The following is a 230,686-nucleotide window of genomic DNA, read 5'->3' on the forward strand; positions in this document are numbered from 1 at the left end:
AAGAAAGGTTTTTCTGTTTCAGCTTTGGCTGCATCAAGAGCTTTACGGATTTCGTCAGCGTTATTTCCATCAATGGTCATAACTGCCCATCCCCAAGCTTCATATTTTTTAGCAGTATCCTCAATTGTTACTGCGTCTGTTTTGGTCGATAACTGAATGTCGTTTGAATCGTAAAACATAATAAGGTTATTCAAACCTAAATAACCTGCAATACGACCAGCACCCTGAGAAATTTCTTCCTGAACACCACCATCAGAAATGAATGTATAAATATCATGAGACATCCAATCTCCGAATCTTGCTTGTAAGAATTTCTCCGCAATTGCAGCTCCAACAGCCATTGTGTGACCTTGTCCTAATGGACCTGAAGTATTTTCAACGCCTCTTGCAAAATCCACTTCAGGGTGTCCTGGGGTTGGACTTCCCCACTGACGAAAGCTTGCACATTCCTCCATTGTGTAAGCTCCTGTAAGTGCTAATTGCGCATATAACATTGGCGACATATGACCTGGATCAAGAAAGAAACGGTCTCTGTTTACCCAAGTCCTATCACTAGGATCATAGTTAAGGTACTCTGAAAAAAGAATGTTAATAAAATCGGCACCGCCCATGGCACCTCCTGGGTGTCCTGAATTTGCTTTTTCAACCATTGCAGCCGCAAGTAATCTTACGTTATCAGCTGCTCTGTTCACTGTTACGTTACTCATTTTTAAAAAATAATTTTTTGGGTTTAACTCTTTAACAACATGCTTTTTCCCCTATGATCCATTTGTTAAAAAACATGACAAAGGTAAGTTTTTTTTAGAATTGCTTAGCATTTTTATAAATGAACCTACTTAAAAAAGAACTACTCAACTTAGACTCCAATAGTCTTTTCCAAATATTATTATCTAAATATTTATTTATGAATAAATAGATTCTCTATAAGATATAAAGCATAATCTCATTTGGCTCCAAAGTAAAAATGTATAACAATAGTTTACAAATTACTGACTCAATTAGGGCAATATTCCTTACCAACCAGCCAAAATATTCACACCGAAATTACCATTATGAAATTTTCCCTGATGGATTGGAAAAGCATAATAGGGCTCAATAATAATGGCTCCAAGTAAATTAAATCGCAGGGCTAATCCAGAACTCATAATTGGTATTCGCTCTGATTTTGAATTGGAAGTAAAACTAAAAACAGGAGAAGAAGTTTCATCCCAGGTAATTCCCGCATCATAAAAAATAGCTAGCTCGGAGAAAAATATCTGAGAATGAATCCATGCATAATTTTTAGGTCCTGAAAACGGAATTCGCCACTCCAAATTACTTACAATTGCCTTAGATCCCCATAACTGATTAGCCGATATCTTACCATCTGCTTCTTCACCAAAGAAACTACCAGCCTCATATCCTCTGATATACCAGGGATAACCAATATACAAATCATATAGCCTGTGATCATCACTACCACTTCCATAACGACCGTAATGATACATCCTTAAAGCAAAAGTATAAGGCTTTAGCCTAAAATACTTTCTAAAATCAAAAAGCAAGGTATTCATATCTAAACCACTCAAATACCTTTCATAGGCCAATCGTATTCTTTTTCCTTCTATTGGTGAAGCCAAACCAAACTTGGAATTATCTATTACATATGCAAAGTCAATTATACCAACAGCAAAAGGTGAAGGAGAATCAACTACCTTCCTGTTTTGATTTGATATGGAGTAGTAATAGTTAAAGTTTTCTACTTTCTCGGTTCGATAACTATAATTGGCAGCAGATATACCAGCTTCAACCCGGTGTGATTTATTAATTGGATAATATCCAAAAAAAGTGAGCTTATCAATAAAGGTTCGTCTAAAATAATAAGACAAATATTCCTCTCCTGACTCTAAATCTTCTTCTATATCTAAATAACCAGTTTGATAGGGTATATGTGAAATACTTACTCCCAACTTAAGTGGTCGTTTTTTATTAATATAAGCAACCTGACCTCCAAAATCATAAATTTCACCATTTATACTAACCCCGGAATACAGCATATGGTCTCCTAAAATATCACTAAATCGGGCCTCAACACTACCTGCCATTCCTGCACCATATCTACTTGTCATTACTCCCATTGAGGTATTCCCGATATAATCTAATTTAAACCTTGCTTTTACAGGTTCTGTATAAAAACTATCCTGCTCTTCTGAAATTACTACGTTGGTTGCCAGAAGATTTTGATCTACCATTGAAGGATATTTGGAATAGGGCATCAACCTGGATGCATACATATCAACTTTTCGATCTTTAACTTCAACCGCAGTTTTTTGAATTTGATTAATATTGGCGCGTATTATTGAGAATTCCCCTTCCCAAAGCATATTATAGAACAACTCATTTTTAGAAATATTTAATGCAGGAGCTAGTGGCGTGATTCCTGTTATTCCTGTCGGATAAAAAGTTAATTGCTCTATGTTGTTTTTTCTTATATCAAACAGGTACAAATTTCTGGTTCCATCTCTGTCAGATAAGAAGAAAACTCTGGATGCATCGTTAGCAACTACCGGATTGACATTTTGTGCACCAGAAAAGGTAGAAAAAACCGTTTTCTTCAGAGAATTAAGATGAAGCTTAGCAATATTGTATGCTGTATTTGTATAACGATCCTGCAATGGATCCGGAGCATCAGTGACATAATAAATTTCATCGCCATTTTTATCCCATGAAGGTTGCAAATTACAAAATGAATCATTGGTTATATTCTGTAATTCATCATTATCTATATTGAATAAATAAAGATCAGATACGCCTTGTTTTAACCCTGTAAACGCAATTATATTATCTTTTGGCGACCAGGCTGGATAGCTCATAGCATCAACTTCCTGAATTTTGATCTCTCTAACTATTTTTCCCTTTTCAACATTAAAAATTATTAATGCACTTACACCCTTAACATACGCCATATATGCAAAGAACTTTCCATCAGGCGACCAGGTTCCAGAAGTTTCCATATAATTAATATCATCCACCCGATCACTTTTTGTTGAAGTATAAAGTTTTTTAATCACGGTACCTGATTTTGCATCAGCCAAATAAAGATCTAAACTAAAGAGATCACGTTCCGATAAAAATATCAACCTATTACCATCAGGACTGACAGATGGTGCCAAATTATATCTACCACTATTCTTTCTCGACAAAATTCGATCACCATGAATTGAGAATGTGGAATCATTGATGTTTTTTAACAGATGATTAGATAATGTTTCTTTCCATTCCACAGATAAAGAATCCATTGAAATATAGAGTACATCAGCAATCGCTCTGTCTACTCCCTTATTCGCTGTTTCCAAAAACAATCTAGACACATACTGTTCGCCATATGTATTTGATATATAACTCCAAAATGTCTGACCAAAGCGATATGGCGAATATCTCAAATCTGTTGTCAAAACTATTAATGATGGGAACTTTTGATGAATCAATGCGTCTCTCATCCATAAAACAGTATGACTATCCGTATTTCCAACCGATAAATACTCTGCCATTCCTTCAATCATCCATAAAGGAATATTTTGAACGGCTGAAATGCCCATAGCTGACTTTTTCTGGAGTAAATCATACTGAAAAGCATGTACCATTTCATGTCCTAATACGTGGCTGGTTTGTTGTTTAGAGTAGCTAACCGGCATAATAATCCGCTTTTTAAATCCTTCCGTTACACCTCCGGTTCCAATTCCAATATATCCGTGAATGGCATTTGTTTGTTGAAAATCAGCATGACTTGTATATAGAATCAGTGGATTTCTGACAATAAAAGTATCCATCAAAATTTGTTGATGATAGCCATACCACTGTTCAGTTTTTAGAGCTATTGCTTTAATTAAAGTATCAGTTGTGTTATAATGATAAATTTCAAAATGAGGAGTTTTATACAATTCAAAATCAAATTGTTTATATGATGGTTTATTTTGTCCAAAATATTGAGCAGTAACATTGCTAAAGCTTGAACAAAGCAGAAAAAACAATATATATTTTAACCATCTGAATTGCATACGAAAACCAATATACTTTTATTCAAGTTACAAACGCAAAGGTTTATACGCAAATAATTCAATAGAGTTCATCCATTTAAATACATGCATACCTCTAACACACAGTACCCTTGATTAACATTCAGAAAAATTAACCTGAATCCTATCAAAATCTACTTCCTATTCTCCCTCAAATCTTTAACTTTGTAGGTCTGCAATGCAGCAATAAGATACACACTTATATATTTGATTTACAATGTTTTTAGTATTTGATACCGAAACTACCGGACTACCCCAAAAGTGGAATGCCCCTCTTACTGACACCGACAACTGGCCAAGAATGGTTCAGTTAGCATGGCAATGTCATGATATAGAAGGGAACTTTCTTTTTGCCAAAAACCATGTAATCACTCCTGATGGTTATACTATTCCTGAAGATGTAGTTGCAGTACACGGTATCACTACTGAAATAGCCCACGAAAAAGGAATCCCTTTAAAGGAAGCTTTAGAGGATTTTATGGAGGATGTTAAAAACAGCAAGTTTATCATCGGTCATAATGTAACATTCGATATCAATATTGTGGGATGTGAGCTCATTCGCTGCGAAATGGATGAACAAGCATTGGTAAAAGCACCAATGCTGGATACGATGACCGGCAGTAAGGAGTTTTGTGGTTTGACCAGAGGTGGGAGATTAAAAAATCCAACATTAACTGAGCTACACATCAAGCTTTTTAAGGTCCCATTTGAAGAAGCGCATAATGCAGCTGCCGATGTAGAATCAACTACTCGCTGTTTTTTGGAATTAATTCGTGTTGGTGGCTTTCCTCCCAATATGCTCAAAATGACAGAGGAGGAGATTCAGGCATTCCGCTTAAATAATCCATCAGTTATTGAGCCAGTTGGAATTGAGTTTGAATCTTTTAAAGTTGAGGTTTTTGATGATATTCCGCTTGAAGAAGAAGAAAGAATCATAAAGGAGGCTGCTAAAAATGCCAAAACTTTGCCCTTTGTTCATCTGCATGTACATACTCAATATTCAATTTTAGATGGGGCCAATAAAACAGGAAATATTGCAGCTAAAGCCAAGGAAGACGGTCAACCAGCCGTTGCAATTACCGATCACGGTAGTATGTTTGGTGTAAAAGAGTTTCATGTAGCTTGCAAAAAAAATGAAGTAAAACCCATTATTGGTGTTGAAGCTTATGTAGCTCAGCGCGGTCATTTGCGTAAAGATGATAAAACAGATTCATCAGGACACCACCTTATTTTATTGGCAAAAAATTATACGGGTTATCAAAATCTACTTAAACTGACTTCTATTGCACACACAGATGGTTTTTACTATAAACCACGTATTGACAAGGAGTTACTGGAAAAATACAATGAGGGTGTAATCGCTTTGAGTGCCTGCCTTGGTGGTGAAGTATCTCAACATATTATGCAGGGAAATCTGGATAAAGCCAAAGAAACTGTATCCTGGTACAAAGACGTTTTTGGTGAAGATTATTACCTTGAAATGATGCGACATATTAATAACGATCCCGTTTTACGTCGTGACACCTGGCAAAATCAGGCTAAGGTAAACAGAGTTTTGTTGAAATTAAGCAGAGAATTGGGAGTAAAAGTTGTGGCCACCAATGATACACACTTTACCAATGAAGAAGATGCAGAAGCACATGATATGTTGGTATGTTTAAGTACAGGACGAGATTATACCGACCCAACCCGTATGCGATATTCTAAGCAAGAATGGTTTAAAACTTGTGAAGAAATGAGCAAGCTGTTTGCTGATATTCCTGAAGCATTGGAGAGTACAATCGAAATTGCTAATAAAGTGGAATTTTTCGAGCTGGACAGTGATCCTATTATGCCTCCGTTTAGTATTCCTGAAGACTTTGGAACCTTTGAAGGCTATAAAGCAAAATTTACAGAGGAGGACTTAATCAATGAATTTGGGGAAGACAGATACAATAAATTAGGTGGATATGATAAAGTACTTCAAATTAAGCTTGAAGCTGATTATCTTGAGCACCTGACATACGAGGGTGTTAAGTTTAGATATCCGGATAATTTTACAGATGACAAAAAAGAACGTATCGACTTTGAACTACAAACCATCAAAACGATGGGTTTCCCTGGGTACTTCCTTATTGTTCAGGATTTTATTAACTGGGCAAAAGATAATGGTGTATTAGTAGGACCAGGAAGGGGTTCGGCAGCAGGAGCTGCAGTAGCATACTGTATTAAGATTACCGATGTAGACCCAATTAAATACGATTTACTATTTGAACGTTTCTTAAATCCTGATCGTATATCCATGCCCGATGTCGATATCGACTTTGATGATGATGGCCGCCAGGAAGTTTTAGATTATGTAACACATAAATATGGACATGAGAAAGTAGCCCATATCTGTACCTTTGGTACTATGGCTACAAAAAGTTCCATTAAAGACGTAGCCAGAGTGCTTAAACTTGATCTCTCTGAAGCTAACCGACTCGCAAAAATGGTTCCTGAAGCTCCCAAAATGAACTTCAAAAAAGCCTTTAAAGAAGTTCCGGAATTAGAATTGGAAAAAAATTCTCCAAACCCACTAATTGCACAGACCATGAAATTTGCTGAGGCTTTAGAAGGGGCTGTGAGACAAACAGGAGTTCATGCTTGTGGTGTTTTAATTGGGAAAAACCCGCTTGATCAACACCTCCCTGTCATGCCAACCAAAGGAGAGGAACTACTTACAACTCAATATGATGGTAGATTTGTAGAAGATATTGGTCTTTTAAAAATGGACTTCCTTGGATTAAAAACTTTATCCATTTTTAAAGAAGTTTTAAGCAACATCAAATTATCAAAGGGAATTGATGTTGATCTTGCTAAGATTCCATTGAATGATGAAACTGCCTTTCAACTCTTCGGTAATGGTGAAACAACTGCGGTATTCCAGTTTGAATCCCCAGGTATGAAAAAGCACCTTAGAGCGCTGCAACCAAACCGATTTGAAGACCTTGTGGCCATGAATGCCCTGTATCGACCGGGTCCGATGGAATACATCCCTTCGTTTATTGAACGTAAACACGGAAGAGAAGAGATCAAATACGACCATCCGATGATGGAACCTTATTTGAAAGACACCTATGGTATCACCGTATATCAGGAGCAGGTGATGCTTCAGTCGAGAGCACTTGGCGGATTTACCCGAGGTGACTCTGACTCCCTTCGTAAAGCAATGGGTAAGAAAATAATGGCCATGATGGATAAACTTAAAGCAAAGTTTATTGATGGTTGTTTGGGTAGTGAAGAGTTTGTTCAGGCATGTAAGGATGGTAAAACCACCATTGCTAAACCAGAAGATCTGATTGAAAAAATCTGGAGTGACTGGGAAGCGTTTGCCAGTTATGCTTTTAACAAATCGCACTCTGTATGCTATGCCTATGTTGCCTACCAATCAGGATATTTAAAGGCGCATTACCCAGCGGAATTTATGGCAGGTGTACTAAGTCGTAACTTAAGTGACATCACCAAGATTACCACTTTTATGGAAGAGTGTAAAAGGATGGGAATGGAGGTTCTTGGACCTGATGTTAATGAAAGTTACCGAAAGTTTACTGTAAATAAGAAAGGTGAAATTCGTTTTGGAATGGCCGGTGTTAAGGGTGTTGGAGCCGGAGCCGTTGAAGAAATCATCAGAATTCGGGACAAGGACGGCCCTTATAAAGACATTTATGATTTTGTTGAGAGAGTTAACTTACAAACCGTAAATAAAAAGAACCTTGAAGCCCTTGCTGCTGCAGGAGGATTTGATGGTTTTCACCAATTGCACAGAGCTCAGTATTTTACTTCCCATCCAGGAGAAGAGACCACATTTATTGAAAATTTAATTCGCTACGGTAACCTTTATCAAAACGACAAAGCCAATAGTGCCAATTCATTATTTGGCGCTGTGGACGCAGGTGCTGCAATAACAAAACCAGCACCTCCAAATTGCGAAGAATTCTCAATACTTGAAAAATTAAATAGAGAAAAAGATTTAATTGGAATTTATTTATCAGCTCATCCCTTAGATGTTTACAAACTGGAGATTAATCACTTCTGTAATACGAAAATTGCAGATCTTTCAGACCTTGAAAAAATGAAAGGCCGTGACATAACAATTGGAGGAATGGTTACTGCATCCAGATCGGGTACCACAAAAAAAGGAAATCCATACGGAATTATGACGCTTCAGGATTATTCCGGATCATACGAATTTGCATTTTTCGGACGTGATTATCCGGAATTTGCCAGATACCTTGTTGAAGGATATTACATCATGGCACGAGGTAAAATTCAGGAAAAACAATGGACCAAAGATGGAGAGCTCGAAGTAAAAATTAATAAAATTGAGATGCTTGATGGCATAAGAGAATCTAAAGTTTCAGGCATAAATATATCTGTACCATTACAAAGTATTGATGAAGAATTAATCACTGAACTTGCATCTTTAACAGAAGAAGATGATGGTAATGTTGCTTTACGTTTTTCAATTTACGACAAGGAAGATAAACATAATAAAGCACAGTTTTTAGCCAGGTCATCAAAGATAAAATTAACCGATGAAATTGTAGATTATCTTGATAATCATCCTGAAATATCGTTTACACTATCTTAAAACTTTATAATAAGATGTTCAAAACTATCAACTTTAAATTATAGGCATATCTAAAAAAATGAATATATTTGGAATGACACAAAGTAATTTTTTACTTTTGTAATACATGAAAAAATTAAATTTAAATATAAACTTATAACATTATATTATGACTATAGATGTAACAGATGCAACTTTTGAAGAAGTTGTATTAAATTCAGACAAACCGGTATTAGTAGATTTTTGGGCTGAGTGGTGTGGGCCATGTAGAATGGTTACTCCTATTGTTAAAGAATTAGCAGAAGAGTATGGTGATAAAGCCGTAATTACTAAAATGGATGTAGATAGCAATCCGGGAACATCTGTAAAATTTGGAATCAGAAATATTCCAACTATCCTTTTCTTCAAAAACGGAGAAATTGTTGACAAACAAGTTGGGGCAGTACCTAAAACTATTTTAGCTTCAAAATTAGACGCTCTACTATAACAGTAAAATTTTAAAATATTTAAAGAGCAGTGACTTTTGTTCCTGCTCTTTTTTTTAATAGATCAAGCTTAAACACCAAAGGATACCTGGCTAATTAAATATTAATTTAACATCGCATTATCCAACATTTAAATTATTCTTCAGAAATAACTTATTTTAAAGATATTTTTTAACTTTATATTTTTCAAAAGAACATTTATGGATGATTTAGGAAATATATTTTATATTCTTTTTGCGATTGCTGCTGTTATTTTCAACGTGATGAGGAAAGGGAAAAAAGCAAGCCCATCTACACCTCCTCCCGTTGATTACGATAACGACAAGGATCCGTTTGAAGACATGATTCCTAAATTTGAACAGCTATTTAAACCTGAGGAAACTAAAAAGCCTCAGCCTGAATTTATAACCACACCTGTTACTGAAAAAAAAGTTCCAAAAGTTAAACCAAAGCCTGTTATAAGCGACTTTGAAGAAAAAAAGAGACAGCTTCAATCAGTAACAAACCGAATCCAAAAACCAAAAACCAAAGAAGAATCAGAAAAAGTTACTTTTGAAGATACTGAACCTAGTTGGTTTGATGCAAAACAAGCTGTTATTTATTCAGAAATATTAAAACGCCCTGAATTTTAACTCAACACTCGCTGTTTTTTAATAACCACATATTTATTATCTTTGTAACAAAGAGTTCCAAATAAGGGATTCTTTATTTTTTTATATACAAATCATTAAGGAGGAAGAAAGATGTCAAACGTAAGTTATCTTACCGAAGAGGGTTTGAAAAAATTGAAAAAAGAACTTCACCAATTAGAATCGGTAGAAAGACCAAGTATATCAGCACAAATTGCTGAAGCCCGCGACAAGGGTGATTTATCCGAAAATGCAGAATACGATGCAGCTAAGGAAGCACAAGGATTACTTGAGATGAAAATTGCTAAACTAAAAAACATATTAGCAAATTCAAGAATCATTGACGAGTCAAAAATTGACACATCAAAAGTACAGTTACTTAACAAAGTTAAGCTTAAAAACCTTAAGAACAATGCTGTAATGACTTACACATTAGTTCCTGAAAGCGAAGCTAACTTAAAAGAAGGAAAAATTTCCATCAGTACACCTATTGCAAAAGGTTTACTTGGAAAAAAAGTCGGAGATCAGGCTGAGATCACAGTCCCTTCTGGTGTTATGACCTTTGAAATTATTGAAATATCTATTTAAAATTCACAATATGCCAAGCATCTTTTCAAAAATTGTAAAAGGAGAAATTCCTTGTTATAAAATTGCAGAGGATGAGAATTACTTTGCATTTTTAGATATAAATCCACTACAAGAAGGACATACATTAGTAATACCAAAAAAAGAGGTTGATTATATTTTTGATATTGAGGATGAAATTTTGGCAGGAATGATGGTGTTTGCAAAGAAAATTGCATCTGCACTAGACAAAGCAATTCCTTCAAAAAGAGTTGGAGTTGCAGTACTAGGTTTAGAAGTACCTCATGCTCATATTCATCTTATCCCTCTTCAAAATGAAAGTGATATAAACTTCTCAAATCCCAAACTTAAATTTACAACAGAAGAATTTACTGCAATCGCAGACAAAATAAAAAAGGAGCTTTAAGCTCCTTTTATTTTTTAATTCGTCCCGGATTTTTATTCATAAATTCTTTCCAGCTCTTTACGGTATTTTCCTTATTTAAATTATGGTTTTGGAAATAATGACACAGGGCTGCCGCCACACCATCTGTTGCATCCAGATACTTTGGTTCGGTATCAATCTTTAAATATCTTGATAAAAATCCAGCTACCTGCTCTTTACTTGCTCTTCCATTTCCGGTAATAGCCATCTTAATCTTCAACGGAGCATACTCAAAAACCGGTAAATCTCTTGATAATGCAGCCGCCATGGCAACACCTTGCGCCCTGCCCAATTTCAACATGGATTGCACATTTTTACCAAAAAATGGAGCTTCGATCGCTAATTCATCCGGATGATAGTTATCAACCAGTCTTACTACCGTTTCAAATATCTTTTTAAGCTTTAAATAATGATCGGTATACTTTTGTAGCTCCAATACACCCATCGACATTAAAGAAGGCTTATTATTCACAACCTTCAAAATGCCATAACCCATAACATTAGTTCCCGGATCTATACCTAATATAATTCTTTCTTTAACCAATTATAGTGCTTTCAATATTGAACTAAAATACAGTGCCTGCTGGCCAAAATCGGAATGCATTTGCCCTAAAACAATTGGCGATTGACGATTAATCACTTCCAAATCCGTTGGTGTTGATACTTTCCATTGCACAGACACAGTTCGTTCATCTTTATTCTCCGTTGTCATCACTTCATACGTGCCCACTTCGCAACCTGGAACAACATTTTTAATCAATGGCACATAGGTATTCCTCAGCCACTCTTCCCAAATTGCAAACTTTGCCTCTGTAATTACAAATGTTGTATTAAATATAAACATACCTCTAAATTAATAATTTATACAAATAAAAAACCCTGCATAAGCAGGGTTGTATATTAATCTACTGCTAAACAGTGTTACTTTATCATATCAAAACCACAGTATGGAACTAATACCTCTGGTATTTTAATACCCTCTGCAGTCTGATTATTCTCTAATAATGCTGCTAAAATACGAGGCAAAGCAAGTGCACTTCCATTTAAGGTATGAACCAATTCCGGTTTCTTCATGTCTTTACCTTTATAACGACACTTCAATCTGTTGGCCTGGTAATTTTCAAAATTAGATACAGAACTTACTTCCAACCATCTCTCCTGAGCAGCAGAAAATACCTCAAAATCAAATGTTAAAGCTGAAGTAAAACTTATATCACCACCACAAAGTCTTAAGATACGATATGGCAATCCTAATTTATTCACTAAACCTTCAACATGAGCAACCATACCCTCCAAAGCCTCATATGACTTTTCAGGATGCGCTATTTGTACGATCTCCACCTTGTCAAACTGATGCAAACGATTTAAGCCGCGCACATGAGCACCCCATGATCCAGCCTCTCTTCTAAAACAAGGTGTATAAGCCATATTCTTAAATGGCAAATCCTCTTCTTTTACAACCTCATCTCTGTATATATTAGTTACAGGAACTTCAGCTGTTGGAATTAAATATAAGTTATCCGCAGTTGCATGATACATCATTCCTTCCTTATCAGGAAGCTGTCCTGTACCAAAACCAGAATCTTCATTTACAACAATTGGAGGAAGTACTTCATTATAACCGGCTTTTTCGCCTTCATCAAGGAAGAAGTTGATTAACGCACGTTGTAAACGAGCACCTTTTCCTTTATAAACAGGGAAACCAGCACCAGTAATTTTAGTTCCTAACTCAAAGTCGATGATATCATACTTTTTAATTAACTCCCAATGAGGTAATTTATCACCTTCAATTTCTTTTATTACACCACCTTCTTTTACAACCTCATTATCCTCATCACTATTCCCCGCCGGAACTGAAGGATGCGGAAGGTTCGGTAATTTAACTACTTCACTATCTAACTGAGTAGTAATATCATTAAGTACCGCATTCAAATATTTAATGCTATCTTTTAACTCAGCAGTTTTAGCCTTTGCTTCATTGGCTTCCTGAGCTTTACCTTCTTTAAACAGCATTCCTATTTCTTTAGATAAAGCATTCATTTCAGCCTGCAATGTTTCTGCTTCATGCTGAGTAGACTTCCTTTTATTATCTAAAGCAATAATATTTTCTACTATTTCAGTTGCATCAAATCGCTTTACTTTAAGGCGTTTAACAACCTCATCCTTATTCTCTTGTATAAATTTTAGCGTAAGCATTATGCGTTTTTCTTGTTTGTTGATATACGGATAAAAAAAATCTCCTGAATTGTGTTACGAAAGTAACAAAATCAGGAGACTCTTAAAATCTTTCAAGGTCTTTTTATTCAGCAGCAAAAGGCTCTACTGATACATAAGACTTGTCGTTTCTTCTCTTACGAAAAGTAACTGTACCATCAATAAGGGCAAATAAGGTATGATCTTTTCCAATTCCTACATTATCACCTGGATGGTGTTGAGTTCCTCTTTGGCGAACAATGATGTTTCCAGCTTTAGCAGCCTGACCACCAAAAATTTTAACGCCTAATCGTTTACTTTCGGATTCTCTACCGTTTTTCGAACTACCGACTCCTTTTTTATGTGCCATCTTATTCTAATTTTTTTAATTATCCAACTAAAATATCTTCAATTTGAATTTGAGAAAATTGTTGACGGTGACCATTTTTCTTCTTGTAACCTTTTCTTCTTTTCTTTTTGAAAACAATTACTTTATCACCCTTAACATGAGAAAGAACTTTAGCAGTTACTTTCGCACCTTCAACAACAGGAGCGCCTACTTTAACTTCTCCTTCATTGTCAATCAACATTACTTTGTCAAATTCAACAGCAGCTCCTTCTTCTGAAGCTAAACGATGTACATAAATCTTGCTGTCTTTTTCTACTTTAAACTGTTGTCCTGCAATATCTACAATCGCGTACATAACAATTATTTTAAAATTTTATCCAGGAGGCGGACTTTCGCTCTCATTTCCAGTCACTTTACCAGGCCTCTCAAGAAATATCGGAGTGCAAAATTATAAAATAATTCTAATCTCACAAAAAATTAATTGTTAATTCAATGAATTTCAATACAATTATAATAAAAACACACTATATAAACCTATCCTTAAAATTATGTTAGAACATTTTCAAATTGCCAATGTTCCTTAGGTATTATAACAGATAATGAGATTATTTATCGGGTGATGTTTAAAACAATTTGTTATATTTGTTTTATTATAGAAATATATACCATACTTCGAAACACGAAGAAACTTTATGAGCAAAAAAAAGATTAAACTTAATATATTAGGTCTGTCTTATAGTCAAACTCAATCTGGTGCATATGCATTAGTACTTGCAGAAGAAGAGGGCGAAAGAAGAATACCGATCATTATTGGTGGTGTAGAAGCACAATCCATTGCCATTAAACTTGAAGGACTTGAACCCCCCAGGCCTCTTACGCATGATCTGTTCTTAAACTTCTCCAGAGCTTTTGATATTGAAATTATTGAAGTTATTATTTATAAACTTGAAGAAGGCATTTTCTACTCTGAATTAGTTTGCATTAAAGACGGTCAAGAACTTAGAATTGATTCAAGAACATCGGATGCAGTAGCTCTTTCATTAAGATTCAACTGTCCTATTTACACGTACGAATCTATCATTAAATCGGCTGGAATAGTTTTAGATGTTAATGCTGAGCAAGAAACCGAAGTTAGTGAGAGTAATGTTCAAGAAAATTCTGAAGGTAAATACTCAGATTTATCTATTGATGAATTAAATAAAATGCTTGAAAACGCTATTGGTAAAGAAGATTACGAAAAAGCTTCTGAAATCAGAGACGAAATAAAAAAAAGATCCAATCCCTAAATCCCTGAAAATTAAAATTCACCTGGTCAACAAAAACAAACATCACATTTAATAATTTCATGGTAAAAAAAATAATACCTGCCATTGTCATTTTACTATTTACAATGGCTCAACCTACATGGGCTAATTCTGTTATTGATTACACCCAGGGTGCTGGTGTGTCAACTATGGGCATCTTTAGGGGCATTTTAGGAATGGCTGTTGTTATTGGATTAGCATATCTGGCAAGCATCAATAAAAAAGCAATTGACTGGAAAGTTGTTATTGGAGGATTAGGTATGCAACTGGTTTTAGCGGTTTGCGTTCTTTACATTCCATTTGTGCAAAACGTATTTGAGTTTTTCGGAAAACTATTTACTCTGGTCCTTGACTTCACCAAAGTTGGAACCGAATTTTTAGTTGGAGATTTTCTTGACACATCCAAGTTTGGATACATCTTTATGTTTCAGATTTTGCCTACCATTATATTTTTCTCTGCACTTACCAGTGTATTATTCTATTTAGGTGTGATACAAAAAGTAGTTTGGGCATTGGCATGGCTTCTTACAAAAACATTAAAATTATCTGGTGCTGAAAGTTTATCCGTTGCTGGTAACATCTTTTTAGGACAAACAGAAGCTCCTTTAATGATTAAAGCTTATTTACCTAAAATGAATCCTTCAGAAATGTTTTTGGTAATGACAGGAGGAATGGCTACTGTTGCCGGAGGAGTTCTTGCTGCATATATTGGTTTTTTAGGTGGAGATGATCCTGCCATGAGACTAATGTTTGCCAAACACCTGTTGACTGCATCTGTAATGGCTGCACCTGGTGCTGTTGTTATATCAAAGATTATTGTTCCTCAAAGAGATAACATTGAATCTGAAGTAAAAATATCAATGGATAAAATAGGAAGCAACATTTTAGATGCGATGAGCAATGGTACAAGCGAAGGATTAAAACTTGCTGCTAATGTTGGAGCCATGCTTCTAGTTTTCTTTGCTTTTATAGCCATGGTAAATTATACATTCACTAAAATTGGTGATTGGACTGCATTAAATGACCTAATTACTCAAGTAACAAATGGACAATACACTCAATTTAATTTAGAATTTATTCTGGGTTATACTATGGCACCATTAATGTGGCTAATTGGGGTGCCTTCTGACGATATATCTCAAGTTGGACAATTATTAGGTGAAAAAATTATTGCCAGCGAATTTGTTGGTTACACCAGCTTAGCTAAAATGAAAGCAGGCCATCTAATTACTCACTCAAAATCAATTATTATGGCTACCTATATGCTTTGTGGTTTTGCCAACTTTGCATCTATTGGAATTCAGATTGGAGGTATTGGAGGCCTTGCTCCTAAAAAGAGAAGCTTCCTTTCAAAATTTGGTATCCGGGCATTAATTGCCGGTACTTTAGCTTCATTGATGTCTGCAACAATTGTAGGTATGATTTTAGGATAATAAAAATATGCAACTATTTTGTAACTAATACTACTTCATAAGCGTCACATCTTTATATAAATTTAAATCCTATACAAAGATGAAAAAGATACTTTCGATGGCGCTTATGGTTTTATTGATGAATAGTTGCATTACTATTGATACCGGTGCCCAAAAAATCACAATCGATCAAATTGAGAAAAACTTTGACAATATAGCCACCATAGATGTAAAAGGTTCATTTTGCAAAGTAGAAGTAGATAGTCACAATTCTTCAAGCATAATCTTTAAAGGCGAAATAAGAAGCAATAAAGAGCGTGACGACATCAAAATAAAATATAAGGTTAATGGAAATACGCTTGAGGTTTGGATTGACAAACCCACATCACTAAGCGGATCTTTTGGTGGAAATTTCAATTTTCTTGTACCCTCAAACACCAATATAAACATAAAAAACTCTTCGGGCAGTATTGATGTTAAAAATATTGGGCAAAGCACAGTTTCTTTAGTTGCCAGTTCAGGGAGTATTACTGCGAACAATATCAATAGTAACATTAAAGCAACAACAAGTTCGGGAAGTATAAAAGCAAAAGATATTACAGGAAGTGTTGATGCTATAAGCTCATCCGGAAGCCATATGATTGAGAACATTGGTGAGAATGTAAAATCAACCTTATCATCAGGAAGTATCAAAATTAGTCAGGTTAAAGGTAATGTTAAGAGTACTTCATCATCAGGTTCGCAATATATAAGCGGAGTTGAAGCCGGAGTTGAAAGTGCTGCCAGTTCAGGCAGTATTAAAATAGAGAATATTACTGGTGATGTATACTCCAAAACAAGCTCTGGAAGTATTAAGCTAAACAACATCAATGGAGCCTTATCACTATTATCTTCAAGTGGCAGTCAGTATGGCACAGGAATAACATTAACCGGCGATTCTTCATTCAAATGTTCCTCAGGCAGCATAAAAATGGAACTTACAAATAAATCTGAAGAACTATCATTTAATTTAATGGCTTCCTCTGGAGGATTAAATGCTAAAGGAACATCTGGTAAGAAGAAGTTAATTATTGACAGAGGTAGTATTCACATTAATGGGATATCATCATCAGGTAGTCAATCCTATCAATAAAACCCTATAAAATCATTCCGAAAGCCGCTATTGATGCGGCTTTTTTTGTTTATTATTTAGGCATATCAGAACAAAATTAATATCTTGTATTCAACCTAAATAATACACTCATGGATTCTTTCGATTATACTATAAATTATCAATTACAATCTGATCTTGATGATGAAAATCCTGACAGATATGCCAATCACTACGAAGCTGAAATACTAGTTTATAAACCTTCCGGAGAATTGTTAAAGATAGGACGGATGTTTTTTAGTATTGTCCTGATTAATCAGATTATAGATCAGAACTACAATATGTTTCATGTATTTAACTCTTCTGTTCCCGTTCTTGATTTCGGTTTGCAATTCATCGATTTTAATGTAAATGAATATAACGAGTATTTTATGAAGCATGCTGATTCAGACATGTATCTGGAAAACTTTTTATTAATAACAGAATATGAATTACTTCCTGCTTTTAGAGGTAAAAACCTTGGAAGTAAAATATTAAAGGATTTATATACCCGGTTTGGTTATGGTATTGGAGCTATATTTATTAACTCTACCCCATTTCAACAAACGAATATGGATAATATAGATCACGATCATTATGAGGATGATGACTTTTTAAAAGCCTTATCTTTCGACGATTCTGAATTTGATGAAGAAACAGCTCAACTGAAAATCAAAGCATTTTTTCAAAGATCAGGATTTAAGTATTTGGTAAAAGATTATTTTTATATCAATACACATTTTCATCAACCTAAACTCATGGCTGCTGATTGGTAAAAAAAAGCTATCAATACCGATAGCTTTTTTTACTTCTGTTATTATTGTTTTTGAATACAGTCTACAAAATCCTTAACTTCCCATACAGTACCATCAGCTATTACCTCTGCCTCTGAATAAAAAGACTCTCTTTCATTCAGTTTTTCTGCAATATATGCAAGAAGCTCTTCGCCACTTTTATTGGCCACCAAAGGGCGTTGCGATTTAGATGAGCGTAAACGATCGTTTAATACTTGTGGGCTCAACTTTAAATAGATCGTTAAACCTGTAGCCTTCATCACTTCCATATTATCAAAAAAGCAAGGTGTACCACCACCAGCTCCAATAATCACCTGATCAAAATCACTTACTTCACGAAGACACTTGGCCTCAATCTCCCTGAAACCATCTTCTCCACTCTCTTCAAAAATCTGAGATATTGTTTTATGGTATTTATGCTCTATAAAATGATCCAGATCTAAAAATGTCCAGTTATCCATAGCATCAGCCACCCATCGTCCCATGGTTGACTTTCCACTACCCATAAATCCTATTAAATAAACCCTCTTAACCATATTAAAATAATGACATTTGGTTTTCATCATCTTCAGGTCCATCATGGTCAATATCATGATCTGCTTCCTCTGGATCTTCAGGTTCTGGTTTAACAATTACAGGTTCAAGTTCATTAATTTTTGACACCTGATAAGTAGTTAATCTTTTACCCCTGGCTTTAAAGCTCTTCACTCCAATAAACTCATCCACCTCAACAATCATTTTATCACGTTCTTTATCTTCTCCTCCAAACTTCACTTCTAACCTTGGATAATCAACAGTTGTTACTCTTACAAGATATGATTTAGAGTTTTCACCAATAAAACTTTGAGGTTTTAGAGATGGCTCTAACTGGAATCTTTTCAAGTAATAGTATTTCTGATCTGCATCGTAATAAGCCACAGACCATACTTTATCCGGATTATATTTTTCTATAAGTAGAATATTATCCTCATAATGATTGGTTAAATCAAAATTGGTGTGATAAAACTCACCCGTTTTTGTAATAACAAGAATCAAATCATCAGCATGGAATTCCCCTAAATAATCCCCCCTGTTTTCAGAGTTAATTCTTAATACATCTTTATCAAACCAAATCTTACGTCCTCCAAGCGTTGAAACTCCTTTTTTTCTTAACGCAACTTTCTGAACTTCATATTTAGTAAGAATATTTCCCATGGCACCACGTCCCTTAATGGCTAAATCAGCCATGTCATAATCAAAAATTAAATTCCTGATTCTTGCTTTTGGACGTAGGATAATTTTAAGTACTTCAGCTTCACCGTTAGGGTTGGCACTAAAATATAATACATCAGAACCTTTAGTTCCTTTTGTTAAATCATAAACTTTATCGCGTGTAGTACCTGTTACTGCAAAACGTTTTACATAAACACTTCCAGCTTTTCCATCACGATAAACCACGTTATAAATAGTGCGTTTATCAGCTTTTTTAAATACAGCAAGGTGAATAATTCCCTTACCAATAAAGGCTTTTTCTGATACTTTTGTAATCAGATATCTTCCATCTTTATAAAAAAGAATAATATCATCAATATCGGAACAATCGCAAACAAATTCATCTTTACGTAGCGAAGTTCCCATAAAACCTTCCTCTCGATTTATATAAAGCTTTTCGTTTTTAACAACAACTTTACTTGCTTCAATATTCTCAAAGCTTCGGATTTCAGTCTGACGAGGAAAATCCTTTCCATACGTCTTTTTAATATGCTTGAAATAATTAATTGAATATGGAATAATATGCTCTAAATTGTATGCAATCTGCTCCATTTCTTCTTCAAGAGAAGCAATATATTCATCTGCTTTATTTGAATCAAAACGTGAAATTCGTTTAATCCTAATTTCGGTAAGCTTAATAATATCATCGCGGGTTACCTCTCTTCTCAGTGTCTTTTTAAATGGATCCAAACCATGATCAATAGTTTGAATAATGGCTTCCATCGTTTCACAATCTTCAATTTTTTGATAGATTTTATTTTCTATAAAAATTCGTTCAAGCGATGCAAAATGCCATGCTTCTTCAAGCTCTCCCCTTCTAATTTCAAGCTCTCTGGTAAGTAGATGAACTGTATGTTCAGTATTTTTTCTTAAAACCTCAGAAACACCAATAAACTTAGGTGTATTATCTTCAATTAAACAACAGTTAGGCGAAATAGAAACCTCGCAATCAGAAAAAGCATAAAGGGCATCAATTGTTTTGTCGGTTGATACACCTGCTGGCAAATGAATTAATATCTCAACATTTTCAGCGGTATTATCATCGATCTTTTTAATCTTAATTTTCCCCTTTTCATTAGCCTTTATTATTGATTCAATAAGGGATGATGTATTTTTTCCATAAGGAATATCCGTAATATTCAGCGTTCTGTTATCTTGCTTTACAATCTTAGCCCTAACTTTAACTGCACCACCTCTAATTCCATCATTATAGCGCGAAACATCAACCATTCCACCTGCAGGAAAATCAGGGAAAATTTCAAAGTCCTTTCCTTCCAGGTGCGCGATAGAGGCATCAATAAGTTCATTAAAGTTATGAGGCAGAATCTTAGATGCCAGTCCCACTGCAATACCTTCAACACCTTGAGCTAATAACAAAGGGAATTTTACAGGCAACGTAATAGGTTCCTTATTACGGCCATCATAACTCATTTTCCAAAGTGTTGTTTTAGGATTAAAAACAACTTCCTGAGCAAATTTAGTTAAACGAGCCTCAATATATCGAGGGGCAGCTGCTCCATCTCCTGTGGCCACATTACCCCAGTTACCCTGAGTGTCAATCAAAAGATTTTTTTGACCTAATTGCACCAAGGCATCTCCAATTGATGCATCCCCGTGAGGGTGAAACTGCATTGTAAAACCTATGATATTGGCTACTTTATTGTAACGACCATCATCCATTCTACGCATTGCATGTAAAATTCTTCGTTGTACAGGCTTTAATCCATCATTAATATGAGGAACTGCACGCTCAAGAATAACATAAGAGGCATAATCCAAAAACCAGCCCTTAAACATACCTCCCAGATGAGATATCTTTACATCAGAGCCTTGATCTTCGGATCTTATACCTTGTTCTGAATTATTGTCTTCAGGATTTAGGTTTGTTTCTTCGTCATTTGGGTTATTAATATCTTCGCTCATGCTTACAACTGCATTTAATATTGTTTATATTATGCCGGATCTTCTTCTACAACAAGGTTGTCTATAATAAAAGTTTGTCGGTCGGGAGTATTTTTACCCATATAAAATGAGAGTAATTGCTGTACAGCATCTTCCTTTTTCATTCTTACAGGTTCCAACCTGATATCCTTACCAATAAAGTGTTTAAACTCATCAGGACTAATCTCCCCTAAACCTTTAAATCGTGTAATTTCAGGATTTGCTCCTAATTGCTTAATGGCTTTTGCCTTTTCCTCATCAGAATAACAATAGATTGTTTTCTTTTTATTTCGCACCCTGAACAATGGAGTTTGCAAAATATATAAATGTCCATTTTTTACTAATTCCGGAAAAAACTGTAAAAAGAAGGTTATTAACAACAACCTGATATGCATACCATCCACATCGGCATCTGTTGCTATAATCACATGATTATATCTCAGTGTTTCCATTCCCTCTTCAATATTAAGGGCTGCCTGCAAAAGGTTAAATTCTTCATTTTCATAAACCACCTTTCTGGTTAGTCCATATGAATTTAGTGGCTTACCTTTTAAACTAAAAACAGCTTGCGTGTTAACGCTTCTGGCTTTTGTTATAGATCCACTGGCAGAATCACCCTCTGTAATAAAGATCGATGAATGCGGGGCTTCTTCATTATTGGTATTATAATGCACTCTGCAGTCTCTTAACTTTTTATTGTGCAAACTAACCTTTTTGGCTCTTTCTTTTGCCAGCTTTTGAATTCCTGAAATGGCTTTTCTTTCTTTTTCCGATTCCAGAATTTTTCTCATCAGAAGTTCAGCAACTTCAGTATTTCTGTGTAAGAAATTATCCAATTCTTTCTTAACAAAATCTACAACATAGTTTCTTACAGAAGGTCCATTCGGTCCCATATCTTTTGACCCCAACTTTGTTTTAGTCTGAGATTCAAATACAGGCTCTTCAATTTTAATACTAATAGCCGCAATAATACCAGTTCTGATATCCGAAACATCAAAATTCTTATTATAAAATTCACGAACCGTTTTCACCAAAGCCTCTCTAAAAGCAATCTGATGGGTTCCTCCCTGAGTGGTATGCTGTCCGTTTACAAAGGTATAGTATTCCTCTCCATACTGATTACCATGCGTCAGGGCCACTTCAAAATCTTCAGCCTTTAAATGAATCAAAGGATAAACTCCGGGAGAAGTCATATTGTCATTTAATAAATCAAGCAGACCATTCTTTGATTTATATGTTTTTCCATTATAAATAATTGCCAATCCGGCATTCAGATAGGTATAATTCTTTAATAGAGGTTCGATATACTCATCTCGATAGACATACTTTTCAAAAATTTCACCATCTGGTTGAAACGAAACAAATGTTCCATTCTCCTCTGTTGTTGACTCAACATCATACTCCTGTATTACATTTCCTTGTGAGAAATCAACTTTTTTACATTCTCCATCACGATAAGCAACTACAGTAAACTCCTTTGATAAAGCATTAACAGCCTTAATCCCTACCCCATTCAGTCCTACAGATTTTTTAAATACTTTGGAATCATACTTTGCTCCCGTATTCATTTTTGAAGCCACATCAATGACTTTACCCAAAGGGATTCCTCTACCAAAGTCACGAATTGTAACTTTTCCTTCCTGCACTGTAACCTCTATCTTTTTACCAAACCCCATCATGTATTCATCAATGGAGTTATCCATTACTTCCTTAAGTAACACATAAATACCATCATCGGAATATGAACCATCGCCCAACTTACCAATGTACATTCCCGGTCGTTTCCTAATATGTTCCTTCCAGTCTAGGGTTCTAATGGCATCTTCAGAATACTGTTGCGACATAACTATATATGTTTATAAGTTGTTTTGTTAAGTATGGAAAGACTGTAAATAAAATTCTTTCAAATATAATTAAATCGAGATTTTTTTGGTAATTCTTTTTTCAACAGGTAGCAATAAGAGCTTCTTAACTTCAATCTTTGTCTTAAGATAAGCACATTAGCTGTTCAAAACTTTTTTAAGCACAGTAAAAAATTATCAGGAAAGGGATAAAAAAAACGGATTCAAGTAATTGAATCCGCTTATTGCAAATTTGTGAACCAATAATTATAATATTTCAACAAATAATCTCTTTAAACGAAAAGTTTTAATTCGGATTTGAGATTAGTTAAAAGTCAGGTATAAAAAAAATTAAAAAAATCCTTAAAACATAGTGTTTACGGCTTTTTTTTACAAAAAATTAGAAAATATTATTCAATTGGTATAATACCCATTTTTTTCATCAAAAAAGAGGCATTGTGGTTCTGCGTTACTCCTTTATATAATTTATAATCAAAGAGTAATTGTCCGGATTGGTTTTTTACCTCAAAGCAATAATTCACAATTTTTGAGGAAGACTCTTTTTCTAGAATTTCCAACTCTAAATCATGAGTTGCGATCATCCCATAAGCATGATGATTTAATAAATTTCGGATTAACTCCATACTTCCATATGTTTTATCTTTTGAGTTAGTTCCCTTCAAAATCTCATCAAGAATTATAAATACCTGATTTCCCTCCTTTAACTTATCAATGATATATTTTAATCTTTTAAGCTCAGCAAAAAAGTACGATTCGTGCTTCATTAATGAATCGGTAGTTCGCATATTTGTTACCAACTCCATTGGCATATATTTCATTTTACTTGCACAAACTACCACACCACAATTTCCAAGCACAAGATTTAATCCTACGCTTCGTAAAAAAGTACTTTTCCCAGACATATTAGCCCCGGTTATTAAAGTAAAAATGGATTCATTATAATTAAAGTCATTACAAACTCTTTCTTTTCTATCGATTAAAGGATGACCCAAATTCTCAACATCAAAAACACTAACTTCACTTAATTCTGGAAAAACAAAATCGGGATGATTATGAACATAACCTGCAAGACTATTACAAGCATCTATTTCATGAACCACATTTAGCCAATTAAAAAGATGCTGCTTATGATCATTTAGCCACTTTTCAATTTTTAAAACATACATATAATCCCACAACAACATTCCGTTTAAAATTACGCCTCCAAGTAATCCATTTCTTTGATCGAAATGATTCATGTAGGTACCTAATTTATCGATAGCTACAGCTGCATTTGCTTTTCCTTCGTACAGCTCAGCTTTAAACTGCTTTAATCCTGTCGATTTAAACTCTTGACTAACAATTAAATTAGTTAAAACTGCATAATTCTGAAGTATGGAGGAAAGCGATGAAAATTGCAGGTTTACTTTATTAATTTTACGAAATGCAGAACCAACGAATGTTAAGTTAAAAAGAAAAATAACGACAGGAACAACTGGGGCAAAACCAAAAAATGTAAATAAAAGTGATGTAACAAATAGTATTGGTAATACCTTAATTACGCATTTAAATAAATAAGATTTTTTCAATAACCATGGTCTGTAATCTTTTAACTGGTCAATTTTAGATATGTATTCTTCTTTTTCCTTTAAAGCCCTTCCTTTTGCATAAAATAACTGTCGGAACTCAGTTAATTGAGACAGTTCTTTCATTACACTTTGCACAAGGCGAATTGATTCAATATCCGAAGAAATAAAAGATAACTTTTCAGCCAACTTTCTTTCTCCAACAATTGTAGTCGTTCTGTTAATATATTGAAAGAATGAACCTGTTCCAAACAGATCTAAATCGTGAGAGTAATTATGCAGAGGATCAATGAATTTTTCTCCATTTGAAAAACAATCCCAAGTTCCTTTTTGTGCCGAAATTTCATTCTGATTTAAAGTCTTCAGCTCTAAAAATTCGGCTCTTCTTTTTTTGTAAAAATTAAACTGCTTTATCAGTAAGACAAAGCAGAATACTGCTGCTATAAATAATACTATTGCAGCAACAACAGAATAATCATAAAGGTATATTGGTAAGGCAAAAAGCAGGAAAAAACACAATACCCTAATCCAACCTGATTGAATTATTTTACGCGATACTTGTCGACTGCTAGTATCGTATTTTTCCTCTAATAAAGTATATTCTTGAACTAATCTATCATATCCTTGTTCGATTCGTCCAGTGCTTTCCATATCATATCTTTTAATTCTGTAATACCTAAATTGGCAACCGAAGATATAAAAGTATATGGAATTTCAGGTAATTGATGTTTTATTTCAGCAATCAGCTCGTCATCCAGTAAATCACATTTTGAAATAGCCAACAATCGTTGTTTATCAAGAAGTTCAGGATTATACATTTTTAATTCATTAAGCAGAATCTGATATTCTTTGGCAATATCATCCGCATCTGCAGGAACTAAAAATAAAAGAATTGAATTTCGCTCAATATGACGTAAAAACCTCAATCCTAACCCTTTTCCATCACTTGCTCCCTCTATAATACCAGGAATATCAGCCATTACAAAGGACTTATAATCACGATAATTCACAATACCAAGATTTGGAACCAAAGTTGTAAACGGGTAATCAGCAATTTCTGGTTTTGCTGCAGAAACAACTGATAACAATGTTGACTTACCTGCATTAGGAAATCCAACTAATCCAACATCTGCCAATACTTTTAACTCAAGGATAACTGCTACTTCAATACCCTCTAATCCTGGCTGAGCATATCGTGGAGTTTGATTTGTAGAAGTTTTAAAATGCATATTTCCTCTACCACCTTTCCCTCCTGGTGCTAAAACAAACTCTTGTCCTTCCTCAGTTATTTCACAGATCACTTCACCTGTTTCTGCATTTTTTGCAATTGTACCAAGAGGAACGAAAATCGTTTTATCTTCTCCTTGTGAACCAAAACTACCCTGTGCTCCACCTGACATTCCATGCCCTGCAAAAATATGTCGCTGAAATTTTAAGTGTAATAAAGTCCAGTGATTACGGCTACCTTTAATAATTACGTGACCACCTCTACCTCCATCACCACCATCTGGTCCTCCTTTAGGAACAAATTTCTCTCTTCGCATATGTGCAGAACCTGCCCCACCTTTACCTGAGCGACAGAATATTTTTACATAATCAACAAAATTACTACTTGCCATAACCAATACACTTAAAAAAACAAGCCACGGAAAGCACAAAAACTCCCGCGGCTCATGTAAATATTAATATCCTTATTGTACAGAATCAAGAACTTCAGAAATAGAACCAAAGATTTCTTCAATACTTCCTACACCTTTAATTGACTTATATACTCTTTTCTTTTTATAGAAATCAATTACAGGTTTAGTTTGAGATTCATATACGTTAATTCTTTTTTCAATAGTTTCTAAGTTATCATCAGATCTTCCTGAAACTTTTCCTCGCTCAAGCAATCTTTCAACTAACTCATCTTTAGGAACCTCAAGATTAATCATTACACTAACCTTTGTTTTATATTCAGCTAATAACTCCTCAAGAGCTTTTGCCTGCTCCACTGTTCTTGGAAAACCATCAAAAATAACACCTTTTGAACCAACTAATGATTCAATTTTGTTATCAATCATCCCAATGATTGTTTCATCAGGCACCAACTCTCCTTTGTCAATAAAACTTTTAGCAATTGTACCAAGTTGAGTATGACCGCTAATTTCTGCTCTTAACAGATCTCCGGTAGAGATGTGTGCTAAATTGTATTTTTCAATAATGTTTTCACTTTGGGTACCTTTACCGGACCCTGGAGGACCAAAAATTACTACGTTCAACATTTCGGTTATAGTTTATATTATTCAACAACTGTATATATATCTGCTAAATTACGGCCATGTCCATCATAATCCAGACCATATCCCACGATAAAATCATTAGGAATTTCCATACCCGCATAATCAATATCAATATCCACTTTACAAGCCTCTGGTTTAAATAGCATAGTTGCGATTTTCACCTCTGAAGGTTGATATCCTAACAATTGATTTTTAATTTTTTCAATGGTAAAACCTGTATCAATTATATCTTCCAGAATAACTACACATCTACCTTCGATATTCTCGTTTAAACCAATCAACTCTTTTACTTTTCCTGTAGAAGAAGTACCTTCATAAGAAGAAAGCTTTACAAAACTAATTTCACATGGAAAATTTAGTTTTTTCATTAAATCAGCAGCGAACATAAAAGAACCATTCAATACACAAATCATTAAAGGATCTTTATCTACCAACTCCTCATTCATTCGGTCTGCTATTCCTGCAATTGCATTATCTATCTTCTCAAAAGGAATTGACAACTCGAACTCCCTGTCTAATAGCTTTATACGTTTCATTAATTGGGTAAAATTTTATTTATGTGGCGCAAAAGTACAAAAAAATACAATCATTAAAACCTTTTCCATTCATAACTTGTTAATTTTGCGTTAGTTTAAACATTTTATTTACTTATATAAATTATACTATGCAAGCAGTAGTTAGTATTATTATGGGCAGTACATCTGATTTGCCTGTTATGGAAAAAGCGGCTCAGGTGCTAAATGATTTAAAAATCCCGTTTGAAATCAATGCACTTTCAGCACACAGAACACCTGAGGCTGTTGAGAAATTCGCAAAAGGAGCAGAGGAAAAAGGCATAAAAGTTATTATTGCAGCTGCAGGAATGGCAGCGCACCTTCCTGGTGTTATTGCTTCAATGACTAAACTACCAATCATTGGTGTACCAATTAAAGCATCTTTAGATGGTTTGGATGCTTTATTAGCAATTGTTCAAATGCCTCCGGGAATCCCTGTTGCAACAGTAGGTATCAACGGGGCTCAAAATGCAGGTATCCTTGCCGCACAAATGCTAGCCTTGGGTGATAAAGAACTCGCTTCAAGAGTAGCCGAATTTAAGGAAAATTTAAAAGCTAAAATCGAAAAGGCAAACAAAGATCTAAGTGAAATTAAATATGAATTTAAAACCAATTAATTCATTAGATTAAATAGAATAATTTCATTTATTGTTAAAATATTAGCGAATTATTTTTAAATTTAAGGTGAACTTAGAGATCAGTCTCAGGGTTCACCTTTTTTTTTTACAATACTAAGAACCATGAACCTAACTCAAACTTTGCCCAAATTGGCTTTATTAGCTATTCTATTAGCCTTGCATTTTCATTGTCACACTCAAAATCCTATTCTTTTATCTAATAAATCTTTAGCACAGGGGGGAACCGGAGTTGCAGAAAAAGGATACTCAAGTATACACTCCAATCCCTCCGGATCGGCTTACATTACCAATTCTTCCGTTTCCGCCAATTATCACATGCCTTATTTTACCAAAGAAATAAGTTCCCAAAATATTTCACTGATTTCCCCTACTAAACTTGGTGTATTTCATTCTATCATAAGCAGGTATGGATATAAATACTACAACGAATCTTTTTTTACACTTGGGTATGCCAAACCTTTTTCTGAAAAATTCAGTATCAGTTTTCAACTCAACCTACAACACAATCAAATACCAGAATCCGGAAACGGATCACAATTATTCTCCTCCTTTGGATTTATATTTTCACCTCATCCCCATTTAAACATTGGTTTCTTCACCCTAAATCCAGAAAAATCAAAAATTAAAATAGCTCAAGAAACAGAAACCATTGACTCGTACTTCAATTTAGGCTTTAGATGGAATGCAACAGACCAATTTGCAATCTCGAGTGAAATCTCTCATCAGATTTCATATTCAACAATAACAAGATTTGGATTGGAATACAAAATAAATAAAACCATTAGAACAAGGGCAGGAATATATGGTAAACCAATTAGCTACACGATGGGATTAGGTATCACTATAAATAACTTTACAATTGACTCATCACTGGCTAACCATATGGTATTAGGTCTTTCTTCAGGAATAGGAGTATCATACACAATCAAAACCAAACAATGAAAAAATTTATCCTTACATCCATCCTGTTCTATTCAATTCAGCTTAATGCTCAAAACGTAATAAACAATAACAACATCACCTCACAAATTATTGAATATCTGGCAGAGAATGGTATTTCACCAGAACAGAATGATCAAAGTTTTAATGATTTGATTGAACTATCCGAGCATCCCATAAATATCAATACTCTGGATAAAGAATTTCTTGAACGACTTTTATTTCTTTCTGATTTTCAGATTCAGGAATTATTAAAGTTTATAAAAAACTATTCTCCTATATCCAGTAAATATCAATTACAAGCCATAAATAACTTTAGTCCGGAATTAATTGAAACACTATCTCTATTTGTTACTTACGGAGAACCCTCCATGACTAAAACTAAAAGTTACTTAAAAGCAAAAACATTAATAAGAGATGTTTTTGAATATGAAAAACCCAAGGGATACCAAATTAATGACAGCTCAGGATATCTGGGGAATCATCACCATGTTTATACTAAAACACTATTTGAGTACGGCAGCAATATATCATGTGGTTTTGTTTATGACAAAGATCCTGGCGAAAAATTCTTTGATCAAAATAACAAACCTGAGTTTCTTTCTGGCTTTGCAGAATATAAGAGTAACAAAACAATAAATCATATTATCATTGGAGATTACCACGCCACTTTTGGTCAAGGTTTGGCTATATCAACAGGCACAAACATGGGAAAAGCTGGAGACATTTTTCTAATTCGAAAAAGAAACAATGGAATAAAAAGAAACACTTCTGCAAGTGAAGTAAATTTTCTGCGAGGAATAGCCTCTTCTCTTGATTGGAAATCTCTAACAATAACCACATTTCTATCATCAAAACACATTGATGCGAATACTATATACGACAGTTTATCCTTTAAAAAAACAGCCACCTCACTTCCAACAACAGGATATCACAGAACCCTAAACGAGTTAGCTATTAAAAATACATTATTACAAGAAACTCTTGGGGCGAACATATCATATCAATATCGAAACCTATCATTATCAGCAGGAACCTATTATCAAAAAACAGATATTGACTCGATTGAATCGAACGAATTATACAAACAACTCAATCCTCCTTCCAATCAAACTAACAACTCTTGGCTTGCCTATAATTATGGCCACAAAAATTTTATTGTTTTTGGAGAATTAGCCTGCAATTCCACTGGAAACTTAGCGTTTATAAATGGAATACTATTACGACCTACTTCTAACATATCAACATCTATTTTATACAGAAACATTTCTATGCACTATAATTCTCCATGGATAAACTCTATCACAGAAAGCAGTAATCCCAATGGTGAATCTGGCGCATACTTTGGCATTAAGGCTTTACCCCTAAAAAACCTTGAAATTCAAAGCTATATAGATATGTTTAAATTCCGATGGCTAAAGTATAATACAAATAAACCATCCGATGGATATGAGTTATCCTTTAAAGCTCAATACCAACTTGCCCAGAACTCAAACATATACATACTTTACAAGGAGAAAGAAAAAGACAGAAATATTTCCAATGAAACAACAACCTATACAATAGAAAAGTATAATCTTAAAAAGATCAGAGCCAACATTCAATTTGAAGCCAGTCAAAACTGGACTCTTCAATGCAGGGTAGAAAAATCATTTTACAATACTTTGAATCAAAAATCAGATGGAACGTTAGCCTTTGCAAACCTAAACTACCACTTAAACAACAAAAAATTCTCATGTAGTTTTAGGTATGGAATATTCGATATTGAGAATTACGATTCAAGGATTTACACCTACGAGAACGACTTACTGTATAACTTTAGCGTTCCCTCTTTTCAGGATAAAGGTTCAAGAACTTACTTATTAACCCAATGGAAAGCAAATAAATACATAACCTTATGGTTTAAAGCGGCACAAACATGGTATAGCAACAAAAAAGAAATTGGTTCCGGATTGCAAACTATTAAAGGCAATACCAAAACCAATTTCAAAATTCAGTTACAAGTAAAAATATAACTTACTTAATTTCCTACTTCAGACAAAAATTTAATCCGAACCAACCTCACATTCTCCTCAGAATACTCATCCTCTCCCAACTCATCCAAAGCACTTCCAATATCATCTGTTTCGGCATCTTCCTTATAATAATAAAAAATATCATCACGATGATCTTCATCCATAACCTGATCAATATAATAATCTATATTAACTCTGGTTCCCGAGTACACAATTGATTCAATCTCAGATAAAAGTTCGCCCATTTCCAAACCTCTGGATTCAGCAATATCATCTAAAGGTACTTTTCTATCAATACTCTGGATAATGGCAATTTTATTTTTAGATTTATTTGCCACAGACTTAACAACCATATCTATCGGCCTATCAATCTCATTTTCTTCCACATGAGATTTAATCAACTCCACAAATTCTTTTCCGAATCGATTGGCCTTCCCTGATCCTACCCCTGGTATATTCATTAACTCCTCAATACTGATAGGATAATGAATAGCCATTGCTTCTAGTGATGGATCCTGAAAAATAACAAACGGAGGTAAATTTTTCCTTTTCGATATCCTTTTTCTTAAATCTTTAAGCATATTAAATAACTGCGGATCAACAGCAGCTGTTCCTCCTGCTGATTTTTCTTCCACATCATCCATTTCAAAATCATGCTCCTGAGTAATCATAAACGAAACAGGTTTTTCAAGGAAAGCCCTGCCTGCCTCACTTACTTTAAGAATACCATAATTTTCTATTTCTTTTATCAGGAATCCAGCTACTAACAACTGTCTTATTACAGCATTCCAGTATTTTTCTTCCTTTTCTTTTCCTTCACCAAAAAGTTCATGCTCATGATGCTTGTATGATTTAATAGCTGAATTACTATTACCAGCAAGAAATGGCACTATATAATCCGCTTTAAATCTTTCTTTTAAAGCAAGGATTGTTTTAATCATAAGAGCCACATTATCTTTACCTTCACTCTGCTCCTTAGGATGACAACAGTTATCACATGTATCACAATTTTCTTCAGTATACTTTTCACCGAAATAATGAAGCAGAATTTTTCTTCTACAAATTGAAGATTCAGCATAGGATACTGTTTCTAACAGAAGTTGTTTTCCTATTTCCTGTTCTGCAATTGGCTTGCCTTGCATAAACTTCTCCAGCTTCTGAATATCCTTATAGCTATAAAAAGTAATACATTTTCCTTCTCCGCCATCTCTTCCGGCACGGCCAGTTTCCTGATAATATCCTTCTAAACTTTTAGGAATATCATAATGTATCACAATCCGCACATCAGGCTTATCTATACCCATACCAAATGCTATTGTAGCAACAATTACATCTGTTTCCTCCATCAAAAAGGCATCCTGATTACCCGCACGTGTTGAAGCATCCATACCGGCATGATAAGCCCGGGCATTTATACCATTAACAACAAGATTTTCGGCTAATTCCTCAACTTTTTTTCTACTCAAACAGTAAATAATTGCCGACTTACCTACATTCTCTTTTAGGATTTTAATAATTTGCTTGGTGGCATGTTTTTTAGCACGCACCTCATAATACAAGTTTGGACGATTAAATGATGATTTAAACACCATCGACTTACTCATTCCCAAACTTTTCTGTATATCACTCTGAACCTTAGGCGTTGCTGTTGCCGTCAATGCAATTAATGGTTTCTCTCCAATTTCTTCAATAATTGGTCTGATGCGTCGATATTCAGGACGGAAATCATGTCCCCACTCAGAGATACAGTGAGCCTCATCAACAGCATAAAATGAAATTTCAACCTGTTTTAAAAATTCTATATTTTCCTCCTTAGTAAGAGATTCCGGAGCAACATACAACAATTTCGTTTTTCCTGAAAGCATATCTTCCTTAACCTTGGTTATAGCAGCCTTTGTTAATGAAGAATTTAAAAAGTGAGCAATTCCATCATCTTCGCTAAAACCTCTCATGGCATCAACCTGATTTTTCATCAAGGCTATTAATGGAGATATAATAATTGCTGTTCCCGGTAAGATTAAAGCAGGTAACTGATAACATAAGGATTTACCACCACCCGTAGGCATTAAAACAAAAGTATCGTTTCCCTTTAAAATATTTTGGATAACCTCTTCTTGATTCCCTTTAAATGTATCAAATCCAAAATGTTTTTTTAGATGAGCGACAAGATCTACCTTTTTTCCCATATCAATATAATTATCCTCAGTAAGTTAAAACACCCATTGAGGTAAAAGTTTCATTTTCCCAAACAATCACTTCAAACAAAAATAATTTTTATTCAAATAAAAACACGCTTTTACCTTAAAAAAATGACCACTTATCAATTATTTCCATATAATAATTCTACACAGGCCAGATACAGCAATGGATCATCTATAATTTCAAAAAATAAATTCTCAACAAAATAGCAAAAATGAATTTAGCTAAATAATCTGTCAAAATCAATAATTGGCATATTGGATTTACTATACTATCTTCGCAAAGATTATACTTGTTGTACCATAACGAGTTTTATTCAATATTTAAAGAGCAGAAATATAAATAGAAAAGATTGATTTCATGGCTAACGAAGAAATGACATTCTTAGAACATCTGGAAGAACTCCGATGGCATATTGTACGTTCATTTATTTCAGTTGCAGTGGTTGCCATTGTAGCATTTGTTAATAAAGAAATCTTATTTGATGTAATCATCTTTGGACCAAGCTCCCCTGATTTTTTCACCAACTCTATTCTTTGTTCTCTCGCAACCAAGCTGGATATGCCGGCACTTTGCATTAACCAAGACAAAATATTATTTCAGAATATTTTAATGGCCGGGCAATTTACTACTCACCTAAAAATTGCATTTATAGCAGGTCTGATTGTTGCTTTTCCATACATTTTCTGGGAATTTTGGCGGTTTATAAAACCAGCATTATACCAGGATGAAATTAAACACTCAAGAGGTGCTATATTTTTCACTTCAATTTTATTTTCTATTGGAGTTTTATTTGCCTACTACATCATATGTCCCCTTTCTATTCATTTCTTAGCTAATTATCATGTAAGTGAAAAGGTAGAGAATATTTTGAATTTAGGATCGTACATATCAACAGTAAGCTCTATTGTTTTGGCAGGCGGTATCATTTTTGAATTGCCGATTTTAATCTTTTTTCTGGCGAAAGTAGGATTAATTTCAACTACATCGTTAAAAAAATACAGACGCCATGCTATTGTGGCCAGCTTATTGCTAGCAGCAATTATCACTCCTCCGGATGTAATCAGCCAAATATTAGTGTGCGTACCCTTAATATTTTTATACGAAGGAGGTATCATCATAGCAGCAAACATCGAGAGAAAAAGAAGAAAAACACAAGGATATTAACATATATAACATGTCTGAAAATAATCTAGTATTACATACAGATAACCTGATTAAAAAATATAAAAACAGAACTGTAGTAAAAGGAGTTTCCGTAAAAGTGGAACAGGGAGAGATTGTGGGATTACTTGGTCCTAATGGAGCTGGAAAAACAACAACCTTTTATATGACAGTAGGTTTGGTTACCCCTAATTCAGGTGAAATATACCTCAACGATCAGGTGATAACCAATGAACCTGTTTATAAAAGAGCACAGAGAGGAATTGGCTATTTAGCTCAAGAAGCTTCAGTTTTTAGAAAATTAAGCATTGAAGACAACATCAAAGCGGTTCTTGAAATGACAAAATTTTCTAAAGAATATCAAAAGCAAAGACTCGAAGAGCTTATTGAGGAATTTAGTTTAGGCCATATCAGAAAGAGTTTAGGAATTCAGCTTTCGGGAGGTGAAAGAAGGCGATGTGAGATTGCACGAGCATTAGCTATAAATCCGAAGTTTATTTTACTTGATGAACCATTTGCCGGTGTAGACCCAATTGCAGTACAAGACATACAGGAAATAGTAGCCAAATTAAAATACAAAAACATTGGAATTTTAATTACTGACCACAATGTTCACGAAACTCTTTCGATAACAGACAGGGCATATTTATTATTTGAAGGCAACATTTTAAAAGCAGGAACAGCTGAAGAATTAGCAGAAGATTCTGAGGTTAGACGATTGTATTTAGGAAATGACTTTGAACTCAAAAGAAGAACCTTCAACATAAACCCTTGATAAAGTGATGCTTGCATTTTTTTTAAAAAATATTTCAAAATTAATTTGCAATTTAAAATTAAAATGAGTTATCTTTGCATCGCAAAAAAATAACGCGGATGTGGCGTAATTGGTAGCCGCGCTAGACTTAGGATCTAGTGCCGAGAGGCGTGGGGGTTCGAGTCCCTTCATCCGCACAAAGAAAAAGATATGAAAAACCGTCTTACTTACGATCTAAATCGGCAGTTTGGCGGTTTTTTTAAGTTTAGCAGGTTTAAGATTGATTTTTAGAAATCTTGGTACAATAATTTAACGTCAGGCTTTCAAGCACTTGAAAGTTCACTAACAATTTTATCAGATGAACATCTCAAAAGAAAACATTGATGATTTAAACGCAGTAATAAAACTTACTGTTGAGAAAGATGATTATGAAACACGCGTTGATACGGTTTTAAAGGATTACCGTAAAAAAGCAAATATGCCTGGTTTCCGCCCTGGAAAAGTGCCATTCGGAATGATTAAAAAAATGTACGGCAAACACGTGTTAGCTGACGAAGTAAATAGAATTGTTTCTGAAGAAATTTCAAAATACCTGGCAGAAAGCAAGCTTAACATTTTAGGGGAACCTCTTCCAAGTGAAAATCAAGAAACAATTGATTTCGACACTATGGATAGCTTTTCTTTTAATTTTGACATTGCTATTGCTCCGGAATTTGAAGTAAAACTTTCAAAAAGAGAAAAATTACCATACTACACCATTGAAGTTTCTGACGAGATGCTTGACCAACAAGTAAAACAAGCTACAGGTCGTTTTGCAACTACTGAAACTGCAGAGGAAGCTGGTGAAGAGTCAATGATCAAAGGTGATTTTGTGCAACTTGATCAGGATGGTAACGTTTTAGAAGATGGAATTAAAGTTGAAAACGTAGTTCTTTCTCCTAGATCTATCAAAGAAGAAGCTAAAGCATCTTTAATTGGAATTAAATCTGATGCAATTGTTACTTTAAATCCTAAAAACACATTTACTGATGCTACCCAAACATCATATATGTTAAAAGTATCTGCTGAAGAAGCAGAACAAATTGATGGTGACTTTCAATTTACAGTTAAAGAAATCACAAATTATGTTCCTGCTGAATTAAATCAAGAATTATTTGATCAGGTATTAGGTGAAGGTAAAGCTAGCAACGAAGAAGAATTTGTAGCTCAAGTTAAAGAAGATCTTCAAAAAACTTTAGCATTCGAGAGTGATTACAAATTTTCTATTGATGCAAAAGATAAGTTAATCAACAAAGTTAGTTTTGATCTTCCAGAAGCATTCTTAAAGCGTTGGATTTTAACAACAAACCAAGATAACGAGCAAATTACTGCTGAGTCTCTTGAAAACGATATGCCTAAATACATCGAAGATCTTAAATGGCAGTTAATTAAGAATGAAATTCTTAAAGTTAACGAAATTAAGATTGAAGAAGCTGATGTATTAGAAGTAGCGAAAAAGTCGGCTAAAATGCAATTTATGCAATATGGTTTAACAAATATTCCTGAAGAGCACTTAGAAAACTATGCTAAGGATATGATGAACCAACAAGAGCAAAGAAGAAACATGGCAGAAACAGCTGCTCAGGAAAAAGCTTTAGAATTCATCAAAGAGGCTGTTAAAATTGAAGAAAAAGAAATTAGCAGAGAGGAATTCAATAAACTATTTGAAAAAAACTAAGCTAATTATTTAGTGCAAGGTTATTTTTTTTAATTTAGCTTTTCATAAGAAAGTAAAAAATTATAGTCATGATAGATCCAAAAGATTTTCAAAAGTATGCAACAAAGCATATTGGCATTAATAGCCTTGCTCTAGATAAATATACTTCCATCTCAAGCGGATACATTTCGCCAACAATTATTGAAGAACGCCAATTGAACGTAGCTTCAATGGATGTATTTTCAAGATTAATGATGGATCGTATTATTTTCTTAGGATTACCAATTGATGATACTGTTGCGAATATTATTCAAGCACAATTGTTGTATCTTGAATCAGCAGATCCTCAAAAAGATATTTCAATTTATTTTAATTCTCCTGGAGGTTCAGTATATGCAGGTTTAGGTATTTACGATACCATGCAATATATTTCTTCTGATGTAGCTACTATTTGTACAGGTATGGCTGCTTCAATGGCTGCAGTTTTATTAACAGCAGGAACTAAAGGTAAACGTTCAGCACTTACGCATTCCAGAGTTATGATTCACCAACCAATGGGTGGAGCTCAAGGACAAGCTAGTGATATTGAAATTACAGCAAGAGAAATTCAAAAATTGAAGAAAGAACTTTATACCATTATTGCAGATCACTCAGGAAACACCTATAAAAAGGTTGAAAAAGATTCTGACCGTGACTACTGGATGACAGCTATTGAAGCTAAAGAATATGGTATGATAGACGAAGTCTTGGTAAGAGAAAAATAAAATTAATTTGATATAAATTAATGCAGAATACTTCTTAAAAAAGAGGTATTCTGCATTATTGTTATATACATTCAACAATTGTTTTATGGATAAGTGTTCATTTTGTGGTAGGGAAAGGAAAGACACCAATTTATTAATTGCTGGGGTTTCTGGACACATTTGCGATAGCTGTATTGAACAAGCTCATGGCATTTTAGAAGAAGAGTTCAAGAAAAAAGGTGGATTCAATGTTGATGAAATTACTTTATTAAAACCAAAGGAAATCAAATTGTTTCTGGACCAATATGTAATTGGACAAGATGAAGCTAAAAGATTTCTTTCAGTAGCAGTATATAACCACTACAAGAGATTACAACAAAGTAACACCTCTGATGATGTTGAAATTGAAAAATCAAACATTATTCTTGTGGGAGAAACAGGAACCGGAAAAACACTTTTAGCAAGAACAATTGCCAGAATGCTTCATGTTCCTTTTACTATTGTTGATGCTACAGTTTTAACAGAGGCTGGTTACGTAGGTGAAGATATTGAGAGTATATTAACAAGACTGTTGCAAGCTGCCGACTACAATGTAGAAGCTGCTGAAAAAGGTATTGTTTTTATTGATGAGATTGATAAAATAGCTCGTAAAAGCGACAATCCTAGCATTACCAGAGATGTATCAGGAGAAGGCGTTCAGCAAGGTTTATTAAAACTTCTGGAGGGATCAATTGTAAACGTTCCACCACAAGGAGGTAGAAAACACCCTGAACAAAAAATGATTCCTGTAGATACTAAGAACATTTTATTTGTTTGCGGTGGTGCATTTGATGGTATTGAAAGAAAAATTGGTCAACGATTAAATACTAAAGTTGTTGGTTATACTGCCAGCAAAGCAAAAGATAAAATTGACCAAAAGAACTTATTACAATATGTTGCACCTCAGGATTTAAAATCATTTGGTTTAATACCTGAGATCATTGGACGTTTACCTGTTCTGACATATTTAAATCCATTGGATAAGGAAATTCTAAGACGAATTTTAGAAGAACCTAAAAACTCAATCATCAAACAATACGAAAAGCTTTTTGGTATTGATGATATTAAACTAACATTTACTGATGATGTATTAAACTACATTGTTGATAAAGCGGTTGAGTTTAAATTAGGTGCTCGTGGATTAAGATCAATTTGTGAAACTATTATGATGGATATGATGTTTGAAGCTCCATCAAAAGAAGACAAGGAATTGGTTATTACTCTTGAGTATGCTAAATCTAAAATTGATAAAGAGAGTTTAGCAAGATTAAAAGCTAGCTAGTATTAATTATAGCTATTAAAATATTAAAGCCACATTCTTTTTTTGGAGTGTGGCTTTTTTGCGTTAAGGATAGTAGCGATTACCCCGCAGTTATATAAATAATTCCCTTGAATATGGTTGTTATTAATTATACAAAGTGTTTCTATTGTAAATAAATAACGAGGAGTAAAAGCGGATAGCCTGACCCGAGCTTATCACTTTCGCTTTGAAATATGGAGCAGCAAGGAGGGTAACGCCCAAATCAAAACGATTGAGATGGGCGTGTATTTAATTAATGTTCTTCTAAAAATTTATCAAGAATTTGCTGTAAGTCAGGCTTACCTATTTCCTGCAAATCATAATGAACCCTTGTAAAAGATTTATAAAGATTTATCACTCGTGATAAGTCAATTGGTGTTCCGATGATTATTGAATCACATGGAATATTATTAATGGTCTGTTCCAGATCTTTTATTTGCTGCGCTCCATAACCTATTGCAGGCAGCACATTGGTAATATGCGGATACTTTTCAAAAGCTGCTTTAATACTTCCTACTGCATATTCACGCGGATCGATGATTTCTGCGGCTCCATATTTTTGAGCTGCTAAATAGGCTGCTCCAAATTTCATTTCACCATGCGTTAGTGTAGGACCATCCTCTACCACCAATACTTTTTTACCTTTAATTACCTCTGGATTATCAACTCTTATTGGAGAAACCGCATCAACAACAACCGCATTAGGATTCAAGGTTTGAATATTCTTTCTAAGTTCCATAACATCAGAACCATTTGCACTGTCAATTTTATTGATAATAACTACATCTGATTTCCGGATATTTATTTCACTTGGATAATAACTACTCTCATGTCCCACTCGATGCGGATCGGCAAGTGTTATCATTAAATCGGGATTATAAAAGGGCATATCGTTATTCCCACCATCCCACACTATGAAGTCACAACCTTTTTCATCGTCTTCAGCCTCTCGTAATATATCATGATAATCAACTCCTGAATATATTACATTTCCTCTCATAATATGTGGTTCATACTCTTCCATTTCTTCAATGGTACACTTATGCAGCGTCAAATCTGATAGGCTTGAAAATCGCTGAACAATCTGCTGACGCAAATCGCCATAAGGCATCGGATGTCGGATTGCCACAACTTTCTTACCCTTCTCCATTAAATATTCAATGACCTTACGTGATGTCTGGCTTTTTCCACAACCTGTGCGGGTAGCGCAAACGGCAATTACCGGCTTTAAACTTTTAAGCATGGTATGTTCGGGACTCAGCAATTTAAAATCAGCTCCGGCAGCCTGAACGATTGATGCCAGACTCATTAGTTTTTGATAAGAAGTATCACTGTATGAAAAAACACACTCATCAACATTATATTTTTTGATGATATAAGTTAAATCCTCTTCGGGCAAAATAGGAATACCATATGGATAATGCTTTCCGGTTAATTGAATCGGATAATTACGTCCTTCTATATCTGGTATTTGAGTGGCAGTGAAGGCAACCACTTTATAATCGAAATTATTTTTAAAATAAACATTGAAATTATGGAAGTCTCTACCTGCTGCTCCTAAAATTACTACGTTCTTCATAAGTTTAATATTTGCTTACAATTCTTCGAGTAATTATTCCACAACATTGTGGATTAAACCCTGTGAAAATCAACTAATTCTTATCAAATACAAACATAAAAATCAAAGCTTAAATTTTCACACTTTAAGAATTTTCTTAGGTTAATTTAATTTTTGAGTTAAGATTTATGTTTTAAAGATAGCTGAAATTATTATAATTTACGGGCGTATTAATAACTTTAGAAATGAATTTTTTAGCACACCTATACTTGTCGCAAGGAATTAACCAATTGATGATTGGCAATTTTATAGGTGACTATGTAAAAGGTAAAAAATACGAATCCTACTCACCCGAAATACAAAAGGGAATTATTTTACACCGAAAAATAGATGCCTATACCGACTCACACCCTATTGTAAAACAAAGCACTGCACGATTTAAACCTTGTTATAACAGATATGCATCAGTTGTTATTGACGTGATTTATGATCATTATTTAGCCAAGAAATGGAATCAGTATTCTGACATTACTTTAAACAATTATGTGGACAAAGTACATGCTTACTTATTAAAGAATTATTTTAGCTTACCAAACCGGGTAAAAGGATTCCTTCCTTTTTTAATTAAAAGCAGGCGCCTGGAAAACTACCAACATTTATGGGGAATTGAGAAATCGCTCAGCATAATGGCTAATTACAGTTCGTTGCCAGACAAAACCACATGTGCTATTAAAGTACTTACAGAACAATACGATGAATTACAAGGCGAATTTGAAAGCTACTTTAATGAACTTAGAAAGGTTGTACAAAAAGAAATAAATGAGTTTTAATTCACCTCTCCTCTAACCATACGGTCTTTTCCAAACAGATCCTTCTTTAACACAATATTTTCAAATCCCAGCTGTTCCATCATCTCAACTGTTTCATCTCCGAATGCCTCATTTATTTCAAAATAAAGTTTTCCGCTTGGTTTTAGATTTGATTTTGCAAACTCTGCAATAGCATGATAAAAAAGTAATGGCTGATTATCCGGAACAAACAGTGCCAAATGTGGCTCATTATTTAATACATTATCATGCATTAATTCTTTTTCCTTTTCCAGGACGTATGGTGGATTGCTGACTATGATATCAAAAGCTTCATTTACATCTTTTAATTCAAGGGCATTTTGCTTACAAAAATCTACCATAACGTTGTTTAAAGCCGCATTACTCCTTGCTGTAGTTAACGCTTCATCTGAAATATCCCAACCTTTAACTTTAGCATCAGGAATATTCTTTTTTAAAGTAATTGGAATACAACCACTACCTGTTCCGATATCCAGCATTTCGGGATCTGGAGTTTTACAGTCCTCAATAATCCAATGCACCAATTCTTCCGTTTCTGGACGAGGAATGAGCACAGCCGGATTCACATTAAATTTTAAGCCATAAAACTCTGTTTCGCCAAAAATATATTGAATGGGAATATGATTTTTCAACTTCTCCAACGCTTCTTCACAAAACAAAATTATATCAGCAGCTAGCTCATCTTCTTGCTTCATCAGCAAATCTACTTTTGAATAGCTCAATTTGTAGTCAAATATTAAGGCTATAAAATTGCGAATTTCTTCCTGAGCATAAATCTCTTTAAGCTCCGATTGAAATAATGTGGTTAACTGACGAATGTTTTTAAAGCTCATATTATTTTTGTTGTGCGGCAAAAATAACCATTTTTGTGTTTTATACCGATTTGTTAATGAACATAGCGCTAAATTAAGGTGTTTTAAAAGCACAATAATTCCTCGCTATAATACAAGAACAGATCTGACGCTGTCAATGATTCGTTCATTATGAATTGGGTATTATAACTACAAATCCTCAGGATCAAAATTCCTGATAACATTCTGACTTTATGAATAAGGATCAATTATATATGCAACGCTGTCTTGAGATAGCTCAAAATGGACTGGGAAATACTTATCCAAACCCTATGGTTGGATCGGTGATTGTACACAATGACAAAATTATAGGCGAAGGATTTCACCACAAAGCAGGAGAACCTCATGCAGAAGTAAATGCGATTCATTCAGTTGTTGATAAAGAATTATTAAAAGAATCGACAATTTATGTAAACCTTGAGCCCTGTGCTCACTTTGGCAAAACTCCACCCTGCTCGCTTCTTATAAAGGAGATGAATATTCCTAAAGTTGTTATTGGTTGCACCGATACGTTTTCTGAGGTTTCAGGCAAAGGCATAAAGATTTTACAAGATGCAGGTGTGGACGTTACTGTCGGCGTTTTAGAGAAAGAAAGCAGAGAGTTAAACAAACGTTTTTTTACTTTTCATGAAAAAAAACGCCCTTATATTATTTTAAAATGGGCTGAAACAGAAGATGGTTTAATTGACATTGATCGGACTGAAGAAAATTACGGGCAACCTACATGGATTACCAATACACTAGCTAAGAAATTGGTTCACAAATGGCGCCGACAGGAACAAAGCATATTAGTGGGTACCAATACAGCTATTAAAGATAATCCTTCCTTAACAGTAAGAGAGTGGGAAGGAAATGATCCTGTACGAATTTTAATTGACAGAACAGGCAGAGTACCAAACACGCATCATATTCTTGATAATTCCACAAAAACTATTGTATTCACAGGTGTGGATAAGGAAAACTCAGAAAACACAGATTACTGCAAAATTTCCTTTGACAAAGATATTGTTCCTCAGATTAATGAATACTTATACGAGCAAAACATACAATCTATTATTATTGAAGGTGGTAAAGAGATTTTGCAGCTTTATATCTATTCAAATTATTGGGATGAAGCCAGACGCTTTGTTGGTGACAAATGGTTTAAGAAAGGAACTTCAGCTCCTAAAATAGATATTGCACCAATTTCGCAGGATTCTATTGGCAACAGCAGATTATTTTTCTACAGAAATAATGATGCTATGTAGTAAATTAATTCTAATTTTAGTTCAACAACCTAAATAACACATACCATATGTGGTGGAGTGAAAATCTTGAATCAATAATATATACCGTTTTACTATCTGCTCATTTAATTTCCATGCTAATGGTAATTGGGGTAATGATAATGGAAAACAGAAATCCTTTAAAGTCTTTATCGTGGATTCTGGTATTACTGCTATTGCCAGGTTTAGGAATTGTTCTGTATGTTTTCTTTGGTCAGAACTTTAGAAAGGAGAAAATCATAAGCCGCAAAGGCCTCAAAAATCATGATTACATTAGCAATATTGCTCATGCTCAAACAAAAGCGTTAAGTGAAAGCATTTGGTCAAATGATGATATTATTAAGCAGATGGAACACATCATCCAACTGCAACTTAATAATAGTGACTCTGTAATTACCTATGGTAATAAAGTTACGCTGCTCAATAATGGCAAAGAAAAATTTGACAGTCTGATCGAAGAACTTCAGAAAGCTAAATCTTTTATACATCTTCAATACTATATCTTTTCTCAGGATAAGATTGGAAATACCATTAAAGATATTCTCATCCAAAAAGCAAAAGAGGGTGTAAAAGTGAGAATGATTGTTGATGATGTAGGTTCCTGGGAATTAAAGAAAAACTATTTTAAAGAATTACGTTCTAAAGGAATTGAGATCTATTCATTTTTAGAGGTACGATTCCCAATTTTTACCAGTAAGGTAAATTATCGTAACCACCGCAAAATAGTTATTATTGATGGACTCGTAGGATTTTTGGGTGGCATAAATGTAGCTGACAGATATATTAATGGAGGTTCTACCTATGGAATATGGCGAGATACACACATTAAGGTTGAAGGAGATGCTGTAAATAGCCTGCAGTATATTTTTTCATTGGACTGGTATTTTGTGAGTCGAAAAGAATTGGCTGACAGTAAATATTTCCCAGATAAAAAACCGGCTGGCAATAAATTGGTGCAAATCACTCCTAGTGGTCCGGATACTGACTGGCCCGGAATTATGATGGGATTTTTTAAGATTATTACAACGGCTAAAAAATATGTATATCTGGCTACACCTTATTTAATGCCCAATGAAAGTATGTTGATGGCTTTAAAGACTGCTGCTATGGGTGGTGTAGATGTCAGAGTGTTAATACCAGAAAAATCAGATGCTTATATCACAAACCTTTCTACGATGTCCTATCTAAAGGAATTAATGCTTTCTGACGTTAAGATTTACTTTTATCAGAAAGGTTTCATTCATAGTAAGGTTATTGTGTGTGATGATATTGTATCCTCGATTGGTTCAGCTAATATGGACTTTAGAAGCTTTGAACAAAATTTTGAAGTAACAGCATTTATTTACGATGAAGATTTTGCTAAAGAAGTTAAGGAAACCTTTGTGGATGATTTTGCAGATAGCCAAAGAGTAATTTTAGCCGAATGGAGAAAACGCCCTATTAAGCAAAAAGCCAAAGAATCATTTGCCAGATTATTAAGTCCGCTTTTATAAAACTAGTTGTACTAGATCATTAGATTTTAGATAATAGACATTAGACATTTTTTCTAATCTCTTATTATCTAAAATTAATACGTTGACATTCCTTACATGTAAATTACTAAAGACCAATTATATTAGAAAAATAAATTTTCTTTGAAACAGATTAAAAATGTAGGTGAGCTAAATCAACATTACCTCCACTCAAGATAATCCCAACATTTCTATCTTTAAAAACTTCTTTATTCTTTAATACTATAGCTAAAGCCACAGCGGATGATGGTTCTACTATAATCTTCATACGTTCCCAGATTAACCTCATCGCTTCAATTATTTCTACATCAGAAGCAGTGTAAATGTCATCCACATTTTTCATGATGACCTTAAAAGTCAGTTCACCAAGTGATGTTAACAAACCATCGGCAATAGTATTTGTAGTTTGAACTGGAATTAACTCCTGACTTTTAAACGATCTATAAGCATCATCAGCGCCTTCGGGTTCAGCAGCAAATACTTTAATATCCGGATTCAGATATTTGGCTGTTATGCTAGTTCCACTTAATAAACCACCTCCACCAACAGGCGTAATTATAATATCCAGATCATCTTGCTGCTGCATGAATTCCAGAGCACAAGTTCCTTGTCCGGCAATGATTTCTTTCTGGTTGTAAGGATGAACCATAGTTGCTCCGGTTTTTAACAATACCTCACTTAAGGTATCTTCACGAGCCTGCAAAGTTGGTTTGCAAAAGGTAATTTGACCACCATAACCTTTAACTGCTTTCTTTTTTATTTCCGGTGCATTTTCCGGCATCACAATATATGCAGCTATACCTCTTTGCTTTGCAGCCAAAGCAAGTGCTGCGGCATGATTCCCGGAAGAGTGCGTACCCACTCCCTTTTGAGCCACCTCATCAGAAAGTGAAAACACCGCATTACATGCTCCACGATATTTAAAAGCTCCAACTTTCTGGAAATTCTCACATTTAAAGAACACATTACATCCGGCAATTTGATTAATTGCAGCGCTTGATAAAACCGGAGTAAAGTGAATGTACTTTTCTATGCGCATGTAGGCATCTTCAATGTCAGAAAACTTTGGTATATCCATATTTGATAAATAAAAAGGCCCGGAAATATTTCCGGGCCTTAAAGTAATTATTTTAGTTTTTCAAATACTACTTACCTATTAAAAAATAGCAAATGCAACTGTTAATCCACTCATAACAACACTTACCATAGTCATTAACTTAATAAGAATATTTAATGAAGGACCAGAAGTATCTTTGAATGGATCTCCTACAGTATCTCCAACAACTCCAGCTTTGTGAGCTTCACTACCTTTACCTCCGTAATTTCCTTTTTCGATATATTTTTTAGCATTATCCCATGCACCACCTGCATTATTTAAGAAGATAGCTAACGTAAATCCGGTTGTTAATCCACCCATTAACAATCCTACAACGCCTGCAACACCAAATACAATACCAACTACAATTGGAACAATAATAGCCAATAACGAAGGCAATAACATTTCACGTTGTGCACCTTTAGTAGAAATAGCAACACATTTTGCATACTCAGGCGTTCCTGTTCCTTCTAGGATACCCGGGATTTCTTTAAACTGACGACGAACTTCATCTACCATGGAACCTGCAGCACGGCCTACTGCTTTCATTGTCATTGCACAGAACACAAAAGCCATCATAGCACCAATAAAAAGTCCTGCTAAAAGCATTGGATTAAATAAGGACAGATCATAAAAAGCAGAGAAATCTCTAAGCGAAGCCTCTGAAATAATAACACCTTTTGCTCCCTCTGCAACACTTTGAGATGAATCCAGAACAAACTGAATTGAATTCTGAATTACCGTATCGCCATCAACTAAAGCTCTTTTCAACCAAATTTTAACTTCTTCCATGTATGCTGCCATTAAAGCCATGGCTGTTAAAGCTGCAGAACCAATTGCAAAACCTTTTCCTGTTGCTGCTGTTGTATTTCCAAGCATATCTAAAGCATCAGTTCTTTCTCTAACCTCTTTAGGTAATTCACTCATCTCAGCATTTCCTCCTGCATTATCAGCAATAGGACCAAAGGCATCAGTTGCTAAAGTAATACCTAAAGTAGATAACATACCCACTGCGGCAAAACCAATTCCATAAACACCTTCCGCAAAATTATCGAAGCCACCGGCAAAACCAAACGACCCAATAATACCTGCTACAATGGTTACCACAGGAACCCAGGTTGAATACATACCAACAGCAACACCATCAATAATCGTTGTTGCAGGACCTTGTTGAGCTTGTTTTGCAATACCTTTAGTTGGATTATAACCATCAGAAGTATAAAACTCTGTTGCCTGACCAATAATTACACCTGCTATTAATCCTGAAACCACAGAACCAAAAATACCCCACGAAATCCAATCAAAAGCAGCCATACCGGCAATAGCAGCCAGAATCAAAACAGAACTACCCCCTGTTCCGATCAATAATGAATTCAGAAGACTTTTTGCAGTAGCATCTTCCTTAGTACGTACCATAAATATTCCAACAATAGAAAGCACAATTCCTATTGCAGCAACTAACATAGGCGCAATTACTTTTCCTGATAACTCTTCACCATTACTGGCTGTTAAGGCGGCCCCTAAAGCAGCTGTAGCAAGGATAGAACCACAATAAGATTCATAAAGATCGGCTCCCATACCGGCAACATCACCCACATTATCACCCACATTATCTGCAATAGTAGCAGGATTACGAGGATCATCCTCAGGAATACCGGCTTCAACTTTTCCTACTAAATCAGCACCCACATCAGCTGCTTTGGTATAGATACCACCTCCAACACGAGCAAATAAGGCCTGGGTAGAAGCTCCCATACCAAATGTTAGCATAGTAGCCGTAACTTCCATTAGCTTTTGAGACTCATCCATTCCTGCATGAACAAAGTCAAGACCTAAAAAATGGAAACCATTAGCCATATGTTCTGCTGTATATACAAATTTGGTAAGAATGATATACCAAAGCGAAATGTCAAGTAAACCAAAACCTACCACAACAAGTCCCATCACAGCACCTGAGCGGAAAGCCACTTTAAGACCTTTATTTAATGATTCAGAAGCACCCTGAGTAGTACGGGCTGAGGCATAAGTGGCTGTTTTCATTCCAAGGAAACCACAAAGACCGGAAAAGAAACCACCCGTAAGAAATGCAATGGGGACAAATGGGTTTTGAACACCCATATAAGCCAGGATTGTTAGTATAACCAGGAGTATGACAAACACGATTCCTACTACCTTGTACTGACGAGTTAGATAAGCCATTGCTCCATCTCTGACATGTTGGGCAATTTCTTTCATTTTATCAGTTCCTTCTGAGTTTTTCATCATACTCTTAAAGAAAAACCATGCGAACACCAGAGCTGTAATAGAGGCAACCGGTATGATCCAAAATAATTGTGATACCATAATACGTAGATTAATTTGTTTGATTTATTGAGTTAAAATTCTGATTCTGAGATTTAAGGTCTTCTAATATAATAAATTTTCATCCTTATTAATCAGATATTTGAAATAAAATCATGTCAGAATTCAAGAACTCTCTACCTATTATTAAGTGCCCTGGTATAGATTATTTAAAGTAAATCAATCGCATGTTTAATCTCAAATCATTTGTACAAATCCTTATTGAACTTGAGTTAAAAGAAAATCCCCAACATTACAATTTGTAACATTGGGGATTTCTATATTACATAAATAGGTATTTCTTATTTTATCACCACCTTAATGGCCTTTTTATTTGAACGTGTTACAACATTTACAATTACTACACCCTTAGGAAAGCTGCTACAGTCAATTGTTACCATTGTAGAAAGAGCCTGAGAATGATAGATTTTCTTTCCGTTTAAGGTCCACACTTCAATTTGTGCATCATGCTCAACACCTTCTAATTTCAGAATTCCATTGACAACAGGATTCGGGTATGCTCTAAAATTATTGTAGTTAGTGTCACTTCCATTAGATGTATCATCTGAACCTAAGATAAATTCTGAGATTTTAATCCTGCGATCCGTAATCAGATTTTGACCTGTGATTGTTAATCGGGCATATCGGGCTTGTGTACTTTCAAATTCATCCGTATAATAGGCATTATTATCCGGATTTATTGTTCTGTCAACAATTGGTTCACCACTAAATTCTTTTGTTTTAGAAAGCTCTATAGTATAATTATATGATCTTCCTTCCTCAGGATATAACTTAGCTGAATTAAAATACTTTTCCTCACCATAATCAATCACAATAGATTTTGGAAAATAGGTGGATTCCCAACGAGAGGTACCTCCAATTTGTCCATCAATAGCTTTAATAGCCGGATACCCTTGTAACAATGCTGGCGCACTTACTATTTGAGGATAGATCTCTTCAATATCATTAAATGGTATTCCATAGGCCAGATCTCCGTTAAATTCATAAGGCATCTGATATACGTCTCCTTGCTTTGTTGAATAATAAAGATAACAGCGAGATAATGCGTCTGTGTTTCCATCAGACCATAAAGCATAAAAATCTTCATTACAATATAAAGGTCGGCGTGCGTACGAATGGTTTCTGGCACTATTGTTTGTAATATCTTTAGTCTTTTTCCATGTTGCACCCTGATCAGTACTTTCCCAAATAGCCATTTCACCGCCAGTTCCCCATTGCTGAGGTCCCATTTCTGTTGGAGCTAAAATACGATACATATCATCCTCTAAATATAAGCTACCCATATCGTAATTATGTATGGCATCAGTTATATGGGTAAATGACCACTCTGAACCAGTCCAACGTGCCAATCTCCATTCGCGCACCGGATTAGAAGGACCAGTCATATGTGTTGGGGAAGTAATATATAAGATAACCGGATTTCCATCCTTATCGTAATCCATATCTTTTAAATACACATTTAATCCCAACGCATTATAATCTTTTATTAAAGCAACAGAAGCTGCAGTTGTGGATGTTAAAGGAGTATTTAACTCTGTTCCATTAATCGTTGTCCATGTCTCACCCAAATCTGTACTTTGCATATAATACAAATTTGTTCTTTTATCCACACTTCCATCTTTGTGCCAGTTAAAGGCAGAACCTACAACATCATTTGTATTGGCAGAAACCTGATAATGCCCTCTGAAGGCAACTAAATGATTTTCTGCACTCCAGTGATACCCATCCGTGCTATGCTGTGAATACAATTCACGACCATCGTGATAATTTGTAAATAGAAAAACAAATCCTTTACCCTCAATATATTTTGGTTGCGGATAATTAAATGGCTTATTTAATACTTCTGTAAAGCTATCTATCTTGTATGGCTCATCACTTCTATAGATATATCCATTTCGTTCCCTGTATCTGCCACTTACAAAAATCCAGATATAACCATCCGAATCCATTTGAATAGTAGCATTATCATGAGCATCTACAACACCTGACTTGTCCATTAAAATTAATGGTTGTGCCAGTTGCTCTGTAGTATGATCAAAATAAGATACCATAATCAGCAGGTGATTTTCTGTATACTCGGTTGTTCCGGCATAAGTAAAAAATGTTTTATTGCACTCTGGTGAGTATATGGCAATTGGCAAATGTTTGGCGGTATAGGTTCCTAATCCTCCGGAGTATTTATCACCATAAGTACTAAATTGTCCCAGTCCGTACCAAAGACCTTTAAAACCGGTGCCATATCCTTGAGAAAAAGCAGTTAAAGTAAAAACTACACACAGCATTATAAGTGTGAGCCTTTTAAATAGTAGAGGTTTAAGCATAGTTGTTTATTTTGCATACAAAAGTAAATAATTTTCTTACTTTAAGGAGATGTAATGGTATTATCTTTATCACTACAGGAGTTTGTTTTATCATACTTTATTATAAAAACGATATGATTGAAAATTATATAATTACTCTGGAGACAGAATTTAAAAAACAAGGTAATCCTGAAAATGCATTCAATCAAAAGAAATACCTAAAAAATAAATTTGAGTTCTTTGGACTGACAACTCCACAACGAAGAGCCATACAGAAACCCTTTTTACAGAAAGAATACTTGCCATCAAAAGCTCAATATAAAAACATCATAATTGAATTATGGCAAAAACCAGAACGTGAATTTCAGCATTTTGCATTGGACTTGTCGTACAAGTACTTAAAACAAATAGAAGCAGATGATATTGAGTTATTTGAGTATATGATTCTGCATAAATCATGGTGGGATACTGTGGATGGAGTAGCTCCTAAACTAGTTGCTGAATATTTTAAAAAGTTCCCTGAGCAAAGAGATATATACACAACAAAATGGTTGAACTCAGGTAACATCTGGCTACAACGATCTACCCTTATTTTTCAGTTGTTTTATAAAGAAGATTTAGATACCATCTTTCTGGCAAAAGCTATTAATAAGCTATTAGGTTCAAAAGAGTTCTTTATTAATAAAGCGATAGGCTGGATATTACGACAATACAGTAAAACAAATCCGGTTTGGGTGGAGGAGTTTGTTGATAAAACAGCATTAAGCGGGTTAAGCAAACGAGAGGCATTAAGGTTAATTCAATAAATAATTCAATCAAGTGTTAAGAATGAACACAGGGGCACTAAGACACTGAGTTTTTTTTTAGAAGTTCATAATATCCACAAGGTTTTACCTCTGTGAACTTCTTTGTAATTTCATATTAATGGAGTTTAATTACTACTCTATTTCTAGCTTGTTTAATTTATATGAGTTATATATAAAATACGCTCTGTGCCTTTACTTCTCAGTCTTATTCTTTTTCTAACTATTGATTTTAAAAAGAATTAAAACCCCACACCGAATAACGATGTGGGGTTAACCTATTTAACTATTTCCAATTATTAATTATAAACCAGCAGAAGTCCAGTTCCAACCTGAAACATCAACCTGAGTTCCTGAATTATAAGCTGCATCAGTAGTTGCGGCAGATCCGTCAATAATAACATTTGTTAGTGGACCACCATCTTTCATATCGATGTTTTTAGTATAACCTTGTAAATAAAGATTAGTGATTGTAGCACCTGACTCAGCTTTAAATTGTAGTGCAGTACCTCCATTAGGCGCAGTACAAATAGCTGTTACATTAACAAATACAGGGTTATTATTCACTTTGTCTCCTTCAAATGCAGTAGAAAACCCATCTACCTCATGTAAAATGTATGTATTGGTGATTCCACCACTCCATCCTTCAGTCCAGTCAACAGCATCATCTTCGTTATCTTCAAGATAAACATTAGTTGCAGAAACAGTTCCACCAAAGAACTCAATACCATCATCAGAACCATTGATTACAGCAACATTCTCAATTGTTGTTCCTGATCCTACAGAATATAAAGAAACACCATTGTATTGTGACTCATCATTAATTTGAGCACCAGTTCCTTTGATTACAAGATATTGAATTTCACCAGAGTTATCCTCATCATCTTCTCCACCGTAAATAAATCCACCAACCTCAGCTGTTGAGTTTACACCAGCTGTAGTTGTAGCTTTACCACAAATAGTTAAACCACCCCAGTCTCCTGGAATTGCATTAACAGAAGACATTACAACAGGTGCAGTAGCAGTACCATTGATGTAAATTTTACCACCCATCATTACAGCGATATAAACATCAGTACCTCCGGCTTCAGCTGTTATTTTAGTACCTGCAGGAATCATTAATGAAGCTCCGTCTTCAACAATTAAAGAAGAAGTTAATGTATAAGCCACATCAGCATCTAAAGTAACTAAACCTGATACTGTTCCTGTCAGTTCACTTCCAGACCATACAGAAACCGTTTGTACTTCAGCTTTTGTCCATGCCCACGCAGAAGCATCAACAGTAGCTGGTGCATTATAACTTTTTGCAGGATCAGCAGTTTCTCCATCAATAATCACATTAGCTAAAGGACCATTGTCTTTCATATCAATAGTTACATCGTAACCACTTAAAGATAATCCTGTAATAGTAGCTCCTGATTCAGCTTTAAATTGTAAAGCGGTTCCTCCTACAGTAGAAACGGCAGTAAGGTTAATAATTTTAGGATCGTTATTGATTTTATCACCTTCAACAACAGTTGAAAATCCTGCAATAGTATGCTCAACATAAGCATTTGTTACAGTTCCGCTCCAACCTTCAGTCCAGTCAATAGCATCATCTTCGTTGTTTTGTAAAAATAAATTAGATACAGAAACAGTACCTCCAAAAAATTCAACACCATCATCAGAACCATTTATTACCGCAACATTTTCAACAATAGTAGCTGATCCTACAGCATAAAAAGAAACTCCATTATACTGTGACTCATCATTAATTTGAGCTCCAGTTCCTTTAATAACAAGGTTTTTAATAGAACCGGAACTATCATTATCATCAGAACCTCCATAAATAAAACCTCCTACTTCAGCTGTTGAGTTAGCACCAGCTGTAGTTGTAGCTCTACCACAAAGTGTTAATCCACCCCAATCACCAGGGTTAGCATTTGCAGAAGACATAACTACCGGATTAGATTCTGTACCTTGAATATCAATTTTACCGCCCATCATTACGGCAATATAAACATCAGTTCCACCATTATCAGCTAAAATACTTGTTCCCGCAGGAATAGTTAGAGTTGCACCATCTTCAACAATGAAAGAACCATTCAGGTGATAAGTTTGAGAAGCATCTAATGTATAATCTTCAGTAAGCTTACCTTCCATTGCTCCGGATTTTAAATCATTTAAAACAATTTCTAACTCCGGATCGATTTTATCATCGTCGTCGCAACTTGTAAAAACAGGCATTGCTAAAACGGCAAGACCTAAAACTTTTAATACTAACTTTTTCATTTTTGTAGTCAATTTTAAAATATAACGTTATTCTATTTATTAATTCAGATTTATACTAATTCCTAGTTTTACACTAATTCCTTTTTGATAGGATTGAACAACTTCTGTTCTGGTTTCTTCTGATTGAGGCTCGATACGTTGTTCTTGTTTTATCTTAGGATTTAAAAGATTCTTTCCTGATAATTTCAACGAAACCCTGTCAGACAGTTTTTTACTCAATACTAAATCGAGTGTAAAAAAGCCTTTTTCTATGATCTCATTATTAAATAAAGTTGAACTGTATGTGAAAGATTCTGGTGCTCCCAGAGCATATATTTTATCAGCAGAATAATTACCGGATAATGTGGCAACAAAACGTTTTTCTTTATTGCTATCGTACATTAAAGTACCATTAAAAATAAAGCCTGCAGCTCCTTGTAAATCACTCTCAGTTTTATTATTGTATTGAAATTCTTCTAATAAATCCTGGTTAAACCACATCTTGGTAGCATTAAAAACCATATTAACTCCGGGCATATCTGAGGCCTCAGGTTTTATAAGACTGAACCTGGTTTCAAACTCAATTCCATACACATCAGCGCGATCGCCGGTATTGGCAAAATAAAAATACCCTGATGATCCTCTGGTCATAGCCATATTTATAGGATCATTAATCATTTTATAAAACCCTGTAACAGAAACTAAATCTTTAGCATTAGGAAACAGTTCCCACTTTAAATCAAAGTTGTAGTTTTCGGAATTTTGCAATTCAGGATTACCTTTTGTTACGCGACCTGTTGGCGATACATATTCAAAAGGAGCAACCTCTTTAAATTCGGGTAGTGTAACAGTTTTACTTGCTGCAAATCGAAATGCACTTTTTTCTGTAAGTTGATATTTAAGATTTAATGAGGGTAAAATATTATTGTAATCATTAGATGCACTTCCTGTTCGTCCTACATAATTGTTTACGTCCCAGCTCACTTCTAACTGATCCAATTCGTATCTGACACCTACATTACCTGAAAATTTATTTCGCTCAAATCCTAAACTCAGGTAACCCCCATATACATTTAAAGTAGCATTGTATAAATCAGGTCTCCCTTCTCTAATCCTAAAATTAGAATTTGCGCCTTCGTAATAAGATAGATTTAAGAGTGTTTCATCGAGATTATCGATTGTTGAAACAGCAAACTCATCACCTTTAGCCCGAACTCCAATGGACAGTGAATTAAAGTCTCTTTCTTTTTTTCTATAGTTAGCACCAATATTAAGTTTTAACTTTTGCTGGTCTTCATCAATTATTTTAAATACGTTATTGACATAACCATTAAGCTCTGAATCTTCAATTTCCTGCAACGATTTTCTTTGCTGATAGTCACCAACATAAGCAAACTGAACCGTGCCGTCATCCATCATATTTACCTCATTTCTAATTCGGTTAGGTTCATCTGCATTAACGGTATTATACCCCAATGCCCATTTCAACTGATTTTTACTTCCTAACTGATGAGAGCCCATCAACTGGTTAATCCACATTCTTGTTTCCTTCAGGTTTTGATCTCTTACAACAGCACCATATTGACTTGGAAGTTGATCACGTACATATCCTTCTCCATTTCTACCAGCTTCATATAGCTCATCAACTGTTTTTAACACCAACAGGGTATTAAAACTAATGCGGTTTTTCGTGTTTAAATCATAGGAAAGATTTAACAAGCCGGTAGTATTAATCTTTGTTTCATAAGTTTGTGCATCGGTAAATGAACTCCCCTGTGCATTCATTCGGTATTTTTGATAAACGCCTTCTAAATATTCAGAAGACCCAGAATGCGATATGGTTGCAAAAACAGATAAATCCTTTTCATTTACCTTAAACTTTTTACCTGCCATTAAACTGGCATCGTAAGCTATTGGTAATTTTCTTGATTCAGTAGCCCAACTTTGGTTAGTGATGGCATCTAAAGTGTTGTATGGTCTGTTATATAAACCAAACTTAACATCGTTAATGTTCTGAGTTGATTTAAAATTATTAAACATACCATCCTGCAACACATTACTATTTACGCCTGAAGCCAAACCTATACTTATCTTTTCTGAAATCGTTTTTGATACCACATCAACATTACCAGAGGCCTGATCACCATAGTTCGTTACTGAATATGTTTTGCTTATTCCTACATTCTTAATAATGTCAGTTGAAAACATATTTAAGTCGATATTCTTTTTCTCCACATCATCGGAAGGAATTGGCAATCCATTCATTGTAGTCGATAAATATCTATCGCCCAATCCCCTGATATATATATCGCCGGAACCCTCACTTTTAGTAACACCCGAAATTTTTGAGGTAGCAGTAGCTGCATCAGATACTCCCATAGATGATAATTGTTTGGCTCCGATACTTTCTTTAATTACCTCTGCTTTCTTTTGATCCATTAATAAAATGGTTTCCGATTCGCGATTTGCCTTAGCTTTTACCTGAACCTCTTCAATATCCATGGTAGCATAGTTAAGCTGAACATCTAAAGCTGTTTCTTCACCGGTTTTAATCACTATATGGTTAAAAACCTGCGGGTCGTAAGAAATGTACTGAACTCTGATTGTGTAAGTACCTGCTTCTAAAGGAGGCATTGTATATTCTCCCATAAAGTCAGTAATTGTTCCTATTGTAGTTCCATCAACTACAACTGCAGCACCAACAAGTTCCTCTCCTGTTTTTTTGTCGGTAATTTTTCCTTTTAAAAATCCCTGTTGTGCAACGGTTGTTCCCAAACCAACAAATAACATCATTACAACAACAAAAAGCTTTTGTCTCATTTGATCCATTATTTTTCTAATTCATTCTTTACAATACCTCATTAATTTTCCTCCTGTGTGTGTTAGGGATCTTAATGAGCTTAGTGTTACTTTCATTAAATTTTCATGAGCAAAAGTATAGTGCAAACTTGTGCTGTTCGATAAGTAAACATTAAGGGTATATGAAGTATTTTTTGAATCAAAATAAACACCTAACTACTGATCTATTGGTAGTTATGAGATTTTTAAGAAAATTATGGAATGTTAATTATTTGGGGACTTAATAAACAATTAACCTGCGATTAACAATAATTATAGAGAGAACTAAAAGCTATTAATAAAATACAATGTATTTTATTATTTGTACTTATTTACATGAGAATAATTTGGATCATGCAGCCCTAATGGTATCCTATTTTTAAAGGCTGCCTTTATGATGAAACGAGCCACGAGAACGAATTCTCACACATGAAAATGATTGTTTTTTCGGCGAGTTCCATATGGAAAAAGAAAACAGATTTTAGACACATGAAAAAAACACGCTACATTTTAGAGAAAAACACGTGTGATTTTTCAAAAAACACACGTGTTTTTTAAAAAAAGACGCTTGTTTTTTACAGACATCTAAGCACTCGTTTTTTCACAAGTAATAAACAACGACCTATAAAATTAAATATCAATATATTAACTATGTATTTTATCGGGAATAGTTATAAAAATCGCGATGCGACTTTAGAAGATTTATGGTGTAAAGAACCAGGTTCTTTGATTCGGCATAGCACTCAAGCAAGAGAATGCTGGACCGCTTTCGGCTGCCACCCTCTAAAATACGTTTGATTTGTTTTTTACGAAGATCTTCAATCAAATCAACAATATATTTTTGTTTATCCACCATCTCAGGTACAGAGTCAAACTTACTTTCTTTTTCGATATGCACTAAAAAGTTAAAGAAACTGGTCATTTCTTCGAGTAATATTAATGCATCTTCTTTTTGTGAGTTTGATAATCCTTTGTGTTGGTTCTCTATATGATTATATACCGGAGTGGCAATCTGACGTAAAGTATTGGATAATTCTCCCAGATAATCCAGAGCCTGTACAAAATAATGTCCTGCATCAAAGGATTTTGTCCCCAAATTAGAGAAATTAGCAAACAGTTCTTCTTTGGTATTTCTGGCCACTTTACCCAAAAAATCTATTTTGTCGCAGGTTTCTTTTAATTGCTTAATATTTTCATCAACAAAACCCTGAATCAAAAGCATATATATTTTTGAAGTCTCAAGAATATGCTTTCTGATTTTTTCACTACCCAATTCTCTCACTGGGATGTTATCAATATTAGGTTGCTGATCTGATTCAATATTAAGCTCCTGTTGTTGCTGATAAATTTTCTTGTGATATTTTTTAGTATGGTATAATACAAATGCAGCTATTACTAATAAAATAACAATGGCATACATTTCAGCCCACCAAATAAATATGGCAAGTACAAAAGCTCCAATAAAAGCCATTATAGCAGTTATAAACCACCCTCCTAAAATTGAAAAAACACCGGATAATCTGAATACAGCACTCTCTCTTCCCCAAGCCTGATCAGCCAGCGAAGTACCCATTACAACCATAAATACAACAAAAGTTGTTGATAATGGAATGGTAAAGTAGGTACCTATAGCAACCAAAAAACTAGCTACTACAAGGTTAACACTAGCTCTAACCGTATCAAAATACATCCCTGCCTCATCATCAACATTTTCTTCGCTTCTTTCGTATCTTTTGCTAATACCATTAACAAATTTTGCTGGCAATACATTTATTAGTTTACTGTGGAAACTTAAAAAACGATGCACTACATATCTCGATAATTGTGATGGCTCAAATGATTCGTAACCGGAATCCTGTCTTCCCAAATGCATTTCAGTTTCTGTTACTGACCTCAGTTTACGAGATGTAAATAAGGTTATAATCATTATAACAGCTGAGAAAAGATAAACCAAATTATAGATTCCGGAATTATGCAGAACTCCCTGGTTCCAGATGTTCATTAAAAAAGAGGAAGAACTACTTTCTCCACTTTCCATAAAAGATCTCACACCTTCAATACCAGAAAGAGGAATGCCAATAAAATTAATTAAATCATTGGATGCAAAGGATAAAGCAATGGTAAATGTACCTGCAAAAACCACTACACGTGGTATATCAATTTTAAAAAAATACGATAATGTAATAAAGGTGATAAATGCCAGCGCGAAAACAAAAAACAGTACCAACGCTAAATTCATCTGAACAAATTCAGAAAACGAGCCTGAAATAATATTAGCAAAAGCAATATCCTTTTTTAATATCAAAAAACTTATTGCACTGATAGCTAGGGCTCCCGCTAACGAAAAAAGTAATTTAAACCTGTTTTTATATCTGAAAGTAAAAACCAATCTTGAAAAGAACTGGATTATGGCTCCGGAAAAGAAAGCAACCACAATACTTAAAACAATTCCAGCCAGAATAGTAACTGCACTATGCGTATTAATCAGATCACTGATTTTTAAAGCATCCGGATTTTCACCTCCAATAATTATTAGTCCCAGAGCTAAGGCTCCACCCAGTAACTCAAATACAATAGCAACCGTGGTTGAGGTAGGGTAACCAAATGTATTAAAAAGATCAATTAATATGATATCCGTAAACATTACTGCTACAAATATGATTAACAGCTGATCCAGGTAAAAAAACTCAGGATTAAAGATACCTTTACGAGCCACTTCCATCATACCCCCGCTAAACATACTTCCTATAATAATACCTGCAGCGGCAATCATATATATATATTTACGTTTAGCCACTTTTGAACCAATAGCTGAAATCAGAAAGTTGACTGCATCATTTGTAACTCCAACCACCAGGTCAATAATTCCCAATACTACTAAAGCAAATATGATTAAATATAAATAGTCCATTCACAAAATTATTTAATAACTAAAGTTTGCATATTTCACCCTATAATGAAGTATGCCTACATTATATTATTGTAAAGTTTTCGCTATTTTCAAAATCTCACATACCAACTACCACACAAATACTATACATTTGAGTCCGTCATTATTCATATAAGAGATCAAACAGTGTGTACCTTGAAAAAATAATGGCCGAAATATAGTATATTGCTCTACCGGGTGCAAATGTTTAATGCTATTATAATATTAAATTATCATTACCATACATAATAGAATAATATTCAATACCTTATGAAGAACATAACTTCAAAAAAGATCATAATTATATCAACCGGAATCTATTTCTTTTTAACGATTTCCTTTTTTCTGATCAATTATTTTGCCTCAGATATTATTACCTCATTACTCATAAGTATTCCTATTACAATAACTATTTATGGTATTTATTCAGGTATTTTCATCAACAGTTTTATTAAGTCAAAGGTAAAACCAATTTATAAAACCATCCATCACTTTAAACCTTCTTCTGACGAAATAACTGCTTCAAAAGAAAAAGATCCTTTTATAGAAGTAAATAAGGAAGTTGCAGACTGGATGAAAGGGAAAACAATGGAGATACAGCAATTAAAGCAGATGGAAAAATACCGCAAGGAGTTTCTTGGTAATGTATCGCATGAACTAAAAACTCCGGTATTCAATATACAAGGTTACATCTTAACCTTATTGGATGGTGGTATTGATGATCCGGATATTAACATGCTGTATTTAAACCGGACAGAAAAGAGTATAGACAGAATGATCTCCATTATTGAAGACCTGGAAGCAATATCTAAACTGGAGTCGGGAGAACTGGAAATAAATATTGAGGAATTTAACCTGTATCAATTAATAGATGACGTATATGACCTTCAGGAAATCAGAGCTCAGGAAAAAAATATTGAGTTAAAACTAAATAAAGAAGGGAATAAAAGCTTGATGGTAAAAGGAGATAAACAAAAGCTATTTCAGGTATTTAGTAATCTCGTTGTAAACTCCATAAATTATGGCCGAAAGGGTGGAAAAACAATGATCAGCACCTACGATATGGACAACAGATACCTTATAGAAGTAAAAGATAATGGTATTGGTATCAGTGGTAATGATTTGCCCCGAATCTTTGAAAGATTTTATCGTGCAGATAAAAGCCGCTCGCGTGAACAAGGTGGTACCGGTCTTGGTTTAGCTATTGTGAAGCATATTATTGAGGCACATAATCAAACCATTAATGTTACAAGTACCTATGGTAAAGGAACCAGCTTTACTGTAACGCTTGATAAAGCATGATATAAATTTATTATCGTGTCTTAACAATATGTTCACATAATAATAATGGTGTATATACATACAAAATAACCAATTATGTACCTTCACACCATAAAATTTATCTTCATAATTCGATAACACACAGGGAAAAAAATGAATTGTGAAGTAAACAATTCAAACGCTTTAAAAAATGATAGAAGCAAATAATTTTAAGATTTTGTTAGTAGATGACGAGCCGGATATTATTGAGTTCGTAGGATACAACCTGAAAAAGGAAGGATTTCAGGTATTAACATCAAGCAATGGAGTTGAAGCAATTTCAATTGCAAAAAAAGAACTTCCTCATTTAATTGTTTTGGATGTAATGATGCCTGAAATGGATGGTATTGAAACATGTGAGGAAATAAAAAGAATACCAGAACTAAAAAATACTATTGTAGCCTTTTTAACAGCCAGAGGTGAAGACTATTCTCAAATTGCTGGCTTTGATGCAGGGGCTGATGATTATATTTCAAAACCTATTAAGCCAAAGGTTTTAATTTCAAGAGTAAAAGCCCTACTTAAGCGCTACAAATCAGATAATGGTTCCTCTTCTGAGAAAAAATCGGACATTATTACAATAGGTGATTTAACTATTGACCGAGAAAAATACATTATTATCAGTAAAGGCACTGAACTTATTTTACCTAAAAAGGAATTTGAACTGTTAATGCTATTGGCTTCTAAACCAGATAAAGTATTTACCCGCGATGAAATTTATAATGCAGTTTGGGGAGATAGTATTATTGTTGGCGACAGAACCATTGATGTTCACGTAAGAAAAGTACGTGAAAAAATTGGCTCCAGTCACATTAAAACTATAAAAGGAGTTGGGTATAAGTTTGTTGAATAATTACTAAGCTCAAAAATACATTCAAAGCTGTCAGACAAAAAAGTGTTTGGCAGCTTTTTTTTATTCCCTTAACTTTGCATTAAAGGTGCGTTCGTCAACAAATCCTTTTTTATTAAAATATTATTTCTATTTTAGACAGATAATTTTGAACAGTCATGATAAAAAAGCTAATACCATTTTTATTAATATCCTTCATCTTCTTTTCTTGTGGAGACAAGAAGAAAAATGAAGTTAAACAAGTTAAAAGAGAAGTGGTTAAACCACCTGTAGAAATAAAAGATACAGTAGTACCACCACCTCCTCCACCGGAACCAGAAGTGGTTACTCCACCTGAAAACAAATTCTTTTTAATTGCAGGAAGCTTTTCCAGTCAACAAAATGCAGAGACTTTTAAAAATGAGTTGATACAGCAGGGATATGATTCAGAAGTGATTGTACGGAAAACTGGTAAAAATCAAGACTTCTATAAAGTTTCATACAAGGGTTTTTACGATAAAGATGAAGCTTTTAATGCATTAGCAATGGAACGAAAACAACCCAACAACGAAGATGTATGGTTGTTAATTAAGAAATAAAAACATAAGGAGCCAACAGTTGATTTTAGCTGTTGGCTTTTTTTATGCTCATTAAAATTTACTGGATTGTTTCCTTTAATAATTGATTCATTTGAGGAACCCATTGATCCGGATATTCCACCAACCACGATTCAATTCCTAGATTTCTTGCCGCTTCAACGTTAGCAACCGAATCATCTAAATAAAGCGTTTCTTCAGCCTTTATATCGGCATCTCTTAATACCGTTTCAAATATAATATCATTGGGTTTACTCATACCCATTTCATGGCTGTAATAGATCTTATCAAACAACTTATCCAACGAACCAACAATCGGAACCCGATAAGCACAAGAATCTATGTGCAGACTATTGGTATTACTTAATAAATAAACCTGATGGGTTTTTCGTAACTCCAATATGGTTGAAATTCTTTCTTCTTTATAATCTCCCAAAAGAGAATTCCATGCAGCAATTACATCATCTGTAGTTACTCCCTGCTTCATCTTTTGTAATAATTCAGCAGTAAACTCGTGTGGAGTAACTCTTCCCTCTTCAAAATCTTTAAAAATTGGTGTTTGATGATATATTTTTAAAAAATTTTCATCAATATAATAGCCTAACTCCTTAAAACGTTGAAAGGTGATATTCAGGTCAATATCAACAATTACATTACCCAAATCAAAGATTACACTCTTCTTATCTTTTAATTTTGTCATATTTTTTTCAATCCTCTATTTGATAAATTGATATAACTTATTATTTTTGCATCCGCAATATACAAAAGGATTTTTGTATAACAATGCCGGGCCTATAGCTCAGTTGGTTAGAGCACCTGACTCATAATCAGGGAGTCCCAGGTTCAAGCCCTGGTGGGCCCACAATACAAAGCCACTTTCAGTCAAGCTGTTAGTGGCTTTTTTTTTATAATAATTCTTTTGTATGCCCCAAGTATAAACATAGCCTTCATTGGTGCATTTATTAATTATATTATCAATTTAATATATGTGATAAAAGACAAAAGAAGATATCTGTCATACCTTGAGATATTAAAATGATATGAAAATAAAAATGCATCCATTCTTGAATACAACTTTAAGAACCTTACCTGTTGTTTTATTTTCATCTTTGCTTATTTACTACTTCGCCATTTATATTTAGATATATCAAAAGCTCTATAACAAAACACATTTATAACTCTTCTGATAGAGATCTGAAAATTTCAATAATACTCATAACATTATTATGTTTATATAAATGCAAATTACATAACCCATTTTATATTACATTACTTTATTATATAATCATTAGCTAATATTTAAATCTTATTATATTTTCTTATACTACAGAAATTATTTTTTCATATATAACTATATATCTGCACCCTACACCACACAACACTTTCAATAAAATCAATTATCACAAATACACTAAAAATTAAAATTTATCAAAAACGTTTATCGAAACAGCGGTTGCATATATCTTTTATTTATTATAATTTTAGTAGTTGTTAATTATTTTATTAAAATATACTAATACAATAAACCTTAAATTGCAACCTAACATGTTTCTACACCCCATAAAACCTACTCACTTTAAATACAATAATATAGTATCCCTAACATTATTAACATCCAAAGAAATATATAATGCTTAGTAAAAAGTCTTTTAATTTACCATTTCTCTATTTAAATAAATGGATATTAATTATACCAAATTACAGACAATCATTTTTAATAGTTACAGTTGCAATACATCTACTTGTGACTGGATCTACAGATGCTCAAGAACTCAGCTATACTAATAAAAAAGAATATTTTGAGTACAATAAATCAGCTTTACAAGATTCGCTAAAGCAGTTTGATATTAAACTTCCCTTTATGATAGGTAAACTTCATAAATCTACTGGTACTCAAACAAGACACCCCTATTACGATAATGATTGGACCGATGGGGAGATTACTTATAACAATCAAAAATTTCACGTTCAAAATTTAAGATATGATATTTTAGACGATAAGCTCATTTATCTTCTCAGTTCAACTGACTACAAAATTCACAGCATAGCTCTTGACGAAAATTTCATAAAAGAATTTAACATATTAAATAAGACTTTCAGGTATTACACAAACCTCACGTATAAGAATGGTAAAAAAATTTCAGATAGCTATTATGAAATAGTATATGATGGCACCATGAAATTTATGATACATAAATCTAAATATAAAGCCATTGTTACTGATTGGCCATATTACAATTACACAACTATAACAGAAATGTACTTAATGATTAACTCTATAGTATTTCCAATTAAAAACAAATCGGATCTGCTTAATCAGTTAACAGACAAGAAGAAAGAACTCAAAAAGTTCATCAGTACGAACCACCTGATAGTAAATAAAAACCAATATGAATCTACTACACAAATTTTAGAATATTATGAAAACAATAAGCCATAAAAACTCTACATCAGCTCTATACAAAAACAGTCACAAATCCAATATCTAATTTAAATCAACTTAGTTCATAAGGTATTCTAAGCACAAATCCATGAAAAACGCCCTGCTATCATTATTCATTTTCATCCTAATTCATCACTCTACAGCACAAAACAATAGCAAATTGGTTATTTCACCTATTCAAAATTCTGTCACGTTTAGTGAATTTGTAAATAATGCAGAACATAATCTAAATATTAAATTTTTCTACAAAGAAAATTGGGTTGATTCATTAATCATCATGAATTACCCGGATTCAACAGAACTATCAACAATACTTCACGATGCATTTATGCTTTCAAAATTAAGCTACATCATTGATGGTTCAAATATTATAATAACCAACGATAATAAATTACAAACTTCGCTTCCTGAAGACTTCTTTACGAATAAACCTGCTATTAACATTAAAACGAAAGGTACAGAAGCAACTAACAGTTCATTTATTAATAAACCTGAAAAGAAAGAAGTACAAATATCAAACAGCATCACTGTGATAGGGAACCCAAAAGTTATTTCATCTGAAAGTAATTGCTCAATATCAGGTAAAGTACTTAATCATGAAGATGGACAACCTGTTGTTGGAGCACAGATTTACATACAAAAACTAAATATTGGAACCATTACTGATCCATCAGGTTATTATGTATTAAATGTACCCGTAGGCAAAAGTGAACTCATGTTTAAGAGTATGGGTTTAAAAGATCTGTCACTACCGATTCATGTATACAGCAATGGATCATTAAATGTTAATATGGAAAAAAGTGACGTATTAATTAACGAAATAAAAGTTATTGCGGAGAATAACAATAATGTAAAGAACCTCAATATGGGTGTTCAGCAAATAAACATTGATAAAATAAAACAAATAACGGCTACTTTGGGAGAAGTAGATGTTTTAAAAACAGCATTACTCCTACCTGGAGTTCAAACCGTTGGTGAAGGATCGTCTGGTTTTAATGTTAGAGGAGGTAGTACTGATCAAAACTTAATATTGTTTGATGATATACCTATTTTTAACTCATCTCATTTATTTGGATTCTTTTCTGTATTTAATCCCGAAACTGTAAAGGACTTTAAATTATATAAAAGCGGAATTCCGGCTACTTATGGCGGTCGGGCATCATCTGTTTTTGATGTCGAAGCAAAACAAGGTAATCTGAAAAAATATGCTATAAGTGGAGGGATAAGTCCTGTAACAGGAAAACTTACACTGGAGGGGCCAATTATAAAAGACAAACTATCAGTAATTATTGGAGGAAGAAGCACTTATTCTGATTGGATTTTAAAACAAATTGATTCTCCTCAAACCAGAAAAAGCTCAGCTAATTTTTATGATATAAGCACCAAGATTTTATATCTCCTAAATGATAAAAATGAAATAAGCTTTACAGGATATTTATCCAGAGACAACTTTACGCTGAATTCGGATACTGCATATCATTATCAAAATAAATGTGCTGGTTTATTTTTCAAACACTATTTTTCTCCTACAGTGTACTCTAAAATATCGGGTATATATTCCAACTATCAATACAATATTACACGCGATGATGACCCGGAACTTGCATTCAATATGAAATACGATATTGATTACAAGTCGGTAAAATCGGAACTCCATTATTTTCCAAACTCCAAACACAATTTTATTGTAGGATCTGAAATTACCAGGTACGATATGACTCCTGGTAACATGACACCTCATTCGTCAGAATCAGACATTACTGAATTTAAATTACCCAAGGAACAAAGCATCGAAACAGGTTTGTTCCTTAGCAACGAATTTAAAATAAGCAACAGATTTTCTGCATACCTGGGAGTAAGACTTGCTAATTTTTTTATACTTGGACCGTATAAAGATTACGAATACAATCCATTAGTTCCTAAGCGTGTGGAGAGTAGAATGGACTCCACACAATATGCCAAGAATGAAATTGTTAAAACTTATGGTGAACCGGAAATAAGATTTTCATCGCGATACATACTGGGAGTAAACAATTCACTCAAATTTAGTTACAACAAGGTGCACCAGTTTGTACACATGATCTCTAATTCATCAGCCATTTCACCAACTGATGTTTGGAAAATTAGTGACCCTACAATAAAACCTCTAATAGGAGAACAATTTGCGTTAGGATATTACCACAACTTATTTACCAATACCATTGAAGCATCGGCTGAATTATATTACAAAAAAACCAGAAATCACCTGGATTATAAAAGTGGTGCAGAACTATTATTAAATCCTAATTTAGATGTTGCATTATTATCGGGAATAGGAAGAGCATACGGGTTAGAGCTTTTACTAAAAAAAGAAAAGGGAAAAATAAACGGATGGGTGTCCTACACCTATTCAAAGTCGGAATTAAAGATAGACAGCAAGTTTGCTGAGGATAGAATAAATGACGGCGAGTACTACCCTACTGACTACGACAAAACCCATGATTTTACAATTGTAGCTAACTATAAACACTCCCGAAGATATAGTATATCATCAACATTTACCTATAGCACGGGACGACCCATTTCTATGCCGGTTGCAAAATATAATTTTAGAAATAATCAACTTCTACATTATTCAAACAGAAATGAATATCGGATACCTGATTATTTAAGATGGGATATTTCATTAAACATCTACGAAAATTTAAAATCAAACAAAACAATAAGTAATTTCTGGTCAATTGGCATTTACAATGTAACAGGAAGACACAATGCTTATTCTGTATATTTTAAATCTACTGAGTCTAGAAAATTAAATGGATACCTACTTTCCGTATTTGCAAAACCGATTATTAATGTGTCATACAATGTTAGATTTTAATAAAAAATATAGTCTAAAGAGATCTTCAGGTAAAAGAGTTTTTTTTACAATGTGTGATATACAGCTAAGAAGCCCAATGTTAAGAAAAATCAACTATACTTTTATAATACTATGCTCTATTACGCTTGTTAACTGTGTATATAAATACGAACCTGACATTTCGAAATACGAAAATATTTTAGTTGTTGAAGCAGAATTATCCAACCTTCCTGGTCCCTATGAAGTAAAACTGTCACGAAGTTTTGGTTATGGTCAAAAAAACGGTAGCCCCGTTTGTGATGCCACGGTTAAATTTATGGATAAAACTGGTTTAGAAATCCCTTTGTTCGAAACCAATGAGGGTATTTATCAAACCATAGACAACTCTTTTCAGGGAATAGTTGGCAAAAGCTATAAGCTTCATATTGAAATAGATGATGAAATTTACGAATCGGATTTTGAAACTATTAAAGAACCAATTCCTATTGACAATATATATTGGGAATTTAAAAAAATAGATAATAACCGAGGAATAGATATTTTAATTGATGCTCATGACTCTAATAATAAAACCCATTTTTATGCCTGGGATTATGAAGAAACCTGGAAATTTCATGTCCCCTTTAACAATTATGACCTTTTTCCTGAATTGGAAGAATGTTATAAAAGTGATAGAAACACTAACTTTATTACTACATCTACAACAAACAGAAATAATGATATAGTAAAAGGACATTCACTAAAGTTCATTACAGAAGAAGACAACAGGCTCTATTTAAGATATACCATATTAGTTAAACAACATTCTTTATCTGAACCCACATATAAATATTTTAAAGACTTAAATGAACTAAACTACAACCAAGGTACTTTATTTGATCCTATACCTGGGCCATTATCGGGCAACATAGAAAATGTATCTGGTAACAATAAATTTGTATTAGGTTATTTCTTTGTAAGTGGAGCTACTGAAAAAAGAATTTTTATCGACAGGTCAGAGTTACCCCTAAACTATTATCCAACTAATGGCTTTAAAGAATGCAAACGCCATATATTCGAAATCCCTGCGGATGAGATTGGTAACAATAAAAGTGATGGTTTATTTCCGAATGAAAATGAATACAGACGTATAGAACCTAAAATAGATTCGCTCATAACACAAGAAAACTTTTTAATTTACAAAGAAATTATCCCTGCTCAATCTTTTCCTTTTTATATAGTGTATCTAGCCAAACCTGCGTGTTATACTTGTACTGCACACGGCACCAATGTAGTTCCTGACTTCTGGGTAGAAAAAGAAGATAACTAGAATAAACTATTAATGCGACAAAAAAAATCCTAATTAAGTAAAAATCCTTTAAATGAGATATTTAGTATATATTCCAATTTATTTAGTAGTTATCATACTTGCATCTTGTGTCTATAATTACGAACCAGATATTTCCAAATATGAAAATATTCTGGTGGTTGACGGAGAGTTAACAAACTTACCTGGTCCATACAAGGTGAAACTATCCCGAAGTTTAAACTATAATAGTAATGGAAGACCTGATAATCCTGTTTGTGATGCCCAAATAAAAATCATTGAAGATACTGGTTTAGAAATTCCATTATACGAAACTGATGACGGCGTTTACGAAACAATAGATATTGATTTCCAGGGGATTGTAGACAATAGTTACAAATTACAAATCATTCTTGATGGAGAAACCTACGAATCCGATTTTGAAACCATCAAAAATCCAATTCCGATAGATAGTATTTACTGGCAACTAACAACAAGGAATAACAATTTAGGAATTGACATATTGCTGGACACCCATGATATAAATAACAATACACACTTTTATGCCTGGGATTATGAAGAAACGTGGAAATTTCAAGTACCATATGCTATGCTTACAGAACATCCTGAACGGGAGATATGCTATAAAGATGTAAACAGCACGAAGTTTGATTTGACCTCTACAGCAAATAGAAATAATGATATCGTAAATGGGCATTCAATAAAATTCATTACAGAAGAAACCAACAGACTCTTTTTAAGATATACCATATTGGTTAAACAACATTCTTTATCTGAACCCGCCTATAAGTATTTTAAAGACATAAATGCACTAAATTACAACCAGGGCACTTTATTTGATCCTATACCTGGCCCATTAATGGGAAACGTAAAAAACTTATCGGATGACCAACGTATATTAGGTTATTTTTTGGTTTGCGGAACCTCTGAAAAAAGAATATTTATCGACAGAAATGATTTGCCTGAGAGTTATATTCCTTCATCTGGAAATGAAGATTGCAGGTTGTATACTTTTGAATACCCAAGTATGTCCAGGCCTTGGACTGAAAGATTATATAGGCTTTATCATCCCGAAGTTGATTCTCTTATGAATAAAGGCTATTCGATATTGAGCGAAAATACATATCCTGAATCCTATATAGTATTAATAACTCTTGCCAAAACACCTTGTTATAATTGCACGGCAAATGGCACTAATACTCCTCCTGAATTTTGGATTGAAAGAGAAGAAGACTAGAGTAAATATTCCCTTATTTAATATATTAAACAAAATTTTAAAGCTATGTCACAACTCAGAAAAGTACTATATACCATTTTCTTTTGGGGAGTATTTGCATCGGTAAACTGCCAGTCTACCAAAACATTAAAATTAATAACTGATAAAGAGGATTATAAAATCAATGAAAAGGTTTTATTAATTCCTGATCAGGAAATGTATCTTTCAGGAGAATCCATAAATTTTCAGGCGATTACTTTTGATGCAACCCTCCTGATTCCCATTGATTTTAGTTCTGTTTTATATTTAGAACTGTATGATCAGGATTATCATGTAGTGTCAGCAAAAAAATACTTATTACAAAAGGGTAAAACCATTAACTCAATAATAATTCCTCGACACCTTTCTACTGATTATTATTACTTAAGAGCCTATACTAATTACATGAAAAATTTTGGTCCTGCTTCCTTTTTTACAAAACAAATAAAGGTTGTAAATCCATTTCTCCCTAAAACACAATCAGCAAAAGACAACAAAGACAGTACAAGTATGAAACTTAATGTATTTGCAGAAGGTGGAAAATTAATCTATGGAATTAAAAATAAAATAGTTGTATCGTGTCAGAATTGCGACAAAAAAGTTGACCTAAAATTACTAAGAAATGATTCTGTTGTTATGAGTAAAGTAATGCAAAATGGTTTTAATGCATTTACTTTTACACCTAATCCACTATATAATTACCAAATTGTTGCTACGTCAATCAATAATCAACAATCTACAATTCCATTAAAAAAAATTGCAGATTCAGGTTTGATCTGCAGGCTTGATAGTATCAACAAAAACAGTGCTTTCTTAAAACTGTACTCAAAAGAATTTAATGACTATCCTTTAAACCTATTTGTTGAAAACAACGGTTTTAAATATGAATATACACAACCTATTCATCAACAAGATTCATGCTTAGCAATAAAACTACCAACAGGATTAAACACAGTAATTATAAAAGACCAATCTTTAAACACAGTAACTCAACGAAATATTTACATAGAACCGAACCCTCATTTCAATATCTCTGCAGAGCTTAATAAATCAAATACAACGCCAGGAGACTCTGTTATTCTAAATATTAATTCAGATATTAATGACAGCATCAATTATTATGTATCATTAAAACTGGGCAATTCCCAAACATCAACACCTTCTGATCATGATATCATTCATTCTGTATTTTTATCTTCTTCTATCGCCTCAATATCAAATCATATATCTGCCAATGATATTAACTTAATGAATAATGAAATAAAAAACATTAATGATTATATCCTAACATTTCCAAAGAACAAATCGTTTTCATATACATCTAATACAATAAACTTCCTACCGGAAATTTCTAATGACATTGTTACTGGAAATATTAGCTCAAAAGATGAAAGATCATATGCTGCCAACAAAAATATTTACTTATCATTTGTTGATTCAATTTCTTGGATAAACAGATGCAGCACGGATAGTTTAGGCCACTTCACTTGTAAACTCCCCCTTCTTTACCAAGGCAATGATCTCATCATTTCAATGACAGATACGATTTCATCCTATCAAATATCGTTGGATAATGAGTTTTATCCAGACTTTTTAAATATCACCAAAGAACTATTTACTCCCGACTCCACTCTTAAAGCTATCATTGAGGCCCGAATGCTTAATTTACAAATAAACGATGCATATAATAACCCAAAAGAAAGCATCGATGTAACGCGCCAAAATCTAAGATTCTATGGTGATCCTGAACAGGAGTATCTTTTTAGGAATTATTTGAACCTACCAAGTTTTAAAGAATATATTTATGAAATTGTTGACAGGGCTACACCTAAAACAAAGAAACAAAAGACCAGCATAGCACTCATAGATGATGAGGGAAATTATGGAATAAACCCTTTTGTTATACTTGATGGTATTCCAATATTTAACATTCAGGAACTATTAAGCATTCCTTGTACGAAATTTAAATCATTAAGAGTCGTTTCAAACCCCTTCTTCTTTGGACCAAATAGTTACGATGGTATTATTGATATTACTTCAAACAACATATCTTTTGATTTAATAAAGTCTGAAAAAAATTCAGAAAGAATTTCTTTTTGCCCTACAATTACAACTTCTTTAACCAAAACCTATAGCGATAAACACATACCTAATTATGCATCTAATTTACATTTTAATAAAACATGGGCAGGTAATATTAATAAACAAGTGAGCCCTCATTTACCTCACAATTCAGGAAGTTATACGGTATTTATTTGGGGATATACAAATGATGGGAAGTGGTCCTGTTTGCTCAGAGAGAATTTTTTAGAAATTGAATCTCATAATCAATAAGCGATACCTATAGATAACACTATCACAAATGCTATATTGTCACCAATTAAGCTGCATATAAAGTCATTATGGCATTATATACAACTTCAATCAATATCATACTTTCAATTCACAGAAACACCTACAAAACTGAATAACAACACACTACACTAATATCATTTACTAATTCAAAAAAAATGGTATATGATTTGGAAATTTCCCACTTAAATAAGAAATTTTAATATCAAATGGTTTAGTATACCAATTAGAAGAAATACACTTATGAAAGGAAATTTTAATCATATAATAAATTCAGCACAACCAGTATTGGTTGATTTTTTTGCGGAATGGTGTGGCCCGTGTAAAGATCAGGCTCCAATACTTAAAGACCTTGCTCAGGAACTAGGAGGAAAAGCAAAAATTATAAAAATAGATGTAGATAAGAATCCGGAGATTGCCAATAGATTTCAGATAAGAGGCGTACCTACTTTAGCTATTTTTAAAAACGGACAAACGGTTTGGAAACAATCGGGCGTTGTTGATAAAGTAAATCTTTTATCCATAATAAACCAGCATCTATAATACTGCTCTAAACAATACAACCCACGGCAGATATACAAATTACAGATTGATTTATAAGTATTTTGAATTAAAAAATATATCATGACTGACAATAGAATCCAAAACTCAGGGCTTGTTCTGGTTAGTGAGATATACCCTGATAATTTAATTGTATTACCATTAGATAACCGTCCGGTTTTTCCCGGTTTAGCCTTACCTTTTAACTTCAGTTCAAAAGAATTGGTAAAAAGAATAAACCATGCTATAGAAAAAGAAAATGGTTTTATTGGAGTTTCATATATCAAAGAGCAAGGTGAAGAAAACCTTATAGACTCAGAAATATACAATACAGGAACACTCCTAAAAATTCTAAAAGTTGTAAATCAAAGTGATAACTCCATCAATATTTTTGCACAAGCACTCACCCGTTTTCAATATGTAAAAGAAAATGCTAAAGATGGCCTTCAACATTGGCAGGTAAAATATGAACAGGAAGAAAAACAGGAAGTAACTGATGAGTTGAAAGCTTTTACTATGGCTATAATTAATTCTGTTAAGGAGTTAATTAAAATCAATCCCATGTTTCAGGAACAAATGCGTTTGGCTCTTAACCAGGTTGGTCTTGAAAAACCGGGATTACTAATGGATCTGGTGGCTTCTTTTCTTTCCTCGGATGGCAAAAAACTTCAGGAAATACTTGAAGCTTATAACTTGTTTGACAGAAGTGAGAAATTACTGATTCTTTTAAAAGAAGAATTGGAATTAAGTAAGCTACAACAGGATATTCAGAAACAAATAGAAGAAAAGATATCTCAGAATCAGCGCGAATTCTTTTTACGAGAGCAACTTAAAGTTATTAAACAGGAACTTGGCTTAGAAAAAGATGACAAAACCTCTGAGGTTGAAGCTATTGAAAACAAGATAAAACCTCTGAAGCTTTCGAATGAGGCATCAACAGTTGTAAAAGAAGAACTGAATAAACTCAAAACACTTGAAACAGGTTCTTCAGAATTCAATGTAACCAGAACATATTTAAACTGGCTAACAGATTTACCCTGGGGTGTTTTTTCTGATGACAATAAGGATATTAAAACAGCCCGAAAGATTCTTGATGAACAACATTACGGACTCAACGATGTGAAACAACGTATTCTTGAGTTTGTGAGTACCATTGTTAAAAGAGGTAAAGTATCCGGTTCCATTATTTGTTTGGTTGGCCCTCCCGGAGTTGGTAAAACATCAATAGGTAAATCTATTGCAGATGCTATGGGTAGGGAGTTTTACCGATTTTCAGTTGGTGGAATGCGTGATGAAGCAGAAATAAAAGGACATCGAAGAACCTATATTGGAGCCATGCCCGGTAAACTGATACAGAGCTTAAAACGAACAGGAGTAGCCAATCCGGTTATTATGTTGGATGAAATTGACAAAATTGGAGCAAGTTATCAGGGTGATCCGGCAGCGGCATTGTTAGAGGTTCTTGACCCTGAACAAAATGCTGAGTTTTTAGATCATTATCTGGATGTTAGGTTTGATTTATCAAATGTTTTGTTTGTAACCACTGCCAATCAGCTTGATACCATTCCACGTCCTTTATTGGATCGTATGGAAATCATCAAACTTTCAGGATATATCCTTGAAGAGAAGGTAGAAATAGCCAAGCGATATCTGATTCCGAAACAAAGAAAGGAACATGGTTTAAAAGCAAGTGAAGTGACCATATCAGATACCGCACTTAAAAAAATGATTGATGGATATGCCAGAGAAGCAGGTATAAGAGGCTTAGAAAATCAGATTAAAAAGATTATGCGAAAAGCCACACTCCAACAAGCTGAAGAAGGTTCAGAGAAAATAAGTGTGAGTCCGAAAAACTTAACTGAATTTCTGGGACAGCCAGTATTTACGACTGAAGAGCTGTATAAAAAATCGATCCCGGGTGTTACTTTAGGACTAGCATGGACAGCTATGGGTGGTGCTACACTTTATATTGAAGCGACCTCCTTAGTATCAAGATCAGGAGGACTAAAACAGACAGGTCAGCTTGGCAATGTAATGCAGGAGTCATCCGAAATTGCGTATTCCTATGTACGCTCCATTTTATCAAAGGATAAAAAGTATAAAGACTATTTTAACGACCATTTAATACATCTTCATGTTCCTGCAGGGGCAACACCTAAAGATGGGCCTTCGGCTGGAATAACAATGGCATTAGCGCTTTATTCTTTGATTACAGGAAAACCAATTAAAAAAGGTTTGGCCATGACCGGAGAGTTGACATTAACCGGTAAAGTTTTACCAATTGGTGGTGTACGCGAAAAAACAATTGCAGCAAGAAGAGTAAAAGTGCATGAACTTATTTTTCCAGCTGACAACAAAAAGGATTTTAACGAACTACCAGATTATATCAAAGAAGGTGTCACAGCACATTTTGTGGATTACTTTGAAGACGTCTTAAAAATTGCCTTTGCATAAACCCGCAATAGCTATTAGAGAATCTATTACGCATTGGAATCACCTCAAAACAAGATGCTTCGTAGATTTGCTTTATCTCACCTGAACAATGCTATGCCTTGTAGTAGTATAGCATTGTTTTATGGTGTATACGATGTGTATACCAAAATTCTTACGATAATCCGTTAAAACTTGATGTCTGTTAGGAGATGTAGTCGGTATGACTATGGGAAGAGCTTGGTATAAACCTATATATAATGCATATTTTAGTTATATAAAAGCCATACCAAACTCATTAAACAATGAATTTGGTATGGCTTTTATATGTTGAATATATGTCGTGAATATGTCTTTGTATCATAGCCAATACCTACTCATTACCTAGCCTGTGCATTGTTTATATAAGGAATAGTTGTTTTTCTATTTAAAATAAATGTCTTAACCAATGTTTAAGTATGAACTTAAGTTCAACACAGCTCAGCATAGCGTCCTGCTATGCTGTAAAAACTCCGGCTTCCAGCCGAAAGAAGCAGATTGGAAAGCAACGAAGCGAGACGCTTCCCTGAGCGAAAGGTGCATGAATCTCTGTTCCTAAAAAAATAAAAGCCCGAAATCAACAGTTAGATATCGGGCTTTCAGCAATTTAGTTGTAACCTAGTTTGTTCTATGAATCAATTCACCCATATTTAAAGGTGCCTTACTTCCTAATCTGATGTCGCAATCTCTTACCTGCACATTAGTTGCATTATCAATGTAAAAAGCAGATGTTTTAGCTTCTACTAACCCAACACCTTCACAAGGTCTGCGATCATAAACTCCACCCTCATAATCTGTCACACGGTTTAATACTACCGAAACTCCATCAAACAGAATATTATTAATTTTATCTTTAGATTCTGCACTTACGTAAACACCATTCTCTGAACGACACTGAATATTTCTGAATATAATATCGTTAACCTGACCTACTCTACCTTCTTTAGCTCCCTTAGGAAATCTCCAGCTGGCATCTTTATGGTTGATATTAGCTCTGCGATAAGCAGTAACATAAATAGGTTCTGATTTACCCCACCATACGTCACTAAAAAATTTGCTCTCCACAATGATATTTGTAAAAAGTACATTTTGTACCACGCCTTCATCTCTGTTCTGAATTCCAATTCCACGGTTACTAGCCAAAATTGTACAGTTACTTACTGTAACATTTTGAATGGTATCCATATTTTCTGAACCAATTTTTAAAGCACATGATCTTGAACTCATCAAACAGTTTGTAACCACAATATTTTCACAATTACCATACTCTTCAAACTCTCTGCGGTTCTTTAAGCAAATACTGTCGTCACCACTTTGAATATGACAATCGCTGATTCTGATATTTTTACTATGATCCAGGTCTATACCATCACTATTTCTAATTTTTAAGCTATTATCAATAGTAACTCCCGTAATTACACCATCATTACATCCAATTAAATGAACAGTCCAGTAAGCAGAATGTCTGAATGTTACATTTTCGATACGTAAGTTATGAACATTAACCAACGTTAAAACATGTGGACGAGGATCTTTTACATTAAAAGGTAATAACTCATAAGAATCTTCCAACTCCTTACCCATAAACTCAAAGCCATTACCATCTATTACACCTAAACCAGTAATAGCAACATCGTGTAGATCTTTACCACCTATCCAGATTGTTCCTTCTCCAGGATTTTCTCTAAAGGCACTTTCGGTGTAAACTGCAGTATCAGGGTTAGCCAATAAGGTTGCTCCACCCTCAACTCTAAGTTCCATCTTAGATGCCAAATCAAAAGGTCCGGTTAAAAATACACCTTCACCAGGAACTAAAACTTTACCTCCACCGGCTGCTGTACACGCATCTATGGTTTTTTTAATAGCAGCTGCATTGTCTGTTACTCCATCAGCCACAGCACCAAAATCAACAATATTAAATACCTTTTCCGTATTTGTTTTTACCTGACAACTCGCCAACCACAAAACTGTGAGTGATAGCAAAACAGTTCTTAGATTCTTCATTCCGTTCATATTTATTAATATCATTATTTAATTCTTACTATAATCATTTATCCATATTAATCTTTATACCCTACCACCTATTAACCATTTCACAAATTATTGATTATCACAATAAATTACTTGGTGGATAACCAAACTGTTTTTTAAAACATCTACTGAAATAGTATGGATCATTAAACCCAACCAAATCAGAAACCTCAGAAACATTGTTACGCTTAGTTTTCAACAACTGAAAAGCTTTCTTTAAACGTATGGTTCGGATAAACTCATTGGGTGATAAATCCGTTAGCTCCTTAAGTCGACGATATAATGTTGATGAGCTTATTCCCAACTCCGAACACAATAAATTCCCGGTTAGGGTAGTATCACTTATATTTTCCTCAATAATGCTGGTTAATTTATTCATAAACTCCTCATCAATAGGCGAATGCGTTAATACATCCACACTACTTTCCACATCATCGGAGAATTTCTCTTTTAAATCAACTCTTGCTTTAATGATATTTTCAATGCGTGTCTTTAATAATGATGGATCAAAAGGCTTGGTTAAATAACCATCAGCCCCAAGCTTATATCCTTTTATTTGATTGTCATTATCAGAAAGTGCCGTTAACAGAATCACAGGAATATGACTGATTCTTTCATCATTTTTCAGATTTTTACAAAAATCAAAACCATCCATCACAGGCATCATTACATCTGCAATACAAATAATGGGTTTTATCTGTCGACAAATCTGCAATCCTTCTTCTCCGTTTTCGGCCTTATATACTTTGTAGTAATCTGATAGATAGTCAGCAATATAATCCCTCAATTCCTGGTTATCTTCAATAACCAAAACCTTTTCCTTCATCTCTGTGGATCGGCTAATTTTTTTGGCTTCTGTTGTGATAGGAAAAATAGAATCTGTGGATTTTATCTCGTAATCAAAGATTTCCTCGCTTTCATAAAAATCCTTATCCATTGGTATTTCAATGGTAAATACACTTCCCTTATTAGGAGCACTATCCAGTTTGATTTCGGCCTTATGAATTTTAGCTAAAGAGTTTACCAATGACAGACCAATACCACTTCCGGTATGATCATCCTTGGTGGCTTCAACCTGATAAAACCTCTTAAAAATCTTTTGCTGACTTTCCAATGGAATCCCAATTCCATCATCACTAACCTCAACAATTAATTTTCTTACCTCATTCTGATCCTGATTAATACCAATAAACAAATCAACACTTCCGAATTTGGGTGTAAACTTAATGGCATTAGATAACAGATTGTATAAAATCTTATCGTACTTATCGGCATCAATCCACCCCACAAGCTCATCATACTCACAGATAAAATGATAATTGATTTTCTTCTCATTTACCAGTCCATCAAACGAATGAAAAATATTTTGTGAATATACAAGAATATCTGTTTTAGCCACCTTGAGCGTCAGTTCTCCATTTTGGGCCTTTCTAAAATCAAGCAATTGATTCACCAGATTATACAATCGGTTTGAATTTTGCAATATTAACCCTATTCGACTTTTTTGATACTCCGTATTTAAACCCTCTTCGGCTAATTGCTTTGCAGGACCAATGATCAAGGATATCGGAGTTCTGATTTCGTGGGATATACTGGTAAAAAAGCGTAGTTTCTCATTATTTAGTTTTTCTTCCCTTTCACGATGAACTTTCTCCATTAAAAGTTCCTGCTTCAACAATAAACTATTTTTGAGCTGTCGATAAACCAGATAGATGGTTACTGCCAGAAACGTCAGAACTAACAAAATAGCTTTATAGGTTAACCAGAAAGGAGGATTTATTTTTATTTTATACGATGATACTTCACTCCAATATCCACTGCTATTTGCAGATCTAATTTTAAAAGTATATTCTTTAGGATATAAGTTGGTATACTGAATATTTGTGGCATTGTTATCCACAGTAACCCACTCTTCATCGAACCCCTCTAACATATACTCATATTTATTCAATCGGATATTGGCGTATGAAGGAGATGAAAACGACAGTGAGAAATTTCTGTTTACATATTCCAGATCCAATACGCGTGAATAGTTGATATCTTCATCAAGAACAACCTGACCTTTAATGGTATCTCCTGGTAAAACGGATTTATTCTGAACTTTAACTTCGCTAATAAATGGAGGATCAGACTTTAAGTTGTCTTTAAGATTATCTATGGTAAAATAGATAATTTCATCTTTTCCGGTTACATAAAAAACCGAATTATCAAATAACAAAAAACCTTTGTTACTGAATATATCCAGACGGTTTCCACTTCCAATATCATAAGTACTCAACAAATTATCTTCAGGATTAAAACGCCCAACCTGACCGTTATTTATATTAAACCATAAAAGACCATTTTTATCTTTTACAATATCTGTAATCCAGTTTTGTCTTAATTCTGAAGGATGATTAACGGGCACAAAATCATCAATATCAGGTGAGTAATAATTTAAGCCCATACGAGTTGAAACCCATATCTTTTTTGAATTGTCAATACAGATTGATTTTGCACTATTATTTGTTAAACCTTCAATTTCACCATCCTTAGCCGTGTAAATTTTCGATTTGTCATTTTCCGGATTATAAGTAATAACTCCGGTTTCTGTAGCAATCCATATTAATCCATCATCTGTTGATGTAATTTGATTAATCTCAATATTGGGAAATATACTGCGAAGTCTTGAATCTACATCTAAAGTTTTGGGATCCAGAATGACAGCTCCACTTCCATGTGTACCAATAATAATATTACCATTTGCTAATTGATGAAATGAGGAAACGGGAAATGACCTAAAACCCAGTTCTAAAACTTTTGTTTTTTTTGTGATATAATTATATATCTCCACCTTACCATTCCATAATCCACAATAAAAGGTTTTTCCATCAAGAGTGTATATATCTGATATTTCCTTATGTGCTTTTTCTAATATTGTAAACTTATTCCTATCCATTAAAAACAGTCCACTATTATGAGTGGCTACAATTAATTTATTATCGTAAGTTTGTCCGTAATCAGAGATTCTGGGGATCTTGCCTTCTTTCACTAATTCAAAAGAGTTAATACTTTTAAACTGATTTCGAAAGGGATCATATTTATCTAGTCCATTATCTGTACCTATCCAAAGCAAGCCTGAATTATCAAAATACAGTGATGAAACAGCATTGTCTACCAAAGAAGTTCTCTCTGATCTTTTTGAGTAATACCATTGAAAATTCCCTTTTTCAATATCTTCCAGACGATTACAAACTATGATTCCACCAATGGTACCAATCCAATATTTTCCATCAGGCGCTTTTGTGATACAAATAAAAAAAGGACTCGGACCTATTGTTTCTCTGAAAGCTGACTCATAAATCAATTGTTGTTCAAAAACATCATCTTGTTTATTCCATTTAAACAGTCCTTCTCTGGTACCAATAAAAATATCTGACTTATCATCCTGTATAATAAAATTCAGATACGGATTAATTTCCTTTGAATCAGGAATATTTAGCGTGTATTTTTTAATCTTTTCAATATTACCGGTACTACTTAAGGTGATTCTTGCAACTCCACCAGTACCATAACTTCCAACCCATATATGGCCATTGATATCTTCAATTATTGACTTTACATAGTTGAAGCCATCAATCTTTATTCGCGAAAAAGTTTCTTTTTCCTGATCCATAATACACACACCGGAAAATTTGGTTCCAATCCAGATTCGATTAAATTTATCGATATAAATAGAGCGAATCTCTGAATCAGGAATGGAATTAGGATCGTTTTTATCATGAACATACGTAGTAAACTTGTGCGTTCGCATATTCAGTTTGGTTAATCCTGCCCTCGTACCAATCCACATTTCATCTGCATCCTTACTCATTACCAATGCAGTGATATCATCATTCTTAATCCAATGATTTAATTTGGCAGAACTTAAATACGGTGTAAATCGCTTACCATCGAAACTATTTAAGCCTTTATAGGTACCTAACCAAAGTAATCCTGTTTTATCCTGAATTATATGGCGTACAGAATTATGAGAAAGACCATTTTCTCTGTTATAATGTTCCAGCTTAATATCCTCACCAAAGATATTAGTTGGTAACAAAAGTGTAAATAGTATAATTCTGACGATGATCTTCATGTGAAATTGGTTTTATTTTAATTCAACCTTAAAAGTATTGAATATAAAATAAAGACTGCGACTTTGAGATGAATAATCAAGGGGTATTTCAACACAATCTTAGGAAGAGGATCCCTATTGAATCCTCTTATATTTTAATGTAAATTCGTTTTTTATGAAGCGCATAACCTAACAACCAACATAATAGCATAAAGGCCAGAGCTGTTAACAGGGAACCAAAGGCACCCGGTACTATATTTTGAAATATTTTTTCACTTACCCATTCAAATGCATCTAATCCATTGCCCACAGGAATTAACCTTAAAACAATATAAAACAACTCTGAGAAAAGATATATGAACAGTGGATTTTTCCCAAATACATCAAAAAATGCAATACCGGCTTTTACTTTCTTTAATTCGATAAAGTAAATTAATACTGCCATGATGGATAAATCCAATCCTACAGTGTATAGCACAAATGGACTTGTCCATAATTTTTTACTGATCGGAAAAATTAAATCCCACCACAAGGCTAAAGAAGTTAAGGCAAACCCAAACATTAAAAGTTTTGCAATACCTTCAAATGACTTACCTTTCTTTTGAATGAAGATTCCGGCCACGTAACCTAAAACTACATTAACAATGGCAGGAAGTGTGCTCAATATTCCTTCCGGATCAAAAGGAATACTATCTTTTTTATAGATATGTCCTAAACCTAAAATGGAAAGATCAAACTTAGATGCTGCATTAGTCGCCATTTCAAGCACTGCTCCAGGTTCTCCAAACAAATAAAGGATAGCCCAATAACCTAGTAGAATAATTCCAGAGAGAATTAATGCCACTTTTTCGGATAAATAATAAAAGATCACAGAGGCGAAAAAGTAACAAAGCGCAATTCTTTGTAATACTCCCATAATTCTGGTTTCGCCTATTGGTTTTAGCATTAAGCCTCCTCCTTCAGCACTTTTAAAAAACGGAAACCAATACATTAAGTAACCTAACAAAAAGATAATTACCGTTCTCTTAATAATTTTAAACCAAACCTCTTTAGCAGGGGCTTGCTTCATTTTATTCATTGAGAAACTCAACGAATTACCAACAGCAAATAAAAACGATGGAAAAACCAAATCGGCCAAAGTAAAGCCAAACCATTGTGCATGTATCAGATATGCATATATTTTTGCACCTGTTCCCGGTGTGTTTACAACAATCATCAGGGCTATTGTTAAGCCCCTAAACACATCCAACGAAAGAAAACGTTCTGTTTTTTTTGTAATTACTTCTGCCATTGTAAATATTTAATATGCTTTTGTTCGGCCTGAGACCTTAAAAATCCAACATAGCGAGAATGCTATACTGAAACAATAAAATAAGATTAATCTAAATAGCCAGAGACTTCACCCTGGCTATTGTATTTTATGCATTTCAAGCCTATCAATAATTGTATTCTATTTTAGGTTGAATGTTGGTTAAAGGAATGATCCTATCTCTGTATTTTTTATACAATTCAACAGCTATTTCTGTAGGATTTCCAACTGGTTCAACAGGAAATTCATTATTAGAAATGACCCAATTCCATTCCCATTGTTTAATTTCCTCATCAAAAGCTTTTTGATCAAATTTATGCCAGTCTTTACGAACCTGAGCAAAGAATTGCTCCCAACGTGGTTTATAAAAATCATTGAACAATCCACTCCACTGACGACAACTATATTCATGTAACCTGTTGTTGGCATCTCCCCAAAGTGTAATTAAATCACGGGCATTTTGCTCATATAAATCTTTTTCCTCAGGTGTAAATCCGCATGAACGTGCATCTGCTAACCAAGGACCTAACATAAAATCTTTTTGAGTGGCCAACAGGCGATCCATATCTTCTATTAAAGTGATGAATTCAGCACTATATTGCTCAAATTTTTGCTTATCGTTATTATTATAAGCAACCGTAATTTGCTGTTGCAATGGCAGTGCATAATTGGCCAGTACCTGACGAGTAAGATCTACAAGATCATATAAAAATCCATCATACTGTTCACTACCATCAATAGATTTAATAAATAAATCCCAGGCAGGTAACAAATCTTCAGGAGCATAATTTAATTTGGTACGAGCCCATCTGCGATATCCCTCAAATGTAGGACGAGAAACAATAATAGATTCTGCACCATCTCTGATTACTTTTCCATTATATACGGTTTGAACTAAAATATTCCATGCATCTTCAATATCCTTAGAAGTATTTCCGTATCTGTTTGTGATATACTGCTTTAACCAAAGATTTAAATTAATAGGTGTATCGCGCCATGTATTATCCGTCATTAACTCGTATAAAACCGGGTTTTGTTCGATCGCTTCCATGGTTAAACCAATTCCTTTTAACTGACCTGAATTAGGATCATTTAGGTCTTCAGCCGGATTATTGGCTACATTTTCAATACGACCAAACATACTGATATTTCCACCGAAGTTGTGAAGCATATTCCAAATCCATTGTTTACCGTAAAAAGCCTCTGTTCTTTTCCACACAGGCTCTATTTCAGCAGCTAAATCCAGAATAATCATTCTATCATTAGGTATAGCTTCTAACAAACCTTTAATCTGCGGTGCTTTCCAGAAATCACGGTGACTGTAGAACAACCATCCCTGCATTACCCAAACAGCTTCTGGATCGGCAGACTTCATTCCTTCAAATACCTTCTTACTAAGTTCGGATAAATATTCAGGATCATCTGTTGGAGGTTCATTTTCATTAAAAGTATCGGCCGAATATAAATGATCCGTTCCATAAACCTCAGACTGAACTTCAAGGAATTTTTTACCTAATTCAGCAAATAATGGATCATCAGCATCTAGTATATATGTATCCTCAAAATCATTACCCCAATTGGTTTGCTTCAATTTTGCTTCAGGAAAGTATTTTTTGAATGAAGCAGGTACGTGACCGGTAAAAGCTGGTAAAACAGGTTTCATCCCAAGTTCACGTTCACGCTGAAGTATCTTAATCTGTAATTCTTTATGACTTTCTTTCCAGCTTTTAGGAAGAGGACCTCCCCAACCATCAAGGTTACCCATCCAAAACCAGCCAAAATAAGCAGGTCCACTAAAGAATGGATCTAAATCCTCATCGGTAAATCCATAAGAACGATAAACCTGATCCCAGATATACTCTTCACCGGTAATGGCCAAAGGCATATTTATGCCATGCAAAGCCATCCAGTCAATTTCTTTTTCCCATCGTTCCCAGTCCCACCAGCTCATGCTGTAGTTAAACGTACAATAGTTTAAATAATAGCGGTATTCATAAGGCGTTTCTTTATGAATCTTTTCTTTAACTACCGGAAGTACATCTGGTAAATTTAAATTAGTACCATTCCAGGTAATCTGGCAATTACAATATTCCTTTAAATAATAATACAATGCAGAAGCAACAGAAACACCATTGTTACCTCTCAACACTATTTTATCTTTAACAGATTCTATTTCGAACCAATCTGCAGAATCGGCAGGCACAACTTCCACCTCAAATTGTTCGGCATATTCAGGGATAATACGGTGTATTATTCCACTAATGCTATCATTATTATTTGCTTTCTCCTTAGTTGCACACGAAATCATCAAAAATGATATAACACATGCTACAATCCCTTGTATAAACTTCCTTCTCATATTTGCACCTATTCAATTGTTCTGTTTTCGAATCAAAATTTAATTTATTAACCACATGTAACCGGTAACACAGCGCATTCTAAAAAAGAATAATGAAACTTTGTGCCTTTGAGCCATTGTGGTAAAATCGAACAAAAATTTAAATCAATTCTTGCCCACTAAGTCTTCAATGAAACCTGTTGCTTATTAAGCTTTACTCCATAAAACTTGCAACTCCTTTGGGAATCACCTTTTCTATGTTATGATTGGCATCAAACTTTAAACTATCCAAACACAACTGTCTTAACACATATTCTTCACCTTGTGGAAAGATGCGGTGATATAAAAGATAATCCTGACCTTTTTCTGTAAATACAGTATGATGACCAGGACCGTATGTAGTACTATCGGCAGTAGTTGTTAATATTGGACTATTCACTCCTTCTGTAAATGGTCCCATTGGTGTATCTCCTACTGCATAACCTATTTTATAAGTAGCATCAATTGCTTTACCATCAGAAAACATTAAATAGTATTTTCCGAAACGCTTAATCATGTGAGGAGCTTCAAAATAGTGAGCAGGTGTAACATCAATTGGTTCACCATCAAAAGTTACCATATCTGATTTTAGCTTAACTGCCATACAAGTACCATTTACCCAGTTGAAACCAGATCCCCAATACAAATAAGCCTGACCGTCCTCATCAACAAAGCAATCCGCATCAATATTATGCACCGTTGGAAAATCTTCTTTAGCAACAAGAGGAGTATTATCACTCTTGGCATTTTTCCATGGCCCTAATGGACTATCTGCCACTCCTGCCCATACTTCACTACCAACTGAAACGTACATGTAATACTTACCGTTAGGCGCTTTACGCACAGCAGGTGCCCACACCATTGAGCCATTAGATGTTGAGCTTGTACAAGCCTCTTTTGTTGGCCAGTTAATATGATGTCGTGAAAAATTTAAAAAATCTGTTGTTGAAAAAACAGCCAGTTCCTCTCCTCCCCATGGATCAATAGTTGCATAGATATAAAATGTATCCGCCTCTTTAACAATGCAAGGATCTGCAAAATAGCCATCCATGATTGGATTACTAATCATTTTAGTTTCTTCTGATGTTGATTTCTTTTTTGGTGATGCACAAGCCACCACGATCAACACTATTAACAATAAAAATTTAAAATTCTGCTTCATCTCTATCAATTATTATATCACCTATTTTGGCTGTTTTTTACTTAAAATTAAATTCCAGAGGGCTAATAATAACCCTCCGGAGCACCACTTACAACTTCTAATAATAAAAGCCTAAATTCTAAAACACTATTTTTTTACAGCCCATTCCTTATTTGGCTTACCTGCCATTTCCAAAATAAGCTTACCTCCATTTACTAAATCATTTTGGGAAATATGCCAATCACCTAGTTCGTTTGCATTCAAATTAGCTGATTGTATATATACATTCTGATCAGAATTATTATGAGTTTCTATTACAAACTCTTTTCCTGAATAATAATCAGGATTTAATTTGATGGTAATTTTATCAAAAACCGGACTTCCTAATTCAATCTGTGGATCTAATGAACAACCACCTTTCATTGAGAACAATCCCATTTTCATTAACACAGACAACGAACCCATTAATCCCTGATCCTCATCACCATTATATCCTCTTTCAGAACTAATGCCTTCATACACATCTTTAACCACTTTACGTGACCAATACTGTGTTAACCATGGCTTATTTAAATAGTTAAATACAAATGCAGTTTGCATAGATGGCTGATTACCGTAGTTTATTGGAATGCGACTATACTCAGGATGCGTTTCTCTATCGTGAGATGTTCCGGCAGTAAAACCAAGTTTTTCAGCCTCTGTAAAAGCTGTATTTAATTTTGTAGCTGCAGCATCATCACCCCCCATTAAAGCACTTAAACCTTCTAAGTCATGTGGTACAAACCAAGTATTTTGAGCTCCGTTTGCTTCAATAAATCCGTTTTCTATTTGATAAGGATCAAAATCAGCCTTCCATTCTCCTGCTTTGTTCTTTGGACGCATCCATCCACTTTCTGCATCGTATATGTTTTTATAATTGGCACTTCGTTTTAAGAAATATTCAGCATCTTCTTTGTAGCCTAACTTTGTAGCCAATTGAGCAAGAGTCCAGTCCTGATAGGAGTACTCCAAGGTTTGACTGGCACCATCCTGATGAGATCCATAAATAACATCCGAAAGCGGATAAGGAACATATCCATTATCTATATAATAAGATAAACCTCCACCAATATTGGTTTCATGCTCATATCCAATTTTCTCCATGGTACCTCCAGGCATATGATTTTTCTTAAGTGCCTGATATGTATATTCTAAATTATCTTTTATGATTCCTTTTTGAATAGCACTAACAATAAATGGATTAGATGAAGCACCCGTCATCACATAAGTATAATTACCTCCTGAAGGTCCTCTTGGTATTAACCCTCCATCTTTATAGTATTGCATTAACGATTGAGCAAACTCATCCATTATGTCAGGATAAACTAATCCCCAGAGCGTATTAATAGTCCATTGAGCCCCCCAGAAGGAATCTGAATTATAATGGTTAAATAATGGGGTTCCTTTATCATCGAGCGGAAGCTGACCAATTCGGAACTCTTTACCTGTATTATCCGGATAAGCTCCATTGACGTCACTAATAGTCCTACGCCCTTGAAGCGCATGCCATAAATCAGTATAAAATCTTTGTTGTTGTTCTGTAGTTCCTCCCTCAACTTGTATTCTTGAAAGTAGACTATTCCATTCCTGCTCAGAATCTTTTACTACCTGATCAAAGTCCCAATCAGGTAATTCTTTTTGCATGTTAACTTGAGCATTAGCTTCAGAAGTATATGATATCGCTAATTTTACCATTAATGGTTTAGCAGTATTTTTTTCGAAATAAACGATATAATCACCTGAAGTAGCATCTTGCACTACTTTTTGTACAGGGATATTAAATTTTGCTGCAAAATATACAGTACTAGGTTTTGGTCGGCGAAATGTAGGTTGATTGGTTACCTGTCCTGTTATCAGGTTAGTTTTCTCTGTTTGGTTTATAACTCCATCTGTCATGAAGCTAGGACCTTTTTGTCCGTTTAAATTAAATAGCAAAGCAATATTTTCACCATATGTATATCTGTGAAAACCTACTCGTTTTGTTGAAGTCAGTTCAGCTTTGATTTGATATCTGTCTAACATCAGTTGATGATAGCCTGGAAAGATTTTTTCGGTTTGGTGATTAAAACTTGAATAATAATCCTGAAACAATCTGTTTTGATCAAGCAAATCAGGATTAACTGGCATGATGGATGGCCCTGCCAATTGCCAGGCATGAACATGACTAAAACCTTTTACAGTATCCGTATTATAACGATATCCACTTCCCCAGGCACCATTGACTTCTGTATCCGGACTTAAATTAACCATTCCGAACGGACGAGAAGCTGATGTAAAGAAAAACCATCTGGAGTTAGCAGCATCCAATGTTGGAACTACCATTTTTGCATATGGTTGAGTAGTATTACCAGCCTCTTTACACCCACTAGTCAAACACAACGAGCCAATAATAAAAAAAAATACTATTCGTAATAATGGTCTAATGTTCATCCTTAAATATATTTTGATGAAATTTTACAGATCGAGCTGTAATCGCAATTAAAAAAATAGAGATAACCCTTGCATTATCACAAACCTCAAAAGGGTTATCTCTATATAAACTATGTATGGTATTGAGTATTAAATATTAGTTATACTCTGGGTTTTGAGTAATAGAACCACCACTATAATCAATTTCTGATTGTGGAATAGGTCGTAAAAGGTGTTTAGCTTCCAATGCATGATTTAAAGCAGCATGAGGATTGTGTGCTAAAGTTCTTTCAATTAACTTACCTGTTCTTTTAAGATCCATCCATCTGTTAACTTCACCCATTAACTCACGTCCTCTTTCATCTAAAATAAAATCAAGGGTTACTTCTCCTTCTGCAACAGGAGTTGTTAAACCTGCTCTAGATCTTAGTTCTGTTAATTTTTGTGCGGCGGCAGTAGTATTTGATGATCCTAAATAAGCTTCTGCTGCAATTAAGTAAGCTTCACCACTTCGCATCATCACCATGTCTCTCTGACCTTGAGAAGATTGATCAGGCTGCGTAAAAGGAACAGAAGGATCATCAAATTTTCTAAACAAAGGATAATGAACATTAGTTATTCCGTCTGCTGTTAAATATTCATCAGGATTAATCACTGCATAATCAACTGCAGCTTTTTCTGCGTCTGTCCATGCAACTTTAGGAAAATGTATAACAATTTCTCCAACTTCCTTAATTACATTACCATTATCATCTTTAGCTTGCTCTGTTGCATATAAAGTTCTAACAAAACTTGCTTCAGCACGCTCATCGGCATCATCAAATAATGAAAAGAAGAATGGCGTTGGCATTGGTCGAAGTCCCTGTACTGTACGCGATAACCCAGGATAATCGTAAAAACGGAATTTGTATAACATATGACGTGAGTTACCCCATCCTCTACTTACGGAGTTAGTTCCAAATAAATAAGAAAATACAACTTCTGAATTTCTTTGATTATTAATACTTACAAGATCTGCATAAGAAGGAACCAAATCATGATGCGAAATAACTGTTTCAGCTAACTCTGCCGCATCAGTAAAATCATTCCCTGATGCAAATGGCTTATAAGCTCTTGTTAATAAAACTTTTGACATCAAATGTCTAACAGCATCCTTGGTCACACGTCCGAAATCATCTGTTGTTTCCGGTACTGCAGCTAAAGCATCATTCAAATCAGAAACAATTTGTGTGTAAACATTTTGCTCTGTTTCACGAGTAAAGTTTGTTTCAGGCTCAGAAATTCTTCTTAGTACCAAAGGAACACCACCATAATTCTCTACCAAATTAAAATAAGACATTGCTCTGAAAAACTTAGCCTCACCCACTCCGGTAGCCTTGTCTCCCTCATCTAACCCTTCAACTACTTCTGAAGCTTCAATAGCAAAGTTGGCAGCCGAAATAATTTTATATTGGTTTCTCCAATATACACTTACTGTCCAGTTTGTAGAGTTAAAATTAACATAGTCGTTAAGATCATTGGTTCCTGAAACCAAGTCATTTCTAGTTACAAGGTCTGTTCCTAAATCTTCCAATGAATAATACATATCAGGATCATAGTGAGTTGTATACTCTCTACTAACCTCATAAACACGTGTAACTAATTGTTCAAATGTTTCAGTATAACCATTAGCGGCTTCAATACTTAATGATGTATAATTATCTTCTTCCAGGTACTCTTCACAGCTTGTCATTAAAGTACTTGCTGCAACTAATAATCCCAGTAGTTTTATATTAAAAAATCTTTTCATCTGTTTCTAATTTTTTTAATCCTTAAAAATTTAAGCTAACACCTGCCATGTATGTACGTGACATAAATGATCCTCCCCAAGCATTTCTACCTGCATTTTCAGGATCCCATCCATCATATGATGTGAATGTAAATGGATTTTGTACTGTGGCATAAATTCTTAACCCTTCGATGCTGTATCTTTCAAGTATATTACGTGGGATCTTATAACCCAAAGTAATGTATCCTACTTTAGTGAAAGAAATATTCTTATATTTTTGAACGCCTGCATAAGGACCACCATTACCTGGTTGATAAGTACTATTTGATGGATTTGTTGGAGTCCAGTAATCGACGTCATAAGAGTTAAACATTCTGTTTGGCTGACCATCCCAAGGGAATGTAAAGTTATTATGGAAGTTACTATTTAACTTATTGCCATAACTCATTAATAAAGCAAACGAGAAATCCCAGTTTTTATAGTTCATATTGTTGGTAATACCACCAGTCCATTTAGGAGTAACCTGACCAATAACTTTTCTATCTTTATCAGGAGAAATGTGACCATCACCATCTAAATCTTTTACTTTTACCTGACCTGGTCTTTGATTATATTTTGCAGCTTCTGCAACTTCATCCAACTGCCAAATACCATCAAACACATAATCGTAAATTGCGCCAATTGTTTCACCTTCTCTGTGTATCATATTTGTTCCTGATACACCGTAAAAGATATCACTTCCACCGTACAATTTATCAATAGTATTTTTGTTACTTGCAAAGTTAAAGTTGGTTGTCCACTTAAAGTCGCCATTGTCGTAGTTTACAGTATTAATTCCTATTTCAATACCACGGTTTGTAGACTCACCAACGTTATCAAAAGTACCTCCATATCCTGTAACTGTAGGAAGAGATGTTTCAAAGATAATACCAGTAGTTTTTCTGTTGTAAACATCAATAGAACCAAAGACTTTATTGTTTAAAAACCCAAAATCAAAACCTAAGTTAACCTCTGATGTTTTTTCCCAAGTTAAATCCGGATTAGCTAATCGAGGAATATATAATGCTGGTACAGAACTGTCTCCAATATTAGTAGCACTTCCACTTAATAAAGCCTGAGACATTAAAGCTCCTAATCCACCACCTTGACCATTGTTACCAGTTTGTCCGTAACTTAATCTTACTTTGGCATTGGTAAATGTAGATTGATTTTTCATAAAATCTTCCTGCATCATTTTCCATGCAAAGGCAGCAGATGGGAAGAATGCCCATTTATTTCCTTCAGCAAGAATAGAGGCACCATCATAACGACCTGTAAAAGTAAACATATAGCGATCTTTTAAACTATAGCTAACTCTACCTGTGTATGACTCCAATGTTTGTTTTGAGTAATCACTAGAAAGTTCACGAATATCAAGACCTGCATCAATATTATGGAACAAATATTCATCTGAAGTAAAGTTTCTCACTTGAGCTTTATACTCTTCATTTTGCTCAAAAAATCTTGAAATAACAGCAGTAGCATCAATACTATGGATACCGCTTTTCCATTTGTAGTTGAAAATATTATCCCAAGAATAAGAGAAGTAGTTAAAATTATTTACCTGAGCTCTTCTGTTAGAAGGGTTACCACTAGTACTTTTTGAATATAAACCTCTGTACTCACCGTAGCGGGTATATTTCATATTTGGAGAAAACTTAGTAGTAAACGTAAAATCTTTGAAAGGAGTTAATTTTACTGCGAAATCACCAATCCATTGTAAGTATCTGTCTTCTTTTGTGATATTATCAGCTTCAAAAAGAGGGTTAGTAATTTGACTTTCCTTAGTTATTGCATAATAACGTAAAGATCCATCATCATTATAAGGACGACCAATAGGCTTTAATCTGTAAGAACTTCTAAAAGCTTCTTCACTACCTTTGTTTTGAATACCTATTGTAGTATAGTTACTTAAACTAACGTTTAACCACTTAGCTAAATCAGAAGATAAACTAGCTCTGATATTATAACGAGTAAAATCTTCACCTTCAAAGGTACCGTTATCTTTAGTATAACCTACACCTGCTGAATAAAGTGTTTTATCGTTTCCTCCAGCCATATTGATGGTATGGTTAGTTTGAAATCCTTTTCTTAACATTAAATCAACCCAATCAGTAGAAACACCATCTGCAACATTTTGCATTTCTTCTGCATCTAAAATTTCACTTAATACAACATCATCTCTAGTATAAGAAAAGTTACCTGCAGCATATTGGTTACCAACAGTGGCATCCTGAATTAAATCAACATATTTATCAGTATTCATCATTGAAGGTAAGTGATAAGCTTGTTTAAAACCAACATAACCACTATAGGTAATTTTCATTTTACCTTTTTTACCTCCTTTGGTTTCAATTAATACAACACCACTACTACCTCTTGATCCGTAAATAGCTGTTGCAGATGCATCCTTAAGCACATCCATTCTTTCAATATCGGCAGGGTTAATGAACGAAATGTCATCAACAAAAATACCATCTACAATAAACAATGGGTTTTGTCCCGGGTTAAAACCACCATTATCAGCTGTTTGATTTGTGTTAATTGTACTTGCTCCACGAATACGGATATTAAACCCACCAGAACCAGGTCTATTATCTGTACGCTGAATAACAACACCGGCAGTTTGACCTTGTAATGCAGAAACGGCATCTACTTTATTTGCCTGCTCTAACTTACGCTTATCAACAGATGCTACAGATCCTGTTAAGTCTTCTTTCTTTACAGATCCGTAACCTACTGCAACAACCTCTTCAAGACCAATCATACTAGATTGTAACTTTACTTTGATTTTTGTTGTGTTAGCATCAATTGCTATTTCTTGCGTTTCATATCCGATAAATGAAAAGAGCAAAGTGCCTGCATCCGGAGAAACACTTAAGATAAAATTACCGTCAATATCAGTAATTGTACCATTTGTTGTGCCTTTAACCACAACCGAAACACCTGGCATTGTGTTTCCCTGATCGTCCAATACTTTACCGGACAATTCTAAATTTTGCGCCCAAGTATTAAATGAATAACCTAATATAAAGGCTATCATTACTAACTTTAAAGTGAATTGTTTCATAGAATTTTATTTTGATTTTATTCATTCTATGCGAATTTACATTTAGTAACACTTTTTAACCTAGATTATTTATTCAGCTACATAGACAATCAAATCAAAGAGCCTATTTGCCTATATTTCAGCATTTTTTGACCTACCAGCACAAATAGATGAATGATTTGTACAGGTTTTTACACACTATCTTAATGAAGAGATGCAGTATTTTTTAACATTTCATGAAAGTTATTTATGAATTTAAATTTTGAACAGTATTAAGAAGAAATGTAGAATCTGATATGGTCATCTTTTTAATAAGATTTACTGAAGTGATTTAATCTTACTAAAATAAATTGGGCAACTATTATAAATAAACGACACTTAAATTAATTCATGCAATCATTGGGATATAGAAAACTACATCTTACCATCCGGAATTGGATGTTACGATGGTAGAAATGAATGTTACCGACCCGTTTTCCATGTTACCAGGGTAGAATCAGATGTTACCAAGGTAGAAACGCTTGTTACCAAACAAAAACTGCATGTTACGTGCGTAACATGCAGTTTTTTTTATGATTTATCTGTTATTAGATTAACTTTTTATAAATCCTTTGAAATAAATCTTCCAGAGATTACATATCTGTTTATGAAAACAACTTTCTTTTAATAACTATTCAATAAACCCAATAAATTTACCATTATTTAAATCTATTTTAAAGTTATCTGACGGTTCTCCATTTAATAAAGCCTCAAAAGCCTTAATAAAATGATGAAACTGTTTTTCTAAAGGTTTTGAATCGTCAAGAACCAGGACATTTTTACTCAACTCTGCATTAATAATTGTTTGATATGCTTCAATTCTTTCAACTCCTATATCATCCACAGCTAACTGATCACCATTTAATAGTCTGTAGAAATCGAAAATCATATCAAAACCAGACCATTTATAATTTTTAGCATTACTGGCATCACTTTCTCCGGCATAACTTAACAATGATACACCATCAGAGTGTAACATAAAATTGGCAAAATCTTCTGGCCAGTCTCTTTTTAAAAACCTTAACCGAACCAGCTCTTTTAAATGCCAGTTCATTAATTCATCATAACTTTTAGCCTCTAACACCTGCTTATTCCAAATATCTTTAGCTCCTGATTCCTTTAAATACGAATATTCCTGCTCATAAAGTGGAAACAGCTCATTAAATCCGGGTACTAAATCCAGTTTAACAGTTTCAACCTCCATTAAATCGGGATTATGAATGGTTAAAACTTTATAGGCTGCAGGATATCCAGCTAAAGACGGGATCTGAATATTAACCAAAAAAGAGCCATCTTCGTAATTTCTAATTCCTGTATCATTCAAATGCATATGTCCGGCAAAATGAATCTTTATCCCTGCTTCTGCAAATGTGGCAGCAACATCCTCATCCGGAACTCTATGTAACTGCATTTTTCTTTCACTAAATAAAGCTTTAAGATCATCCGAAGCACCGTCATAAAAATCAATCATTGGGTAATGACTAAAAGTAACCAGCGTTTTATTTAGTCTTTTAGATTCCTTTACTACTTTTTCAACCCATTTGAGCAAGTGTTTTTTGTGCGCTAATATATTTGAGTACTCACCCCCACTATTTAGTTTAGCTTTACTAAAATTATCATTCTCTTTTGCAGGTAAATACACATTACCATCAATAGCCATCAGCCACAAACCATCTACAGGTTCTACCAGATAACTTACATCTGGCAGTCTCTTCGATAATGTATCAATCAGATAACTCCGTTGGATAAAAGAGGATTGTTTTAATGCTTCTGTATAATTATAATTCTCATATTTATATGTAGAAAATGGTGTTTCCCAATACTTATATTGCTCCTGAGGTAGAAATCCATTAGCACTCAATTGCTCTACAATCTCTTCATATCCTAACTTACGAATATCCGGAATAACAACAACCGGGTTTTCCTCTGATGATTTTGGAGTGTACAATCCGGATTTACTCATTACTGGCTGATTTTTACCACCTGTTCCAAGAAAATCAACTTTCCCTGCATCCGTAGTAAAAGGAGCAACAGGATCGTGGTTTCCGGTTATCGCAAAAAACTGTATTCCATAGGCTTTTGTGTACGCATGAAGCATAGCCTTTAATCCTCTGATGTTATATGGCTGCCCATCATCACTAAAATCACCCGGTAAGGCTACAATTTTAATGTTTCTTTTCACCACATCATCCAATGCTGCTCTGAATGCAAAATAATTTTCATTAAAAATACGTGTTGAATGAAGCTGCGCATTCATGGTACGTATATTTACATACTTCTGATTAGCGGGATTCAAAACGCCTTTATAATTGCTTCCTTCAAATTCGCCATAAATATCACTCAAATGCACATCAGCGAAAAAGGCAATCTGAATATTATTTGTTTCTGATTTTGGTTTGCAGGATACACTTATAACTATCAGCAAACATGCAAACCAAACTATTCTGAACTTTTGCAACATAAAATTTCACTTTATAATCTTAACACACAAAAAGAGAATGGGTTTAAAAAGTAAAGGTTGCTCCCAATCAACAGGAGCAACCTTTATTATTTATCTAAATCCACAGTACAATAATTACTTTTAATAGATTTTGAATACATGTTTTACAGGAGTAATCACAAATTCAAATGTGTAATCCTGATAAGGAATTCTGTATTCAGGACGTGGTAATGCTCCCCAACTGGTTACACAACCCAATCCCATTTGACGCTGATCGATACAAACAGTAACAAAATCACTTTTTGAAACCTGAGGGAAATGTCTTTGATCTTTAACTTCACCATCATCCAACGAATCAATTGTATAGTTTAAAGCACTCATTGAAAATGCAGCATCTGATTTAAAGCAAACTCCTGCTCCTGAATAATCCACCTGGTTCCACCATCTGATATCAGACTTAGTTCCTGTTTCTTGTGGTCTGATATATGAATATGGCTGGCATTCCACTTTTTGTTGGTATAACCCAATAAATTCAGAATCTTTTCTATCGATGTAGTTTTCACCTGGACCTCTACCATAATATTTGATAAAGTCATATTCTTCTGGCATTTCTAGTTTCATACCAAATCTGAACATTTCAGAAACCTCAGCATCATTTGAAGCTTTTAATTGTTGTTTTACTTTTACAGCACCTTCGTTACTCACTACGTAAGTTAATTCTAACTGAGCAGAAACTTCTGGCATATCATAAGAAGCAAAAACCTCAACCAATCCTTCTTTGTTAACTTCGGCTGTTATAGATTTTAAATCCATTTTAGGATTTTTCCAAACAGAATATTTCTCCTGAAGTTTTGCACCAAAATCGTTATCCGTAGGAGCTCTCCAGAAATTTGGCTTCAATTCTGCACCTTCTTGTAAAACAGGTTTACCATCTACCAGGTAACGACATAAGAAACCTGAATATCTGTTGAAATCAACCTGGAAGTTTTCTCCTTTAACAATGATATAGTTAAAATCTCTTTCAACAAGAGTTGGTTCTTTAACTTCCTGATTTACGCATTTTTTATTGGCTAATTGTAATGCAACAAACTCATAATCTTTAACAGCTAATTGCTGACGCGCTAAAGTTGTTCCGGCACACATTAACTGCTCACCAGACTTTAATTTATAAGCTACATTAACAAAAACCTCTTTAGCTGAGCATTCTTCAGGCAATTGAAGATCTAAACTAAGATTAGCTTTTTGCTGTGGAGCTACTGTTAAATCTTTTACGATTCCTGTTTTAACTACTTTTCCGTCAGCAACCAATTCCCACTCTAAATAAAAATCAGCTAGATCTCTAAAGAAATACTCATTATAAATTTCAATAGTTCCTTTTGCTAAATCAACAGGTGTTGTCCAGATAGACTGATAGTAATATCCAACTTCGTAGTAGTGAGGATTTGGTTTACGATCAGGACTAATTAATCCATTATCTAAAAAGTTATTATCAGAAGCATCATAAGGATTAAAGTCTCCGCCATATCCGTAAATTAATGTTCCATTTTCATCTTTCCAATGGATAGACTGATCTACAAAATCCCAGATAAATCCACCCTGGTACATTGGATACTTACGAATTAAGTCCCAGTATTCTTTAAATCCTCCTTGTGAGTTACCCATCGCATGAGCATATTCACACTGAATTAATGGTTTTGTTTTATCTGTTGCTTGTCCGTACTCTTCACTACGTTTGTAATCATAGTACATTGGGCAGAAAATATCTGTGAAGTCATTTTGACGAGCCTGCTCATATTGTACTAAACGAGAAGAATCATATCCTTTAATCCATTTGTAACAAGCCTCAAAGTTTTGACCAAATCCAGCCTCATTACCCATAGACCAGATAATTACAGCAGGATGGTTAAAGTTACGCAATACATTACGTTGGTTACGCTGCATATGAGCCTTAGCATATTTTGTATTTTTAGCTAAAGTAGCATCGCCATATCCCATACCATGCGACTCAACATTTGCTTCTGCCACAACATAAAGACCATACTCATCACACAAGTCGTACCAGGTACTATTATTAGGATAGTGACAAGTTCTTACAGCATTTACATTGAACTTTTTCATCATCAGGATATCCTGAATCATACGTTCTTTAGAAACCACATAACCTCCATCAGGATCTAACTCATGACGGTTAACTCCTTTAATTAAAATTGGCTGACCATTAATACATAATTGATTATTGATTTTTTCCACCTTACGGAATCCGACTTTAACAGGAATGACTTCTATAACTTTACTGCCTTGTTTAACTTCTGCAGTTAAGTGATATAAGTTTGGAGTTTCGGCAGTCCATTTTAATGGATCAGTTACCTGAATATCTGCACTAATTTTTCCAGCACCAGAAACCGCTTTTTCAGCAACAGTATTTCCTTCGGCATCAGCTAAAGTAAGCTTAACACTTGCTTTACCCTGAATATCCAGGTTCACTTTTAAAGAACCATCTTTATAATCCTTATCTAAATCAGGAATTACTTTTAAATCTCTTACGTGAGTTTTGTTACGTGCATATAAATAACAATCTCTTCCGATTCCGCTAAATCTCCAGAAATCCTGATCTTCAAGATATGATCCATCACACCAACGGAAAACCTGGAAAGCAATAATATTTTTTCCTGGTTTAAGATACTTAGTAAGGTTAAACTCAGCTTCCAACTTACTATCTTCGCTATAACCTACAAATTTTCCGTTTACATAAAGTGTAATATTAGAAGTTACAGATCCAAAGTGAGCAACAATATCCTTACCGCTCCATGTCTTTGGTAAAGTAATTTCTTTACGGTAAGTTCCCACATGGTTATTTTCTTCAGGAACAATTGGAGGATTGTGTTTATACTGACTTCTCCATGAGTAGCCTATATTTACATATTGAGGATCTCCGTATCCATTTAATTCCCATACACCAGGTACTGGCATATTTCCCCAATCCTTATCATTATAATCTACCTTGTAAAAATCAGTTGGTCTTTCCCATGCATGTTCTACCCAATTAAAATTCCAACTTCCGTTTAAGCTTAAAAAATTAGTAGATTTAATCATCTCACCTAACTGAGCAGCATCGCCTGATTCATATGCAAAAAATGAACTATGCATTGGTGCACGGTTTACTTCATTTACATTAGGATCCTGCCAGTACTTCTGAGCATTCAATACTGTAATTATTGACAGCAGATTTACTAATAAAAATATTTTCCTCATTATAATTTTATTTTGCATTATTTAATTTTCCATTAAGAATACGACTTCCAAAGTTATACAATTCACAATTTTTAACGTTAAATAATCGTTCAAATACATGGACATTTTCGTCAATCAGAAATAGTACAATTAGCACAAGTTACAATCGTTTACTTACTTATAATAAAATATTATTTTAAAACTTTGTATTTTTTTTCGGTCAGCAGATAAAAACGTCATAAACTTTAAGGCATAAATATTGTTTAACAAAATACACCCCCTTATCAACACTTCGAATTATTAATAAGATGATTGGTTCGTACGCTGGTTAATAATTAAATTATTTACTTTAAATCATCAAACAAATTGTTCTATAATTTATGAATGTAGATAAAGCACAAAAATCATCAGTTCAAGAACAGCTACAAAAGCTCATCCTTAAATATAAATCCAATCCTGAATTATGCCATGATTTGAATTGTGTTTTGGAATCTGCTCAAGAAGAAGCAAAATCTAATAATAATATTTCTGAGAAAAATGCTCCTAACCAGGAATTACGCCGACTAAAACATCAATACAGTGCCCTTCTCGATAATTTACCAGAAATGGATGTTTATCTTTTTGATAAGGAAAACCGATTTCTTATTGCAGGAGGACAGGAAAAACAAAAGTTTGGATATACCAAAAGCGATTTTTTAGGAAAAAAGGTAAATGATATAACGGAAGAAACTATTGTTGAAAAATTCTCCCCCATTATTTCTAAAACATTGGCCGGGGAAAGGATTGAAACAGAAATAAAGACTAAAGGAAGAGTTTATAAAATAATTACTCAACCAATCTATGACGATTCTGGGAAAACAGAATACGGTATTATGATTGGTCATAATATTACCAAGTTAAAAAAGGCTCAGGATAAACTCAGAAAAGCCAAAATTGAGGCAGAAAGAATTGCACAGGTAAAATCGAACTTCCTGGCAAATATGAGCCACGAAATACGTACGCCACTCAACGCCATAATGGGATTTTCGGAACAGTTGGCAAAAACAGATTTAACTGAAGAACAACGAAAGTTTAATCATCTGGTTAATGAATCATCCGAACACTTATTTTCTTTGGTAAACGAAATTCTTATTCTATTAAAAATTGGAATGGGTAAAGTATTTATTGACAATACGCCATTTAATGTCAGAAAAGTATTTAATGATGTATTCCAGTTCTTTAAAATTAAAGCTGAACGAAAAGGAATTGAATTATTATATCAGGTAGATGATGAAGTGGCCCAGGTTTTAATTGGTGATCCATTCAGGTTAAAACAGATTATGATTAACCTGATAAGTAATGCTATAAAATTTACCAACTTTGGATCAGTTCGTTTTTCCTGTTCCGTAAAAAAAGACCATGGCGACTTTATAAAACTAAAAATTGACGTTAAAGATACTGGAATAGGAATCAACACCAATGACTTGTCTTCAATATTTGATGAGTTTAGCCAGGCCGAAAATATGGTTAAAGAAAAACATGGAGGTACCGGTTTGGGATTAACCATCAGTAAAAAACTTATTGAGCTTCAAAAAGGCAGTATTAAAGTAAAAAGCCAAATAAACAAAGGAAGTCATTTTACCGTAATCATTCCTTATAAAAAAGGCTCCGAACAAGATATTTTAAAGGAAGACCAATCATTTACAATTAATAATGAATTACTTGCTGGTAAGCGCATTTTACTTGCTGATGATGACTCCTACAACAGAGAACTTGCACATACCATACTTAAAAACTGGGGTACCAAATTTGATATTGTAAAAAATGGAGAAGAAGCTTATAATAAAGCAATACAACACCAATATGATCTGATATTAATGGATATTCATATGCCTATACTCAATGGAATGCAGGCCACAAAACGAATTAAAACTCAAAATGAAAGTTTAAACAAACACACTAAAATTGTCGCATTAACGGCCAACATTACCAAAAGTGATATTGTTGAATACATGAAGTCAGGCATGGATGACTATATTATAAAACCCATAAAGGAAGACGAATTTTACAATAAACTTTGCAATGTTTTGGATATTCCAATGAATGGCAATTTTATTGAACTCAATAAAGAAGTATTGGCATTGGAAGAAGAAGAAATTAAAAAGGCATATGATTTGAGTGATTTAAAATCCGCAACCAGAGGTAATAAAATCGCTTTTAATAAAATGTTGCAAACATTTCTTGATAATTCAGTCAATGGAATTGAAGAACTTCAGGCAGAACTTGACAAAGAAAATTGGGATACCATAAGAGAAACAGCGCATCGACTGGTTTCATCTATCAGATACTTTAAAATTGAAGTGGTTCCGGATAAATTAAGAAAAATTGAAGAATCTGTAATCCATAAGGACTATGAAGAAATTCCTGAAATGATTCATGAAGCAGTTTCTATATTAGATGACATTCTGTTTCAAATGAAAAACGAAATAATAACTGAGTAAAAAACACTATATGCTTCAAATACTTGTAATTGACGATGATACTTTTATGTGCAACTTATTAGAGACTTACCTTTCTAATTATGGCTACCATGTTGAAACCGCATATAATGGACAAGGAGCTCAGAGTCTGCTAAAGAAGAAGAAATATGATATTGTTGTTTGTGATTTTCGTCTGCCGGATAGTGATGGACTGGAAATGCTGGATTTTATTAAAACCAAAAACCCACAGACTAATGTAATTATCATCACAGCTTACGCAGACATCAGGATGGCTGTTAAATTAATGAAGCTTGGAGCATATGATTATGTTACAAAACCACTGCAGCAGGAAGAATTACTTCAACTTGTGAAGCAAATTGATAAATCTTCAGAAAGTGGAAAATCTTTACCCAAAAGTACAAAACCTCAAAAAGAATTTATCTCAGGAGATAGTCAGATCATGAAAGAGGTATTACGTCTTTGTGATATTGTTGCTCCAACTAATATGTCGGTATTAATACAAGGTGAAACAGGATCTGGTAAAGAATATATTGCAAGATTTATTCACCAAAATAGCAATCGAAACACCAAACCTTTTGTAGCTGTTGACTGTGGCGCTATTCCAAAGGATTTGGCAAACAGTGAATTATTTGGGCACTTGAAAGGCGCATTTACCGGAGCAATAGGGGATAAAAAAGGTGTATTTGAGCAAGCTAATGGTGGAACCATTTTCCTAGATGAAATTGGGAATTTACCTTATGATTTGCAAATTAAACTGCTTAGAGCTATTCAAGAAAGAGTTGTTAATCGTTTAGGTAGTACAAAACCTGTCAACATTGACGTTAGAATTATAGCAGCTACCAACGAAGAATTGGAATCAGATATTACTACCAATAAGTTCAGGGAGGATTTATACCATCGATTAAACGAATTTAAAATTAAACTTCCGTCTCTTAGAGAACGAAAAGAAGATATATTAATATATGCAAACCACTTTATATCCGAGGCGAACAATGATCTAAACAAACAAGTTATAGGTTTTGATCCGGAGGTTATCTTAACCTTACAAAGTTATCCCTGGCACGGAAATCTGAGGGAATTACGCAACGTGATTAAAAGATCGGTATTGTTAGCTGCTACTGAAAACATCTCTCTGGATTGTTTACCTCCGGAAATTAAAGATTACAATGATACAGAACAAAATAGTATAGTATCCAATGCCATTGAAGAACAGATGGAACATTCAGATGAATTACCTGACTTAAAAGATGCCGCATTGAAATTTGAACGAGAAGTTATCATAAACACTTTAGAAGAAGTAAACTTTAACAAATCAGAGGCAGCCAGAAAATTAAATATAGATAGAAAAACGCTTTACAATAAAATGAAGGTACTTGAGATAGACTATAAAGCCCTAAAACGCATATAAAAAACTGTAGAAATCACTCCACAGGTTACACTAAATATTTCGTACTTGTGGAAAATATTCTACAATAAAAATACCCTACAAAACTTCGACAAATTAAGTTTCCAATTTTTTTTGCCATTTAATAAAACTGAACAATTAGCCATACATCTAAATAATTATATCCTTACAATTTATAGATCAAAAATTTATCTCCATAACACATAAGTGATCAGTCTTATATAAATCCTCTTGTTTCGATTCCTCACTTCAACTGGCATAGTGCTTGAAGCTATTTTTTAAGGTACAAAAATTAAGAGAAGCTAATGGCAAAATGGATCACATCAAGAATAAAAATATAGATAATAATAAATCACAGGATTATACAAAGAGAACTGAGCATACTGTTCTTAATAAAAACCTGAAAGAAGAACTTAATTTTCTTAAACAGATTTCTGAGAACACACACAGGGACAAGAAAATTATTGATATACTCCCTCAAATTGCTTGGACTACATCTGCAAAAGGTGAAATTGAATTTTTCAATAAAAGATGGTATAAATACACTGGAGCCAAAGCAAATACCGACTTAAACAAAACCTGGTGGTATGCCACATTATCTGCTGACCACAATGTTATAGAAGATTTTTGGAATGACATACTTAAAACAGGAAAGGAATCCGATATAAAAATCAGAATTTATAACACTAATGAAGAGGCCTATCATTGGCATTTGGTTTCATTGGTACCCGTAAAAAATGATAACAATGAAATTATAAATTGGATTGGAACAGGTACAGATATCCACAACGAAGTGATTCAAACCAAACTACTAGATTCCAAAAACACCGAATTACAGGCAATTAACCATTATCTCGATCATTTTGTACATGCCATGGCTCATGACTTAAGGGCTCCTGTAGCAAATATTAAAATGCTCACAAAAATCTTAAACAAGGATACTTCTGCCAACAAGGATAAGTTAATGCACAACATGTTTTATAATGTTGAAAAACTCGACAATACGATTCAAGGAATAATTAAAGTTATTGATGCTCAGGGAAACAATGATCCATTTACAAAAAACATCAATTTACTAGATATTATTATAGAAGTATTAAGTAGTGAAAATGACTTTATAACAAACTACAAGGCAAATATTAATATATCCATTTCTAAGTCTTTACAATTAAATTATGTAAAAGGGTTTATCAAATCAATTATAACTAACCTTTTAAAAAATGCTCTGGAGTACAGTAAAGAATCCTTGCCTCCTGAAATATCCATATCTGCTCACAGATACAATTCAGATACAATAAAACTAATATTTGAGGACAACGGGATTGGAATGGATATTCAAACTATTAAAAATAAAATCTTCAAACCCTTTTCAAAATTTACACATCAATCAAAAGGTATGGGATTAGGATTACATATTATTGATACAATGGTTAAAAGAAATGGAGGAAAAGTTGAAGTAGAAAGTGAAATTAACATGGGCACAAAATTCATACTCTATTTAAAAGAATATGAATAACAAAACAGGCAGGTTATACTCACTCTCACAACAAAAGATAAGGATATGGAATTTAATAAAACACTAATGATAGATGATGACTCGTTTCTGTTAGAATTGCATCAAATGCTCATTGATATGGCAGGATTAAAGGAGTACTTTACCACAGAAAGTGAAGCCAGATCGGCTTTGGAACATTTAAGCTACATACATAAAAACAATCAGGAGGCTCCCAAATATATTTTGCTTGATTTAAATATGCCTGTAATGGATGGTTTTGAATTTATAAATCAGTTTCAGGAACGTTTTGCAAATACAAGCTTCTCTACAAAAATTATCATAGTAACAAGTTCAACGCGTTATTCAGACTTTAAAAAAGCCATGGATTATCCATTCGTAGTTGACTATAAGACAAAACCATTACCTGAAAAATTTGTAGAAAACCTCATTATGGGAACAGATTCGTGAAATTCTCTCCACACTTAATTGTAACACTTTCTCCACAAATAAAATCATCAATAAAAATTTCAAAAACCCAACACCTAACGTATCCAACTTATTTACTGCACCTTACAACACAAACAACTCCATAACATTAAAAGTTGGCATAGTGTTTTCAATTTATTAATCAGATCGCGAATTAATTACTGACAGTATTTTAATCATGCGCATTGGTTATTTGTCCGGACTCATACTGTCAATTAAACTATATATAAACCAAAAAAAGAATTAATCATGGATAAACTTGAGATTAAAGGAAACTGGAACGAGTTAAAAGGTAAACTAAAAGAAAAATATGGTGAATTTACTGAAGATGAATTAACCTATACTGAAGGAATCGAAGATCAGATTTTAGGTAGATTACAAAAAAGAACCGGTAAAGCCAGAAGCGAATTAATTAAAGAAATTCAAAATCTTTTATAACAAGTTTCAATTAACCCAGACAAATAAACATACCTAATTAATATTCACAAAAACTAAATATATTATGAAATATAAATTCAAGATAATAACGATTATAGCTATAATATTTTCAAGCATTTCACTGGTTTCCTGTAATCAGTCAACTTCAAAAAAAGAATCGAATGACACGAAAATCGAGGAAAATTTGAAAGATTTAAAGACTGACCTTAAGGATTTGGGACAATCAATCGAAAGTGTTGCACAAGAAAACAATGAAGAGTTTCAGAGTCGTGCAAAAGAGATTCTAAATAATTTTGATAACAAAATTGAGAAATTTGAAGAAGATGCCGAACTCACAGGTAAAGAAATGAGTGAAACAACCCAGGATGCAATTGAGGATTTAAAATCTCAGAGTAAAAAGATTGCAGCTAAAATTGATCAGTTGGGTGATGACAGTAAAGAAAACTGGCAGGATTTAAAAAAGGAAGTTAAACACGACTTTAATCAATTTGGAGAAAGTGTTAAAGACTTTTTCAATGACAACGTATAACAGCGTTACACTAAAACCTCAAAACTACACTTTTATGAATAAACACATAAGTCCTTATAATTTAGGGCTTATGTGTTTATGCATTTTATAGGTCATAGTTTCTCTCACATATTAAATACCTTTAATTATATCAAATAACCATTCATCAATTTGCCTTATGATTAATAATTTTGCTAACGCTTACAATAAAATTTTCATAAAATTATTCGATTGGTATGACACGATTATATCAATGCTACCCAATTTTTTGGTAGCGGTTTTGGTTCTAATCATAACCTTTGTAGTAGCAAAATTTATTAGAAACATTGTAAGTAAAACACTCCAAAGATTTCTATACAATGAAGCAGTAAATAGTTTATTAAATGCTATTGTATACACAGCCATCATAATAGCCGGAACTTTTGTCGCATTAGGTGTATTAAACCTTGATAAAACCGTAACCTCTTTATTGGCAGGAATAGGTATTATAGGATTGGCGGTAGGTTTTGCTTTTAAGGACGTAGCTTCAAATTTTTTATCGGGAATTTACATGGCTGTTAAAAGTCCTATTAATGTGGGCGACATCATCGAGTACAACGATATTTATGGTACCATAAAAGAAATTGGTATCAGAGCTACAACATTAACCACCCTCCAGGGACAGGATGTTATTATTCCCAACAGACTTATCATTGAAAATTATTACACGCATTACACCATAAACGGACAACGAAGAATTGATCTCTCGGTTGGAATTTCGTACGGCGACGATCTTGAAAAGGCTGAACATATAACTAAGAAAGCCATTGAAGAAATTCCTTTTCTCAAACCAGAAAAAACAGTTGAACTATTCTATACTGAATTCGGTAGCAGCTCGATTAATTTTGTAGTTCAATATTGGGTAGATTTTAAAAGTGAAACAGACTATTTAAAGGCACAATCTCAAGGCATAAAAAACATCAAACTTGCCTATGACAAAAATGACATTACCATTACTTTCCCAATACGTACTCTTGACTTTGGAATTAAAGGAGGTAAATCATTAGGTGAAGTTTTATCTGAAGCTAAGAACGAATAAGATGTTATTTTACAACATATTACCTACAAAACACACTTATATTGTGGAGATTAAAACTGTGTAACAACTTCCACAATTGAGTAAATATTCTACAGTTTTATTAAGGATATTTACCTCAAACCCAACAAATCATATTTGGCAAGGTTTTTTCTCTATAATAGGAAAGATGTTTAACAAATAAAACTTTTAAGTTATGTCAAATACAAAAACAATATTAGGAATTTTAGGTGGTGCAGCAGTTGGAGCAATTGCTGGTGTTTTATTTGCTCCTGATAAAGGCTATAAAACCAGAAGAAAGATTAAGAAAGAATCGCAAAGAGTTACAAAAAACGCCACAAAAGAGGTTCATAGAAAAATGGAAGATATGAAAGGACATGTTAACCATGTTGTTGATGATTTAAAAAGCCAATTATCGCAAGCTGAAGCTGAACTCAAGAGTAAATTAAACCATGTTAGAAATAAAAAGTCTGAAGAAGTTATTGAATCGTAATATCACTTCTTACGAAGATCATTACCCAATATATAAAACAAGGCAGGAATCCTTTTTACTACAGTTTAAGGTTCCTGCTTTTTTTATTGCCTAATCTAACTTAATAACTGAAGGGATTAAACACATGTGTGGTGTGTATTCAACAGTTTTACCAGACAAATGCTGTTGAAAAACTTACACAGTTATACAGCTAAAATAATTAATCAAAAAAATAACAAAAACATATCATTCTATCCTTCTGTACGTTACAACTTATCACATCTTTTTTTGGCATCAAATAATAAAATCAGAACAGTATTTGATCTACTATAAACAGCAGCACACAATTGCACAACATATAATAACCTGCAGGAAATACTAAAATTTTTAATTCAAAATATTAACATCATGAGACGTAAAATAATAGAGTATATAAATACTACAAAAAACATAGAGGAAGCTATTAAAACAAGTATTCACCTTGGTAATAAACTAAATAAAGATATTGAGCTAAATATAGTTGTAGAAAATGCAGCAGCATCGTCTTTAGCCGGAGCCACACCTTTAACCGCAGCAAGCGAAGCTCAAATACAACAAGAGCTTCTATTGGAAATATCAAGCAAAGCCAAAGAAGTTGTTAACAAATATGAGAAGGATACAGCTGATTTAAATATTGAAATCAAACAAAGCACATCTTCTCTTGACTATTTAATAAAAGAAAAATCCAGAGAAAAAGACACCTATCTCATTATACTTGCACAGGATAGTTTTAGAGTAGATGTATCACTTCTGTCTTTCTTTGACAAATTTGCTCAATTAGCCGAATGCCCAATTCTGAGACTACCATCTGATTATACTTTTAAACCATTTAACAGAATCCTGTATGCTTCAGATTTTCTGGAGGAGGATATTGAAAAACTAAAAAATCTGATAAATATCGCTAAGGTATTCAGATCACATATAACCATGCTTCACATTTCCGAAAAGGAAGATTCAAATTTTCGTAACACATTAGACTTTGCCAATGACATCGTTCAGCAAATTGATTATGAAAACATAGAAGTCAAAACAATATCATCAAGAGATATTAGCACAGGTATAAATAATTATGCCCACAATAACAAGTACGACCTAGTTGTAGTACTCCGGGAACATAAAAACTTTTTCGAGAACATCATACAAAAGAGTCAGTCGCTGGAAATTACAAAGGATTCAGAAAAAGCAATCCTAATGTTTCACGAGCTGAATTAATTAGAAAGTCGAGATCAAAATAGATATAAGGACAATTCAATTATTATTAATATAAAAAATATACATTATGGAAACTTTAACAAAAACGTATTCAAAATTAGGATTTACAGGATTAGACACAGCAGAATTAGTAAAATCAATGAACAATGTGATTGCTAACTATCACGTGTTTTATCAAAAACTAAGAAACTACCATTGGAATGTAATGGGTCCTGACTTTTTTGATTTACACCAAAAGTTTGAGGAACTATATACCGCAGCTGTTAACAATATCGATGAGATTGCAGAACGAATTCGTGTATTCGGACAAACACCTATGAGTACATTAAAAGAATATCTGGAAATTTCAGAAATTAAAGAAACGGGATATAACCTTACTCCCCTTGAAATGACAAGAGACGTATTATCAGATATTGAAAAATTAGATGGTCTGTTAATTAAAGTAGCTGAAGCTGCCAAAGAGGCCGGAGACGTTGCAACCATTGATTTAATTAATAGTATGATTAAATCGATTGAGAAAGAACACTGGATGTTAACCGCCTGGTTGAACAACTCTAAAAACTAATAACAATTCAAACAAATTAAATAATAAATAAATTCAAGTAACTTTCTTTCTAGTTTTAATTGTTTGAAACAAAAAACGCAAGTATTACAATAACACTTGCGTTTTTTTTGTTTGGGTGGAAGACCGGTTTTAGATGATCACTCCATATGCCTTTGTATCTAACTATTCACGCTAATAATATTATACAATACTCTCAAATAATAAATATTATAGGCTTTTTACGTGTCTATCTCACTTTCTGAGGTTTAGCAATTTATTAAGCCTATTTACTTCATCCTGTAATTCAATTATTTTTTCTTGTAAACTCATAATCTTTTTATCCTTTTCATAAAGATCCTTGTCCTCTTCTTCCTCCTGAGGTTGTATGCTAAGTGTATTTAAAAGTTTTTTACCTAGTATATCCTCTAAGGAAACATCCAATATCTCAGAAACCTTTTTTATTATTTCAAAGTCAACCTCTGCCCTTTTTTCCATAGAATAAACGCTTTGTCTATTTCTATAACCGAGTGCTGCAGCAAAGTCTGAAACATTAAATCTTTTTTGTTTTCTAAGTTCACTAATCCTTTTACCTACATGAGTAACCGTTTCATACGAATTACTTGACTCTTTAAGATGCTCTTCTTCATCTTTTATATCTGAATGAAAATGAGTAATTGGAATATTAAGAACCTTACAATATTTTTTTAAGGTTTCATATTGTAAGGTTTCAGTTGCTTCAAGATAATGAAGTGAATTAGGTTTAATGCCGATAGCATCAGCTATTACCTGCATTTTAATCCTCCTTTTTTTCCTTATTCTTTTAAGTTCTTCACCCTGATGCATAATTATTTTTTAAAAAAATCAATAATTCTTTTGCATTGTGTGAGGAAATACTCCATATTTGTATTGTCGAGATACAAACATAATTGGAATATTTCCAATCACACTTTAAAAATTATATAAATATGTCTAAAAAAGATTACAAATTCAACATTGAACAAAAGTTGAATGATCTCCCTTTTGAAGAGAGACAAAAAGCCCTAAAACAAATACCTGAACAACTGGGCATTAGCGACTACACCTTCTATATGTGGAGGAGAATAAAAAAATCTGATAGATCTGATATTCCATCCCTTAAACTCACATCCATTGCTGACTTCTTTCAATGTACAATTCATGAATTGATTAATATTGAAATACCTACTATTTCAATGCATTCAGCGATTCAATCTCGTTCAAAAATCAAATCCAAATACAAAATGTCAACACTTTAAATACACATTACAAATTTCTGTATTTAAAACGTATGTTTTTATAGTGAATAACACCCAAATTGTATGTTATGAAGAGTATAGAATTCCATACTGACCCATTTGGCGAAGACATTATTGTATCGCAAGGAGGAGCGCACAGAACTTTTTCAGAGAAAGACACTGAGTTAATTAAACTAATGTATGCCGAAATTGAAACCATGTATCCAGACGCTTTCAATAGGTTGCAAGAGTTATATAGCCCAAGTGCTGATTTTAGATATTTGGTAGTTCGTAGGTTTGTTAAATGTAACTTTGGTTTAGCCGATGAAAAGCCAGATATAGACCACGAAGGAAACTGGAATCTTGAAAAGGTAAAATGCCCCCTTAGAGGTGGATTTTGTTGCGATGAAGAAGTAATTTGTTCTCCTAAGTTCAACACAGGACTAACCAGCAGAGAAACAGAAATACTTTCACTTATAAATATTCCTGTAAAGGAAATTGCAAACAAGTTTTTTATAAGTATTTCAACTGCAGAAAATCACATTGCCAACATTAAGAAAAAATTGAACCTAGGTAATAATACCGAGCTCACTCAATATGCAATTAAGCATAATATTTTAAAGTAGTTAAAACATAGAATTAATATGCCGGAACGTTCTTTTAAGGCTATTGTATTATTACAACCATCATAAGCCACCCTATCGGTAATTAATTCCTCACACACTTTTAAAAATATTACAATGAGCAATACAAATAGGCTTCTTACATCAAAGAAGCTACAACCTATGCGCTATAAAGTTTATATAGCGGGTAAGGTAACAGGCTTACCTTATAAAGAAACTTTTGAAAAATTTTTAAAAGTTGAAGAAATGCTCAGAAGGCTTGGGCACGAAGTAGTAAATCCAATGCGCCTTGTAACCCAAGGTACCGACTGGCAAAGTGCAATGCGTATTTGCATACCGGCATTATACGGATGCAACGCCATTTACCTTTTACCAGACTGGCACGAAAGCAAAGGTGCAAACCTTGAATATCATAATGCTGATGCCATGAGATTTACACTAGTAAACGATTTAGTTATAGGCGAAATGAAAACCCGAATAGCTAACATCGAAAAACAATTCCCACAATTTCAAGACTAAAAAAAATGGACTACCCACAATTTACAATTAAAGTAATAGCATTACCAGAAATAGCAAATGAGCTTGTTGACTTTTTACCTGTAGAGTTAACAAATGAGGTAAGCAAAAAATACGAAAACAAAGAAGATAAAAACCTTTGTCACCGTTTTATAAAACTGGATCCTGACTTATTCAAAAAATACAAGTTGGTTCCAATTGAGGAAGGAGGTGTGAAATGAAAGGGATTCTGTTTAAACCAGATATGATTGCTGCAATAGACAGCGGTCAAAAAACAATGACCAGGAGAGTAGAAAGTTGCTTGAGCGATTTCAATGATGATCCTAACGCATACAACTTCGAAAAGATTCTATACTCAAATAAGTTAGGTTATTCAAATGCATTCTTTGCTCCAGAATCAAAAACATGTTTACTGGGTAAAAGACCTAAATACGAAACCGGAGATATTATATACATCCGTGAACCGTTTAGGGTTCCTCGCGATTTTGATTCATTATCTCCTGCAAATATTACCGCTGCTCCAATAGAGTATAAATATGGAGGTACAAAGAATTGCATTGGTAATAAAATTCTTAATCCAGGCAAATGGAGATCTCCACTACACTTACCTGTAAAATTTGCACGAAAATTTTTAAAGATTACAGACGTCAGAGTTGAGCGATTAAAAGACATATCTGATAGTGACTGCATTAGTGAAGGAATAAAAATTCAGAAAGAGAATATTGAAGGTGTTTGGTATGAGAAATACAATTCTCCGTTAAAAACTTTAGTAACAAGTGATCCTTATGAAAGCTTTAAAACATTGTGGCAATCCATAAATGGAAATAAATCATGGGAGCTTGATCCGTGGGTATTCATATATGAATTTGAACGATGCAATAAAGATGGACAACCAATTGAAGAAACACCATTGGCAAGTTGCCATAACAATTAACGGAATTACAAAACATTATACCGGGTACCGAACTGTGAGTGAGATGTTGTTGGGAGCGGCTCAGTATTTAAAACAGCATAAAGATGAAAAAGAACTTAATAATAGTAGGCCCTATAGCATCAGGGAAAACAACATTAGCTAATCATATTAAGGCACAATACAAAAATCCAATAACGTTGATTTTTAAAGGTTATGATCAGTCAGGATTTCCTCCATTCTATTTCAATAATTGTAATGAAGATACAGATTTGGTAATAATTGAATGCGAGACCAATAACGCCATACATATTGAAACTATTATACGAAGATGTGTCTATCCTATAAACGTTGAAAAGCGAGGTAATTCCCCTTTTCAAATAGATCCAAAAATAATATTTACGACTCAGGAACTACCTTCTGATTTAAATTTAAAAAGTACTACTCAGTACTATGACTTTGTTTTTCTAACAAACAACAATCCTTTTAATAATTAGCTATGCAAACAAAATACGTAAAAGCAGTTAATTCAATTCAGGATCTATTTCATGAATTAGGTGACGAGGGAAAACTTTCAAGTTATCAGATTTCTAAATTTAATGAAGCGCAAAAAGTACTGGTCAACTTTAACCAATGGGTGACTGATCAAATAAACGGTAATCAAAAAATTGAACTCCCCTGGAAAAGCGATGCCTTTGCTGCAAAATGGCTTGAATGGAAAAAACACCATAAGCAAAAAACAAGTAAGAATTACACACCAATGGGTGAGCAAAAGGCATTATCAAACTTGTTTAATATTTCAAATCAAAGTGAGCAAAAGGCCATCATAAACATTGATTATTCAATTAGTAATAATTGGAGCGGTGTTTATGAATACAAGCCATCAAAGCAAAAAGTAGTTAATAAATCAGGTAATCGCCCAGGACAAAAAATTACTAACCAAAAACCAAAGAATTATGAAGGCTGGTGATATTCAACTCGGACTAGAACGATTAAAGCAGGCACATATTAACCCTGTACGAAAGGCAAAAAAGTTTTCATTTGGAGACTTTAAGTACTGCCGTCAAATATTATATCAATCTTTTATTAGTACTGATGGAACGGTGCAAAAACTAGAATGGTTACCTGAGTATGATAAAGTTGCTGAATGGATGGTTGACAACCAAGGGAAAGGCCTTTGCATGGTTGGTGATTGTGGTCGTGGCAAATCAAGTATTTTAACAGGTGTACTCCCTCTTATTTTTAATATAAAGTTTAACAAGAATGTACATGTTTATCCTGCAGAGGAAATGCCGGAAAAAATACAAGAGATTTTAACCCGTCCTATAATTGCCATTGATGAACTAGGCGTAGAACCTATGCTTAATAACTATGGAGAAAAGTACGAGGCTTTTAACCGAATTATTAATCTGGCCGAAAAGGAAATGCGGCTACTTTTTATTACCACAAATCTTACTAAAGATCAGATTTTACAACGATATGATATCAGAACTTGGGAAAGGATCAACAGACTTTGTAAAGTAGTAAGATTTGAAGGCGAAAGTTATAGGAGGTAATTTATGTCGGAGCTTAATTATAAACCAATTACTGAGAATGGTAAAAAATCTGAAGATCAGGTTTTATTTATACCAGAATCAGTAAAAAAACAAGCTAGCATTTCTACATTATTTATTACAGATTTACCTTTTAAAGCCAATGCTGCAATAAAAGCTGGTATACCGTTTATCGGGTACAAAGGAATTACTAATCAAGATAGTGATACTTTAAAAACACTTGAACCAGGATTAGTAAAGCTTTTAGCTCAAAAGAAGATTCACTCTGTAGTACTTATGTACAATGCCGATGTTCTGGATCCAAAGTTTAAACCCGGTGCAGATAAAGATCTTACTGCACCATTAAATAATATCTATTTTGCCGTAAAGCAGTTTAAAGAAACTCTTTTTGAAATAGATGATACAATTACACTTTGGTTTGCCCACATTAAACACCATTTTTTTGCTACTGATAGTATTATTTCGCTAGATGAATTGGCACAAAAGAGCAAGGACTCAATGAAGAGTTTACGCCAGTTCAGAAAAAAGGAGAATGCTTTCTATGACAAAATAAACCTTACAGAATTAAGCTTAACAAGGTTATACAATCATCTTAAACTTAAGGATGTTATTAGCTTTTACTCTTATCATTCAGATAGATTAAAGAGTTATGAATTTACTTTTAGGCATGTTCGATATTGCCATGATGGTGATAAGCTCGAAAAATTGCAGCATACGGATAGAAAGCTGTATTTGAGAGTTGGATCCGATTATTACAAACGAATGATGACTATTAATAGCCATAATGAGTATGAGGAAGTATTGAGCAGGTGGAAGGTTGGAGAAATTAATCGGGATTATGGGAGTGATTTTATAAAGCAAATTCCAAAGTATGATGGTTTTGTAAACAAACCAAGTAATAATGGAGAGTATCAACGAACATACACTGTGGCACATCATAATGTTACCAGTGAATTGTATAACATTTATCACCCTATTGATCACGATCCGGTTGCAGGAGAGTGGCCAGTCATTGAAAAGTTTCTAAGGCATATTTTCTCAGCAGCCAATTTAGATGGTGAAATACTTTACGAGTTTGGTTTAGATTACATTCAACTATCATTTCAAAATCCGATGCAACGTCTACCTATATTGGCTTTAGTAAGTAGTGAACGAAATACAGGTAAATCTACTTTTCTTGATTTTTTGAAACTGATATTTGGTGCTAATATGAGTATCCTGGACAATCAACGCTTTAATCCAAAGTTTACATCTCACTTCGCAGGGAAGTTATTTGTAGCAGTAGATGAAGGTCATATTCCGGTAAACGATAAAATGACCAAGGAAATGATTAAGAATATGGCCACAGGTAAAGTAATGTGGTTAGAGGCCAAAGGGAGTGATGCCAAAAGCGTTGATAATTACACACACCTCATATTCTGCACCAATGACGAACGAAACTTTATGCAGATTGATCCAGGCGAAAACAGGTTTGCAGTTCTTAAGGTACCAAGCTTTTTAAAAGCCGGTAAAAAGAACGATCCTGATATGTTAGAGAAGATGCGTAAAGAGGTGCCTTGCTTTCTGAACTTCTTAAATAACAGAAAGCTTCATTATGGCACTAAGACCAGCCGTTTTTGGTTTCCTGATCATGTTTATGTTACGGAATCACTAAGAACTGTAATGCATAACACCCGAAGTATTCTTGAAAAAGAACTTGAAGAGTACATGGTTGATTCATTTTTCAATTTTAATGAAACTGAGATATGCTATACTCTTACCGATTTAACTACTGAGTTGAATAAGAATAGTGACTATAAGTTTAAGAATACTGATGTGAGAGATAAGCTTATTGAAATATATAACATATCACCAGGAGAAAACAAAAGGTACAAACATTATTCAACAGATGATAATGGTGAAATTATGGTAACTGAAAAGAAAGGTCGCTATTGTTCTTTTTTTATTAAACAATTTCTAAATGATGAAGAGTTAGAAAGATTTTTTAAAAAACCTGTGGAATTTGTGGCTAATGTTCCAAAAGACTGTAATTGATTAAATATTAACACAATAAATATGGGACAAATAATTTAATGCAAAAATAGTAAAGTGGCTAATGTTCCAAATAAAGAACATGCTGCCACAAATGGGAACAAATCAAAAATTAATAGGAACAAAGTTATAACGATGTAACACCATGATAAACTGAATCTTACAACAGTAAAATGAGCTTTGGAACAAAATCCACGCAATTTTTCACAATGTGTTATAATTCGGAAATTCAAAAAAAATCAATAATGGAAAAAATAAAAAATATCAACTTACTTATAGTTCAAGAAATTGAAACATACTTAATGAAAGCCTTTAGGGTCTTTAATAAAAAGGAACTCAATTATAGCTTATCTGAACTAACAAATATTATAAATAGAAATAGCGATTTCGCTTTTAACAAAAGAGATGTGAAAGCCATTTTGTTAAGCTATTTTAAAGTAGCTCCATCAGGTAATATGCACTATGTGTATTATTTTTTTGATGATAATTGGAATGCTTCATCAATGCATAAAAAGGGGTGGTTCTATAGGTTTATAGCTAAGGATATAATGCCCAAAAGTGTATTTGATGCTTATTTTAAAGAAGCCAACCATTGCAAAATAAAACACCTTGGAATATGCACAACAATTGGTGAATTACGCACAGCTATTGCTGATTATCCTGCAGAAACATCTTTTGGTTTTAGGAATCAACCCATGCAACACCTGCATGAAGTTTCATATAATGATGGTAAAACCTTTGTTGTTTTTCAAGAACCAATTAACTCATAGTTTTATGCATAATACTGATAATATATCTGAAGACTATAAACCAATAAGTGACAAACGATTTGCAGAGGTATTAAAAAAACATGCAAACCACGAGATATGGCACACCTGCACTTGTTGCGGATACGAATACGATATGAGAATTCACGGGTATATATGCCCAAATTGTAAACATGAAATTGAGAAATAAAATGATACCTAATAGAGCCAGAATAACAAGAGTATTAGACTTAAAAGATAAGGAGACAGAAAAATTTGGAGTTGCAATTCAAAAAAAGAAAGGTGGAAGATTTAATTCTTACCTCGCAGAAAACAATAAAATGTATGTAACAACAAACAAAAGTGAAGTAATTCAAAAGGTAAAGCAAGTCAATAAACAACTTCAAGAACTAAGAGACAAGGAGGTGATATCATGAAAAAACAATATGACTTTGAATACGGATCAAGTGAAGCCTTTGCTTCATTTGAAGTAGACACAGAAATCTTCACAGAAAAAGAAGCTCAAAGCTTTCTCAACTTCTTTGTCTGGTCTTACGATAAAGAAGAAAACCCGATTGATGAAGCAATGAGAAAGTATGCTATATCAGTTATTGAATGCGCAACATTTGAAGACTGGAATACTCGTGGAGTAATTGATGAATTTAATAATAAAGAAGGTTACTACAAGGTTGATGGTAGCGAAGGTATTACATTAAAATATGTTGAGAGATACGAATTTGAAGAAGAAAACTTAACCATTAAAGTTAAGGAGGTTCAATCATGACTTTAAGAGAATGTACCGGAAGATGGTTTCTGAAAAAAAGATTTTTTGGAGGCTATACAGTAATAGTTGAAGTTATAAAACACAGATTCGACGCTAACGATGGAACAAAGGATCCTGATTTAATTGTATGGGAAAAAGCAACAGAAAGCGACCTGTACAATATAGATATAATGGGTATTCAAAACTTAGAGGTATAGCTATGAATCCAAAACTCAAACAAACATTAATCAGTATGGCTCTGCTATTTATGATAGCTGAACTCAGTTATATAAACAGCAAAAGTCTTCTTCACTTAGCCGGATCCGGAGCAACCATTCACCAGGCGTTTGCCATTGTTGGAGCAATAGCATTTAGTATTGTTACCATTATCATTATGCAGCAACCTGGTATCAGATGGCAAAAGGTTGTTTTCCCGGTGTTTGATTCTGCTTTGGTTTTCTTAGGTTTTAATCTGGACCTTTACCCAAACATGCGCATTTACCTAACCATATTTATGGCAGTATTTGCCGGTTGTATCATGTATAGTCTGGGTAAAATTGAACACCAAACGGGAGAAACAAAAGAAGCCCGGGAACTGGCCCACGAAAAAGAGAGAGCAAACTCACTTGGTAAACAGTTGGACTCTGTTAAAAGTGAGTTGCACCATACCTCAAATCAGTTACACAATACTGAGTGTAACTTAGAAAAAGTTTCTTGTGACTTCGACAATCTTAAAAGTGAGTTTACAAATGCCAAAACTCAGATTGAAGTGATGGAACCCATCTACTTAAAATCAGAGATAGGTAGAATACGCAAAAAGAGTATTAACAATAGAACTCCAGAAGAAATAAAGATTTTGGAGAGTGTTTAACATCTTAAGTTATGAATGAAATAGATAAATTACAATTAAAACATTTAGCTCCTTATTTACCTCATAATATAAAAATACAATCACAGTATGGATATGGAGATTATGATTACAAAGGTAGAATAACAACTATGGGAGTCTTTAACATTGAAATGGTTAATGGCGAAAAATGGAAACCTATCCTACGTCCACTTTCAGACCTAACTAAAGAAATAGTAATTAATGGAGAGGCGTTTATGCCATTAAATGAAATGAATAAAACATTACAGTGTGCAAGTTCCATAAGAGATGGTAGATTAGCTATTGATGTTAGGCTTTTTAGTACAATTATAATCTCTTCAGGCAAATATTATGACTGTATTCAAAAATTATTTGAATGGCATTTTGATGTATTTGGATTAATAAAATCAGGTTTGGCAATTGATATTAACACAATATAATTATGAATATACATAGGCAAATAGACGCAAATACAATTCTTCATTATATAGAAGCTAATAATTGGCATTATAATGATAAGGACGAAATGGTAATAGATGTATTCGAACTTTCTTTTGCATTCTACGATTGTCATTATTTCGTTTTTCTACCAAAAAAATATATTGAAGAAAATTTTAGTTTTGGCATGACAATGGAAGGAGACTCAAAACTATTTGAAAGCTTTGAAGAAGCAATAGAAGATGAACATTGGGAACTTATAAAAAAGAAATGCCGCCAATATGAAATGTGGCATAGTAGATTTTTGAATAATTAAACAATAAAAAAGCGGGTATTTTAATAAACTCAATTGTTAGCAGCTGAGTTTACCAAAATTTGCAAACCCGCTTTTTTATATTATATTAGTACTATTAACTCATAGTTTAGGGTTAGGTTTGGTTAAAGATTAGAAAAGCTCCTGCAAACGTGCAATGGAGCTTTTTTTATTTTAATGTATTTATTAGTTGTGTATTATGTATTTATAATATTTGAACTATGTATTTGAATGGTTATATTTGTACATACTCACACTAATTATCAAATATGGCTTCAGGAATTACCGTTAAAGTGGCAATGCGCCCACTTTTTGTTGATTACTTAAAATCTATTTATTACTCCGATCAAAACCAAATAGCCCTACAACATACACAGCTTGGCATATTGGTAAAAGAACTTTTAACTAAAGTACCTCCTAATTACAAACCCAAAAAATACAATGAAAACGAATACGTAGAATTAATACTTCCTTTTTATAAGGATTTAAATATTAGCTATAATAATTTTCTCAGCGAAAACTCAGAAAAAATCATTCGCAAATGGGTACAAAACAAATTCTATATTGATTTACGTGATCATGTAGAGAACTGGAAATCGATGCCTGGCTTTGAGATAAATTTAGCCATTAATCATTTTTGCGATATGCATCATATCAATCCCGATCATTATAAAACAAATTCTCTTTATCGGGATTTTTACAGGTACCAGCAAAAGAAAAAAACTTCGCAAAAAATGAAAAAAATCTCGTCTACTTTTGCGGCCGTTTTGTCCATTATGTTGCATTTATCTGTCCTTCCATTGTCCTATCTATTATAAACACAAACATACAGAACATGAAACGCTATTTTGCCAACTTATTTTACATTGTACCTGCCTCTGATGTAGTTTCAATTGATGGAAATACTATAACATTGGATACCGGAAAATCAATCGATACAATATTAACCGGTAACGATGTTGAGTTTAATGAAAACTTAAAAGAATCCGGAGCTAATGATTACTACGAACAGAAAACAACTCCTATATCGCACTCTGTTGAATCCACAATAAGAACAAAGTACAGAAAAGAAAAGGTTATTGTACAATTAAAAACCACACAAGGCGAAGTATTTACCTGGGGAACAAAGGAAGTTCCAGTTAGATTAACATTAGATAGTGGTTTAAATGCCGATACCTGGCAAATGAAACGCTCTGCCACTTCTCCTTTAATACAATAAACTCTTAAAATCACCATTTTACGAGGGGTTTAAGTCCTTTTGCCCCTTGCAAATGCGTGGTTTCTTGCATGGTGTAAAACAAATACATCATGCCAAAATTTAAACATCCCTTTGCCACTACTTTACTTGCTGAACCTTTATGCATGACTCCGGAGTCTCGTATTCAGGCTATCATGCAAATGATGAATATGGATGGTGTGGATATGGAGGTTATTAATTATAATAAAATGGCCTCTGCTCATGCCGATAGACTTTCACGAACTACACATATTAATGTTACTACAGAATATGTAAATAAGCAGCTGGAAGAAAACACGCTTGCTTTCTATTTTATTGATGGACCTATTTTCGCAGACTATGATCCATGGGGTTGGTACTTCTCTACTAAACAATTCCGTGATGATTTAATTGCAGCTGAAGCCAACGAAAACATTATTGGGCATTTCATCTGGGCTAACTCAGGAGGTGGTGAAGCATGGTTTTTAGATCAGGCTTATAATGTAGGTATAGAACTTACAAAACCGGTATATGCCTTTGTTGAAAAAAGGGCAGCTTCTGCAGGATTTTACCTAATCTGTTTTGCGAAAAAAATTATAGCAGCCACACCAAACGACACTTTCGGATCCATTGGAACCATGGTGAGCTTTTGGGATATGGTTCCTTACTACGAATCTTTAGGCTTTAAATGGCACGAAGAATATTCCAATTTATCTGATTTAAAAAACAAAAAATTCAATGACTTACTTCAGGGGAAAACCGACCAGTACAAAAAAGAAGAGCTCGACCCTCTTGCCGAGCAATTCAGAACAGCCGTTCGCAATGCCAGACCATCGCTTGCAAAACTCGATGAAGACCACCCAGCCTTCAGGGGCGAAACGTTCTCAACACTTCGGGCCATCGAAATTGGCCTGATTGACGCTCAAATGACATTGGAAGAAGCTGTGGCCGAATTATACCGTGTGGCATTAGACCAGGCTGACACCAATAATGCAGTAACAGAATCATTAAAACTAATCTCTTAAATATTTTTAGATGAAGGATTTCTTAGAAAAACTACAAGAAATAATGGAGGCTATGGGACTTAAGAAAAAAGTCTCGGACCTATCCAAAGAAGAAAAAACTCAGTTTGCCGAAAAGTACAAAGAAGTACACGGTAGCGATTTAGATGAAGACCTTAAGGCTTATAAGGAAAACAAAGAGAAAAACGAAAGCCTTGAAACTGCATTTGCAGACTTAGCCGGTATTTTGGATCAAACAGATGGTGCAGGAGCCAATGATAAAACACCGGCTGAACAGGTTGCTGAAATTAAAAAGCAAATTGCCGATTTAAAAAAGAAAAACGGCGATAAGGATGCTAAGATTAAAAAGCTTCAGGAAGAAAAAACAGCTCTTGAACAGGAAATGGAGCACGATGATCCTAAAAAAGTAAATATGAAAGTTGCCATTGTTGGGTTACCTCACTCAGAAACACATTTATTCGGCATTCAACATGCCATGTATTCGCTTGATAAACGTTGGAACCAGTTAATGGTTGATCGTACCATCTCCTCAAAAGGATTAGATGAAGAAGCCACTTTTAACGAGTTTCAAAAAGAAACCAGAGACTTTGGTAACAAAGTAGCTGCACGTATGCAAGAGCTCCATGAAAGTAATATGTTGCGTGATCCTGAAAAACTTCAGGCTGATGTTGATTATACAGGATTAAGTGGAGCTGGTTTAGGTGATCAGTTTGTAGTTCGTAGAACGGATGCTTTAATAGCCAGATTCATTAGGCTTAAAAATGTATACGATATTTTCCCACGAAGATATGGTATTGAAGATCGCGAATTAATTACTAATGCGTTCTTCGATGAGTTCTCTCAACCATACCAGGAGGGTGAAGTATGGAAAGGTGGCATGTCTCTTAAACCAGAAGTTGGTTATGTAGATGACGCTATGATGAAAACACTTTTCAAAAACTGGAAGTGGATTGAACGTAGTTATATCGCATACTTAAATCAGGACGGATCAGACCCAATTAAATGGAATATGATTGAATGGGCCATTTTACAGATTGCAGAAAAATTGACCAATGAGCAATACAAACGTAAAATTGTTGGTGTTTTCCGTAAACCTGTTGCAAACCGACCTGCTCATGCAAATCATGCTTCTACAGGTGTAATCTTTACTTTAATTCGTTATGTACACGAGTATAAGTTATTGCCTATTGAGGATGCTGCATACGCTGAATATACCAACACAGGCACGGATATGATTGATACTGTGGAGGCGTTTGTAGAAAAAGTAAAAGAAGTTTACGAGGGTGACATTGAAGACCTTACTCTTTACTTAAACAAAAACCATAAAACCTGGTATAAATCCGGATACCGCCAAAAATATGGTGCTGATGGGGACTTTTCTGCAGTTGTTGACGGTAAGCTTCAGGATGAAGAAGTAAATATTATTTGGGTTCCAAATATGGGAAGCCACCAATTAATGTTTATGCAAAAGCCTGGCAACATACAATGCCTTGAGAATCTTCCTGGCGAAATGTTCAAAATCAAATTCAAAGAAGAGATGGAGAGCGTTAAAGCATGGAGTATTTGGAAAGAAGGAACTTCGGCAGAGTTTGTTGGTAAACCTTTTACAACAAAAGCTGAACTTGAAGCTAATAACTTTGAACTTCAGGAAATCTTTATGAATAAACCAGCGTTTAAAGTTGCTGCAGAAGCTACCACTTTAGATGCAAACAACGGTTTCTGGCAAATGACTCAGGATAATGGTGCAGCTCGCAACCTTACAGATATTAGCAACTCCAAAGAAGGTACTGCTTATATTATTGAGTGTGCCGGTACAACCAATGCAACTACAGTTAACAAGTCGGGTAAGTTCGATTCAATTACAGCTACCTACACTCCTACTGCAGTAGGAGATTACTTAATGGTTGTATATGATAAAACCGATGATAAGTTCTACGAACTAGAGCGTTGTGTTGGTGGTGTTCGTACTATCAATGCAAATCTTCAACCTAATACTCCAGGAAACGGAGGTAGATAGGTAAAACCTAATAGCCTGCTTCAATAGAAGTGGGCTTCTTTTAATTTTAGTTTAATTCTCAAAAACTTATATAATGAGGAATTTAAAAAAAATGAATAGCAAGCAATTGGCTTATTCATATAAAAAAGTATTTATGGCAGGTTTAAAGTACCGTCTTCAAATGCTATTGGTACTTTGTGTTTTTATTGGTGGAGTTTCTGCAGTAGGTTCAGTTATGGCTCCTAACTATAATGCGCCCAAAGTAGTATTAGGTAGTTCTGGTGTTACTGCCATTGTTACTATGGCAAGTGTAGGAAACCTGGATGAAGTAAGTGCAAAAGATTCTGCAGGAAATCAAATTGGAATGCGTGTTTGGTTAATCGATCGCAAACAGATTGATGATACACAGGTATTCCCACAACCAAATGCCGACAGAGAAGTAGGAACAATACCACTGAAAGCCGGTGAATATATGCACTACTTTGATGCCGTAAACGAGTCGGTTAAATCAAACGGAACCGGTGAAAAAGGTGATGTAAATGTTGACTTTAATAATACGCTAAGCTTTATTATGGCAGGTAACAGAATACAGCTTATGAATTATTTAGAGGAGTATGCCGGCCGTGGTCACATTGTTATTTGGCAAGAATGCGGAACTGGAGTAAGATATATACAAGGCTCCCTATGCAAACCAATGACTTTAAATAGCTTCGACCGTAAAGATGATAACGAAGGCCGTTATGTTACGTTTACTTTTGGTAATAAACATTGGCAACAACCATGTATTTATACTGGCGAAATAGTACAACAAGATCCGGTAACCATTGCAGCTGATGCAACAAACTTAGCAATAGTTTCTACAAATGGCAGATACAATTTAAGTGTGAATACTGGTGCAACTGCATTAGCAACTGTTTCGGGTATTGCCTCCAGCGATTATGGTAGAACGATTACTATTTACGGTGTTGGTGGGGCTAATCCTACAACCATTGCAGACAGTACTACCTTTGTATTAGTTGACGGAACAACCTGGACAGGCAATGCAGGTAGTTCAATTACATTTAAAATACATGATGCTGAAACTCTTGTCGAAGTTAGCAGGGTGCAGACAGCTTAATAGGTCCATAATTAATTTGAAGTTAAAGCCTCACCATATTGGTGGGGCTTTTTTTGTTATATTTGGAATATATATAGAATATTTAATGATATGCTAAATATCCAGAGAAAAGATAACGTTAGGTTTAAACTCCTAAAAGAGACCTATATTGTGACTAACGATGATTTTGGAACAATGATTGATTTTAATGAACTTGGAAGAATTAATGGCTTTGATCCGAAAGAAGTTAATAGTGCTTTTATATATTTACTTCATGAAGGATTAATAGAGGGATTTGGAGCAGGATCTTCAGTGATGTTAACACATGAAGGTATAATTGCTGTTGAATCTGTATTAAGAAAAGTAAATTTTGATGATGATATTCCATTTAACCAAGTAGAATTATTTCAATTAAAAGAAATTTTGAATGATTTAAAAGATAAAATAAACCGTTTAGAACTTGGTCAGCAAGTAATATTTAATCGAATTGATGAAGTTTTTGAAGAAGCCAAATCAATGCAAAAAAAAGATTGGAAAGACTACTTATTAGAACAATCAAAAAATTGGGTTATTGCACAAACATTAACTGAAGGTGGAAAAATAGCTATTGCAGCAACATTAGAAGGATTAAATATCATGGGATAACAATACTATTTTCATTGTCCTTTCTGTGCATTGCACACTATTACACCTTTGTGATTATTAGATTACTAGTAATTATTTAAAGTGTAAAACCATGGATTTAGGAACACGCAAAAAGGCACTCAATGCCTTAATCAATGTAAAACATTTAGAAGCCGATAAAGAACTACTTAAGGCAAAACGACCACATAGTCACGTTTTTAAACGTAAATATCCAACTCCAGAACGTACTCACCGTGAAGTATTATGGGATCTTCTTAATGTAGCCAGTAAAGAAGAAATTGAAACTAACCGTAAAACATTTACTTCTTCCAAGGATGAAGACGAAGCAAAAAAAGCAGCTGAATTAAAAACTAAGCAAGAAAAAGAAGCTGCCGAAAAAGAGGCTAAAGAAAAAGCTGAGAAAGAAGCCAAAGAGAAAGCAGAAAAGGAAGCTGCTCAAAAGAAAATTACTGAAGCTAAAACGGAATTAATTGCAATGGATTTGGATAACAAACCAAATTACCACCGTATGGTAAGCATCATTGCAACCTTAGATATCGTTGTAGAAAATAAAGAAAAAGAAACTATTGTTGCTGCATTAAAAGCAGTTAAGGCTGAATTAATAAAAGTGGATCCAGTATCAGAAGAAGAAGCCAAAGCTAAGCTGAAGGTTTTAACATTAGATATGGATACAAATTACTATTTAATGAAAATGCTTGCTGAAGTATTGAAAATTGATGTTGATTTAAACAATCATAAGGCATTAGTTTTCGCTCTTAAAGAATATAGAGGTGATATTGTTACAGTCGGTAATAAAGACCTTGAGCACGAAAACGAAGATCTAAAAGGAGAGTTAGAAGATACTAAGGACCAGCTGGAGCAAACTCAGGAGGAACTTGAGGAAATGAATGCGGAGTTAGATGAAGCAAAAAAAAACGAAGCTCAAAACTAACACCTGCAAAGGAATACCCAAATATTAATTGGACTAACCTTTCAGAACCTGAAATACAAAAGTGCACCCTGTTGTACAACGACAGGGTGTATTCATTTATCCGCATGAAGGAACTAGATAAAGAACTAGACTCCTCACCTACTCCCGAAAAAGTAAAAGAACTAGCCGAGACTCGGATCCGTAACCTTCAGGCCATTCGTGAACTTGAAAACTACAATACAAAAGGCCAGTTCTTAAATAAACATCCTCTCCTTAATACTTACTCTCTTAAAAATGAATTAGAGGAGCTTTTAGCCAATAATCCGGCCGAATTCCTTGAACAATATGCAAACACCCGCGAAAACGTTAAACGCTATAAATCGCGCTTAAATTCAGATAAAAGAAAGGATAAAAGAGAAGCCGATGAACTCAACCTAAAAAAACATGAAGAAAGGGAATTGTTAATGAAAGAAGTGTTGGGTGAGAAATAGCTATATTTAGATATTAAAAATAAATTACATGGACGATAAATATTTGAATAATCTACCAAAAGTAAATGAAAGAAAAGAACTTAGTAATGCTATGCAATTAAAGTTAGAGATAAGTTTAAGAGATATGATTTCTACATTTGAAAAAGAGAACAAATATGAATTTAAAAGCTATGAGATAGATAATATATTTCTTGGTATTGTAAAAAAGAACCATGAAACATATTTACGATCAGAATTTGGAACTGAGTTTTGATATAAATTATTCGCTACCACCGTGTGGCTGTCCTTTCCCTGATGCATTGCATTGGGGATTTTTGTTTTATGGAGTTTACAAGCGAAGATTTTCTATACAAAGTACGTGAGTACGGATCAAGAAACTTAGATGCTCGTAGCATGGCTATCATGCTTGATCTAAGCAAAGCGCAAACACGCCTTTTTATGGCAGAGTATGAGGATTTGGATAGTGATATCAGACATTGGTGGGAAAAAGGAAGGCTCGATAAGGCACAAGAAATAGAAGATAAACTGGAAGCTCATGCAACTGCAGGAGAAGAAGGTTCTGGAGATGCAGCTCGTTCATTAGGATACTTGCAACGTAAACGCCATACAGATGCATTAAAACTAGACTTATTCGGCATTTAATATGGAATACCTAGCACGATTAGAAGCCTTACACCCTGATATCATTGATAACTTTTTAGCTTCTGGTGAGTCTCAGGCCATACCCATAGAGCTTCAACAGTTCATTATGCAACTGCAATATGCTATTGAAATTAAAGAGTATGAAAGCAACATCAATAGAGCTGCAAAAAAGCTTCGTGAACGAGTATGGGCTACCCAGAAAATACGTTTAAATATCAATACTGCTAAAGCCCGTATCTACAATGCTATGGTTTATTTTGATGTGGATGATAATATCCCTCAAAAAGTATGGGATAGAGATGCGGCAAATAAATTTGAAAGCTTGGCAAAACTGGCCATTGCCCAGGATAAAATAAACGAAGCCGGTCGTTTTATTGATAGAGCCAATGAACTAAGAAGAAGAGCCAATACTGCCGATAGTGGATCCGGAAACAATCAAATTAACTTCCTTATTTCAACAGACTATAAGATTGAAGATGGTGGTTTTGAGCGTAAAAACCTTAAACAGATTGCAGCTAAAGCAAACAAAGGCTTTTACATTAATCTTATCAATGGTCTGCCACTTTCCCAGGAAGAAAAAGAACCGCTTTACCGTGATGCCGATATAGAAGAAGCTGACTTTGAAGAAATAAACGAAAATGGAGAATAAAACTCATGATGAAAAGCTAAGTGCCTTTCAAGATCTGTACATGAATAAAATGCAGGTTGCAAGTACTCTAATCGATAGTAATATTTTAATTGGTGAAGTTGCCAGGGGTACAGGAAAAACAGAAGGAATCATAGGTCCTCGTTCTATTCGTGTTTCAAATGCTATGCCCGGGGAACTCTCCTTTTTTATTCATGCAACCTATGTGGCATTATTAACCAATATCATTCCCAACCTTAGAGCCTTTTATAACAGACCTAAAAACGAAAAAGGGGATCCACTTTTAAAGGAAGGTGAAGACTATGTTATCGGCACAGCTCAATTGCCGAAACACTTTAAAAATCCTCGTTACCCGGTATCCTACCCCAAACACTCTATTGTATTTCGCAATGGTCACCAGTTCCAATTGGTTGCATCTGATCAACCAGATAGCGTTGCTGGTAGATCCGCACAGCATGCCTTTATTGAAGAAATGAAACACAACAAAGGTGAACGATTAAAGAGTAGAGTCTTCCCTGCTCTACGTGGTACAAGCAAAGCAGCTAAGAACAACCCATATTACGAAGGTATTACAGGCGTTTCCGATACTGCCCGTATTGATTTAGGTGAGGATGCCTGGTTTATCGAATACGAAAAAAACGTTGATAAAGACTTAATCAATGAAATTGCCACAGTTTCAGAGCATGTTAATCGTGCCAGGGTAAAACTTACCCAATACCAACATGACTTAAAAGAAGAAAAGAGTCCTGCAGGTTTAGTTAAACTACAGAATGAAATAAGAAAGAACGAGCATATACTTAAGATATGGGAACCTACATTAAGATACATGCGAACTGCAGCAACGTATTTTATTCGTGCTAGTACTTTTGCCAATAAGGATGTTTTAGGAACTAAGTATTTCAAAACTCAGCGTGAAGTTCTAAGCGATGACGAATTCCTGTCTTCAATTTGTAATGTTCGCAGAACCAAAGTGGTAAACATGTTCTTTGCAGGCTTTGATAATGATATACATGTATTCTCTGATTCCTATATTTACAACAGTATCCTAAGCTTTAACCTCAATGACACATTTACAGTTGATGCTCAGTATTTGAAATATTACAACCCTAATCAACCTCTTTTACTAGGTTATGATCCGGGTAACTTCTCATCCATTGTAGTGGCTCAAGAAGATCATAGAAAGAAGGAACTGCGAGTTATTAAAGAATTCTACTGCTGGACACCAAAAGACCAGGCAGATCTGGCCCGTGAAATTTGGGAGTTTTTTGGAGCGCACCAAAAGAATAGGAAAATTGATTTGTATTATGACCGTGCCGGGAATAAAACAAAGCAGGAACAGGAAAAAACCACTACTGACGCTAAAATATTAAAGCGAGAATTGGACTCATATAAGTTTCAAACATCTTTAAAAAACGAAAGGCAGCGTACAATATTTCACTATGAACATTTCAACCTGTTTAAGATATTATTAAATGAAAAAATGCACCATACTCCACGAATAAGAGTATGCGAAAATGAGTGTAAAAACCTTAAATCTGCAATTAATCTTACTCCATTAAAAAAAACTGATGGTAAAATAGAGATGGATAAAAGTAGTGAGCTTCTTCCATACTATTTGCAACCTGGATTATCCACTCAGTTGCCATCTGCACTTACTTATTTAATCTTTGGTTTATATTCAAAATATTTGCCTTCAGAATTTGAAAGCGTTCCAACCGATTTACCGGATAATGTTGTAGTGTAATAATCATTATAAAAACTACAATAATGACTACAAAAGGGGTAATAATTGCCCCTTTTGATATTGTAAAAACACCTTTACACCTAGTATTCAACGTATTGACTTTTCAAAATGGCCAATTTTTACAAATCATCATTCAAATATTAGGAGGAACCGCTAAGTATTGACGGTGCCTTGCACGGTCGTTATTATCTGGAAATATGATGAAAACAGCATATTTACTGGTATTGTAGTGAGTGCAATGTATCTGCACTGACAATAGTTAATTTATTCAATAATTACCTGTCTCAAAGTAATAATCAACTGCGTTGCATTGGTGTTTGTCCTTTAGTGCTATCCTGTTCATATCCACCTTTGGGGTATGAAAACTATCAAAGTAATTGATGCAATACGATTAGCTAAAGAAATCAGTAAGATACCAGACGGACGGTTTACTATTGGTTTCTTTCCATACAATAGAACTACTGGCAAGGCAAGTGCTAAGCTTAGAACTATTGAAGGCTGCAAGGTACGTGCTCAGCTATCCCGTGAGCGATTCTCTATTGATGGTGATAACTTCTTCTTATTCGAGGATAGTGATGGTAATCCTAAGACTTGCTACCAGGCACTAATAAGGTTCATGGGATTCCCGGATGATAACTACCAACCACGTAAAGTAATATTCCATGGAGATACAAACTAACGGACACATTGGCTATGTAAAGGAAGGTGCTGATGTGTTTACCTTTCAAATGGGTACCACTCCCAAAGCTACTACAGGAGAAATAGACCTGGAACAATTTGCAGGTATCCCTCTCCCATATGTATTAAATGTAGATGGGTATAAGGTTTTGATAATGGGTAAAACCAATACGCTACCAGATGAAGTTGAAGCGGTTATTGGAGGTAATAGAATACTACCTGAACTCATTGATAAACGGGTTAAACTGTTATCTGGAGAAGGACTACATGTATATCAAAATAAAAAGAACGGTAAGAAGATTGAACGTGAGTGGGTTGATCAACCTTTAATTGAAAGTTGGTTAGATAGTTGGCAGGATAATGGTTTACAGGATAGCGCCTCAGATGTAGCTCTAAAATATGTTATTGATTATTACCATATGGAAACCTTCTTCCTTAGATGGAGATTCAGAAAGTCTAGAAGGTTGGGCGGTCAATTACCGGTTATTGGATTGGAACATATTCCTATTAAGAAGACTAGGTTAGCAACTGATAAGAATATTGACATATTCACTGATTACTTTGAGGATAGTGACTTTAAACATTTCTTAGTTGGTAACTGGTCCTATGGTACAGAAAAGAGCTTTAGGGTTTACAACAGACTAGACCCTAGTGATCCACTTAAGTATCCAGTAGCAATGAGTATGCACCGTAATCCATCATTTGGTAAAATTTACGGACAAAATAAATTCTATGAAGGAATAAAGGAATGGTTAGTAGGTATGAATAAGACACCCCGTTTTATTAACTCATTCCTTGAAAACTCACTTTCTGCAAAGGTGCATGTTATTATTCCGGATGCCTGGATTAAGTCTAAACGCCGCATGTTAGAATCATACTGCGATAAGAATAAGGAGCTTGCTGCAGAAGGAAAAGAACTTATTAAGGTTAACGAAATTGATGTAGGTACCGAGTTTTACGAACATCTACTAACCAAATATGTATCAGGTGAATTAAAGAAGCTTTCTAAATTCTTGAGCGGTGCAGATAACCAGGGGAAACTATACTCTTCATACAGTTTTAAAACTTCAGATAAAGTAGAAGAACGTTGGATTATTGAACCTATAGACCTTAAATACAAGGAGTATATTGATGCCTTAACAAACTACGATAAGCGTGGTGATGAAGTGGTAACTACTGCAATGGGTATGGATGCCACAATATCAAACGTAAGTAAAGATGGTGTTATCAGTAAATCAGGATCCGATCTGTATTACAATTACATTATATACCTATTAAACCTTACTATCCCGGAACGTATTTGCACTGAACCCTTCAATATGGCGCTTAAAATAAACTTCCCGGAACTATACAAACAAGGTTATAGAATAGGGTTTTATATCAACGTTCCTTCACGTCAGGAGGAAGTTTCAACAGATGACAGACTTCAAAATCAATAGTTATGGACTTTTTTCAATATATAGATGAGTTTCGCAAATATATTCAGATACCGGCTTCTGTAAAGTTGGAAGCTTTGGATCCATCATTCAGACCTGCAAAACGTAAAATTATAAACCTTATAGGTAAGGCTACTTATACTAAGATTAAAGATGCATACACTTCAGAAAGTGAGGATGAAACTTTAAAAGAAGCTATTGAATACGTACAGGCTGCTCTTGCTAATATGATGCATATTGATTATTTCAAACTGAGTGCTTCCGAACGTAATTCCACTGAAAATAAGATGTACAAGTATCAGGAGGACCAAACAATCGAAATTAATATTTCAAACACCTGGACAGAACTTGACAATCTTCTTGAAATATTGGAAGCCAACAATACTGTATTCCCAGATTTTGAAAACACAGACGCATATAAAGTCAGGGATAAACTCATATTTAAAAATGCTCGTGAGTTTGATAAAGAATACGGGATTGACGAAAGTGCCTATTTCTATATGCGAACCGTGTATATTCAATATGAGGTTATTACTGATGTGCTTACAAAAAGAGGTGTTGATATTGAATCAATAAATCAGGATGAAAAATATGAATATGCCGTAAAAAAATCATTAGCATACGAAGTAATGGCCAGAGCTTGTAAGCAATTCGATTATCTTGAATTACCTAAAAGTTTGCGAAATGACATGTATAACGAAATGCGCAAACGAGATTTTAAGCAATCCACATCTATAAAAGAAGAAATCTTTCAACAGCTACACAATAAAGCATATGACTACTTACTTGATGTTGAAGATTGGATCCAGAAACAAAATGCAGGAACATACGAAGTGCCAGAAGATGTAAATAGCGAAGACAATAAATTCTTTTTTACAACATGACAGAAATAGTATTAAAAGACAAAACGTATTTTCTTCCTGAAAAATGGGAAGAACTTACTCCGGATCAGTACTTGTTTTTATTAGATCTGCTCAACGACTATATACACAATAAAATTACGGCAAACATAGTGGCCATTAATTTTGCTATGTATGTATTGAAGATTAAAAGGCCTCGCTTTATGTCTCCAAAACAAAAAGAGGTGTATTATGAAAACCTAGCATGGTTAGGTGATAGAGCTGCATTCTGGTGGGTTGTGGAATATGAAAAACCAGAGGTTTTAAATAATGTGGATCCGGAATTAAGACGAAAGCTTAAAACCACACTTCCGGAAGACCTACCACAGACTCCAGAAGTAAGAGTGATTTCAAGGTATAAATATTGGTTAGAGCCTGATTTTGTTTTCTGCAGTAACCTTATGCCTACTTTAAATAAGAGTATAGGATATAGATTCAATATGGATGATGGCCTCTTAAGTTCATCATTATCTGCAGGTCAGTTTAGTGATGCGATGACCATCTCACAACAATATGGCACTGCTAAAAAAGAGGATCTGCTAAATTTACTTTGCGCCATACTTTACCCGGTACATGGGAATTATAAATTTGAAAAAGCCCAGGAACATGCTGTTTCCTTTAAAAAACTAAGTACACACCATAAACAAGCTATTTATATAAACTTCAAAGGTATTCTTACTTTCATTACTCAACGAACCAAATTTGCCATATTATTTAATGCTCCTAAAAAACAAGGTGAATCAACTATTAAAGAAGAAAAGATCACTATAGGATTTAATAAGAACATTTACACCTTATCCAAAAACGGTTATGGTGATACAGAGCAATTAATGAAAGTTAACCTGGTTACTTTTCTGGATTTACTACTTAATGAGTTAATCGATGCCGTTAAGAGCATGCAAAATATGGAGATGGAGTTAGATAAAATACTATCAGCTACAGGCCTTAGTTTATCACAACTTAAACTTATAACCTCATGAATGATCAATTAATACTGGACTTAATTACATACTTTACAAAATTCCCGGCTCTGGATGGAGTTTTAAAATGCTTCAATCGTAAATCTTCTTCTATTTCTGGATATGACGCTTTAAGAACACAATTACAAAATTTAGAAGTTCATTCATTACAACAGGATATAAAAGACTTTGTAATTGGAGTAAATGAAGACGTTGTTACACGAGCAATAAGTGATATCAATAATATTTACATGTTTGTTGATTATGGCTCTATTGATATTGACAGGGATAATCTTATGCGTGAAAACGGAAGTTTTAATATTGCTGTAACTGTAGCAATGCCATATCATAAAAACGAACTCGACTGTATGGAGGATATGCTAATAGCTAAACAAACACTTGATTTAATAAAGGCAGTTAGAGACCAAATGAAAGAAGATCAGAAATGCAATCCTTTTGTTAAAACCCTGTCTTTCCCTCAAGAAATTGCACCCTGGTATTCAAGGTTATTTCATAATTCTACTGGATGGACTATGGTATTTCAAAAACAGGGTATTGAGTTGGTGTAAAAAAATATTATTATTTATATATTATTTAAAATTTATTTAAAAAAATCAGTTCAAAATTGAACAAACATAGTTTAATTTTATACTTTTGTTATATAAATAAAGTCAATTTGACACAGAGAGTTAGTCATGAAAACAAATAACGACATACGCCAAAAGAAGATTTCTAGTGTTTTGAAAAAAATCATGGATGATAAAAAAACGTTGGAAAAACACATCTGTTCTGGTAAACCAGTAAGTATGTTAAAAGAAAAAGGATTCAAATTTGTTACGCCCGTATAATTACATTAATCTAGGCGATTATTACACATTCACTACAGACAACGATTTAGAATACACAGTTACTTTTAAAGATCTATCAGATAATCTCAATACTCATGGAAAATATCAGGTAGTTGATTTTTCATTTTTTTGCGTTAATAAACCAATAAAAATGAAACATGATCCTAAAGTATCCATTACATTATTAGATTTAGTATATAATTTCTTTACAAAAAATGAATATGTATTACTATTTGTTTGCGATGTAAGTGATGGTAAAGGCCGATGTAGAAAAATAACATTTAATAAGTGGATTAATCAAACTGGACTTATTAAAAATATTGCCTCAAAGCATGATTCCTCATTTATGGAATTAGGTGTTGATTATTGTAGTTTAATTGTAAGCAATAGTCATCCTATGAGAGAAGAAATCATTGACGATTTTTACAAAGGAGATTTATTTTATATATCCGATAAATAAAAAAAGCCCGCTAATCAGCGGGCTTTTTTATTTATACTACTTCAAAGCATATTCTATGCATTTCTTAATGCTTGAGTTTGTTTATTTAGCTTCTCAATATAATCTTTTAATGCTACTTCAAAGCATTCTAACTTTTTAGGTTTTATCCCACTTACTTCTTTAAATTTTTCAAGAGCTGTATCAAACTCTTCCATTAACTCTGTTTCAACCTTAAAACTAACCTGTACTTTATCACTCATATTAATCTTTTTTTACAAATATAATATAGATTCCTCTTAATTTCATATAAATTTATTTAATTTCTTTTGGATGTTTTTAGTTTTTTTCGGATGTTTGTGGAAGTATTAATTTTTAAAATGAATAAATATGAATACAATTAAGATTTATGGAGGTACAGAAGTTACTTTTGATTCTTTTACCACGATGGACAATTTAATGGTAAATGCCACTCAAATGGGAAAGGCATTCTCTAAAAGAGTTCATGATTTTTTAAGACTAGATTCAACACAACGATTTATTGAGGTTCTTGAAAAGAAATATGGCAATAATAATTCTCAGAACGGGAATTCCCGTTCTGAAACATCATCTAATGTTTTAATAATATCAAATGGAGGAAGAAACAATGGAACATGGATGCATCGACTATTGGCATTAAAATTTGCAGCTTGGATTGATCCTGAGTTTGAATTATGGGTTTACGAAACTATTGAAGAGATTTTATACACATATTCTAGGGAACAAGATGAATCAATTCAGAGAACAGTGTTGATTCAGCATGAACTTAACGAAATGGAAGAAAAGGCAGATAAATCAGGAGAAGATTTTGAGCAATACATTGAATTAAAGAACAAACTTGTTTACGAAAGAACTTTAAGAGCAAATGCAACTCGTAGAAGATTCAGATCTATCTATAAGCATTTAAAAGAAAACGAGGTTTTTCCTAACTAAACAAAGTTCAAGACTCAGAAATGAGTCTTGAAAATCATTTTCAAAAAGACGCACGTCTTTCTGAACTAAAATAAAAATCCCCCGGGTCAAACGGTGCAGCGAACACCTAACCGGGGGACAGTTTATAAATAAACACTATAAAGATATGAAAAATGCTCAAATTGTTCGGGATGTTACAATTGATTTAACTCCCGAAATAATACAATCAATAAGTAAAATAGATGATAAAGAAATAAGTACAGCTATCCTTAGCCATATAAGAACGGATAGTCAAAAATTAAAGATTACCAGGCACAAGTTTAAAAAACTTGTTGGCCTAGCTCATTTGCTCAATTTACTAGTCATACAAGGTAATGACTTCATAATAGAGAGTTTTAATAATTAATATCAATTAGCCCCGCTAAACTTAGCGGGGCTTTTTCTTTGTCCTTTCCTCCATAATTTACTAATCCCTTCTTTGTTGCATGCTTAGTCAAGAACATAAGAAGGGGCTTTTAGTTAATAGAATTGTATCCATCTTAGATACTACTGGAGAAAATGTGCTTAAACAACAATTAAGTATTGCTCGATCTTCATACAACCGCCGTTCAGGATCTTTATTCAGTAAGCTATCCCAAAAGTCATATTCGGTAAAAAATAAAACCGTTAATCCTTCACTTGTAATTGACTATCCTAAACACATCCGCTTTCTGGATATGAAACTAAATGGGAAAGGTATTCCCAAAGAAACCTATGCTCCCATTTATAACAAGCCATTGTATGGTTTCATTTTCGGATACGCCTACAAACAATTGCGCTATGGTCTTAGTGCAAATATTAGCGATGCATTTATTGATCCACTAGAAAAAGCTTTTGAAGCAAAAACAATATGGGTATAACAAAGGATATCATAGAAGCCGAATTTCGCACCAAAGGAGGAAGCCAGGTGCAAAAGGATATGAGCGAAGTGCAAAAGAATATTGCACTTATTACCAATGAAAACGACCGTTTAAGAATTGCTAAAGCAAAACTTGAAAGTCAAAACAAAAAGGGCTCAAAAGAGTGGAAAGAAGTTACTTCTAAACTTAAAGAAAACAATAAACAACTTGGTATAAATAAAGCTAGGTTAAAAGTATTAGAAGGACAAATGAAGGTCACAGATATGTCTTCTAAACAATTAAAAGATCATATCTATAAACTTAACAGAGAATTAGCTAAAACAAATAAGGAAGTTCTACCTGACAGATGGAAAAGACTTAATAACGAGTTAAATAGTGCAAAAGCTCAGTTTAGTAAAATGACTGGCAAAACAAAACAGGCTCAAGGTTCCATGGGTAAACTTAAGGGCATAGCTTCTTCTTTATTACCTGCATTTGGTTGGGCTGCACTAATAACTGGTGCAATTGCCTTTGGTAAAAAAATGTTTTCCCTGGCTCAACAGACTCAAAAATACAGACAACAAGTACAAAAACTTACAAGCTTACAAGGAAAAGAACTCGCAAATACAACAGCTTCAATTTCGGCTTCTGCAAGAACTTTTGAAAAAGAAGTTAGTGATATGGCTATTGCTAACAATGTACTTGCTAAATCCTTTAAAATATCTAATCAAGAAGCTCAAGATTTAATTGATAAAGGTTTTATTGCTGGAGCTGATGCTAATGGTGAATTTCTTGATCAAATAAAAGAATACCCTGCGCAGTTTAAAGCTGCCGGATTATCAGCAGAAGAATCAATAGCAATAATTACTCAAAGCGTTAAAAGCGGAGTGTTTTCAGATAAGGGTGCAGACACTATAAAAGAGGGAACCTTACGCTTACGAGAAATGACTAATGCAACAAAAGAAGCATTAGATGGTATTGGCATTAGCTCTAAAGATATGGAGCAAAAGCTTAAGAGTGGTACAATTACTTACTCTCAAGCAATATCAATGGTTGCTAAAAAGCTGGGAGAGCTTCCTCCTCAATCTGCAGAAGTAGGTACCGCAATAGCTGATATTTTTGGAGGTGCGGGAGAAGATGCAGGTCTTGAATATTTAAAATCTCTGTCAAATATTGGCGATGGCCTAGATGATTTAATTGAAAAAACAGGAGAAACTGCAACTGCCCAAAGTCAATTGCTTGAGGCTAATAAAAAGTTAGAGAAAGCCTGGAGCGATCTAATAGGAACAGGTACAAGTTCCATTGATTCATTGACAGCAAGCTTTAAAATGTTATTAGCTGATGCTTTAACAGGACTTGTTGAAAAGATGAATGAAATAAGCACGTGGTTCAAAGATACATACAACGATAGTCGACCATTCAGAATAGCCATTCAATCATTTTTCTTTGCATGGAATAGTGTTATTAATTCTGTTAAAGTCAATTTAAAATTAGTATGGGATTCGCTCACTGATGGCACCAAATTAATGTTATCACTTTTTACTTTTGATAAAGATAAAATACAAGGAGCCTTTCAAGATCTTAAAAATGACTACAGCGAAAATTTTAAAACGTTTGGTGCTGATATGGCAAATGATTTTCAAAAAGCCTACGAAGAAGCAATGAACGGTAAGTTTGATATTCCTGACCCAACCTTAGAAAACAGTAATAATTCATCAACAAATAAAAATCAAACAGTCATAACAGACCAACCAGATACATCTAAACCTGATTATACTAAACAGCTAAAAGACCTCGAAAAACGCCACAAAGCCAACCAAAACGCACTAAAGAAAAATCTATTAGAGCAAAAATTTACCGAAGACGAATATAGAGGTGCATCACTTCAGGAAGAGATCAATTACCTGGAGGATAAAAAGACTTTAATAGCTCTTAAAGGTGAAGATATACTTGATATCGAAAGTCAGATTTATGACAAACGATTAGAGCAACACAAGGAATTCCAATCCATTATTGATGATCTGGATAAGGAGGATATTGATAACCTTTCTGATGAAGATGCTAAAAGGCTTGAAGCCATTACCAAGCAAATAAACGATAATGTTGAGAATGCTCAAAAACGTTTGGATGCTGCAAAGCAAAATATATCTGCAGGCCGACAAGTAAACCTATATAAAAACACAAATGCGGATGGTTCCGTAAATCAAGGCTATTTCGATGAGTTAACAGCTCAGGAAAATGATGATTTCGAAGAGAAGAAAGCTGCTCTTCTGGATCAACAAACTGAGCTAAAGATGGATTTAAGCAACCAAATTGAGTTGCTTGAAATCGAACACCAACAAAGGTTAACCGATATTGTAAGGCAAGCTGAAGATGAACGTAGACAAATACGCGAAGCTCAATTTGCTCAAGCTCAAGATATTTTAAATAGAACAGGAGAAGTCTTTAATTCGCTTTCCGGTATATATGAAGCTTCAAAAGAACGCGAACTTGCTGCAGCCGAGGGCAACGAAGAAAAGCAAGATAAGATTCGTAAAAAATATGCAAAAAAAGAACAGGCTTTAGCTGCAAGTATGGCAATGATAAACGGTGCTACAGCAATAATGAACGTTTGGGCAAAAATGACACTTCCCTACCCTGCTGCAGCTATTTACGGAGCCATACAAACCGCAGCAATTGCAGTAACAACAGCAGCACAAATAAGCAAGATTAACTCTTCCGGTTATGCGGATGGTGGTTATACTGGTTCCGGAGGAAAATACGAACCTGCAGGAGTAGTTCATAAAGGTGAGTTTGTGAGTAGTCAGGAGGCTGTTGGCAATCCAACGGTTAAGCCAGTACTTGATATTATAGATGCAGCTCAAAAAAATGGTACAATAAGCACCCTTGATTTAGGACAGCTAATGAATAAACCTTTCGCTGCAGGTGGTTATGGAACATCTCAACCGGCACAATCAACACCACAAGCTCCGGTTATGACAGTACCAAAAGAGTTTTACGATATCATGCAGCAAACTTCAGATGCAGTAACAGAACTAAGAAAAAAAGGAGTTGTAGGTAAATGGGACTGGCAAGACTTTAATGAAGGAAAAACAAAAATGGAATCCCTTGAATCCGATGTAGGTCTAACCGACTAAGAACTGCATACAGTTAACTGAAAACTGAAGACTGATTTTGTCCTTTAACACCTAATCCTAAACAACCATTTTCGTACTAAACAAAGCAATTCAAATGAGGCAATCATACGATAAAAACCTTAAAGATTTAAACAACCACCTTTGGAGTAATCTAATGAAACTCAATACTGGAGAAGTTGTAAAACAATTTCTTCTTAATTGGCTTGACTCCATAGCTAATGGTAAATTAAACGACGGTACCACTATTGAAGAAGCAATAGCCGAATTACGCTTAAATGGTGGTGGAGGAACTGGTGAAGGAAATATCTTTAGCCCTCAGTTTAAATTAATTGACGGTAAAATATATTGGGATCCGGCTTATTTCTTAGCCAAGTATCCAACTTCAAGTACCTACGAATATTTATTTGATCGTTTTACATCAACTTCCGGAGCTTCAGCTTTAACCGATGTTGGAGCAATTGGCAAATACAATTTTAATACAGTTGCATCCAGGTTAAGAATGGAATGTGATGTACGAATCACAAACAATACTGCTACCGATTTAACCGGTGTTGGTATTGGAATTGCTCAAGACTTCACTATAAGTTTTGGAAGCGAAGTAGCCATTGATCCTTTGTCTTCAGAATGGCAAACAGTTTCATTTGACTATCCACCTGCAGCTACTTTAACCGAGTTTAATAATGTTGTTATTGCTTTGCGGTCTTCTTCCGGTAATCTTGAAAGTATTAACGGATCTATTTTAGACGTTAAAAACGTAAAGATCTACGATGAAGAAAACAATCTTATAAAAGTTACCAGTGTTGCGGGTTATAACGCAACTTATTCTGAGGAACAGGAAGGTTCTGTTGTTGTAGAATCTGATTTAAAAGGCACTCGTGTACAAGGCTTAATATTAACCGGTGCAGGTGTTAAACCAACACTCCCCGCAAATGGTGTTAAACCAGGCGATACTGAATGGTTGGATACTGATATTTTACCTAATGAAATACTTGCTTTAAATATTACTGATGAAAAGTTTTATTACAATAATGGTACGGAGATAAAGGAGTTTACTGGAGGGGGAGATATTAAACGTCAGGAACGCTTCTCCCTAATTGGTCACACAGACATACCTACAGCATTTGAGGAAGCTGTAAATATTTCAAGTGTACCCAAATATTTAAACCTGTCAGGTATCAAACTAATTGACTTATCCGACAGTTCTGAGATAGCAATTCTTACGGCAGGTGCATTGGAAGAATTACCAATTACTGTTCCTGCAGGTGATTATAATTACTCTATCTCTTATGAAGAAGGCAAAGAATCAGGTGTTTTACTTATAAATTTTAGCTAATGTATCAAGTATCCGAAAATATATATTTCGATGAATCTTTATCCTTTAATGAGCAATCAGAAGAATTTATAAACTATGCTCAATCTGTATTCTCAACTATTGATTTTACAGATATGAGTAATATGCAAAGTGATAATACTTGCACTTGGACAGTTAAAAAGGATGGGTTAAGATTTATTGCAAAACGAAAGTTTATAAATTCTAAAATGTATACAGTAAAAGAACATTTGTTTAATGTAGAAATTATTGAATAATGGCAGGAATATATGTTGCGAATTACGGTAATGTAGAGAATGACGGATTGAGTTGGGAAACGCCTAAAAGAAGTATTCAAAGTGCATTTGATACATCGTTTAACCCAGTCTATGCTAAAGGTTTTTATAGAGAAGCATTGAATGGATATAGAAGTCTTATAGCAGTTGGTAAATTAGTTATTGATGGAACATTATTGAATAATGGTTTTATTAATTCTAGTAATGGTAATTTAATAAGTGGTGTAACTATACAAAATTTCATTGCAATACAAGTAGCAGGTAGCGTCAGAATAAAATTAGATAATTGTATAATACGAAATTTTGTAGACTTTAATTTTGTAGAAAATTCAACAACAAGAGGAATATTTAATTGTCTTATCGTTAATTGTAATAAGGTAACCTTACCATATGGTTCTATATTTCATAATAATAATGTAATATATAATACAGATTTGTCATTATTCCTATCATCATCAATTCCAGAATCTTTAGACACAATCTACAATATTATCTCTGAATGCAACGTAGCTATTGGTAAGAATCCAGTACAAATAAAATATTCTCTATTTCATAATTGCACTTTCAAGTTTACAGGAGGAGGAATTGGATCGGATGAAACTGAATATTCAATTCCAAACGGGGCGAATGATGCTGAAAAATTAGCCAACTTACGATCTAGATTAGCGGCTGTTTATGGAGGCTCTGCTTCTCAATATCTAATAGGATGCAAATATCAAACTGATGGTGATTTATTTATTAATCCAGATAAAGAAAACTTTTATTTAGTTCCAGGATGTACAGCTTCAAGAATGAGCTATGAAGGTGGCTGTATTGGGAAATATCCTGAAGGCTCTTTAGCTGATTTTGCAACTGACTTCGCCAGTTATTCGAATATTGATGCTAATGGTGATATTATTGACCAAACAGTAAATGCCACAGCAGAGACTAATATTTCTGATCTAGGCAAACTACGTCATATTAGTAGTTTAAAAGCATTGGGAGAGCGAGCTATCCGTAATGGTAATGAAATAAATATAAATGCAAATTTGGGTGCTGAAGTAGATCCAGGGACATTATTAATCGATGGAGCAACTTACATTGTTCGTACCGAAGCTATTTCTTTGACTGCCTCTGGCAAATCTCGTGATGTTGGAGAAACATTTATTGCTTCGGCAACTGACGGATTAGAGTTTACTTCTGATACTGGATACGTTCAACAATACATTTTCGATCTGGACAGGACCATTGAAATGAAAGTATCTAAGACAGATTCAGTACTATCTACAGCAGTTTGGATAAAACTTAAGCTTGATGAAATGCCAATGGTAAATTACGATGCAAACGGAGTGGTTCAGTATGGCAATGCTGATGATAACTATGATGAAGCCTCTGCCGAACGCATGTACATTCGTTATTGGAAAGCAAAAATAACAGTTCAGGCAAAGAATTTACCTGCTTAAATAAGCTATTATGTCAGACACAAGTAATTTACTAGGGCAGGTATTAGGATTAGGCCAAGAAAAAGAAGAGTTATTTGAAAATGAAACCAATCAGTTATTAGGTTTTGAAATTGGTCTAAACGGTGATTCAGAAAACTTATTCCCAGATGATAGTAAATTGTTAGGTGTCACTCTGGGGATAGAGGTAGCTCCTTTTATTAATCACAGTTCAGTATTTTTTGAAAAGAAATAATCATGGCACTACAATTCGTTAAAAACTTCTTCAACAAAATAGATCCTCAGGATATGTTTAAAACCGTAGCCTCAGGAGTTGACAAGGCTTTCTTTACCAACGAGGAAAGATCCGATATAAATAAAGAGATCTATTATGCACAATTGGAGTTTGCAAAAACCGAATCTAATGCAAATACGATCTCATCAAAAGCTCGCAGATCGTTGGCTTTTATGGTTGCAATTCCATTTATGCTATTTAAATCAATTGCATCCGGGCTTGCAATGTTTGGATATACTTCACAAGCAAATCAAGTTGATACCATTAACAACGGAATAGCTATTTATTTTGGGGGTATTATGACCTATTACTTTGGTATATACTTATATCAACAACACACAAAAAATCAAGCTGTTAAAAGACTGAGAAAAGTTTCAGATAAAATAGAAGCTAAACAACAATCCGAAACAAACGACTAACATGCAAACTGTATCCTCTGAAACTTCATTATACTTTGCCGGTAAAGAAAACCGTATTGAGTTTGAAGCCGTAATTAGCGAACCTGCTTACACTCCTGTAAAGCTTAATCTTTACGTTATGATGTGGGGAGGTACAACCGAAATTAAAAAGAGCCTTACTCCTACGCAATCCGGAACCGATTACAAAGCTACTTTCGACATTAACAATGTGCTTTCGGGTGAGCTTTTTACTTTGGTATCACAACGAGTTTATGCCTTTCCTGGAGATCCGGATGAGCCAATGATTGATCGCACCGATTTAATGATGCTCGACTTTTATTTGGATTGGAGCTATACTTATATCGATGATAATGGAGATGTTTATGAAGCCGGACGTACAGATAATGCAGCAGGAAACAAATACAAATGCATATATGGTGGTATAAGTCGTGTAATGCAATACTATTTACTAGGTGAAGAACTTACTTTTTTATCCTGGTTAAATAACGAAGATACTGCTCTTAAGTTTCTAAGTTGGATCCCAAATGAATTACCTATTCATCCATCGCAACCTTTACGTCTTTGGTTTTATAACGATAATAAGCTTGATGAAGTAAACCTTAAGCTAAAAGCCTATTTTTCTGATGGTACAGAAAGCTCCATTCGCAGCATTAGAACCTTAGCTGTTGAAAGTGGATTAATAGAGCTTGCTTGTGGACCACTCGAAATGAGAGTATCTACTATTGATATTACAAAAACAGTATCTCATTATGATGTTTGGCTTGAGAATTCAGACGGGACAATCAAAACAGAGGTCAAAACATTTGCCATTGACTACACTAATTACGAACGTAACGATGTGCTTTTCTTCCGCAATTCACTTGGAGTAAACGAGGTTATTTGGTGCCATGGTCGCAGATCAGAAAGTATTAAAACCACAACCGAAGAACGTACTCAACCATTAGCAGATAACTTGGTTGGTGATGGTCAAATACGAAGCTATAGAGCAACGCTTGAGTATCCTTTTGAAATGAATACCGGATACTTCCCAAAATCAATGCGTCATTATTTGGCCGACTTTTTAAGCGCAGGTGAAGCCAAACTTCCGGTTAAGTTTTTCAAGCTTCCGGTAATAGTTAAACCAGGTGAATTTGACTGGGGCAAAGATGGCGAGGATCTGTTTTCAGTTTCATTTAAAATTCAGGTGGCTCATATCGAAAACTTTTACAGTCCGGTGCCAGATGTAGAAAGCCCTTGGGGTGATTTCAATAACGACTTTAACGAAGACTTCTTTTAAAATGCTAAAACTTACTATATATCATTCAGGCAAAAGCTTCACAGCCCGATTAAGGAAGAATACTTCTATTCGCATAAAAGTTAAGAATCCTATGTTTGGCGATGCCGGTTTATTCTCTTACCTAATAAAAGTATACCGTGAAGAAAACGATCGAATCTTCAACTATGCCGCTTCGTTGGATTCTGTAGAAGAAGCAAAGCTTTCTTTTAAACTTGAAATTGGTACCGATGTTTTTGCCGAAGGTGATGTAAAAGTAACAGAGTCGAACGATAACGAAATAGAGTTTTATTTAAAAAGTGGGAATAGTTCTGTAAACTATTTCCTTAAAAACACCCTAATGAACCAAACCGAAATTTGGGGTAATCACGATAACTTATACACCGAAGAAAACACCTTAGAGGGATGCTTTCCTGAATTCAAAATAGTAGCTCCACCGATTGGCAATGCCGATGGAGTTGTATATAATTACTACGATTTTGCAAGCGTGCTGCATAACGATAACAAGTACCCTGCTGTATACGTTCGTCTGCTACTCAATAAATTAATAAGCGGATTAGGGTACACAAAAGAATCTGATTGTTTAAACGACATTGCAGATTTCAACCGTCTGGCATTATTCTCTCCAGTACATAAAAAAGGCGAATATCCAAACAGTAAAATAAGCTCGCTTTTACCGGCTGTTTCTCTATTGGATTGGGTAAGCGATTTTCGCACTCGTTTTAGTATTGCAGTGTTTTTTTCTCCTTACTTATACGATGCCGAAATATTAAACATTGCCGACTGTTTAAATCTGGATCCGGTTAACTGGACCAACAAATATAAATCTATAAGCAAGCTTGCTCCCCCGGCAGAAAAGCAATTGTATTTTTCTCACGATTCAGAAGAAAAGAATAATGTATTAGAGTACCAGGTATTAAAAGACAATTATGGTTATTATACTGTTGCAACCATGGCCGAAATGACTCAAGGCAATACTTATTATTTTGTTACCAGTCTCGATCGTTTTTTCTTTGGAGAAATAACTACTCCTGATTCATTAACCACAAACAATCCCGGATATCATTTTCGTAGCGATAATATTTCGTTTGGAGGTAAAACATACAAATCAATAGTTGAAGCTTACCTTTTCGATTATTCCGATACTATTGTAAACTCCGATACAACAGCCAACACGCTAAACTTAATTGATCAGTTTATGTATCCGCTTTGGGATGGTGAGCTTAATTATAGTTGGGGCTATAGTATAGATGCCAAAACAACAGCTGCAGCAAAGCTTGTTGTTAAACTTGTGGGTATAGATGAAGATGGTAATGAAACCGAATGTGGACACGATGAAGTTGATATCACATCTACATCATACATAAAAATAACTCGTAAACTAAGAGCTTCTGCCAGTGTAACACTTTCAAGCGAAACAAATGCAAATTACCGTTTAGCATTAAGATTCTATTGTAAAGCTGAAACTGCAGGTACCCAAATTACTATGCAGTATGGAGGTTTAGAATACGGTACAGGTGACGAATACGAATCGGAAGGATACATTAATCCACAAATGACAGAATTTAAAGAAGTGGGTATTATTGGAAATTTAACCTATGGAGATATTCCGGATAATGAAAAACCTACTAACTACAAACCAACCAGTAAGATTCCTGTAAATGATCTTTTTCAAATGAATCATTATTTGTTTGAGTTTCCTAAAACCAATATTGAACCCAAAGACCGTGACGAACAAACCGACTTTGAATACATTATCTATCGAGGTAAAAAAGCCGATATTCAACAAGGCATTAAATATGCAGGATATTGTAATGCGGATATTTTAGACCAGCTAAAAGAAGACTACACCAATAAACTGGAGACTCCTTTAGAGCCGCTTTTAAGTTTAGCATGGATAGGTGAAAAAGGGATATTAAACAAGCTCTGGAAAAACCGTTTACACTGGGAACGCTACTTTAAACGTGAAGCCAAAATAAATATGGAGCTATCCATTAACGACATTATGAATCATAAAATTTATATTCCTTTCTCCATTAAAGAAAATCATTTTATAATTGATGAATTAGATTTTGAATTGGATGAAATGGGCAATGTAAGTAACTGCCAAATTACACCTTACACTTTGTAATTGTCCTTTAAACACCTGTAAGATTAATACATCTTGCCATCAAAAAGGTAATATGGATAATCTTACAGTTCTTCAATGGATAATTCTAATAATTATTATCCTGGCAATACTCACAATAGCCACAGTTGGCTTAATTATTTTCTCAAGGTTTGGTAAACGTGTACTTGACAAACTACAGAGTCAGCATGATATTTTTACAAAATTCATGGATCACGCACGAAAAGATTCTGAAGCCATACGTCAGGAAGTATTTCGACATTCCGGAGCATTAGCCGAACACTCCAAAACCTTAAATAATCACTCCAAATTATTAACCGAATTACAAAAAAAACATGCTGAACAAAACTATTGAAGTACTGAATTTTATTGGTATGCCTCCCAAAATGGCTGTAACCTTATTAAGCATTATCATAGGCTTTTCTTTAGCTCTTGCAATCTTACCTCCTTATATGTTTATCAAAGACTTAAGTTCTAAGGTTGAAAACATGGAAACTAACGTGGTTCACAAAGTCGATTCACTTTTAACCATGGTAAATACGTTGGATGACACTCAACAGGTATTAATTGAATATACCATTGACAGCAGCAAAACAGCTGAGTACACCACAAATCAATTAGTTGAAATATTAAAGGAAGTTGCTCATGAGGAACGGGTAAAAATTATCATATCTGAAAAGAAAAAAGCCATTGATCAGTACCAACAGGATCACCTTCCTCATAACAGAGCCAAAATAGAACCTAAAAAGAAATTTATAATCGGTATTAAACCAATTAAATAACTTTATTATGCCACAATTCGGAACAACCTCACAAAGTCGTTTAAGTACTTGTCACCACGATTTACAGGTAATAATGGAAGAAGCAGTTAAATACTGTAATGTTGATTTTGGAATAGCTGAAGGTCACCGGTCCTTAAAATTACAACAACAATACTACCGTGAAGGTAAAAGCAAAATTAACGGTGTAAGCCAAAAAGGAAAGCACAACCTTATTCCATCAATGGCCGCTGATATTTACTTATGGATAAATAACAAAGCCAGTTGGAACGCTGAAACCCTCACATATGTAGCCGGATTTATTGAAGCTACAGCACGGCAGTTATACCGTAATGGAGTTATTAAGCACCTAATACGCTGGGGTGGCAACTGGGATAAAGACGGTGAGATTCTATCCGATCAGACCTTTGATGACAGACCCCATTTTGAGTTGTATTTACCGTGAAAAACAATTTAAGAACAAAGAAAACTCAAAAGATATTTAGTAAATTATATAAACGTTATTGTATATTTTTTATACATTTATTGTAATAATATAAAAAAAGATATATTTTTGCACCCACTTTTTAAGTAACACGAGTGTTACTAGTTGATATACAAATAACTACTTATGAGTCCAGTTTTTACTTTAAGCGAAGATGCAAAAAAAGCCGTGCAAAAAAGCACTGGTCTTACTGTGTCTGAAATTCAAAGCATGGAGGTTGGTAGAGTGGACAGAGCGATTGAAAAAAAAATCAAGAAGAAATTAACCCACAGAGTTCGTTATAAACACATGCACTCTAGAGGATCAATCTTCATGTTTCTTGGAAGACTACTTGATATCGATTACGTAGATAAAAAATTATCAAAGTTATAAGAGAATGAGTGATGAAGATTTTCAAGCATTATTGCGTGAAGCATATCAATCATACAATAATGTTGTAAAACCTCTTATAGCCGATATCGAAGTACGTCTTCAACAATTTCCGACACCAATTATAAATGAAATAAGGGCATTCAATGACCATATAGCAAGGTGTTATTTAGATGATGCTGATGAAGAATCCATCAGAGGTGATATCAAAAAAGCTGATGGACACATTCAACGCATAATGCTTGATTGCTACAAATACCTTGTTATGGCATTAAGTGATTTCGTTGAAAAATTTGAGAAACAAACCCGAAATGTTGACTTAACAAAAATAGACAACGGGGAGTTTTATATAAAATACAGAAATACAAAAAAGAAAGCAATCGATTTTGCAAGACAAGCAAAAAAAATTGAGTCAAGCAACAAAGAACAAGCATTTAACGACTTTCAAAATTCATATACTGAGTATGCGAAACTAGAGAGTATAATTGAAAAAAGTTTAACACATATAAATTGGGCAAGAAAAGGCTTTTGGTTGTTTGGATCATTCAAAGCCATTGCATGGATTCTTAGTGTTGTTATTGCATCATTATTGTCGATATTTGTATCTTGCGATTGGATAAGGTGTATGTTTATGAAATTCTTCTGTAATTAATAAAAAATATTTCCCCCTTATGTGAGACATCATAAGGCCGAAGCCCGTTTTTTTAAACAGGGCTTTTTTTATGCCATTAAGTTAAAGGTTGCTTTTAACCTGCCATACAACACAAACCCCTTTCGTATAACGTTAGGGGTTTTTTGTTATGTTTACTTTTCGTTTAACTATTAAAATATTAAAGATGGATTACTACTCAACCTCAAACAGTAATGAGTTAATTGAAATGGTCTCAGTTATTCAAGGAATTATTTCATTTATAATGATGATTGTATTCTTTGTGATGGCCAGTAATATAAGTAAAATAAAAAAACGATTAGGGGCTTCAATGTCAATTCAAACAATGGAGTTTGAAGCACAAAAAAATATTTTTATTGGAGATATAAAAAAGGCTACAGAATTATATCATATGCAAGCTTACAAACTAAGATATAGCATTAATCATACCGACAATGAAAAAAGAAAAGAGATCACTAGAATAGCTACTAAAATATCTGAAATTGGAGGTATTACTTCTAAAGAATTAATTAACTGGATTGAAAACAACTGTAAATAATAATATTATATGAGCAATTACGAAACCTGTCCCAATTGTGGCAAAGCAATAAAACCAGACGGTTTTAGATCAAATCCTATTATAAATGGAGCAAGTGCTGAGTATATAAACACATTAGTTGGAAAAGCAAGCCCCGCATTTTGTAAAAGCTGTTCAAAAGATTTGCTTTTTGAAGCCGATAGCAACTTTGAAAAAATAACTAAGGATAAAAAAGCATACATAAACAAAAATATTCATCGTATACCTATTATTACATCACACTCTCCCTACGGATGGCAATATGATTCTTTATCGATTGTTTCAGGACAAGTGGTTGTAGGTACTGGACCATTAAGTGAATTTACATCTTCATTCACCGATTTCTTTGGTGGTAATTCAAATTCTTTTTCCAAAAAATTAGCACAAGGAGAACAGGATTGCTTTGAGCAATTAAGAGCCAAAGCCGTTCATCTTGGAGGAAATGCTATTATTGCTACTGATATTGATTACGGAGAAGTTGGAGCGGCAACTAAAGGTATGCTCATGGTTTGTGCAGCCGGTACTGCAGTTAAGGTTAAAAACACAGATGTATTAAAGGAAGATGTTACCGTATTTGAAACTATTACTCAATACTCAAGTGAAATAAGATCTTTAACACATTTAAAAGAAAATATGGAGCGAGGAAATTAATTTTTTGTAGGATTTACTTATTAGTTACAACGATCAACTTATACAACACAAGCCATAGAGTTAGGTTTATGAGAATGGGATTGAATATGCCCCACCATTTTTGGTGGGGTTTTAGCATTAATCCTTATAATTTATTTTCATGAACAATTTAGTAATGTGTGTTGTATCCTGCACATTTAAAGAGGTGCAAAAATTAATTAAAACTAATGGTAACGATTTTGTTATTTCTCCGAGGGATAAGAGGCGGTTAAAAAAGTTACTACACCTTTTAAAAGCCTTAGATAATACTGGGCATCTTAGTTAAAATAGCCTTGTTAATATACAAACCTAAGCTTTTTAGGTAAGTATCCGTTTCTTCTAAACTGTAATGCCTTAATTGTAACTGCAGGCTTTTAATATCAACCCCCGATCGATAAGCATCAACCACACCAGTATGTTTCCAACTATACAGTGTGTGTTCACCCAAAAATTCAAAACGTTTTAAAATCTTTCTATGTCGGTCGCTCATGGTATTTTTACTAACCATTTGAGCAGTTTTTCCGGGGAATAAAAAACTGTTTGAGGTTTTGCCTTTTAGCAGTTCATTTAATGCAGGTTTAAAAGATGGAGGTATCGTTACAAATGCATCCTTTTTATTTTTACTCTTGCGCCCATCAATGAAAATTCGGTTATCTTCAAGCTGAATATTATAAACTTGTAATTGTCGTATTTCATTTGGGCGCATAAAAGTGTAATAAATAAACTGAACAAATAAATAAAGTTCATTATCTAAAACCTTAATTGTATTAATTAAAGTTTTCTTTTCCTCACCACGATATGCGATATTACGATGAGATACAACTTCCTTTCGTTTCTTTATACCAGAAAATGGATTCTCAGTTAAACATTCCTCACGCTCCATCAAATCGTTAAAAACAGCACACAAAGCCTCTCTATAATTATTTAATGTTGTCGGACTTTTACCATCTTTGGCTTTTTCATCAAGATAATTGGTAACATCCCTCTTTGTAACTTCGGTTAAAAGTAAAGTATGGTGATAAGTGTTTTGTATCCATTCTAAAAAAATAGATACCTTACTATTATAGCTATTATATGTAGCCTTACTATACTCGCTCTTTTTTATCTCCAGTAGATTATATACGGCATCATTTAAAGTTGGCACCTTATGTTCTTTTGGCTGCTCTACTCCTACAACATAACCTTCCTCTAGCATTGCATTAATTTCTTTAATAAAATTTCGTGCAAACCTTCTTCTGGATGAAGCATCCGGTTGTTTATTTACTTCATAATCATATTTAGTTTGAATACAATTTTTTGATACATTAAATACACCAAAAGTAATGTACCAACGTTTGTTCATGTCACCTTTTCTGTCTTTTAAAACAGCAAGTTTGTAGGGGTATTTATTTCTATTTAACATCGATTTTAAATTTTATAAAAACGTGTCAGTTAGAAAGCCAGTAAAATAAAGGGATACAGAGGTCTCTATGAGTATAAAAACCGTGTCAAAACCGTGTCAGGATGTTAAATAAAAAGGGTAAGTATCATTTTATTAGACACTTACCCTTTATTTTGGGTGGAAGACCGGTCTCGAACCGGCGACCTCCGGAACCACAATCCGGCGCTCTAACCAACTGAGCTACAACCACCATTTCTGCTAAAAGCGATGCAAAGATAACATTAAAAAAACTACATTTGCAATACTTTTCAATAAAAAAAGTTTAAAAAAATTATCACAAAATAGCTTAATAGCTGTTTTAAAATACGTTACAAAAATAAAAACGATGAAGTTTTTTTTACAGGATAGCAACAGCGAACAAATTGATTCTATTTTAAAGTCGCTAAATAAACTAATGGATGGTGATGTTTCTCATCAAATGAAACAAAAAGGGTTGGAATATAAACTAAATTACGGCGCAAGTATTTTATGGCTTCGACAACTATCCAACAAATTCAAGGGAAACAACGAACTGGCAAACAGACTTTGGTTGAGAGAGATTAGAGAAACAATGATTTTGGCTACTTTAATTATTGATCCTCAAAAAGATACTACAAACGTAATACAAGAATGGCTGGAAAACATACCAACCAATGAAATGGCTGAACAACTTGGAACAAATACCCTTTGGAAATTAGATCATATAAATAGCACTTGTAATAAAATGCTACAATCAAACGATAATTTTCAAAAGGCTGCTGCGTGGGTAGCATTTGCAACTTTTTTACAAAGAGGTAAGCAATTAACTGATCTGGAAATTGAGCAACTTATAAATCAAATAACATCAGATTTACAAAACAACAGTCCGTTTATGTTAAGAGTTAAAGGGCGTTTTTTACGTCAGCTTTGCAGATATTCAGAAACTTATCTTAACAAAGTGGAAAACATGATTGACGAATTAGAATCAAACCATATTGCTCCATGGTTAACTGAAGACGTAAAAACAGAAATTACATTCCTAAAAGAGAAATAAATCCCTTTAGTAATATTTGTCACTATTTTTTTGAGCTCCAATATTTATATTTATCCTGATTATAAGTGATCCTACAAACTTGTATTTCATGTTAGAACAACACTTTAACAAATTCAGGATAAATACTATTGGGTTCGACGCTACAATTGAAACTCCTATGGGTGAAAAACCTTTGGTTTATGCCGATTGGATTGCCAGTGGTAGACTTTATGGACCAATAGAAGATATTTTAAAAAATAAAATTGGCCCAATGGTGGCTAATACGCATTCCGAGTCAAGCGACACCGGAATGATCATGACAAATATCTACAAACAATCACATCAAATTATCAAAGACCATGTTAATGCAGATAAAGATGACATCATCATTACTGCAGGAACAGGAATGACATCTGTTGTAAACAAATTACAGCGAATTTTAGGTATGAGAGTTCCGGAGCAGGCTCAAAGATATTATCACATTCCTCCGGAACATAAACCTGTTGTATTTATTACACATATGGAACACCACTCTAACCACACCTCCTGGCTGGAGTCAAATGCTGATGTGGTTGTTCTTGAACCAACTGATGATTTACTGGTAAACCCGGAATCTCTAAAAAAAGAGATTGAAAAATATAAAAATCGCACCTTAAAAATCGGATCATTTTCTGCCTGCTCAAATGTTACCGGGATTGAAACCCCATATTACGAGCTGGCAAAAATAATGCATATGAACGGTGGCTTTTGTTTTATTGACTTTGCGGCATCAGCTCCTTATGTAAACATCAACATGCATCCTGAAAATCCTTTGGAAAGTTTAGATGCCATATTTTTCTCACCCCACAAATTTTTGGGTGGTCCCGGTAGTAGTGGTGTGATCGTATTCAATAATTCCATATATCACAACCATGCTCCTGACAATTCGGGAGGAGGCACTGTTGACTGGACCAACAGATGGGGTAAATACAGGTACATTGATGATATTGAAGCACGAGAAGATGGAGGAACTCCTGGTTTTCTCCAGTCAATCAAAGCAGCACTCTGCATCAAACTTAAGGAACAAATGGATCCACAAAAAATCAGAGAGCGTGAAAAAGAGCAAGTTTCTAAAATTTTATCAGCGCTCAGAAAAATTCCGGGTATGAATATTCTAGCAGATAATGTTGATGATCGTCTTGGAGCTATTTCATTTTACCTCGATAACATCCACTTTAATTTAGTAGTTCGTTTATTAAATGATTATTTTGGAATACAAGTCAGAGGAGGATGCAGTTGCGCCGGAACATACGGACATTATCTTTTACATGTTGATTATTACACATCCAATAAAATAACAAGTAAGATAAACAAGGGAGATTTATCCGAAAAACCAGGATGGGTTCGTTTATCCATTCATCCAACAACAACTAATAAAGAAATTGATTATATTATTGATGCTATAAATCAAGTTGCCACAAATGCAACAAAATGGCAAAAGGATTATGAGTACAATGCTTTAAAAAATGAATACCATCATAAAAATATCCATATAAATACGCCCATGGATTATAATGAATGGTTTAATTTTTAAGGTGATTTTTTCCGCCCGAGCCATATTTATTCATAAATAACGGCTTTCTTTTAACCAAACACTTCTATTCGCCTGCATTTTTTATAGCTTTACATTGTATAATTACATTGATACAGATAAAAAGTAACATAAGTATGGAAGTAGTAGAGGTAAAGAATAAAGCACATCAAAAAGAATTTGTCAATGTTGTAAATTCAATATACACCAACGACAAAGCATATATAAGACCACTTGATAAAGACATAGAACACATTTTTTCACCTCAATCAAATCCTTTTTTCAATCATGGTACTGCTATACGATACATTTTAATTGATGATAATAAAAATACAATTGGAAGAATAGCAGCATTCATCAATGAAAAAAAGGCCTACGGATTCGATCAACCTACTGGTGGAGTTGGTTTTTTTGAATGTATTCATGATCAAAAAGCTGCTTTTACATTATTTGATAAAGCCGTTGAATGGCTTAAGGATAAAGGTATGGAAGCTGCAGATGGTCCTATTAACTTTGGCGAAAACGAAAGTTTCTGGGGGCTACTTGTGGAAGGATTTACAGAACCGGCATACGGAATGCAATACAATCCTCCTTATTACAAAACCTTTTTTGAAGCGTACGGTTTTCAAACTTACTTTGAACAGGTTACCAATCGACTTGATTTAAAAAAGCCATTTCCTGAAAGGTTCTGGAAAATTGCAGAATGGGTAGGAAAAAAGCCCGATTATAATTTCAAGCATTTTAAATGGTCAGAATTTGATAAGTTTATTGACGATTTTTGTGAAATATATAATGAAGCATGGAAGTTCCATGAAAATTTCACAACAATGGTTCCGGAAAAAGTAAAACCAATATTTTTACAAGCAAAGCCAATTGCTATTGAAGAACTATTATGGTTTGCCTATCACAATGACGAACCTATTGGTTTTATATTATTATACCCTGATGTGAATCAAATCTTCAAATATTTTAATGGTAAATTAAACCTGTTGAATAAACTAAGATTTGTTTGGCTAAAGCACAAAAAGGTAATGACCCGCCTAAGAGTTGTGGTTTTGGGTGTTAAACCAAAATTCCAAAAATCAGGAATCGAATCAGGATTATTCTATAACCTTAGAACACCGGTTTACAAACGAGACTGGTTTAATGAAATGGAGTTAAGCTGGGTAGGTGACTTCAATCCCAAAATGAGAACATTGCAGGATTCAATGGGTGCTGAATTTTCAAAAAAACATATTACATACCGATTGATATTCGACCCATCAAAACGCAAAAATATTAGAGCTGGTTACATACCAACAGATACGAAAGAAAAAGCCAAAATGGAAAACAAATCAAATAATTAGTGATTATTATTACAAATGAATTAAATATTAGGCAAATAAATAAAATTTCTTTTGCAGGTTAAATTTTAATATTTACCTTTGCAGTCCGTTAAGAAATTTGAATATTAAAGAGGTAAGAACATGAAAAAGGAAATTCATCCGGATAATTATCGCTTGGTAGCTTTCAAAGATATGTCAAACGAAGAGACTTTCATCTCTCGTTCAACTGTAAATACCAAAGATACAATTGAGATAGACGGAGTAGAGTATCCGTTAGTGAAACTTGAAATCTCTAATACATCTCACCCTTTTTATACAGGTAAGATGAAACTTGTTGATACTGCAGGACGTGTTGATAAGTTTAGAAGCAGATATCAAAAACACATGGATAGCAAAAAAAAATAAGCTTAGACGCTTAGTCTTATAAAAGCTTCGGATATACCGAAGCTTTTTTTTTATCCCATAGTAATCATTCCGTGCAGTTATCAAGTCTACCACAATACGCTAAAATATTTTTTGGCACACCAATTGCCTTACTAACAATTCAAGAATATTTTACACAACAAGTGACAATTTGACAATTTTCTTGATAGAAAAAAAGATATGGATAATTATAAAATCTCTATAAATCAGGCAGGCCTGAGTGACGAATACGAATCAGAAGCTGAATTCATTCCGATAGTTTCGGATGAAGATGAATCTGACATTACAGAAGTTGATTTACCTGAGCTACTACCTATTTTACCACTAAGAAATACTGTATTATTCCCTGGCGTAATTGTACCCATTTCGTTAGGACGTGATAAATCTCTAAAGCTGGTTCGTGAAGTTCAGCGAAACGGTGGTTTATTTGGAGCTTTAGCTCAAATGGAAGCTGACGTTGAAGATCCTAAAGTAGAAGATTTATACCAGGTTGGAACCATAGCAAAAGTAATTAAGTTACTTGAAATGCCGGATGGTTCTACTTCTGCAATTATACAAGGTAAAACCAGGTTTGAGGTAGAAGAAGTTGTTGAATCAGAACCTTACTTTAAGGCAAAAGTAAAGCAACTTACTGATATCAAACCAGAGGAAGATAAAACAAGAGATTATGAGGCTTTAGTTAGTTCTTTAAAAGATCTTTCTTTACGCATCATTAAAAACTCTTCAAACATTCCTCCTGAGGCATCGTTTGCTGTTAAAAACATTGAGAATTCTACTTTCTTAATCAATTTTATATGCTCTAACACAGATATTTCTGTAAAAGAAAAGCAGGCGCTCTTAAAAATTGATGATCTCAAAGAAAGAGGCATGAAGTTACTTGAATTTCTTGCCAGAGAGGTACAACTTTTAGAGTTAAAAAATGACATTCAAAGTAAGGTAAAACTTGATATAGATCAGCAACAGCGTGAATATATGCTTCATCAGCAAATGAAGCACATTCAGGATGAATTGGGATCCAGTCCTATCGAACAGGAAATCAGGGACCTGAAAGAGCAAGCTGAAACAAAAAAATGGGGCAAGGAAGTTGCCGAACTTTTTTACAAGGAGATAGATAAACTTGAACGATTAAACCCTGCCACAGGAGAATACTCTGTTCAGCATAATTACCTTCAAACATTATTAGATATTCCTTGGAACGAATATACTGAGGACAAGTTTGATATGGAATCAGCTGAAGATGTTTTAAACAGAGATCACTTTGGTTTGGATGGCGTAAAAGAACGTATACTCGAACACTTAGCTGTTTTAAAACTAAAAGGGGATTTAAAATCTCCTATCATTTGTTTATACGGACCTCCGGGAGTTGGTAAAACTTCTCTTGGTAAATCTGTTGCTGATGCTTTAGGTAGAAAATATGCCAGAATGTCACTAGGCGGCGTTCATGACGAAGCTGAGATCCGAGGACACAGAAAAACATACATTGGCGCAATGCCTGGAAGAATAATCCAAAACATAAAAAAAGCAGAAAGTGCCAACCCTGTTTTTATTTTGGATGAGATTGATAAAATTGGAAGTAGTGCCCATGGCGATCCTGCTGCAGCATTACTTGAAGTTTTAGATCCGGAGCAGAATGAAAATTTCCATGATAACTTCCTGGAAGTGGATTTTGATTTGTCAAAGGTAATTTTCATTGCGACAGCAAACACACTAAGTACCATTTCTCAACCTCTTCTTGACAGAATGGAGATGATAGAGGTTAGCGGTTATATATTAGAAGAGAAATACGAGATTGCAAAACGTCATTTATGGCCAAAACAACTTGAAAACCACGGTGTACCAAAAAGTAAAGTGTCTATATCAAAAACAACTATGACCTTTATTATCGAAAACTATACCCGTGAATCAGGCGTTAGAGAACTCAATAAAGTTTTAGCGAAATTAGCTCGTAAATATGCATTGAAAATTGCAACTAATAAAGAGTTTAAAAAGGCTATCTCAATAGATGATATCAAAGCCAACCTTGGAGTAGAAAGATTTTCAAAGGAAAAATATCAGGACACTCATGTTCCTGGGGTTGTTACCGGATTAGCATGGACTGCCGTCGGAGGAGAGATCCTTTATGTGGAATCCAGTCTTTCAAAAGGAAATGGAAAATTAACTTTAACCGGTAATTTAGGTGATGTAATGAAAGAGTCTGCAGTATTAGCTCTGGAATACATTAAATCTCATAGCAAGGAATTAAAGATTAATTACAAATTAATCGAGGGAAACAATATTCATGTTCACGTTCCAGAAGGTGCAATACCTAAAGATGGTCCTTCTGCTGGTATTACAATGGCTACAGCTTTAGCATCAATTTTTACTGGTAAAAAAGTAAAAAAACGCATTGCTATGACCGGAGAAATTACTTTAAGAGGTAAAGTTCTACCTGTTGGAGGTATCAAAGAAAAAATATTAGCAGCCAAAAGAGCTGGAATTAAAGAGATCATCCTTTCAAAGGAGAATCTAAAGGATGTTTCTGAAATTAAAGATATCTATATTGAGGGATTAGAATTCCATTATGTTAATGAAATAAAAGAAGTACTCTCAATAGCAATTGAGAAATAAAAAAAGGGAGCTTAATGCTCCCTTTTTTATTATTAATGAATAGAAATAAGTATCTCTTTATTTTCTTCATTATAATGAAGATATTGATCTTCAAAATCATTAATAAACCGCTCCATTTCAGGAGTCAATCTATTTAAAGCTCTTTTTATAATACTCTTGGGTATATGCTTATAATAAGCATATGCAATTGCGCCTGTTATACTTCCAATAGTATTACTATGACCGCCTAGCGAAACAGCTTTTCGAACAGCATCTTCATAATTGTTTGAATTTAAAAACATTGTGATAGCTGCAGGAACAGGTGTATCCAAATCAGGACTGGTAACATCAAAATGGAGTTCATGTACATCTTTATTAAGGTTATATCCAAATTCATTTGTTATATACTCCTTAATATATGCTTTATTTTCTCCATTTTTTGCCAAAAAGATGGCAGCACTGACAGCTTTGGATGCATTAATCTTATCCAGGTCACTATGCGTTACTTTAGCAGTCTTCTCTGTTAACAACAAGGCTTCGTCAAGACTGTCAGCCAACATTCCTATAGAACTTACTCTCCTGGCTGAACCATTACCTTTACTGTTAAATGGTATATCGCTATCAGACATTGCCCATCGTTTAAACTTTTCAGTATATCCAGCATAAGGATACTTTTGAATCCAGGCCCTCATACTTTCTCTGAAATCATTGTTATGAATAACAGCATCTGCAGTAGCAATAGTTAATACAGTATCTTCTGTAAAGGAAGAAATTGGTTTAAAAAGTTGAAAATTAGTCGTAGATCTATTATCATGAACAAAGGCTGATCCGATAATATCTCCTATAATCGCTCCTTTCATATATTGGGGTTTACGGGGTTATATAAAAGTTAGTTATAAATAATTTTATAAAAATAGAATTATTATTTAATATAACATCAATATCTATAAACTATATTAAACAATTATTAACATATTCAATAATTTGAATTTTTATGTTTTTAAGTCTAACAACCATTTAACGCATTAAAATATAAATAGAAATACAACCGTGTAATAATTGATGTTGAAAATGTTTTTTAATACATTTATAAAGAAGCAATAAATGACCAATATTTACGAATTCAAGAAGCCATAGAATAGCTGCTAAAAATGAAAGAAAATTTAAAATATATCATAGGCTTTTTATCCATTATAGTAGGAATTTACTTACTATGGTATTTTAGAGCTATTGTATTTTTTATTGTTTTATCAGCCATTCTTTCACTAGTAGCTCGACCAATATTCACTTTTTTCAGAGGTAAGACTCAGAAAAAAATAAAATTATCCAAATCATTAAGTGCTCTGGCAACAGTTTTATTAATATGGTCTATCATTATATTAATAATGAGTTTTACAGTTCCATTTATTATAGAGGAAATTCAGTTTCTATCAAAAGTTGACTTCTATTCCATAATAGATAAATTTGATCATGTTACTAAATCATTTTTACTTCCTTTTGAAGAATCTCTCATAGGAGACAGTGGCATACTCATGATAAAAAATCAAATCAACGAGTTTTTTGGTTCTGTATTTAATTTCTCGAAATTACAGGATGTATTATCTTCTTTTATTGATTTTTTAGGCAGTACATTTATTGCATTATTCTCTGTATCATTTATTACGTTTTTCCTGTTAAAAGAAGAAGATCTGCTATTAGAAAGCATTAAACTTGTAGTACCAGAAATATATTACGTTGGAGTAGACCACATGCTTTGGTCAATTAATCGCTTATTACGCAGATATTTTACCGGAATTATTATTCAAATTTCATTAATATCCATATTAATTATTGTTGGATTAATGATTATTGGCTTAGAATTTAGACATGCTTTAATTATAGGTTTATTCTCAGGATTCATAAATATCATCCCTTACCTGGGGCCAATTATAGGAGCATCTTTTGGTTTAATTGTATCAATGGTTGTATATCTTCAAACAGATACTCCTCCTCCGTTAATGATCTTTTTCGGGGCCATTATTGTATTATATATTATTGTACAATTACTTGACAATATACTATTTCAACCCATGATTTTTTCAACGAGTGTGAAAGCACATCCTCTTGAAATATTTTTGGTAATTATTATGGCAGGTTATATTGCAGGAATGCCGGGGATGTTTTTAGCTATTCCGATTTTTACGATAATAAGAGTGATAGCAAAAGAGTTTTTCTCAAAATACAACTTAGTGAGGAAATTGACTGGGAAATTAGACTAAAAACCTACAATGGCTTTAAACTAACAGAATCTTTTCCATTCGGATACAATTCTTCTTCAGTAAGTTTCTCAATCGGAATTCGTCGTCCGTTTTTAGTAGAAATAATAAACGAATCATTAAATCCCATTTTTTTGATATCCTCTAAAAAAACTCTGGCCTTTTGATAATCTTTAAAAACTCCAATCGTATATTGATTGATACTATCATAAGTTTCCTGGTTGATAGCAACTAAATTTGTTGTATAATTTCTTAAGTTAATTTCTTTAAATGCTCCTATCTGTACCCTAAACCTCAATCCATTTTCATCTCTTTCAACAAGATTTTGATTCACAACACTCTGAAGTTTGGATGTATACACTTTTAAAGAATCCTCTAAAATACTATTCACTTTTTGTAGGTCATCATACTTTAATTGATAAGCCTTAAAATCTTCATTTGAAGATGAACCTGTAAATACAATTATCCCTCTTAACAAAAAAACCAGAAATAAGGAAACAAAGAAGAACATCTGAAAGTACATGGCTTTTCTAAGCTTTGTAATTTTATGTGATTGATTTCTATTTACTTTCCTAAGACGCTGAACTTCCTTATCTGAAGCTTCCTGACGTAATTGATGCTTTCTGTTTTCAAATTCAAATTCCTGAGGAGTCATGTAAAATATTATGTTGTGTTAAAAAATCCCTTAAAATTAAGAAAAATCTTGCTATTGCATTGAAATTAACCATAAATCAGTACAAAAATCATGATTTTTACTTTCTTTTACTATTGAATAACTTCATTTAACACTTCAAGTATACTAGGATATGTATTTTGATAAATAGAATCTAATTTTTCAGTACTTCTCCATTCTGCTACCTGAATATCCTCTTCTAATTGAGGTTTAGGAAGCATATCTCCTTCAAAAGACATCTCGTACCAAAACGTCTTTTTTAAGATCAATTTTGATTTTAACCAATAAGTATGATAGGTAGGAGAAAGAGGTTTAACAATTTTAAGTGGTGTAATAGAACATTCTTCTTCAACTTCTCTTATAGCAGTTTCTTCTATGGATTCTCCTTTTTCAGCCTTTCCTTTAGGTAAATCCCATACTCCCAATCGATGAATAAAAAGAATTTCGCCTTTTTTATTTTTCACCACTCCACCTGCTGCATGTATTACCTTAAAACACTCTGAAAATAATTCCATCAATTCATTTAAATCATGATGATAAATAAATGCACTTTTTATCTCATCTTTACTCTCAAAATGATTGATAAAATCTTTTAATTCTTTTTTATTGGAATACTTAAAAATAGCACCAAAATTACTATTTAAGTCACGTTCAATATTGTTAGTTAAAAAAACAATTCTATCCTTGAAAAAAACTTTATACATTTGTCGCATGGAAAAAGTATCAGAAACTATAGCAAAACAATTGTTGCAAATTAAGGCAATTAAATTGCAACCAGCAAACCCATTTACATGGGCTTCAGGATGGAAATCGCCAATTTATTGTGATAATAGAAAAACTTTATCATATCCTGAGGTAAGGGATTATATAAAATCTAGTTTTGTTTCCCTTGTTAATGAATTGTACCCAGAGGCAGAAGTTATAGCCGGTGTTGCTACTGGTGCCATAGCCCAAGGAGCACTTGTTGCAGATGAATTAAATAAACCTTTTGTTTACGTTCGTTCATCTCCTAAAGGTCACGGTATGGAAAATCTAATAGAAGGTGACATTCAACCTGGTAAAAAGGTTGTTGTAATTGAAGATTTAATTTCAACCGGGGGTAGTAGTTTAAAAGCTGTTGAAGCATTAAGAACTGCAGGATGTGAAGTTCTTGGTATGGTAGCCATCTTTAGTTATGGATTCCAAACTGCTGTTGATAACTTTACTGCAAAAGATGTTAAAATAGATACTTTAAGTAATTATCAAACTTTAATTGAAGTTGCTGTTGAAACAGGTTATGTTTCGGCTGATGATGTTAAAACACTAGGTAACTGGAGAACAGATCCAGCTAACTGGGGTGTTTAAATAAAGTTAAAAAAAATAATTTAGTAAGCTCATTTGGATGTTCATCTTTATGAGCTTTTTTATGGATTAGTTATGACAAAATTTGAAAGCGACATAAAAAAAACAGCCCAAAAGGACGAAACCGTTTTTTCCTTTATTTCAAACTTTAATAATTTCCAAAATTTAATTCCTCAGGATAAAATTACAGATTGGCAAAGTACTGAAGACTCATGTAGATTTAAAGTGGACGGTATCGGTGATGCTGGTTTAAAGATAATTGAGAAAGAACCTTTTAAAACGGTTAAATATTCAACCGATGGTAAAGTTCCTTTTAACTTTTACTTGTGGGTGCAACTAAAGCAGGTGGCCGAAAATGATACAAGAATAAAACTTACCATCAAAGCAGATTTAAATCCTATGATGAAAATGATGGTTAGCAAACATGTTAAAAAATTTTTAAACATGTTAGGGGATGCCATTGCAAACTACCATTATCCTAACAATTAAATCAGGAACTCCACTTCTTTAAAAGAGTATGTCATTTTTTGACCATTCTCTTTAGATAAGATTAATTGCCCGTATTCTGATATCCCATCAATACGGGCTTCAAAGTTTCCTTGCCCATCCCTAAACGGATGAATGCCATCTTTCCTGAATAAACGATCTAAATAACGCGTATTTATATTGTCATATCCTATTAACTTAGCTTCTGAGTATAATGCATAGATGGCATTTAAGATATCATCTAACATATTTTCCAGATTAAATTCTTTATTTGTTATATTTTTTAAAGACACTGGATTTGGAGCATCACTATAAAAAATTTCCTGATTAATATTTAAGCCAATACCTACAACTGAACTCCCTATCAAATTTGTATAAAGTGCATTTTCAATTAAAATTCCTCCAATTTTTAAATCTCTAAAATAAATATCATTCGGCCATTTAATGGAAAAATCACCAGAATACATTGATAATACATCTAAAATACCCAAACAAACAATTTTAGAAATAATAAATTGATCTTGAGCTAAGATAAAATCCGGTCTGAATAATAAACTAAAAGTTAGATTTTTACCACTCTCACTCTCCCATGTATTACCCTTCTGCCCTTTTCCTGCAGATTGGTGATTCGCAATAATTACAGCAAATTCAGGAAGCCCTCCGGAAATTAAAGATTTCATCTTTTCATTTGTAGATGGTAAATTATCATACCTATCTACAATAAAATTAGCATTCTTTGTCATACCTTTATATTAAACAAGACAATTTGGCACTAAAAAATATACGGCAACATTATTGCGTAAAAGTAGTTACTAATTGTAAAAACAAAAAAGTAGTATCTTTGTATTTTTCTAGTACTTTAGCAAAAAATACAAATAAAATAATTAAATAAAAGAGAATTATATTAATGATAGATCAAGAAAATACTTCAACTGAACAATTGGTTGATACAATTGTTGAGGGTATTCAGGAAAAAAAAGGCACAAATATTGCGATTTTAGATATGAGAGAAATTGACGGTAGTATTTGTCAATATTTCATTATTTGTGACGGGGACAGTAACACACATGTTGATGCAATTGGTAATTCTGTTGAAGACTATGTGAGAAAGCAAATCAATGATAAACCATTCCATATCGAAGGTAGAGAAAACGCAGAATGGATACTAGTGGATTATGTTGATGTTGTAGTACATATTTTTCAGAAACCAATCAGAAGCTTCTACAATCTCGAAGATTTATGGGCAGACGCTAAACGGACTGATATTGAGAACCTTTTCTAGTTCTAACAAATTTCATTTATCAAATGAGCGAAAATAATAATCAAAAGAAAGAACCTACCAATACAGGAGGTGGGAACAGCAGCAATACGCCCAAAATACCAAAGTTTAACGGTTATTGGATTTATGGGATTCTTTTATTGCTATTTCTGTCGTTCTTTTTAATGAACCAGAATGAGGCTGTTAAAACAATTCCATATAGTAAATTTAAAGACAGCATTCTACCTTCAGGTGATATAGAATTAATTACTGTTGTTAAAAATACCGGTCTGGTAGAAATTACACTCAAGAAAGATGCTATCAAAAACTATGAAAAAGAGTTTGGTGATAGCTATCAGGCCATAATTGAAAGAGGACCTCACTTTGCAACTGAAATTCTTTCAATAGATACGTTTTATGCGGATCTAAGAAAAATTGAAGTTGACAAAGGGATTTCTATTCCCATAACCATTGAGCAACGCTCTAACTATTTCACTGAAATTATTGGGTTTTTATGGCCTTTAATTCTTGTACTTATTATTTGGATTCTGGTTTTCAGAAGAATGGGAGGACAAGCAGGAGGCGGTGGAGCCGGAAATATTTTTAACGTTGGAAAATCCAGAGCCAAAGTATTCGACAAGGAATCAAATATCAATGTTAACTTTTTAGATGTTGCCGGTTTAGCTGAGGCCAAACAAGAACTTGAGGAAATCGTTGAATTCTTAAAAAAACCAGAAAAATATACCAACCTTGGTGGTAAAATTCCTAAAGGAGCACTACTTGTAGGACCTCCGGGAACAGGTAAAACATTACTTGCAAAAGCTGTAGCAGGAGAAGCCAACGTACCATTCTTTAGTATGTCAGGTTCTGACTTTGTTGAGATGTTTGTAGGAGTTGGAGCATCGAGGGTGCGCGACTTATTTAAGAAAGCTAAGGAAAAAGCACCTTGTATTGTATTTATTGATGAGATTGATGCAATTGGTCGCGCCAGAGGCAAAAGTCCTAGCATGGGAGCTAATGATGAGAGAGAAAATACGCTAAACCAACTATTAACAGAAATGGATGGTTTTGGTACCAACTCAGGTGTTATCATTCTAGCCGCAACAAACCGTGCTGATATTCTTGACCGTGCTTTAATGAGGGCTGGTAGATTTGATCGCCAGATTCTTGTAGAATTACCAGACATTAAGGAGCGTAAACAAATATTTGACGTACACCTTCGGCCGCTTAAATTAAGCGATGATGTAAAATCAGATTTCCTGGCAAAACAAACTCCAGGTTTTTCAGGAGCAGACATTGCCAATGTTTGTAATGAAGCGGCCTTAATAGCTGCCAGAGGTGACAAAAAAATAGTTGAAAAAGATGACTTTTTAAGTGCAGTTGATAGAATTGTTGGAGGTTTAGAGAAGAAAAATAAAATTATTTCAACTGAAGAAAAAAGAGCCATTGCATACCATGAAGCTGGTCATGCTGCCACTAGTTGGTTACTTGAATACGCTCATCCATTGGTTAAAGTAACTATTGTTCCAAGAGGTAAAGCGCTAGGTGCCGCCTGGTATTTACCAGAAGAAAGACAACTTACTACAACTGAGCAGATTCTTGATGAAATGTGTTCTACTCTAGCCGGTAGAGCTGCCGAAGAAATTGAGTTTGGTAAAATTTCAACAGGAGCTTTAAATGACTTAGAAAAAGTAACAAAACAAGCCTATGCCATGGTTACTTACTATGGTATGAGCAAAAAAATGGGTAATATCAGTTACTTTGATTCAAGCGGTCAAAATGAATATGGATTTACAAAACCATATAGTGAAGAAACCGCTAAATCAATTGACAAAGAAGTATCTAAAATAATTGAAGAGCAATACCAAAGAGCTAGAAATATCCTTATTGAAAACAGAGAGAAACATGCTGAATTAGCGAATCTGCTTCTTGAAAGAGAAGTAATATTCAGTGAAGATCTGGAAACTATTTTTGGCAAAAGAAAAGTTAGTAAACATATTGTTCAACTTGAGGAAAATCAAGAAGAAACTAAAGATGTGAAAGCTGAAGTTAAAGTTGAAGACATTAAGGCTTCTGATGACGACGCTTCTCCAGAAAAAGAAACTCAAGAATAATTCAATTTATATTAAGAGGAAAAGTAAAAACTTTTCCTCTTTTTTTTATTTAACCTTACCTATTAATCAAACTCAGATAATTTCTAAAACAGTAATTATATCGCCTTACTGCTATTACACATCACCCTTCTTTACTCCCCTCATAAATAAACTACAAAGAAATTTTAGTTTTTATAAAAAAAAAGATTGTAAATTAAGTAAACTACTTATTTTTGCACCGATATTAAATAAGGCAGATGAATAATTTTTGGCAACGCACTTTAACAGGAATCCTTTTTGTAATTGTTTTGGCTGGAGGTATTTTTTACCATCAGTTATCTTTTGCTACAATCTTTCTTCTTATAGTTGTTGCAGGTATTCATGAAATGTCAATTCTATTTTCAAAAACAGAGAATAAAGTTGACCTGTTCACTACTGCTTTTTTAGGCATCTACATATTTATATCTACTTATCTTATTCAGGCCAAAACACTTGATTCTTCTGCTTATTTAGCCATAATACCTATTGTAGCATATATATTTATAAAAGAACTTTTTCTACAAAACAAGGCTCCATTAACAAACATTGCCTTGAGTTTACTTACTGCATGTTACATTGCACTTCCATTTGCTTTAATTAATATATTGGCATTTCAGGATGGTCAGTACAATTTCCATCTTCCTCTGGCAATTTTTATTTTAGTTTGGATTAATGATACAGGAGCCTACTTATCAGGTATTACTTTAGGTAAACATAAATTTTTTGAAAGAATCAGTCCTAAAAAAACATGGGAAGGAACAATAGGTGGTTTTGTATTAACAATCGTAGCATCCTATGTTTTATCGTTATTTTGGGATGACATGAATCTTTTTCAATGGCTAATTTTTGGAGGTATTACTTCAATTATGGCTGTTTTAGGTGATTTAGCTGAATCTATGTTTAAAAGAAGTATTGGAGTTAAAGACTCAGGTACAATTCTTCCCGGACACGGAGGAATATTAGACAGATTTGATGCCGTATTATTTGCCATACCAATGGCTGTATTTTATATAGAACTATTAGTAAGATAAAAACTATGACCATTCACAAAGAAGGCTATAAAACTATTTTAGTTGCCTTTATTATTGCATTTGCTATTATTGCTACTTGCTATTTTACTATTGACAATAGTATCATCAGAAATTCTTTTTATGGAGTAGCTGCAGTGCTTTTTATTGTAATTGTTAATTTCTTCAGAAGTCCTGAAAGAATTTGCAAACAAATTAACAATGCTGTTATCACTCCTGCTGATGGAGAGGTTGTTGTGATAGAAGAAGTTGATGAACCTGAATATTTTAAATCAAAATGCAAACAGGTTTCTATATTCATGTCTCCTTTTAACGTACATGTAAACTGGTTTCCTGTTAGTGGAGAGGTTTTATACTCAAAGCACCATAGCGGACGTTTTATGGGTGCCTATCTTCCTAAATCATCAACCGAAAACGAAAGAACATCGGTTGTTATTAAAACTGATGATGGTAAAGAAATTTTAGTAAGACAAGTTGCTGGTGCTATGGCCCGTAGAATTGTATGTTATGCTGAAGAAGGAATGAAAGCAGAACAAGGGGCTCAAATGGGTTTTATTAAGTTTGGTTCAAGACTTGATTTGTATCTACCACTAGACGCTGATATTAAAGTTAAAATCGGGGATAAAGTTACAGGAACTCAAACTACAGTAGCTTTTATTTAAAACTTAAAGAAACAAAATCACATAAGTTGAAAGTCGGGTTATTCCCGACTTTTTTTGTCTCTATACATCTCTATACCATTCCTCATCTACAGCCTAAATAATACCCTGTTAAAAAGCATTTCAAAGGATATCTCATTATCGCACCAATAGTCTGTTAGAATTGATCTTATAGGCATTGAAGTCATTAAAATTTGCGCTATAAGTTAAGCAACATTATATATTTGAAAATAGTACTGAGGTCATATAGTTTCAACTCAGAGCAAAAAAAGAGTTAAGAACCGAAATCCTTAACTCTCCTATATTTTGTAAGAAACTTGTATTAATTCAACAAGTCATTTAATTTTTCATCCAGAATTCTTCCAAACAAATCCTTACCAATTATCTCACCTTTTTTACTAATCAAATAATTGGCTGGTAATTGCTGAACATTATAAATTCGAGCAGCATAAGAATCTGTAAACTGAAGATCACTCACATTAATCCATGGTAATTTATCGTTCTCAATGGCACCTTCCCATAAGATCTTACTTCTATCTAATGAAACCTGATAAATTTCAAACCCTTTTGATTTATACTTATCATAAATTCTTAATAGGTTTTTGTTCTCACTACGAGATTTTTCATCCCAAGAAGCCCAGAATGATAGCAACACCATTTTACCTTTAAGTGATGATAATTTCACCTTTTTGCCATAAATATTTTCCTCTTCAATATCAGGAAACGAAGAAGCTTGTGTTTCCAATTGCTTTTGCATTTGCTCAAGCTTTCTTTCTTTATGAATTCCTAAAACAAAATTCTTTAATTGCTGCGATCTGGCACATTCAGGATAATAAACATCCAGGCTAGTGGCCACTGTAGAAAACAAGTTCAGATCCTTTTTATCATACGGATTTAAAACCAAAGTACCATCATCATATCTTTGAAAAACAGCATAATAACTAGCAAACGATTTTGGATTTGCCATTACAAAATCATTCACAAAATCTTTTTGTTTATTTGCCGCTTCCTGAATCTGATGACGAACTTTTTCTAATTCTGCTTTATCATCTTTTTCAATACTATGATAAACCGTAACTAAGCTATCCAAAACAACTTTTGTCTTTTCTAATTTAGTATTTAATACTTTAATGTATTTTGATCCCAATGAATTCTTAACTGTATAATTCGTTGCTAAATTCTCAGCATCTCCCTCTATTTCAACTCGCTCAGTAGTATCTGCCAACAGCGTTACAAAATTATTTTCTGAAAGTTTTAATAAATAGAAAGTTGGATATTCTAATTTTGGAAGCGTGAACTTAAAAGAGCCTTTATCATTAAGCTTTACTGAATCAATAGTAACCTCACCATTTAAATTTAATTGATTCAAATATAAAACCTGATCAGTTCCATTTGATATTTTTCCACTAATTCTAAGATTGTCTTTATTTGAACAAGCAGAAAAGAAGAATATGATTCCTAAGAATAAAATAATGCGGTTTGTATTCATTTGTTGTATTTTGAGTAATTCAAGCTTAATTATATAATTTTTCCCGTCATTCTTGGGCGCCCAAATATATTAATAATTTTTAAGAAAATTACTGACTCTTTTTTCTAGATCTGTACCCCATAAATCCCTACCAATAATTTTTCCATCCTGATCAACCAAAAAATTAAAAGGTAAAGATCTTACCCCTAACTCCAATAAATCAGTAGATGCTACTCCCGAGGTATCAATCACATGCCAATAATTACTTCTTATTTTGCTAATATTATCACGCCAAAGATCTTTATCTTTCTCATATGCAACCATTAATGTTTTTAAGCCCCTTGCTCCAAAACGCTTTTGAATATCACTCACATTTCCGAACCTTACCTCATTTCTTTGAATCAGACTATCGTCCCACAATACAATATGGATTAATTTTGCATTTAACTTATTCAGAGGTAAACTATCGTTCCAATTAGTTCGTGCATTTAGCTGAATTAAGTGTTCTCCTTCAGAATAACGCTCCTGTGCTCTAATGGCAGCATAAGCTTTAGTTAAACTGTTATCATAATCCTTAAATAAAGGCGCCCAATGTTCGTCCCTGGTCAAATTCTCTGCATTCTCTAGAAACAACTTCAAATCCTTTTCCAATGAAAAAGGACTAATATTACCCGCTTTTTGATTTAACATCTTCCATTTAACAATCTCATTACTCACATTATGAGTAATGCTAATGCCTGCATCTCTATAAACATTAATAATACTATCTTTCCGTTTAATGAGAGCTTGATAAAGCGAATCATTTTCTTCATTTCCAATCAACGCTTTAAAATCCTTAGCAAGAATTTTTATTTGTTCCTGAAATTGCATTTCATTCCTTTCTAACTTCCAAAATGCATTTAACACTTTAGAGTTCTTACTCTCACAAGTATTTATAATATCCTTTGCATTGATTTGAACTTGAATAAAATCATTTGGTTTTAAAAACAGATTTATTTTAGAACTATCATGAAATACCAAAGAATAAAATGCTGGGGTTTCAATTTTTTCCTGATATATTCTAAAACTTCCCTCCTCATTAATAACGATTGTATCCAACAATAAAGGTTGATCACCTTCTTTATATAAATAGATTTCTGAATTTGTATTATTCAACAATATACCATCAACCACAGGAACTTTTTGCTCCACTGATTCTTTGCACGAAAAAAGAACAAACGACAATAGTATTCCTAGTATAAAGCACCTCATCTCTTATTTATTTATGCAATTATAATCCAACAACACAGTCTCCAAAAATTCTTTAGAATCCTTATCTATCACATCAATATTCAATTTCTTTTGAATAGCTCTTCGGGTTTTGTTAATAATAATTTCAACACTCTCGGAATCTGCATTATTTTTCAGTGATGTAAGTCTTAAAACTTCTTTAAGCGTATTGGCATCATCATCATTCAACAGATTAACCTGAGGATATTTTATTGCATAGTTTTCCGGAACTTCAAGATAACTAGTATCTGTAAATAAATTGGCTTTACTTAGTTTTACTACAGTAGTTCCTGCAGTTAAATCACCTAAACGTTGTGATTTATTGGTTAATATAACGGTTAGTACAGCAACGCTCCCCAAAAGCAACCAATTATCAACAATACGAAAAATCCATCTGATTAAACAAGTTCCTAAAGTTAACTCGCTGCCGTCAAGCTTAGCCACTTTTATTTTAAATATCATTTTACCAAATGATTGTCCATTTAAAAACAGTTCACAAATTAAACTGTAAAAAACGATTGGTAAAGTAAAAACAATATGCCAGATCTCTAAACCTCCTGCTCGTCCTAATATTAAAAACCAGGTTAAATTCCATACAAACATAATTAGAAGGTCAAAACCATAAGCCAGTATTCTATCTCCAACACTTGCTGACTTAAATTCAAGATCTATATTCTGAGTAGTTTCAATGTTTAGGTATTCCATGATGATTATTGATCGTTAGATATTAAAATAAAGTTTCTCAAATGTAACAAATTTGATGTGATTAACTATATTTGAATTTCCAAACAAAATATTTTATTAATTGCATTAAATGTTTATTAAATCGCTGCAATAAATTTGTTTGCCTAACTGAATTATGAAAGAAATTACTTTTATTAATAGAAATAAAGATCGTTGGAAGAGTTTTGAGAAAAACATCAAATCTCCAACCAGTATCAATCCTGACGATCTGGCAGACCAATTTATTCAATTAACCGACGATTTATCTTATGCTAAAACGTTTTTCCCAAAATCGCCTACGATTTCTTACCTTAATTCTTTAACTATTCAAACACATCAACAGGTTTATAAAAATAAAAAAGAGAAATCGAATCGTTTTAGTTCTTTTTGGAAAAAGGAACTGCCTTTAGAATTATATCATGCCAGAAAATATTTCTACATCTCTATCATCATTTTCTTAATTTCATTTGCACTAGGAGCAGTCTCTGCAATACACGACGATGGATTTATCAGGCTAGTTACCAGTGACGAATATGTAAATACCACGCTCGATAATATTGAAAAGGGTGACCCTATGGGTATTTATAACAGCGCCGGAGAATTTGAAATGTTTTTTAGGATTACTTTTAACAATATTAAAGTATCATTCATAGCGTTTATATTTGGCATATTAACTCCAATTGCTGTTGGATTCATTCTATTTTACAATGGAGTAATGCTGGGATCATTTCAGACATTCTTCTATTTAAAGAATTTATTTGCCATATCCACATTAACAATATATATACATGGAGCATTGGAAATTCCAGCAATAGTGCTGGCTGGTGGTGCCGGAATAATTTTAGGTAATAGCTACTTATTCCCGGGTACTTATCCCAGAATGGTTTCCTTACAAAAGGGAGTTAAACGTGGCTTAAAAATAATGTTAGCCTTAGTGCCCGTTTTTATAGTGGCAGGATTTTTAGAAAGTTTTGTGACCAGACATTACGAAACAATGCCTACAATTCTGAATCTGGCAATTATACTTTGCTCCTTATCCTTTATTGTTTGGTATTTTTTCATTTATCCAATCGTTGTCTACAAAAAACATAATATAATTACGGACTCAAAAGAATAATTTTTAATAATTACAATGAACCAGGAAAGAATTGAACTTAAAAAGAAACGTACTTTTAGTGATGTGTTGAATGCCACATTTGTATTTATAAAACAGGAATATAAATTATTCTGGAAAATGATTTTTTTATATGCTGGTATTCCTGTTCTTCTATACTCTATTTTTAGCACAGTATATTTTAGAAATACTTTCAATCAGATCATTAAAATATTTTCTAATCCTCAACAGGCACAACAGTATGGTCAAAATCTCTCCGGAGAGGTAATTCTTATTTACATACTTTCTATAGTTATGTATTTGTTTTTCTATGGACTTACCTATGCTTATGTAGTTCAATATACAAACAACGATAAAAAAGTAAGTTCCATACACAGTGTATGGTCCTTGTTTACTCATAAGTTTGGAGCACTATTAGGATACTCATTATTAACCATTCTTATGATTGGTTTTGGCTATGGTATTATATTTTTATTTTTAGGAGCTCTTGGCAATCCATTGATTATAGGAGTTGTTGGCTTTATTACCATTTTGGCTTTAATGTATGTAATGATTGTATTTTCATTTATTTTAATTGTAAAGGTTAATGAAGATGAACCTTACCTTGAATCGGTAGGAAGATGCTTTTATTTGATTAAAGGACATTGGTGGGAAACTTTTGGATTAGTAATTATTGCAGCAATAATTGGATGGGCATTAAGTTTAGCGCTTACAATTCCGGTAACGTCTTATGTTACAGCAAAAGGGTTTCTATCAGACTCAAAAAGTATTGATATGGTTCCTGCAATAATCGTTTCTGTTGCATCAACAATAACAACCATTATTTCAACTCCGATTTTACCCTTAATACTATCATTCCAATATTTTAGTTTATGTGATCATAAAGATAATGCATCACTAATTGATAGAATTAAAAACATCAACAATAACCCAGAGGAATAAATGCTAAAATACTGTCGTATATTACTCTTAACCTTATTTCTGGTATCTGGATATATTTCTTTTGGACAAAAGGAAGCCACAATTGATACATCAGAAATTATTTACAGACACCCATCTGCTGAAAAGATTGAAGCATACAAACAGATGAGTGAGTATCAATATGACAGATTTGAAGCTCCTGAATCATTATGGGACAAGGTATTAAAATGGTTTTTTAATCTGTTTAAAGATATAGGTATTGAACCGAACGTAGTTAAATATACCTTAATTGGTATTGGTGTTTTGATATTGGTTTTTATAGTACTAAAACTACTGGGAATAAAACCTACCGGTTTATTTATTTTTAAACACGATACCAAAGTAACTCAACTAAATTTTAAACAGAGTGATGAAGACATCTACAATCAGGATTTGGATAAACTACTTCAACTTAGTATCAGAAACAAAGCTTATAGAGAAGCAGTTAGACTCCAATACTTAATCTGCTTGCGTCATCTGGATCAATCTAAAAAAATTGATTGGAAACCATGGAAAACAAATCATGACTATTATTACGAGATAACAGACAAAAAACATAACGAAGGTTTTAAGCAACTAGTTACCAACTACGAGTATGTGTGGTACGGACAGTTTCCTGTTGACAACAACTTATTTACAGAAATTCAGAATCAGTTTGAGACTTTTATGTCCTTTGAAAAACAACAATTAGGATATGGTAAATAATAAAAACAAATATCTGCTTTGGGGCATAATTGCTGGTTTCATACTTTATCTGGTTATATTAGTCCTTAACCCTAAACCTGTTGATTGGAGTTTAAGCTTTTCAAAAGATGACGACATTCCGTATGGAAATAAAATTCTGTTTAATGAACTGGAAACAGTATTTGATTCTTCAGATATTTACACTTGTCATTCTCCAATGTATAATTACATTGACAATAATCGTTTTGATGAATATGATGACGCGTCTTTTATATTTATAAATACAGGATTTACACCAGCTGAAATTGATTTTAATAAATTACTGAATTGTGTAAAGCATGGAAGTAATATTTTTATTGTGGCCTCATCGTTCTCTAAAAACGTAACAGATTCACTCAATTTCAAAGTAGAATCAAAGATCAATATTTATACAGGTAAGAATGATTCCATCAACTTAAACTTTGAAAACTCAAAACTAAAAAATGAAACAGGCTATACTTATAGAAGAGCCTATTCAAAAAACTTTTTCTCAAAAATAGATACAGCAAGATCTACAATTCTTGGGAAAATAAAAGACACAGGAACTAACTTTATTAAAGTACAATATGGTGAAGGTCATTTCTTTATAAATTTAAATCCTTTTGTTTTCACCAACTTTAATGTCCTTCTGGATAATAATTACGAATATGTATTTAAATCACTTTCCTATTTACCCAGAAATACAAAAGTAATTTGGGATGAATACTATAAAGGTAAACCTCGACCATCTAGTTCGTTAGTCAGGTACATTCTTTCGCAAAAAGCTTTAAAATATGCCTGGTATATATTATTATTCGCCATCGCAAGTTATTTAATCTTTGGTGCTAAAAGAGTTCAACGACGTATACCCATAGTTGATCCGCCCAAAAACACAACATTAACTTTTATTGAAACCATAGGAAGACTCTATTTTAGAAAAAAGAACCATTTAGATCTGGCTCAAAAAAAGTTTAACTATTTCTTAGAATTTCTTCGCACTAAATATTTCATAAATACATCTGTTATTAACGATGACTTCATCAAAGAAACATCAGTTAAACTGGATCTGCCTGAGAAAATTATTAAAAAACTGTTTTCGCAGGCGGAACGATTAAAAATGAATATATCATATACCGAAGAAGATCTTGAACAACTCAGCAGAAACATTGAGTTTATATATCAAAAATGTAATAAATCAAACTGATCATAAAGAAATATCAATTAAATGGAAAATAATACGCCTTTTGAAAGCAGATTGAATTTAGATAATTTAAATAAAGCTGTTTATCAAATTAAAAATGAAATAACTAAGGTTATTGTAGGACAGGAAAAGATTATTGACCTCATGTTAACCGCACTTTTAGCCAATGGTCATGTTCTTTTAGAGGGAGTTCCGGGAATAGCTAAAACTATGTTGTCTAAACTATTAGCTAAAACCATTTCTACTGACTTTTCCAGAATTCAATTTACACCGGATTTAATGCCATCGGATGTTTTGGGTACAACCATATATAATTCCGGAACTTCAATGTTTGAATTTAAACAAGGACCCATATTTTCCAATCTTGTTTTGATTGACGAAATCAACCGTTCTCCCGCAAAAACCCAATCGGCATTATTTGAAGTAATGGAAGAACGCCAGGTAACCATTGATGGGGAATGCAGAGAAATGCAGCCACCCTTTATTGTTTTTGCCACACAGAATCCTGTGGAACATGAAGGTACTTACAGATTACCGGAAGCCCAATTAGATCGATTTTTATTTAAGATTGAATTGGATTACCCAAATCTTGAAGAAGAAATTCAAATCATTACAAATGCACAAACCAGAAAGGCTCAAAAAGAATTAGAGTTGATCAATGCCGTGATCAAAGCTGAAGAAATTGTAAAATATCAATCGCTGGTTAAGGAAGTAATTGTTGAACAGGATTTAATAAGATACATTGCACAGGTTGTTGAAAAAACGAGAAAATCAAACAGTATATTTCTAGGAGGAAGTCCAAGAGCTTCATTAGCTATTTTAAATGCATCCAAGGCATTTGCAGCTATTGAAGGAAGAGATTTTGTTACACCTGAAGACATTAAGTTTGTGCTGACTCCAGTTTTAATACACCGTGTAATTTTAACTCCTGAAAAAGAAATGGAAGGAGTAACAACACAACAAGTCATTCAACAAATTATTGACTCGGTTGAAATTCCAAGATAAAACCTGAATTCTATATGCGTCATTTCTGGAGATCACTTTTTTTAACTCATCGCTTTTTTGCAGGCTTAGCAATAATCATTGTGCTAATGATATTAGGGCAATATTTTCAGCCCATATTTATCCTAACTCAACTGTTATTCGCTCTGTTTGTAGCTCTTTTTGCCATTGATTTTGTACTACTTTACCATAAAGGAAGTCAAGATAAAATCAAAGGGAAAAGGCAATTGCCCGAGCGTTTCTCTAACGGTGATTTAAATAAGGTTCATCTTTCATTAAGTAACCATTTTGGATTTAAGATAAATGTTAAAGTCATTGATGAACTTCCTGTTCAATTTCAAAAGCGTGATTTTCTTGAAAGTTTCCATTTAAAGGCATACGAAGACAAAAGTTTCAGTTATGATGTACGCCCTGTTACCAGAGGTGAATATCACTTTGGGGCACTAAATATTATTATCAACACACCACTATCCTTACTTTCTAAACGATATATATTTGATGCGAATGCGATGGTAAAAGTATATCCATCGTTTATTGAAATGCGCAAGTTCGAATTATTAGCCATTTCAAATCGTTTAACTGAAATAGGGATAAAGAAAATTAGAAAGATTGGTCACCAAATGGAGTTTGATCAGATCAGAGATTATATAACCGGCGACGATTACAGGACCATTAACTGGAAAGCTACAGCCAGAAAAGGCCATTTAATGGTGAATCAGTATCAGGATGAAAAATCGCAACAGGTATATAGCTTAATTGATATGGGACGTAACATGCAAATGCCATTTGAAGGAATGACTTTGCTTGACTACGCGATCAATACTTCTTTAGTACTCTCCAATATATCTATGCTTAAGCATGATAAAGCCGGATTAATTACCTTTAGTAACAATATCCATTCAATGGTTCCTGCAGCAAGAAATGGCAGACATATGCAGGCGATCATGGAAATATTATACAATCAACAAACCAACTTTAAAGAACAAAGTCTGGAATTACTATATGCGCAAATTCGAAGAAAAATAACACATCGCAGTTTATTAGTGCTATACACTAACTTTGAAAGTTTGAGCTCAGCCCGAAGACAAATTCCTTTTTTACAAGCCATAGCCAAAACACATTTGCTGGTTGTAGTATTTTTTAAGAATACGGAGGTATCAAAAATTACTGAGAAACCAATTCACAGTGTTAAAGATATTTATATTAAAACCATTGCCGAAAAATTTATTTACGATAAAAAACTCATCGTAAAGGAGTTGAATCAGCATGGCATACAAACCGTATTAACAACTCCCGGCGATCTGACTGTTAAAACGTTAAATAAATATCTTGAAATTAAATCCAGAGGTATTTTATAAATGCTTGTTACATCGGATCAACATCTGCCTGAACAATTGTTGCTTTAAATCCAGGATGAGATACTAAAGTGGTAATAGCATCCTGAATCAGATCTTTTACTTTAGTTAAAGAAACACCACCTTCAATTTTGAGCATAATTTTACGTAAATGCCAATTTTGAATTTTACTAATAGTCGGTGCTTGTGGTCCAACTACCCGATGACTAAAAACACTCCTTAAATACTCACCTAAATAATCCGAAGCTTGATTTACCGTATTTTGATTACGATGCTTCACAGTTAAGTATATCAATCTGTAATAAGGAGGATATTTATATGCTTTTCGCTCTTCCATTTGAGAATGGAAATGTTGATTAAAATTATTATTAATCACATCTATAATTACAGGATTATCCGGATTTGATGTTTGCAAAATAACAGTGCCCTGTTTCTTTTTACGACCTGCACGGCCACTTACCTGTGACATTAATTGAAAACTACGTTCAAATGCCCTGAAATCGGGATAATTTAGCATACTATCAGCATTTAGTATACCCACCACACTCACATGATCAAAGTCCAATCCTTTTGAAATCATTTGAGTTCCGATTAAAATATCAATCTCTCCCCTTTCAAAATTACCGATGATAGTTTCGTGTGATTTTCTGGTTCTGGATGTATCCAAGTCCATACGGGCCACTTTTACTTCAGGGAAAATAAGTTTAATATCTTCCTCAATCTTTTCCGTACCAAATCCTTTTGTTTGTAATGAAGGCGAACCACAAGCTTTACAAACTCTTGGTAGAGTGTATGAGTTACCACAATAATGACAAGTCAATTGATTGATATGCTTATGATAGGTCATACTCACATCACAATAATCGCATTTAGGCACCCAACCGCATTGATTACACTCTAAATAAGGTGAAAAGCCTCTTCTGTTCTGGAATAAAATAATCTTTTCATCATTTTCAAGCGCCTCGTTAATATGCTGGACAAGAACTGGAGAAAAATGAGAATTCATTTTTTTCTTACGACGTTCCTCCCGAACATTAACTGTAATGATCCTGGGCATCTGAATACCCTCGTAACGTTCAAACAACTCAACCAGGCCATATTTACCCAATTGAGCATTTTGATATGACTCTAACGATGGAGTTGCCGTTCCTAATAAAACTTTTGCCCCATGATAATGTGCCAGAACCATAGCTGCATCGCGAGCATGATATCTGGGAGCAGGATCAAATTGTTTATATGTATTTTCATGCTCCTCATCAATAATAATTAAGCCAAGGTTATCAAAGGGCAAGAAAACTGAAGACCGAACTCCAACAACAACCTTGTAATTATTATTTTTTAAAATATCATCGTAAACTTCAACTCGCTCTGCATCTGTATATTTAGAGTGATAAATACCTAACTCGTTTCCAAATACTTTTTTTAGTCGAGACGTAATTTGAGTAGTAAGCGCAATTTCCGGTAATAAATAAAGTACCTTTTTCCCTTTTTCTAATTGCTCTTTAATCAGATGTATATATATTTCAGTTTTACCACTTGATGTAACACCATGAAGTAAAACAGAATTCTTATCCTCGAAATGAGTTTTAATCTGATCATACGCTTTTTGCTGAGATTCACTCAGCTGATGAACACCTCTTAAAGAATCATTGGATTTTGTTAATCGAGAAATCTGTTCTTCCTCTTCTACGAAATATCCTTTTTTTACCAACTCCTTTATTTGAGTTGAAGATGCATTACTTTTATCTCGTAACACATTTTTATCAATAGATTTTGCAAAATTTGAAGGATTAGCTCCGCCAATTAGCGTAAAGAAAGTCATAAAGATTTCAAGTTGCTTTTTGGCATTTCCTAAATCAGTAAAAGCATTTTGAATTTTTTGTTCTTTATAATAGTCTTCCGACAGCCTGATTATCTTTTTTGTTTTGGGCTTATACCCGTCTTTTAACCGTTCACTAATAAATACAGCTTCTCGCTCCAACAACGATTTTATAATGGGCAGGGAATTCTTTAAATCAGTAAGATTATTCAAGTCTTGGATAGTAGCCGTTTTATTTTCCGACAAATAATCCAAAACAAGATTTTCCTTAGGGGATAATTTTTCTTCAGCTATAAATTCTGAATTATAATGCACTTTGGTTTCACTCTCCAGCTTTAAACCTGATGGAAGTGCAGCCTTATACACTTCGCCAAGAGTACACATATAATACTGAGCAATCCAGTTCCAAAAGTTCAGCTGAATTTCATTAACAACAGGTGTTTCATCTAAAACAGAGATGATTTCTTTAGTTTCATAATCCTCTGGTTTAGTATCATGAAGTGAATAGATAATACCTGAATAAATCTTCTTTTTCCCAAAAGGAACGATTACTCTGGAACCTATCTCTACATTAGATATCCATTCTTCCGAGATTTCATAAGTGAACAATCTGGGAAGTGGAACCGGTAAAATAATATCTGCAAAATAAACAGTCTTCATTACCCACAAAAATAACGAAGTATTCTGTTAAACCGTATTAAAGAATATGAATTAATTAAGATCTTCGTTTTTGAAAATTTTAGAAGGATTATATGCATAATAACCACCAAACAATGAAATAAAAAGTGAGATCAAATAGAATATTAAACTTAAAGCAACAGCATGATCTTCATTCAATCCTAAGTACTGAGATCCAAACATAAAAGTAACCTCTCTTAAGCCTAAACCTCCCAATGAAATAGGTATGGCAGACATAATACTGGATAAGAAAAATAAGAATAAATAATCATCTTCCATACCAGATAACTCTGTACCCATCGATTTCAGAATTAATATGGCAGAAAACATTTGAAATGCCTGAATAATCAAAGATAAAGCAAAAACCTTCCACGTTGCTGGTACTAAATGTGAACTAAATAATCGGAGATAAATATAATATCCAACAGCTATAATTGGAATAAATACCACAAAGTAATTTAAGAAAGGATTAATCCATACTAATATTTCATGTACTAATTTAATGCCTCCTTCAGGAACGCCTGATTTACCTAAATCGTAATCAATAAAATACACTAAAGCACAAATATAAATAACAATAACAGCTAAACCACTTAACCTATCGGCAAATATGGTACCTATTAAACGTTTTACCGATGTTTTATAATTCTTATTTAACAAGAAGATTTTATAACCATCGCCACCAACTCCTCCTGGCAAAAACATATTGTAGAACATTCCCAGCCAATAAAGCTTAATATTTGCTACAACACTAATTTTTATTGGCACATATCTATAAAATGTGTTTAAGCGATACGAACTAATCACCTGCGAAAAAGCATATAAAATTATGGCCAGCAATAAAAACCAAATATTAATACCTGTTACGGCATTAATTGTTTCCTGAAAATCAATTTTTTGAAACACATAGTATAGTGCGGCAACAGATAAAGCTATTTTAGCAATAAGTTTTAAAGCCTTAGAGTATTTTTGTAAGAATTTCAAGATGATTAAAATTTAAATTTATTAGGCACAAAAATAGTTTATTATTTATATAAAAAAACAAACAACCATATATTACCAAAATACAGATAACATATGGTTATTAATGCTTTATATTATATGTAAAGATGCTTTACCCTAACAATATCTCTGCCAATTCTTCCTCATAAAAGAAATTTTCCATATCAAACGCAGGTTTTAAATCATCAATCCACTGTGCATGACAATCAAACTTAGCAAAAAATGGACGAGCAACCCAATCGCTATTTCTACCTTGAATAAATTCAAGGGTAATAATCTTTTCTCCTTTTATTTCTGTAACTCCGGCAACCCGAATTTTACCAGGAGTACAAGACATACTTGGCCCTCTAACTGTTCTTGCTATTCCACTGACTTGTGTATAAGCCCTTTTAAATATACTCCAGGCCTTTACGATTGGGATACCAAAATATTCTTGTGCTCCGGTATCTCTGGCAATAAACATATAATATGGGATCATTCCCAAATTAACTTGTTTTTGCCACATATCAGCCCAAATATCACCATGCGCATTAATGTGATTTAATACTGGAGATTGTGTTCTGATAACAGCACCAGTTTCTCTGATTCTTTTTACTGCACTTTTAACAGCTTCCGTTTCCAACTCTCTTGGATGATTAAAATGTGCCATAAATGATAAATTCATTCCTGACTTTGTGATTTTTTCAAAGACAGAAATCATTTCATCTGCGTCAGAATCTGTTAAATATCTATAGGGCCAGAAACTAAGTGATTTGGATCCAATTCGAATTGTTTGTAAATGTTCTATTTTGGCATTTAGTATTTTTGTAATATAAGCATCAAAAATACTGGCTTTCATTACCATTGGATCGCCACCTGTAATAAGTAAATCTGTTATTTCAGGATGTTGCTTAATGTACTCGATTATTAAATCAATCTCTTTCATGGAGAATTTGAGATCGTGCATATTTGTAAATTGTGGCCACCTAAAGCAAAACGTACAATATGCATGACAAGTCTGTCCTTGAGAAGGGAAAAACAACATTGTTTCACGGTACTTATGTTGCACACCATGTAACTTTTCGCCGTCTAATTCAGGAACATTATATTCAAGCTGGCCGGCAGGATGCGGATTCATTTTCTCACGAATGATATTTGCTTCCTCCCTTAAGATTGTATTTGATGCTCCTGATTTGATTAATGTTGCCATGTGATTAAAATCCTCTGGATACAACATTCCCTTTTGTGGAAAATTCAGGATGAACATAGGATCCTCATGAAAGTTTTCCCAGTTAATCAGTTCATTTACCACATAATTGTTCGTTTTAAAAGGAAGAACATGGCCTACTACCTCAATATTAAGAATATCTTCATCCGACAACATTGATATTTGCGGGATATTTTTAAAATTATGCAATGTATACGTCTGATACTTCATCATAATCATGCTTTCTTTTTAAAAGTTATTACCATATTATCGGTTCTCGACGAGCAATACTTTAATACAGAAAAAATTACTTCTTAAATCATAAGAAGTTCATTTTCTAATTAATAACGTGGTAAATTTTGCCCCGGTATAGTCCATGACATATCTTAAGTTACGAATAATAATGACTCATGTCAAATTCGCACTTACAATTAGATAAACACGCAATTTATTGATTTAAAGTAGATTACTTGCCAAAAACACAAAAACGCGACAAAAATAGTAAAAAATTGTAAGAAATCACCTGATAAGTTCGCCCCGATTGGTATCAAGCTTTAGAAATATAAATAACAAAGTGGTAAATCCCCATAAGGAAGAACCCCCATAACTAAAGAATGGAAGCGGGATTCCTATTACTGGAGCCAAACCAATCGTCATACCTATATTAATAGAAAAATGGAAGAAAAAAATAGAAGCTACACAATAACCATATATTCTACTGAACACAGAATGCTGTTTTTCTGCCAATATGATTAACCTGATCATCAAAAACATAAACAAAAGTACAACTACAGATGTACCAATAAATCCCCACTCTTCGCCAACAGTACAAAAAATAAAATCAGTACTTTGTTCGGGTACAAAATCAAACTTGGTTTGTGTACCATCCAAATAACCTTTGCCGAGTATACCTCCGGAACCAATTGCTATTTTAGATTGATTTACATTATAACCTGCCCCTAATGGATCATCTTTAAAACCAAGTAGTACATTAATTCTATTACGCTGATATTCTGATAATATCTCTTCTACAAAATAATCCGTTGAAATAGTAAATGCTATACCTCCCCACATAAATAACAATGCAGGTAAAACGGGTTTTAATCTCTTACTTATACCTTTAACTGCTAAAAAAACTGATATAAATACTGCGGCTAGCAATGTAAATAAATCCCATCTTGGTTCTTTTCCAATAATGCGAAACACAAGATAGCTCAATCCAAAACCAATAAAACCAACCAAGGCAGTATAGCCTACTAATTTTATATTTATTTTTAGGCTAAGAAAAACATATATTCCAATTATAATCAACCAAAGAATCAACACATTAGGATAAACTAGTGTTAGTACAGAAACTACTGCCCCAATAAAAGCAAAAACCAATATACTTCCGGATAATCCTTCTCTATAAAGTGGTAATACCAAAATAAAGAAAACGAGTGCTGAACCGGTATCATTTTGTAAAAGGATGCATATGATTGGTAAAATCCAAACCAAACCAACTCTTAGTACATTGGACCTCTTTTTAAAAGAAAAATCATACCTACTCATTAACCTGGACAAAGTAAGTGCAGTGGCGACTTTTGCCAGCTCTACAGGCTGAAAACGCACAGGGCCTAACTCAAACCACGACTTAGCTCCATTGATTTCTTTACCTAAAAATATTACCGTAAACAAAAGGAAGACCGACAATCCGTACAGAAAATATGAAAATGCCACATAGAACTTACTATCCGTCATAAATATTACCCAGATAATTACCAAAGACAAGGCAATCCACATTAACTGCTTTGCATACTCTCTACTCGTATCAAAAAATACTGGATTTTCAGGGTTGTAATTAGCTGCATAAATATTAAACCAGCCAAATGCAACCAACAATACATAGGTAAATACGGTTAACCAATCAATAGATTTTATGTAACTATTATTTTGTGGCATGAATCAAGTCTCCTTCTAACATTCTTTTTTCAATCCATTTACGAGATGGATCAATTTCTTTTTTCAAATACTTCTCAACCATCAAACTAGCAATTGGAGCAGCATAAGTTGAACCAAATCCACCGTTTTCAACATAAACAGCAATAGCTATTTTAGGATTATCTTTAGGTGCAAACGCCACAAATACAGAATGGTCTTCTCCATGTGGGTTTTCAGCTGTTCCGGTTTTACCACAAATCCTGATTCCAGGTATACGGGCAATACCAGCAGTGTTTCCTCCTGTACCCCAAACTGCTAATTCCATACCTTCAATTACCGGTCTGAAATTCACCGTATCAACACCCGTTTCGTGAATCTGTGTAAACTTTGACGGAATGGTATCATTCTCAATTTCTTTAATAATATGAGGAGTAAAGTATTTTCCTTTATTTGAAATTGTTGCAACCATATTGGCAATTTGAAGCGGTGTTGTTAATAACTCTCCCTGACCAATAGCTAATGAAACAACAGTTAAAGACGACCAACTTTTATTATAAATTTTATCGTAAGTTTTATGATTGGGAACAAATCCTCTCTTTTCATTGGCAAAATCAACACCTAGTTTGTATCCGAATCCAAATCTTACCAGATAATTTTTCCAAAGCTCAAATCCATCCTGAACAGTTTCATTTTTTGGATTATCAATGATATCTCGAAATACATGGCAATAATATGCATTACATGAACCCGCAATAGATTGTCGTAAATCCAATGGACTTGTGTGATGATGACATCCTAAATGAAAACTTCCCACAGAATAACCCATGTAACACTCAAACTTAGATTGCGGAGTTATTACACCCTCCTGCAAACCAATCAATGCATTTAAAGGTTTAAATGTTGATCCGGGAGGATATAACGCCATTATAGGCCTGTTAAATAATGGTTTTAGAGAATCCGTACTCAATTCAACGAAATTCCCTGCTCGTTTTTTACCCACAAATAATGAAGGATCATAACTTGGTGCAGATATCATACTAAGAATTTCTCCACTTTCAGGCTCAATAGCTACAACAGAACCAATTTTATTGGCCATTAACTCTTCGCCGTATTTTTGCAGGTCAATATCAATAGTAAGTTTTATATCTTTTCCAGCCTCAGCAGGTATATCAAAACGTCCATCCCTGAAAGCACCTTTTTCTCTACCATGAACATCAACTAAAACATATTCATATCCCTTTTTACCCCGAAGAAATTTCTCATATGTTGATTCTATCCCATTAATCCCATGATAATCACCATTTATATAATAATCATCCTTTTTAATGGTACTTGGGCTAACTTCTCCAATATAGCCAAGTATATGACCTGCATTGGGATATTCATATTTTCTTAAAGTTCTACGCTGAACAAAAAATCCATCAAACTTATATAGTTTTTCTTGTAAATAACCATATTGTTCTGCTGATAATTGCTTATAAAAAATAGAGGGTTTAATAGTTGATATCTTTCTATTACGAATTTTCACCCTCATTTCATTAAATAAGTCTTTCAATTCATCTTTTGAAATATTTAATGCTCTGCAAAAAGATACTGTATCCATAGGTTTGAGCTCCTTGGGTACAACCATTAAATCATAGTTAGCCTGATTGGAAACTACTAAGGTGCCATTTCTATCATAAACCAATCCTCTTGCAGGGTAATTAATTATCTCTCTTCGGGTATTACTTTCAGCAGAGAATTTATATGAAGGATCATAAACCTGAAGAATAAACAGTTTTATGACAAAGGCAATCCCTATAGAAATATAGATTAAGGCAACAACTAATGTTCGTCTGTTTAAATTTTCCACCCTGCTCTTTTTTAAATTCTATTACGTTTTTGATAAGTAAACAATAGAGTTATTGCCATTAAAATTAAGGTAAAAACTGAACTAAAAATAGTTTTACCGAATACCTCAATAATATTTGAAAACGAAAAGGATTCTATGAAAAAATAAAAAAGGTGATGTATTACTACCAATATACCTGCATACTTAAAAAACCATGGAAATCCATAAAATGAAGGAATAGGTAAGGTACCTACTTCATATCCTTCACGAGGCGAAATGCGCATTAATACAAATCTACGCAAATAGGCCATCAATAAAATTGCGGCCATATGCATACCTGGTGTATTTGAAAATATATCGATGCTTACTCCTAAAATAGATGCTAAAACAAGCAAAAGCCACCCTGGTGTTTCAAAGGGTAACGTTAAAATAAATAGCACATACAGGTATGGATTTATATAACCGGAGAATTCAATTTTATTCAGAATTAAAACCTGAAGAAAAATAAAAAAGAAAAAATTGAATATATATCTTGGTATTAAACTAATCATTGTACGCTCTCCTCCTCTAATTGTAATTGCTGATCCTGAAAAATATTTTCAACTACCTCAACATAATTCAACCTTGCAAAATCAACACTAAGTTTCACCTTAATTTTATAGAAGCTCTCTCCAACAGGATGCTCAACACTCTCAACCGTTCCTATCAAAACACCTTCTGGAAATGTACTTGAGAATCCACTTGTTATTACCTGTTCACCCAACTGAACATCGGCATGTTCAGGTATTTCATCAAGGATAACATGATGAATTGACTTATTATCCCAGCTTACCGAACCAAAAAAGTCGGAACCTTTAAGCTTGGCGGATATCTTTAAACGGGGATTAAGAATAGATAATGCTGTACTAAAATTATCGGTACATTTAATTACAATTCCTACAACGCCCAAGCCAGAAATAATTCCCATATCAGGTTTAATACCATCTAAACTTCCTTTATTAAGGGTGATATAGTTAAAGTGCTTACGAATTGTATTATTAACAACCCTGCAAGTTCTATATTTATACTGTGTAGATGTACTTGAATCTCCTACAAGAGCAAAATAATCTCTTGCCTGAACAAACGAAGTCGGCAATTGGCTTCTTAAATAGGCATTTTCTTCTGCAAGTTCCTGATTAACTTTTTTAAGAACAAAGTACTGTTCAATATTACTAACCGTTTCAAATAATCCACCACTCATTTTTGATGATGAACTTAAATATATGGCTCTTTGATTTTGATTATATGTTACAATTAAAATAAAAGCAACCATCTCTAAAAGGATAAACAATAATCCTATATGGTGCTTAATTAAAAAATGTAAGAAATTCCTCATTAATATGTTGCGTTGATTTCTTTATACTAAAGATATTTAACTTATATACAACACCATAAACTATAAAACGCTTCATTTTATTATGATGCTCTATTCAGTCAAGCGTAAAGTTAGTCTTTAACATTTAATTTTCATTACGAATATTCAATTATCACGAAAAAATGGGGAATTTTCAGATTTCCCCTAATAAAAATATCCATTATAAAATAACACTACATCTTACCCATAATGCGCAACATTTTCTTCTTGGTTAAAACGGCAATTCGATACATTACAGGAACAATAATCAAAGTTAAAAATGTAGCGAAAGTCAAACCAAAAATTACGGTCCATGACATAGGTGACCACATGGCAGCCATATCTCCTCCAAAACTGATATTTGGTTCAAAACTACTTAATAATCCCCAGAAATCAATATCAATTCCAATAGCCATTGGGAATAATCCTAAAACAGTAGTTATTGCAGTTAACAACACAGGACGCAATCTGGTTTTACCCGCCAAAACAATACACTCGGTAGCTATATCAACTGGCAAAAAAACTTTTTCTCCAAGTCCTAACTCAGCACGTTTTTGATTTTTTAAAAGCTCTATATAATCAATCAATACGATTGCATTATTTACAACTACCCCAGCCAGAGATACTATCCCAATACCAGTCATGATAACCACAAAATCCATTTTGAAAGTGGCTAAACCTCCAAACACACCAATAGTACTAAACAACACACTTGCAATTATTATAAAGGGTTTAACAATAGAGTTAAATTGCGAAACCAAAATAATCAGGATTAAAGCTATTGCCAGCCCCAGGGCAAAGGATAAAAACTCCATGGATTCAGCCTGCTCCTCCTGCTCTCCGGTAAACTTATATTCATAACCTGTTGGCATTTCAAAATCCTCGAGAACAGCTTTAATTTCATTATTCACATTATTGGCATTATAACCTTCCACAACATTAGAATACAGGGTAACCACACGATCTAAATCAATTCGTTTTACCGCATCATAAGTAGTTGTATATGTAAAACTGGCCACAGCAGAGATTGGTATTTGCATTAACTTACCCATATTGTCTCTGAAAACAATCTTCTGATTCATTAATGCCGGTATACTGTTCCTGAACTCTTCTTTTAAACGTAGCTGAATAGGATATTTATCTTCTCCAATTTTATAGTCTGATACCTCTTTCCCAAACAAAGCAGTTCGCAAAGCACTTGAAACCTGTGCAGTGCTCATTCCAAACCTTCGTACTTTTTCACGGTCGATGGTAACAATCATCTCTGGCTTATTTACATTGAGATCCATCTTTAAGCCTTCAATTCCTTCAATCTGTTCTCTTTCAATAATACCCTCAATCGTATCGGCCAAATAGACTAATTCATTAAAATCATAACCAGAAATCTCCAAATTAATAGGTTTTCCAGTAGGAGGTCCTCCACTATCTCGATCAATTGTAAATATGGCTCCCGGATAATTATAGGTGAGACTATCATTAAATAGTTTCAAAATCTTAGCTGTTTTAACTCCTCCTCTATCTTCATAATCAACAAAAGAAACTGTCACAAGACATTTGTTATCTCTGGTTGAAAAATCAAGATCATCTTCTAACCTCGCACCATCTCCTACATTGGTCAATACTGACTTAACTGCACCTTTATAAGGTTCAATCATTCTGATGATATCTTTTTCTAATGTTTTGGCAAATTTATCAGTTGCAGTAATATGTGTACCTGCAGGTAATTCTACGAACACATTAATAAAGTTAGGATCTCCGGATGGAAAGAAAACCATATTAGGAGAACTCATAAAATAAAATGCTATAGTTAAAAACAACAATAAAATAGTGCCCAACAGTAAATTCCTTGGACGTTTCCCTGTTAAAGCCCCGGTAAGAAATTTTACATAGATACGTTCCAATGTGTCGAGAAAGGTGGTTTTAAACCAAATTCCTATTTTAGCAAAAAACAGATAATTCATTATTGAAACAAATGCTGCAATAAATAAAAGACTTCCGAGAATATTTAACCCCAAAACATAAGAGAGAATTCCCAACACCACAAGAATCACAACTATACGAATAACAATAAATTTATCCGGAATCTTATCCTCATCAGAGTGCTTAATAAACATTGATGAAAAAACCGGAATAATAACCAATGCCACAAAAAGTGAAGACGAAAGCACTATAATTAAAGTTATTGGCAGGTATTTCATAAATTCACCCATCACAGAATCCCAAAATACCAAAGGAAAAAATGCAGCCAGAGTTGTTAAGGTCGATGCAATAATTGCAACTGCAATTTCACCAACAGCTCTTCGTGCAGCTTCTATAGGCCTGTAACCTTTATCTATAAACCTATAGATATTTTCAACAACAACAATGGCATTATCCACCAGCATTCCCAGTGCCAATATCAATCCAAACAATACCATCATATTTATGGTATAACCAATAATCTGTAATACCACAAAAGATAGAAACATCGATAAAGGAATTGCCAGGCCAACAAAAAGCGCATTTCGGGTTCCTAAAAAGAAAAACAATACCAATATCACAAATAGCATACTCATAATCATACTATTCTCAAGGCTATTTAACTGAGCCTTTACCATATCAGATTGATCATTAGTAATGGTTATTTGTAATGCTTCCGGAAAAATATGATCAGCTCTTATTTCTTTAAGAATATCATCTATTTGAGCGGTGGCATTCAAAAGATTTTCTCCACCTTTTTTTATCACTTGTAATGATATAACAGGTTGCTCATTTAATCTGGTGATACTCGAAGGTTCTTCATAACCATCAACTACTTCAGCTATATCATATAAATAAACAATTTTCCCTTCTTCACTTTTTACAATAATGTTTTCGATTTCACTAACTGAAGTAAATTCACCTAAAGCCCTAATGGATCGTCTTGTGTTTCCAAGTTTAATTTCGCCACTTGAAATACTCATATTTTCATAGGCAATGGCATTCTCAATATCGTTAAAACTAACTTTATGAGCAGCCATTTTTAAAGGATCTGCATTTACTTTGATTTCCTTTTCATTGATACCTTGAATTTCTACTTTAGATATTTCGGATAAGGCTTCGATTCTATCTTCAAGAATTTCTCCGTATTTTTTTAACTCATCAATACTATAATCTCCCGATAAATTGATATTCACCACAGGAAACTCTGAAGCATCAATATCCTGAACTACAGGATCTGAGGGTAAATCATCAGGCAAATCATCCATTGCGTCATCAACAGCGTCTTTACAATCCTGCAAGGCCACTTTGTTATCAATACCGCTGTTAAATACTATTAATACATATGAGAATCCTTGCGAAGAAGTTGATTTGATATCCTTAATTCCGTTAATCGTTTCCAATTCCTTTTCAATCGGACGGGTAACCAGGTTTTCAATATCAAGAGGTGCATTTCCAGGGTAGGGAGTCATCACCATAATCCATGGCAATTCAACCTCCGGAAATAATTCTTTAGGTAAAGTATTGTAAGAAACCAATCCGAAAATGGCCAATGAAAACGTTAAAAGTAAAACCGTGGTTTTATTTCGTAAGGCAAGACTTGTCAGCTTAAATTCTCTAACAATCTTTTCTTTAATACTATCTTTATTTATATTTTGATTTTCTTGCATTTCAATAATGATTAAAACTTTATCTTAATTCAACCAAAGTTCCATTCGAAACAGTATTAAATCCCTCTACAATAACCTGATCTCCCTCTTTTAATCCTTTTACAACAACAGTTTCATCTTTATATGAACGACCTGATTCCACATATATCTTTTTTGCAGTATTATTTTCTACAACAAATAAAAACTGCCCTGTAATATCATTCTTAATAATTGCTGAAGGCACCACCAATGCATTTTCCAGTTTGTAATCATTAATCTTCATCGAAGCCATCATATTAGGCTTTAATTTATTTTCTTGATTTTTTAATACAACCTGTACATTAAAAGTCCTGTTTTCAGGATGGATAATATTTCCCGTTCTTACAATGGGTTCTTTAATAATTAAATCAGGATAGGTTGAAAAAGTCAATTCAATGGTATCTCCCGAGTGTATAAATGGCAAAAAAGCTTCAGAAACTTCTGAATTTATTTTCATCTTACTTAGATTAACAAACTGAAGAATTACTGCTCCGGGAGAAGAAAGTTCTCCTTCTTTAGAAATAATATTATCCACAATTCCATCAAATGGAGCTTTAATCTGATAAAGATCAAACTGAGCTTTTTGTGTTTCCAAGGTTCTTTCCAGGGACTCTTTATTCGTTTTAGCCTGAAGATATTCAATTTCCGACCCTATATTCTGATCCCAAAGACTCTTTTGTTTATCGTAAACATCTTTTGCTAATTCAAGATTTGTTTCTATTTCTTTAATAGCATTGGAAATAATAGTTGAATTCAAAGAAACCAGCAGTTGCCCTTTTTGAACATATTGTCCTTCTACAACATGAATCAATTTTATCTGAGCTGGTACTTCAGGACTAATATTCGCACTTTGTACGGCTTCGAGTAAGCCACTGGCTAAGATAAAATGTTTAAAAACCCGGGCTGTTACTTCTTTTGTAACTACCGGAAGTTTAAATTTTACACTATCTTCTGACAGCATCTTCAATTCCTTTTCAAGCTTTGTATTTTCCTTTTTCAAAGCTTTAATTGTCTTTCTGTTTTCTGCTATCTTAGCTTTAATTTCTTCCTTTTCTGAAGAAGAACATGCAGCTAATATGGTAAACAATATGATGTAAGTAATTATTTTTTTCATTGTAATAGTTGATTTAAATTGATTCCTACTCAGACATTTGAATCCTCACAAATTCTACAATTGAGAGTTTGCCTTTTTATAAACGATGTATAAGTTAAAGTAATTCATAGCTGCATTATTGTAATTAATAACAGACTCTATCATATTTCCCTCATTTTGCGACAACTCAAGACTATTCAACAATCCATTTTTAAACTTAACAAGCGATTTTTGATAGATTCGTTCAGATATTGTTTTCGATTCTCTGGCATTTAAAAATTGTTTCTGAGCATTTTCAAGATTAGCCTTTGCTACAATTAAATCTCGCTTTAAGCTTTGTTCAACCATCTGTTTTTCAACACTTAATTTTGAGAGCTCATATTTCTTTTGTTTTAACTGAGCAGATCTCTGTCCACTGGAAAAAATTGGAACAGACAAAGCTACTCCAAGCATGGAACCTTCTGTTTTGACTAAGTCAGACCAATTTTGTCCGAAATATGCATAGTCGTAAGTTAAAAAGGCACTTAATCTGGGCATAGCTAAAGCCCGTTGATTTTTAATATCCAAACCTTTAATGTCAATTTGAGTCTGAATGGTCTGGTAATCAATATGAGTTTTTATATCACTCATTAATGTTGGTGTTGTGGGAATAGTAAGAAGAATATCATTAATACTCTCTGATAATTTTAATGGTTTATCGATATCATAACCCATTGCAAATTTTAATATTGACAGGGCTATTTTATATTGATTTTCAGCATCATCATACATACGTTGTGATTCATTAACCATTAATTTTATTTGATCTACCTCAATATCTTCCCTAAAGCCTTTTTCAAAATAGGCTTCAATTTGCTTTAAGGTATTTTTATTTGTCTCAAGTGTTGCTTTAAAATCCTGAATATTCTGTTTGGCTACAAGCGTTAAAAAATAAGCTTCGGCAACTGCTTGTTTTAACTCAATATTGGTTTTTCGTTCCACATTTTCCGACAGCCGAACATAAACCTTACTAGCCTGTAACCCTACAAAATAAGAACCATCAAAAAGCAATTGATCCACTCTGCCTCCAATTGAATTATTGTATTTAGTACCAAAAACTGTGGTGATAGTAGTGTCTCCAAATTGGATTTGATTCTCCTGAAGTTTTAGGTTGTTGGCTATTGATCCGCTTCCATTAATTTGAGGTAAACCAATAGCAATCGTTTCATTCACTTTTTTTCTGGCTATATCAATATCATATCTTGCATTAATACTCTGATAACCAAATTCTGTTGCATAAGCCATTGCCTGACTCAGTGTAACCTCAAGGGTATCAGTCTGAGCTTTTACAAAATAAGGAAATAAAAGAAATAGTATAATTACATAGTACTTTCTTTTGTTCTTCATATAATTTTCAGGTTCTTGGGGTTATAAAATCATTTGTTTAAACAAACTGCATCCATCTAATTCTTAATCAAATCTACAAGAGTGAATAATTGTTTCAAATCACAATTCGGTAAATAGCACTTTTTAATCGGTAAATGAGCTTACAAAATGACACTTAGTTTTTTTCATTTTGCAATAAGTTATTCGTCTACTCATAAAAATAGAAAACTAAATTAATATAGAAACTATTTTAATGTCAATAGTTTCTGTTTTAAAAACTTATAATAATTACATTTGATTTTCGTTTAAACTTAATATAACATATCATTTGTGTCCTATGACCACAATTCAGTACAAAAACGATTATTTAAATAAAACCCTTGCCATCATAGTTTTTATGATGCTACTAGTGCCTGTAAACATTGATGCACAGCGTAAATCAGGCAGGAATAAAGGTTCCAGTAAAAGAGAAATTCGTAAACGACAGGAAGAAGCCAATAAAAAAAGCAACTATAACAAATTCAATGAATTAGTTCCAATGGGTAGTTCTGCATCTATTGCACGAAATGATTTTATCTGGAGCTATGAAACAGCCAATACAGTTCCTTTAGATGGTGGTGATATCAGTTTAATTAGTCCAACCAGATTAAGCTTTAGAAGAGGTGTAGAAATCGGTACATCAATAGGTTCTGCAGCATTTATTCCGATGATTTACTACAAACGCAGATGGACAGAAGACAAGCTATACATTGCTACCCGTCATCAGCTTTACTCTTTTTTACCGGGATTGCAGATTATGCGCAATAATAATTACAACCAGTTTATACCTGAAAACTCTGCTATTCCAGAAGTTGTTGCACTAAAGAATGAAATTATAGTAAGTAAACCATTTTTAAAAGATTTAAAGTGTGGCGGCATTAAACAACCTTACATTATTTTAACTGCTGGCTTATCATACGACTACGGGATAAAAATCTCTGAAACAGATGTTAAGCTTGTCAATTATAAGTTTGTTCGTTCAAGAAGTGGTGTAATTTTGGGTGATGGAGGATTTTTTTCTGCACGAGTTCAGGGAGATTTTTATCTAAATCAGGATCTTTTTCTAACGGTGGCAGCACGTGGGTTGTTTGCAGGCAAAACATATGGAAATGCTTTTGAGCAAAACTCCCTGGTAAGATATAAGATCTCACCAAAATTTGCACTTAGTGGTGGCTATTGGATGAGTTTTGGCAAAGGTGATGGTACAATGTTCCTTCCTGTAGTTGACTTAACCTACTACTTTGGGACTCGCGAAATAAGAGAAAAAGGTTTATTTGGGAAAGGAAGAATGTAGCTTCCCCTTCCCAATATGTTGTAAACTTAAATTGTAAAAAATAACACAATTGAAATGAGAACAATTACCTGAAGAATTAGAAAACGAACAGGTATTTCAATCTTTTTCATGCAGTTGACAAGAGACAGAATTTGAGCTTTCATAAATAAAGTATTTTGGTTATTAGTTACTCTTGCTTAGACTATAAAAAATCCTTAAGGTTGCTTTTAAAACGAAAAAAAGTTGAAAATATTTTGTTTTGGTAGGAATTTATAGGGTCATATCACAAAAAAAAGAACATAAACTCTTTTTTTATAATTTCATATTCGCTTAATTTGTATCAACATTTTTATTACAAGTGAAAAACAACAATAACATATTATCTTTCCTTTTGAACAACATTGTTGTTACCTCCAAAAACTTATTTGGTTATACAGGTATGATGTGTCGCATGATGATGATGACATTCTAGTGTCATGGCGCATTGTATCAGAATAATTTCATTTCATTCACCGATTATAATGCGCCAGGCATTGTTAAGGAAAGAAATGTAGATTATTCAATTAAACTTTTATACCATGTCAGACTTAAAATTTGAAACACTTCAGTTACACGCTGGTCAACAGGTTGATTCCGATACGAACTCAAGAGCAGTTCCAATTTATCAAACCTCATCTTATGTATTTAACGATGCTGATCATGCTGCCAATTTATTTGGCTTAAAAGAATTTGGAAACATTTACACTCGTATTCAGAATCCAACTACTGATGTTTTTGAAAAGCGCGTTGCTGCACTTGAAGGTGGTGTTGCTGCACTAGCAGTTTCATCCGGACAAGCTGCTCAGTTTATCGCAATGAATAATATTCTTCAGGCAGGAGATAATTTTGTTTCAACATCATATTTATATGGTGGAACATACAACCAGTTTAAAGTACAATTTAAACGCCTTGGTATTGAAGTAAAATTTGTTGAAGGGGATAATCCGGCAGATTTTGAATCAAAGATTGATGAAAACACTAAAGCTATTTATCTGGAAACTATTGGTAATCCACGTTTCAATATTCCTGATTTTGAAAAAATAGCAGAGATCGCACAGCGTCACGAGATTCCTTTAATTGTTGACAATACATTTGGTGCCGGTGGTTATTTATTTCGTCCACTTGAACACGGAGCCAATGTTGTTGTAGAATCGGCTACAAAATGGATTGGTGGCCATGGTACTTCTATTGGTGGAGTGATTGTTGATGGTGGTAATTTTAATTGGGGTAATGGTAAATTCCCTTCCATCTCAGAACCAAGTGAAAGCTATCATGGATTGAATTTCTGGGAAGTATTTGGTGAAGGTGGTCCTTTCGGAAACATTGCTTTTGCCATCAGATGTAGAGTAGAAGGCTTACGTGATTTTGGTCCTGCATTAAGTCCTTTCAATTCATTCTTATTACTTCAGGGTCTTGAAACTTTATCATTAAGAGTTGACCGAACTGTTGAAAATACATTAAAAGTAGCTCAATGGTTAGAGCAACATCCTGAAGTAGAATACGTGAATTATCCGGGATTGGAAAGTTCACCTTATCATTCATTAGCTAAAAAATATTTAACTAAAGGATTTGGCGGTGTACTAACCTTTAAGATTAAAGGTGGTAATGAGAGAGCTGATAAGTTTATTGGAAGTTTAGATTTAATCAGTCACCTTGCAAACATTGGTGATGCTAAAACACTGATTATTCACCCTAGCACAACTACACATGAACAATTAAGTGTTGAAGAGCAAAAAGCTTCAGGTGTTGAACCTGGATTATTAAGGCTATCTGTTGGAATTGAACACGTAGATGATATCAAAGCTGACCTGACACAAGGTTTTAGCAAATCAAAATAAAACATTATTGATCCTGTTTTACATTGCTCCACTTAAATGGTAATGTTAAAACAGGATTTTTTATTGCCAGGCAAACAATCGACAAAGATGATGAAGAAAAAATTAAAAATAGGATTAATTGGTTTTGGAGTAGTTGGACAAGGTTTATATGATGTCCTTCAAAAGAGTCCGGCTCTGGATGCTGAAATCTTAAGTATTTGTGTTAAAAACAAAAAGAAACGAAGCCTTCCGGATGAACTATTCTGCTACAATCCTGATGAAATTTTAAACAATGGTGATATTAATCTTGTAGTTGAATTAATATCAGATGCTGATGAAGCTTACCACATTGTAAAAAAATCGCTTTTAAGTGGAAAAGATGTTGTTTCTGCTAACAAAAAGATGATTGCTGAAAACCTTGAGGAGTTAATTCAGATTCAGAAAGAAAAGAATGTATCCTTACTTTACGAAGCATCCGCTTGTGGAAGTATCCCGGTAATCCGTAACCTGGAGGAATACTACGATAATGACCTTCTTCTTTCTGTAACAGGAATCTTAAACGGTTCATCCAATTATATCCTGTCTAAAATATTTGATCACAATAAAGATTACGATTCTGCACTTAAAGAAGCTCAGGAACTTGGTTTTGCAGAAGCTGATCCTAGTTTTGATGTAGATGGATTTGACTCGCTATTTAAGCTGATTATATTAACTGCACATAGCTTTGGTACAGTTGTAAATCCAAAAGATGTACTACATTATGGAATCTCAAATATTTCCGACTTTGATATACAATATGCTAAAGAAAAAGACTTTAAGATAAAGTTAGTTGGACAAGTTGAAAAACTAGAAAACAACAAAATTTCCTTATTCGTTTTACCTCGATTGGTTAAAAGAGACAAGTACATTTACAATGTAGAGGACGAATTTAATGGTGTTGTTATAAAAGGATTGGCGTACGACAAACAATTTATGTTTGGTAAAGGAGCAGGTGGTCACCCTACTGGTTCAGCTGTTTTATCAGATATTACAGCCATTGCTCATAATTATAGATACGAGTATAAAAAAATGAATTATTACAGTTCTTTTGAGTATGAGAAAGACGTAATTATTGAAATTTACTTACGCTATAAAAAGGATGAAGATTTAAAGAAATTTAAATTCGATTCTATTTCAGAAGAATACAATGGACCAGAGTATAATTATAAGATAGGTCTTATTAAAATAAAAGATTTAATGGCTTTAAAGGATGAACTAAGAAGTATGGATATTTTTATTGCTGTTACAAGAAAAACTTTAAACTACTAAATCTGATTTTCGAATCAGAAATGACTTTAAATGAGAAAAGCTGCAAAAATGCAGCTTTTCTTGTTTTATCTATATACCATTGATATTATACATCATAAGTTGTTGAAGCTGTATCGCCACCTCTTCCTGTCCAGTTAGTGTGGAAATATTCACCTCTTGGCTTGTCAACTCTTTCATAAGTATGTGCACCAAAATAATCTCTCTGAGCCTGTAACAAATTGGCTGGTAATTTTTCGGTTCTGTAACCATCAAAATAACTTAACGCACTTGAAAATGTTGGAACAGGAATTCCACTTAATACAGAATGAGCCACTACCTGACGCCATCCTTCAATTGCATCATTTATCTTTTCTTTAAAATATGGATCTAATAAAAGATTTGGCAATTCAGGATTGTTATCAAATGCATCTTTAATTTTTCCTAAGAATACAGATCTAATGATACATCCACCTCTCCACATTAGAGCAATACCACCATAATTTAAGTCCCAATTGTTTTCTTTTGCAGCCTCACGCATTAAAACATAACCTTGTGCATAAGAAACAATTTTAGAAGCAAATAAGGCATCCTTAATGTATTTTACAAACTGCTTTTTGTCACCATCATATTTCTTAATTGGTGAACCTAATATTTTTGAAGCTTCAACTCTTTCTTCTTTTTGAGCTGACAAACAACGAGCAAAAACAGATTCCCCTATTAACGTTAAAGGTACACCTAAATCTAAAGCAGAAATTCCGGTCCATTTTCCAGTACCTTTTTGGCCAGCGGCATCCAGGATATTTTCAACCAAAGGTTGTCCATCCTCTTTATAGCCCATGATATCACGAGTGATTTCAATCAGATAACTATCTAAATCACCTTTGTTCCACTCGTCGAATATTTCATACATTTCATCATGAGACAGTCCCACATAATCTTTCATAATGTGGTAAGCCTCACTAATTAATTGCATATCTCCATACTCAATACCATTGTGCACCATTTTTACAAAATGGCCGGCACCATCTTGTCCAACCCAATCGCAACATGGAACGTCATTCTCAACTTTAGCACTAATATTTTGAAAAATATCCTTAATAAAAGGCCATGCTTTATCTGAACCACCAGGCATTAATGAAGGACCTGTAAGCGCTCCTTCTTCACCACCTGAAACACCTGAACCTACATATAAAAAGCCTTTTTCTTCTACATATTTTGTTCTTCTTATCGAATCAGGATAATGAGAATTTCCTCCGTCAATAATGATATCACCCTCTTCCAAGTAAGGAATAATCTGATCAATTAAGGCATCAACTGCAGCACCGGCTTTTACAAGCATCATTACTTTCCTTGGTCGCTCTAATGATTCAACTAGTTCCTCAATTGAATGCGTACCAATAAAGTTTTTTCCTGCACCTCTGCCATTAATAAATTTATCTACTTTTTCAGTTGTTCTATTATAAACAGCTACAGTGTAGCCTTTACTTTCCATATTTAACACAAGGTTTTCGCCCATAACGGCTAAACCAATTAATCCTATGTTTGCTTTTTTATCCATTTTTACATAATTAAAAATCCTTTCCCTTTACATGAGAAAGCCTCATAAAGGTACTTTAATATACATAAGAATTGTATTCTTATCAGATTAATTTAACAGTGGCAAAACCTATTTTGTTCAATGATTCCACTATAAAATTTGAACTGTTTTTTAATTCAACGTTGAATGCTCCGAATTCCCGACGTACAGGATAAGATCCTCTTTGTTTTTCAAATTCTTCAGGATGCATCCTCATCTTACTATCATCATTTAAGATGTTGTAAGTATGCAATATGGCCTCAATCAAAATTTCCTGATCTGTTTTACCATTACCATCTATTTCTATCAACTCATTATCAGGCAAAGGCAATCCATCAGGATACCATTCTGTTAATGGCAAATTAAATTTTTTACTGATTGCCTGCACACTCATTGCTGTACCATTGGCCTTTCCATCAACAGAATACCCTGCAATATGCGGTGTTGCTATGATGGTTTTATTTAAAAGCGCTGTATCTATATCTGGTTCACTTTCCCAAACATCAAGAACTGCTTCCCCAACGCTCTTTTCATTCAAAGCTTTTAACAGACTTTGATTATCCACTACCTCACCCCTTGAAGAGTTAATAATAACAACATCATTCTTACACGATTTAAAGAATGATTCATTGGCGAGATGGTACGTTTTATATTCACCTTCCCGTTGCAACGGAACATGAAATGTAATGATGTCAGCTTCTTTCTGTATTGTCTTTAAGTCAACAAATTCAACTGAATTTTCAGCCTTAGCTCTTGGAGGATCATTTACCAGCACTTTTATACCCAAGGCTTCTGACAATGCTTTTACTTTTGACCCAACGTTACCAACACCTACTATGCCAATTGTAATATCTTTAAATTTGTAATTCTTTTTAATAGCAAGTATAGCTAAAGCTGAGGCGATATATTGCTTCACTGAACCTGAATTACAACCTGGAGCATTTACCCATTTAATATCGGCGGCATCACAGTAATGCGTATCAATATGATCAAATCCAATTGTTGCAGTAGCAATCATTTTAACATTACTTCCTTCCAACAATGACTTGTTACACTTTGTTCGTGTTCTGGTAATTAAGGCATCTGCCTCCTTTACTAAATCACCTGTAGTCTCTGACCCAGCCACATAAACCATGTGTGCATAAGGTTCCAACACCCCTTGTAGAAAGGGAATTTTATCATCTGCAATAATTTTAAGCATGTATATCTACTTAATGTACTTGTATCTTTTAATACTCTTTTTGGGAGTTTTATCAAACTCTTCGGGATAATAGGTAACCTTTGACAAATTCATATAAGCTGGCAATTCATTATTAACCAACGACTTCAATTCTTGTATCTTATTCATCAATTCCACTTCGGAGATACCTTCTGAATCAGCCAATTCAAAATCCGGATAAACAAGCGCCTCCAGTTTTCCTTCTCCCATATCTCTTACCAAACATTCCTGCACATAATCCATACTGTTCAGTCTGGCTTCTATTTCTTCAGGATAGATATTTTGACCAGAGCCACTTAATATCATATTCTTACTTCGCCCTTTAATATAAATGAAGTTATTTTCATCAATAACACCCAAATCCCCTGTATGTAACCATCCATCCGCATCAAAAACAGCATCTGTTGCTTCCTGATTTTTATAGTAACCTAACATGAGATTTGTTCCTTTAACAAGAATCTCACCAACTTGTTTATTAGGATTATCAGAATCAATCTTCACTTCCATTCTATCCACCAATTTTCCGGCAGACCGAGGCATTGTTTTATTGAAGACTTCATAACTTATGAGCGGTCCGCATTCTGTCATGCCATAACCTATAGTAAATGGAAATCCAATCTTCCTTAAAAAATCTTCAACATCTTTATTTAATGCAGCTCCTCCAATTACAATCTGTTGAAATGTTTCTCCAAAAACTTCCATCAATTGCTTTTTAACCTTCTGATAAACCACCTGATTTAAAAGAGGTATTTTACTAAGGGTTCGTACGGTAGGTTTTTCCAGTGCAGGAGCAATCCTCTTTTTAAAGATCTTTTCTAGTATTAATGGTACTGATAATATCAAATGTGGCTTAACTTTTTGAAAAGCTTCAGTTATAATTTTAGGAGAAGGTGTTCTACTTAAAAACGTAATATCGCACCCTACCGTAAATGGCCATAAAAATTCAAACAAACAACCATATGCATGTGCTAAAGGCAAAAAAGAAACAATTCTGTTTCCAGGCTCCAATTTTAAATGTTCTTGTGCAAAAAATACATTTGACCAGATACTTCTATGCGGAAGCATAACTCCTTTAGAAAAACCGGATGTTCCTGAAGTATATGATAATACCATCATTTCATCAGGTCCAATATTTGCAAAATTAATTTGCTCTACTGCAATCTCGGGCGTCAAAGATATTTTATTTACTTCCTGCTTTAAATTGATAGAACAATTAACGAGAGGCTTAAAGGTATCAATACTAATAATCCCTTTTAAACCAGTCATTTTACTCTCATCAACTTTATTAAATATATGATCTGTTGAAAATAAAATTTTAGACTCTGAATGATTTACTATATGATGTATTTCACTACTTCCAAAATCAGGTAATATAGGCACAACTACTGCTCCATAAGAAACTGTTGCAAGATACGCTACGGCGTAGTTACTCAAATTGCGCCCGATCAATGCAATCCTGTCCCCTTTTTTAATTTCACAAGTCTGAAATAACTGATGAATCCAATAAATACGCTCAGATACCTGTTGATAAGTATAAGTATCCCCTTCATAATCGGTAAATGCAGGTTGGTTTTTATAAGTAACTAAGGCATGTTTAATCATGCCAATAAATCCATTGCTATCCATACTTTAATATTTAAATGCCGTTCCTCCGGATTTACATATCATAATTAGTACCAAAGATTCGTTTAATCTTTGATAAATTTGAAAATAGTAAGAATCCAGTTACGATTAGGAAAGGGAAAGGAAATTTATATTATAAGTTAAGATGTTTTACCAAGGTTAGAAATCGTCTTCATCACCATCTTCATCATTTATATACAAATCGACTAAACCTTCAGGAAGATCAACAGCAATTGTTTTTTCCTGCTCATCGACAGCTATAATAAAATCGGGATTAATTGGTATCAAAATTTCGTCTCCATCACAATCAATGATAAAAAGCGGATTATTTGATATTTCATTAATTCCTGTGATAACACCAATATCTCCCTTTTCTTGATCAACAACTGTAAATCCTACAAACGCAACAGTCTGAAAATCATCTTTTACACTTATGTTTACCGATTCTGTATATACTTCTGTACCTGAGAATTCACGAGCTTTATCTTCAGTTTCAACATCCTCAAGTTTGATCAATAAAGTTTTACTTCCTTTTATTCGTAATGATTCAATATAAAAAGGAACCAGTCCATTATCAATATCCAGCAAAAGAAACTCAGAATCAAAATCTTCACTATAAAATCCATCAAATAACGAAACGGAAATTTCTCCTTTAACTCCATGTGGTTTACTTACAAAACCCACCTTTACACACTGCTCTTTTATAATCATAACTTCAAATAATTAGGACTGATAAAATTATAAAATATTGGATACAAAAAAACCCTCATTTTACAATGAGGGTTTTTATTTTTTTGCATTTATATCTAAATGCTCAATTTCTTTCTGAATTACTCAGCAGCAGGAGCTTCTGGTTCATCAGTAGCTTCTTCAGCTTCTGTTGTCTCTTCAGCAGCAGCTTCAGCAGTTGCAGCCTCAGCTTCAGCAGCTAATTCAGCATTCTTTTTTGCGATAGCTTCAGCTCTTTCGCTGTTAATTTTAGCTTCACGCTCAAGATTTGCTTTTGCAGCTTCAGCAGCTTTACCTTCAAGACCATCAATCTTAGCTTGAATTTTAGCTTGCTTCTCAGTTAACCAGGCACTAAATCTTTTTTCAGCTTCAGCCTCATCAAAAGCACCTTTTTTAACACCATCTAATAAGTGTTTTTTCATTAAAACACCTTTGTACGACAAGATTGCTCTTGCAGTATCAGTTGGTTGTGCTCCGTTGCTTAACCAAGTTAATGCTTTATCGAAATTTAAATCGACTGTAGCAGGATTTGTGTTTGGATTGTATGATCCAATACGCTCAATGAACTTACCATCACGTGGTGATCTGCTATCTGCTACCACAATGTGATAGAAAGCGTTTCTTTTACGCCCGTGCCTAGATAATCTAATTTTTACTGGCATGTGTTTAAAATTTATTTGTTTAACAAATGTTGCAAAAACTCTGTTTTGCGGGCGCAAAGATAATAATTATTTTTCAATGCAACTTATTTGAATTAAAATAATTACTTCATATTTAAAGCAATACTACTTTTTCTATGGTATTTAAAACACCATCATCATTATTATCGGGTGCCTGAAACGCAGCAATATTTTTGATAGTGGGGTGAGCATTTTCCATAGCATAACTATATTTAGCCATTTTCAGCATCTCCAAATCATTAAGATAATCACCAAAGGCCATTGTTTCATCATTTGAAACGCCAAGTTTTTCTTGTACAATTTTTAGAGCCATACCTTTATTAACCTCTATTGGCATAATATCAATCCATTGATCACTTGATGGCGCAATAGCTAAATGTTCGGTATACTTTTGCCAAACATCCCAACTATTATTTTTCCATGTCTTACTATCGAATAAGGCAATTTTTAGAATGGTTTCATCCAACTCCATTAAGTCGTCAACAATTTCAAGGCCTTTATAATACTTGCTTGCTTCCGGCAAAAATTCTTCCTGACTTTTCTCAATGTATGAAGTATGCATACCACAAACAGTAATATAAACACCATCTGTTGCCCGGGCATCTTTAATAATAGATCTTACAAACGACATATCAAGAGGTTTCACAACAATTGGCTCCTCATCCATATTGATAAAAGCTCCATTATCACAAATAAAAAGGATATTATGGTTGAAAAAATTAAACTGTGGCACAAGTGAATAGGATGGTCTACCACTCGCAACCGCAAACTTAATTCCTTTCTCCTGTAGCTTTGTATACACTTCCTGAAACTTTGGAGAAAGTTCTTTCTCGTCATTCAGCAAGGTTCCATCCATATCCGATACAATTAATTTTATCATATAATTACTTTTTAAATATCTCATTATTAGTATTCGACAAATAGAAATCAATAATCAACTGTACCACACCACCATAATCTGCAACACCATTTTTCACTTGATTTGATTTCAAATAGGCATCATTAACTTTTCGTGCTGCCTCATCGATTTTATCACTTCTTAAATTCTTCCAGTATTCTCTTCTGGCTCTAAAATCAGAAATTACTTCTGGTTTTATCTTTTTTATGATTTCCTTTTGATCTGTCACATCTCTTGATTGATACAAAAAGAATCCCAAAGCATAAAGCCATCCACTATAATTAGCAAATTGATCATCTGAATTTACAGTTATCATCCAGGCATAAAAATTAGCTTCTGCTTCACTTGTTATTCCAAGCTGATGACTCATTTCATGAGCTGTGACGATTGGTTTATCCCAAACTGATAAATAAGCATTTACATGTACTTCATTAAAAAACGGACCGTAATAACCTAAAATTGAAGCCTTCGCAAAAAAATCACTAAATAAAATATGCTTAACTCTTCTTTGTCCATTAGGATAAGGATAATTTAAAGTATAATGCAGTTGCTCTATTGAAGGTTCAAGTACAGATTGATAATTAACACTGTCTTTACCAACAAATGAGATGTAAGATTTGTTTGTTTTTTCAATGACCAGATCTAAAACCTTAACTAAGGTATCTTTATCTGCTTTTGATTTTTCGATCCCAATACGATGATGTGCATCCTGCCTTAAATAATTAAATCCCCAAAACCAGTAGAACAAAAAATATACCACTGCTAAAATCTGGGTAAGTCTGAGAAAAAACCATTTGACAGATCGTTTTCGAAGAATAACAAGGCATACACCAAATATCACTATTAAAACCAACAAAACGTAAAAAGCATCATCTAATGAAAAAGAAATTAAACTTGAAAAATTAGATAGAACAGAAGCAATAACAGGATATATTGATTGGGCATAGATATGCTCTGTTAATTCTGCATTATTCTTAAAAAAAACAAAAGTAAAGTAGGTAAATATTGCTAAGAAAAAAGGAATGAACTGTATGAAATATTTTTTGAAGTAATGCATTGTATGGATTTGAAAGGTATTCTTATTACTTTCGCTAAGGCAACAAATATAATGCTAATTTGTAAGCCAATTTTTAACTCTTGATTTAATTTATGTTATGCATATTCATTTTATAGCTATTGGCGGTGCTGCTATGCACAACTTAGCCATTGCACTTCACTCAAAAGGATATAAGGTTACCGGTTCAGATGATGAGATTTTTGATCCATCAAAAAGCAGACTACAAAAACATGGCTTATTGCCGGAAGAGTTTGGCTGGTTTCCTGATAAAATAAACGATCAAATTGATGTTATCATTTTAGGCATGCATGCCAGAAAAGATAATCCGGAACTGATCAGAGCACAGGAATTAAATTTAAAGGTGTACTCTTATCCTGAATATTTATATGAACAATGTAAAGATAAAAAGAGAGTAGTTATTGGTGGTAGTCATGGTAAAACAACCATCACGTCAATGGTTATGCATGTATTAAAAACTCTGGACTACAAATTTGACTACATGGTTGGAGCTCAAATTGAAGGTTTTGATACAATGGTTAGCGTATCGCACGATGCTCCAATAGCAATTTTTGAAGGAGATGAGTATTTATCTTCACCTATTGATTTGCGTCCAAAATTTCATTGGTACAAACCACACATTGCATTACTAACAGGAGTTGCCTGGGATCACATCAATGTTTTCCCCACCTGGGATAATTATGTAGAGCAGTTTAAAATATTTTCTGATTCTATCGAAAAAAACGGAACACTGGTTTGGTATCTTTTAGATGAAGAATTACAAAAAATTGCACCGTCACTAAGAAAAGATATTAAGTCTTTAGCTTATGATGAAATTGAATCCAATATAGAGGAGGGACAAACTACCATAACTTTTAATGGTAAGAAATATTATCTATCCATTTTTGGAGGACACAATCTGCAAAATTTAAATGGAGCAAGACTCGTTTGTGCAGAATTAGGTATAGATGATGAAGCATTTCTTACGGCTATCTCAACATTTAAAGGAGCTGCCAAAAGATTACAAACATTAAAACAAACTGTTCAATCTACTATATATCTTGACTTTGCACATTCACCATCAAAACTTAAGGCAACAATTGAAGCAGTAAAAAATCAAAATAAGGAGAGAACACTAGTGGCCTGTATGGAATTACATACTTTTAGTAGCTTAAATAAAGACTTTCTGCCACAATATAAAGAAACAATGAACAAAGCTGACATTGCCTTTGTATATTTTAATCCTCAGGTTGTTGAGCATAAAAAATTACCCAAAATAACGATTGATGAAGTAACAACAGCTTTTGGTTCAAAAAATGTAAAAGTTTTTGATGATACAGAATTACTTCAGAAAGAACTTAAAAATATAGAATGGAAAAATAAGAACCTGCTATTGATGAGTTCTGGCAACTTTTCAGGCATTGATTTTAACATATTTTCAAACGAATTGATTTAATATTCAATCTATTAAGGGAATATATCGGGCATTTTCACCCCACATATTCCCTTAATTTCCTATCCTCAGAATATGAATCTCACAATTAAATCAGAACCTCTCCACTTTTTTCACTCTCATACTACCTGATTATCTTCATTTTATGAAATGTCACGTTTTTGTCACATCGTTAAATGAACTTTTGCATTATCAAAAGCGTAAAAGTAAATACACATAAATTGAGCTATCCTGAAAATGGTGTCTGAAATATTGAGAATATTTATATTTTTTGTAAATTAATAGTGATTTATTATGCATTTTATTTAACAATCTACTATGAGTATCTTAACTTTAGGAATTTCATTAATTATACTAGCAGGATTATTGTGTTGGGGAATATTAAAACTCGTTTTTAAAAACACATTTGTATTCTTTATTGGCTCTATATTTTTATTGGTTATGGATGCCATTGCATGTTTTGGTTTTACTGTTGGACAAAAAGGTCTTATACATTTAATATGGGCTGTTCCAATTGCTATTATCATGATTATTGCAAGCTATTACTTTCTTGCAAAAAGAGTAAAAGCTCCAATTCAACATTTAACTGAAGTTATTAAACAAATGAGTAATAAGGATATTACTGTAAATATTGACGATAAGTATAAAAATGAGAAATATGAAATTAAAGATATTGTTGATTCCATTCATGAACTTATTACTTCCACACGAATTTTAATGCACGACTTGGATACAAGTGCAAATGAATTACTAAACTCCAGTTCACAAATTAACTCAAGTACAAATGCTATTAGCAATAGTGCCAGTGAGCAAGCCAGCGGAATTGAAGAAATCTCTTCTTCAATAGAAGAAATGAGCGCTAATATCCAGAATAACTCGAACAATGCATTAGAATCAAAAAATATTAGCACAAAAGCAAATACACTTCTACAAGTATCCCTCAAAAGAGTTGAGGAAGCAGTTGATCTAATGAATCGAATAAATAAGGAAGTTGAGATAGTAAGCGAAATTGCTAATCAAACAAATATTTTAGCATTAAATGCTTCGATCGAAGCCAGCAAGGCTGGTGCAGCAGGCAAAGGATTCTCTGTTGTTGCAAATGAGGTTAGAACTTTGGCAGAACAGTCTACCCTATCAGCCTCTGAAATAAATCAGTTGACCATGTCTGGTGTTCAAAAGATCAACCAGGTTATGCAAGAAATAAATGAATTAAATATAGAAACCCAGAAATCAGCCGAGCTTGTTACGGAAGTAGCTACAGCAAATCAGGAGTTAAATATAGGAGCCGGGCAAATTAATGCTTCTATCCAGGAACTTACAAAGTCTGTTCAGGAAAATGCAGCATCGAGCGAAGAGCTAAATGCTACATCAGGTTCATTACTTGATACCGCTCAAAAGCTCACTAATGTTGTTAAGTTATACCAATACAAACAGGCTGAAGTCATATCAATAAATCGTTCAAGTAAACACAAAGCAGTTCAAACAGCGTAACACAAAAATAAATTGAAAACAATAGTAAAATATTATACCAATTTCTAACTCATTTTAAGGCTATGGTTACATATAATTACAACAAGGGGAAAGAATACATTGAAGCTGTATTTAAGGACAAAATTAATCAAGGAGAAATCGTTAATTATATCAACTCTTTAATGAAAGAGAATCATTTACCAGAAAACCTCAAAGGAATAATTGATGCCCGCGAAGCATCCTTTGGATTTCACCCTGCAGATTTATATAACATTATTGAGGTTAATGTTAAAATGTTTAGCCGCTTTAATACACTTAAGGTAGCTGTAATTATAACTAATCCTGTTGACACAGCTTTAGCAATGATTTTCACAAGACTAATTCAGTTAGAAAGATATCGATTTAAAGTTTTCACCACTCCGGAAGCTGCAGAAAGATGGATTACAAAAGGACATTCTAATGAGATTCCGAGGAAATATCCCAATAATACTTTTGTGAAAAATATTATGCCTAACTAACAATACTTTTCAAATTACGATACAAAAAAAGGGTTTGCATTTTTGCAAACCCTTTCTTATTTATTATTATATAGATTAATATCTATAATGATCTGGCTTATATGGACCTTCCTGAGGTACTCCAATATAATCAGCTTGTTCTTTTGAAAGCTTAGTCAATTTAACACCTAACTTAGCTAAGTGTAAACGAGCCACTTCTTCATCTAAATGTTTAGGAAGTGTATAAACTCCTACTTCATAATCTTTTTCCCACAATTCTAACTGAGCCAATGTTTGGTTTGTAAATGAGTTACTCATTACAAAACTTGGGTGACCTGTTGCATTACCTAAGTTTACCAAACGACCTCTTGAAAGAAGAATTATTGCGTGTCCATCAGGGAATTCAAACATATCAACCTGAGGCTTAATGTTCTTTTCTTTAATTCCTGGATATTTTTCTAGTTTCTCAACTTGAATCTCGTTATCAAAGTGACCAATATTACAAACAATAGCCTGATCTTTCATCTTTTCCATGTGATCAATAGTAATAATATCTTTATTACCTGTTGTTGTAACATAAATATCAGCCTCGAATAAAGCATCTTCAGTTGTAGTTACTTCAAAGCCTTCCATTGCAGCTTGTAATGCACAAATCGGATCAATTTCAGTAATTAACACCCTTGCACCAAAACCACGCATACTTTGAGCACATCCTTTACCTACATCACCATAACCACAAACAAGAACAGTCTTACCCGCTACCATTACATCAGTTCCTCGCTTAATACCATCGGCTAAACTTTCTCTACATCCATATAAGTTATCAAACTTAGATTTTGTAACAGAATCGTTCACGTTGATTGCTGGGAATAGTAACTCACCTTTTTCCATCATGTGATATAAACGGTGAACACCTGTAGTAGTTTCTTCACTTACCCCCTTACATTTTTCTGCAGCTTTAGTCCAACGAGTTGGATTTTTTGCTAAAACTTCCTTCAATTTAGCTACAAGCTCACGGAAATCTTCACCTTCACCAGATAGATCTCTATCTAACACAGAACTATCTTTTTCAGCATCACATCCAAGGTGAATCATCATTGTTGCATCACCTCCGTCATCAACAATTAAATCTGGTCCTTCACCATTTCCGAAATCCAAAGCTCTTTCTGTACACCACCAATACTCCTCCAGTGTTTCACCTTTCCAGGCAAATACAGGTACACCTGTTTCTGCAATAGCTGCAGCAGCATGATCCTGTGTACTGTAAATATTACAGCTACACCATCTAACCTCTGCTCCTAAAGCAACTAAAGTTTCAATAAGTACTGCTGTTTGTACAGTCATATGAAGAGAACCCATAATTTTTGCACCTTTTAAAGGTTTTGATTCTCCATATTTATCTCTCAATGCCATTAACCCTGGCATTTCTTTTTCTGCTATCTCAATTTCTTTTCTTCCAAACTCAGCCTCTGCCATATCCTTAACCTTGTATGGAAGAGTATCTGTTAAAATTTCAGACATATTTAAGTATTTTTGTTATAGACTGCAAAAGTAGTAAAAAAAGAGTAAACTATCAGATAATTATAAAATTAGCCAATATAATCCCTAAGTAATTTACGAATATTTAATTCATCATTTTTTAATTGTTGAACAAGCGCTTCAAGTCCATCAAACTTTTGTTCTTCACGAACTTTTTCAATAAACGAAACAGTCACTTCTTCGGAGTAAATATCCTGATTGAAATCCAGGATATGAACTTCAATGGTGAGTTCAAACTCATTTGAATTTATAGTTGGACGAACTCCAACATTAAGCATACCGCCATACTGCTTACCAATAACATTTACCAGGCATGCATAAACTCCTTTACCTGGAATAAGTTTATAATGTTCGTTAGGTTTAATATTAGCAGTTGGATATCCTAATTTACGTCCTAATTTTTTACCCCCTGTTACAGTTCCAAAGATAGAATAATCATAACCTAATATACGATTTGCCTCAAGAACCCGACCTTCATTTAACAAATTACGAACCGCTGTTGAACTTACAGCCACATCTCCTTCATAAACAGCATCTACGCGAGAAATCGTAAAATTATATTTTTTAGCTAATTGCTGATATACGGTGTAATCGTGAACCCGATCTCTGCCAAAACGGTGATTATATCCAACAACCAGATGCTTCATCTTGATTTTTTTAATCAAAATCTCAACTATAAATTCCTCTGCAGTTTTTGATGCCAGCTCTTTATTAAAAGGTAATAGAAATAACTGCTCTATCCCCTGTTGACTAATAATAACCGTTTTTTCATCCAACGTTGTGATAAATTGTAATGAGTCTTCATTTTTTTTTAAGACCATTCGAGGATGAGGCCAAAAAGTTAAAACGGTAGGAGTAAGTGATTTTTCTTTTGATACATCCATTACATGACTAAGTAATTTCTTGTGTCCTGCATGAACTCCATCAAACATTCCTAAAGTAACTACTGTATCTGCACCACTATATGATTCCGGATTAGAATATACCTTCATTTCACTTTCAAATTTGGCTACAAAATTACTTTAAAAATCGAGAATTAATAAAAAACTTAGATTTACATTCCTAACACATCCTTAAGTAGTTTATAACCATTCTTACTGGCATTAATTTTATCGCTATTCTTTAAAACTACAACATGACTGTCTTTTTCGTATTGCTCAATTTTATGAATACTTAATATATTAACAATATAAGAACGATGAATTCTCACAAACTGATGTTCGTTTAAATGAGATTGAAAATACTTCATCGTTCTGGATTTTATGTATCTATTATCTGCTGTATGAATAAACACAAAATCGTCAGAAGCCTCAATATAAATAACCTCATCAACAGGAATCATTTCCAGATTACTGTTCTTCTTAACTACAATTCGTGTTAATTTTGAGTTTTCATTATCAAGACTTTTATCTATCAAATTATTCAAAGATTCTTTATGGGTAGTATTTTGTGAGTTTAAAACCTTTTTTACTGCCTGTTCAAATCGATCTTTACTGAATGGCTTTAACAAATAATCAATAGCATTTAACTCAAAAGCTTTAATTGCAAACTGATCATAAGCAGTAGTAAAAATAACTTTAGGTGGATTTTCAATCACTTCCAGCATTTCTAAACCTGAGACTTTAGGCATTTGAATATCTAAAAATATCAAATCCGGTTTAAATTGCTGAATGAGCTTAACCCCCTCAAAACCATTAGCTCCTTCTGCCAACACTTCAACCTCAGTAAAAACCTTTAAATATGCTTTGATTAATTCTCTGGCAGGTTTTTCATCATCAATAATAATAGCCTTTAGTTTATGACTCATCACTGTAAAAATTGAGGTATTGTTAATTCAACAAGAAATGTTTGTTCACGTTTTTGAATACGAACCAAATCTTTACTTCCATAAATTTTTCGCATTCTTGCTTTTGTATTTGATAATCCCAATCCTTCTCCGATTCTCTCGTCCATATCATTTTCATAGTCATTTTGTAATGATATGATCAAATCACCATTTTTAAGATAACCATGCAGTTCAATATTGGTTGTATGAATTGAATTATACACTCCATATTTTATTGCATTTTCAATTAAGGGCTGAATTATTAAAGCCGGAACCATCTTTTTCTCACAATCCAATTTGATTTGCTCAATAAAGTTAATTTTATCACCAAATCGAATCCTTTCGATATCCATATATCTTCTAAAATTTTCCAACTCCTCCTTTAATGGTAATAATTTATGCTGATTGTTACGTAAAGAATATCGTAAAAAATCGGATAATTTACTTATCATTTCCCTTGCACCTTCGGCATCATATAAAGTCAAGGAGCTGATTGAGTTTAAACTATTAAAAAGGAAATGAGGATTTAATTGAGACTTTAATAAATTTAGTTCTGTATCCGTTAAAAGGTTCTTTAGCTCCAACTTTTCCTTCTTATATTCCTCTTCATTTTGGGAGCGAATCATAAGAAAATAAACAGAAATAAAGAGTAAATAAATAAGAACTCCTATTAACAATCTTATTAAAACAAAATCGCTATTTAGTATTGTTGTAAACGAAAAATTACCTTCTAATATGGACAATATTCCCCATGCTGAACCAGCCCAAATTCCGAGAAAAACAAATCCAAGAAAAACTAACTGTATAACACTGAATATGGACCCTTTATTCCTATCCAGAAAATAAACCGGATACCAAAGTGATCCGCCCAATAATATTATAATTACATCATAAACTAAAGCATAAATTAATGCTGTAGTTACAGAACATTTATAGCCATAATGTATCAGAAGAAAATCGATAACGATAAAAACAGCACCTATAAATAAATAGCTACCAATAGTAATTTTATTGCTAAAAATAGGATGTTGCATTTACAAAAGCCGTTAGATTAGAAGTTTCTTAATTCTCCACCACCAAAAATAGCCACACCTTTAATCGTTAACACCTTATTTGATGAATCACTATTTGATTCATATATCCTTTTATCAGTGAAACCGCCAAATATTGATATTACATCTACCTTAACACTCCAATCTCTTGGTATCGAAATTTTGGTACCTCCAAAAAGCGTGGTTAAATCTATCACTGCTCCATCCGGACTCATTTTAACTCCCTGAAGGTTGACCTCTGCACCGCCAAATACACAAGTAATTTCACCACCTTGGAAGTTATCTGAATTTACCTTGGTAACTCCCCCGCCAAATACAGAAACTATGTCTAATACATCTTCATTAGTATCTCTGGAACCAAATTTTCCATTTTTAAAATTCTTTTTTCCAAAAATAAAAACCAACCCTGCTATGATTAATAAAACGGGCCAATACCTGAAAAGATCACCTATATGTAAACCTTCAACAATATGTGGAAGCAGAAAAAAGACTCCAACTGACATCACAATCAGTCCGGAACTTACATCTTTTCGTATCATTTGAAATACACCAATTAATATAAGAATACTTGGCCAACGAAAAAATGTATGGTAAATATCATCAGATATAAATCCTAAATTCCCGGCTAATAAAAAAGAACCTACTATAAATAATAATATACCTAAGACAGCTTTGCCATTATTTACTGATTTTTTCATTTTGAATAATTTTATGTTTTTAAATCTTTATCCAAAAATATCCGAGTAAAAGCAATATTCAAATCATTAATCGGTAAGCTATACTTTTTTATCGGTAAACGGCTCCACTATTACCTAATTATATCTTATTGATCTGACGAGTGAATGCTTTTCTTAATCTGAATTTCTCAAAATAGCGAATTACATGACGCAATAAATCAAAATACAAGGTAAAATATAACAGAATGGTTGATAACCAAATAGCCATTACATTAAAAAATGGTGTTGGTATAGTAAAACCTCCAAACTGTTTAGCTGGTGCAAAAAAGTGAGATCTCCCCCATTTAGAGGCCCCGTTTCTTAAAACAGGATCTTTTTGGGGTACATATCCAGTAGTTGGAGTAAGAACCAACTGTTTTAACTCAGCTTTATTATGTAACAAACTGGATAATTTATCATTATGATACTCTTGCTTAAGATTAAACACAGCTTCTGTTGACCCAAGAGATTCAACAAGTTCTTTATAAGTATCATCTTTATGTTTTTTGTAGATCTTATACTGATCCTGATAGTATATAACCAGCTTGTCCAATAAAAGATCTATTTGCTTAAATCCTACTTCTGAATACTCTACAATTCCTTTTGAAATTAACTTCGAGACCTCTGCATCTCCAAGATTATTCATCTTTTGGATTTCATTTACAACAACATCATAATTAGCCTTGGCAACATCTGAATCTCCCTCTAAAAATGATTTTTCACTTTTATGATTGTGCTGTTTTAGTCGAGGTAACAATAATGAATAATAATAAGATGCTTCACTAATTTTTTGTTCGTCGGCAAAAAAGTGCTTCTCATATTTATTGTTTTCAAATTGATTAACTGCTAAGGCTTCGTAAGCCCATCTTGAAGTCATCATATCCCCAATGCGTGGAACATATTCAGATGTTAACATGGTTTTGTGAAGCTTATTAAAATCAACAATAACACCGCTAAACAGTAGTTGAGGTACTAATATTAAAGGAATTAAGATATAAATTGCTACTACTGACTTTAATCCACTACTTATATTCAGTCCTAACATATTTGAGAAACAAGCCGTACTAAACAAAATCATCCAGTAACTAAAATTAAGTCCTTTTATCTCCAGTATACTATTTCCAATGAGAACTAAACTTAAAGTTTGTACTGCAGAAATGGTAAACATAATAACAATCTTGCTATTTAAATATCCCGAACGACTCAGATTTAGAAACTTTTCCCTTTGTAATAATTTCCGATCCTTAATAATCTCCTCCGCACTTACATTTAACCCTAAAAACAAGGCTACAACAACAGCCATAAATAAATAAGCTGCAATATTATCATTTTCACTAAACACATATTGAGTAGGATCAGCAGCTGTACCACTTATATACTTTGTAAAATATCCCAGAATAATTGCCAGAATTGGAGCTTCTAGAAAATTAATCAGCATGTACTGCCTATCTTTCCATTTTGAAAAGCCATCCCTGTATGTATAAATTAAAAACTGTTGTAAACGTCCGGGAATATTATAGAGGTTATGAGGTAATTTTTCAATCTTCTCCGGTCCTTTGGATTTCTTCCAATCAAACTTACTCTCAATATCATTTTGGTAATTTTCATACCATTCAATTGGTTTGATTTTTCGCTCTCTGATGAGTTTACCTTTGGCATCAACCATACGAGCCTCAATAATACGAAGAGGCTGCTCAACTTTTACATTACCACACAAATAACACTCACTATCTTCGGGATTTACATAGCTTGCTTTTTGTTTAAAATAAACAATAGCATCCATTGGATTACCATTGAAAATGATGTATCCTCCCTTATCAATAATCAGGAGTTTATCCAATAATTTATATAAATCGGATGAAGGTTGATGAATATTTATGATTACTAGCTTACCTTTTAGAGTCTGCCTTTTTAAAAGAACCATAACTTTTTCCGAATCCATGGATGATAATCCGGATGTCGGCTCATCCACAAAAAGAATAGAAGGTTCCCTGATAAGCTCTAAAGCAATATTGAGACGTTTACGCTGACCTCCACTTAAAATCTTATTTAATGGATTACCTACAACCAAATTACGGGCTTCTACCAAATCAAAATCCTTAATGGCGTTGTCAACCAACTCTTCAATTTCTTCTATTGTTTTATCACTAAAACACAATCGAGCATTAAAAAATAAGTTTTCAAAAACCGTAAGCTCCTCAATTAATAAATCTTCCTGAGGGACATAACCGATAACCCCTTTTAAGGCTTCTTTATGCTCCTGAATGTTTAAGCCATTAATATGAATAGAACCGCCAGAAAGTTTATAACTGCCGTTTAAAACATTGAGTAATGTGGACTTTCCTGTTCCACTACCACCCATAATTCCAACAAGCTGCCCTGACCGACCAGAAAAACTAAATGGATGGATACCTATCTGTCTGTCGTTAAACTTATATTCTACATCTCTGGCTTTTAAAAGAATTCTTCCCTTATCAACTTTCTGTACAAATAACTCGGCTACCTTACCATAGTAAACCGGAGCCATTCGCGAAGTTTTAATAACCGAACCTACAGATAAAATATAGGCATTATTTCTATCCACCTTATGGCCGTTCAGGTAAAGGTTACGATCACCAGAGTATCTGAATATAAAGGTATGTGTACTTTCTACATATAAAACCCAAACGTAGATTTGCTGTTTAGGATTATAAAGATGTTTAAACCTTGGTAAAGGTGCATTCTCCTGCCCAGAAATAACGAGTACTTTCTCCGGAGTGTCAACCTCCATCGGCCCCTTTAATATGAATGCTTTCAGTAATTGATAATCCTCAGGATGTATCAGCATCCCATGAGCTAATTTATCAACTACTTCCTCACCAATATCACTAATCTTTTCTTCTTGTCGAATAAATTCAAAAAGCTGAACAAAAACCCAAATTTTTGATTCCTGCTCTAATTCTTTATTCAACTCATCACATATAGTATCTATTTGACTGTAATTATCTGAAGACTGGCGCTCTACTTCTGACTGAATAGGACTATAGGAATACTTGTGAAACTGCTTTATATAAAAATCAAACCTTGCCAGATATTGATCAACATATTCTCTATTAAAATTATGAAGTAGTTCTTGCTCTATTAATTTACGAGCACTATCCACCCTGCTTTCTTTCCTTACATTAGTAAGTAAAGCATATAATTTCATCAGGGCATCTAAAAGTGTTTCACTCATAACAGGGTGATATTCTTTATTTAATATTAGATACTATAGTACGAGTTTTAAAACTAACACCAAACTCAAATTTTCAGAAAACGATTAAAAATAATGAAATCATCATTACTTTTTAAGAATATCTATTATTTTTTACAATATGTCAGTTTACAACAAAAAAAAAGCGATCAAAAAAATGATCGCTTAATCATATCTTTATTTATTGCATTACTATTCTACTGCAACAAATTTCTTTCTTAATACTAATGACTGCTCTGCAATCTTAATCATTTGCTCCTGAGTAATTGCAGTACTTTCTATCTCTGCATAAATACCAGCAATAGTTGAAAGATCTTCAATAGTTTCAGCAACAGCCTGATCATCTTTATATTGAGCAAGTATTTCCATTAATTTAACCAATGGATCTTTTTGTTTCAATACAATTTCGATCATTTCTTTACTATTAAAAGTTTCTTCAGAAATGTGAGTTGCAATATAAAGTCCTTCAACCCAAGCACCTGTCATAACTAAAGCAGAAACCGGTGCACGATTATTTCTTTGTAAGAAATCGTAAGTATCATAAAATGAATCAGTAATTAATTCTACTAATGCTTCTTTATTATCTTCATTAGCTTCAATTTGATCAGGTAAATCTTCACTAACTGCGCCTTGAAGGTCTAATCCTTCCAAAAGCTTTTTCGAAGCATCGATAAAGTCGATTGTTTCTTGCTTTTGATTGTATGTACTTGCATAACTTAAATCACCTCCGTAAACTCCAAGGTTTAATGCCTGTTGTTTTTCAGTGATATATTTAGATGCATTTTCAGGGCTATTTGATAAATCGAAAATGTAAGCTGCCTCTATTTTATTAAGCATCTCAACAATTTCATAAGATGTAGGAAGCGGATATACAAACTCTCTCACTTCATTTTCTACTTCTGTTTTTTCTATTTGAACAGCATCTGATTTTTGGTTTTGTTTTGCTCCGGAATTACAAGATGCAAATACAAAAACCACTGAAATTAATAATGAGGCAACTCCCCATATTGTAGTACTTTTTCTCATCTGTGTATTAGTTTTTATATAAAATCAGAATTTATGATTTGCTACAAATATAATTTATTTAAAAAATAAAATAATTTATTGGAGGTTATTTTTGCTACAAATTGTAAATAAAATGATTATATGAGTAGTGTTCCCTCTGATATTTTAATCTTTATATGGAAATTTCATATCTTTTAACATCATTTGTATGCTTGAACGACCATTGTATACATTTTCTTCAATAGTATAACAAACATCAAAAGGATTTCCGGTTTGTAACTTTTCCAGATCGTTTCCCATCGAAAATCCTATACCTTGCTTAATTGAACCTGACTTCTCTTCAATTAACTCAACTTTTAAATGATCATGGTCTTTACCCACTTTTTTACTGGTACCGTAATCAAACACTCTTTTTGTAACAAATACAGGTTTTAGATTACCTGGCCCAAATGGACGGAATTGCTTAAGGATTCTAAAAAACTTATCATTAATATCCTTAAGACCAATCTCTTCATCCACTTCTATTTGAGGAATTAACTGATCCGGTGTAATATTAGCTTCCACATATTCTTCAAACCGGCGCTTAAACTCGTCAATATTATCAATTTTCAGAGTCAACCCGGCAGCATACATATGACCACCAAAGTTTTCTAACAGATCACTACAATGATCAATTGCTTTATACAAATCGAAACCTTCAACAGAACGAGCTGAACCTGTAGCAAAACCTTTTGATTCAGTAAGAATTACAGTAGGTCGATAATAGTATTCTGTTAAACGAGAAGCTACAATTCCAATAACTCCCTTATGCCATTCCGGTTCGTATAAAACAGTTGATTTTCTACTTTGTAGTTCTTTATTTGAAGCTATTAGTTCAAGTGCTTGCTGAGTGATATCTCTGTCAAAGCCTTTTCTGGTATCATTACACTTATCAATATCAATACTCATGCTATTAGCCAGACCTTCATCTTCTGTAATAAGCAAATTCACAGCATCACCACCAGAGTCTATTCTTCCTGCAGCATTAATTCTTGGTCCTATTTTAAATACAATATCACTAATTGTGATTTCGCGACCTTGCATTCCGGCCACTTTAATAATATGTTTTAAGCCAATACTTGGATTTGTATTTAGTTTTTGAAGACCATAATAGGCCAAAACTCTGTTTTCACCAATAATTGGAACAATATCTGAAGCTATACTTACAGCTACTAAATCCAGATATTCATACGCTTTGTGATAATCTATTTTATGACGCTTACAATAAGCCTGAATAAATTTGAACCCTACACCACACCCTGAAAGATTTTCATCAGGATAATTACAATCCTTTCTTTTAGGATCTAAACATGCAGCAGCATCGGGCAATTTATCTCCGGGGGTATGATGATCGCATATAATAAAATCAATACCCTTTTCTTTAGCGTACTCTATTTTTTCAACAGCCTTTATACCACAATCCAGTGCAACAACCAAAGAACATTTTTCTTCCGCAAAGTAATCTATACCCTTATATGAAATACCATAACCTTCTTCGTATCTGTTTGGGATATAAAATTGTAGATTATCAAAATACTCTGAAAGAAAAGAATAAACCAGAGAAACAGAGGTGGTACCATCTACATCGTAATCGCCATAAATAAATACTTTTTCATTATTTTCAATAGCTCTATCTAAACGATCAATGGCCCTATCCATATCTTTCATCAGAAAAGGATCGTGCAAATGCTCATAATCAGGACGAAAAAATGCTTTAGCCTCATCAAAAGTCTCAACGCCTCTTTGTACCAATAGATTAGATAAAAACCTGTCGATATTTAAAACGCTCGACAGGTGCTCTACCTTATCTTCATCGCCACTTTCTTTTATGTTCCAAGTTTTCTCCATGTGTACTATGAGCCCAAATTTGCGAGGATAAATTTTCCTAAAAAAAATGGATTTTCAAAACCTCAACCCCTAATAAATTCAAAAACAGAGGTTAAAATAGGGGTTAATTTTTATAAACAAAAGTAAATATCAACAGTTTAGGTGAAATTTTTAAGGCATATTTAATTTGAACACTTTTTTCAGATGTTCCCTTAGATTTTCCTTAACTGCATTAAAATCCTGAGGCTCTCCTAACTCCTTCTGAATAGAAGTTACTCCTTTATCCACAAATCCACATGGATTAATATGATTGAAATAATTTAAATCGGTATTTACATTTAATGCAAAACCATGCATACTAACATATCTACTTGCTTTTACTCCAATTGCACAAATTTTGCGTGCCTTCCCCGGAACATCTTTATCAATCCAAACACCTGTTGCTCCATCCAATCTGTCACCCTGAATTCCGTAATCAGCAATACAATTTATGATCGCCTCTTCCAGCTTATGAATATAACTTTTTACAGTTAAATCCATTTCTTCCAGATCAAAGATTGGGTAACCTACAATTTGTCCTGGTCCATGATAAGTGATATCACCACCACGATTACTTTTATAATAGGTTGCATTGATTTGTTTTAAAAACGCATCATTAATCAATAAATTATTCTCAGCACCACTTTTTCCTAAAGTATATACATGAGGATGCTCACAAAATAAAAGCTGATGGGTAATTTCTTTTTTATTATCAGCATTTTCTCGATTATATAATTTTTCATCTATAATCGCATTAAACTTAGATTCCTGGTAGTCCCAGGCTTTTTTATATTCAATAAGACCTAGATCTTCATATATTGTTTTAGTATTCATACATTTTGATTATTTAGCAAACTGCCTTACAAAATAAAAGTAAACATAAATAAACTTCTATTTTAACGCATTAATATGCTTTTCAGCATGATATGAAGAACGAACCATTGGGCCACTCTCTACATATTTAAATCCCATTTCCAAACCAATCTTTTCATATTTAGCAAATTGCTCTGGGGTAACATATTCATATACTGGGAGATGCTCCTTACTAGGCTGTAAATACTGACCAATTGTAAACACTTTAACACCTGCACTAAAAGCATCCTGCATAGTTTCAATAACCTCTTCTTCTTTCTCACCCAAACCAAGCATTATTCCTGTTTTGGCTACAATGCCATTGTCTGCAATAAATCTTAAAACATCTAGGCTTAAGTCATATTTTGCCCGTGAACGAATAATTGGTGTAATTCTTCGTACAGTTTCAAGATTATGAGAAATTACTTCAGGGCCTGCATCAATAATATTTTTTATCAAGTGATGTAAACCATTAAAATCAGGAATTAAAACTTCCTGAGTTATTCCCGGATTCATTTCCTTCACCTTTAAAATCGTCTTCTTCCAAATGTCAGATCCTCCATCTTCCAAATCATCTCTGTCTACAGAAGTAATTACCGCATGCTTCAGTTTCATGATCTGAATTGATCTTGCAATTCTTACAGGTTCTTTAACATCAACCGCAAGGGGTTTTCCTGTTTTTACATTACAAAATTTGCAGGCACGCGTACAAATATCACCCAATATCATAAATGTTGCAGTTCCTGCGGCCCAGCACTCTGCTGAATTAGGACATTTACCACTGGTACATATTGTATGTAATTTATTATCTCTAATGGTTTGATGCATCCATTTATAATCGGATGTATTAGGTAACTGTATTTTTAACCAATCTGGTTTTCTTGTTTTAATTTGCATATCTCTCTTCTCTCTCTATTATACCAAAAATAGTACTCCGTAAAGCATTAAAAATTATCAAAATGCTCTTTATTAAACAAATAATCTCAATAATTACGGAATACAATCTTAATCATTTTATTATAACTCAGCTATGAATTTTATTAGTATTTATATTAATAACTCGTTGTTTAATTGGTAAGAACAATAAAAAATAAGTTAAAGTTCACTAAGCTCTTCTTTTTATAACTTCATTATTAATTGTTAATGATTATCTTTGCATCGATTTTTCTATATTTTTTTTAGAAAAACATTATTGCTATCTCCTTGATTACATGATTTTGAGGCAATCATTTGGCAGGGAGAATATTTAAAAACTCATATTGAAAATATAAGAATGAGCACCGTTGAACTAAGCGAACAGGAGTTGATAAGACGTAATAGTCTTGAAGAATTAAACAAATTAGGAATTAATGCATTCCCTGCAGAAGAGTATAAGATAACGCATTACTCGGAAGATATAAAGAAGATTTTTGCTGAAAACGAAGAAGATGCATCTTTAAAAGAAGTATCTATTGCAGGACGAATCATGAGTCGCCGCATTATGGGTAATGCCTCGTTTGCTGAATTGAAGGATCAACAAGGGCGAATTCAAGTATATTTCAGACGTGATGATATCTGTGAAGGCGATGATAAAACTATGTACAATACTGTGTTTAAAAAGTTATTGGACATTGGTGATATTATTGGTATTAGAGGATATGTATTTAAAACTCAAATGGGAGAAACTTCTGTTTATGTAAAAGAGTTTAAAGTACTTACCAAATCATTAAAACCACTACCAATCGTAAAAGAAAAAGATGGTAAATTATATGATGCTTTTACTGATGCAGAACAAAGATATCGTCAGCGTTATGTGGATTTAATTGTTAATGACCAGGTTAAAGACACCTTCATTAAAAGAACAAAAATCATCAACACCATGCGTAACTTCTTTAATGAAAAAGGTTACCTGGAAGTTGAAACTCCAATATTACAATCGATACCTGGAGGAGCAGCAGCTCGCCCATTTATTACTCATCATAACGCATTAAACATTCCATTATACTTACGTATTGCAAACGAACTTTATTTAAAAAGACTTATCGTTGGTGGATTTGATGGTGTTTATGAATTTGCAAAAGACTTCCGTAACGAAGGAATGGACAGAACACACAATCCTGAGTTTACAGTAATGGAAATTTATGTTGCTTATAAAGATTATAAGTGGATGATGGACTTTACTGAAGAAATGATTGAAAGAGTTGCTCTTGCATTACACGGAACTACAAAGGTTAAATTAGGAGATAAAGAGATTGACTTCAAACGACCGTTCAAACGTATCTCAATGATTGACTCTATTAAAGAACATACCGGAATTGATATTAACGGAATGAACGAGGAGCAATTATTTAAAGTTTGTGAGGATCTTGGCGTTGAAACTGATCCTTCAATGGGTAAAGGAAAATTAATCGATGAAATTTTTGGCGAAAAATGTGAAGGAAACTATATTCAGCCAACTTTTATCACTGACTATCCTGTTGAGATGTCTCCATTGTGTAAAAAACACAGAGAAAATCCTGAACTAACAGAACGTTTTGAATTAATGGTAAATGGTAAAGAATTAGCGAACGCTTATTCTGAACTTAACGATCCTATTGATCAGCTTGAGCGTTTTCAGGACCAATTAAAACTTTCTGAAAAAGGAGATGATGAAGCAATGTTTATTGACATGGACTTTGTGCGTTCACTAGAATACGGAATGCCTCCTACATCGGGTATGGGTATTGGAGTTGACCGTTTAGCCATGCTAATGACTGATCAGCAATCTATTCAGGAAGTACTTTTCTTCCCTCAAATGAGACCAGAAAAGAAAGTTGAAAATGACGGAGAAGAAAAATATATTGAATTTGGTATTCCAAAAGAATGGGTTGAAGTCATTCAAAAATTAGGATATAAAAAGGTTGATCAGCTTAAAGAGTTAAAACCTACAAAGCTGCATCAGGAAATGTGCGGTTATAATAAGAAAAACAAATTGGGTTATACAAACCCAAGCCAGGATGAAGTAAAAAACTGGTTAGCTTAATATTTTAACACAGAATCACATTTTAGTTGCGGATAAAAACTAATTATGGACGAATCATCTAGAGTAGGAATAATTGGAAGTGGTAGCTGGGCAACAGCTATCGCCAAAATGCTTATGAACAATGTTCTTGAGATGAATTGGTATTTCCGAAATCCTAAACACATCAAAAAGTTTAGAAAACACGGACACAATCCCAATTACCTGACTAGCGTTGATTTTATTACTGATAAAATACATTTTTACTCAGATATCAACCAAATAGTTGAGGAAAGCGACGTAATAATTTTAGCTGTTCCTTCGGCATTTTTAAAAAATGCCTTAAGTGAACTATCCGTTCCTCTTAAAGATAAAGTGGTAATTTCTGCAGTTAAGGGCTTGATACCTGATGAAAATATGATTATTGGAACATTTTTGAATACATTTTACGATGTTCCATTAGAAAACATTGGAGTTATTTCAGGCCCCTGTCATGCAGAAGAAGTAGCATTAGAAAGACTTTCTTATCTTACCATAGCCTGTCAGGATGTAAAAAAAGCAAGATCATTTGCTTCCTTTCTGCAGTGTGGTTATATTAAAACAAGTGTTTCTGATGATATATATGGAACAGAGTTTTCTGCCGTTTTAAAGAACATAATGGCTATCGCTTCCGGAATTTGTCATGGAATGGGATATGGTGATAATTTTCAGGCCGTACTCATGTCAAACGGAATTCAGGAAATAAAACGCTTTGTTGATACAGTTCACCCTATAACCCGAGACATTAAGAGCTCTGCTTACCTGGGAGATTTATTAGTTACAGGATATTCTCAATTTAGTCGAAACCGTACTTTCGGTACAATGATAGGCAAAGGTTATTCTGTAAAATATGCGCAGATGGAGATGTTGATGGTAGCAGAAGGATATTATGCTGTAAAAAGCATTAAGGAGATTAATGAAAAGTATAAAGTAAACATGCCAATTACAGATGCGGTGTATAATATCATTTATGAGAAAATATCACCAAGCATTGAAATTCGTTTGTTAACAGAGAACTTAAGATAATTCAAAATCCTTATTCATAAAATTCTATTTACGATGGAAAACTTAAAAATTGATATCTCGAAAACTTTTGACTTCGTTTCTGAAGAGAAAGTTGCAGGATACAAAAGCGAGATTGCATCTCACCTTAAAGCTTTACAAGAAAAAACAGGCAGAGGAAACGACTTTTTAGGTTGGGTTAACCTTCCTTCAAGCATTGACGATGCTCAGCTTTCTGATATTGAAGCTACTGCTGCAAAACTAAAAGCAAAAGCTGATGTAGTTGTTGTTATTGGTATTGGAGGTAGCTACCTTGGAGCCAGAGCTGTAATTGATGCTTTATCAAACAGTTTTGATCAATTAATTACTGACAGAGAAAACCCGGTAGTGGTTTATGCTGGACAGAACATTGGCGAAGATTATACTGCAGAACTTCTTGATTTATTAAAAGATAAATCATTTGCATTAGTTGTTATCTCTAAATCAGGAACAACAACTGAGCCTGCTCTTGCATTCCGTTTATTAAAAGAGCTTTTAGAAAGTAAATATTCTAAAGAAGAAGCCAAAGAACGTATTGTGGCTATTACTGATGCTGCCAAAGGAGCATTAAGAACTTTAGCTACTCAGGAAGGATATAAAACATATGTTATTCCTGATGATGTAGGTGGACGCTTTTCTGTATTAACACCTGTTGGTTTATTACCAATTGCTATTGCAGGAGTTGATATTAAAGCCCTTGTTAAAGGAGCGCAGGATATGGAAAAAATCACTGCAGAAGAGGCTGAAAACAGTGCTGCAGCAGTTTATGCAGCAGTACGTAACGAGCTTTATAAAAACGGTAAGGGAACTGAAATTTTAGTAAACTACCAACCAAAACTTCACTTTGTTGCTGAATGGTGGAAACAATTATACGGAGAAAGTGAAGGGAAAGAAAATAAAGGTATTTTCCCCGCAGCTGTTGATTTTTCAACAGACTTACACTCTATGGGTCAATGGATTCAGGAAGGTGTTCGTAACATCTTTGAAACCATCATCACTATTACAAAACCAAACAGAAAAGTGGTTATTCCTACTGACGAAGCAAATCTTGACGGATTAAACTTCTTAGCTGGAAAAAGAGTAGATGAAGTTAACAAGATGGCAGAACTAGGAACTTTAATTGCTCACGTTGATGGTGGTGTTCCAAACATTAAAGTTGAAATTCCTGAATTGAATGCATACTACTTAGGCCAATTATTATATTTCTTTGAGATTGCTTGTGGTATGAGTGGTTATATCTTGGATGTAAATCCGTTTGACCAACCAGGAGTTGAAGCTTATAAGAAAAACATGTTTGCCTTACTTGACAAACCAGGATTTGAAGCTGAATCAGCTGCTATTAAAGCTAGATTATAATATCAAAGCATTATATTTCCTGAGCCCGGATGTTCATCATTCGGGCTTTTTTATGCCTTTAAGTTATTCTATTATACCAAATTCAATATGCTATAAAACAAAAAATGCCATCCGTATTTAAACGAATGGCATCTATATATCTTAAATGCTATTTTAATCCAATTAAATCGTGGATTTAAACTGATCAAGAAAACGAACATCATTTTCAAAGAAAAGCCTGATATCCTTAATTTGATACTTAAGCATTGTAATTCTTTCAATACCCATACCAAAAGCAAATCCGGTATATTTTTCGCTATCAATGTTTGAATATTCCAATACATGTGGATCAACCATACCACATCCTAAAATTTCAACCCATCCTGTATATTTACAAACATTACAGCCTTTTCCTCCACAAAGTGTACAAGAAATATCCATTTCAGCTGAAGGCTCTGTAAATGGGAAATAAGAAGGACGTAAACGTATTTGAGTTTTCTCGCCAAACATTTCCTTAGCAAAATATAAAAGTGTTTGCTTTAAATCTGCAAAAGATACATTTTCATCAATATATAAACCCTCTACCTGGTGAAAGATACAGTGTGCACGAGCAGAAATAGCTTCATTACGGAACACTCTTCCCGGAAATATAGAACGAATTGGAGGTTCATTTTTTTCCATTACACGAACTTGTACTGAAGAAGTATGCGTACGTAATAATACATCAGGATCTTTCTCAATAAAGAAAGTATCTTGCATATCTCTTGCCGGATGCTCTTCAGGGAAATTTAAAGCAGTAAAAACGTGAAAATCATCTTCAATTTCTGGTCCTTCTGCCACATTAAATCCTAAACGTGCAAAAATATCAACAATCTCATTTCTAACAATTGATAAAGGATGACGGCTTCCCAGTTTCATGATGGTACCCGGAAGCGTTAAATCAACGCCACTTTCTTTTACCTGATCATTAGAAAACTGTTCTTTTAAAGTATTTATAAACTCAGTTGCTTCCTTCTTTAAAACATTTATTACCTGCCCAACTTCACGCTTTTGCTCATTAGGAATTGTTTTAAAATCATTAAATAACTCAGAAATGATTCCTTTTTTACTTAGGTATTTGATTCTTAAATGCTCTGCTTCTTCAGCACTTGAAGCTGTAAGTTGTTTAATTTCTTGTTGTAAAGCCTTTATCTTATCAAGCATTGTTGATGTATTTTTATTTAATTTTTTGAATTGGCAAATTTAATAAAAGGAAACTATAGATTGATAGGAATTGAGTAAAAGATACAAGAAAATGGACATTAACCTGTAAACACAGTTATTTATTACTTCTTTATTATTTGTATCTTTAAAACTCTGACATCATTAACCGGACGGTCTTCACCATAAGTTTTAAGAGCGGCAATTTTATCAACAACCTCCATCCCTTTTGTTACTTCGCCAAAGACTACATAATCTCCATCTAAATGAGGTGCTCCTCCTAAGGAAGTATAAACCTTCCTCTGTACAGAAGAAAACTTTATTCCTTTTTCCTTTTCAATTTTATCAAGTTCTCCATCTTTAAAAATCCTTCCCGAAACAATATAAAATTGTGATCCATCAGTAAGGTTTTTAGGATTTCTGGAATCAGGAAGTTTAGACATTGCAATAGCACCTCGTTTGTGAAACTTCTCTGGAGCAATTACTGTTTTAAGCATATATCCAGGACCTTGCCAACCCACGACATCATCTTTATCTGCATATTTACTATCTGCAGCACCAGTCTGGATTAAAAAATTGGTTAATACCCTATGCACCAACAAACTATCATAAAACTGATCACTCACAAGTTTAATAAAATTATCTCTGAAAACAGGCGTTTCATTATACAGTTTAAATTCTATATCCCCCATTGTTGTAATCATCTTAAACCCTTCGATCGTTTTATAAGATGGATATACTTTATTTGTCTTGGTTCTTAATTCATAAACTGAGGTGGGCTGACGCTGTTGCTTCTTACTTAGTTCCACAATTTCAGAAGCAGGAATCAAAATAGAAGATTCTTGCTTATCAATCGTATTCGTTTGAATCATCCCCACAACATGATGCATAAAAGTAAAGGCTGGTATTCCTGAATAACCAGATCTATCTAAATTATAATACTCAAGAGAGTCAGAACTGACTTTCTCACGTACATCATATTTGGGCGCATAAATCTTTTTCGATTTACGATACAAACCGGCAACAGAATCCGGAATATTAGTGATGGCTCCGTCTAAATGAATATAATTCAAATTTTCCACCCATGACTTTAAAATCACTAAATTCTTCTCAATACTATAAGCTGTATAACCTGCAATATCATTAAATTCCTCACTCCCAACAGGAGCAACTTTTACCTTGTAACTTCCTTTGATCAGATCCAGATTTGTGACTAATTCCTTTGGTCCAATATAAAAACCATACCCTCTATCCTGAATCCGGGTATAATGATCGTAGGTTTCAATTGAAACTATTCCCTTAATATTAGATTGATAAGATCCTTTAGGTCTTGAATATTCCTCTTTGGAAATATTTGACTTTGCAGAATCCGTTTTACAACCAATGCTCAAGATTATTAAAAAGAAAAAAATGGAAATAAGTAATCGCATGAATATGGGTTTAAAGTACTCTAACAACTAGGTTCACATCTGTAAGTGGCCTGTTATTTTTATCCGTTTGTAAAGATGCAATTTTACTAATTACATCAAAGCCACT

General features: G+C 33.6%; 194 protein-coding genes and 3 tRNA genes (1 of these 197 cut by a window edge). 122 read left to right on the plus strand and 75 right to left on the minus strand.

The annotated features are described in order from the left end of the window. Together OM075_RS00005 and OM075_RS00010 are read right to left on the minus strand one after the other, a co-directional pair. Nucleotides 1-707, minus strand: a 707-nt coding sequence (locus OM075_RS00005; RefSeq protein WP_301188393.1) for a transketolase, incomplete at its 3' end; no start/stop codon positions are given. Nucleotides 708-1,013: 306 nt separating this feature from the next. Then, nucleotides 1,014-4,037 (minus strand): basic secretory protein-like protein, encoded by a 3,024-nt coding sequence (locus OM075_RS00010; RefSeq protein ID WP_301188394.1) that lies wholly within the window; start codon nucleotides 4,035-4,037, stop codon nucleotides 1,014-1,016. Between the two features lie 235 nt (nucleotides 4,038-4,272). Here OM075_RS00010 and dnaE point away from each other — a divergent pair, with 235 nt between their 5' ends. The 5 genes from dnaE to OM075_RS00035 all read left to right on the plus strand — a co-directional run bounded on the left by dnaE (nucleotide 4,273) and on the right by OM075_RS00035 (nucleotide 10,751). After that, nucleotides 4,273-8,667 (plus strand): DNA polymerase III subunit alpha, encoded by a 4,395-nt coding sequence (gene dnaE / locus OM075_RS00015; protein ID WP_301188395.1) that lies wholly within the window; start codon nucleotides 4,273-4,275, stop codon nucleotides 8,665-8,667. A 148-nt stretch (nucleotides 8,668-8,815) separates the two neighbouring features. After that, entirely contained in the window at nucleotides 8,816-9,133 is a 318-nt protein-coding gene (gene trxA, locus OM075_RS00020) for a thioredoxin (protein ID WP_301188396.1), read from the plus strand. Nucleotides 9,134-9,331: 198 nt separating this feature from the next. Continuing rightward, the gene (locus OM075_RS00025; protein WP_301188397.1) at nucleotides 9,332-9,763 is read left to right on the plus strand and encodes a hypothetical protein; all 432 of its coding nucleotides are present in this window, start codon (nucleotides 9,332-9,334) and stop codon (nucleotides 9,761-9,763) included. Nucleotides 9,764-9,874: 111 nt separating this feature from the next. Then, on the plus strand, nucleotides 9,875-10,348 hold the full coding sequence (greA, locus tag OM075_RS00030; RefSeq protein ID WP_301188398.1) for a transcription elongation factor GreA: 474 nt from the start codon (nucleotides 9,875-9,877) through the stop codon (nucleotides 10,346-10,348). A 10-nt stretch (nucleotides 10,349-10,358) separates the two neighbouring features. Continuing rightward, on the plus strand, nucleotides 10,359-10,751 hold the full coding sequence (locus OM075_RS00035) for an HIT family protein (RefSeq protein WP_301188399.1): 393 nt from the start codon (nucleotides 10,359-10,361) through the stop codon (nucleotides 10,749-10,751). A 7-nt stretch (nucleotides 10,752-10,758) separates the two neighbouring features. Here OM075_RS00035 and ruvC read toward each other — a convergent pair whose 3' ends face one another. From ruvC to rplU, 5 genes are all read right to left on the minus strand, one after another. Then, on the minus strand, nucleotides 10,759-11,313 hold the full coding sequence (ruvC, locus tag OM075_RS00040) for a crossover junction endodeoxyribonuclease RuvC (protein WP_301188400.1): 555 nt from the start codon (nucleotides 11,311-11,313) through the stop codon (nucleotides 10,759-10,761). Next, the gene (locus OM075_RS00045) at nucleotides 11,314-11,613 is read right to left on the minus strand and encodes a DUF4286 family protein (RefSeq protein WP_301188401.1); all 300 of its coding nucleotides are present in this window, start codon (nucleotides 11,611-11,613) and stop codon (nucleotides 11,314-11,316) included. It lies immediately after the preceding gene. 77 nt (nucleotides 11,614-11,690) lie between these two features. Beyond that, nucleotides 11,691-12,965 carry a serine--tRNA ligase gene (gene serS / locus OM075_RS00050; RefSeq protein ID WP_301188402.1) on the minus strand — a complete coding sequence of 425 codons (1,275 nt, stop codon included), beginning with the start codon at nucleotides 12,963-12,965 and terminating at the stop codon, nucleotides 11,691-11,693. Between the two features lie 103 nt (nucleotides 12,966-13,068). Next, entirely contained in the window at nucleotides 13,069-13,332 is a 264-nt protein-coding gene (gene rpmA, locus OM075_RS00055; RefSeq protein ID WP_301188403.1) for a 50S ribosomal protein L27, read from the minus strand. Nucleotides 13,333-13,351: 19 nt separating this feature from the next. Next, a complete protein-coding gene (rplU, locus tag OM075_RS00060) occupies nucleotides 13,352-13,666 on the minus strand; it encodes a 50S ribosomal protein L21 (protein ID WP_301188404.1) in 315 nt (104 codons plus the stop codon). Between the two features lie 337 nt (nucleotides 13,667-14,003). Here rplU and OM075_RS00065 point away from each other — a divergent pair, with 337 nt between their 5' ends. The 4 genes from OM075_RS00065 to OM075_RS00080 all read left to right on the plus strand — a co-directional run bounded on the left by OM075_RS00065 (nucleotide 14,004) and on the right by OM075_RS00080 (nucleotide 17,932). Then, nucleotides 14,004-14,597 (plus strand): bifunctional nuclease family protein, encoded by a 594-nt coding sequence (locus OM075_RS00065; RefSeq protein WP_301188405.1) that lies wholly within the window; start codon nucleotides 14,004-14,006, stop codon nucleotides 14,595-14,597. Nucleotides 14,598-14,656: 59 nt separating this feature from the next. After that, complete coding sequence (locus OM075_RS00070) at nucleotides 14,657-16,048, plus strand: NupC/NupG family nucleoside CNT transporter (protein WP_301188406.1); 1,392 nt, start codon at nucleotides 14,657-14,659, stop codon at nucleotides 16,046-16,048. A gap of 79 nt (nucleotides 16,049-16,127) precedes the next feature. Continuing rightward, complete coding sequence (locus OM075_RS00075) at nucleotides 16,128-17,159, plus strand: DUF4097 family beta strand repeat-containing protein (RefSeq protein ID WP_301188407.1); 1,032 nt, start codon at nucleotides 16,128-16,130, stop codon at nucleotides 17,157-17,159. A gap of 110 nt (nucleotides 17,160-17,269) precedes the next feature. Beyond that, a complete protein-coding gene (locus OM075_RS00080) occupies nucleotides 17,270-17,932 on the plus strand; it encodes a hypothetical protein (RefSeq protein ID WP_301188408.1) in 663 nt (220 codons plus the stop codon). Nucleotides 17,933-17,973: 41 nt separating this feature from the next. On the opposite strand, the gene OM075_RS00085 is transcribed toward OM075_RS00080, so the two are convergent. From OM075_RS00085 to hpt, 7 genes are all read right to left on the minus strand, one after another. Continuing rightward, entirely contained in the window at nucleotides 17,974-18,516 is a 543-nt protein-coding gene (locus OM075_RS00085; protein ID WP_301188409.1) for a shikimate kinase, read from the minus strand. After that, nucleotides 18,488-21,124, minus strand: coding sequence for a DNA gyrase/topoisomerase IV subunit A (locus tag OM075_RS00090; protein WP_301188410.1), 2,637 nt, complete (start codon nucleotides 21,122-21,124; stop codon nucleotides 18,488-18,490). Before OM075_RS00090 ends, OM075_RS00085 begins: the two co-directional genes overlap by 29 nt. A gap of 29 nt (nucleotides 21,125-21,153) precedes the next feature. Beyond that, nucleotides 21,154-22,986, minus strand: a complete 1,833-nt coding sequence (locus OM075_RS00095; RefSeq protein ID WP_301188411.1) for a DNA topoisomerase IV subunit B — start codon at nucleotides 22,984-22,986, stop codon at nucleotides 21,154-21,156. Between the two features lie 407 nt (nucleotides 22,987-23,393). Then, nucleotides 23,394-25,220 (minus strand): MutS-related protein, encoded by a 1,827-nt coding sequence (locus OM075_RS00100; protein WP_301188412.1) that lies wholly within the window; start codon nucleotides 25,218-25,220, stop codon nucleotides 23,394-23,396. Continuing rightward, nucleotides 25,178-26,188: a GTPase ObgE gene (gene obgE / locus OM075_RS00105; protein ID WP_301188413.1), complete on the minus strand. Its 1,011-nt coding sequence runs from the start codon at nucleotides 26,186-26,188 to the stop codon at nucleotides 25,178-25,180. Before obgE ends, OM075_RS00100 begins: the two co-directional genes overlap by 43 nt. Nucleotides 26,189-26,260: 72 nt before the next feature. Next, a complete protein-coding gene (locus OM075_RS00110; RefSeq protein WP_301188414.1) occupies nucleotides 26,261-26,833 on the minus strand; it encodes an adenylate kinase in 573 nt (190 codons plus the stop codon). A 17-nt stretch (nucleotides 26,834-26,850) separates the two neighbouring features. After that, nucleotides 26,851-27,387, minus strand: coding sequence for a hypoxanthine phosphoribosyltransferase (gene hpt, locus OM075_RS00115; protein ID WP_301188415.1), 537 nt, complete (start codon nucleotides 27,385-27,387; stop codon nucleotides 26,851-26,853). A 128-nt stretch (nucleotides 27,388-27,515) separates the two neighbouring features. Here hpt and purE point away from each other — a divergent pair, with 128 nt between their 5' ends. The 3 genes from purE (at nucleotide 27,516) to OM075_RS00130 (ending at nucleotide 30,997) form a co-directional block, all read left to right on the plus strand. Beyond that, nucleotides 27,516-28,022, plus strand: coding sequence for a 5-(carboxyamino)imidazole ribonucleotide mutase (gene purE / locus OM075_RS00120; RefSeq protein ID WP_301188416.1), 507 nt, complete (start codon nucleotides 27,516-27,518; stop codon nucleotides 28,020-28,022). A gap of 123 nt (nucleotides 28,023-28,145) precedes the next feature. Next, a complete protein-coding gene (locus OM075_RS00125; protein ID WP_301188417.1) occupies nucleotides 28,146-28,985 on the plus strand; it encodes a PorV/PorQ family protein in 840 nt (279 codons plus the stop codon). Further along, nucleotides 28,982-30,997 (plus strand): ComEA family DNA-binding protein, encoded by a 2,016-nt coding sequence (locus OM075_RS00130; protein ID WP_301188418.1) that lies wholly within the window; start codon nucleotides 28,982-28,984, stop codon nucleotides 30,995-30,997. Before OM075_RS00125 ends, OM075_RS00130 begins: the two co-directional genes overlap by 4 nt. A 5-nt stretch (nucleotides 30,998-31,002) precedes the next feature. Here the strand turns inward: OM075_RS00130 and recQ are convergent, their stop codons facing one another. After that, nucleotides 31,003-33,183, minus strand: a complete 2,181-nt coding sequence (gene recQ / locus OM075_RS00135) for a DNA helicase RecQ (RefSeq protein WP_301188419.1) — start codon at nucleotides 33,181-33,183, stop codon at nucleotides 31,003-31,005. Between the two features lie 373 nt (nucleotides 33,184-33,556). Between recQ and tatC the strand changes: the two genes are divergently transcribed. The 6 genes from tatC (at nucleotide 33,557) to clpX (ending at nucleotide 38,874) form a co-directional block, all read left to right on the plus strand. Then, complete coding sequence (gene tatC, locus OM075_RS00140) at nucleotides 33,557-34,363, plus strand: twin-arginine translocase subunit TatC (RefSeq protein WP_301188420.1); 807 nt, start codon at nucleotides 33,557-33,559, stop codon at nucleotides 34,361-34,363. 10 nt (nucleotides 34,364-34,373) lie between these two features. Then, nucleotides 34,374-35,135: an LPS export ABC transporter ATP-binding protein gene (gene lptB, locus OM075_RS00145; RefSeq protein ID WP_301188421.1), complete on the plus strand. Its 762-nt coding sequence runs from the start codon at nucleotides 34,374-34,376 to the stop codon at nucleotides 35,133-35,135. Nucleotides 35,136-35,229: 94 nt separating this feature from the next. Then, nucleotides 35,230-35,311: transfer RNA gene (locus tag OM075_RS00150), tRNA-Leu, on the plus strand. Nucleotides 35,312-35,472: 161 nt separating this feature from the next. Next, the gene (gene tig / locus OM075_RS00155; protein ID WP_301188422.1) at nucleotides 35,473-36,831 is read left to right on the plus strand and encodes a trigger factor; all 1,359 of its coding nucleotides are present in this window, start codon (nucleotides 35,473-35,475) and stop codon (nucleotides 36,829-36,831) included. A gap of 68 nt (nucleotides 36,832-36,899) precedes the next feature. Next, nucleotides 36,900-37,574 (plus strand): ATP-dependent Clp endopeptidase proteolytic subunit ClpP, encoded by a 675-nt coding sequence (gene clpP, locus OM075_RS00160; RefSeq protein WP_301188423.1) that lies wholly within the window; start codon nucleotides 36,900-36,902, stop codon nucleotides 37,572-37,574. 85 nt (nucleotides 37,575-37,659) lie between these two features. After that, a complete protein-coding gene (gene clpX, locus OM075_RS00165) occupies nucleotides 37,660-38,874 on the plus strand; it encodes an ATP-dependent Clp protease ATP-binding subunit ClpX (RefSeq protein ID WP_301188424.1) in 1,215 nt (404 codons plus the stop codon). Nucleotides 38,875-39,145: 271 nt separating this feature from the next. On the opposite strand, the gene OM075_RS00170 is transcribed toward clpX, so the two are convergent. Then, a complete protein-coding gene (locus tag OM075_RS00170; protein WP_301188425.1) occupies nucleotides 39,146-40,471 on the minus strand; it encodes a cyclic 2,3-diphosphoglycerate synthase in 1,326 nt (441 codons plus the stop codon). Nucleotides 40,472-40,695: 224 nt separating this feature from the next. On the opposite strand from OM075_RS00170, the gene OM075_RS00175 reads away from it, so the two are divergent. Further along, nucleotides 40,696-41,280 carry an acyl carrier protein phosphodiesterase gene (locus OM075_RS00175; RefSeq protein WP_301188426.1) on the plus strand — a complete coding sequence of 195 codons (585 nt, stop codon included), beginning with the start codon at nucleotides 40,696-40,698 and terminating at the stop codon, nucleotides 41,278-41,280. Here OM075_RS00175 and prmC read toward each other — a convergent pair. Beyond that, nucleotides 41,277-42,131, minus strand: coding sequence for a peptide chain release factor N(5)-glutamine methyltransferase (prmC, locus tag OM075_RS00180; RefSeq protein WP_301188427.1), 855 nt, complete (start codon nucleotides 42,129-42,131; stop codon nucleotides 41,277-41,279). The genes OM075_RS00175 and prmC overlap by 4 nt on opposite strands. 212 nt (nucleotides 42,132-42,343) lie before the next feature. On the opposite strand from prmC, the gene ribD reads away from it, so the two are divergent. Both ribD and cls read left to right on the plus strand, forming a co-directional pair. Next, the gene (ribD, locus tag OM075_RS00185) at nucleotides 42,344-43,396 is read left to right on the plus strand and encodes a bifunctional diaminohydroxyphosphoribosylaminopyrimidine deaminase/5-amino-6-(5-phosphoribosylamino)uracil reductase RibD (RefSeq protein WP_301188428.1); all 1,053 of its coding nucleotides are present in this window, start codon (nucleotides 42,344-42,346) and stop codon (nucleotides 43,394-43,396) included. A gap of 47 nt (nucleotides 43,397-43,443) precedes the next feature. After that, nucleotides 43,444-44,907 (plus strand): cardiolipin synthase, encoded by a 1,464-nt coding sequence (gene cls, locus OM075_RS00190; RefSeq protein WP_301188429.1) that lies wholly within the window; start codon nucleotides 43,444-43,446, stop codon nucleotides 44,905-44,907. Between the two features lie 151 nt (nucleotides 44,908-45,058). Here the strand turns inward: cls and OM075_RS00195 are convergent, their stop codons facing one another. The 3 genes from OM075_RS00195 to OM075_RS00205 form a co-directional block, all read right to left on the minus strand. Further along, complete coding sequence (locus tag OM075_RS00195; protein ID WP_301188430.1) at nucleotides 45,059-46,003, minus strand: pyridoxal-phosphate dependent enzyme; 945 nt, start codon at nucleotides 46,001-46,003, stop codon at nucleotides 45,059-45,061. A 78-nt stretch (nucleotides 46,004-46,081) separates the two neighbouring features. Then, nucleotides 46,082-48,364 (minus strand): sodium-translocating pyrophosphatase, encoded by a 2,283-nt coding sequence (locus tag OM075_RS00200; protein ID WP_301188431.1) that lies wholly within the window; start codon nucleotides 48,362-48,364, stop codon nucleotides 46,082-46,084. 299 nt (nucleotides 48,365-48,663) lie between these two features. Then, nucleotides 48,664-50,703: a BNR-4 repeat-containing protein gene (locus OM075_RS00205; RefSeq protein ID WP_301188432.1), complete on the minus strand. Its 2,040-nt coding sequence runs from the start codon at nucleotides 50,701-50,703 to the stop codon at nucleotides 48,664-48,666. 113 nt (nucleotides 50,704-50,816) lie between these two features. Here OM075_RS00205 and OM075_RS00210 point away from each other — a divergent pair, with 113 nt between their 5' ends. Then, nucleotides 50,817-51,488 carry a DNA alkylation repair protein gene (locus tag OM075_RS00210; protein ID WP_301188433.1) on the plus strand — a complete coding sequence of 224 codons (672 nt, stop codon included), beginning with the start codon at nucleotides 50,817-50,819 and terminating at the stop codon, nucleotides 51,486-51,488. Nucleotides 51,489-51,788: 300 nt separating this feature from the next. Here OM075_RS00210 and OM075_RS00215 read toward each other — a convergent pair whose 3' ends face one another. The 3 genes from OM075_RS00215 to OM075_RS00225 all read right to left on the minus strand — a co-directional run bounded on the left by OM075_RS00215 (nucleotide 51,789) and on the right by OM075_RS00225 (nucleotide 59,484). Further along, nucleotides 51,789-53,756: a beta-helix domain-containing protein gene (locus OM075_RS00215; protein ID WP_301188434.1), complete on the minus strand. Its 1,968-nt coding sequence runs from the start codon at nucleotides 53,754-53,756 to the stop codon at nucleotides 51,789-51,791. Nucleotides 53,757-53,795: 39 nt separating this feature from the next. Beyond that, entirely contained in the window at nucleotides 53,796-56,555 is a 2,760-nt protein-coding gene (locus OM075_RS00220) for a TonB-dependent receptor (RefSeq protein WP_301188435.1), read from the minus strand. Nucleotides 56,556-57,231: 676 nt separating this feature from the next. Further along, nucleotides 57,232-59,484: an inorganic phosphate transporter gene (locus tag OM075_RS00225; RefSeq protein WP_301188436.1), complete on the minus strand. Its 2,253-nt coding sequence runs from the start codon at nucleotides 59,482-59,484 to the stop codon at nucleotides 57,232-57,234. A 288-nt stretch (nucleotides 59,485-59,772) separates the two neighbouring features. On the opposite strand from OM075_RS00225, the gene OM075_RS00230 reads away from it, so the two are divergent. The 3 genes from OM075_RS00230 (at nucleotide 59,773) to OM075_RS00240 (ending at nucleotide 62,250) form a co-directional block, all read left to right on the plus strand. Beyond that, on the plus strand, nucleotides 59,773-60,804 hold the full coding sequence (locus tag OM075_RS00230; protein WP_301188437.1) for a sensor histidine kinase: 1,032 nt from the start codon (nucleotides 59,773-59,775) through the stop codon (nucleotides 60,802-60,804). A 169-nt stretch (nucleotides 60,805-60,973) separates the two neighbouring features. After that, nucleotides 60,974-61,675 carry a response regulator transcription factor gene (locus OM075_RS00235; protein ID WP_301188438.1) on the plus strand — a complete coding sequence of 234 codons (702 nt, stop codon included), beginning with the start codon at nucleotides 60,974-60,976 and terminating at the stop codon, nucleotides 61,673-61,675. Nucleotides 61,676-61,830: 155 nt separating this feature from the next. After that, complete coding sequence (locus tag OM075_RS00240; RefSeq protein WP_301188439.1) at nucleotides 61,831-62,250, plus strand: SPOR domain-containing protein; 420 nt, start codon at nucleotides 61,831-61,833, stop codon at nucleotides 62,248-62,250. A gap of 58 nt (nucleotides 62,251-62,308) precedes the next feature. Here the strand turns inward: OM075_RS00240 and OM075_RS00245 are convergent, their stop codons facing one another. Then, nucleotides 62,309-62,947, minus strand: a complete 639-nt coding sequence (locus OM075_RS00245; protein WP_301188440.1) for an HAD family hydrolase — start codon at nucleotides 62,945-62,947, stop codon at nucleotides 62,309-62,311. 88 nt (nucleotides 62,948-63,035) lie between these two features. Between OM075_RS00245 and OM075_RS00250 the strand changes: the two genes are divergently transcribed. The 8 genes from OM075_RS00250 to lon (OM075_RS00285) all read left to right on the plus strand — a co-directional run bounded on the left by OM075_RS00250 (nucleotide 63,036) and on the right by lon (OM075_RS00285) (nucleotide 75,436). Next, a tRNA-Ile gene (locus OM075_RS00250) sits at nucleotides 63,036-63,109 on the plus strand. A gap of 768 nt (nucleotides 63,110-63,877) precedes the next feature. After that, on the plus strand, nucleotides 63,878-64,687 hold the full coding sequence (locus tag OM075_RS00255; protein ID WP_301188441.1) for a hypothetical protein: 810 nt from the start codon (nucleotides 63,878-63,880) through the stop codon (nucleotides 64,685-64,687). A 91-nt stretch (nucleotides 64,688-64,778) separates the two neighbouring features. After that, nucleotides 64,779-67,550, plus strand: coding sequence for a TonB-dependent receptor (locus OM075_RS00260; protein ID WP_301188442.1), 2,772 nt, complete (start codon nucleotides 64,779-64,781; stop codon nucleotides 67,548-67,550). 76 nt (nucleotides 67,551-67,626) lie between these two features. After that, complete coding sequence (locus OM075_RS00265) at nucleotides 67,627-68,838, plus strand: DUF4249 domain-containing protein (protein WP_301188443.1); 1,212 nt, start codon at nucleotides 67,627-67,629, stop codon at nucleotides 68,836-68,838. A 52-nt stretch (nucleotides 68,839-68,890) separates the two neighbouring features. Next, nucleotides 68,891-70,072 carry a DUF4249 domain-containing protein gene (locus OM075_RS00270; protein ID WP_301188444.1) on the plus strand — a complete coding sequence of 394 codons (1,182 nt, stop codon included), beginning with the start codon at nucleotides 68,891-68,893 and terminating at the stop codon, nucleotides 70,070-70,072. Between the two features lie 45 nt (nucleotides 70,073-70,117). Next, nucleotides 70,118-72,424: a hypothetical protein gene (locus tag OM075_RS00275; protein WP_301188445.1), complete on the plus strand. Its 2,307-nt coding sequence runs from the start codon at nucleotides 70,118-70,120 to the stop codon at nucleotides 72,422-72,424. A gap of 261 nt (nucleotides 72,425-72,685) precedes the next feature. Then, nucleotides 72,686-72,985, plus strand: a complete 300-nt coding sequence (trxA, locus tag OM075_RS00280; RefSeq protein WP_301188446.1) for a thioredoxin — start codon at nucleotides 72,686-72,688, stop codon at nucleotides 72,983-72,985. Nucleotides 72,986-73,066: 81 nt separating this feature from the next. Beyond that, nucleotides 73,067-75,436: an endopeptidase La gene (gene lon, locus OM075_RS00285; RefSeq protein ID WP_301188447.1), complete on the plus strand. Its 2,370-nt coding sequence runs from the start codon at nucleotides 73,067-73,069 to the stop codon at nucleotides 75,434-75,436. Nucleotides 75,437-76,069: 633 nt separating this feature from the next. On the opposite strand, the gene OM075_RS00290 is transcribed toward lon (OM075_RS00285), so the two are convergent. The 10 genes from OM075_RS00290 to lacZ all read right to left on the minus strand — a co-directional run bounded on the left by OM075_RS00290 (nucleotide 76,070) and on the right by lacZ (nucleotide 99,440). After that, nucleotides 76,070-77,455, minus strand: coding sequence for a glycoside hydrolase family 28 protein (locus OM075_RS00290; protein WP_301188448.1), 1,386 nt, complete (start codon nucleotides 77,453-77,455; stop codon nucleotides 76,070-76,072). A gap of 106 nt (nucleotides 77,456-77,561) precedes the next feature. Continuing rightward, nucleotides 77,562-81,599, minus strand: a complete 4,038-nt coding sequence (locus tag OM075_RS00295; protein WP_301188449.1) for a hybrid sensor histidine kinase/response regulator transcription factor — start codon at nucleotides 81,597-81,599, stop codon at nucleotides 77,562-77,564. A gap of 127 nt (nucleotides 81,600-81,726) precedes the next feature. Continuing rightward, nucleotides 81,727-82,869 carry an acyltransferase family protein gene (locus tag OM075_RS00300; RefSeq protein WP_301188450.1) on the minus strand — a complete coding sequence of 381 codons (1,143 nt, stop codon included), beginning with the start codon at nucleotides 82,867-82,869 and terminating at the stop codon, nucleotides 81,727-81,729. 145 nt (nucleotides 82,870-83,014) lie between these two features. Beyond that, the gene (locus OM075_RS00305; protein ID WP_301188451.1) at nucleotides 83,015-85,246 is read right to left on the minus strand and encodes an alpha-N-acetylglucosaminidase; all 2,232 of its coding nucleotides are present in this window, start codon (nucleotides 85,244-85,246) and stop codon (nucleotides 83,015-83,017) included. Between the two features lie 193 nt (nucleotides 85,247-85,439). Further along, a complete protein-coding gene (locus tag OM075_RS00310) occupies nucleotides 85,440-86,426 on the minus strand; it encodes a family 43 glycosylhydrolase (protein WP_301188452.1) in 987 nt (328 codons plus the stop codon). Nucleotides 86,427-86,552: 126 nt separating this feature from the next. Next, nucleotides 86,553-88,874, minus strand: a complete 2,322-nt coding sequence (locus tag OM075_RS00315) for a GH92 family glycosyl hydrolase (protein WP_301188453.1) — start codon at nucleotides 88,872-88,874, stop codon at nucleotides 86,553-86,555. Between the two features lie 136 nt (nucleotides 88,875-89,010). After that, nucleotides 89,011-90,642 (minus strand): RagB/SusD family nutrient uptake outer membrane protein, encoded by a 1,632-nt coding sequence (locus OM075_RS00320; RefSeq protein ID WP_301188454.1) that lies wholly within the window; start codon nucleotides 90,640-90,642, stop codon nucleotides 89,011-89,013. 22 nt (nucleotides 90,643-90,664) lie between these two features. After that, nucleotides 90,665-93,730, minus strand: coding sequence for a SusC/RagA family TonB-linked outer membrane protein (locus OM075_RS00325; protein WP_301188455.1), 3,066 nt, complete (start codon nucleotides 93,728-93,730; stop codon nucleotides 90,665-90,667). 649 nt (nucleotides 93,731-94,379) lie between these two features. Further along, nucleotides 94,380-96,209 carry a metallophosphoesterase gene (locus tag OM075_RS00330; RefSeq protein WP_301188456.1) on the minus strand — a complete coding sequence of 610 codons (1,830 nt, stop codon included), beginning with the start codon at nucleotides 96,207-96,209 and terminating at the stop codon, nucleotides 94,380-94,382. Between the two features lie 120 nt (nucleotides 96,210-96,329). Continuing rightward, nucleotides 96,330-99,440, minus strand: a complete 3,111-nt coding sequence (gene lacZ, locus OM075_RS00335) for a beta-galactosidase, LacZ type (RefSeq protein WP_301188457.1) — start codon at nucleotides 99,438-99,440, stop codon at nucleotides 96,330-96,332. A gap of 359 nt (nucleotides 99,441-99,799) precedes the next feature. Here lacZ and OM075_RS00340 point away from each other — a divergent pair, with 359 nt between their 5' ends. From OM075_RS00340 to OM075_RS00385, 10 genes are all read left to right on the plus strand, one after another. Beyond that, nucleotides 99,800-101,899 (plus strand): response regulator, encoded by a 2,100-nt coding sequence (locus tag OM075_RS00340; protein WP_301188458.1) that lies wholly within the window; start codon nucleotides 99,800-99,802, stop codon nucleotides 101,897-101,899. Between the two features lie 10 nt (nucleotides 101,900-101,909). Then, the gene (locus tag OM075_RS00345; protein ID WP_301188459.1) at nucleotides 101,910-103,307 is read left to right on the plus strand and encodes a sigma-54-dependent transcriptional regulator; all 1,398 of its coding nucleotides are present in this window, start codon (nucleotides 101,910-101,912) and stop codon (nucleotides 103,305-103,307) included. A gap of 262 nt (nucleotides 103,308-103,569) precedes the next feature. Next, nucleotides 103,570-104,820 carry a PAS domain-containing sensor histidine kinase gene (locus OM075_RS00350; protein ID WP_301188460.1) on the plus strand — a complete coding sequence of 417 codons (1,251 nt, stop codon included), beginning with the start codon at nucleotides 103,570-103,572 and terminating at the stop codon, nucleotides 104,818-104,820. Between the two features lie 45 nt (nucleotides 104,821-104,865). After that, nucleotides 104,866-105,267, plus strand: a complete 402-nt coding sequence (locus OM075_RS00355; RefSeq protein ID WP_301188461.1) for a response regulator — start codon at nucleotides 104,866-104,868, stop codon at nucleotides 105,265-105,267. Between the two features lie 267 nt (nucleotides 105,268-105,534). Next, nucleotides 105,535-105,723 carry a CsbD family protein gene (locus OM075_RS00360; protein WP_301188462.1) on the plus strand — a complete coding sequence of 63 codons (189 nt, stop codon included), beginning with the start codon at nucleotides 105,535-105,537 and terminating at the stop codon, nucleotides 105,721-105,723. 64 nt (nucleotides 105,724-105,787) lie between these two features. Continuing rightward, nucleotides 105,788-106,252, plus strand: coding sequence for a sll1863 family stress response protein (locus OM075_RS00365; protein WP_301188463.1), 465 nt, complete (start codon nucleotides 105,788-105,790; stop codon nucleotides 106,250-106,252). A gap of 157 nt (nucleotides 106,253-106,409) precedes the next feature. Then, a complete protein-coding gene (locus OM075_RS00370) occupies nucleotides 106,410-107,309 on the plus strand; it encodes a mechanosensitive ion channel family protein (RefSeq protein WP_301188464.1) in 900 nt (299 codons plus the stop codon). Nucleotides 107,310-107,502: 193 nt separating this feature from the next. Further along, nucleotides 107,503-107,799: a YtxH domain-containing protein gene (locus OM075_RS00375; protein WP_301188465.1), complete on the plus strand. Its 297-nt coding sequence runs from the start codon at nucleotides 107,503-107,505 to the stop codon at nucleotides 107,797-107,799. A gap of 387 nt (nucleotides 107,800-108,186) precedes the next feature. Then, the gene (locus tag OM075_RS00380) at nucleotides 108,187-109,029 is read left to right on the plus strand and encodes a hypothetical protein (RefSeq protein WP_301188466.1); all 843 of its coding nucleotides are present in this window, start codon (nucleotides 108,187-108,189) and stop codon (nucleotides 109,027-109,029) included. A 67-nt stretch (nucleotides 109,030-109,096) separates the two neighbouring features. Then, complete coding sequence (locus tag OM075_RS00385; RefSeq protein ID WP_301188467.1) at nucleotides 109,097-109,594, plus strand: Dps family protein; 498 nt, start codon at nucleotides 109,097-109,099, stop codon at nucleotides 109,592-109,594. 231 nt (nucleotides 109,595-109,825) lie between these two features. On the opposite strand, the gene OM075_RS00390 is transcribed toward OM075_RS00385, so the two are convergent. Next, nucleotides 109,826-110,416, minus strand: a complete 591-nt coding sequence (locus OM075_RS00390) for a helix-turn-helix domain-containing protein (protein WP_301188468.1) — start codon at nucleotides 110,414-110,416, stop codon at nucleotides 109,826-109,828. Between the two features lie 122 nt (nucleotides 110,417-110,538). Between OM075_RS00390 and OM075_RS00395 the strand changes: the two genes are divergently transcribed. The 34 genes from OM075_RS00395 to OM075_RS00560 all read left to right on the plus strand — a co-directional run bounded on the left by OM075_RS00395 (nucleotide 110,539) and on the right by OM075_RS00560 (nucleotide 135,275). Beyond that, nucleotides 110,539-110,847 carry a hypothetical protein gene (locus OM075_RS00395; protein WP_301188469.1) on the plus strand — a complete coding sequence of 103 codons (309 nt, stop codon included), beginning with the start codon at nucleotides 110,539-110,541 and terminating at the stop codon, nucleotides 110,845-110,847. A gap of 68 nt (nucleotides 110,848-110,915) precedes the next feature. Then, entirely contained in the window at nucleotides 110,916-111,452 is a 537-nt protein-coding gene (locus OM075_RS00400; RefSeq protein ID WP_301188470.1) for a response regulator transcription factor, read from the plus strand. Between the two features lie 114 nt (nucleotides 111,453-111,566). Further along, the gene (locus tag OM075_RS00405) at nucleotides 111,567-111,968 is read left to right on the plus strand and encodes a DUF4406 domain-containing protein (RefSeq protein WP_301188471.1); all 402 of its coding nucleotides are present in this window, start codon (nucleotides 111,567-111,569) and stop codon (nucleotides 111,966-111,968) included. Nucleotides 111,969-111,973: 5 nt separating this feature from the next. Then, a complete protein-coding gene (locus OM075_RS00410) occupies nucleotides 111,974-112,186 on the plus strand; it encodes a hypothetical protein (RefSeq protein WP_301188472.1) in 213 nt (70 codons plus the stop codon). Then, nucleotides 112,183-112,899, plus strand: coding sequence for a hypothetical protein (locus tag OM075_RS00415; RefSeq protein ID WP_301188473.1), 717 nt, complete (start codon nucleotides 112,183-112,185; stop codon nucleotides 112,897-112,899). Before OM075_RS00410 ends, OM075_RS00415 begins: the two co-directional genes overlap by 4 nt. A gap of 83 nt (nucleotides 112,900-112,982) precedes the next feature. Beyond that, the gene (locus tag OM075_RS00420) at nucleotides 112,983-113,372 is read left to right on the plus strand and encodes a hypothetical protein (protein ID WP_301188474.1); all 390 of its coding nucleotides are present in this window, start codon (nucleotides 112,983-112,985) and stop codon (nucleotides 113,370-113,372) included. Nucleotides 113,373-113,374: 2 nt separating this feature from the next. Further along, on the plus strand, nucleotides 113,375-113,845 hold the full coding sequence (locus OM075_RS00425) for a phage replication initiator YdaU family protein (RefSeq protein WP_301188475.1): 471 nt from the start codon (nucleotides 113,375-113,377) through the stop codon (nucleotides 113,843-113,845). After that, nucleotides 113,832-114,431: a P-loop NTPase family protein gene (locus tag OM075_RS00430; RefSeq protein ID WP_301188476.1), complete on the plus strand. Its 600-nt coding sequence runs from the start codon at nucleotides 113,832-113,834 to the stop codon at nucleotides 114,429-114,431. The genes OM075_RS00425 and OM075_RS00430 overlap by 14 nt, the downstream gene beginning before the upstream one ends. 3 nt (nucleotides 114,432-114,434) lie before the next feature. Then, complete coding sequence (locus OM075_RS00435) at nucleotides 114,435-116,462, plus strand: primase-helicase family protein (RefSeq protein ID WP_301188477.1); 2,028 nt, start codon at nucleotides 114,435-114,437, stop codon at nucleotides 116,460-116,462. A 242-nt stretch (nucleotides 116,463-116,704) separates the two neighbouring features. After that, complete coding sequence (locus tag OM075_RS00440; RefSeq protein ID WP_301188478.1) at nucleotides 116,705-117,229, plus strand: hypothetical protein; 525 nt, start codon at nucleotides 116,705-116,707, stop codon at nucleotides 117,227-117,229. A gap of 170 nt (nucleotides 117,230-117,399) precedes the next feature. After that, the gene (locus OM075_RS00445) at nucleotides 117,400-117,642 is read left to right on the plus strand and encodes a hypothetical protein (RefSeq protein WP_301188479.1); all 243 of its coding nucleotides are present in this window, start codon (nucleotides 117,400-117,402) and stop codon (nucleotides 117,640-117,642) included. Further along, on the plus strand, nucleotides 117,639-117,989 hold the full coding sequence (locus tag OM075_RS00450) for a hypothetical protein (RefSeq protein WP_301188480.1): 351 nt from the start codon (nucleotides 117,639-117,641) through the stop codon (nucleotides 117,987-117,989). Before OM075_RS00445 ends, OM075_RS00450 begins: the two co-directional genes overlap by 4 nt. Then, nucleotides 117,986-118,186, plus strand: a complete 201-nt coding sequence (locus OM075_RS00455; RefSeq protein WP_301188481.1) for a hypothetical protein — start codon at nucleotides 117,986-117,988, stop codon at nucleotides 118,184-118,186. The genes OM075_RS00450 and OM075_RS00455 overlap by 4 nt, the downstream gene beginning before the upstream one ends. Nucleotides 118,187-118,221: 35 nt before the next feature. After that, nucleotides 118,222-118,839: a hypothetical protein gene (locus tag OM075_RS00460; protein ID WP_301188482.1), complete on the plus strand. Its 618-nt coding sequence runs from the start codon at nucleotides 118,222-118,224 to the stop codon at nucleotides 118,837-118,839. Nucleotides 118,840-118,850: 11 nt separating this feature from the next. Further along, complete coding sequence (locus tag OM075_RS00465) at nucleotides 118,851-119,276, plus strand: hypothetical protein (RefSeq protein WP_301188483.1); 426 nt, start codon at nucleotides 118,851-118,853, stop codon at nucleotides 119,274-119,276. Nucleotides 119,277-119,278: 2 nt separating this feature from the next. Next, a complete protein-coding gene (locus OM075_RS00470; RefSeq protein WP_301188484.1) occupies nucleotides 119,279-119,590 on the plus strand; it encodes a hypothetical protein in 312 nt (103 codons plus the stop codon). 266 nt (nucleotides 119,591-119,856) lie between these two features. Continuing rightward, nucleotides 119,857-120,405: a hypothetical protein gene (locus tag OM075_RS00475; protein ID WP_301188485.1), complete on the plus strand. Its 549-nt coding sequence runs from the start codon at nucleotides 119,857-119,859 to the stop codon at nucleotides 120,403-120,405. 17 nt (nucleotides 120,406-120,422) lie between these two features. Continuing rightward, nucleotides 120,423-120,806, plus strand: coding sequence for a hypothetical protein (locus OM075_RS00480; RefSeq protein WP_301188486.1), 384 nt, complete (start codon nucleotides 120,423-120,425; stop codon nucleotides 120,804-120,806). An 89-nt stretch (nucleotides 120,807-120,895) separates the two neighbouring features. Continuing rightward, nucleotides 120,896-121,828, plus strand: coding sequence for a S49 family peptidase (locus OM075_RS00485; protein WP_301188487.1), 933 nt, complete (start codon nucleotides 120,896-120,898; stop codon nucleotides 121,826-121,828). A 10-nt stretch (nucleotides 121,829-121,838) separates the two neighbouring features. Beyond that, nucleotides 121,839-123,842 (plus strand): hypothetical protein, encoded by a 2,004-nt coding sequence (locus OM075_RS00490; RefSeq protein WP_301188488.1) that lies wholly within the window; start codon nucleotides 121,839-121,841, stop codon nucleotides 123,840-123,842. A 73-nt stretch (nucleotides 123,843-123,915) separates the two neighbouring features. After that, the gene (locus OM075_RS00495; RefSeq protein WP_301188489.1) at nucleotides 123,916-124,938 is read left to right on the plus strand and encodes a hypothetical protein; all 1,023 of its coding nucleotides are present in this window, start codon (nucleotides 123,916-123,918) and stop codon (nucleotides 124,936-124,938) included. Between the two features lie 150 nt (nucleotides 124,939-125,088). After that, complete coding sequence (locus OM075_RS00500; protein ID WP_301188490.1) at nucleotides 125,089-125,562, plus strand: hypothetical protein; 474 nt, start codon at nucleotides 125,089-125,091, stop codon at nucleotides 125,560-125,562. Between the two features lie 91 nt (nucleotides 125,563-125,653). Continuing rightward, nucleotides 125,654-126,493 carry a hypothetical protein gene (locus OM075_RS00505; protein ID WP_301188491.1) on the plus strand — a complete coding sequence of 280 codons (840 nt, stop codon included), beginning with the start codon at nucleotides 125,654-125,656 and terminating at the stop codon, nucleotides 126,491-126,493. 71 nt (nucleotides 126,494-126,564) lie between these two features. Next, complete coding sequence (locus OM075_RS00510) at nucleotides 126,565-126,963, plus strand: hypothetical protein (RefSeq protein WP_301188492.1); 399 nt, start codon at nucleotides 126,565-126,567, stop codon at nucleotides 126,961-126,963. 28 nt (nucleotides 126,964-126,991) lie between these two features. Beyond that, nucleotides 126,992-127,216: a hypothetical protein gene (locus tag OM075_RS00515; protein ID WP_301188493.1), complete on the plus strand. Its 225-nt coding sequence runs from the start codon at nucleotides 126,992-126,994 to the stop codon at nucleotides 127,214-127,216. A 68-nt stretch (nucleotides 127,217-127,284) separates the two neighbouring features. Then, nucleotides 127,285-127,605: a hypothetical protein gene (locus OM075_RS00520; RefSeq protein WP_301188494.1), complete on the plus strand. Its 321-nt coding sequence runs from the start codon at nucleotides 127,285-127,287 to the stop codon at nucleotides 127,603-127,605. Nucleotide 127,606: 1 nt separating this feature from the next. Beyond that, the gene (locus OM075_RS00525) at nucleotides 127,607-128,254 is read left to right on the plus strand and encodes a hypothetical protein (RefSeq protein ID WP_301188495.1); all 648 of its coding nucleotides are present in this window, start codon (nucleotides 127,607-127,609) and stop codon (nucleotides 128,252-128,254) included. Then, nucleotides 128,244-129,995 (plus strand): hypothetical protein, encoded by a 1,752-nt coding sequence (locus tag OM075_RS00530; RefSeq protein ID WP_301188496.1) that lies wholly within the window; start codon nucleotides 128,244-128,246, stop codon nucleotides 129,993-129,995. The genes OM075_RS00525 and OM075_RS00530 overlap by 11 nt, the downstream gene beginning before the upstream one ends. Nucleotides 129,996-130,353: 358 nt before the next feature. Then, nucleotides 130,354-130,674 (plus strand): hypothetical protein, encoded by a 321-nt coding sequence (locus OM075_RS00535; RefSeq protein ID WP_301188497.1) that lies wholly within the window; start codon nucleotides 130,354-130,356, stop codon nucleotides 130,672-130,674. Further along, complete coding sequence (locus tag OM075_RS00540; protein WP_301188498.1) at nucleotides 130,658-132,112, plus strand: hypothetical protein; 1,455 nt, start codon at nucleotides 130,658-130,660, stop codon at nucleotides 132,110-132,112. The genes OM075_RS00535 and OM075_RS00540 overlap by 17 nt, the downstream gene beginning before the upstream one ends. 2 nt (nucleotides 132,113-132,114) lie before the next feature. Continuing rightward, the gene (locus OM075_RS00545; RefSeq protein ID WP_301188499.1) at nucleotides 132,115-132,993 is read left to right on the plus strand and encodes a DUF6712 family protein; all 879 of its coding nucleotides are present in this window, start codon (nucleotides 132,115-132,117) and stop codon (nucleotides 132,991-132,993) included. Continuing rightward, nucleotides 132,990-133,988 carry a hypothetical protein gene (locus OM075_RS00550; RefSeq protein ID WP_301188500.1) on the plus strand — a complete coding sequence of 333 codons (999 nt, stop codon included), beginning with the start codon at nucleotides 132,990-132,992 and terminating at the stop codon, nucleotides 133,986-133,988. Before OM075_RS00545 ends, OM075_RS00550 begins: the two co-directional genes overlap by 4 nt. Further along, a complete protein-coding gene (locus OM075_RS00555) occupies nucleotides 133,985-134,536 on the plus strand; it encodes a hypothetical protein (protein WP_301188501.1) in 552 nt (183 codons plus the stop codon). The genes OM075_RS00550 and OM075_RS00555 overlap by 4 nt, the downstream gene beginning before the upstream one ends. Nucleotides 134,537-134,798: 262 nt before the next feature. Continuing rightward, nucleotides 134,799-135,275, plus strand: coding sequence for a DUF6169 family protein (locus tag OM075_RS00560; RefSeq protein WP_301188502.1), 477 nt, complete (start codon nucleotides 134,799-134,801; stop codon nucleotides 135,273-135,275). 53 nt (nucleotides 135,276-135,328) lie between these two features. On the opposite strand, the gene OM075_RS00565 is transcribed toward OM075_RS00560, so the two are convergent. Continuing rightward, the gene (locus OM075_RS00565; protein WP_301188503.1) at nucleotides 135,329-135,514 is read right to left on the minus strand and encodes a hypothetical protein; all 186 of its coding nucleotides are present in this window, start codon (nucleotides 135,512-135,514) and stop codon (nucleotides 135,329-135,331) included. Nucleotides 135,515-135,641: 127 nt separating this feature from the next. Here OM075_RS00565 and OM075_RS00570 point away from each other — a divergent pair, with 127 nt between their 5' ends. The 18 genes from OM075_RS00570 (at nucleotide 135,642) to OM075_RS00655 (ending at nucleotide 150,864) form a co-directional block, all read left to right on the plus strand. Beyond that, a complete protein-coding gene (locus OM075_RS00570; RefSeq protein WP_301188504.1) occupies nucleotides 135,642-136,223 on the plus strand; it encodes a KilA-N domain-containing protein in 582 nt (193 codons plus the stop codon). Nucleotides 136,224-136,368: 145 nt separating this feature from the next. Continuing rightward, nucleotides 136,369-136,608, plus strand: a complete 240-nt coding sequence (locus OM075_RS00575; RefSeq protein WP_301188505.1) for a hypothetical protein — start codon at nucleotides 136,369-136,371, stop codon at nucleotides 136,606-136,608. A gap of 79 nt (nucleotides 136,609-136,687) precedes the next feature. Next, entirely contained in the window at nucleotides 136,688-137,101 is a 414-nt protein-coding gene (locus OM075_RS00580) for a hypothetical protein (protein ID WP_301188506.1), read from the plus strand. Beyond that, nucleotides 137,092-140,217 carry a phage tail tape measure protein gene (locus OM075_RS00585; RefSeq protein WP_301188507.1) on the plus strand — a complete coding sequence of 1,042 codons (3,126 nt, stop codon included), beginning with the start codon at nucleotides 137,092-137,094 and terminating at the stop codon, nucleotides 140,215-140,217. The genes OM075_RS00580 and OM075_RS00585 overlap by 10 nt, the downstream gene beginning before the upstream one ends. A gap of 94 nt (nucleotides 140,218-140,311) precedes the next feature. Beyond that, complete coding sequence (locus tag OM075_RS00590) at nucleotides 140,312-141,550, plus strand: hypothetical protein (RefSeq protein ID WP_301188508.1); 1,239 nt, start codon at nucleotides 140,312-140,314, stop codon at nucleotides 141,548-141,550. Continuing rightward, a complete protein-coding gene (locus OM075_RS00595) occupies nucleotides 141,550-141,804 on the plus strand; it encodes a hypothetical protein (protein WP_301188509.1) in 255 nt (84 codons plus the stop codon). Before OM075_RS00590 ends, OM075_RS00595 begins: the two co-directional genes overlap by 1 nt. Continuing rightward, entirely contained in the window at nucleotides 141,804-143,264 is a 1,461-nt protein-coding gene (locus OM075_RS00600; protein WP_301188510.1) for a hypothetical protein, read from the plus strand. The genes OM075_RS00595 and OM075_RS00600 overlap by 1 nt, the downstream gene beginning before the upstream one ends. A 10-nt stretch (nucleotides 143,265-143,274) precedes the next feature. Next, complete coding sequence (locus OM075_RS00605; RefSeq protein WP_301188511.1) at nucleotides 143,275-143,496, plus strand: hypothetical protein; 222 nt, start codon at nucleotides 143,275-143,277, stop codon at nucleotides 143,494-143,496. A gap of 2 nt (nucleotides 143,497-143,498) precedes the next feature. Beyond that, nucleotides 143,499-143,954: a hypothetical protein gene (locus OM075_RS00610; RefSeq protein WP_301188512.1), complete on the plus strand. Its 456-nt coding sequence runs from the start codon at nucleotides 143,499-143,501 to the stop codon at nucleotides 143,952-143,954. Nucleotide 143,955: 1 nt separating this feature from the next. Next, nucleotides 143,956-145,230: a hypothetical protein gene (locus OM075_RS00615; protein ID WP_301188513.1), complete on the plus strand. Its 1,275-nt coding sequence runs from the start codon at nucleotides 143,956-143,958 to the stop codon at nucleotides 145,228-145,230. A 1-nt stretch (nucleotide 145,231) separates the two neighbouring features. After that, on the plus strand, nucleotides 145,232-147,358 hold the full coding sequence (locus OM075_RS00620; RefSeq protein ID WP_301188514.1) for a hypothetical protein: 2,127 nt from the start codon (nucleotides 145,232-145,234) through the stop codon (nucleotides 147,356-147,358). A gap of 52 nt (nucleotides 147,359-147,410) precedes the next feature. Next, a complete protein-coding gene (locus tag OM075_RS00625; RefSeq protein WP_301188515.1) occupies nucleotides 147,411-147,710 on the plus strand; it encodes a hypothetical protein in 300 nt (99 codons plus the stop codon). After that, the gene (locus OM075_RS00630) at nucleotides 147,691-148,137 is read left to right on the plus strand and encodes a hypothetical protein (RefSeq protein WP_301188516.1); all 447 of its coding nucleotides are present in this window, start codon (nucleotides 147,691-147,693) and stop codon (nucleotides 148,135-148,137) included. Before OM075_RS00625 ends, OM075_RS00630 begins: the two co-directional genes overlap by 20 nt. A 7-nt stretch (nucleotides 148,138-148,144) precedes the next feature. Further along, nucleotides 148,145-148,579, plus strand: coding sequence for a M15 family metallopeptidase domain-containing protein (locus OM075_RS00635; protein ID WP_301188517.1), 435 nt, complete (start codon nucleotides 148,145-148,147; stop codon nucleotides 148,577-148,579). Nucleotides 148,580-148,744: 165 nt separating this feature from the next. Next, nucleotides 148,745-148,990, plus strand: coding sequence for a hypothetical protein (locus OM075_RS00640; RefSeq protein ID WP_301188518.1), 246 nt, complete (start codon nucleotides 148,745-148,747; stop codon nucleotides 148,988-148,990). Nucleotides 148,991-148,994: 4 nt separating this feature from the next. Continuing rightward, nucleotides 148,995-149,639 (plus strand): hypothetical protein, encoded by a 645-nt coding sequence (locus tag OM075_RS00645; RefSeq protein ID WP_301188519.1) that lies wholly within the window; start codon nucleotides 148,995-148,997, stop codon nucleotides 149,637-149,639. Nucleotides 149,640-149,823: 184 nt separating this feature from the next. Further along, on the plus strand, nucleotides 149,824-150,195 hold the full coding sequence (locus OM075_RS00650; RefSeq protein ID WP_301188520.1) for a hypothetical protein: 372 nt from the start codon (nucleotides 149,824-149,826) through the stop codon (nucleotides 150,193-150,195). Between the two features lie 9 nt (nucleotides 150,196-150,204). Next, nucleotides 150,205-150,864, plus strand: coding sequence for a YbjQ family protein (locus OM075_RS00655; RefSeq protein WP_301188521.1), 660 nt, complete (start codon nucleotides 150,205-150,207; stop codon nucleotides 150,862-150,864). Nucleotides 150,865-151,141: 277 nt separating this feature from the next. Here the strand turns inward: OM075_RS00655 and OM075_RS00660 are convergent, their stop codons facing one another. Beyond that, on the minus strand, nucleotides 151,142-152,284 hold the full coding sequence (locus OM075_RS00660; RefSeq protein WP_301188522.1) for a tyrosine-type recombinase/integrase: 1,143 nt from the start codon (nucleotides 152,282-152,284) through the stop codon (nucleotides 151,142-151,144). A 154-nt stretch (nucleotides 152,285-152,438) separates the two neighbouring features. Continuing rightward, nucleotides 152,439-152,514, minus strand: a tRNA-His gene (locus OM075_RS00665). A 134-nt stretch (nucleotides 152,515-152,648) separates the two neighbouring features. Between OM075_RS00665 and OM075_RS00670 the strand changes: the two genes are divergently transcribed. The 5 genes from OM075_RS00670 (at nucleotide 152,649) to lon (OM075_RS00690) (ending at nucleotide 159,239) form a co-directional block, all read left to right on the plus strand. Continuing rightward, nucleotides 152,649-153,335: a DNA alkylation repair protein gene (locus tag OM075_RS00670; protein ID WP_301188523.1), complete on the plus strand. Its 687-nt coding sequence runs from the start codon at nucleotides 152,649-152,651 to the stop codon at nucleotides 153,333-153,335. A gap of 88 nt (nucleotides 153,336-153,423) precedes the next feature. Continuing rightward, a complete protein-coding gene (locus tag OM075_RS00675) occupies nucleotides 153,424-154,887 on the plus strand; it encodes an aminotransferase class V-fold PLP-dependent enzyme (protein WP_301188524.1) in 1,464 nt (487 codons plus the stop codon). A 134-nt stretch (nucleotides 154,888-155,021) separates the two neighbouring features. Beyond that, nucleotides 155,022-156,230: a GNAT family N-acetyltransferase gene (locus OM075_RS00680; protein ID WP_301188525.1), complete on the plus strand. Its 1,209-nt coding sequence runs from the start codon at nucleotides 155,022-155,024 to the stop codon at nucleotides 156,228-156,230. Nucleotides 156,231-156,350: 120 nt separating this feature from the next. Next, complete coding sequence (locus OM075_RS00685; RefSeq protein ID WP_301188526.1) at nucleotides 156,351-156,614, plus strand: type B 50S ribosomal protein L31; 264 nt, start codon at nucleotides 156,351-156,353, stop codon at nucleotides 156,612-156,614. Nucleotides 156,615-156,812: 198 nt separating this feature from the next. Further along, the gene (lon, locus tag OM075_RS00690; protein WP_301188527.1) at nucleotides 156,813-159,239 is read left to right on the plus strand and encodes an endopeptidase La; all 2,427 of its coding nucleotides are present in this window, start codon (nucleotides 156,813-156,815) and stop codon (nucleotides 159,237-159,239) included. Between the two features lie 32 nt (nucleotides 159,240-159,271). Here lon (OM075_RS00690) and OM075_RS00695 read toward each other — a convergent pair whose 3' ends face one another. Continuing rightward, nucleotides 159,272-160,078, minus strand: a complete 807-nt coding sequence (locus tag OM075_RS00695; protein WP_301188528.1) for an ADP-ribosylglycohydrolase family protein — start codon at nucleotides 160,076-160,078, stop codon at nucleotides 159,272-159,274. Between the two features lie 291 nt (nucleotides 160,079-160,369). On the opposite strand from OM075_RS00695, the gene OM075_RS00700 reads away from it, so the two are divergent. Then, nucleotides 160,370-161,476 carry an AI-2E family transporter gene (locus tag OM075_RS00700; protein ID WP_301188529.1) on the plus strand — a complete coding sequence of 369 codons (1,107 nt, stop codon included), beginning with the start codon at nucleotides 160,370-160,372 and terminating at the stop codon, nucleotides 161,474-161,476. A 4-nt stretch (nucleotides 161,477-161,480) separates the two neighbouring features. Here OM075_RS00700 and OM075_RS00705 read toward each other — a convergent pair whose 3' ends face one another. Beyond that, nucleotides 161,481-162,128, minus strand: a complete 648-nt coding sequence (locus OM075_RS00705) for an SPOR domain-containing protein (RefSeq protein ID WP_301188530.1) — start codon at nucleotides 162,126-162,128, stop codon at nucleotides 161,481-161,483. Between the two features lie 110 nt (nucleotides 162,129-162,238). Then, a complete protein-coding gene (locus tag OM075_RS00710; RefSeq protein WP_301188531.1) occupies nucleotides 162,239-162,859 on the minus strand; it encodes an NUDIX hydrolase in 621 nt (206 codons plus the stop codon). Between OM075_RS00710 and pyrE the strand changes: the two genes are divergently transcribed. Both pyrE and OM075_RS00720 read left to right on the plus strand, forming a co-directional pair. Beyond that, a complete protein-coding gene (gene pyrE / locus OM075_RS00715) occupies nucleotides 162,858-163,490 on the plus strand; it encodes an orotate phosphoribosyltransferase (RefSeq protein WP_301188532.1) in 633 nt (210 codons plus the stop codon). The genes OM075_RS00710 and pyrE overlap by 2 nt on opposite strands. A 72-nt stretch (nucleotides 163,491-163,562) precedes the next feature. After that, nucleotides 163,563-163,976, plus strand: a complete 414-nt coding sequence (locus tag OM075_RS00720) for an SRPBCC family protein (RefSeq protein WP_301188533.1) — start codon at nucleotides 163,563-163,565, stop codon at nucleotides 163,974-163,976. Here OM075_RS00720 and OM075_RS00725 read toward each other — a convergent pair. Beyond that, nucleotides 163,973-164,716 (minus strand): biotin--[acetyl-CoA-carboxylase] ligase, encoded by a 744-nt coding sequence (locus OM075_RS00725; protein ID WP_301188534.1) that lies wholly within the window; start codon nucleotides 164,714-164,716, stop codon nucleotides 163,973-163,975. The genes OM075_RS00720 and OM075_RS00725 overlap by 4 nt on opposite strands. Nucleotides 164,717-164,880: 164 nt before the next feature. Between OM075_RS00725 and rsfS the strand changes: the two genes are divergently transcribed. The 4 genes from rsfS to OM075_RS00745 all read left to right on the plus strand — a co-directional run bounded on the left by rsfS (nucleotide 164,881) and on the right by OM075_RS00745 (nucleotide 169,053). After that, nucleotides 164,881-165,255, plus strand: coding sequence for a ribosome silencing factor (gene rsfS / locus OM075_RS00730; RefSeq protein WP_301188535.1), 375 nt, complete (start codon nucleotides 164,881-164,883; stop codon nucleotides 165,253-165,255). A 23-nt stretch (nucleotides 165,256-165,278) separates the two neighbouring features. Next, the gene (gene ftsH / locus OM075_RS00735; RefSeq protein WP_301188536.1) at nucleotides 165,279-167,345 is read left to right on the plus strand and encodes an ATP-dependent zinc metalloprotease FtsH; all 2,067 of its coding nucleotides are present in this window, start codon (nucleotides 165,279-165,281) and stop codon (nucleotides 167,343-167,345) included. A gap of 236 nt (nucleotides 167,346-167,581) precedes the next feature. Continuing rightward, nucleotides 167,582-168,394, plus strand: coding sequence for a phosphatidate cytidylyltransferase (locus tag OM075_RS00740; protein WP_301188537.1), 813 nt, complete (start codon nucleotides 167,582-167,584; stop codon nucleotides 168,392-168,394). A 5-nt stretch (nucleotides 168,395-168,399) separates the two neighbouring features. Next, complete coding sequence (locus tag OM075_RS00745) at nucleotides 168,400-169,053, plus strand: phosphatidylserine decarboxylase family protein (protein WP_301188538.1); 654 nt, start codon at nucleotides 168,400-168,402, stop codon at nucleotides 169,051-169,053. 319 nt (nucleotides 169,054-169,372) lie between these two features. Here OM075_RS00745 and OM075_RS00750 read toward each other — a convergent pair whose 3' ends face one another. From OM075_RS00750 to OM075_RS00760, 3 genes are all read right to left on the minus strand, one after another. After that, a complete protein-coding gene (locus tag OM075_RS00750; protein WP_301188539.1) occupies nucleotides 169,373-170,539 on the minus strand; it encodes a TlpA disulfide reductase family protein in 1,167 nt (388 codons plus the stop codon). Nucleotides 170,540-170,608: 69 nt separating this feature from the next. Further along, nucleotides 170,609-171,769: a DUF4369 domain-containing protein gene (locus OM075_RS00755; protein ID WP_301188540.1), complete on the minus strand. Its 1,161-nt coding sequence runs from the start codon at nucleotides 171,767-171,769 to the stop codon at nucleotides 170,609-170,611. A 3-nt stretch (nucleotides 171,770-171,772) separates the two neighbouring features. Next, complete coding sequence (locus OM075_RS00760) at nucleotides 171,773-172,492, minus strand: RDD family protein (RefSeq protein ID WP_301188541.1); 720 nt, start codon at nucleotides 172,490-172,492, stop codon at nucleotides 171,773-171,775. A gap of 154 nt (nucleotides 172,493-172,646) precedes the next feature. Between OM075_RS00760 and OM075_RS00765 the strand changes: the two genes are divergently transcribed. The 6 genes from OM075_RS00765 to OM075_RS00790 all read left to right on the plus strand — a co-directional run bounded on the left by OM075_RS00765 (nucleotide 172,647) and on the right by OM075_RS00790 (nucleotide 178,847). Then, a complete protein-coding gene (locus tag OM075_RS00765) occupies nucleotides 172,647-173,627 on the plus strand; it encodes a stage II sporulation protein M (protein ID WP_301188542.1) in 981 nt (326 codons plus the stop codon). 15 nt (nucleotides 173,628-173,642) lie between these two features. Continuing rightward, nucleotides 173,643-174,566 carry a hypothetical protein gene (locus OM075_RS00770; RefSeq protein ID WP_301188543.1) on the plus strand — a complete coding sequence of 308 codons (924 nt, stop codon included), beginning with the start codon at nucleotides 173,643-173,645 and terminating at the stop codon, nucleotides 174,564-174,566. After that, nucleotides 174,567-175,289 (plus strand): DUF4129 domain-containing protein, encoded by a 723-nt coding sequence (locus OM075_RS00775; protein ID WP_301188544.1) that lies wholly within the window; start codon nucleotides 174,567-174,569, stop codon nucleotides 175,287-175,289. It abuts the gene before it with no gap. Beyond that, nucleotides 175,279-176,490 (plus strand): DUF4350 family protein, encoded by a 1,212-nt coding sequence (locus tag OM075_RS00780; protein WP_301188545.1) that lies wholly within the window; start codon nucleotides 175,279-175,281, stop codon nucleotides 176,488-176,490. Before OM075_RS00775 ends, OM075_RS00780 begins: the two co-directional genes overlap by 11 nt. A gap of 21 nt (nucleotides 176,491-176,511) precedes the next feature. Beyond that, entirely contained in the window at nucleotides 176,512-177,492 is a 981-nt protein-coding gene (locus OM075_RS00785) for an AAA family ATPase (RefSeq protein ID WP_301188546.1), read from the plus strand. Between the two features lie 86 nt (nucleotides 177,493-177,578). Then, nucleotides 177,579-178,847 carry a DUF58 domain-containing protein gene (locus tag OM075_RS00790; RefSeq protein ID WP_301188547.1) on the plus strand — a complete coding sequence of 423 codons (1,269 nt, stop codon included), beginning with the start codon at nucleotides 177,579-177,581 and terminating at the stop codon, nucleotides 178,845-178,847. 7 nt (nucleotides 178,848-178,854) lie between these two features. On the opposite strand, the gene priA is transcribed toward OM075_RS00790, so the two are convergent. The 10 genes from priA to OM075_RS00840 all read right to left on the minus strand — a co-directional run bounded on the left by priA (nucleotide 178,855) and on the right by OM075_RS00840 (nucleotide 194,799). Beyond that, nucleotides 178,855-181,323, minus strand: a complete 2,469-nt coding sequence (priA, locus tag OM075_RS00795; RefSeq protein WP_301188548.1) for a replication restart helicase PriA — start codon at nucleotides 181,321-181,323, stop codon at nucleotides 178,855-178,857. A gap of 51 nt (nucleotides 181,324-181,374) precedes the next feature. After that, on the minus strand, nucleotides 181,375-182,325 hold the full coding sequence (locus OM075_RS00800) for a lysylphosphatidylglycerol synthase transmembrane domain-containing protein (protein WP_301188549.1): 951 nt from the start codon (nucleotides 182,323-182,325) through the stop codon (nucleotides 181,375-181,377). A 130-nt stretch (nucleotides 182,326-182,455) separates the two neighbouring features. Beyond that, nucleotides 182,456-183,763 carry a KamA family radical SAM protein gene (locus OM075_RS00805; RefSeq protein WP_301188550.1) on the minus strand — a complete coding sequence of 436 codons (1,308 nt, stop codon included), beginning with the start codon at nucleotides 183,761-183,763 and terminating at the stop codon, nucleotides 182,456-182,458. A gap of 285 nt (nucleotides 183,764-184,048) precedes the next feature. Beyond that, nucleotides 184,049-185,470, minus strand: a complete 1,422-nt coding sequence (gene rodA, locus OM075_RS00810; protein ID WP_301188551.1) for a rod shape-determining protein RodA — start codon at nucleotides 185,468-185,470, stop codon at nucleotides 184,049-184,051. Further along, nucleotides 185,457-187,301 carry a penicillin-binding protein 2 gene (gene mrdA, locus OM075_RS00815; protein WP_301188552.1) on the minus strand — a complete coding sequence of 615 codons (1,845 nt, stop codon included), beginning with the start codon at nucleotides 187,299-187,301 and terminating at the stop codon, nucleotides 185,457-185,459. Before mrdA ends, rodA begins: the two co-directional genes overlap by 14 nt. An 11-nt stretch (nucleotides 187,302-187,312) precedes the next feature. Next, on the minus strand, nucleotides 187,313-187,831 hold the full coding sequence (mreD, locus tag OM075_RS00820) for a rod shape-determining protein MreD (RefSeq protein ID WP_301188553.1): 519 nt from the start codon (nucleotides 187,829-187,831) through the stop codon (nucleotides 187,313-187,315). After that, nucleotides 187,828-188,655 carry a rod shape-determining protein MreC gene (gene mreC / locus OM075_RS00825; protein WP_301188554.1) on the minus strand — a complete coding sequence of 276 codons (828 nt, stop codon included), beginning with the start codon at nucleotides 188,653-188,655 and terminating at the stop codon, nucleotides 187,828-187,830. The genes mreD and mreC overlap by 4 nt, the downstream gene beginning before the upstream one ends. 212 nt (nucleotides 188,656-188,867) lie before the next feature. Further along, nucleotides 188,868-192,302, minus strand: a complete 3,435-nt coding sequence (locus OM075_RS00830; protein WP_301188555.1) for an efflux RND transporter permease subunit — start codon at nucleotides 192,300-192,302, stop codon at nucleotides 188,868-188,870. Between the two features lie 19 nt (nucleotides 192,303-192,321). Then, on the minus strand, nucleotides 192,322-193,434 hold the full coding sequence (locus tag OM075_RS00835) for an efflux RND transporter periplasmic adaptor subunit (RefSeq protein ID WP_301188556.1): 1,113 nt from the start codon (nucleotides 193,432-193,434) through the stop codon (nucleotides 192,322-192,324). Between the two features lie 54 nt (nucleotides 193,435-193,488). After that, the gene (locus tag OM075_RS00840) at nucleotides 193,489-194,799 is read right to left on the minus strand and encodes a TolC family protein (protein ID WP_301188557.1); all 1,311 of its coding nucleotides are present in this window, start codon (nucleotides 194,797-194,799) and stop codon (nucleotides 193,489-193,491) included. 316 nt (nucleotides 194,800-195,115) lie between these two features. On the opposite strand from OM075_RS00840, the gene OM075_RS00845 reads away from it, so the two are divergent. From OM075_RS00845 to OM075_RS00855, 3 genes are all read left to right on the plus strand, one after another. Beyond that, nucleotides 195,116-196,111, plus strand: a complete 996-nt coding sequence (locus OM075_RS00845; protein WP_301188558.1) for a hypothetical protein — start codon at nucleotides 195,116-195,118, stop codon at nucleotides 196,109-196,111. A 557-nt stretch (nucleotides 196,112-196,668) separates the two neighbouring features. After that, nucleotides 196,669-197,967, plus strand: a complete 1,299-nt coding sequence (locus OM075_RS00850; RefSeq protein ID WP_301188559.1) for an O-acetylhomoserine aminocarboxypropyltransferase/cysteine synthase family protein — start codon at nucleotides 196,669-196,671, stop codon at nucleotides 197,965-197,967. Between the two features lie 87 nt (nucleotides 197,968-198,054). Then, the gene (locus tag OM075_RS00855) at nucleotides 198,055-199,254 is read left to right on the plus strand and encodes a homoserine dehydrogenase (protein ID WP_301188560.1); all 1,200 of its coding nucleotides are present in this window, start codon (nucleotides 198,055-198,057) and stop codon (nucleotides 199,252-199,254) included. An 85-nt stretch (nucleotides 199,255-199,339) separates the two neighbouring features. Here the strand turns inward: OM075_RS00855 and gnd are convergent, their stop codons facing one another. The 7 genes from gnd to OM075_RS00890 form a co-directional block, all read right to left on the minus strand. Further along, the gene (gene gnd, locus OM075_RS00860; protein WP_301188561.1) at nucleotides 199,340-200,791 is read right to left on the minus strand and encodes a decarboxylating NADP(+)-dependent phosphogluconate dehydrogenase; all 1,452 of its coding nucleotides are present in this window, start codon (nucleotides 200,789-200,791) and stop codon (nucleotides 199,340-199,342) included. Nucleotides 200,792-200,873: 82 nt separating this feature from the next. After that, nucleotides 200,874-202,010 carry a 4-phosphoerythronate dehydrogenase PdxB gene (pdxB, locus tag OM075_RS00865; RefSeq protein ID WP_301188562.1) on the minus strand — a complete coding sequence of 379 codons (1,137 nt, stop codon included), beginning with the start codon at nucleotides 202,008-202,010 and terminating at the stop codon, nucleotides 200,874-200,876. Between the two features lie 6 nt (nucleotides 202,011-202,016). Further along, a complete protein-coding gene (locus OM075_RS00870; protein ID WP_301188563.1) occupies nucleotides 202,017-203,654 on the minus strand; it encodes an AMP-binding protein in 1,638 nt (545 codons plus the stop codon). 156 nt (nucleotides 203,655-203,810) lie between these two features. Then, nucleotides 203,811-204,362, minus strand: coding sequence for a ribosome maturation factor RimM (gene rimM / locus OM075_RS00875; protein WP_301188564.1), 552 nt, complete (start codon nucleotides 204,360-204,362; stop codon nucleotides 203,811-203,813). Between the two features lie 119 nt (nucleotides 204,363-204,481). After that, on the minus strand, nucleotides 204,482-205,042 hold the full coding sequence (locus tag OM075_RS00880; protein WP_301188565.1) for a 30S ribosomal protein S16: 561 nt from the start codon (nucleotides 205,040-205,042) through the stop codon (nucleotides 204,482-204,484). Nucleotides 205,043-205,154: 112 nt separating this feature from the next. Next, nucleotides 205,155-205,940 (minus strand): HAD family hydrolase, encoded by a 786-nt coding sequence (locus OM075_RS00885; RefSeq protein ID WP_301188566.1) that lies wholly within the window; start codon nucleotides 205,938-205,940, stop codon nucleotides 205,155-205,157. Nucleotides 205,941-205,944: 4 nt separating this feature from the next. Then, the gene (locus OM075_RS00890) at nucleotides 205,945-207,015 is read right to left on the minus strand and encodes a DUF3810 domain-containing protein (protein ID WP_301188567.1); all 1,071 of its coding nucleotides are present in this window, start codon (nucleotides 207,013-207,015) and stop codon (nucleotides 205,945-205,947) included. A gap of 97 nt (nucleotides 207,016-207,112) precedes the next feature. Between OM075_RS00890 and OM075_RS00895 the strand changes: the two genes are divergently transcribed. The 3 genes from OM075_RS00895 to OM075_RS00905 all read left to right on the plus strand — a co-directional run bounded on the left by OM075_RS00895 (nucleotide 207,113) and on the right by OM075_RS00905 (nucleotide 210,453). Then, nucleotides 207,113-208,468: a UDP-N-acetylmuramate--L-alanine ligase gene (locus tag OM075_RS00895; protein WP_301188568.1), complete on the plus strand. Its 1,356-nt coding sequence runs from the start codon at nucleotides 207,113-207,115 to the stop codon at nucleotides 208,466-208,468. 315 nt (nucleotides 208,469-208,783) lie between these two features. Beyond that, on the plus strand, nucleotides 208,784-209,956 hold the full coding sequence (locus tag OM075_RS00900; protein WP_301188569.1) for a methyl-accepting chemotaxis protein: 1,173 nt from the start codon (nucleotides 208,784-208,786) through the stop codon (nucleotides 209,954-209,956). 62 nt (nucleotides 209,957-210,018) lie between these two features. Then, nucleotides 210,019-210,453 carry a hypothetical protein gene (locus tag OM075_RS00905; protein WP_301188570.1) on the plus strand — a complete coding sequence of 145 codons (435 nt, stop codon included), beginning with the start codon at nucleotides 210,019-210,021 and terminating at the stop codon, nucleotides 210,451-210,453. 75 nt (nucleotides 210,454-210,528) lie between these two features. Here the strand turns inward: OM075_RS00905 and ahcY are convergent, their stop codons facing one another. From ahcY to lipA, 10 genes are all read right to left on the minus strand, one after another. Then, complete coding sequence (ahcY, locus tag OM075_RS00910) at nucleotides 210,529-211,953, minus strand: adenosylhomocysteinase (RefSeq protein ID WP_301188571.1); 1,425 nt, start codon at nucleotides 211,951-211,953, stop codon at nucleotides 210,529-210,531. Nucleotides 211,954-212,021: 68 nt separating this feature from the next. Continuing rightward, nucleotides 212,022-212,963: a bifunctional riboflavin kinase/FAD synthetase gene (locus tag OM075_RS00915; RefSeq protein WP_301188572.1), complete on the minus strand. Its 942-nt coding sequence runs from the start codon at nucleotides 212,961-212,963 to the stop codon at nucleotides 212,022-212,024. A 62-nt stretch (nucleotides 212,964-213,025) separates the two neighbouring features. Next, nucleotides 213,026-213,778 (minus strand): LytR/AlgR family response regulator transcription factor, encoded by a 753-nt coding sequence (locus OM075_RS00920; RefSeq protein WP_301188573.1) that lies wholly within the window; start codon nucleotides 213,776-213,778, stop codon nucleotides 213,026-213,028. Continuing rightward, on the minus strand, nucleotides 213,778-214,830 hold the full coding sequence (locus OM075_RS00925; protein ID WP_301188574.1) for a sensor histidine kinase: 1,053 nt from the start codon (nucleotides 214,828-214,830) through the stop codon (nucleotides 213,778-213,780). Before OM075_RS00925 ends, OM075_RS00920 begins: the two co-directional genes overlap by 1 nt. Before the next feature lie 17 nt (nucleotides 214,831-214,847). Beyond that, nucleotides 214,848-215,546, minus strand: coding sequence for a LiaI-LiaF-like domain-containing protein (locus OM075_RS00930; RefSeq protein ID WP_301188575.1), 699 nt, complete (start codon nucleotides 215,544-215,546; stop codon nucleotides 214,848-214,850). A 118-nt stretch (nucleotides 215,547-215,664) separates the two neighbouring features. After that, nucleotides 215,665-218,778 (minus strand): ATP-binding cassette domain-containing protein, encoded by a 3,114-nt coding sequence (locus tag OM075_RS00935; protein ID WP_301188576.1) that lies wholly within the window; start codon nucleotides 218,776-218,778, stop codon nucleotides 215,665-215,667. 210 nt (nucleotides 218,779-218,988) lie between these two features. Beyond that, nucleotides 218,989-219,822 (minus strand): hypothetical protein, encoded by an 834-nt coding sequence (locus OM075_RS00940; protein WP_301188577.1) that lies wholly within the window; start codon nucleotides 219,820-219,822, stop codon nucleotides 218,989-218,991. 144 nt (nucleotides 219,823-219,966) lie between these two features. Continuing rightward, complete coding sequence (recJ, locus tag OM075_RS00945; RefSeq protein ID WP_301188578.1) at nucleotides 219,967-221,688, minus strand: single-stranded-DNA-specific exonuclease RecJ; 1,722 nt, start codon at nucleotides 221,686-221,688, stop codon at nucleotides 219,967-219,969. A gap of 150 nt (nucleotides 221,689-221,838) precedes the next feature. After that, nucleotides 221,839-222,540, minus strand: a complete 702-nt coding sequence (gene lipB, locus OM075_RS00950) for a lipoyl(octanoyl) transferase LipB (RefSeq protein WP_301188579.1) — start codon at nucleotides 222,538-222,540, stop codon at nucleotides 221,839-221,841. A gap of 57 nt (nucleotides 222,541-222,597) precedes the next feature. Beyond that, nucleotides 222,598-223,455 carry a lipoyl synthase gene (gene lipA / locus OM075_RS00955; protein ID WP_301188580.1) on the minus strand — a complete coding sequence of 286 codons (858 nt, stop codon included), beginning with the start codon at nucleotides 223,453-223,455 and terminating at the stop codon, nucleotides 222,598-222,600. A 376-nt stretch (nucleotides 223,456-223,831) separates the two neighbouring features. Here lipA and lysS point away from each other — a divergent pair, with 376 nt between their 5' ends. Genes lysS through OM075_RS00970 form a run of 3 tightly spaced genes read left to right on the plus strand, consistent with a single transcriptional unit; the run spans nucleotide 223,832 to nucleotide 227,971 of the window. Next, the gene (gene lysS / locus OM075_RS00960; RefSeq protein WP_301188581.1) at nucleotides 223,832-225,559 is read left to right on the plus strand and encodes a lysine--tRNA ligase; all 1,728 of its coding nucleotides are present in this window, start codon (nucleotides 223,832-223,834) and stop codon (nucleotides 225,557-225,559) included. A gap of 45 nt (nucleotides 225,560-225,604) precedes the next feature. Next, entirely contained in the window at nucleotides 225,605-226,600 is a 996-nt protein-coding gene (locus OM075_RS00965) for an NAD(P)H-dependent glycerol-3-phosphate dehydrogenase (protein ID WP_301188582.1), read from the plus strand. 33 nt (nucleotides 226,601-226,633) lie between these two features. Continuing rightward, complete coding sequence (locus tag OM075_RS00970; RefSeq protein WP_301188583.1) at nucleotides 226,634-227,971, plus strand: glucose-6-phosphate isomerase; 1,338 nt, start codon at nucleotides 226,634-226,636, stop codon at nucleotides 227,969-227,971. 162 nt (nucleotides 227,972-228,133) lie between these two features. Here OM075_RS00970 and pheS read toward each other — a convergent pair whose 3' ends face one another. From pheS to OM075_RS00985, 3 genes are all read right to left on the minus strand, one after another. After that, nucleotides 228,134-229,153, minus strand: a complete 1,020-nt coding sequence (gene pheS, locus OM075_RS00975) for a phenylalanine--tRNA ligase subunit alpha (protein ID WP_301188584.1) — start codon at nucleotides 229,151-229,153, stop codon at nucleotides 228,134-228,136. Nucleotides 229,154-229,275: 122 nt separating this feature from the next. Beyond that, a complete protein-coding gene (locus OM075_RS00980) occupies nucleotides 229,276-230,580 on the minus strand; it encodes a peptidylprolyl isomerase (RefSeq protein WP_301188585.1) in 1,305 nt (434 codons plus the stop codon). A 10-nt stretch (nucleotides 230,581-230,590) separates the two neighbouring features. Then, nucleotides 230,591-230,686, minus strand: partial view of a peptidylprolyl isomerase gene (locus OM075_RS00985; RefSeq protein ID WP_301188586.1) — the 3' end only. It continues 699 nt past the right edge of the window; the window shows 96 of its 795 coding nt (coding positions 700-795); the start codon falls outside the window, past its right edge; it ends in the stop codon at nucleotides 230,591-230,593.

This window comes from Plebeiibacterium sediminum, assembly GCF_026013605.1.
Classification (GTDB): domain Bacteria; phylum Bacteroidota; class Bacteroidia; order Bacteroidales; family Marinilabiliaceae; genus Saccharicrinis; species Saccharicrinis sediminus.

Coding starts and splice junctions, on each gene's coding strand:
- OM075_RS00010 (WP_301188394.1), bottom strand. CDS start 4,037: ATGCAATTCAGATGGTTAAAATATATATTGTTTTTTCTGCTTTGTTCA.
- dnaE (WP_301188395.1), top strand. CDS start 4,273: ATGTTTTTAGTATTTGATACCGAAACTACCGGACTACCCCAAAAGTGG.
- trxA (WP_301188396.1), top strand. CDS start 8,816: ATGACTATAGATGTAACAGATGCAACTTTTGAAGAAGTTGTATTAAAT.
- OM075_RS00025 (WP_301188397.1), top strand. CDS start 9,332: ATGGATGATTTAGGAAATATATTTTATATTCTTTTTGCGATTGCTGCT.
- greA (WP_301188398.1), top strand. CDS start 9,875: ATGTCAAACGTAAGTTATCTTACCGAAGAGGGTTTGAAAAAATTGAAA.
- OM075_RS00035 (WP_301188399.1), top strand. CDS start 10,359: ATGCCAAGCATCTTTTCAAAAATTGTAAAAGGAGAAATTCCTTGTTAT.
- OM075_RS00045 (WP_301188401.1), bottom strand. CDS start 11,613: ATGTTTATATTTAATACAACATTTGTAATTACAGAGGCAAAGTTTGCA.
- serS (WP_301188402.1), bottom strand. CDS start 12,965: ATGCTTACGCTAAAATTTATACAAGAGAATAAGGATGAGGTTGTTAAA.
- rpmA (WP_301188403.1), bottom strand. CDS start 13,332: ATGGCACATAAAAAAGGAGTCGGTAGTTCGAAAAACGGTAGAGAATCC.
- rplU (WP_301188404.1), bottom strand. CDS start 13,666: ATGTACGCGATTGTAGATATTGCAGGACAACAGTTTAAAGTAGAAAAA.
- OM075_RS00065 (WP_301188405.1), top strand. CDS start 14,004: ATGAGCAAAAAAAAGATTAAACTTAATATATTAGGTCTGTCTTATAGT.
- OM075_RS00070 (WP_301188406.1), top strand. CDS start 14,657: ATGGTAAAAAAAATAATACCTGCCATTGTCATTTTACTATTTACAATG.
- OM075_RS00075 (WP_301188407.1), top strand. CDS start 16,128: ATGAAAAAGATACTTTCGATGGCGCTTATGGTTTTATTGATGAATAGT.
- OM075_RS00080 (WP_301188408.1), top strand. CDS start 17,270: ATGGATTCTTTCGATTATACTATAAATTATCAATTACAATCTGATCTT.
- OM075_RS00085 (WP_301188409.1), bottom strand. CDS start 18,516: ATGATGAAAACCAAATGTCATTATTTTAATATGGTTAAGAGGGTTTAT.
- OM075_RS00090 (WP_301188410.1), bottom strand. CDS start 21,124: ATGAGCGAAGATATTAATAACCCAAATGACGAAGAAACAAACCTAAAT.
- OM075_RS00095 (WP_301188411.1), bottom strand. CDS start 22,986: ATGTCGCAACAGTATTCTGAAGATGCCATTAGAACCCTAGACTGGAAG.
- OM075_RS00100 (WP_301188412.1), bottom strand. CDS start 25,220: ATGGAAAGCACTGGACGAATCGAACAAGGATATGATAGATTAGTTCAA.
- obgE (WP_301188413.1), bottom strand. CDS start 26,188: ATGGCAAGTAGTAATTTTGTTGATTATGTAAAAATATTCTGTCGCTCA.
- OM075_RS00110 (WP_301188414.1), bottom strand. CDS start 26,833: ATGTTGAACGTAGTAATTTTTGGTCCTCCAGGGTCCGGTAAAGGTACC.
- hpt (WP_301188415.1), bottom strand. CDS start 27,387: ATGAAACGTATAAAGCTATTAGACAGGGAGTTCGAGTTGTCAATTCCT.
- purE (WP_301188416.1), top strand. CDS start 27,516: ATGCAAGCAGTAGTTAGTATTATTATGGGCAGTACATCTGATTTGCCT.
- OM075_RS00125 (WP_301188417.1), top strand. CDS start 28,146: ATGAACCTAACTCAAACTTTGCCCAAATTGGCTTTATTAGCTATTCTA.
- OM075_RS00130 (WP_301188418.1), top strand. CDS start 28,982: ATGAAAAAATTTATCCTTACATCCATCCTGTTCTATTCAATTCAGCTT.
- recQ (WP_301188419.1), bottom strand. CDS start 33,183: ATGGGAAAAAAGGTAGATCTTGTCGCTCATCTAAAAAAACATTTTGGA.
- tatC (WP_301188420.1), top strand. CDS start 33,557: ATGGCTAACGAAGAAATGACATTCTTAGAACATCTGGAAGAACTCCGA.
- lptB (WP_301188421.1), top strand. CDS start 34,374: ATGTCTGAAAATAATCTAGTATTACATACAGATAACCTGATTAAAAAA.
- tig (WP_301188422.1), top strand. CDS start 35,473: ATGAACATCTCAAAAGAAAACATTGATGATTTAAACGCAGTAATAAAA.
- clpP (WP_301188423.1), top strand. CDS start 36,900: ATGATAGATCCAAAAGATTTTCAAAAGTATGCAACAAAGCATATTGGC.
- clpX (WP_301188424.1), top strand. CDS start 37,660: ATGGATAAGTGTTCATTTTGTGGTAGGGAAAGGAAAGACACCAATTTA.
- OM075_RS00170 (WP_301188425.1), bottom strand. CDS start 40,471: ATGAAGAACGTAGTAATTTTAGGAGCAGCAGGTAGAGACTTCCATAAT.
- OM075_RS00175 (WP_301188426.1), top strand. CDS start 40,696: ATGAATTTTTTAGCACACCTATACTTGTCGCAAGGAATTAACCAATTG.
- prmC (WP_301188427.1), bottom strand. CDS start 42,131: ATGAGCTTTAAAAACATTCGTCAGTTAACCACATTATTTCAATCGGAG.
- ribD (WP_301188428.1), top strand. CDS start 42,344: ATGAATAAGGATCAATTATATATGCAACGCTGTCTTGAGATAGCTCAA.
- cls (WP_301188429.1), top strand. CDS start 43,444: ATGTGGTGGAGTGAAAATCTTGAATCAATAATATATACCGTTTTACTA.
- OM075_RS00195 (WP_301188430.1), bottom strand. CDS start 46,003: ATGGATATACCAAAGTTTTCTGACATTGAAGATGCCTACATGCGCATA.
- OM075_RS00200 (WP_301188431.1), bottom strand. CDS start 48,364: ATGGTATCACAATTATTTTGGATCATACCGGTTGCCTCTATTACAGCT.
- OM075_RS00205 (WP_301188432.1), bottom strand. CDS start 50,703: ATGCTTAAACCTCTACTATTTAAAAGGCTCACACTTATAATGCTGTGT.
- OM075_RS00210 (WP_301188433.1), top strand. CDS start 50,817: ATGATTGAAAATTATATAATTACTCTGGAGACAGAATTTAAAAAACAA.
- OM075_RS00215 (WP_301188434.1), bottom strand. CDS start 53,756: ATGAAAAAGTTAGTATTAAAAGTTTTAGGTCTTGCCGTTTTAGCAATG.
- OM075_RS00220 (WP_301188435.1), bottom strand. CDS start 56,555: ATGAGACAAAAGCTTTTTGTTGTTGTAATGATGTTATTTGTTGGTTTG.
- OM075_RS00225 (WP_301188436.1), bottom strand. CDS start 59,484: ATGGACTATTTATATTTAATCATATTTGCTTTAGTAGTATTGGGAATT.
- OM075_RS00230 (WP_301188437.1), top strand. CDS start 59,773: ATGAAGAACATAACTTCAAAAAAGATCATAATTATATCAACCGGAATC.
- OM075_RS00235 (WP_301188438.1), top strand. CDS start 60,974: ATGATAGAAGCAAATAATTTTAAGATTTTGTTAGTAGATGACGAGCCG.
- OM075_RS00240 (WP_301188439.1), top strand. CDS start 61,831: ATGATAAAAAAGCTAATACCATTTTTATTAATATCCTTCATCTTCTTT.
- OM075_RS00245 (WP_301188440.1), bottom strand. CDS start 62,947: ATGACAAAATTAAAAGATAAGAAGAGTGTAATCTTTGATTTGGGTAAT.
- OM075_RS00255 (WP_301188441.1), top strand. CDS start 63,878: ATGCTTAGTAAAAAGTCTTTTAATTTACCATTTCTCTATTTAAATAAA.
- OM075_RS00260 (WP_301188442.1), top strand. CDS start 64,779: ATGAAAAACGCCCTGCTATCATTATTCATTTTCATCCTAATTCATCAC.
- OM075_RS00265 (WP_301188443.1), top strand. CDS start 67,627: ATGTTAAGAAAAATCAACTATACTTTTATAATACTATGCTCTATTACG.
- OM075_RS00270 (WP_301188444.1), top strand. CDS start 68,891: ATGAGATATTTAGTATATATTCCAATTTATTTAGTAGTTATCATACTT.
- OM075_RS00275 (WP_301188445.1), top strand. CDS start 70,118: ATGTCACAACTCAGAAAAGTACTATATACCATTTTCTTTTGGGGAGTA.
- trxA (WP_301188446.1), top strand. CDS start 72,686: ATGAAAGGAAATTTTAATCATATAATAAATTCAGCACAACCAGTATTG.
- lon (WP_301188447.1), top strand. CDS start 73,067: ATGACTGACAATAGAATCCAAAACTCAGGGCTTGTTCTGGTTAGTGAG.
- OM075_RS00290 (WP_301188448.1), bottom strand. CDS start 77,455: ATGAAGAATCTAAGAACTGTTTTGCTATCACTCACAGTTTTGTGGTTG.
- OM075_RS00295 (WP_301188449.1), bottom strand. CDS start 81,599: ATGAAGATCATCGTCAGAATTATACTATTTACACTTTTGTTACCAACT.
- OM075_RS00300 (WP_301188450.1), bottom strand. CDS start 82,869: ATGGCAGAAGTAATTACAAAAAAAACAGAACGTTTTCTTTCGTTGGAT.
- OM075_RS00305 (WP_301188451.1), bottom strand. CDS start 85,246: ATGAGAAGGAAGTTTATACAAGGGATTGTAGCATGTGTTATATCATTT.
- OM075_RS00310 (WP_301188452.1), bottom strand. CDS start 86,426: ATGAAGCAGAATTTTAAATTTTTATTGTTAATAGTGTTGATCGTGGTG.
- OM075_RS00315 (WP_301188453.1), bottom strand. CDS start 88,874: ATGAACATTAGACCATTATTACGAATAGTATTTTTTTTTATTATTGGC.
- OM075_RS00320 (WP_301188454.1), bottom strand. CDS start 90,642: ATGAAAAGATTTTTTAATATAAAACTACTGGGATTATTAGTTGCAGCA.
- OM075_RS00325 (WP_301188455.1), bottom strand. CDS start 93,730: ATGAAACAATTCACTTTAAAGTTAGTAATGATAGCCTTTATATTAGGT.
- OM075_RS00330 (WP_301188456.1), bottom strand. CDS start 96,209: ATGTTGCAAAAGTTCAGAATAGTTTGGTTTGCATGTTTGCTGATAGTT.
- lacZ (WP_301188457.1), bottom strand. CDS start 99,440: ATGAGGAAAATATTTTTATTAGTAAATCTGCTGTCAATAATTACAGTA.
- OM075_RS00340 (WP_301188458.1), top strand. CDS start 99,800: ATGAATGTAGATAAAGCACAAAAATCATCAGTTCAAGAACAGCTACAA.
- OM075_RS00345 (WP_301188459.1), top strand. CDS start 101,910: ATGCTTCAAATACTTGTAATTGACGATGATACTTTTATGTGCAACTTA.
- OM075_RS00355 (WP_301188461.1), top strand. CDS start 104,866: ATGGAATTTAATAAAACACTAATGATAGATGATGACTCGTTTCTGTTA.
- OM075_RS00360 (WP_301188462.1), top strand. CDS start 105,535: ATGGATAAACTTGAGATTAAAGGAAACTGGAACGAGTTAAAAGGTAAA.
- OM075_RS00365 (WP_301188463.1), top strand. CDS start 105,788: ATGAAATATAAATTCAAGATAATAACGATTATAGCTATAATATTTTCA.
- OM075_RS00370 (WP_301188464.1), top strand. CDS start 106,410: ATGATTAATAATTTTGCTAACGCTTACAATAAAATTTTCATAAAATTA.
- OM075_RS00375 (WP_301188465.1), top strand. CDS start 107,503: ATGTCAAATACAAAAACAATATTAGGAATTTTAGGTGGTGCAGCAGTT.
- OM075_RS00380 (WP_301188466.1), top strand. CDS start 108,187: ATGAGACGTAAAATAATAGAGTATATAAATACTACAAAAAACATAGAG.
- OM075_RS00385 (WP_301188467.1), top strand. CDS start 109,097: ATGGAAACTTTAACAAAAACGTATTCAAAATTAGGATTTACAGGATTA.
- OM075_RS00390 (WP_301188468.1), bottom strand. CDS start 110,416: ATGCATCAGGGTGAAGAACTTAAAAGAATAAGGAAAAAAAGGAGGATT.
- OM075_RS00395 (WP_301188469.1), top strand. CDS start 110,539: ATGTCTAAAAAAGATTACAAATTCAACATTGAACAAAAGTTGAATGAT.
- OM075_RS00400 (WP_301188470.1), top strand. CDS start 110,916: ATGAAGAGTATAGAATTCCATACTGACCCATTTGGCGAAGACATTATT.
- OM075_RS00405 (WP_301188471.1), top strand. CDS start 111,567: ATGAGCAATACAAATAGGCTTCTTACATCAAAGAAGCTACAACCTATG.
- OM075_RS00410 (WP_301188472.1), top strand. CDS start 111,974: ATGGACTACCCACAATTTACAATTAAAGTAATAGCATTACCAGAAATA.
- OM075_RS00415 (WP_301188473.1), top strand. CDS start 112,183: ATGAAAGGGATTCTGTTTAAACCAGATATGATTGCTGCAATAGACAGC.
- OM075_RS00420 (WP_301188474.1), top strand. CDS start 112,983: ATGAAAAAGAACTTAATAATAGTAGGCCCTATAGCATCAGGGAAAACA.
- OM075_RS00425 (WP_301188475.1), top strand. CDS start 113,375: ATGCAAACAAAATACGTAAAAGCAGTTAATTCAATTCAGGATCTATTT.
- OM075_RS00430 (WP_301188476.1), top strand. CDS start 113,832: ATGAAGGCTGGTGATATTCAACTCGGACTAGAACGATTAAAGCAGGCA.
- OM075_RS00435 (WP_301188477.1), top strand. CDS start 114,435: ATGTCGGAGCTTAATTATAAACCAATTACTGAGAATGGTAAAAAATCT.
- OM075_RS00440 (WP_301188478.1), top strand. CDS start 116,705: ATGGAAAAAATAAAAAATATCAACTTACTTATAGTTCAAGAAATTGAA.
- OM075_RS00445 (WP_301188479.1), top strand. CDS start 117,400: ATGAAATTGAGAAATAAAATGATACCTAATAGAGCCAGAATAACAAGA.
- OM075_RS00450 (WP_301188480.1), top strand. CDS start 117,639: ATGAAAAAACAATATGACTTTGAATACGGATCAAGTGAAGCCTTTGCT.
- OM075_RS00455 (WP_301188481.1), top strand. CDS start 117,986: ATGACTTTAAGAGAATGTACCGGAAGATGGTTTCTGAAAAAAAGATTT.
- OM075_RS00460 (WP_301188482.1), top strand. CDS start 118,222: ATGGCTCTGCTATTTATGATAGCTGAACTCAGTTATATAAACAGCAAA.
- OM075_RS00465 (WP_301188483.1), top strand. CDS start 118,851: ATGAATGAAATAGATAAATTACAATTAAAACATTTAGCTCCTTATTTA.
- OM075_RS00470 (WP_301188484.1), top strand. CDS start 119,279: ATGAATATACATAGGCAAATAGACGCAAATACAATTCTTCATTATATA.
- OM075_RS00475 (WP_301188485.1), top strand. CDS start 119,857: ATGGCTTCAGGAATTACCGTTAAAGTGGCAATGCGCCCACTTTTTGTT.
- OM075_RS00480 (WP_301188486.1), top strand. CDS start 120,423: ATGAAACGCTATTTTGCCAACTTATTTTACATTGTACCTGCCTCTGAT.
- OM075_RS00485 (WP_301188487.1), top strand. CDS start 120,896: ATGCCAAAATTTAAACATCCCTTTGCCACTACTTTACTTGCTGAACCT.
- OM075_RS00490 (WP_301188488.1), top strand. CDS start 121,839: ATGAAGGATTTCTTAGAAAAACTACAAGAAATAATGGAGGCTATGGGA.
- OM075_RS00495 (WP_301188489.1), top strand. CDS start 123,916: ATGAGGAATTTAAAAAAAATGAATAGCAAGCAATTGGCTTATTCATAT.
- OM075_RS00505 (WP_301188491.1), top strand. CDS start 125,654: ATGGATTTAGGAACACGCAAAAAGGCACTCAATGCCTTAATCAATGTA.
- OM075_RS00515 (WP_301188493.1), top strand. CDS start 126,992: ATGGACGATAAATATTTGAATAATCTACCAAAAGTAAATGAAAGAAAA.
- OM075_RS00520 (WP_301188494.1), top strand. CDS start 127,285: ATGGAGTTTACAAGCGAAGATTTTCTATACAAAGTACGTGAGTACGGA.
- OM075_RS00525 (WP_301188495.1), top strand. CDS start 127,607: ATGGAATACCTAGCACGATTAGAAGCCTTACACCCTGATATCATTGAT.
- OM075_RS00530 (WP_301188496.1), top strand. CDS start 128,244: ATGGAGAATAAAACTCATGATGAAAAGCTAAGTGCCTTTCAAGATCTG.
- OM075_RS00535 (WP_301188497.1), top strand. CDS start 130,354: ATGAAAACTATCAAAGTAATTGATGCAATACGATTAGCTAAAGAAATC.
- OM075_RS00540 (WP_301188498.1), top strand. CDS start 130,658: ATGGAGATACAAACTAACGGACACATTGGCTATGTAAAGGAAGGTGCT.
- OM075_RS00545 (WP_301188499.1), top strand. CDS start 132,115: ATGGACTTTTTTCAATATATAGATGAGTTTCGCAAATATATTCAGATA.
- OM075_RS00550 (WP_301188500.1), top strand. CDS start 132,990: ATGACAGAAATAGTATTAAAAGACAAAACGTATTTTCTTCCTGAAAAA.
- OM075_RS00555 (WP_301188501.1), top strand. CDS start 133,985: ATGAATGATCAATTAATACTGGACTTAATTACATACTTTACAAAATTC.
- OM075_RS00565 (WP_301188503.1), bottom strand. CDS start 135,514: ATGAGTGATAAAGTACAGGTTAGTTTTAAGGTTGAAACAGAGTTAATG.
- OM075_RS00570 (WP_301188504.1), top strand. CDS start 135,642: ATGAATACAATTAAGATTTATGGAGGTACAGAAGTTACTTTTGATTCT.
- OM075_RS00575 (WP_301188505.1), top strand. CDS start 136,369: ATGAAAAATGCTCAAATTGTTCGGGATGTTACAATTGATTTAACTCCC.
- OM075_RS00580 (WP_301188506.1), top strand. CDS start 136,688: ATGCTTAGTCAAGAACATAAGAAGGGGCTTTTAGTTAATAGAATTGTA.
- OM075_RS00585 (WP_301188507.1), top strand. CDS start 137,092: ATGGGTATAACAAAGGATATCATAGAAGCCGAATTTCGCACCAAAGGA.
- OM075_RS00590 (WP_301188508.1), top strand. CDS start 140,312: ATGAGGCAATCATACGATAAAAACCTTAAAGATTTAAACAACCACCTT.
- OM075_RS00595 (WP_301188509.1), top strand. CDS start 141,550: ATGTATCAAGTATCCGAAAATATATATTTCGATGAATCTTTATCCTTT.
- OM075_RS00600 (WP_301188510.1), top strand. CDS start 141,804: ATGGCAGGAATATATGTTGCGAATTACGGTAATGTAGAGAATGACGGA.
- OM075_RS00605 (WP_301188511.1), top strand. CDS start 143,275: ATGTCAGACACAAGTAATTTACTAGGGCAGGTATTAGGATTAGGCCAA.
- OM075_RS00610 (WP_301188512.1), top strand. CDS start 143,499: ATGGCACTACAATTCGTTAAAAACTTCTTCAACAAAATAGATCCTCAG.
- OM075_RS00615 (WP_301188513.1), top strand. CDS start 143,956: ATGCAAACTGTATCCTCTGAAACTTCATTATACTTTGCCGGTAAAGAA.
- OM075_RS00620 (WP_301188514.1), top strand. CDS start 145,232: ATGCTAAAACTTACTATATATCATTCAGGCAAAAGCTTCACAGCCCGA.
- OM075_RS00625 (WP_301188515.1), top strand. CDS start 147,411: ATGGATAATCTTACAGTTCTTCAATGGATAATTCTAATAATTATTATC.
- OM075_RS00630 (WP_301188516.1), top strand. CDS start 147,691: ATGCTGAACAAAACTATTGAAGTACTGAATTTTATTGGTATGCCTCCC.
- OM075_RS00635 (WP_301188517.1), top strand. CDS start 148,145: ATGCCACAATTCGGAACAACCTCACAAAGTCGTTTAAGTACTTGTCAC.
- OM075_RS00640 (WP_301188518.1), top strand. CDS start 148,745: ATGAGTCCAGTTTTTACTTTAAGCGAAGATGCAAAAAAAGCCGTGCAA.
- OM075_RS00645 (WP_301188519.1), top strand. CDS start 148,995: ATGAGTGATGAAGATTTTCAAGCATTATTGCGTGAAGCATATCAATCA.
- OM075_RS00650 (WP_301188520.1), top strand. CDS start 149,824: ATGGATTACTACTCAACCTCAAACAGTAATGAGTTAATTGAAATGGTC.
- OM075_RS00655 (WP_301188521.1), top strand. CDS start 150,205: ATGAGCAATTACGAAACCTGTCCCAATTGTGGCAAAGCAATAAAACCA.
- OM075_RS00660 (WP_301188522.1), bottom strand. CDS start 152,284: ATGTTAAATAGAAATAAATACCCCTACAAACTTGCTGTTTTAAAAGAC.
- OM075_RS00670 (WP_301188523.1), top strand. CDS start 152,649: ATGAAGTTTTTTTTACAGGATAGCAACAGCGAACAAATTGATTCTATT.
- OM075_RS00675 (WP_301188524.1), top strand. CDS start 153,424: ATGTTAGAACAACACTTTAACAAATTCAGGATAAATACTATTGGGTTC.
- OM075_RS00680 (WP_301188525.1), top strand. CDS start 155,022: ATGGAAGTAGTAGAGGTAAAGAATAAAGCACATCAAAAAGAATTTGTC.
- OM075_RS00685 (WP_301188526.1), top strand. CDS start 156,351: ATGAAAAAGGAAATTCATCCGGATAATTATCGCTTGGTAGCTTTCAAA.
- lon (WP_301188527.1), top strand. CDS start 156,813: ATGGATAATTATAAAATCTCTATAAATCAGGCAGGCCTGAGTGACGAA.
- OM075_RS00695 (WP_301188528.1), bottom strand. CDS start 160,078: ATGAAAGGAGCGATTATAGGAGATATTATCGGATCAGCCTTTGTTCAT.
- OM075_RS00700 (WP_301188529.1), top strand. CDS start 160,370: ATGAAAGAAAATTTAAAATATATCATAGGCTTTTTATCCATTATAGTA.
- OM075_RS00705 (WP_301188530.1), bottom strand. CDS start 162,128: ATGACTCCTCAGGAATTTGAATTTGAAAACAGAAAGCATCAATTACGT.
- pyrE (WP_301188532.1), top strand. CDS start 162,858: ATGGAAAAAGTATCAGAAACTATAGCAAAACAATTGTTGCAAATTAAG.
- OM075_RS00710 (WP_301188531.1), bottom strand. CDS start 162,859: ATGCGACAAATGTATAAAGTTTTTTTCAAGGATAGAATTGTTTTTTTA.
- OM075_RS00720 (WP_301188533.1), top strand. CDS start 163,563: ATGACAAAATTTGAAAGCGACATAAAAAAAACAGCCCAAAAGGACGAA.
- OM075_RS00725 (WP_301188534.1), bottom strand. CDS start 164,716: ATGACAAAGAATGCTAATTTTATTGTAGATAGGTATGATAATTTACCA.
- rsfS (WP_301188535.1), top strand. CDS start 164,881: ATGATAGATCAAGAAAATACTTCAACTGAACAATTGGTTGATACAATT.
- ftsH (WP_301188536.1), top strand. CDS start 165,279: ATGAGCGAAAATAATAATCAAAAGAAAGAACCTACCAATACAGGAGGT.
- OM075_RS00740 (WP_301188537.1), top strand. CDS start 167,582: ATGAATAATTTTTGGCAACGCACTTTAACAGGAATCCTTTTTGTAATT.
- OM075_RS00745 (WP_301188538.1), top strand. CDS start 168,400: ATGACCATTCACAAAGAAGGCTATAAAACTATTTTAGTTGCCTTTATT.
- OM075_RS00750 (WP_301188539.1), bottom strand. CDS start 170,539: ATGAATACAAACCGCATTATTTTATTCTTAGGAATCATATTCTTCTTT.
- OM075_RS00755 (WP_301188540.1), bottom strand. CDS start 171,769: ATGAGGTGCTTTATACTAGGAATACTATTGTCGTTTGTTCTTTTTTCG.
- OM075_RS00760 (WP_301188541.1), bottom strand. CDS start 172,492: ATGGAATACCTAAACATTGAAACTACTCAGAATATAGATCTTGAATTT.
- OM075_RS00765 (WP_301188542.1), top strand. CDS start 172,647: ATGAAAGAAATTACTTTTATTAATAGAAATAAAGATCGTTGGAAGAGT.
- OM075_RS00770 (WP_301188543.1), top strand. CDS start 173,643: ATGAACCAGGAAAGAATTGAACTTAAAAAGAAACGTACTTTTAGTGAT.
- OM075_RS00775 (WP_301188544.1), top strand. CDS start 174,567: ATGCTAAAATACTGTCGTATATTACTCTTAACCTTATTTCTGGTATCT.
- OM075_RS00780 (WP_301188545.1), top strand. CDS start 175,279: ATGGTAAATAATAAAAACAAATATCTGCTTTGGGGCATAATTGCTGGT.
- OM075_RS00785 (WP_301188546.1), top strand. CDS start 176,512: ATGGAAAATAATACGCCTTTTGAAAGCAGATTGAATTTAGATAATTTA.
- OM075_RS00790 (WP_301188547.1), top strand. CDS start 177,579: ATGATATTAGGGCAATATTTTCAGCCCATATTTATCCTAACTCAACTG.
- priA (WP_301188548.1), bottom strand. CDS start 181,323: ATGAAGACTGTTTATTTTGCAGATATTATTTTACCGGTTCCACTTCCC.
- OM075_RS00805 (WP_301188550.1), bottom strand. CDS start 183,763: ATGATGAAGTATCAGACGTATACATTGCATAATTTTAAAAATATCCCG.
- rodA (WP_301188551.1), bottom strand. CDS start 185,470: ATGCCACAAAATAATAGTTACATAAAATCTATTGATTGGTTAACCGTA.
- mreD (WP_301188553.1), bottom strand. CDS start 187,831: ATGATTAGTTTAATACCAAGATATATATTCAATTTTTTCTTTTTTATT.
- mreC (WP_301188554.1), bottom strand. CDS start 188,655: ATGAGGAATTTCTTACATTTTTTAATTAAGCACCATATAGGATTATTG.
- OM075_RS00830 (WP_301188555.1), bottom strand. CDS start 192,302: ATGCAAGAAAATCAAAATATAAATAAAGATAGTATTAAAGAAAAGATT.
- OM075_RS00835 (WP_301188556.1), bottom strand. CDS start 193,434: ATGAAAAAAATAATTACTTACATCATATTGTTTACCATATTAGCTGCA.
- OM075_RS00840 (WP_301188557.1), bottom strand. CDS start 194,799: ATGAAGAACAAAAGAAAGTACTATGTAATTATACTATTTCTTTTATTT.
- OM075_RS00845 (WP_301188558.1), top strand. CDS start 195,116: ATGACCACAATTCAGTACAAAAACGATTATTTAAATAAAACCCTTGCC.
- OM075_RS00850 (WP_301188559.1), top strand. CDS start 196,669: ATGTCAGACTTAAAATTTGAAACACTTCAGTTACACGCTGGTCAACAG.
- OM075_RS00855 (WP_301188560.1), top strand. CDS start 198,055: ATGATGAAGAAAAAATTAAAAATAGGATTAATTGGTTTTGGAGTAGTT.
- gnd (WP_301188561.1), bottom strand. CDS start 200,791: ATGGATAAAAAAGCAAACATAGGATTAATTGGTTTAGCCGTTATGGGC.
- pdxB (WP_301188562.1), bottom strand. CDS start 202,010: ATGCTTAAAATTATTGCAGATGATAAAATTCCCTTTCTACAAGGGGTG.
- OM075_RS00870 (WP_301188563.1), bottom strand. CDS start 203,654: ATGGATAGCAATGGATTTATTGGCATGATTAAACATGCCTTAGTTACT.
- rimM (WP_301188564.1), bottom strand. CDS start 204,362: ATGATTATAAAAGAGCAGTGTGTAAAGGTGGGTTTTGTAAGTAAACCA.
- OM075_RS00880 (WP_301188565.1), bottom strand. CDS start 205,042: ATGCCAGTAAAAATTAGATTATCTAGGCACGGGCGTAAAAGAAACGCT.
- OM075_RS00885 (WP_301188566.1), bottom strand. CDS start 205,940: ATGATAAAATTAATTGTATCGGATATGGATGGAACCTTGCTGAATGAC.
- OM075_RS00890 (WP_301188567.1), bottom strand. CDS start 207,015: ATGCATTACTTCAAAAAATATTTCATACAGTTCATTCCTTTTTTCTTA.
- OM075_RS00895 (WP_301188568.1), top strand. CDS start 207,113: ATGCATATTCATTTTATAGCTATTGGCGGTGCTGCTATGCACAACTTA.
- OM075_RS00900 (WP_301188569.1), top strand. CDS start 208,784: ATGAGTATCTTAACTTTAGGAATTTCATTAATTATACTAGCAGGATTA.
- OM075_RS00905 (WP_301188570.1), top strand. CDS start 210,019: ATGGTTACATATAATTACAACAAGGGGAAAGAATACATTGAAGCTGTA.
- ahcY (WP_301188571.1), bottom strand. CDS start 211,953: ATGTCTGAAATTTTAACAGATACTCTTCCATACAAGGTTAAGGATATG.
- OM075_RS00915 (WP_301188572.1), bottom strand. CDS start 212,963: ATGAAGGTATATTCTAATCCGGAATCATATAGTGGTGCAGATACAGTA.
- OM075_RS00920 (WP_301188573.1), bottom strand. CDS start 213,778: ATGAGTCATAAACTAAAGGCTATTATTATTGATGATGAAAAACCTGCC.
- OM075_RS00925 (WP_301188574.1), bottom strand. CDS start 214,830: ATGCAACATCCTATTTTTAGCAATAAAATTACTATTGGTAGCTATTTA.
- OM075_RS00930 (WP_301188575.1), bottom strand. CDS start 215,546: ATGAAAAAATCAGTAAATAATGGCAAAGCTGTCTTAGGTATATTATTA.
- OM075_RS00935 (WP_301188576.1), bottom strand. CDS start 218,778: ATGAGTGAAACACTTTTAGATGCCCTGATGAAATTATATGCTTTACTT.
- OM075_RS00940 (WP_301188577.1), bottom strand. CDS start 219,822: ATGAGAAAAAGTACTACAATATGGGGAGTTGCCTCATTATTAATTTCA.
- recJ (WP_301188578.1), bottom strand. CDS start 221,688: ATGGAGAAAACTTGGAACATAAAAGAAAGTGGCGATGAAGATAAGGTA.
- lipB (WP_301188579.1), bottom strand. CDS start 222,540: ATGAATACTAAAACAATATATGAAGATCTAGGTCTTATTGAATATAAA.
- lipA (WP_301188580.1), bottom strand. CDS start 223,455: ATGCAAATTAAAACAAGAAAACCAGATTGGTTAAAAATACAGTTACCT.
- lysS (WP_301188581.1), top strand. CDS start 223,832: ATGAGCACCGTTGAACTAAGCGAACAGGAGTTGATAAGACGTAATAGT.
- OM075_RS00965 (WP_301188582.1), top strand. CDS start 225,605: ATGGACGAATCATCTAGAGTAGGAATAATTGGAAGTGGTAGCTGGGCA.
- OM075_RS00970 (WP_301188583.1), top strand. CDS start 226,634: ATGGAAAACTTAAAAATTGATATCTCGAAAACTTTTGACTTCGTTTCT.
- pheS (WP_301188584.1), bottom strand. CDS start 229,153: ATGCTTGATAAGATAAAGGCTTTACAACAAGAAATTAAACAACTTACA.
- OM075_RS00980 (WP_301188585.1), bottom strand. CDS start 230,580: ATGCGATTACTTATTTCCATTTTTTTCTTTTTAATAATCTTGAGCATT.